A 229974-nucleotide genomic window follows, 5' to 3' on the forward strand; every position below is an offset into this window, starting at 1 on the left:
GTCCTGCGCCGGGGCGCGCTGTCGTGGGTCCCCTGGGCCGCGTCGTTCGCGCTGTACCCCGCCTACCTCTCCTACGGCGGCTGGGGCGGCAGCGCCGAGGGCGCCGCACCCGAGGTGCCGATCGTGGTGCTCGCCGCCCTGCTCGGCGTCGGGGTGCACTTCGTGCGGTCGGTCTGGGGCCTGGTGCCCGACGACGCCGACGGGTGGTCGCACCTGCCGCTGGTCCTGGGGCGGCGGCTCGGCGCCACCCGGCTGCTCGTGGTCTCGGGTGTGTGGACGGCGGCCGTCGTGGCCCTCCTCGCGATCGTCGGCAGCAGCACCGGCCTGCGTCAGTAGGCACCGGCGGTCCGTGCCCTGCCCGACGACCAGCGCCAGTGCGCGACACCTGGCCCCGCACCACTAGTCTGGTGGTGCTCCGCGTTCCGACCTCTCCGTGAAGGCCTGACCATGTCTCTCCGGCGCCATCCGTCCCGCCCGTTCGCCCTGCTCGCCGTCGGTGCGCTGCTCGCGGCGCCCGCCCTGTCGTCGTGCGGCTTCGACTACGCCACCGACCGGGTCAACATCGTCAGCGGCGGGGTCTACGACCGCGACGGCGAGGTCGACGTGCTCGGCGCCGTCGTCGTCGCCGGGGAGGACGACCGCGGGCTGTTCGTCGCCGGGCTCGTCAACAACTCCATCGAGGACGCCGACGCGTTCACCGGCATCGAGCCGGCCACCTCCGAGACCGGGGTCTCCCCGCTCGAGGAGACCGCCGCCCCGATCGACATCCCCGCGTCGGGACAGGTCAACCTCTACGACACCGGCGGCGTCCCCGTGGAGGGCACCTTCGCCGCGGGTGACTTCGTCGACGTCGCCCTCACCTTCGAGAACGGCCAGGTCTCGAACATCCAGGTCCCGGTCGTCACGCCGTGCCACCAGTACAGCCCCGAGAAGCTGCCGAACCTCGAGCTGCCCACCGCAGCCGTGGGCGGCACGGAGGCCTCCGAACGGTATTCCTGCGAGCCGATCCCGCAGGACCCCGAGGCCGAGGAGGAGGAGTAGTCATGAGCCACACCCTGGTCCTGCTGCGGCACGGCGAGAGCGACTGGAACGCCAAGAACCTCTTCACCGGCTGGGTCGACGTCGACCTGACCGAGAAGGGCCGCGCCGAGGCGGTCGCCGGCGGTCGGATGCTGGCCGAGGCCGGTCTCCTGCCCGACGTCGTCCACACCTCGCTGCTGCGCCGCGCGATCACCACCTCCGCGCTGGCCCTCGACGCGTGCGACCGGCACTGGATCCCCGTACGCCGCTCGTGGCGGCTCAACGAGCGGCACTACGGTGCGCTCCAGGGCAAGGACAAGAAGCAGACCCTCGAGGAGTACGGCGAGGAGCAGTTCATGCTCTGGCGTCGCTCCTTCGACGTCCCGCCGCCGCCGCTGGCCGACGACGACGAGTTCTCCCAGGCCGGTCTCGCCCAGTACGCCGACCTCGGCGAGGAGCTCCCGCGCACGGAGTGCCTCAAGGACGTCATCGAGCGGATGCTCCCCTACTGGCAGTCCGCCGTGGTCGACGACCTCCGCAGCGGCCAGACGGTGCTCGTCGCCGCCCACGGCAACAGCCTGCGCGGCATCGTCAAGCACCTCGACGGCATCAGCGACGACGACATCGCCGGGCTCAACATCCCGACCGGCATGCCGCTGCTCTACGAGCTCGACGACGACCTGAGGCCGACCACCCCCGGTGGCCGCTACCTCGACCCCGACGCCGCCGCCGCGGCCGCCGCCGCCGTGGCCAACCAGGGTCGCTGACGCCGGCTCCCCTGCACGCCCCCGAAACGCGACGAACCCCGCCGAGGCGGGGTTCGCTGCGTTCGGGGCCGGGCTGCGTCAGGACGCCGCGCGCGGGCTCTCGCCGGTGACGACGAAGACGACGCGGTTGGCGACCGAGACGGCGTGGTCGGCGATCCGCTCGTAGTAGCGGCCCAGCAGGGCGATGTCGACGGCGGCCTCGACGCCGTCGGCCCAGTCGTCGGAGAGCAGCTCGGCGAAGCTGGTGCGCCGCAGCTGGTCCATCTCCTCGTCGTCGCGGCCCAGCGCGATGGCGGCCTCGACGTCGCGGGTGGTGATGATCTGCGAGACCCTCACGACCATGTCCTCGGCGACGACGGCCATCCGCTGCATGGTCTCCCGGGCGGCCTCGGGCACCGCGATCTCCGGCACCCGGAGGCGCGCGATCTTCGCGACGTGGACCGACAGGTCGCCCATCCGCTCGAGCTCGCTCACCATCCGCAGCGCCGCGACGACGGTGCGCAGGTCGCCGGCGACCGGCTGCTGCAGGGAGAGCAGGTTGAAGGAGGACTCCTCGACGCGCTCGCGGGCGCGGTCGATCTCGGCGTCGGCGCTGATGACCTGCTCGGCGAGGATCACGTCACCGGTCATCAGGGCCTTGGTCGCCTGGGACACCGCGGTCTCCACCTGGCGGCAGATCGCGGCGAGGTCGCCGAAGACGGAGTCGAGCTGGTCGTGGAACTGATCGCGCATGTGGCCGACCGTAGGCGGCGCGGGAGTCCCAGCCGGGAGGATCCGGTGAACGCGGGGTGAACAGCAGGAAGTCACACGCTCCGCGGTCCTCCCCCGGCACGCGCCCGCCGTACGATCCGAGGGTGGACCCGACGACGCAGGCCTTCCTGGCCGCGCTCATCGGTGCCGTCGTCGCCGGCGGTGCCGTGCTCGCCTGGCACGTCAGCGACCGCCAGCAGCACCAGCAGCCGCTCCCCGACGAGCCCGCCGTCCCGGCCGCCGTCGCGACGGTCCTCTCGGTCCTGCGCAGCAGCGCGGTCGTCGTCGACGACTCCGACGTCGTGCTCAAGGCCTCCGCGCCCGCCTACGCGATGGGCCTGGTGCGCGGGAGCACGCTGGTCACCCCCGAGCTCGCCGCCCTGGTCAGCGAGGTGCGCCGCGACGGACAGATCCGCGAGACCGAGCTGGTGATGCCGCGCGACCAGGCGCCCGACCGTCACGTCACCGTGCGGGTCGCGCCGCTCGGGTCGCGGCTGGTCCTGGCCCTGGTCGAGGACCGCACCCGCGAGCGGCGGGTCGAGGCGGTCCGCCGCGACTTCGTCGCCAACGTCAGCCACGAGCTGAAGACCCCCGTCGGTGCCATCCGCCTCCTCGCGGACGCCGTGTGGGAGGCCGCCGAGGACCCCGAGGCGGTGCGCCGGTTCTCCGAGCGGATGGTGCTGGAGGGCGAGCGGCTCACGGTGCTGGTCCAGCAGGTCATCGAGCTGTCGCGGCTCCAGGGCGACGAGCGGCTGGACTCCCCGCTGCCGATGTCGGTCGACGACGTCGTCGGGCTGTCGGTCGACACCAGTGCCATCGACGCCGCCGCCAAGGGCATCTCGGTCGTCACCGGCGGTGAGCGTGGGCTGAAGGTGCTCGGCAACGAGGAGCAGGTCACCATGGCCGTCGCCAACCTCGTGGCCAACGCCGTGCGCTACTCCGACCCCGACTCCACGGTGCTGGTCACCACCCGCGCCGAGGACTCCTACGTCGCGGTCAGCGTCGTCGACCAGGGCATCGGCATCCCCTCGGTCGAGATCGACCGGATCTTCGAGCGCTTCTACCGCGTCGACCCGGCGCGGCACCGCTCCACCGGTGGCACCGGGCTCGGCCTCTCGATCGTCAAGCACGTCGCCGCCACCCACGGCGGCGACGTCTCGGTGTGGTCGGTCGAGGGCCAGGGCTCCACGTTCACCCTCACGCTTCCGCGGGCCGAGGCCCGCGGACCCCACGGTGAGGCGCGTCCCGCGCCCGCCGACCAGACCCTGGACGACCCAGGGCCGACCCAGGAGGAAAGCCCGTGACACGGGTACTCGTCGTCGAGGACGAAGAGAGCTACAGCGAGGCACTCGCCTACATGCTGCGCAAGGAGGGCTTCGAGGTCGCCATCGCCGCCGACGGCAACGCCGCCCTGGCCGAGTTCGACCGCAACGGGGCCGACATCGTCCTGCTCGACCTGATGCTGCCGGGCCTGCCCGGCACCGAGGTGTGCCGCGCGATCCGCCAGACGTCGAACGTGCCGGTGATCATGGTCAGCGCCAAGGACGACGAGGTCGACAAGGTCGTCGGGCTCGAGCTGGGCGCCGACGACTACGTCACCAAGCCGTACTCGCCGAGGGAGCTCGTGGCTCGCATCCGCGCTGTGCTGCGCCGCGGCACCGACCCCGACCTCGCGCCCGACACCCTCGAGGCCGGCCCGGTGCGGATGGACGTCGAGCGCCACGTCGTCACCGTCGACGGCCACGAGCAGCGGCTGCCGCTCAAGGAGTTCGAGCTGCTCGAGATGTTCCTGCGCAACCCCGGGCGGGTGCTCACCCGCGGCCAGCTGATCGACCGCGTCTGGGGCTCCGACTACGTCGGCGACACCAAGACCCTCGACGTCCACGTCAAGCGGCTGCGCGCCAAGCTCGAGCCCGACCCGGGCGAGCCGAAGTACCTCGTCACGGTGCGCGGGCTCGGCTACAAGCTCGACCTCTGAGGACGGCGGCCGCACCGGGAGGGGCCGTGTCCGGATGTCGGGCCTCGCTGTCCGAAACCCGCGCGACCCGGACGCCGCCGGTTCCTAGGCTGGGCCTGTGACCAGCACGCCCCTCAGCACGCCGTCGGACTCGCACGCCACGGAGTCCACCCCGCCGGCCTGGCTGCCGGTGGCGGCGGTCTGCGTGACGCTGGTGCTGTGGGCCTCCGCGTTCGTGGCGATCCGGCACCTCGGCACCGACTTCGGCCCCGGTCCGCTCTCGCTGGGCCGGCTGCTCGTCGGCGCCCTGGCGCTCGGCGTGGTCGCGCTCGGGCGCGGCGTGCCGCGGCCGACCGGGCGGCAGTGGGTCTCGCTCGTGACGATCGGCGTGCTGTGGTTCGGCGTCTACAACATCGCCCTCAACGAGGGCGAGCGGCGCGTCGACGCGGGCACCGCGGCGATGCTCATCCAGGTCTCGCCGGTGCTGATCGCCGTGCTGGCCGCGATCTTCCTGTCCGAGCGGTTCACCCCGCAGCTCGCGCTGGGCCTGACCCTGGCGTTCAGCGGGGTGGCGGTGATCGGGCTGGCCGGCTCCCCCGACGGTGATCGGGACGTCGTCGGCGTCGCGCTGTGCCTGCTGGCCGCGGTGGTCTACGCGGTGAGCCTGGTGCTGCAGAAACCCCTGGTCGCGAGCCTGCCCGCCGTCCACGTGACGTGGCTGGCCTGCTCGGTCGGGGCGGTCGCCTGCCTGCCGTTCGCCGGCGGGCTGGTCACCGAGGTCGGCGACGCGCCGGCGTCCTCGGTGGCGTGGCTGGTCTACCTCGGGGTCTTCCCGACGGCGATCGCGTTCACGACCTACGCCTTCGCGCTGCGGCACATGAGCGCGTCCAGCCTCGGGGTCACGACCTACATCGTGCCCGTGCTGACCATCGTGATGAGCCTGGTGTTCCTCGACGAGGTGCCGCCCGGAGCGGCCTACGTCGGCGGGGCCCTGGCCCTCGTCGGGGTCGCCGTCGCCCGTCGGACGGCGCGCCCCCGGCCGATCCCGCCCGGCTGAGCGCCAGGCCTGTCATGCTGCGCGCATGAACGTCGTCGCAGGGGTCCTGGTCGGTCTGGTCGCCGCCATCCACGTCCTCATCGTCGTGGTCGAGATGGCCCTGTGGACCTCGCCGACCGGGCGCCGCATCTTCGGGACCGATCCCGAGTTCGCCCGCGCCACCAAGGCGCTCGCCGGCAACCAGGGGCTCTACAACGGCTTCCTCGTCGCGGGACTCGGCTGGGGCCTGGTCTCCGGCGAGCAGGACGTGCGGCTGTTCTTCCTCGGCTGCGTCGCGGTCGCCGGGCTGTACGGCGCCGCCACGGTCTCGCCGCGGATCCTCCTCGCGCAGACCGTGCCCGCGGTGCTCGCGGGCGCCGCCGTGCTGGCGGCCTGACCCCGCGTCGGCGGCGGTGGCGCGCTACCCGCTGAGCACCTGCGCCAGGCCGGTGCGCAGGGACGCGGTCGCGCGGCTGCGGAGCTGGCTGACCCGGGACTCGGTGACCGAGAGGACCTGACCGATCTCGCTGAGGGTGAGGCCCTCGAAGAAGTACAGGGCGATGACGATCTGGTCGCGCTCGGGCAGGGTCGCGAGGGCGGCGAGGAGGGCCCGGCGGGTGTCCTCGTCCTCGAGGGCGGCGTCGACGGCGGGGGCGAGGTCGTCGAGGACGGCCATCTCCTCGTCGTCGGCGTGCGAGAACGACGTGGGGCGCTCCTTGAGCTTACGGAGCTCGCGCAGCGTGATGCCGGCCTCGTCGCACACTTCGTCGTCGGTCGGCGCGCGGTTGAGCCGGTGCTGCAGCTCCTCGCGCGCCCGGACGACGTCGCGCAGCCGGGTGCGGACCGAGCGCGGCACCCAGTCGGCGGCGCGGATGCTGTCGATGATCGCGCCCCGGATCCGCGGGACGGCGTAGGTCTGGAACTGCAGGCCTCGGTCGTGGTCGAACCGGTCGATGGCGTCCATCAGGCCGATGACGCCCTCGGAGACCAGGTCCGCGGACTCCACGGTCTGCGGCAGGGCGCTGCGCACGCGGCCGGCGACGTACTTGACCAGCGGCGAGTACTGCAGCACCAGCTGGTTGCGCAGCTCGGGCGACCCCGTCGACTTGTAGCGACGCCACAGGTCGTCGACCGACTCGATCTCGACACCCACCGGTTTGACCTCCCCCGAAGCACGAACGTCCCAGACCCTAGCGGGTCCGGGACGCTCGGTTCCGGCAGATCGGCGAGGTCGGGGTCAGAGGTCGAGGAAGGCCAGGTCGTCGAGGCGGACCGCGCGCGGCCGCTGCGGCTCGGGCTCCGGCTCGGGCTCCGGCTCGGGCTCCAGTGCGGACTCCGCGACCGCCAGCGAGACGATGGCCGGCCAGGCGTCGTCCGACAGCGTGGTCGGCACCGGCACGACGGGCACGAGCGGCTCGACCTCGACGATCGGCTGCCGCAGGAAGGCGAGGTCGGGGACCACGAGCGGCTCCACCTCGACGACGGGCTGCGCGACGAAGACCGGCCCCGCGACGACCAGCGGCTCGACCTCGACGACCGGCTCCGCGACGAAGACCGGCTCCGCGACGACCAGCGGCTCGACGTCGACGACGCGGTCCTCCGGCGCGGTGGGCGCCGACAGGCGGTCGGCACCGAGGCCGAGCAGCACCCGGGTGAGGGCGGTCAGCTCGTCGGCGAGGCCGTCGAGGACCGGGGTGTCCGGGCCGGCCGGCTCGGCGACGGCCCGCGGGCCGGGCACCGGCTGCAGCGGCCGCACCCGCGCGGCGTGGACGTGCCAGTCGTTGGCCGACATGGGTTCCTCCAGGGGATCGATCGGGTGGTGGGGGGTGGTGGTGCGGTGACGCTGGTGGTGAACGCCGGACGGCGGCGCGTCGTGGGGGCGACGCGCCGCCGTCAGGCTTCGGGGGGACTGTCGATCAGGGAGCGGGGTCGGGGGCGGCGGCGCAAGCACCCTCGGCGAGGCCGCCGGTCAGGGAGTTGTAGTGCCAGCTCTTGTCGGCACCGTCGTTCGCGCCGGCGATGCAGAAGCCGTCACCGCCGCCGGCCAGCGCCACGGTGATCTTGTTCTTCTCGGTGGCCTTAAAACCGGCGCCCTCAAGAGCGGTGATGTTGGCTGCGTACTCGCCCTTGTCGACGAAGTAGGTCTCCTGCACGGTGGCGGCGGCCTTGAGGTCGGACTTGATGCCGGCCTCGACGCCCTTCTGGCGCTGGTTGAGGAACAGCGGGATGGCGATGCCGGCGAGGATGCCGATGATCACGATGACGACGAGGAGCTCGACCAGGGTGAAGCCCTTGTCCTTCTCGTCCATGGACTTCTGCAGGCGGTTGATCATGATGGTCCTTTGGTGGGATGGGGGGTTCGGGGCCCTGGCCCCGAGCCGGTTCGTGGTGACACCAGGGATGTCGGACCGTGCCGGGATCGGCTTGAGAGAGGTCTGGACCATCCGGAGAGATCGGCCGGAATTCTCAAGTCGGGGCTCGCCGGTGCCGAGGCACACCCTTCGACGCCCGGCCCCGCGTCCGCGGCCCGAGGGACGCCGAGGGCCCCGGTGCCGCCGTCGGGTGGACGGCGGCACCGGGGCCCTGGGACGCAGCTGGCGGCGCTCAGTAGCGCGGCGCGACCTCGCCGTAGACCTTCTGGCCCCACCCGGAGCGGACCGGGTCCAGGAAGTACGGCGGCGGGGAGTACCGGAGCCGGCTGTCGTAGTTGTAGTCCTTGAGGTATCCGGTGCCTCCGGAGCCCGTGGTGCCGACCGGTCCACGGAAGCGCTGGGCCAGGGAGCCGTAGATCCGCAGGCTGCCCAGCATGGTCCCGTAGTTGTAGGCCTGCACCCCGAAGCTGTGCTGGAGGGTCAGCACCGCCGCGTGGAGGCTCACGTTCGTCAGGACGGCACGGTCGTTGTTGCGCCTGATGTTGACGTAGCCGTAGGTGGTGCAGCCGTACCGGTTGGAGGCGGTGCACTGCCGCTCGACCGGGTGGTAGATCTTCACCGAGTTCTCCGCGATCAGCCCGAGCGCGTCGACCCCGTTCTCGCCGCCCTGGTAGGTGGTGTCCCCGGTGACGACGATGTTGTTGTCGGCCACCATGGTCACCCGCCCCTTGACCACGCCCTCGAGGTAGAGGTTGCCGTTTCGGCAGTCGTTCTCGGTCAGGGCGGTGTTGTAGTCGCCGGCCACGGGGAGACCGTCACCGATCGCGCCCGTCGCGCAGGCGCCGGAGGCCGGTGTCGACTGTCCGGACGGCACGTTCTGGACCAGGATCACCTTGTTGTGCGGCACGCTGATGGAGGCACCGCCGGCGCTCTGCAGCGCGGTCGCCGTCCCACAGCCCGCGGTGTTCTGGAGTGCGGGTCCTCCGGTCCTCCCGGACCACTTGCTCCACACCCGCATCGTGCCGTCGGCGTTCGCGACGATCCGCGTGGGTCCGGTGTACAGACAGCCGAGGCGGTCGTCGGGCACCTTGGTCCTGGTCACGTACTGGCGCATGTCGCCGATGCTGGTCGGGAGCTCGATCTCGGCGCGGTAGCCGATGCCCTTGGTGAAGGTCGGGTTGGCGCCGCTGCCGGCCCGGTAGCACGCGGTGGGCGAGGTCGCGCCCCGACAGGTCGGGTACGACGTCGTCGTGGTGCCGTTGAAGCGTGGCGTCCCCTGGACGAGGATCGCGTCGTTGCTGTGCATCGGCCCGTTGATCCGGTCGCCGGTGATGAAGTTGATGTCGTTGCAGTACGACGTGCTGCGCCTGGGGTTGCCCCAGAAGTAGCGCGTGCACTGGGTCGCCGCGGTGGCGAGGTCGGAGTAGATCGCCTCGTTGCCCGGGTCGGTGGTCTCGTAGACGGTGTAGTAGAGGAACTCCCCGAACCCGCCGCGGCGCAGCACCACCTGGGTGGTGCGGGTGATCTCGCCGACCCGTCCGGTCGCGCGGACCAGGATGGTCCCGTCGATGGGGGTCTCGCTGACGTCGACGTCGTAGTGGAACGTGCCGGCCGGGGCCCTGCCGCTGGCCGACCGCTTGCTGACCACCGCGCGCCAGCCCAGCGGCGTGGAGGCGTTCCAGCCGCACGACGACTTCGTCTTCGTCACCGCGGGGTCCCCCTGCAGTGCGATGTTGCTGCAGTCGGCGGTCTGCCAGTAGTTGTCGTCCTTGTTCAGCCGGGCCAGGTAGTCGTCGACGCCGGCCTCCGCAGCGGCCAGGGCGAGGTTCCAGTCGGCCTGCCGGTCGGTGAACTTCACCCCGTGGACGGCGTGGTTGAGGCCGACGGTGACCAGGGCGATCACGATGGTCATCGTGACCATGACGACGAGGAGCGCGGAGCCGCGGTCCCGCGGCGCGGGGTCCGGCGTGGTGAGGGTCTCCATGACTACTCCGTGGTGTCGCTGACGTTGATCTCGACGTTGGGCAGCCGGACCCGCTGGACGGCGGTCAACGGGCCCCAGCGGTCCTGGCCCGGTCGGGCCTGGGCGCTGAGGACGACGTCGACGCTGGAGATCCTGGCCTTCTGCGTGGCGGAGAGGGTGGTGGCGGTCATCCGCAACCCGTCGGTGTCGTAGTAGCTGAAGACCGGGGCCGTGGGCCAGACGAGCGTCCGCGCGAGCACCCGCTTCTGGACGCGGCACCCGCTGACGGCGGGGTTGCAGAACGTGTAGGTGTTGTTGGGGCCCGCGGTCGGGTCGATCGTGCGCTGCTCGAGGACCGCGGTCCCGGCCCGCCTCGGGTCCTGGAGGACCACGAGGGTCACCAGGCTCGGGCCGATCGACGAGCGCCCCAGGTTGGCGTGGAAGGTGATCTCGGTCGTGGTCGCCTTGATCACCGCGCTCTCCTCGCACGTGGGGCAGGTCGACTCGTCGAGCTGCTTGGGGAGCACCGCGGTGCGCAGCACCTTGCTCGTCGAGCTCATGCCGAGCTCGGTCTGGGTGGCGTTGTCGACCCGGTTCTGCATCTGCCCGACGGTCCGGATGGCCAGCACGGCGGTGGAGCCCAGGGCCACCATGACCAGGGTGAAGATCCCGATCGCCACCATCATCTCGGCCAGCCCCATCCCTGCGTCCCGGGGCCGCGGGGACTCGGCCTCCTCGGACGGGCGGACCGACGGCGTCACAGGACCACCGCCTGGACCGGGGCTTCCTTGGTGACCAGGATGACGGTGGTGGTGCCGGCACCGCCGGCGCGCTGGACCCGCCAGAGCCCGATCGGGAGGCTCGTCCTCATGGTGGCCCCCAGGGTCACGCTGCCCACCGGGATCAGGGTGATCGTCGCGCCACCCGGGCACGCGACCCCGGCGCCGGCGGTGGTCACCGAGGACAGCGGCACGGCCTCGACGGCTCGCAGCGAGGTGAGCGGGGGGAGCCGGACCGTGATCGGCTGCAGGGTGGTGATCGTCCTCGACACGCTCCCCGGCTCGACGCCGACCGGCTGGTCACGGCCGGGGGTCTCGTAGCCGGTCCAGGCGGGGTCGTTCGGCGCGCAGCTGCCCACCCACGACTGGTAGCCGGAGGGGTAGGGCCACAGGTTGTTGAGGCGCCGGACCTCCGCGTCCCGCTGCTCCCCCTTGCCCTCCCCGTCGTCGTCGCGGAACTCGCAGTGCTCCCTCGACCGCGTGGCGGTCGAGGCGAAGGCCTTGGCCCCGGCCGGCAGCAGGCTCGGGTGACCCAGGCTGATCGGGGTCGAGGCGAAGCTGGTCGGCAGGGGGTAGCCGTCGGGCGGCGGACACACCCCGATCTCCATCGACGCCGCCTTGTCGTAGAAGAAGCTCCCCTTCCAGAGCATCCCGGTCTGGACGTTGGCCGTCAGCGTGGGCGCTGCCTCGCCCTGCTGGCTCACGAAGCCCGCCGCCGTCGCCCTGACCTCGTACGAGCCGGGCAGCTGGTTGAGCAGGAGGGCGCAGCCGTCCTCGCTGGTGACCACCGAGCCGGTCGTGGCGCCGCTGGTCGTGGACCTCGCGGTCACGGTGACGCCGGCCCGCGGCAGCCCCAGGGCGTCGATCACCTTGACCCCGATGTGCCCCGCGCCGGCGATGTAGCTGCCCTTCGGCGGGGTCATGATGGTGTCCATCACCACGGGCTCGCGGCCACCCATGCCGTCCCAGGTGACCTCGACGTGCACCGACTTGAAGGCGAAGTTGCCGTTGTCCTGGTCGCAGGTCGAGGCGTACGCCTTGTCGAGCTGCTGGTCGTCGACCGTGGTGACGACCGTGTACGGGATCCCGTCCACGACCAGGGGCTGGCCCACCGTGCCGCCGGGCAGCGGGTTCTTGTTCCGGCCCTCGGCGACCCGCTCCGGACCGCGGGTCTGGCTGGCGAACACCTCGCGCGTGATCTCGAGCTCGCGGGCGGCGAGGTTGCCGGCCACGGTGCGGCGTCCGTCGTCGTTCGACACGTCGATCATCGAGGTGACCACGACCAGCACGGCGCTGCTGAGAACGCCGAACAGGGCGACCGCGACGATGACCTCGATGAGGGTCATGCCGCGGTCACGGTGCGGCGAGGCCCCCGGGCAGGAGGGCGCGCGCCGGTGGGGCGTCTGGAGCATGCCAGGAGCATCGGCCCCCCGGCGGCCGCGCTTGAGCCGACGTCCGCGTGGTCCGGACCACCTGCACCCCCGCACATCGCGGAGACCTCGGAGATCTCGGAGATCGCGGAGGGCGCGGCCGTAACCCCCGGAATCTTCCGTCGTTAGATGCATCACACCGGCGTTGCCGTTCCAGCGTCGGTGACCCCCACTGGAAAGAGGAACAGTCGATGTCTCGTCCCCACAAGATCTTGTCGGTCTTCGTCGCCAGCTTCGCCGTCGCCCTCGGCACCGCCGCCGTGCCGGCCTCCCCCGCCGCCGCCGCGCCCGTCGCGGCCCCCGCCGTCGCCGCGGCCGACCCGGGCACGCTGGCCCGGGCCGCCGCCGGACCCTGCTCGGTCCAGGACCGTCGCTACGGCAAGGCCCAGGTCCGCGTGACCAAGGCCCGCAAGCACAAGAAGGTCACGACCCGGAAGCTGCGCCAGGCCAAGCGGGTCGACCAGCGGCGCGACACCCGCACCTCGCAGAAGCGCCTGAACCAGGCCCGCAAGGCCAACCGCAAGGCCATCCGCAACCTGCGGGCCCAGCGCGCCAACCGGGCCGACGCCCGCCAGGCGGCCGAGCGGTGCCACCGCAACAACAACACCACGCCCCCGATGACGCCCGGGCAGGCGGCGGCGTTCCAGCAGATCCTCGACGCCCTGGCCGCCGCCGGCCTGGACGCCGCCCAGCTGCAGGCCATCACCGACCAGATCGCCGAGGCCCTCGCCGGCGGTGGCGGGCTCACCCCCGAGCAGCTCGCCGCAGCCCTCCAGCCCGTCGTCGACGCGCTCACCGCGGCCGGCCTGCCGGCCGACCAGCTCTCCGAGGTCCTGCAGCAGGTCCTCGACGCGCTGTCCGCCGGCAACCTGCCGAGCGACCCCGACGGGCTGATCGACCTCATCGTCGACGCCGTCCAGGACGCCCTGGCCGGGACGCCGCTCGAGGAGCTCAACCCGATCCTCGAGCAGGTCCAGGACGGGCTCGACGACCTCCTCGGTGGACTCCTGGGCGGGCTCCCGCTTCCCCGTTCCTGACCTCCACGGTCAGGCCGACGACGGCCCTGTCGCCCTCTTCCGGGCGGCAGGGCCGTCGTCATGTCCGGATGCGGCCCCGGCTCACTCGATCAGGTCGAAGATCGTGAAGATCGGCATGTAGAGGGCGATGATCATGCCGCCCACGATGACCCCGAGGAACGCGATCATCAGCGGCTCGATCAGCGAGGTGAGGGCCTCGGTGGTGCTCTCGACCTCCTCGTCGTAGAACTGGGCGATCTTGCGGAGCATCGAGTCCACGGCCCCGGTCTCCTCGCCCGAGGCGATCATCTGCACGACCATCGGCGGGAAGACGTCGTGCTTGGCCAGCGGTCCGGAGATCGAGTCGCCGGACGACACCGACACCCGCACGTCCTCGAGCGCGCGGGTGATCACGACCGACCCGGTCGTCTCGCCGACGATGTCGAGCGCGGAGAGGATCGGGACGCCGGCGGCCAGGAGGGTCGAGAGGTTGCGCGCGAACCGGGTCAGCGCGATCTTCCGGAACAGGCTGCCGAACACCGGCAGCTTGAGCTTCAGGGGGTCGACGACGTTGCGCACCTTCGGGCTGGTGCCGTGCTTGCGCCACCACAGCGTGAAGCCGACGCCGGAGACGACCAGCGCGGGGACGATGTAGCCCATCAGCCCGGACAGGAAGACCAGGAACCGGGTCGGCAGCGGGAGGGTGCCGCCGAGGTCCTCGAACATGCCCTCGAAGATCGGCACGATGAACAGCAGCATGCCGAGGCACATCAGGATCGCCATCACGAACACGACGACCGGGTAGGTCATCGCGGCCTTGATCTTCGAGCGCAGCTTCACCTCGGCCTCGAACGAGTCGGCCAGCTCGCGCATCGCGACGTCGAGGAAGCCGCCGGCCTCGCCGGCCTTCGTCATGCTGATCATGAACGGCGGGAAGGTGTGGTGCTCGTCGTTGGCGAACGCGCTGGACAGGCTGTGCCCGCCCTCGACGTCGGTCTTGACCTTCGAGAGGACCTCGCGCAACGAGGGGTTCTCCACCTGCTCGGCCAGGATCGAGAGGGCCCGGAGCAGCGTGAGACCGGCGTCGATCATGGTGGCCAGCTGGCGGGCGAAGACCGCGAGGTCCTTCATCTTCACGCGCTTGCGGCCGAGGCTGAGCTCCTTCTGGAGCCCGGTCCCGGCCTCCTTGACCTCGAGCGGGATGTAGCCCATCGCCATCAGCTTCTCGGCGACGGCGCTCTGCGTCTCCGCCTTGACCCGGCCCTCGCGGAAGCGACCGTCGGCGTCGCGGACCTTGTAGTCGTACTGGCCGACGCTCACGTGCCGACCCCGGGCGTCGAGGCGACCCGCCACGGGTCGGACGGGTCGGGGCGGCTGGTCCCGAAGCTGGACGGCGACTGCGTCGCCGCGAGGGAGGCGGCCTCGGTCGCGGCCCGGCTGCCACCGCCGAGCAGGGTGATGAAGTCGCCGATGTTGGAGCAGTACTCCAGGCCGGTGTCCTGGCTGATCCGGCCGGACTTCACGTGCTCGGCGAGGTGGGCGTTGAGGGTCTGCATGCCCTGGCGTCCGCCGGCCTGGAGGGCGCCGGGGATCTGCTGCAGCTTGTCGTCGCGGATCATCGCCCGGATGCCCTCGGTGCACATCATCACCTCGACCGCCGGCACCCGCCCGCGGCCGTCGACCGACGGCACCAGGCTCTGGCACACGACGGCCTGCAGGGTCGCGGCGAGCTGGGTGCGGACCTGCTGCTGCTGGTTGGCCGGGAAGACGTCGACGACGCGGGAGACGGTGTCCTGGGCGCTCTGGGTGTGCAGGGTGGCGAAGACCAGGTGGCCGGTCTCGGCGGCGCTGATCGCGACCGAGATGGTGTCGAGGTCGCGCAGCTCGCCGACCAGGATGACGTCCGGGTCCTGGCGCAGCACGTGCTTGAGCGCACTGCGGAAGTCGTGGGTGTCCACCCCGACCTCGCGCTGGTTGACCAGGCAGCCGTGGTGCTGGTGGAGGAACTCGATCGGGTCCTCGATGGTCATGATGTGACCGCGCCGGGTGCGGTTGACCTGGTCGATGATCGCGGCCAGCGTGGTCGACTTGCCGGACCCGGTCGGACCGGTGACCAGCACCAGGCCGCGCTTGAGGTTGGCCATCGTGCCGAGCACCGGCGGCATCCCGAGGTCCTCGAGCCGCTTGATCTCCCACGGGATCATCCGCAGGACCGCCCCGACGGAGTCGCGCTGCCAGAAGACGTTCACGCGGAACCGGCCCACGCCGTGCGCGGAGTGCGCGAAGTCGAGCTCGCGCTCCTCCTCGAGCACCTTGCGCTGGGCCTCGGTGAGGATGGCGTAGATGCTCTCCCGGAGCTGGCGCGACTCCAGCGGCTGCTGGTCGGGCACCGGCACCATCGAGCCGCGGATCCGCATCGTCGGCGGCGCGCCGACCGTCAGGTGCAGGTCGGAGGCGCCGGCGCGGGCGGCGTGGGCGAGCAGCTGGTCGAGGTCGACCGGCGCGACGGCGCCCGGGGCGCCGCCGTGCGGCTCACCCCACGACACGGAGCACCTCCTCGATGGTGGTCCGGCCCTGCAGGACCTTGAGGCATCCGTCCTCGCGCAACGTGGTCATCCCCTCCGTGCGGGCCTGACGCCCGATCTCCTCCGTCGAGGCCCGACGGACGGTCATGCGTTCGATCTCCTCGGTCACCGGCATCACCTCGTGCAGCGCCATCCGGCCGCGGTAGCCGGTGCCTCCGCACGACGAGCAGCCGGCGGGGCGGTGCAGCGTGGTGACGCCGGGCGGGAGCACCAGCCCCACCGAGGCCAGCTCGGCCGGGTCGGGCTCGTACTCGACGGCGCAGCGCTTGCACAGCGCCCGGCACAGCCGCTGGGCCACGATGCAGTCCAGCGAGGAGCTCACCAGGAACGGCTCGATCCCCATCTCCACCAGCCGGGTCAACGCGCTCGGGGCGTCGTTGGTGTGCAGCGTCGAGAGCACGAGGTGACCGGTGAGCGCGGCCTCGACGGCGATGTTGGCGGTCTCGTGGTCGCGGATCTCGCCGATCAGCACGATGTCGGGGTCCGAGCGCAGGATGCTGCGCAGCGCCGAGGCGAAGGTCAGCCCGGCCTTCGGGTTGGTCTGCACCTGGTTGATCCCCGCCAGCCGGTACTCCACGGGGTCCTCGACCGTGATCACGTTGACGTGCGGCTGGTTGAGGATGTTCAGCGTCGCGTAGAGCGTCGTCGACTTGCCCGACCCGGTCGGCCCGGTCACCAGGATCATCCCGTAGGGCTTGCTGTAGGAGGCCTTGAACCGCTGGTAGTTGTGCTCGCTGAAGCCGAGGTCGTCGAGGCTGAGCCGGGTGTTGGAGTTGTCGAGCACCCGCATCACGATCTTCTCGCCCCACACCGTCGGCAGGGTCGCGACGCGGAGGTCCATCGTCCGGGTGCCGTGGGTGACGGTGAGCCGGCCGTCCTGCGGGATCCGCCGCTCGGCGATGTTCATGTCGGCCATGATCTTGATCCGGCTGATGACGCCGTTGACGATCGAGCGGGGCGCCCGGTGGGCGTCGGTGAGGACGCCGTCGACGCGGTAGCGCACCCGGAGCTCACGCTCGGTCGGCTCGAGGTGGACGTCGGAGGCCCGGTCGCTGATCGCCTGGCTGATGAGCAGGTTCACGAACCGGACGACGGGCGCGTCCTCGGTGACCTCGGTGAAGTTGTCGAGCTCCTCCGGCTCCTCGCCGACGTCGAGGTCGGAGCCGAGCGTCGCGAGCTCGCCCTCGGCCCGGTAGCTGCGGTTGATCTGGGCGTCGATCTCGGCGCGCCCGGCCAGCGCGAACACGACGCGGTGCCGCGTCAGGCGCGCGATGTCGTCCTTGAGGTCGAGGTCGTTCAGCGCCCGGAGCGGGACGGCGACGTGCAGCGCGCCGTCGCGCCGCGCGAAGGGGATGACCGACGAGCGGCGTGCGAAGTCCCCGGGCAGCAGCGACGCCGCCGTGGCGTCGATCGGGAGGTCGGTCAGGTCGACGTACTCGAGCCCGGCGGTCTCGGCCGCCATGCGCATCAGGGAGGCCCGGTCGACGACGCCGCGGTCGACCAGCACCTCCACCACCGACTGGCCCGGCGCCACGGACGCCGACGCCAGCGCGACGTCGTCCGCCGTGACGAGCCCGGCCGCCAGCAGCGCCTCGATGGTGTCCCCGATGGTCGTCAGCACGTCGGTCTCCGTTCCTGGTCCGCAGAAGAGGTCCGCGTGGCCGGGTGGGGGGGAACCCGGCCACGCAGAGTGAGTCTCGGCAGCCGGCGACGGCGACTTGAGCGCCAGGGCGCGGGTTACGGGGAGAGGATCTCCAGCGCCCGTGTCGGGTCCTGTCGGTAGCGCACGATCAGCTCGGCGGTGGCCTCGTCGATGCGCTCGTGCAGGCCGCGCCGGTAGCTCGTCAGCGTCTGCTCGGCGCTGCCGAGCCGCTCGAGCGCCTCGGCGGTGCCGGCCTCGTCGGACGGCGTCGTCCACACGCCCTCGAGGTCGGGCAGGTCCGGGAGCGGGTCGGCCGCGCGCACCCGGTGCAGCACCGCGCGCACCTGCCCCCGCCCGGTGTCGCCGAGCACCCGGCCGAGCGCGTCGACGTCCAGCACCGGGGAGTCGGCGAGCGCACCGGCGTGGAGCAGGTCGACGCGGGCGTGGATCAGGCGGCGCCAGTAGGAGATCCGCTCCTCCTCCGCGCGCAGCTTCTCGCGGTAGGCGCGCAGCTCGGGCAGGCTCACCCGGGCCAGGTGCGGCGAGGCCGCGGCGGCGGTGATGGTGCGGCGCTGTCCGCTCGGGGGAAGGTCGTCGCTCACGGCGGTCACGATAGGCGACCGGCGGCGGGCGGCGCCGGGGAACGCCGCCGGTCGGGGTCGACCTCGCTCGCCCGGCACGCGGCCCCTCGGGCCGAGCCTCCCCCATGGTGGCTCGGTCGAGGGGCCGGTGGGTCAGACCGCGACCGGGTTCCAGCCGGCGCGGCGCAGCATCACGGCGAGGTCGTGCGGCTTGGACGCCGTCGTCCGGGCGGTCTCCTCGTCGAGGACGCCGGTGGTCACGAGGGTGAAGAGGTGCTGGTCGAAGGTCTGCATGCCGGAGTACTCACCGGAGGCGAGGATGCTCGGGATCGCCTGCGTCTTCTCGGGGTCGGCGATCGCCTCGGAGAAACGACCGTCGCGCACCGCGACCTCCATCACGCAGACGCGGCCGCCGTCGATCCGCGGGACCAGGCGCTGGCACACGACGCCCTCGAGCGACCCGGCGAGGACGGCGCGCACGCGCTGCTGCTCCTCGGCCGGGAAGAACTCGATCAGCCGGTGCACCGTCTCGCGGGCGTCGTTGGTGTGCATCGAGCCGAGCACCAGGTGGCCGGTCTCGGCGGCGGTCATCGCGGCGTGCACGGTGTCCTTGTCGCGCAGCTCGCCGATCAGGATGACGTCGGGGTCCTGCCGCATCGCGGCCCGCAGCGCGTTCGGCCAGCTGCGGGTGTCGCTGCCGAGCTCGCGCTGGGTGACGGTGGCGACCCGGTCGGCGTGCATGAACTCGATCGGGTCCTCGAGGGCGAGGATGTGGCAGGCCCGTTCGCGGTTGATCAGGTCGACCATGCCGGCCAGCGTCGTCGACTTGCCCGACCCGGTCGGCCCCGTCACCAGCACCAGGCCCCGCTGCTTGCGGGCCAGCTCGTGCACCGACGCCGGCATGTTCAGCTCGGCCAGCGGGATCGGCGAGTCGCGGACCCGGCGCAGGATGATGCCGTCGTCGCCGCGGGTGCGGAAGGCGTTGGCGCGGAAGCGGCCGACGCCGTCGACCACGACGGCGAAGTCCGCCTCGTAGTCCTGCAGGAACTCCCGTCGGGTGGCGGCCGACATGGAGGCCGCCACCATCGCCGAGACGAGGCTCGCGTCGAGCGGCGCGGTGGTGGCGTCCTCGAGCGCCCCGTCGACCCGGATCTTGGCGACGGCGCCCGGACGCAGGTGCAGGTCGCTCGCCTCGCGGCTCACGACCAGCTCGAACAGGCTGTGCAGGAACTCGCGGGCACGCGGGTCGACGACGTGGTGGTCGGGCTCGTGGGGGACGGCGGCGATCGGTTCGGGCATGGGGGACTCCCTTCGTTCAGGTGTCTCATCGGCCCGCGAGCGGCCGGACTTGACCCCCCGCGCGCCCTCAAGTGGAGGAGGTCCGGGGCCGATGCACCAGGTGCTCGCCCCCATCCCTCCTCACCGCCCGGGAGAACCACCCATGGCATCCACCGTCGTCGGACTCGACATCGGCACGTCCGCGGTCCGCGCCGTCGAGATCTCCGGGCGCGGCCGGTCCGCCCGGGTGCGCCGGGCCGGCCGGGTCGACCTGCCGCCGGGTGCCGTCGAGGGCGGCCAGCTGCGCGACCACGTCGAGGTGGCCAGGGCCGTGCGACGGCTCTGGCACGAGCAGCGGTTCTCCTCCAAGCAGGTGCGGCTCGGCGTCGGGAGCGGCTCGGTGCTGGTGCGCCCCGTCGAGCTCGACTGGATGCCGGCCCAGGACCTGCGCAAGGCGATGCGCTACCTCGTGGCCGACCTGCTGCCGGTGCCGGTCGACGAGGCCAACATCGACCACGTCCTCCTCGGCGAGACCGAGCGCGACGGCAAGCGCCTCGTGCGGGTGCTGCTGGTGGCGACCGCCCGCGACGGGGTGGACGACGTCGTGCGCAGCGTCCAGGCCGCCGGGCTGCGCCCGGTCGCGGCCGACCTCGCCCCCCTCGCGCTGGTCCGGGCCGCGGCCCGCCACACCTCCCCCGACGCGGGCACCGAGGCGGTCGTCGACGTCGGCGCGGAGAAGATCTCGGTCGCCGTGCACACCCGCGGCCTGCCCCGGTTCGTGCGGGTGATCCCCGGCGTCGGGGGCGCCACCCTGACCCGCGCGCTGGTCGACGCCACCGGCGAGGACGCCTCGGTCGCCGAGCAGCGCAAGCGCGCGGCGAGCCTCGACGCGCCCGACCCGGTCTCCTCCGTGGTCCGCGCGGCCGCCGAGCGGCTCGCCCACGAGATCCGCGACACGCTGCGGTTCTACGCCGCGGCCGACGTGGAGCACCCGCCGGACCGCATCGTGCTCACCGGCCTCGGCGCCGCCAACCCCGGCTTCACCGAGCTCGTCGCGGCGACCACCGGGCTGCCCGCCCACGCGCTGCCGGCGCCGGCGACCGGCCGTGGCCGCAACGCCACCGGTCTCGACCACGACGCCGACCTGGCCGTCTCCTACGGTCTCTGCCTGGGGGTCCCGGCATGAGCGCGCCGACCCTGACCCGGAGCCCGGAGCCGACGCCGGAGAAGCGGCGCGGCCTCGGCCGCCGGACCACCGCCGGCAAGGCGGGCAAGGCCGGCAAGGCGGACAAGGCCGGCGGTCCCGTCGGGGCCGGGCGGGGCGAGAAGGGGACCTCGAAGCCCCTGCGCGGACGCCGTCGCGCCCAGTCGGTCTCGGCCTCGGTCAACCTGCTCTCACCCTGGGTCTTCGAGGAGATGAAGGTCCGCAGCCTGCGGCACCGGTTCCTCGCGGCCGCCGCGGTCGTGCTCGTCGTGATCGCCGCGACCTGGGGCCTGCTCCGCATGACGCTGGCCAACGCCGAGACCGACCTGCGCGCCGACGAGCAGGCCGCGTCCGGGCTGCAGCAGCAGATCACCGAGCTGGCCGACGTCCGCACCTACGTCGGCAACGTGGCCGTGCGCACCGGCGACGTCGAGGACACGATGGCCCACGAGATCGCGATCTCGAAGGTGGTGCGGGCCCTCGACGAGGCCCTGCCCGAGGGGGCCGCCTACACCTCGATCGTCGTCACGCTCCCGCCCGAGCCGCTGCTCGACGGCGCCCAGGCGCAGGGGCCGGCCGAGGGTGCGCTGTGTCCCGGGCCGGACCCGTTCGGCTCGCTGGTGGTCGTCGGGTGCGTCGAGCTCTCCGGGACCGCGGCCTCGCGGGCCGACGTCAGCGAGCTCGTGCAGGCCCTCGCCGCGCAGGACATCCTCGTCGAGCCGTTCATCACCACCACGACGAGCACCAACGACGAGTCCGGCGAGTCCGGGGCGGACGGCGTCGAGTTCGGCGGCTCGAGTGCCGCGTCGGAGGCGACCTACACGAACCGCTACGCCGACCTCGACGACTCCGAGGACGACACCGGCGACACCAGCGACACCGGGAACGACACCACCACCACCGACACCGAGGACCAGGGCCGATGAACGTCACGACCGTGCCGGCCACCCGACTGCTGGGGGTCGTCGGCATCGCGCTGCTCGTCGGCCTCGGCTGGCTCGCCCTGATCGGTCCCGCCACCGGCGCGATCACCGAGACCGGCGACGCCCGGCTCGAGGCGCAGGACCGGGCCCACGGGATGGGGGTCCAGCTCGCGCAGCTGCGCCGCCAGGCCGCGGAGCTGCCCGAGACCGACGCCCAGGCCCGGCTGCTCGACGAGATGTGGCCGGCCACCGCCGACCAGCCGGGCTTCTTCGCCCAGGTGGCCGGTGCTGCGACCGACGCCGGGATCGACCTCGACGACATCACGGTGCTGAGCCCGTCGGTCCCACAGCGGCTCGACGTCGACCCGAACGCCGCCGCGGGCGCCACCGCGGGCGCCACCGGGGGCACGGAGGGCGCCGGCGACGACGTCGGGATCAGCGACATCGCGGTCCAGGCCGTGACCATCGGCGCCGAGGGCACCTACACCGAGCTCACCACCCTGCTCGCCAAGCTCGAGAAGATGCCGCGGGCCTTCCTCGTCGGCTCGGTGACCCTCGACGCCGAGACCGACGACGCCGGGACCGGCGGCACCGGGGCGGACACCCTGAGCCTCACCGTGGTGGGCCGGACGTTCGTGGCCCCGCCCCTCGACCCGCCACCGGCGTCGTGAGCGCGGGCGTCCACGGGGGATTCGCACGCACCACGACCGACGACGACCGGCTCGACCGGTCCGTCGACCGGCTCACCGGCCTGGCCGTGCGCGAGGAGCTGCTCCGGCGCGGTCCGCAGCTGCTCGGGCAGGCCGGCGGTCACGGGCCGGCCGCGGTGCTGGTGCTGGACCTGGACGACTTCAAGGTCCTCAACGACTCCGCCGGGCACCACGTCGGCGACGCCGTCCTTGCCGCCGTCGGCGCGCGGCTGCGTCGCACCGTCGGCCCGGAGGACCTCGTGGTCCGGCTCGGTGGCGACGAGTTCGCCGTCGTCACCGCGCCGCTGCGGCACCGCGACGACGCCGCCGGGCTCGCGGCGGCGCTGATCGCGGCGGTCGGCCAGCCGCTGGAGGTCGACGAGCTGCGGCTGGGTGTCGGCGTCTCGGTGGGCATCGCCGTCCACGACGAGGACGGCGGCACCGTCGAGGAGCTGCTGCGCGCCGCTGACCAGGCCATGTACGCCGCGAAGGCCGCCGGCACCGGCCAGTGGCGCGCGAGCACCCCCGAGGCGCTGCGCTCGACCGGCGTGACCCGGCGGCTGCTCGACGACCTCCGCGCCGGCCGCGCCGCCGCGCAGCTCGTGCTGCACTACCAGCCGCAGGTCGACCTCGAGACCGGTGACGTCGTCGGGTTCGAGGCACTGGCCCGCTGGGACCACCCGGAGCTCGGGCTGCTGCCGCCGCGGCACTTCATCCCGCTCGCGGAGCGCTCCGGGCTGATGGCCCCGCTGGGCGCCGCCGTGCTCGACCGGGCCCTGGGCGACCTGCCGCGGCTGCAGGAGCACGCCCCCGGCGCCCGGCTGTCGATCAACGTCACCCCGCGCCACATCCTCGGCACCGGGCTGGTCGACGACCTGACCTCCCGCGTCCACGCGCACGGGGCCTCGCCCGAGGACGTCGTCCTGGAGATCACCGAGCCGCTCACCCGGACGTCCCCCGAGACGACCGCGACCTTCGAGGAGCTGAGCCGCCGCGGCTTCGGCATCAGCATCCGCGGCTTCGGGACCGCGCGCTCCTCGCTGACCGTGCTGTGGAGCAACCCCGCCGTCCGCGAGGTCAAGGTCGACCCCTCGATCGTGGCCGCGATCGCCGAGGACGGCGGCGCGGAGGCGACGGCCGGACGCCGGCGCACCGCCCGCCTGGTGCGGGCCCTCGCGAGCGCGGCCCGCGGGCTGGGCATCCGGGTCGTCGCCGAGGGCGCGGAGGACCCGTCGTCGTTCGCGCTGCTGCACGAGCTCGGCTGCGAGGTCGTCCAGGGCTTCGCGGTCAGCCAGCCGGTCGCGGTCGACGAGGTGGTGCGGTGGTGCCGCGCCCGGCAGGCCGAACCGGTGCCCGGCTGACCTCAAGTCGGCGGGCGGGGCGGCCGATGAGACGGGTGACCCCACCTGTTCCGCCCGACCCCACCCGAAACCGGAGGGCGCCATGCCTCCCCTGCTCCTCCTCCTCCCGCTCCTGCTCGTCGCGCTCCTCGCGCTGCTCGTGCTCCGGCGCCGCCGGTCGGACGACGCGACGGGGACCCCGGGCAGCGCGCGCGACACCGAGGAGGTGCGGTTGCTGCGGCTCCAGGTGGAGACGCTGACCGCCGCCCTGCACGAGGTCAACACCCGCAGCGCCGCGGGGCAGGCGGCCACGACGCCGACCGCTGAGCCGGTTGCACCGGCCGAGCCGGAGAAGTCGGCGGAGTCGTCGGAGTCGTCGGAGTCGTCCGAGTCGGCCGCACCCGAGCCCGCCCTCGCGGACGCGACACCGGACGTGACCGCGGACCAGACGGTGGACGTGGCGCCGGACGCGCTGTCCGGGCCGCTGCTCGGGCCGCTCCCCGACCTGCCGACCCCGCCGCCGGCCGACCGCACCGCCCGGGCCTACGCCGAGCTGTCGCGCTCGCTGGCGCGCACCGGCCGGCTCCGCGAGGCGGTGCTGGCCCAGTGGGCCGCCGACGTCCGGGTGCTGGCCCCCCTGCTCGCCGGCCGCGGCGACGAGCTGTGTGCCGCCCTCGGCCGGATCGACCCCGACGACCCGGCCTCCACCCTCGTGCGGGCCCGGGCCGCGGCCTCCGCGCTGGTGGGGCCGTCGTTCGCGCTGTCGGCGCTGCTCGCCGACGTCGCGCACCTCTCCGGACCCGTCGCGGCCGGCCAGCCCGCCGAGCCGCGCGGCGACGTGTCGGCCGATGTCCTGCCCGACCACGTCGTGCGCGCGCTCGAGAGCGTGCTGGTCGGGTCCGCGGCGCTGGCCGGGGACCACCGTGGCGTCTCCGTGGGCCTGCGCTGCGACCTGCTGGCCCACACCGTGACGGTCGAGCCGCCCACCGACGTCGAGGTGCGGGTGCGCGACATCCTCGAGACGCACGAGCGGGACCGGTTCGACACCGCGCTCGCCGGGCGGGCGTCGTGACCGACGCCGCCCTCGTGCCGCCGGGCCTGGTGATCGCCCTGGCCGGCGTGCTCGGGCTCCTGGTCGGCTCGTTCCTCAACGTCGTCGTGCACCGCGTCCCGGCCGGCCTCTCGGTGGTGAGCCCGCCGTCGGCGTGCCCCGGCTGCTCCCACGAGGTGCGTCACCGCGACAACGTGCCGGTGGTCTCCTGGCTGCTGCTGCGCGGGCGCTGCCGCGACTGCTCCGTGCGCATCCCGGCGCGCTACCCCCTGGTCGAGGCCGGCACGGGCGCCGCCTTCGCCGTCACGGCCTGGCGCTTCGACGACCCGGTCGTCCTGGTCGCCGCGCTCGTCGTCGTCGGCGCCGGCATCGGGCTGGCCCTCATCGACCTGGAGCACCAGCGGCTGCCGTTCGCGATCACCCGCGTCGCGACGATCCTGGTCGTGCTGGTGGTGGTCGCCGGTGCGGCGACCGGCAGCGCGATCGACTGGACCGCCGTCGCCGTCTCGGTCGCGTGCTGGACCGGCCTGTACGCGCTGCTGCACTACGGGTCGGGCGGCCGGGCGATGGGCCTCGGCGACGTCGCCCTCGCGCCCGTCCTCGGCCTGGTCCTCGGCCTCGTCGGCTGGCCGGCCGCCGTCGTCGGGCTCTTCGCGGGCTTCGTGCTCGGTGCCGTGGTGCTGGTGCCGCTGCGCGCGACCGGCCGGATCGGACGCCGCGCCGCCGTCCCGCACGGTCCGTTCATGCTCGCCGGGGCCGCCCTGGGCCTCTTCGTTGGCGTGCCCCTGAGCCAGGCCTACCTGACGACGATCGGCCTCAGCTGAGCCGGGCGGCGCCTGGTGCGCGTCCCACCGACACCTCCCGCCCCAGGCGTCGCGCGTCGTCGTGCGGTCCAGACCTGTGCCACAAGTTGTTGGAAAAACTGGGCAAGGACGCGTGCGGTCCGCCAGACTCACCCTGGCCGCACTCCCCCTGCTCCCCGCACTCCCCCCGTGCGATCGGTGCGCGCCCCCCACAGGAGGTTCGATGCACCCCCCGGTCCTCGTCGTCGGTCATGACGACGTCCGACTGCGTGCGACGCGCGACGCGTTCGCCCGTGGGCGGCTCACCAACCCCGTGGTCGCCCTGGCCGACGCCGTCGAGGCGCGCGCCTACGTCCTGGGTCACGCGCCCTACGAGGACCGCGACCGGCACCTGATGCCGGCCGTGGTGGTCAGCGACCTCCACCTCGCCGGGGGCAGCGGGCTCGACGTCCTGCGCACCGTGCGCAGCCACCTGAGCCTGCGCCGCACGCCGGTGATCCTGGTCGGCGACGAGGGTGGCGACATCGACGAGGACGAGGTCACCGAGGCCCGGCAGCTCGGCGCCGCCGCCGTGCTCGGCCGCCGGGTGGCGGTCGACGCGCTCGTCGGGGTCATCCGCGACACCGGCGCGTCCTGGTCCGTCGGCCACGCCGAGATCGGGGCCTGAGATGCCGCCTCCCGCGACCGCCCTCGGGCTCGACCAGCACGGAGCCACCCTCCCGACGACGACCTCGCTGGTCACCGCGATCGCCGAGCTCCGCGCCGGTCACAGCGACCACCGCCACACCCTCGTCCTGCTCGCCGCCTCGGTGACCAACGCCGCCGAGATCGCCGACGTGCACGGCGCCCAGGCCCTCGAGGTGGTGACCTCGGAGGTCACCCGTCGGGCGATGCAGCACGCCGAGGTCCGGGTCCGGCTCCTGCGCTCCTCACCGCTGGGCGGGTTCCTCGCCGCCGCGGTGGTCCGCCGCGGGACGGGGCGGGCCGAGGTCGAGAACCTCCTCGCCGAGGTCCGCGGCCTCGTCGACCTCGGCGGCGACCAGGTCTGGCCGGTGCTGACCGTGGGCGCGGCCGAGTGCGACGTCGACGACCGGATCTGGTCGGTCATCCGCGACGTGCGCTCCGCCGTCGTCGCCGCCGGCCGCGAGGCGCCCGGCGCGACCCGCTGGCACGGGGGCGTCTCGACCTACAACGTCGCCGACGAGCTGAGCCGGGTCCGCGACCTCGCGGTCGCCCTCACCCAGGACCCCGACCAGCTGCAGCTGCACTACCAGCCCGTCCAGGACCTCCGTGACGGCAGCCTGGTCGGCGCCGAGGCGCTCCTGCGGTGGACCCACCCCCTGCGAGGGGCGATCTCACCGATGCTCGCCGTGGAGGCCGCCGAGCGCACCGGGCTGATCGTCCCGCTCGGTGGATTCGTGCTGGAGCGCGCCCTCGCGCAGACGGCCGTCTGGCTGGACCGGCTGGACCCCGGCTTCCGGATGCACGTCAACGTCTCCCCGATCGAGCTGGGCGAGCCGTCCTACGTCGACCGCGTCGAGGCCGCGCTGGCCCGTGCCGGCGTCCCCGCCGCCAACCTGCTCCTCGAGATCACCGAGACCGCGATGCTCAACGACGAGCCGGCGGTCCACGCCACGCTGCTCGGCCTGCGCGAGCTCGGCGTCGGCCTCGGCGTCGACGACTTCGGCACCGGGTACTCCTCGATCGCCCACCTGCACCGCCTCCCGATCGACACCGTCAAGGTCGACCGGTCGCTGATCTCCGGCACCGGCGACGACGTCCTTGCCTTCCAGCGCACCCGCGCGGTGATCGGGCTGGTCACGACGCTCGGGGTCACGGTCGTGGCGGAGGGCATCGAGTCCGCCCTCGAGTGCGCGCACCTGCAGGCGATGGGCTGCACCGTCGGGCAGGGCTACCACCTGGGACGCCCGGTGCCCGCGGCGGAGTTCCTGCCGGCGACCCACGCCCCGGGCCGCACCGCCTGACGCCTCCGGAGCGCCCGGACGGGCCTCAGGCCTCGTCGTTCTCCTCGTCCTCCAGCCAGCCGCGGAAGGCCTCGAGGTTCCTCGTCGACTCCCCGCGCAGCCGGCGCCACGCCCACTCCTTGCGGATCGACGTCGCGAAGCCGAGCTCGAGCAGGGTGTTGAACGACTCGTCGGCGGTGGCGAGCACCGACCCCAGCAGCCGGTCGAGCCCGTCGGCGGTGACGGTGGCGAGCGGCAGGCGCGCGTCGAGGTAGATGTCGCCGAGCCGGTCGACGGCGAAGGCGACGCCGTAGGTGCGCAGGTTCTTCTGCAGCAGCCACCGGTAGACGTTCTCGTGGTTCTCGTCGGGGGCCCGGCACACGAAGGCGTGCACCCCGAGGGCGTGCGGCCCGAGGTCGAGCCGCACGGGCGTCTGCAGCTTCTTCTCGCCCGGCAGCGCGAACGAGAACACGCCGGCGCCCCGGCCGCCCGGCTCCTCGTGGTCGAGGTCGTTCTCGGCCAGGTAGGCACGCACGACGGCGACCAGCTCCGGGTCGGCGGCCTCCGCGTCCAGCTCGGCGGGGTCGACGTCGGTGCCGGTGGTGGGGTCGCTCACCCCACCGACTCTCGCATGAGGGTGCGGGCCCTGCGGTACACCCCGAGCGTCTGGTCGGCGGTCGCCTCCCACGAGAACTCCTGCGCCTGGGCGAGGGCCCCGACCGCGAGCCGGTCGCGCAGCGCGGGGTCGTCGACGACCCGGCCGAGCGCGGTCGCCCACGCGTCGGCGTCGTGGGAGGGGACGAGCAGCCCGCTGCCGCCGTCGCGGACGACGGTGGTCAGGCCGCCGACGGCCGCGGCCACCACCGGGGTGCCGCAGGCCTGTGCCTCGACGGCCACCAGGCCGAAGGACTCGTTGTGCGAGGGCACCGCGACGAGCGTCGCGGCGGCGTACCACCGGGCGAGCTCGCGCTGGGTCACCGGCGGGACGAACCGGACGACGTCCTCGACGCCCAGCTCGACGGCGAGCGCGGCCAGCGCGGAGGGCCGGTCGAGCCCGCTGCCGGACGGGCCGCCGACGATCGGCACCACCAGGCGCGAGCGGAGACCCGGGTCGCGGGCGAGCAGCACCGCGACGGCGCGCAGCAGGACGTCGGGTGCCTTGAGGGGCTGGATGCGCCCGGCGAACAGCAGGACGACGGCGTCGGCGGCCAGGCCGAGCGCGGCCCGCGCCGGGGCGAGCGGCTCCGGACGGAACAGGTCGAGGTCGACGCCGGGGTGGACGACGTCGACCCGCGACGGGTCGGCGTCGTAGAGGTTGACCAGCTGCTGGGCCTCGAGGGCGGTGTTGGCCACCAGCACGTCGGCGGCCTCGACGACCTGCTCCTCCCCGATGAGCCGGGCGGCGGGCTCGGGGGTGTCACCGGCGGCGAGCGCACCGTTCTTGACCTTCGCCATCGTGTGCATGCTGTGCACCAGCGGCACGCCCCAGCGGTCGCGCGCGAGCGCCCCCACCTGGCCGGAGAGCCAGTAGTGCGAGTGGACGGCGTCGTAGTGGCCGACCGGGTGCGCGGCCTCGGTGCGCAGCACCTCGCGGGCGAAGACGCAGAGCTGCCCGGGCAGCTCGTGCTTGGTGAGGCCCTCGAAGGGGCCGGCGGCGATGTGGCGCACCAGGACGCCGTCCGCGAGCGGGACGACGGGCTCGAGCGTCGAGCTGGTGGCGCGGGTGAAGACGTCGACCTCGACGCCGCGGCGGGCCAGGCGGCGGGCCAGCTCGACGACGTAGACGTTCATGCCGCCGGCGTCGCCGGTGCCGGGCTGGTCGAGCGGGGAGGTGTGCAGGCTGATCATCGCCAGTCGCCTCACGTCCGCCACGAGGGGGTCAACACCCGGGTACGGCCCGGCATTCCCGCGACCGTCGGCCCGGCTCGCCTCCTCGACCACCTAGGCCCCGTCCGGCCCGGACGAGCGGAGCACGGCGATGGCGACCGAGGCGGTGGCCAGTCCGCCGACGACCGCGCCCAGCTGCCGCTCGGAGGCCAGCTCCTGGCCGACCTCGAGCACCGCCCAGCCGAGCGCGACGGCGCCCACGGCGCCCACCAGGGCCAGCAGCGGAGGGCGCGCGACGGCCGCACCGGCGAGGGCGACGGCGACGGCGACCAGGCCCCACCCGACCCAGCCGAAGCGCTGGTCGGCGACGAACAGGTGCGCGACCAGCACGATCCCGCCCAGCAGGGCGGCGCCCCACGTGGCCAGCTCCCGTCCTCGCACGCCTGCTCCCCTCCCCGGCCCTGGCGACTTCCCGACCGGCCAGGGCGTGGATGATCGTGCCATGACCCGTCACGCCGTCGTCACCGGAGCCAGCAGCGGGATCGGCGCCGCGACCGCCCGCTCGCTGGCCGCCACCGGCTTCCACGTCTTCTGCGCCGCCCGGCGCACCGAGCGGGTCACCGCGCTCGCCGCGGAGATCGGCGGCACCGCCGTGACGTGCGACGTCACCGACCCCGCCTCGGTCACCGCCCTCGCCGAGGTGGTCGGCGAGCGGCTCGACGTCCTGGTCAACAACGCCGGGGGCGCGTTCGGCGCCGCGACGGTGGCCGAGTCCGACCCGGACGACTGGCGCCGGATGTACGAGGTGAACGTCATCGGGCTGGTGCAGGTGACCCGCGCGCTCCTGCCCGCCCTGCTCGCCGCCGACGACGGCGCCGGGATCATCTGCAACGTCGGCTCGACCGCGGGCCGGATCGCCTACGAGGGCGGGGGCGGCTACACCGTCGCCAAGCACGGCACCCAGGTCGTGACCGAGACGCTGCGCCTCGAGCTGTGGGACCAGCCGGTGCGGGTCACCGAGGTCGCCCCGGGCATGGTGCGCACCGACGAGTTCGCCCTGACCCGGTTCGACGGCGACGCGGAGAAGGCGGCGGCGGTCTACGCGGGCGTCGCCGAGCCCCTCGTCGCCGAGGACGTCGCCGACGCGATCACCTGGATGGTCACCCGCCCGCGCCACGTGAACATCGACGAGCTCGTCCTGCGCCCGCGGGCCCAGGCCTCCCAGTTCAAGGTCCACAGGGCACACTGACCCCCGTGCAGACCATCGGACTGATCGGCGGCATGAGCTGGGAGTCCAGCGCCGTGTACTACCAGATGCTGAACACCGGCGTCCAGCAGCGCCGCGGCGGGCTCTCCTCGGCGCGCACGGTGCTGGCCTCGGTCGACTTCGCCGAGGTCACCGCCCTGCAGGAGCAGGAGCGCTGGGACGACGTCGCGTCGATCCTGGTGGCGGCGGCCCGCTCGGTCGAGGCGGCCGGCGCCGACTTCCTGGTCCTGTGCACCACGACGTTCCACATGGTCGCCGACCAGGTCGCGGCGGCCGTCTCCGTCCCGGTGCTGCACCTGGCCGACGTCGTCGCCGAGGCCTGCGTGGCCCGCGGCCTGGACGCCGTCGGCTTCGTCGGCACCACGTTCGCGATGTCGCGCGACTTCTTCGTCGAGCGGATGGCCTCGCACGGGCTGACGGTCCACGTGCCCGACCCCGCTCAGCACGCCGAGGTCAACCGGATCATCTACGAGGAGCTCGTGCACGGCCGGGTGCTCGACAGCTCACGACGCACAGTCGTCGCGCTCGTCGACCAGCTCTGGGACGCCGGCGCCGGCGGCCTCGTGCTCGGCTGCACCGAGCTCGAGCTGCTCGTGAAGCAGGCCGACGCCGAGCTGCCGCTGTTCCCGTGCACCACGCTGCACGTCAACGCCGCGCTCGACCGCGCCCTGGCCTGACCCGCCGGAGCACGACCGGACCACGAAAGGGCTACGCCGCAGTCCGACCCAGCAGCCGGGCCATCCGGACGGCGTCCCGGCGGCTGGTCCCGCCGGTGTCGCGCTGGATCCAGGACCGCTCGATGCGACGGCCCCGGAGGACGTAGACCTCGAGGTTGCGGGCGACGCTCGAGCGGAGGTACCGCGTCGCGGTCCGGAACGCCAGCCGGCGCTCGCCGAGGGCCGGCACGGCGACGGGGGTCAGCGTCCTGGTCGTGTCGAGCGCGGAGGCGGTGCCCTCGCAGCGGGTCGCGTAGTCGACCAGGGCCTGGAAGCCGGCGCGGGCGCGGCGCGGCGAGCCGAACTCGTAGACGACGAACGTCGGGTCCTGGCGGCCCTCGAAGTACGGCACGTCGCCGTCGGCGTCGAGGTAGGCGGCGCGCCGGACCGACCGGGCCGGGAAGCCGTCGGTCAGCCCGACACAGGTCTCGTCGTACAGGTCGAGGGACCCGCCGACGTCGAGGGCCCGGCTGCCGCCGGCGAGGAACGGGAAGATCCGCGCCACCTGGCCGGTGGTGGGGAGGTCGGCGCCGCTCACCCCCTGCCCCGTGGCCGGCGCGACGGCGGCGCGCGCGGCGCCGGGGGCGCCGAGCAGGGTGGCGAGCAGAGCGGCGACGACCGCCCCGACGAGGGCCAGCACGAAGGGTCGCAGGACACGGACGGGGCGGGCACGCCCGGGGGTGGTGGTGGTCATGTCCGGTGAGACGCACGGGCCGGCGAAAGGTTGTCTCCCGCCGCCGATGCGGGCCAGCGCGGCCCCCCTCACTAGACTCGGCACGGCGCACTCGCGCCCGGCGACGTCGGCCGACGTCCCCCTTACTCCTGAGAACAGACCGAGGCTTTCGCATGTCCGACCGGACCACCACTCGCTCCGACCTGCGCAACGTCGCCATCGTGGCGCACGTCGACCACGGCAAGACCACCCTCGTCGACGCCATGCTGCGCCAGGCCGGCGCGTTCACCGCCCACCAGGCCGAGTCGGTCGCCGAGCGGGTCATGGACTCCGGCGACCTCGAGCGCGAGAAGGGCATCACGATCCTCGCGAAGAACACCGCGGTGCACTACGAGGGCCCCGCCGGTGGCGGGATGCCGATGGTCATCAACATCATCGACACCCCCGGCCACGCCGACTTCGGCGGCGAGGTCGAGCGCGGCCTGTCCATGGTCGACGGCATCGTCCTGCTCGTCGACGCCTCCGAGGGCCCGCTCCCCCAGACCCGCTTCGTGCTGCGCAAGGCCCTCAACGCCGACATGCCGGTGATCCTGGTCGTCAACAAGACCGACCGCGGAGACGCGCGCATCGCCGAGGTCGTCGACGAGACCTACGAGCTCTTCATGGACCTCCTCGACGAGAGCCACAGCCAGGACGCGCTCGACTTCCCGGTGGTCTACGCCTCGGGCCGCGCCGGCATCGCCAGCCTCACCGCCCCCGAGGACGGCACGATGCCCGAGGGCAGCGACCTCGAGCCGCTCTTCAAGACCATCCTCGAGACGATCCCCGCCCCGACCTACACCGAGGGCGCGCCGCTCCAGGCCCACGTCACCAACCTCGACGCCTCGCCGTTCCTCGGCCGGCTCGCGCTCGTCCGCATCCACGAGGGCCACCTGCGCAAGGGTCAGCAGGTCGCCTGGATGCGCCGCGACGGCGAGGTCAAGAACGTCAAGATCACCGAGCTCCTCGTCACCGAGGGCCTCGAGCGCAAGCCCGGCGAGTCCGCCGGCCCCGGCGACATCGTCGCCATCGCCGGCATCCCGGAGATCACCATCGGCGAGACCCTCGCCGACCCGGAGAACCCGGTCGCGCTCCCGCTCATCCACGTCGACGAGCCGGCCATCTCGATGACGATCGGCACCAACACCTCCCCGCTGGTCGGCCGCACCAAGGGCGGCAAGGTCACCGCCCGCCTCGTCAAGGACCGCCTCGACGTCGAGCTCGTCGGCAACGTGTCGCTGCGGGTCCTGCCGACCGAGCGACCCGACGCCTGGGAGGTCCAGGGCCGCGGCGAGCTGGCGCTGGCCATCCTGGTCGAGCAGATGCGCCGCGAGGGCTTCGAGCTCACCGTCGGCAAGCCGCAGGTGGTCACCAAGGAGGTCGACGGCAAGGTCCACGAGCCGTACGAGCGCCTGACCATCGACGCGCCCGAGGAGTACCTCGGCACGATCACCGAGCTGCTCGCGAGCCGCAAGGGCCGCATGGAGCAGATGACCAACCACGGCACCGGCTGGGTCCGCATGGAGTTCATGGTCCCCGCCCGCGGCCTGATCGGGTTCCGCACCGAGTTCCTCACCGACACCCGCGGCACCGGCATCGCGCACGGCATCTCCGAGGGCTACGAGCCGTGGGCCGGGGAGATCCGCTCGCGCACCAACGGCTCGCTGGTCGCCGACCGCAAGGGCGCGGCGACGGCCTACGCCATGACGAACCTGCAGGAGCGGGGCACGATGTTCGTCGAGCCCACCACCGAGGTCTACGAGGGCATGATCGTCGGCGAGAACTCCCGCGCCGACGACATGGACGTCAACATCACCAAGGAGAAGCAGCAGACCAACATCCGGTCCGCCACCTCCGACAACTTCGAGAAGCTCATCCCGCCGCGCAAGCTCTCGCTCGAGCAGTGCCTCGAGTTCTGCCGCGACGACGAGTGCGTCGAGGTCACGCCCGACATGGTGCGCATCCGCAAGGTCGTCCTCGACCAGAACGAGCGCGCCAAGACCGCCTCGCGCGTGCGCAAGGGCGGGCGCTGACCCACCTCCCGGTCTCCGGGTCCACGCCGTAGGTTCGGTGCATGGACCCGGAGATCTCGCACGCCCGCCAGCACACGCTGGGCGACCTGCCCCGGCGCAGCGCCGCCCGCTTCCCCGACAAGACCGCCATCGTCGACGGGTCGACCCGCCTGAGCTTCGCCGAGCTCGACGCGACCGTCGACCGGGTCGCCGCCGCGATCGCCGACGCCGGTCTGGCCAAGGGTGACCGGCTGGCGCTGCTGAGCCACAACTGCTGGCAGTTCGCGGTGCTCGACTTCGCCGCGGCACGGGTCGGCGTCGTCCTGGTGCCGATCAACTTCATGCTCGGCGGCGACGAGATCGCCTACATCCTCGACCACAGCGGTGCCTCGGCGTTCGTCGTCGAGGACGGGCTCCTCGACGTCGCGGGCCGGGCGCTCACCGCGCTCGGTCGGCCCGTCCCGGTCCGCGCCGTCGTCCGGGTCGCCGGCGGCCCGGTGCCCGAGGGCTGGGTCGACGTCCAGGACTGGGTCGAGCGCGACGGCGTCCCGCCGCACGTGCCGGTGGCCGACGACGATCCGGTGCGGATGATGTTCACCTCCGGCACCGAGTCCCGCCCCAAGGGCGCCCTGCTGAGCAGCCGGGCCCTGATGTGGCAGTACGTCTCGTGCGTGGTCGACGGGTCGATGAGCGCCGACGACGTCGAGCTGCACACGCTGCCGCTCTACCACTGCGCCCAGCTCGACTGCTTCCTCGGCGTCGACGTCTACCTCGGCGCGACCTCGGTGATCCTCCCCGGGCCCGACCCGGCCGCCGTGCTGGCCGCCATCGCCGAGCACCGGGTCACCAAGTACTTCGCGCCGCCCACGGTGTGGATCGGCCTGCTGCGCTCCCCCGACTTCGACACCGCCGACCTGTCCTCGCTGCGCAAGGGCTACTACGGCGCCTCCCCGATGCCGGTGGAGGTGCTCAAGGAGATGCGCGAGCGCCTCCCCGACGTCGACCTGTGGAACTTCTACGGCCAGACCGAGATGTCGCCACTGGCCACCATCCTCGGCCCCGACGAGCAGCTCACCCACGCCGGCTCCGCCGGCCGGGCCGCCCTCAACGTCGAGACCCGGATCGTCGCGGCCGACGGCTCCTCGGTCGACCCGCTCGCCCCGCACGAGGTCGGCGAGATCGTGCACCGCTCCCCGCACGCGACGCTCGGCTACCACGAGGACCCCGCCCGGACGGCCGAGGCGTTCCAGCACGGCTGGTTCCACTCCGGCGACCTCGGCTACCTCGACGACGACGGCCGGCTCTACGTGGTCGACCGCAAGAAGGACATGATCAAGACCGGCGGCGAGAACGTCGCGAGCCGCGAGGTCGAGGAGGCGATCTACACGATGCCCGGCGTCGCCGAGGTCGCCGTCTTCGGCGTCAGCCACCCGCGCTGGGTGGAGGCGGTGACGGCGGTCGTCGTCGCCAAGGACGGCGCCGACCTCACCCCCGACTCCGTGCTGGCCCACGCCCGGTCGGTGCTGGCCGGCTACAAGGCCCCGAAGTACGTCGTCGTGGCCGACGCGCTGCCGAAGAATCCCAGCGGGAAGATCCTCAAGCGCCAGCTCCGCGACGAGCACGCCACCATCGCCACCGGCTGAACGGCGCCCCGGGAGACCGGGTGGTCCCGACCGGGTCGGCGGTGCCGCGGTCAGACGTCGGCGCGCTCGCGCTCGGCCAGCAGGAACGCCGCGAGGGCGCCGCCCAGCGCCCCGAAGAGGTGGCCCTGCCAGGAGACGCCCGGCTCACCGGGCAGCACGCCGACCAGCACGCTGCCGTAGACGACGAGCAGCACCACCCCGAGCAGGATCTCGCGCGCCCGACGGCTGAACACGCCGCGCAGCAGCACCAGGTGGACCAGCCAGCCGAAGATCAGCACGGACGCCCCGAGGTGCACCGTGCCGGACGGCGCCACCAGCCACACCCCGAGCCCGCCGACCACCCAGATGACCGCGGTCGCCTGGAGCCCGCGAGCCACGCCGGTCGCCAGCACCAGGAAGAGCAGGACCAGCACGGGCAGCGTGTTGGCCTCGAGGTGCAGCCAGCCGCCGTGCAGCAGCGGGGCGAGAGGAGGATCCCGACCAGGCCCTCGTCGGAGCGCGGCCGGACGCCGTACCGGTCGAGGCGGTGGTCGGCGAGGGCGTCGACGACCTCGACCAGCCACAGCAGCGCGACGAAGCCGACCGACCCCAGGACCGCGACCGCGAGCGGCGACCGGCGACCGGTCTCGTGCTGCGTCCTCATGGCGCCACTGTGCCACCCGGCACCGCGTCGCCCGGACCCTCGCCCGGCCCCTCGCCCGGCTCAGTCGAGGACGGCGGGGCGGCGCAGCTCGGCGGTGATGGTGGCCAGGCCGAGCAGCGGCAGCGCGGCGAGCACGGCGAGGCTCCAGCCGACGCCGATCGGCTCGCCCAGCCCGCCCACGACGGCCGAGCCGACGCTCCCGCCGACCAGGAAGACCAGGGTGGCCACGCCGAGCGCGACCCCGCGCACGTCGGCGTCGACGGCGTCGGCGACCGCGGCGGTCATCGCGGGCTGCCCGAGGCCGAAAGCCACGGTGACGAGCAGGACCCCGACGCCGAGCAACGGCGCCGAGACGGTGGTGGCGCCGACCGAGGCGATCACCAGGGCGACGGTGGCCACGCCGCCGGCGACCGCGATCGCCCGGGTCGGACCGGCCGAGGTGATGAGCGGTCCGGCGACCCGCGGCACCACCAGGGCCAGGGCCGCGCTGGGCACGAGCAGCAGTCCCACCTGCCACGGCTCCCAGCCGTGCGCCACGAGGACGCCGGGCACCGCGACGAGCAGCGCGAACCAGGACGCCGGCACCGCGGCGGCGGCCACCGCGCTGCGGACGACGGTGCCGTTGCGGACCACCGACATCGGCAGGAACCCGTGCGGTCGCCGCCGCACCCGGGCGATGGTGGCCGGCGTGCCGAGGACGAGCAGCAGCACCCCGGCGGCCAGGACGACGAAGCCGGTCGACGGGGACTGCACGACCAGGACGACGCCGGCGGCGGTGAACGCGACCAGCAGCGCACCGAGCAGGTCGAGCCGCGCCCCGCTGCCCTCGCGCGTGAGCGCCGGCCACAGCACCGGCAGCACCAGGAGCCCGAGCACCGGCAGCGCCATCACCGCACGCCACCCGAGCGCCTCCTCGAGCACGCCGCCGAGCAGCGGGCCCAGGCAGCTGATCGCGGCTGCCATCCCGGCGAGCCGGCCGAGGGCCAGCCCGCGCACGGCTCCGGAGTACCGCCCGTTGAGGACGGCGACCCCGAGCGTCGGCACCGCGGCGGCCCCGGCGCCCTGCAGCATCCGGGCCAGGACGAGCGTCTCGAACGTCGGGGCGGCGGCGGCCAGGACGGCGCCGGTCGTCATCAGGCTGACGCCGACCAGCAACGGGATCCGGATTCCCACCAGGTCGGAGAACCGGCCGTAGACGGCGGTGGTCACCGCGAGCATCAGGGTGTAGAGGCTGATGGTCCAGGTGGCGGTCCCGGCGCTGACGTCGAGGTCGCTGCCGATCAGCGGGAGCGCGATGGCCGCCGAGGACGACCCCATCCCGGCCAGGCCGAAGAGGAGGCCGAGGAGCAGCGAGACGCGGCGGGAGTCGTCTCGGGAGTGGTCGGTGGGCATCGTGGGGGCGAACCACCAGCGGCGCCGGGATGTTCCCGGCGCCGCTGGTGTCGTGCGTGCTCCGGCCTCGGCCGGTGCGTGGGTCAGCGGATCTTGAAGTCCGCCTTGCTGACGGCGTAGAAGCCGCCCTTGAGCGAGGTCACGACGATCCGTGCCTTCGTGGACTTCACACCCCGCGGCAGCTGGACGACCTGCTTGCCGTCGTTGGCCGTGGCCCGCGCCAGGGTGCGCGACCAGGTCTTCCCGCCGTTGGTCGACAGGTAGATCGTCACCTTCTTGGTGAGCTTGCGGGTGCCGTTGACCTTCCACCGCACGGGGATGGTCGAGCCCTTCTTGGCGACGTAGGACGTCTTGGCCTGCGAGGTCACGAGGAACGGGCCGGCCTTCTTGGCGACCTTCACCACCACGTTGCGGTAGGCAACGCCGCCGCGGCCGTCACGCACGGTGACCCGGAAGTGCATCGCGCCCTTCTGCTTGCCCGGGGTGCCCTGGTAGGCGGCCGTGGGCAGGAACTCCGAGTAGCACTCCACCAGCGCCGGGTCGAGCGGCACGTTCGGGCCGTCGTCCGGCGGCGGCGGCGGCGCCACCGGGCAGCGACCGGTGCGGGCGTTGGTGTTGCCCGACAGCACCTGCGCCAGGTCCGGGAAGGAGCGCGACGGGGCGCCCGTGGCCAGGTTGATCCCGGGCGAGGGCGACTCGAGCGAGTCGGCGTCGCTGACGTCGGCAGCGGTGCCGAAGACCCGGAAGAGGGGTCCGAAGACCTTCTGGTTCGACGGCAGCGCGGTGCCGTCGCGTCCCCGGGCGTCGTCGGTCTGCTCCCACAGGTAGGTGAGCGGGTCGCCGTCGGCGTCCTTGGCCCTGCCGGTGAGGATGAACGGCGTGCGGGTCGGCACCTTGCGGACGACCGTGACCGAGGTGACCTCCGGTGCGCGGTCGCTCGTGGTCAGCGACGCCGAGCCGCCGTTGTCGGCGGCGCCGCCCTTGGCGGTCTCGCCCACGAACCCGGAGACGCCGGCGCTACCGCCGACGACCGTGATCGACTCGACGTCGGCGTGCGGACCGGGCGCGTCGGGCGCGGCGGTCGGCGCGAAGATCACCTGGAACCCCGTGGGGGTCACCTCGGTGAGCGGGGCCGGGTAGTCGGTGAAGCTGCCGTAGGGGTCGTAACCCCAGGCGGCGACGGTGACGTCCTGGCCGGTGAGGGTGGCCATCTTGGCCTCGATCGCGGCGCGGTCGTCGGTCGCGTCGACCTCGACGGTGTCGCCGTCGAAGCCGAGGGTGACCGTGGAGCCGGGGGCTCCGAAGCCGCGCAGCGAGACCGTCTGCACCTCGACGGTGTCGGGCAGGCCGGCGCCGGTGTAGGCGTTGACCTCGTCGAGGGTGCGGGCCGAGAAGTACGGGTCGGTGTGGTCCTGGAGGTTGTCCTGGCGGCAGATGCCGGCGTAGGCCATGACCGAGGAGCCCGAGCCGGGCTCGACCGAGGTGGTGTCGTTGCGGTTGCCGCCCGAGCAGCTGCGGTAGACGCCGTTGAAGGTGTGGTTGCCGGCGAACTGGTGCCCGATCTCGTGCGCGACGTAGTCGATCGCGAAGAAGTCGCCCTTGGGCTCCGGCAGGCCGGTACAGCCGCCGCCCTTGTAGTCGGCGCCGACGACGCCGAGGTAGGCCACGCCGCCGCCGTTCACGCCGAGCGCGATGTGGCCGACGTCGTAGTTGCTGGCGCCGACGACCTGGCCGAGCACGAGTCGGTTGCGGGCCAGGGTCTCGCCGCTGCAGAAGTCGAGGTCGCCGTACTGGTCGGCGGGGGCGTCGTCGGGGTAGATGACGGTGCGGAAGCAGGGCTCCGCGCCGCACGGCCCGTTGGCGCCGGTGGCCTTCTCGGTGGTGTCGAAGTTGAGGTCGTCGGTCTCGTTGATCAGCTGCAGCGTGATCGCGAGGTCCTGCCGGTAGATCTGGTTGACCCGGTTGATCAGCGTGGCCTTCTCGGCGAGCACGTTGTCGGTGCCGAAGTAGGCGGCGTAGGAGGGGTCGGAGGTCAGCGCGAGCCGGTAGCGCTTCTCCACGACCACGGCGCCGGCACGGCCGGAGGCGTTGCCACCCTTGCGGATCGCGGCGCGCCGAATCTCGGGGGCCTCCCGCTCGGCGAACTGCTCCTCGGGGCTGGTGGTGTCCTCGCCGAAGAAGGCGAGGTGCTGGGTGGTGCCGCGCCGGTCGTAGGCGGGGTCGACGTACCAGGTGCCCGTGCCCTGGGGACCGCGGACGGCGGCGTGCAGGCCCATCGGGGTCACGTCGAGCGCGACCGTGTGGTCGGGCCGGCTGACCGAGCGCCCGGAGTAGGTGGCGATCTCGGGGTGGGCCGCGGCGAGACGGGGCGCGAGCACCTGGGTGCGCTGGACCGAGAACTTCTCGGTGCCGCCGGTCGGCGTGGGCAGGGCGAAGACGAGGCTGCCGCCGTCGCCCTCGGCCGGGGCGTCGGCGAGCTCGGCGCGGACCCGGGCCAGGTCGACCCGGACGGCGGAGTACTGCTTCGGCTCGACCCGGACCTTGTCGCCGGTCGGCCGGAAGCCGTCGAGCGGGCGGAAGGCGGGGTCGGGTGGTGGGGCGGCGGACGACGATCCTGACACTGCGGGGACCATCGCCGCAGCGAGGACGAGGGCAGTGGCAGCCGCGAGACGTGACGGACGCATGTGGTGGTGGGCTCCTCCCAGCCGGGCAGGTGTGCCCGGACTCCCTGCACCCTAGGCGCGGGCGCCGGCAGCGGCCAGTGCCTCGCGCAGGAGATCTCCGGAGGGTGGGTCGGGCCGCGAGGAGGTGCCACTAGATTCCACGGGGTGCAGATGATCCTCGGCCCGACCTCGGGTGACCTCGACGACGACGCGGTGGCCGCGGCCTACCCGTGGCCCGAGGAGGGCCCCTGGGTGCGGGCGATGATGGTGACCACCCTCGATGGCGCCGCAGCCGGGCCCGACGGCACCAGCGACTCGATCTCCTCCAGCGTCGACAAGGCCGTCTTCGACGCCGTCCGGCGCTTCGCGGACGCCGTCGTGGTCGGCGCCGGCACCATCCGCGCCGAGGGCTACGGCGCGATGCGGGCCAAGCCGGCCGACGTCGGGCGACGCACCGCCGCCGGCCAGGCCGCCGCCCCGGTCATCGCGATCGTCAGCGGCTCCCTCGACCTCCCGTGGGAGTCCGAGCTGTTCACGGGCTCGACCCAGCGGCCGGTCGTGCTCACCGGCTCCGGCGCCCCTACGTCCGCGCGCGACACGGCATCCCAGCACTGCGACCTGGTGGTCGCCCCCGAGGAGCGGGTGACGCCGTCGTTCGTCGTCGACACCCTCGTCGCACGCGGCCTGCGGCGCATCGTCTGCGAGGGCGGTCCGAGCCTGCTCGAGCGGTTCGTCGCCGAGGGCCGGCTCGACGAGGCCGACATCACCGTCTCCCCCGTCTTCGCCGGCCTCACCGAGCGCGCGGGTGGCGCCCAGGACGCGGTGCGCCACTTCGACCTGGCCCACGTGATCCACGCCGAGGGCTTCCTGATGAACCGCTACCTGGCTCCCGGCGGCGGCCGGTGATCCGGCTCGCCGACCTCGCCCGGCTGGCCGCCGAGCACGCCGACGACCTCGCCGCCCTCGACCGGCCGATCGCGCCGCTGGAGGTCGCCGGGCGCAGCTTCGACACCGACGTCCGCCCGGCCGTGATGGGGGTCGTCAACCTCTCGCGCGACTCCACCTACCGCGAGAGCGTCGTGACGTCGTCCGAGTCCGCGCTGCGCCGCGCCCGCGTGCTGGTGGCCCAGGGCGCCGACTTCGTCGACCTCGGCGCCGAGTCCAGCGACGCGACGTCGGTGCGGGTGGACGCCGCCGAGCAGGCCGCGCGACTCACGCCGCTCATCCGCGAGCTCGCCGCCGAGGGCGTACTGGTCTCGATCGAGAGCTACGAGCCGGCGGCGGTCCGGGCCGGCCTCGAGGCCGGCGCCCGCATCGTCAACCTGACCGGGTCGGCCCACGACGCGGCCATGTTCGACCTCGCCGCCGCGCACGGCGCCGCCGTGGTGCTGTGCCACGTGCTCGGTCCGCACGCCCGCGACCTCGACCCCGCCGCGGCGGGCCCGTCGTCCGACCCGCTGGCCGGCATGCTCGACGGGTTCGCCCGCCGGATCGACGACGCCCGCGCCCGCGGCGTCACCGCGCTCGTCGTCGACCCCGGGGCCGGCTTCGGCTTCTCGCTCGGCGACCAGCGCGCCCGCGTGCGCCACCAGGCCCGGATGCTCGTGCAGTCGTTCCGGCTGCGCAGCCTCGGCGTCCCGGTCTGCCACTCGGTGCCGCACTCCTTCGAGCTGTTCGAGGAGCAGTTCCGCACCGCCGAGGGCTTCTTCACCGTCCTGGCCCACCTCGGCGGCACCGGCGTCTACCGCACGCACGAGGTGCCGCACGTCGTGGCCGTCCTCGGAGCCCTCGACGCGCTCGACGTCGACTGACGCGTCAGCGGCGCAGCAGCCGCCCGACCCGCTCGACGACGTCGTCGAGGGCGGCGGCGGCCGCGGGGCTCATCGGCCCCATGTCGATGAACCCGTGCACCAGCCCGTCGTAGCGGACGGTCTCGACCGGCACCCCGGCCCGCTCGAGGAGCGCGGCGTAGGCCTCGCCCTCGTCGCGCAGCGGGTCGTACTCGACGGTGACGACGAGCGCCGGCGCGAGGTCGCCGTCGACGGCGGCCAGGTCGGCCAGCAGCGGCGAGTGCCGGGGGTCGGCCCGGTCGGCCCGGTCGGCCCGGTCGGCATCGTGACCGAGGTAGTGCCCCCCGAACCAGCCCATCGTGGCCAGGTCGAGGAAGTAGCCCTCGGCGTTCTCGGTGCGCGAGGGGTAGTCGCCGGTCATGTGGGTGGCCGGGTACAGGAGCACCTGGGCGTCGACCCGGCTGCCGAGCTCGAGCGCGGCGACGGCGGCCAGGTTGCCGCCGGCGGAGTCGCCGCCGACCGCGAGGACCTCGCCCCCGCCGAGCTCGCCGCGGTGCTCGTCGGCCCACCGGACGGCGGCCAGCGCGTCGTCGACGGCCGCCGGGAAGCGCGCCTCCGGTGCGAGGCGGTAGTCGATCGCGAGCACCACGACCGCCGCGCCGGCGCACAGCCGCCGGCAGGTCTGGTCGTGGGTGTCGAGGTCACCGATCACGAAGCCGCCGCCGTGCAGGTAGACCAGCGTCGGGAGCGGCCCGTCGTCGACCGGCCGGTACAGCCGCGCCGGCCGTCCGGCGACCTCGGTCTCCTCGACGCTGCCGACCGGCACGCGGGTCTCCGGCGTGACGAGGTCGACCGTCATCGACCGCAGCGCCCGCCGCGCGTCGTCCGGCGTCCCCTCCGACATCGGCGGGTACGGCGAGCCGTCGATCAGCTGCAGCAGGGAGGCGATCCCGGGGTCCAGAGGCATGCCGCGACTGTAGCCACGCCCCCTCCCACGTCGCACCACGCGGAGCTCTCGCGACGGTTCCCAGCGGTTCCCCTCGGCCGACGTCCGCGGACGACGCCCGGACCGACGTCCAGACCGACGGGCGGGCGGTCGCCGGTCAGCGCAGGTTGCGGACGACGGCGGCGGCGAGCGCGTCGGCGTACCGGGCCCGGCCGGCGCGGCCGGTCATGTCGGGTGCGTCGACGGGCGAGCGCATGTTGCCGAGCTCGACCAGCACGGTCGGCACGTCGGAGAGGTTGAGGGTGCCGAGGTCGCGACGGACGTCGAGACCGTCTCCACCGGCCACGTACGTGGCGGGCGCGAAGCCCGCGGCGCGCAGCGAGCGCCGGACGTCGAGGGCCAGCCGCCGCGAGGGCCGGACGATGTCGTCGGTCCACGGCGCCCGGTCGGGCGGGCGGATCACGTGGAACCCGTGCGCGCCGGCGGCGTACGAGCCGTCGGCGTGGATGCTCAGCTTGAGGTCGGCGTCGACGCGGTTCCCCGCCCGGCCGCGGACGTCGACGCAGGGTCCCCAGCGGCGCCCGGAGTTCGTCGTGCGCGTCGCGACGACGCGGGCCCCGAGCCGCTCGAGCCGGCGGGCGAGGAGCCGGGAGACCTGCCAGGTGAACGTCGCCTCGGGGTAGCCGGCGTCGGTCGCGGTGCCGGTGGTGTTGCACGGCTTGGTGAAGCCTCCGGCGGGGACCGGGCGCGAGACCTGCTCCGCGAAGTTCCGGTTGCCGAGCTGGTGGCCGGGGTCGAGCACGACCACCCGCCCCTGCAGCGGCCGGGCCTCGGAGCCCGCGCCCGGCGACGGCGTCGGCGGGGCGGAGGGAGAGGACGACGCCGACGACGACCGCGACGCCGGCGCGGGACCGGCGTCGCCGGCGGTGCCACCGGACCTGCCGGGGCCGCCGCCGCAGCCCGCGACCGCCAGCGACAGCGCCAGGGCCAGCGCGGCCGGGTGCGTCAGTCGCACGACGGGCTCACTCGTAGCCCAGGATCTCCTGGCGCTTCTCGCCCCAGGCGAGCGCCGAGGCGATGGCCTCGTCGAGGCTGAGCTCGGTGCGCCAGTCGAGCAGGGCGGCGGCGCGGTCGACGCCGGCGAAGGCCCCCGCGACGTCGCCGGGACGGGGACCGGCCTCGGTCAGGGGCACCTCGGAGCCGAAGACCCGCTGGAAGGCGGCGACCAGCTCGCGCACGGTCACGCCCGCGCCGGTGCCGACGTTGATGACGGTCGACGGCGCGTCGACCTGCGCCAGGACGTCGTCGAAGCGCTCCACGGCGCGCACGTGCGCGCGGGCGAGGTCCCAGACGTGGATGTAGTCGCGGATGCCCGTGCCGTCGCTGGTCGGCCACTCGGTGCCCGTGATCGTGAACGACGGCTTCTGGCCCCGCGCGGCGAGCACCAGCTGGCCGAGCACGTGCGAGGGCTCGCGGGCGTAGATGCCGGACTCGAGGTCGGGGTCGGAGCCGATCGGGTTGAAGTAGCGCAGGACCACCGCGCGCAGGTCGCTGGCCACCGCGAGGTCGGCGAGGACCTCCTCGATCATCCGCTTGGTGCGGGCGTACGGGGAGCCGGGCGCGAGGGCGTCGTCCTCGGTGACCTCGAAGCCCTCCTTGGTGGCGTAGAGGCTCGCCGAGGACGAGAAGAGCACCCGGTTCAGGCCGAGCGCGGCGAGCTCGTCGAAGAGCTCGAGCGACTTGGCGACGTTGTCGCGGTAGTACTCGTAGGGCTTCTCGACCGACTCCGGGACGACGATGCGGGCGGCCATGTGGATCGTGGCGTGCAGGTCGGGGTGCTCCTCGGCGATCCGGCGCAGGAGCGCCCGGTCGGCGATGTCGCCCTCGTAGAAGATCCGGTCGCGCACGAAGGCCTGCGGACCGCTGAGCAGCGAGTCGAGGACGATCGGCGTGTGGCCGGCCTCCTCGAGGGCCTTGGCGGTGATCGAACCGATGTAGCCGGCACCGCCGGTCACGAGAACCTTCATGCCGCGACCCTAACCGTCACCCGGCAGGGGTCGCGCTCGGGCCGCGGCGCCGACGACCTCCCTCACGTCGTCGGTGCCACGGCCCCGCACGTCCTTCGCTCCGGAGCACCCGCGGTCCGATGGGGGTCGGTCGCGGGAGTAGGTGGACGCCCCCATGGCGTCCGTCCGATTTCCGGGGGGGAGCACTGCCCCCAGGGTGTCGTCCGCGACCCCTGCGGGGCATCGGCTCCCAGGGCCCTCCGGACTAGTCACGAGTGACTAGGCCGACCAGCCGAACAGCCATCGGGTCCGCCCACCGGCGCTCGGGCTCCGGTCGAGGATCAGCCCGGCTCGGTCTGCTGCTCGTGGAGGAGGTCGAGCAGGTAGGCCCCGTAGCCGCTCTTGAGCAGGCCCTCGGCGAGGGCGGCGAGCTGGGTGTCGTCGATCAGCCCCATCCGCCAGGCGACCTCCTCCGGGGCGCCGACCTTGGTGCCCTGCCGGGCCTCGACGGCGCGCACGAAGTTGCTGGCGTCGTTGAGGTCGTCGAAGGTCCCGGTGTCGAGCCAGGCCGACCCGCGCGGCAGCACCTCGACCTGCAGCCGGCCCTCCGCGAGGTAGAGCCGGTTGAGGTCGGTGATCTCGAGCTCGCCGCGCGCCGAGGGCTGCAGGCCCTTGGCCTTCTCGACGACGTCGGCACCGTAGAAGTACAGGCCCGGGACGGCGTAGCGGCTGCGCGGGGCGGCCGGCTTCTCCTCCAGCGAGATCGCCGTGCCGCCGGCGTCGAACTCCACGACGCCGTACGCCGTGGGGTCGGCGACGCGGTAGCCGAAGACGGCCGCGCCGTCGAGGTCGGAGAACCGGCGCAGCCGGGTGCCGAGCCCGGCGCCGTGGAAGATGTTGTCGCCGAGGACCAGGCCGACCGGCTCGCCGCCGATGTGGCCCTCGCCGATGAGGAACGCCTGGGCCAGGCCGTCGGGCGAGGGCTGGACGGCGTAGGAGATCGAGATCCCGAACCGCGAGCCGTCGCCGAGGAGACGGACGAACTGCTCGGCCTCGTGCGGGGTGGTGATCACCAGCACGTCGGTGATCCCCGCGAGCATCAGCGTCGACAGCGGGTAGTGGATCATCGGCTTGTCGTAGACCGGCATCAGCTGCTTGCTCACCGCGTGGGTGATCGGGTGCAGCCGGCTTCCGGTGCCGCCGGCCAGGATGATGCCGCGCATGGTGCTCCTCGTCTCGTGGCCGCGACCGCGATGCGGGTCATCGGGTCGTGGGGACACAGCATGCCCGACGCGGCGGTGCGACCACCGGCGACCGGACCGAGCCGCGCATACCCACAAGACGTGAAAAAACCCGGCGGTCGTCGGTGGCGGACCTAGCGTCGTCCCTGTCCGCGGGGGGCGACACCGGCTCCAGGCACTCGGGGTCCGACAGGCACGGCGACGGCGACGTCGTCGCCTCCTCCAGCGCGCTCGCAGCACGAGCGCCGCACGCGAGGGGGAAACGCATGTCGCTGCTGGTGCACCGGGTGGGCGGCGGGTCACGCCTGCGCGTCCCGCTGCCGTCGCGGACCCTGCTGTACCTCCCGGGAACCGCCTTCACCCTCGACGCCGCGATCGTCGTCCTGGCCACGCTGGCCGCCGTGGTCGGCCGCGAGCGGTGGCACCTGCTGTCCGCCGGGGCCGGGCTCACCGAGCAGATGGGCCACGCCGGACCGCTGCTGGTCGCCGGCTGGCTGGGGGCCATCTGGCTCGCCGGGGGCTACGCGACCAGCCTCTTCGACGCCGGCACCGACGAGTTCCGTCGCGTCGCCCGGGCCACCTTCGCCACGGCGGCCGCGGTCGGCATCGGCGCGTTCCTGCTCGATCTCCCGCTGTCGCGCGACTTCTTCGTGCTCGCCTTCGGCCTCGGCGTCCCGGCCCTGCTGTGCGGACGGCTCGCGCTGCGCCGCGCGGTGCAGCGGGCCCGCAGGCACGGCGCCCTGTCGCACAGCGTGCTGATCGCCGGCCTCCCCGGCTCGATCGACGAGGTCGCCACCGTCCTGGGCCGTGAGTCCGGCCTCGGGTACCGCGTGGTCGGCGCGCTGACGCCGACGGTCTCGGTCACCGACACCGCGTGCGGCGTCCCGGTGCTGGGCCTGTGCACCGACGTCGTCGAGCAGGTGCGGCGCTCCGGTGCCGACGTCGTCTTCTTCGCCAGCGGGGGCGTGTCGTCGTCGGTCGAGATGCGCCGGCTGGCCTGGGACCTCGAGCGCGAGGGCGTCCAGGTGATCGTGGCCCCGAGCGTGTCCGACGTCTCCGGCGAGCGGGTGCACGTGCGTCCGGTCGGCGGTCTCCCGCTCATCCACATCGACCCGACCGGCACCATCGACGCCGTCCGGTGGGGCAAGCGGCTCTTCGACGTCCTCGGGGCGGCGGCGCTGATCCTCGCCCTGTCCCCCGTGCTCGTCGTCGCGGCGCTCCGCATCCGGGCGCACGACGGTGGTCCGGTGCTGTTCCGCCAGGTCCGGATCGGCCGCGACGGCCGGGCGTTCCCGTGCCTCAAGCTGCGCACGATGGTGGTCGACGCCGAGGCGCACCTGGCGCGCCTGCACGCCGAGACCGGCCACGCCGAGGGGCTGTTCAAGATGGCCGGCGACCCGCGGATCACCCGGCCGGGCGCCTTCCTGCGCCGGTTCTCCATCGACGAGCTGCCCCAGCTGTTCAACGTCCTGCGCGGCGAGATGAGCCTGGTCGGCCCGCGACCGCCGCTGCCCACCGAGGTCGCGACCTACGACGACATCACCTCGCGCCGGCTCAACGTGCGACCCGGCATGACCGGGCTGTGGCAGGTCTCCGGCCGCTCCGACCTCTCGTGGAGCGAGGCCGTCCGCCTCGACCTCTTCTACGTCGACAACTGGTCGATGTTCCGGGACCTCTCGATCCTGGCGAAGACCTTCGGCGCCGTCGTCGGCTCCCGCGGGGCGTACTAGGAGCACCGGGCGCCGCCGCCCTGACAGGATGAGCGCATGCCGAGCGCGCTCATCACCGGGATCACCGGCCAGGACGGCCTGTACCTCGCCGAGCTCCTGGTGGCCAAGGGCTACGACGTCCACGGGCTGATCCGCGGCCAGAACAACCCCAAGCTCGACCTGGTGCGGGAGCTGCTCCCGACCGTCACGCTGCACAACGGCGACCTCACCGACATGTCGAGCCTGATCCGCGCGCTGCGCGACTCCGACCCCGACGAGGTCTACAACCTCGGTGCCGTCTCGTTCGTCGCCTACTCGTGGGAGCAGGCCGCGCTCACGACCGACGTGACCGCCAAGGGGGTGCTGACGCTGCTGGAGTCGTTGCGGCTCCACACCGGCGACGACCCGAGCCGGGTGCGGTTCTACCAGGCGTCGAGCTCGGAGATGTTCGGGAAGGTGCAGGAGGTCCCGCAGCACGAGCGGACGCTGCTGTGGCCCCGCTCGCCGTACGGCGTCGCGAAGGTCTACGGGCACTACATGACGCTCAACTACCGCGAGTCCTACGGCATGCACGCCTCGTCGGGCATCCTCTTCAACCACGAGTCGCCGCGGCGCGGACCGGAGTTCGTGACCCGCAAGGTGTCGCAGGCCGTCGCCCGGATCCACCTGGGGCTCCAGGAGGAGATCGTGATGGGCAACCTCGACGCCCAGCGCGACTGGGGTTTTGCCGGCGACTACGTCGAGGCGATGTGGCTGATGCTGCAGCAGCCGGCCGGCGACGACTACGTGATCGCGACCGGTCAGACCCACTCGGTGCGCGAGTTCGTGCAGGCGGCGTTCGCGCACGTCGGGATCGAGGACTGGGAGCGGCACGTGCGCCACGACCCCCGCTTCATGCGGCCCGCGGAGGTCGACCAGCTCGTCGGCGACGCCGGCAAGGCCCGCGAGGTGCTCGGGTGGAAGCCGCGGGTCGGGTTCGACGAGCTGGTCCGGATGATGGTCGACGCCGACATCGAGGCCGCCCGGTCGGGCTGGTGAACCGGTGACGACGGCCTTCATCACCGGCGTCGGTGGCCAGGACGGCGGCTACCTGGCCGAGCTGCTCCTCGCCCGTGGCGTCGAGGTGCACGCCCTGGTCCTCGCGGGCGAGCCGACGCCCGACGTCCCGGCCGGGGTGCGGACCCACGTCGGCGACGTCGCCGACGTCGACGGCACCCGCGCACTGCTGCTCGACCTCGCCCCGGACCGGGTCTTCAACCTCGCCGCGATCAGCTCGGTCGCGCAGTCGTGGGCGGAGCCCGACCGCACCGCGCTGGTCAACGGCACCGCGGCGGTCGGGCTGCTCGAGTCGGCCCACCGGGTCGCGGAGCGCACCGGCCGCGACGTCCGGTTCGTACAGGCCTCGAGCGCGGAGGTCTTCGGGCAGCCGCCGTCCTCCCCGCAGGACGAGTCGACGCCGGTGCGGCCGATCAACCCCTATGGCGCCGCGAAGGCCTACGCCCACCTGATGGTCGCGGTGTACCGCGGCCGGGGGCTGCACGCCTCGAGCCTGGTGCTCTACAACCACGAGTCGCCGCGCCGTCCGACCGGCTTCGTGACCCGCAAGATCACCCGGGCCGTCGCCGCCATCGCCGCCGGCGCCCCGGGCCCGCTCGTGCTCGGCAACCTCGACGCCCGCCGCGACTGGGGCTGGGCGCCCGACTACGTCGCCGCCCTCGCCGCCGCCGGCGACGCGCCCCACGGTGACGACTACGTCGTGGCCACCGGCGTCGCGCACTCGGTCCGCGACTTCGTCGCCGCTGCCTTCGCCCGCGCCGGCGTCACCGACTGGGAACGCCTCGTCGAGGTCGACCCCGCCCTCGTCCGCCCCGCCGACGCCACCGAGCTCGTCGGCGACGCGACCAAGGCCCGCACCGCCCTCGGCTGGACCCCCACCGTCGACTTCGCCGACCTCGTCGGTCGGATGGTCGACGCCGACCTCGCCCTGCTGGGCTGACCGGGGCGGGATTTCCCCGGTCGACCGGGGAAGTCTGAACTTGGGGGCCGGGATCCCGGCCCCCAAGTTCAGGTTTCGGCCCCCCGGTGCGGGCTCCGGACCGACCGGCGGCGATCACCGTGCTGGTCGGCCGGGTCCGCCCTGCCAGGATGTCGGCGTGCGTCGTGCCGTGGCTCCCCTGCTCGCCGTGACCGTGGCCCTGGTGCTGGCGGACTCGGCCATCGTCACGCTCGCCCTGCCCGACATCCTCGCCGAGCTGGACGCGACGGTCGGTCAGGTCGCGTGGGTGCTGATCTCGTTCAACCTGGTGCTCGGGCTCGGCGTCGTGCCGACGGCGAGGGCCCTGGCGCGGGCCCAGCCCCGGCTCTACGGCGCGGTCGGGATCGCGGTCTTCGCCGGGGCGTCGGCGTGGTGCGCCGTGGCCGACTCGATCGAGGTGCTGATCATCGCCCGGTGCGTGCAGGCGATCGGCGGCGCGCTGGCGCTGGTCGGGTGCCTGGAGCTGATGGTGGCGGAGTCCGGCGAGCGGCGCGGGGTCGCGGCCTGGGTGACCGCCGGGGTGGTCGGCACGGCCGCCGGGCCGTTCGCGGGCGGGCTGCTCACGCAGGCGATCTCGTGGCAGGCGATCTTCGTGGTGCAGGTGCCGTTCGCGGTGCTCGCGGTGCCGGCAGCCCTGGCGGTGCGCGCCGAGCCGAGCCACACACCCGACCGGCACCGCCCGGCACTCCGACCCAACCTGACGCTCGCCCTGCTGTCGGCGGCCCTGACCGCCGCGCTGTTCCTGCTGGTCCTGCTCCTCGTCGAGGGCTGGCGGCACTCCCCCGCCACCGCGGCGCTGACGGTGTCGGTCGTCCCGGTCGCGGCGCTGCTCGCGCGTCCGCTGGCCCGGCTCACCCGTCCCTCGCCCGAGGTCGAGGTGGCGGTCGGGTCGTTCCTGGTCGCCGGCGGGCTGGTCGGACTGGCGATCCCGCCCTCGGCCCACCTCGCGTGGACCGTCGCCCCGCAGGCGCTCGTCGGCCTCGGGCTGGGCCTGACCGTCGACCGGCTCACCGCACAGGCGATGGAGATGCGCCTGCCGCGGGCCCGGCACGCCGCGTGGACGATCGGCGCGCGCCACCTCGGCGTCGTCGTCGGGCTGGCGATCCTGACGCCGGTCTTCACCGCCGACCTGCAGGACGCCCAGGTGCCCGCGCAGGAGGCGATCGTCGCGCTGGTGATCGACGCGCCGCTGCCGGCGCAGGACAAGATCGAGCTCGCGAAGGCCCTCGGTGAGGCGCTGGAGGGTGAGCGGGGGCAGGTCCCCGACCTGAGCGGCGCCTTCGCGTCGCTGGACGTCGCCCCCGAGGACCGACCCGCCAAGGCCGACCTCGAGCGGGCGCTCGACGTCCAGCTCGAGAGCGCCGCGACCTCCGCGTTCCGCGACTCCTTCCTCATCGGCGCCGGCCTCGCGCTCGCCGCCCTGCTCACCGCGGCCGTGCCGCGCCGGCGGAGGACGGCGTGACCGGCCTCGCGCGCCGGGCCAGCATGCCCGCGGTCGCGCTCGTGCTGGTGGCCGGCGTGATCGGCACCCAGCTGGCCAACGGCGGCGGGACCTTCGAGCCCCTGCGGACCGCAGACCCCTGCGTGGCCCGCGACGTCACGGCGCAGTCCGACGGGATCGAGGGACTCACGGAGCGACTGGTGCTGCTCGGGATCGACGGGGCCGCCTGCCGGCTCGGCGTCAGCCGCGAGGCGCTCACCCTCGACCTGGGCCAGGGCGGCGACCCCACCGACGCCCAGGTCGACGCGCTCCGTGCCGGTCTGGAGGCCGCCGTCGCCCGGATGGAGGACGACGGCACGCTGCCGCCGGCCTCCGAGCTGGTCGACGAGGCGCTGGACTCCGCCGACCTCAACGGGTTCCTCGAGGCCGCCATCCGGGCCCTGCCGGACTCGATCATCGACGGCGCCCTGAAGACCGACGACGTGCTGGTCCGCGCCATCGGCGACCTCGACCTGCGCGAGCTGCTGGGCAACCTCGACAGCCAGGACGCTCTCAACGACCAGCTCCAGCCGGCCATCGTCGACGCCGTCAAGGACTCCCTCGCCGACCGGCTGCGCGACCTGATCTGACCCGTCCCCCGTCCCCCGTCCCCGCACCCGCACCCGCACCCGGGCACGGATGCGGAGCCACGGCCGGGCGCACCGGGAAAAGCGGAACCGCCGGCGACCACCCGTGGTGCACGGGGGTGGTCGCCGGCGGTTCGGTGCTGCCGTCAGGTCACCTGGTCAGGCGCAGCCAGATCTTCTGGGTGCGACCGTCGGGGAACTGGACGACCATGCTGGCGCGGACCGACTTGGACTTGGCCAGGGTGGTGCGCGCCCGCTGGTTGAGCTTGACGCTGACCTTCTTCGTCGCACCGGCCTTGATGGTGAACGAACCCTTGCCCAGGACCTTGCCGTTGGCCAGCTTCAGCGTGGCCTTGGCCGCGCAGTTGGCGTCGACACAGCGGAGCGAGATCGTCGCCTGGCGCCGTGCCTTGTTGGCGTCGATGACCTTGCCCACCGCGACGACCTTCGGCTTCTTGACCGCCGGGGGCGGCGGCGTCGCTGCCTTCACCGTGAGCGAGGCCGTGGCCTCGCTCGGCTCGTGCGCGACGTCGCCGGCGTAGGTCGCCGTGAGGGCGACCGTGCCCGCCGTGGTGAACGGGCCGACCGTGACGGTCGCCTTGCCGTCGACCAGCGCAATCGGCGCCATCGCCTTGCCGGCGACCGAGACGACCACGTCACCGGTGGGCGTCTCCTGGGCGGCGGAGTCGACGGTGACCTCAACCTGGGCCTTCTGGCCGATCGCGACCTCGGACGGCGTGGGAGTCACCGTCGTCGTCGAGGCGACGTTCTCCGGGTCGGCCAGCTCCTTGATCTGGACGTTCCGGTAGAACACGTTCTCGCCGCCGCCGTGGTTCTGCAGACCGATGAAGGACGGCAGACCCATCCGAGCCGGGTCGGTGCTGGTGAAGTCGTTGACCAGCGCGTCGTTGAGATAGATCCGGATGCGCTTGCCCTCGACCCTGATCTCGTAGTGGTTCCACTCCGGGACCGGGTTGAGCGCGGCGTCGCGGGCGGCGAGATCGGCGGACTGGAAGTTGTAGACCGCTCCCGTCGTGCTGTCCGCGTCGTCCGAGGCGTCGATCTGGATCTCGTAGCCCTTGTCGACCGCGACCCACGGGTCACCGGCCGGGTTGGGGGCGTCACCGTCGTAGCGGGGGGTGGTCTCCGGGTTCGGGAACCCGACGAACACACCGCCGTTGACGTCGTTGGGGAGCTTCCAGTCCAGCTGCAGCGAGTAGTCGCCCTCGAGCGGCTCGGTGTGCCAGAGCAGACCGAGGCCACCGTTGGTCTTCAGCGTGCAGTCGGCCTCCCGGGTGAACAGGCCGGGGCCGGCCATGTGCCAGTCCGCCATGCTCTCCGCGGTGCCGTCGAACAGCATCCGGTAGCCGGGGTCGGCCTCGGTGCCCGTGCAGGTGTCGGGCGTGACGACCGGGTCGCCGGTGACGCGGAACCAGTCGAAGACGCCGACCTGGTTGCCGTTCCCGGTGCCGTTGTAGGCGGCGAGGCCGATCTTGGGCTCGACCAGCCCGGTGCTCGGGTAGCCCGAGCCCATCGACGTCCAGGTCGCGCCGTTGTCGACCGACCAGCGGCCCTGGATCGCGGTGCCGGTCGAGACCATCTGCAGCTGCAGGTCGTCCGGGGCGGCACCGTCGGGCAGGTCGGCGTTGGTGTAGACCATGTCGCCGTTGATCCGGCGGCCCAGCTCAAGCACCCAGTCGCCGTCCGGCTTCTCCATCGCGACGAACTTGGCGTAGTTCGTGGCGCTGGTCCAGGCCACGAGACCACCCTGGAGGTAGTCGTCGGCGCCGGTCATCGAGAACTGCGTGGTGGCGGCCCACGGACCCTCGGCGGGAGCCGGCTGCAGGATCATGTTCTTGGCGTCGACCGCTCCACCGGAGAGGTCACCGCCCTGGGCGTTGATCCGCAGCTGGCCGTCGGCGACGGCGACGCCGGTCGCCGTCTTGTTGAGGATCGTGCTCCAGCGGCAGGTGTCGAGCGTGGTGCCGTCGAACTCGTCGTCAGCACCGGGCACCTGACCCGGGGCGCACGCCTCGCGGGCGCCGAGGGCGAGGTAGTCGATGTTGACGTTGCCGTTGTCACCGGCGTCGCGCTGGATCTTGATGACGTTGGCGCCGGCGGCCAGCTCGAGCTGGTCGGTGATGGTGCCCCAGGTCTTCCAGGAGCCCGTCGGCGGCAGCGACAGCTTCTTGGCGAAGGTGTCGTTGACGTAGACCGACATCTGCTTGGTCTGGTCGGGCTGCGGGTTCGGACCGTTGGCGTAGCCGACGGTGACGTTGTGGAGCCCGGCAGCGGTGGCGGGGACGTTGAACGTCACCGCGGTGTTGTCGTTCTCGAAGCCGCCGACGTAACCGGTGCCGCTGAAGCCGGCGTGCTCGGTCTGGACGCGGTTGCCGGTGCCGGAGACGGTGCCGTCCTCGGCCTCGACCCGACCGCCGGTCGGGTCGATCACCTTGAGGTGGTCGAGGTTGACGTTGCCGTTGTCACCGGTCTCGTAGGCGATCTCGACGCGGGTGGTCCCGGCGGGCAGGTTCACCCGCACGGTGAACGTGCCCCAGGTCTTCCAGTCGCCGAACGGCGGCAGGGTGATCGTCTGCAGCACGCCGCCGACGTACAGGCTCATCTTCTTGGCCTGGTTCGGCTGCGGGTTCGGGCCGTTGGCGTAGCGCAGCTGCAGGTCGTAGGCGCCCGCCTTGGGCGCGACGACCTCGACCGTGGTGCCGGAGCCGATGGTCTGGATGCCGTCGACGAAGCCGGAGCCGGTGTAGCCGGCGTGCTCGGTCGAGATGCCGGCGGAGCCGGTGAGGGCGCCGTCCTCGAGCTCATAGATGCCGTCGGCCGGGGCCTCGGGCTCGGGAGCGACGTAGCCCGGGTAGCTGTTCAGCGTGTACCAGGCCTCGGTGCTCCACAGCTCCTCGCCCGACGCGGCGGCGAAGGGGCGCGGCGAGCGCAGGTGCACGACGCGGTCGGGCTTCATGCCGTCGACCATGACCGTGACGGTCTTGCCGTCGGCGCTGGCGGTCGCGCCGGAGACGGTGAGGGTCTCCTCGTCGAGCTTCGGGCCGCCGTACTGCGCGGTGGCCCGGTAGCGCCACTGGTCGACGACGTAGGCGGCGTCGAGGTTCGCGAGCGTCGCGGCGGAGAGGGGCTTGGTGTACTCGATCTCGAAGCCGCCCTCGATGACGTCCATCGACAGCATGTCGAAGGGGACGTCGTTGTTGAGGTCGAGCTTCTGGAGGCCGTAGCGCAGCTTGCCGTTCTGGCCCCAGTTGCCGCCGGCGCCCAGGCCGCCGACGATCAGCGAGCCGTCAGGACCGGCGAGGACGCGGCTGATGCCGGCCTCGAGACCCTGGGTCATGCGGAACAGGGCACCCTGCTTGGCCCCGCCGACCTCCTCGAGGTCGGCGCGCTGCAGGCCGCCGTAGGTCACGTCGCCGATGAACATCTGGCCCGCGTACGGGCCCTCCTCGACGACGATCGGGGTGCTCGGGGAGTTGGCGATCTCGTTCTGCGGCATCCACAGGACCGGCTTGGTGACCGGCTGGTCGTCGAAGCGACCGGGCGTGCCGTCCTTCTCGGTGGTGAAGTGGTTGTAGAACTGGCCGGGCTTGATCTCGATGAGCTTGTTGGCCGGGAGCCACCCACCCTGGTTGTCGGTCACGAAGATCTCGCCGTTGGCGCCCCAGCCCATGCCGTGGGGCGTGCGGAGGCCGCCGGCGACGTAGTCGATCTCACCGGTCTCCCGGTCGATCGTGATGTGCGTGCCGCGGTCCTGCGAGCCCTGGGGCACGGTGGTGGCGCCGCCGAGGTTGATCGACACCGAGAGGTTGACGTGGAACTCGTCCTTGGCCTCGTCGTAGAGCATGCCGAAGCCGAACTCGTGGAAGTTGCCGTCGAAGGGGTACGCGGTGATGTCCTCGCGTCCCTCGAAGACGCCGTCGGCGTTGCCGTCGACGAGCTTGATGAGCCCGGTCTTCTCGGAGATGTAGATGTCGCCGTCCACGACCTTGATGCCCTGCGGCTCCTTGAGCTCGCCGGCGATCTTGGTGCGCGTCACGTCGGCGGGGCTGGCGGCGTCCTTGACGCCCTCCAGCCGGTAGAGCTCGCCGAGCTCGACGTTGCCCTGGTCGTTGCCGTTGCCGCCCCAGGTGAGCACGAGGAGGTCGTCGCCGTCCCACTCCAGGCCGGTGACCTGGGGCTCGAAGCCGTCCGGGCGGAGGTTCACCAGGTCGTAGGCGGGGTTGACGCCGTCGAGCATGAGGCCGTCGCCGGCGGAGTCGCTCTGGCCCTCGCACTGCTTGAAGCCGGGCGCGGTGACCCGCGTGACGCCGGCCTCGGTGCTCAGCACGGAGTTGGGGACGACGGTGAAGCCGGCGTCGCCGGGCTTCTTCCACTGCAGCGTCAGCTGCTCGCCGCCGCCGGCCTCGAAGAAGTCGATCCGCAGCTTCTTCACGCCGGTGGTCAGCGTGACGGTGCCGTCCTTCGGCGTGTTGCCGTGGAGGCCGTCGTTGTCGATGACGCTCGTGCCGTCGATGAACAGCTGCGAGCCGTCGTCGCTCAGCAGCCGGAAGGTGTACTGGCCGGCGGTGGTGATGTCGAGGTCGGCGAGCGCCTCGACGACGAAGTTGTCCGAGAGGCCGCCGAAGTCCTCGGGGGCGTCCCAGTCGATCGTGGGCTTGAGCAGGTCCACGTTCGGGGTCTGCGCCGCCTTGAGGGTGCAGAGCTCCGAGATGGGCGCGCCGAGCTGGTAGCCGCGCAGGGTGACGCCCGGCTCGTTGCCGGCGGGGATCGCGGCCTGCGCGCTGGGCAGCGACGCGAGCAGACCCAGCGTCAGGGCGCCGGCGGCGAGGGTGGCGAGAGAACCGCGGCGAAGTGCGCGCGGGCGATTGTGTTGCAACAGACGGGTGCTTGACACCGATGACCTCCCAGAAGTCCCGGGCTCGAGCGAGCCGGGATACACGTGACGACGATCACTGTAGGGGACATTTGCCGACTCTCGGAAGACTTAGGACTGAGTTCTCTACAAAAGTCGGAAGCGGACTACAGTCTCGCTCGTGCTGGAGCGGTGGGGCCGATGGGTGTGCCGGCGTCGCGCCGTGGTGCTGGGCGTCTGGGCGCTGCTGGTCGTCGCCGGCTCCGTGCTGGGCGGTTCGGTCTTCGACAGGGCCACCGAGCCCGGCCTGCGCGACGGCGTCGAGTCGACGACGGTCGAGGAGCGTCTCGACCGGCTCGACCCCGAGGGCGAGCAGGTGGTGGCGGTGCTCGCCGGCACCGACGCCCTCGCCGTCAACCTCGTCGACGCCGCCAGCACGATCCTCTACGCCCTGCGCGAGCTGCCCGGCGTCGCGGAGATCCGCGACCCCTACACGACCGGCGCGAGCGACCTGGTCGCCGCCGACGGGCAGGGCGCCGTCGTCGAGGTCGAGCTCGACGCGACGCTCAGCCGCGAGGAGGCCCTCGAGGTGGCCGCCCAGGTGGCCGCGGAGCTGCGCGCCATCCCCTTCCCCTCCGTGCTCGTCGGCGGCGAGCTCCTCGCCGAGGAGGACTTCGCCGACCAGGCGATCCAGGACGCCGCCCGCGGCGAGGGCGTCGCGCTCGTGGTGCTGCTCGTCGTCCTGGTGGTCGCGCTCGGCGGGTGGGTCGTCGGCGCCATGCCCGTCGTGACCGCCCTCGGCGCCGTCGCGGTCTCGCTGCTCGGCCTGACCGGCCTGACCACCCTCACCTCGGTCAGCGAGTACGCCGTCAACGTGGTGACGGTCCTGGGGCTCGGCCTGGCCGTCGACTACAGCCTGCTCGTGCTGGCCCGCTTCCGCGAGGAGCGGGCCGCCGCCGGGAGCAAGGACTCCCTCGCCGCCGTGCTCGGCCGGACGACGGCCACGGCCGGGCGGACCGTGCTCGTCTCCGGCGTGACCGTCGGCTCCGCGCTCGCCGCGCTGCTCGTCCTCGGCGACCCGGTCCTCACCGGCATGGCCGTCGGCGGGGTGGTGGCGGTGGTCGTGGCCACCGCGGCCGGCCTCACCCTCGCGCCGGCCCTGATCGCGGTCGGGCACACCCGGGTGCCGGCCCCCGGTTCCGGACGCCCCACCCGCCGTCCGCGGCCCGAGGGCCGGTCGCTCCTGGCCCGGCTGGCCGGTCTCGCCCAGGCCCGGCCGTGGCCGGTGCTGCTCGGCGCCACCGGGTTCCTCCTGGTCCTCGCCAGTCCCCTGCTCGCCCTCGACGTCGGCAACTCCGACGCCCGGGCGCTGCCGGGCGACAGCGAGCCCCGGCAGGTCTACGAGGCCGTGCAGCGCGACTACCCCGACCTGCGGACCACGCCCATCACGGTGCTCGCCGAACCCCCGCCCGGCGACGCCCGGCTGCTGGCCGTCGTGAGCCAGCTGGTCGAGCGCGACGACGTCGACGAGGTCCTCGTGCGCGACCCGCTCCGCGACGGGTCCAGCCGGCTGGCGGTGGAGCCGACCGGCCCCACCTCGGGCGCGACCGCCCAGCGCCTGGTGACCGAGCTGCGCGAGCTCGACCTCGGCGTCCCGGTGCTGGTCGGCGGGCCGGCCGCCGAGCTGGTCGACGCCAAGTCGGCCACCGCGGGACGCCTGCCGCTCGCCGTGCTCGCCGTGGTCCTCGTCGCCGGCCTGCTCCTGCTGCGGCTCACCGGGTCGCTGGTCATCGCCGCCAAGACGCTCGTGCTGAACCTGCTCTCGCTCGCCGCCACGCTCGGCGTCGTCGTCGCGGTCTTCCAGTGGGGTTGGGGCTCCTCGGTGCTCGGCTTCACCTCGTGGGGCGCGCTCGACATCACCTCCCCGCTGCTGCTCTTCATGTTCGTCTTCGGGCTCTCGATGGACTACCACGTGTTCCTGGTGGCCCGGATCAAGGAAGCCTGGGACGCCCCGGCCCGTGGCCGTGGCGCTCCCGCCCGCGGCACCCGGGCGGCCAACGACCGCGCCGTCCTCGCCGGGATCACGGCGTCCGGCCCGGTCGTGACCCTGGCTGCGCTGGCCATCGCCATCGTCTTCCTCGGCTTCGCCGCCGGCCGCCTCGTGGCCATCAAGGAGATCGGGGTCGGCATGACCGTCGCGATCCTGCTCGACGTCACCGTGGTCCGCGGCCTGCTGCTGCCGGCCGCGATGACCCTCCTCGGGGAGTGGAACTGGTGGCGACCGGGCCGGACGCCGGGCCGGACGCCGGGCAGCACCCCCGGTCGGACGCGCGGACGGGCGTCGGCCTAGGAGCCGGGACGGCCCGCCCCCTCTAGGGTTGGCCCGTGCAACGCATCCTCGTGACCGGCGGGGCCGGGTTCATCGGCTCCAACTTCGTCCACCACGTCCTCGGCCGCACCGACGCCTCCGTCACGGTGCTCGACAAGCTGACCTACGCGGCGTCCCGGGAGTCCCTCGACGGGCTGCCCGAGGACCGCGTCGACCTGGTCGTCGGCGACGTCGCCGACCAGCCGCTGGTGGAGCGGCTCGCCGGCGAGCACGACGCGATCGTGCACTTCGCCGCCGAGTCCCACAACGACAACTCGCTCAGCGAGCCCGGCCCGTTCATCCAGACCAACCTGGTCGGCACCTTCTGCGTCCTCGAGGCCGCGCGCAGGCACGGCACCCGGCTGCACCACATCTCGACCGACGAGGTCTACGGCGACCTCGAGCTCGACGACCCGGCCCGGTTCACCGAGGCCACGCCGTACAACCCGAGCAGCCCCTACTCCGCCGCCAAGGCCGGCTCCGACCACCTGGTGCGCGCGTGGGTGCGCAGCTTCGGCGTGCAGGCCACGATCAGCAACTGCTCGAACAACTACGGCCCCTGGCAGCACGTGGAGAAGTTCATCCCGCGCCAGATCACCAACGTCCTCGACGGCGGGCGGCCGAAGGTCTACGGCGCGGGCACCAACGTGCGCGACTGGATCCACGCCGAGGACCACTCCTCGGCGGTGTGGACGATCCTGGAGCGCGGCCGGATCGGCGAGACCTACCTGATCGGCGCCGACGGCGAGCGGAACAACCTCGAGGTGGTCCGGATGATCCTCGAGCACCTCGGCCGCGACGCCGACGACTTCGACCTCGTGACCGACCGCGCCGGCCACGACCTGCGCTACGCGATCGACTCCTCCAAGCTGCGCGCCGAGCTCGGCTGGACGCCGTCCTTCCCCGACTTCGCGACCGGCCTGGCCCGCACCATCGAGTGGTACCGCGACCACGAGTCGTGGTGGCGCCCCGGCAAGGACGCCACCGAGGCGGCCTACGCGGCGAAGGGGCAGGCGTGAGGTCGACAGCGAGGTCGCGACCGCGCGTCGAGACCACCGCAGCCCGCGCACCCAGGCCGACGAATGGCTGAGCTCGCCGTCGAGAGGACCCCGATCCCGGGCCTGCTGGTCGTGCGGCTGCCGGTGCACGCCGATGCCCGCGGCTGGTTCAAGGAGGGTTGGCAGCGCGCGAAGATGACGGCGCTCGGCCTGCCCGACTTCGGGCCGGTGCAGCAGAACGTCTCGTTCAACACCCGCCGTGGCGCGACGCGTGGCATCCACACCGAGCCGTGGGACAAGTTCGTCTCGGTCAGCACCGGCCGGGCGTTCGGGGCGTGGGTCGACATGCGCGCCGGGGCGTCGTTCGGCACCACGTTCACCGTCGAGCTCGACCCGTCGGTGGCCGTCTACGTCCCGCGGGGCGTCGGCAACAGCTACCAGACCCTCGAGGACGGCGTCGCCTACAGCTACCTCGTCAACGACCACTGGCGCCCCGGCACCAGCTACCCGGCCCTCGACCTCGCCGACCCGGACGCCGCCGTCGCGTGGCCGATCCCGCTCGAGGAGGCCGAGGTCTCCGAGAAGGACCGTTACAACCCCCGGCTCGCCGACGTCACGCCGGTCGCCGCGCCGCGGCCGCTGGTGCTCGGGGCCGGCGGCCAGCTCGGACGGGCCCTGGTGGCCGCGATCCCGGGGGCCCTCGGCGTCACCCGGGCCGAGCTCGACGTCACCGACACGAGTCCCGGCGGAGCCCTCGAGACGTGGCCCTGGCACGACCACGACGTCGTCCTGAACGCCGCCGCCCACACCGCCGTCGACGCGGCCGAGACCCCCGAGGGTCGCGCCGCCGCCTGGGCCGCCAACGCCGCCGCCCCCGCGGCGCTGGCCAGGATCGCGGACGCGCACCGGCTCACGCTGGTGCACTACTCGACCGACTACGTCTTCGACGGCGCGGTCGCCGAGCACGCCGAGGACGAGCCGCTGGCGCCGCACGGCGTCTACGGGCAGTCGAAGGCAGCCGGGGAGCTGGCGGTGGGCACCGCGGCCCGGCACTACCTGCTGCGGACCTCGTGGGTCATCGGCGAGGGACACAACTTCGTGCGCACCATGCAGCGGCTCGCCGGCGACGGCGTCTCACCGGCCGTCGTGGGCGACCAGGTCGGGCGGCTCACGTTCACCGACGAGCTCGTGCGCGCGACGCGGCACCTGCTCGAGTCACGAGCCGCCTTCGGCACCTACCACGTGAGCAACGGCGGCGACCCGATGTCGTGGGCGGACGTCGCCCGACGGGTCTTCGCGCTCAGCGGCCGCGACCCCGGCGACGTCACCGCGACCACCACGGCCGAGTACGCCGTCGGTCGGGCGATGGCCCCGCGGCCGGCGCACAGCGCCTTCGACCTCACCAAGCTGCGGGCCACGGGGTTCGAGCCCGAGGACGCCGCGGTGGCGCTGGAGCGCTACTGCGTGACCGAGGCCTCGCGACCGTAGTCGTCCTGGAGGCGACAGATGTCGTCCTCCTCGCAGTAGGCGCCGAGCTGGACCTCGATGAGGACCAGGACCTCGTCCTCCTCGTTGGTGATCCGGTGCGCCTGGCCGATGTCGACGCGCACCGACTCGCCCGAGCGCAGCACCAGGACCGAGTCGTCGATCACGCAGGTGGCGCGGCCGGCGACGACGGTCCAGTGCTCGGCGCGGTGCTCGTGGGTCTGGTAGCTCAGCCGCTGGGCCGGCGCGACGGTGATCCGCTTGACCTTGAAGCCGTCGCCCTCGTCGAGGACGGTCCAGGAACCCCACGGCCTGGTGGTGTGGTCGCCGATCACTGGGTCCCCCGGGTGCGTGACGTGGATGGAGCGGCGAGGTCGAAGGTGACTGCCGAGTAACCGACAATAACCCGGCGGCACCGTCGGGGGTCCCCTTCAAGGGGTGAACGGGCGAGCGGGGTTCCTCAGCGGCGGCGGAGCCCGGCGAGGGCCGGACGGACGTCGGCGAGGTACACCAGCGCCGCCACCAGCAGGATGATGTTGACCAGCGGGATCGGGACCGGCACGAAGTAGATGACCACGCCGAGACCGAGGATCGTCGACCAGGCCGTCTTGGTCAGCTTGTTGGCGGCGTCGTAGGACTCGGCGGAGTACAGCAGCGAGTTGATGAAGGCGAAGATCGCGACGCTGAGCCCGACGAAGAACACCAGCAGGGAGACGGTGCTCTGGATCTGGAAGACGCTCATGGTGAGGCGAACCCTATCGCCACGCGGCACGGAGCCCCCGCGGCCGATGGCTGCGGGGGCTCCGGGCGTCGGGCCGGGACGGGCGGCTCAGAACAGCGCGAGCTGCGCGTCGTCGTCCCTTCAGGCCGAGGGCGCGTCCGACGTGGTCGTGGTGGACGGCGCCGGGGTGGCGGCCGGGGTGGCGGGCGCGGTGGTGCTGGCCGGAGCCTTGGCCGGGGTGGCCTTCTTCGTGGCCGGGGCCTTCTTGGCGACCGGGGCCTTCGTGGCGACCGGGGCCTTCTTGGTGGCCGGGGCCTTCTTGGCGGGGACCTTCGTGGCGGTGGGCTTGGCGGCCGTCGCCGTGGTGGCCGTCTTCCGCGCCGGGGTCGCCTTCGTGGCCGTGGCCGGCTTCGCGGTGGTGGTCGCGGCCTTCCGGGCGGCCGGCTTGGTCGCGGTCGTGCTGGCGGCCTTGCGCGGGGCGGGCTTGGTGGCGGTCGCGGTCTTGGCCGACGGCTTGGTCGAGTTGACCTTCACCTCGACGCTGGCCGACGAGGGGAGCCGGGTGCCGCGGACGACGGCCTCGCCCCTCTTGGCCAGGTCGCCGTAGGTGGTGGTGACGGTGGTGGTCACGGTGCTGGTGAGGGTCGCGACGTTGTCGTTGACGGCCGTCTGGACCTTCGTCGGCAGCGCGGGGGCCTCGGCCTGGAGCTCGGCGACCCGGGCCTCGACCTTGTCGCGCCGGGCCCGGGCCTGCTCGAGGGCGGACTCGCGGGCCTTCGCCGCGTCGAAGCCGGTGACGCTCTTCTGCACGTCGGCGACGCGGGTCTCGACGTCCTTCTGGTAGCCGGTCAGCTTCTTCTGCACGTCGGCGACGTACTCCTTGACGGCGGTGACGGCCAGGTCGCCGGCGCCGACGTAGGCGTAGATCGGGGTCAGCGCGGCTGCGGGGATCTCGAGGGACTTGAAGTCGATCTTGGTCTTGGCCATGGTTCAGCTCTCCTGGTGGTCGGTGGGGTGGTCGGTGGGGTGGTCGGTGGGGTCGTCGGTGGGGTTGGCGGTGCGATCGGTGCCGGCGGGGTGGTCCGCGGTCCGCGGGCTGCTCGTCGCCTCGTCGGTCGCGTTCATCGCGAGGAACGAGGAGTAGACGTCGAGCAGCGACTGCTTCTGCCGCTCCGTCAGGCCGGGGTCGCCGAGGACGGCGATCTCGACCGTGCCGGCGACGTCGCTGCCGGGGCTGACGATCCCGGCGCGGAGGTAGAGCTGCTCGGCCGAGATCCGCAGCGCCTTGGCCAGCTGCTGCAGGACGTCGGCCGACGGCCGGCGCAGCCCGCGCTCGATCTGGCTCAGGTAGGGGTTCGAGACGCCCGCCTGCTGGGCGAGCTGCCGCAGGGACAGGCGGGAGGCGACCCGCTGCTCCCGGAGGTAGTCGCCGAGCGACTCGACGGTCTGTCCGACCTTGTCGACGGTCTGTCCGACCTTGTCGACGGTCTGCCCGACCTTGCTCTTCGCCATGTCCCCAGAGTGCTTGCTGTTGCTAGCAAAATGCAAACACAGCAAGCGTGGGACTGGTCACACGCGATCCGGCGGCCCGCGGAGCCGCCCTTCCGGAGGCCCGCCCGGCGCCCGTCCGGTGCCGCGTGCGGGCGCTCAGAACACCGCGCGGATCTCCCCCACCGGCACCCCGCCGCCGAGCAGCGGGTGCCGCCCGGTGGCGTCGACGGCGTCTGACCGGATGCCGGAGCGGCGCAGCGCGGCGGCCATCAGGACCGGCCGGACGCGGGGCGCGCCGTCGTCGGTCTTGAGCGCGAAGGCCCGGCCGTCGGGCAGCGCGACGGCGTAGCAGGACTCCGCGCCGGCCTTGCCGATCGCGCCGGGCAGGGCGGTGAGCAGGGCGAGCTCGTCGCGGCGGGTGCCGGAGACGAAGGCCGGGAACGCCCGGATCGCCTCGGCGATGCGGCGCTCGGGGCCGGAGTCGGCGACGGCGAGCGCGCGGAAGGCGGTGGCCAGCCCGACGAGCGAGGTCGAGAGCAGCGGGGCACCGCACCCGTCGACGGCCACGACCTCCACCGGCTCACCGGTGACGTCGGCGAAGGTGGCGGCGAGCGCCACCTGGAGGGGGTGGGCGACGTCGAGGTAGGTGTCCGGGTCCCAGCCCTGCAGGACGCAGGTGGCCAGCATCGCGGCGTGCTTGCCGGAGCAGTTCATCGAGATCCGGTCGCGCTCGCGACCGGCGCGGATCGCGGCCTCGCAGGCGACGTCGTCGAGCGGGTGGTCGAGCGGGGTCTGCAGGGCGTCCTCGGTGAGGCCGGCCGAGGCCAGGATCCGGCGGACGCCGTCGAGGTGGAAGTCCTCCCCGGAGTGCGACGCGCAGGCGAGCGCGAGCAGGTCGTCGGGCAGGTCGAGCCCGAGCCGCACCATCCCGAGCGCCTGGAGCGGCTTGTTGCACGAGCGCGGCAGCACCGGCACGTCGGCCGCACCGACCGACCACGCGACGGCGCCGTCGGCGTCCAGGGCCACGAGGGAACCGTGGTGGTGGCCCTCCACGAATCCGGAGCGGACGATCTCGGCGACGATCTCGGGCCGCCGGCCCGCGGGGTCGTTCTGCACAGTGCTCATGAAGTCAGGTTATCGACGCGAGTTTGGCATGATCTCCCCCGTGTCGAGCCCCCAGCACTGTCCGACGCCGCGCGAGCTCGACGACCTCGAGCTGATCGTGTCCGGCGCCGCCCCCGTCGCGTCCTTCGGGACGCCCGGCAGCCCCCTGACCCTGACCCTCCCGGACGCCCTCGCCGGCGAGCCCGTCGTCGAGCTCGTCGACCCCGAGGGTCTCCCCCTCGCGCTCGTGCACCTCGAGGCCGACGGCGCCCGCCGCGTCGAGCCGCTCACCACCGCGCAGCACGGACCCTTCCGGCGACTCCACCTCACGCCGGCCGAGGTGCGCGCCCAGCACGCGGGCCGCACGGTCGTGCCGGTCACCGGACCCGTCACCGACGACCAGCTCGCCCAGCTGACCGGGCTCGGCCCGCTGGTCCTGCTGGCACTGGTCGGGCACGGCACCCCGGACCTCTCCCCCGTCGCGCTGCTGCGCGCGACCCTGCGCGTCGCGGCCGACCTGCCGGACGCCGTCGTGGTCGCCGTCCCCCTGGCCGCGCACGACGACGCGGAGGCCGACCACGACCTCGGCGTCCAGGTGACCGCGGCCTACGCCGGCGGCCCGGGCGGGGACCGTGTCGTCGGGCTCGTCGAGGCCGGCGAGCCCCTGGCCTCCCTGGACGACATCCTCGAGGCCGACCAGCCGGCGCCGGACCGCCAGGGCCTGGTGCTGTTCTTCACCGGCCTGTCCGGCAGCGGCAAGTCGACCCTGGCCCGCGCGCTGGTGGACCGGCTGCTCGAGCAGGGCCTCCGCACCGTCACCAGCCTCGACGGCGACGTCGTGCGCCGGAACCTGTCGGCCGGCCTGACGTTCTCCAGGGCCGACCGTGAGACCAACATCCGCCGGATCGGCTGGGTCGCGGCCGAGATCAGCCGCCACGGCGGGGTCGTCGTGGTGAGCCCCATCGCGCCGTTCGCCGAGACCCGCGCCCAGGTGCGCGACATGGTCGACGAGGCCGGTGGCGCGTTCTTCCTCGTGCACGTGGCGACCCCGCTGGAGGAGTGCGAGCGCCGCGACCGCAAGGGCCTGTACGCGAAGGCCCGCCGTGGCGAGATCCCCGAGTTCACCGGCATCTCCTCGCCCTACGAGGAGCCCGAGGACGCCGACGTCCGCGTCGACACCACGGGTCGCACGATCGACGACGCGCTGGGCGACGTCCTCGACGCACTCGCAGAAGCCGGCTACGCCGACCTGCGCGTCGCCGCACCGCAGCCCGTCGTCCCCGAGAGGATCATCTGATGGACCTGTTCACCGCGACCGCGCTCGGCATCCTCGCCGCCGGCTTCTTCGTCGGCATCGTCGTCGGCCTCACCGGCATGGGCGGCGGTGCGCTGATGACGCCGGCGCTGCTGTTCCTCGCGCCGCACCAGGCCGCGTCCGCGGTCGTCGCGGCCGACCTCACCGCGGCGGCGGTCTACAAGTCCGGAGGGGCGATCGTGCACTCGCGCGAGGGCTCGCCCAACCTGCAGCTCGCGAAGTGGCTGATCCTCGGGTCGGTGCCGATGGCACTGCTCGGTCCCTACGTGCTGAAGACGTTCACCGACCCCGAGGACCTCGACCAGACGCTGAAGTTCGCGATCGGGATCGCGCTGCTGCTGGCGGCGGGGACCTACGCGCTGCGCCTCTACATCAACCTGCGCCAGCTCCGCGCCGGTGGCCACGTCGGCGACGAGAACCCCCGCATCCGGCCGGTCCCGACGCTGCTCGTCGGCGCCCTCGGCGGCCTGCTCGTCGGCATCACCAGCGTCGGCTCCGGCTCGGTCATCATGGTCGCGCTGCTCATGCTCTACCCGGGCCTGTCCGCGGTGAAGCTGGTCGGTACCGACCTCGTGCAGGCGGTCCCGCTCGTGCTCGCCGCCGCCATCTCGAACATCGCCATCCACGGCCTCGACTGGGAGCTGCTCATCCCCCTGCTCGTCGGCTCGATCCCCGGCACCATCCTGGGCAGCAAGATCGCGCCGAAGGTGCCGCAGTCGTTCATCCGTCGCGCGATCGTCGTGGTCCTGACCATGTCGGGCGTCGCCCTGCTCGGCAAGGCCGGCTGGGAGCCGTTCGGCAAGGACGGCGCCCCGTACTTCATCGCCGCCACCGGCATCGCGATGGTGGTGCTCGTGCCGCTGGTCTGGGGTGTCCTGCGCAAGGGCCAGGGCCTGCCGATGTTCGGCGCCCCGTACGTCGCCGACCTCGAGGGCACCTCGAAGACCGACCGCACCGGCACGCCGTCCGCGTGAGCCCGGCGGCCCGGGCCGGGGGCTGAGCCGCCGTGCGCGCCGACCGCGTCCTGCTCGGCGTCGTCGTGCTGGTGCTCACGGCGCTGTCGCTGCTGCTCGTCAAGGGCGACGGCCCCGGCTCCGGGGAGATGCTGCTGGGCATCACGCGGCAGAACGGCGTCAACTCCGGCGACCTGCCGATCATCGGCCTCTGGCTGGTCGGGGTGGGCTGCTGCGGCGCCCTGTGGCGACGCGGTCGCTGAGCCGCGCCACGTCCCACCCTCCGGTCGGCGCCGCGCCTGCCGACGTCCCGAACTAGGGTGACCGGATCGACATACTCGTCGTGTTCGTGCTGATCCGAGCACGCGGCTACGATGACGGCTGCCGTGCCGAGCGCGCTTGTCCCCTTCGAGAGGCCCCATCCCGCTTATGACCACCACGCATGCCGACTACCGGCTGAGCCAGCTCGACCAGCTGGAGGCGGAGTCGATCCACATCTTCCGTGAGGTCGCCGCAGAGTTCGAGAAGCCCGTCCTGATGTTCTCGGGCGGCAAGGACTCCATCGTGATGCTGCGCCTGGCCGAGAAGGCGTTCTACCCCGCCAAGATCCCGTTCCCGGTCCTGCAGATCGACACCGGGCTCGACTTCCCCGAGGTGCTCGAGACCCGCGACAACTGGGTCGGGCGCCTGGGCGTCAAGCTCGTCGTCGCCAGCATCGACGACGCCATCGCCAACGGCGTGGTGATCGACGACGGCAAGACCTCGCGCAACCGGATGCAGACCGCCACCCTGCTCAACGCCATCGAGGAGAACGGCTTCACCGCCGCCTTCGGTGGCGGGCGCCGCGACGAGGAGAAGGCCCGCGCCAAGGAGCGCGTCTACTCCCACCGCGACGAGTTCGGCCAGTGGGACCCGAAGATGCAGCGTCCCGAGCTGTGGAGCCTCTACAACGGGCGGATCCACGCGGGCGAGCACATGCGGATCTTCCCGATCAGCAACTGGACCGAGCTCGACATCTGGGACTACATCGGCCGCGAGGGCATCGAGATCCCCGACATCTACTTCTCCCACCAGCGCCGCGTCTTCGAGCGCGACGGCATGCTGATGAGCGAGACCCCGCTCAACCCCCTGCGCGAGGGCGAGACCGTCGAGGAGCGCACCGTCCGGTTCCGCACCTGCGGCGACATCTCGCTCACCGGCTGCGTCGAGTCCACCGCGTCGACCATCCCCGAGATCATCGCCGAGATCTCGATCGCCAAGCTCACCGAGCGCGGCGCGACGCGCGGTGACGACCGGTTCTCCGAGGCTGCCATGGAGGACCGGAAGAAGGAAGGGTACTTCTGATGTCCGAGACCACCGAGGGCGCGACCACCGCGACCAACATGGACCTGCTCCGCTTCGCCACGGCCGGCTCGGTCGACGACGGCAAGTCGACCCTGATCGGTCGCCTGCTGCTCGACTCCAAGTCGATCTTCGCCGATCAGCTGGAGGCCGTCGAGGCCACCAGCGCGGCCAAGGGCTACGACTACACCGACCTCGCGCTGCTGACCGACGGGCTGCGCTCCGAGCGCGAGCAGGGCATCACCATCGACGTGGCCTACCGCTACTTCGCGACGCCCAACCGCAAGTTCATCATCGCCGACACCCCGGGCCACGTGCAGTACACGCGCAACATGGTCACCGGCGCCTCCACCGCCGACCTCGGCCTGGTGCTCGTCGACGCGCGCCAGGGCCTCACCGAGCAGTCCCGCCGCCACGCGGTGATCCTCTCGTTGCTGCGGGTCCCGCACCTGGTGCTGGCGGTCAACAAGATGGACCTCGTCGACTACTCGCAGGACGTCTACGAGAAGATCCACGCCGAGTTCACCACCTTCGCGACCAAGCTCAACATCCCCGACCTCGAGGTCATCCCGATCTCGGCGCTGGCCGGCGACAACGTCGTCAACCGCTCCGAGAACATGGGCTGGTACTCCGGTCCCACGCTCATGCACCACCTCGAGCACGTGCACGTGGCCTCCGACCGCGACCTCGTCGACGTCCGGTTCCCGGTCCAGTACGTCGTCCGGCCGAAGTCCGACGAGCACCACGACTACCGCGGCTACGGCGGCCAGGTCGCCGGCGGCGTCCTCAAGCCCGGCGACGAGGTCGTCGTGCTCCCCTCGGGCATGACCTCGACCATCGAGGGCATCGACCTGTTCGACCAGGAGGTCACCGAGGCGTTCCCGCCGATGTCGGTCACCGTCCGCCTGGCCGACGACGTCGACGTCTCGCGCGGCGACATGATCGCCCGCGTCAAGAACGCCCCGACGCCCTCGCAGGACATCGACGCGATGGTCTGCTGGATGACCACGACGCCGCTCAAGCCGCGGCAGAAGCTGGCCATCAAGCACACCACCCGCACCGCCCGGGCCCTGGTCAAGGACATCCAGTACCGCCTGGACGTCAACTCGCTGCACCGCGACCAGGAGACCAAGGAGCTCGGCGTCAACGAGATCGGCCGTGTCCAGCTGCGCACCACGGTGCCGCTGCTGTGCGACCCGTACTCGCAGAACCGCACCACGGGCTCGTTCATCCTCATCGACGAGGCGACCGGCATCACCGTCGGCGCCGGGATGATCAACAGCGGCGCCTGACCCGCACGTCACGCGGGGCCGGCCACACGACGTGTGGCCGGCCCTTCGTCGTCCGGTGGGGCGCGAGCGGCGCCGCCGTCTCAGAGTGGCGCGGGCTCCGGCGCGGCGAGGCAGTCGCGGCAGTCGCCGAAGACCGTGAGGTGGCCGACGTCGGCGACGAAGCCGAGGTCGGCGTCGAGCCGGTCGGTGAGCGCGCGCGCCACCTCGACGTCGACCGACCGCACCGTGCCGCAGGTGCGGCACTTGAGGTGGAAGTGCTCGTGCCCGCCGACCGAGTGGTACGTCGGCGCGCGGTCGGAGAGGTGGGCGTGCCGCACCAGGCCGAGGTCCTCCAGCACCTCCAGGGTGCGGTAGACCGTCGAGGCGTTGATCGAGGACACCGACCTCTTCACGTGGGCGAGGACCTCGTCGGGCGTGGCGTGCCCGAGCTCGTCGATCGCGCCGAGGATGAGCTCGCGCTGGGGGGTCAGCCGGTAGCCCCGGCTCCGGAGCTCGGCGCGCCAGTCGACGTCGGCGTGACCCTCGTCAGGCACGTTGCAGCCTGGCCCACAGGTGCGGCTGCAGCGGGTGACCCTCGGCCTCCATGTCGTAGGCGTAGAGCAGGTCGCCCTCGACGTTGCCGTAGAGCCGGTGCCCGGCGACGACCTCCTTGGCGGTCTCGGTGAAGCTCACGCCCGCGGTCCGCAGCTCCACCTTGCCGGCCTCCGCGACGCCGTACCAGACCTCGCTGATGCCGGTGTTGTGCGCCAGCACCAGCTCGAGCCTGCCCTCCGGGAGGCAGCGCAGGAACCCCGTCTCCTGGGCGCCCTGGCCGATCGTCTCGCCGTTCTCGTCGATCACCCAGGAACGGGCGAAGTAGTGGAAGAAGGGGCGGCCGTCCTGCTGGAAGACGACCTCCTGCTTGTACTGGTAGGCCTCGATGGTCGGGTAGTCGCCGCGACCGTTGCCGTGCCAGGTGCCGAGCAGCCAGACGACGGGCCCGCAGTCGGGGTGGAGGTTCTCGGGGATCTGGAAGGCCATGGGGTCGAGTTTAGAGCGGCCGGGTCCCGAGCAGCACGCGTGCCTCCGCCGGCGTCATCGGACGCCGCTGGGCCAGCTCGCCCATCGCGACGGCCCGCTCGACGAGCTGGCTGTTGCGCTCGACCGGGACGCCGCGGCTCAGGGTCAGCACGTCCTCCATCCCGACTCGCAGGTGGCCGCCCTTGCTGAGCGCGGCCAGGCCGACGGCCAGCGTGCTGCGGCCGATGCCGGTGGCGCCCCACGAGGTGACGGCGTCGGGCAGCGCGTGGACGGCGGCGACCAGCGCGTCGGTCGTCCCGGGCATGCCGCCGGGGACGCCCATGACGAGATCGACGTGCACCCGCCCGCCGTGGGGCAGGCCGTAGGTCCTCAGCAGCCGCTCCAGGGCTGCGACGTGGCCGAGGTCGAACAGCTCGAACTCCGGCACGACCTGACGCTCCTGGCTGAGCTGGTAGAGGTCGCAGACGAAGGGCCAGGGGTTGGAGAAGACGTCGTCGCCGAAGTTGGTGGTGCCCATCGTCAGGCTGCAGGAGTCGGGCGCGGCGTCGAGCACCTTCAGCCGGGCGTCGAGCGGGTCGTGCACCGAGCCACCGGTGGAGAGCTGGACGACGAGCCCCGTGTTCTCCCGCAGGGCCGCGACCGTCTCGTGCAGGCGGCCCTCGTCGAGCGTCGGGCGGTGCTCGTCGTCGCGGATGTGCACGTGCACCATCGCCGCACCGGCGGCCTCGCACTCCTGCGCGGTGACCACGAGCTCCTCGAGCGTGGTCGGCAGCTGCGGGCAGTCGGCCTTGCTGGTCTCGGCACCCGTGGGGGCGACGGTGACGAGCAGGGCCTCGGGCGGGACGGTGGCGGCGGTCGGGCTGACGGGTGCGGCGGACATGCCTGGCATGCTGCCAGAGACCCGTCGCCCTCAGCGCCGGCACCGGGCGCCGCGCGGCATCGCGGTCCCGCAGATCGCGAGCCTCCAGTCCACCGTGGTCGTGTAGGTCTCCTCACCCACGTGGTAGTCGATGTGGGTCCTCGTGGCCATCGCGCCGCCCTCGTCGGCGGTGATGACCGTCAGCAGCTCGACGAGCGGCCAGGTCCGGTCGTCGTCCAGGTAGCCGTCGCAGGGCCGGTCGATGGAGACCGAGGACGCGTCGTCCAGGCCGACGACGTCTCCGTCGAGGGTCTGCGGGGCTCCGACGGCTGACGCGACGGGGAGGATGTCGCGCCCGGCGCTCGCCGGCGACGGGATCGACCGGAGGTACGTCCCGATCGCCGGCCGCCCGTCGTCGCCGCTCCAGTCGGTGGGCAGGGTGGCTGGCACGGTGTCGTAGCGGACGGCGTCCAGGACGATCTCCTGCGTCTGGTCGTCGCTGCACAGCAGCAGCCCGAACGTGACGGTCTTGGTGCGCCCGTCCTGGGTCGGGGTCGCCAGCGTCGCCCCGGACCCGGCCTGGGGCCGCAGCGGACCGTCCGTGCGACGGTCACCGTCGCGATCCTCCCCCGCACCGCAGGCGGTCAGGACCGCCACGAGGAGCAGCACGCTCCACAGGACCAGGCGCCGCACCTACTTCCCCATCACCACGGAGGCGGCAGCGGGAGCAGCGTCCTTGCCGCACATCCGGCGCCCGCCCGGAGGGATCTCGTACACCAGTGCGTGCGAGGACTCGCCGTAGTTCTTGGTGACACCGAGGCTGACGCCGACGACCCCGGCCGCACTCACGCCGTAGGTCAGGGAGTACGGCTTGCCGCCCGCATCGGCACGGAGCCACCTCCCGGCCGCCACCCGGATACATCTGTCGTAGTCCGGTCGAGCGGCCGGCTCCTTCGTCAGCTCGCCGGACTCCTGGTCCGGCTCGAAGGTCAGGTAGTACTGGCAGGTCCCGTCGGTCGCGCGGTAGCGGTTGTCGATCGTCAGGTAGCGGACGCTGGTGCTCCAGTGCACCTGGGCGCCGCTCAGCCTCGTGACCGCTCCCCAGCCGCCGTCGGCGTGCATCATCTCCACCCTCTGCACGGGATGGTTCGGCACCTTCATCGCCACCTGGTAGGACCCGCCGCCCGAGTGCACGACCCGCAGCCGCGCCCTCAGGCCCGGTGCCGGGAAGATCGAGGCGATCCGGGCCTTGACCCAGTTCGAGTTGATGACGGTGGGCACGCACGCCGTCGAGGCGGCCCGCGCGACCGGCGCGACCGCGCGACCGGCGTCGGCGAGCGCGCCGAGCTGCACGAGACCCCCGATCGGCGCCGCCCCGGACCGGGGGCCGCCGGACCCCGTGACCCGTTCCCACCGGGCCGCACCGTCGACCGGTGACAACCGAGCCGACGCGTGGTCGACGAGGAGCTCGCCGGAGCCCGACTCGGCGACGACCCTGAAGTCGAGCACCCCGTCGGCCTGCACGTGCGCCGAGGACAGCTCCGACGGGTCGGCGTGGACGGTGAAGTCGTCCCTGTCGACGGTGACGCACAGCTCCACCTCGGCGAGCTCGTCACCGACCTGGGTGTGCGCGTCCGCGCGGGCGAACGCGCGCACCTGGGCGCCGTCCGGCACCAGCCCCTGCGCGAGCGGTGGTCCGGGTGGTCCGCCGGCGCAGGGTCCGGGTGGGGCACCGACCGAGGCCGACGCCGGCACGGGCGCCACCAGCGCCACGATCATCATTCCGCTTGCTGCTACCGAGAGCCTGACACGCATTTCCAGTACCTCTTTCCCCGAGAGTGGCGAGACTCCATCACGGGTGCGCGGGCCGGGTCAACGACTCCTCCACAGGCCACCGGACGCCGCACCCCCGTGCGCGACGATGGACCCGTGAGAGCAGTCATCCAGCGGGTCGAGCAGGCGTCGGTGAGCGTGGACGGCGTCGTCGTGGGCGCGATCGAGGAGCCGGGGCTGCTGGTCTACCTCGGCGTCACCCACGGCGACGGCGCGGCCGAGGTCGACTGGATCGCCCGCAAGGTGTGGGGCCTGCGGATCCTGCGCGAGGAGCGGTCGGCCTCCGACGTCGGCGCCCCGCTGCTGGTGGTCAGCCAGTTCACGCTCTACGGCGACGCGCGCAGGGGCCGGCGTCCCACCTGGGAGGCCGCCGCTCCCGGCGCGGTGAGCGAGCCGGCCTACCACGCCGTGTGCGACGCCCTCGTGGGCCTGGGCGCCCGGGTCGAACGCGGGGTCTTCGGCGCCGACATGCGCGTCACGTCGGTGAACGACGGCCCCTTCACCGTGCTCCTCGAGCGCGAACCCACCCCACCCCCGAACCCACCCGCCCGCTGACCCGTCGCTGATCAGCGACGGGTCAGCGCGAAAACGCCGTCGACCCGTCAGTGATCACTGACGGGTCGACGGTGGGCTGCTCGGGGGCGGCCGGTGAACTGAGTGGGTCAGATGGCGACGGTGACCTCGGCGACGCTGCCGACGGCGGCGTGCACCAGGTTGTCGACGGGGGTGGCCTTGGGGGCCAGCGTCCGCAGGGTCCACTGGCCCTCGCCGGCGAAGAAGCGGAAGTGGCCGCTGGCCGAGGTCGGGACCTCGGCGGTGAACTCACCGGTCCGGTCGAGCAGCCGCACGTAGGCGTTGCCGACGGGCTCCCCGGCCCGGACGACCTGGCCCTGGATCACGGCCTCCTTGGCGACGTTGACGCCGTCGAGCGACAGGCCGCCCTCCGTTGCTCCGCACATGTCAGGCCTCCCCGGGCTCGTCGCCGAGGGCGATCGGGACGCCGACCAGCGAGCCGTACTCGGTCCAGGAGCCGTCGTAGTTCTTGACGTTCTCGTGGCCGAGCAGCTCCTTGAGCACGAACCAGGTCAGCGAGGAGCGCTCACCGATGCGGCACAGGGCGATGGTGTCCTTCGACTGGTCGAGGCCGACCTCGTCGTAGAGCTTCCTCAGGTCGTCGTCGGACTTGAAGGTGCCGTCGTCGTTGCAGTTCTTGCTCCACGGCACGTTGAGCGACGTCGGCACGTGGCCGGCGCGCTGCGACTGCTCCTGCGGCAGGTGGGCCGGGGCGAGCAGGCGGCCGGCGTACTCGTCGGGGCTGCGGACGTCGATCAGGTTCTGGACGCCGATCGCGGCGACGGCATCGTCGCGGAAGGCCCGGATGGAGTGGTCCTGCTCCTGCGCGGTGTACGTCGTCGCGGCGCGCTCGGGCAGGTCGGCGGTGAGCTCGCGGGAGTCGAGCTCCCACTTCTTGCGGCCGCCGTCCATGAGCTTGACGTCCTGGTGGCCGTAGAGCTTGAAGTACCAGTAGGCGTAGGCGGCGAACCAGTTGTTGTTGCCGCCGTAGAGGACGACGGTGTCGTCGTTGCCGACACCCTTGCCCGACAGCAGCGCCTCGAACTGGGCCCTGTCGACGAAGTCGCGGCGCACCTGGTCCTGGAGCTCGGTGGACCAGTCGAGCTTGATCGCTCCCTGGATGTGGCCCTTGTCGTAGGCCGTGGTGTCCTCGTCGACCTCGACGATCACGATCCCGGGGGTGTCGAGGTTGTCCTCGACCCACTGGGTCGTGACGAGAGCGTTCTCGCGGGTCATGTCGGGTTGCCTTTCGGTTGGGTGCAGCGACGTTGGTACCGGCCGGCGGCGCGCGGGCACGGCGGTGATCGGGTGCGACGGGACGGCGTCAGGCCGCAGACACGGCGAGAGGGACAGCGCCCGTCAGGGCATCGGACACAGCGACGAGCGCGTGCGGCAGTGATCCACTGCCCTGCGCTTGGTCAGCCACGTCGTCGACATACCAGGAACAGTACGGACAAGGGCCGATCTATTCCCTCGATCGTCTCACTGGACGGACGACGCATCCACCATGCGAGACAAGCCCCGGTCGAGAGGCAGCGATCGCCCGTCAGGGAGCGGGCAGGACCGCCAGGACCTGCTCGCGCGTCGGGGCCCCCTCGGCCCGCACGACCTCGTGCCCGGCCGCGTCGAGGACCAGCGTGGTCGGCGTCCGCGTAATCCCGAGCCGGCGCGTCAGCTCCAGGTGCTGGTCGGCGTCGATCTCGACGTGCGCGACCCCGGTCGTGCCGGCGGCGACGCCGGCCAGGACGCGCCGGGTCGCGCGGCACGGCGCGCAGAACGCCGAGCTGAGCTGCACCAGCGTCGCCCGCTCGCCGAGGAGGTCGGCCCACGGCGTGCCGGCGAGCACCGGCCCGTCCACCCGCCCGTCGACCCGCCCGTCGACCCGCCCGTCCACCCGCCCGCTCATCCGCCCGCGAACGGCGGCAGGAACTCCACCGAGGCCCCGGGGGCGACGAGGACGTCGGTCGGGTCCTGGGTCGAGACGGGGCGGTCGCCGACCAGCACGGAGCAGACCTCCAGCACCTGCGGCAGCCGGCTCCCGGGGTGGGCGGCGACGACCCTGTCGAGGAGGTCGCGCAGGCTCACGGGGCCGTCGACCGCGAACGTGTCGGAGTCCACCCCGGCCGCCGACCGCGCCGAGGCCCAGTAGCGCACCAGGATGACCTGGGTCTCACTTCCGTCGACTTCGCTGACTGTGTCGCTCACGTTTCGCTATTCTCCACCCTGTAACAAGGCCGGAGCCCAGTGACGTGTTTCGGTCTCACCCGCGTTTCGTGTGGGAGGGACCCCCCGTGAGCACACTTCTGCTGCTGACCAGTGCACTCCAGCCGTCGGCCGCCGTCCTGCCGGCGCTCGCGCTGCTCGGACACCAGGTCAAGATCCTGCCGGCCGAGGGCAGCGCCCTCCTCGAGGCGCCGGAGTCCGACCTGCTGCTCGTCGACGGACGCCAGGACCTCGCCGGCGCCCGCGACCTGTGCCGGCTGATCCGCACCACCGGCACCGACGTGCCCGTGCTCCTCGTCGTCACCGAGGGCGGCCTGTCCGTCGTCAGCCACGACTGGGGCATGGACGACGTCGTGCTGCACACCTGCGGACCGGCCGAGCTCGAGGCCCGGGTCAAGCTCGCGATCGGCCGGCTCACCGCGGCCCGCAACGCCGCCGACCCCGACGCCCACGTCATCCGCTCCGGCGAGGTCGTGGTCGACGAGGCCACCTACACCGCCAAGATCGGCGGCCGCCCGCTCGACCTGACCTTCAAGGAGTTCGAGCTCCTGAAGTTCCTGGCCCAGCACCCCGGCCGCGTCTTCAGCCGCCAGCAGCTGCTCCAGGAGGTGTGGGGCTACGACTACTTCGGCGGCACCCGCACCGTCGACGTCCACGTCCGCCGCCTGCGCGCCAAGCTCGGCGTCGAGAACGAGACGCTCATCGGCACCGTCCGCAACGTCGGCTACCGCTTCGTCCTGCCCGCCAAGGAGAAGGACTCCGCCGCCGACGCCGCGCGGATCTCCGGTCGCCAGCACGCCTGAGTCCGACGCCGGGGTCAGCGCAGCCTGGGCCGCACGTGCAGCCCGACCTCGGGGTCGACCAGCACCTCCTGGGCGGCGGCGACGCCGTCGACCATCAGCTCGGCGTCGACCGCGGTGTTGCGCTTGAGCAGGCCCAGCGCGATCGGGCCGAGCTCGTGGTGGCGGGCCGAGGAGCCGACGGTGCCGATCTCCTTCTCGCCGAGCAGCACCGGGGAGCCCGCGGCGGGCAGCCGGTTCTCCGAGCCGTCGAGGTGCAGCAGCGTCAGCCGGCGCGGGGGGCGGCCGAGGGTGTGCACGCGGGCGACGGTCTCCTGGCCGCGGTAGCAGCCCTTGTCGAGGTGCACCGCGGGACCGATCCAGCCGACCTCGTTGGGGATCGTGCGGTGGTCGGTGTCGAGGCCGAACCGCGGCTCGCCCCGCGCGATGCGCAGGGCCTCGTAGGCCCACAGCCCGGCGGCCGGCTCCGTCGCCGCCGCGTACGTCGTCAGGTCGGCCCGCGGCACCAGCCGGTGCCCGGTGGCCGGGCGCCAGGTGAGGGCGAGGCCGGCGGTGACGTCGGTGATCTCGACGCGCATCATGAACTTCATCCGCTCGAGGAACTCCACGAGCGCCCCGGAGGCCCCCGGCTCGGTCCAGACGGTCAGCGCCTCGCCGTCGTCGTGACCCCGCAGCTCGTGCTCCACGTGACCCTGCGGGCTGAGCACCAGTGCCTGCGTCTCCACGCCCGGCGCGAGCTCGAGGAGGTGCTGGGTGGTGAGGCTGTGCAGCCAGGTCAGCCGGTCGGGACCCTCGATCCGCAGCACGTCGTGGTGCGACAGGTCGACGAAGCCCTCCCCCGACTCGAGGAACCGCTGCTCGCCGTTGAACGAGCCGTAGTGGGCGGCGACCGGTGCGTCGACGCCGTTGCCGGCGACCGCTCCGGGCAGGGCGAGCAGGGGGCTGGTCATGTCGTCCACTCTGGCAGAACGGCTCCCGAGGCCCCAGGATTCCCGGCCGGCGCCGAGCAGGGACGCCGCACCGACCGGCTCCGTCACTAGGCTGGACGGCGTGACCCGCCCCCTCGCCGTCAAGATCACCTGCGGGGCCGAGGCCCCCGAGCGCGCCAACCAGGGCCTGACCGTCGCCGGAGCAGCGGTCGCGGCGGGCGCCGAGGTGTCGCTCTGGCTCACCGGCGACGCCGTGTGGTTCGGCGTGCGCGAAGGCTGTCCCGACCTCGGCCTCGCCCACGCGACGCCGGCCGCCGACCTGGTCGAGGTCGTCCGCTCGGGTGGCCGGGTCACGGTCTGCTCGCAGTGCGCGACGCGGCGCTCGATCACCGAGGCCGACCTCGTCGAGGGCGCGCGGATCGCGGGCGCCGCCTCGTTCACCGAGCTGGTCCTGCAGCCCGACGTCCAGGCGCTGGTGTACTGATGACCGCCCCGCTGGACGCGCTGGACGTCGTCACCGCCGTCCGTGCCGCCTGCGTCGAGGGCGACGGCCACGACCCGCTCGACGAGGCCGCCGACCTCGCGCTGCGCCACCGCGGCCTCGAGGGCGCCGGGCTCTGGACCGAGCCGGACGGGTTCGCCCTCGTCCGCGACGGCGAGCTGACGCTGGCCGTGGCTCCCCCGGCCCGGGGCCGCGGCCTCGGGGGCCGGCTCGCGCGCGCCGCCGAGCCGGCGGGCGCCACCCGCGCCTGGTCCCACGGCGACGCCCCCGCCGCCGCGCGGATCGCGGCCGATCTCGGCTTCGCCCGCACCCGCGAGCTCTGGGTGATGCGCCGCCCGACGTCGCGGGCCCTGCCCCCGCTCGAGGAGCGGGCCGGGGTCGAGGTGCGTGGCTACCGCGACGACGACGCCGCCGCAGTGCTCGAGGTCAACGCGACGGCGTTCGCGCACCACCCCGAGCAGGGCGGCCTGGACGCCGCCGGCCTGGCCGAGCGGATGGCGGAGCCGTGGTTCGACCCGGCCGGCCTGCTCCTCGCCGTCGACACCGGGACCGGCGCGCTGCTCGGCTTCCACTGGACCAAGCAGCACGACGCCGCGCTCGGCGAGGTCTACGTCGTCGCGATCGGCCCGGGCGCCCAGGGCCGCGGTCTCGGGAGGCTGCTCACGCTCGCCGGGCTGCACCACCTCGCCGGGCTCGGCGTCGCGGAGGTGCTGCTCTACGTCGAGTCCGACAACGCCCCGGCGGTCCACGTCTACGCCGGGCTCGGCTTCGAGCACGCCGCCACCGACACCCACGTGCAGTACACCCGGCCGGACGCACCGGGGTCCTGACCGCCGCCACGGACGGCCAGCGGGGCGCTCAGGCGCCGGCGGCCCGGGCCGCGTCGCGCGACCGGAGCCCGGACCCCAGCGCCCGGGCGATCTCGTCGATCGCGGCGCGGGAGCCGCGCGCGCCGGCGACGACGTTGAAGAAGCTGTGGATCTGGTCGGGGAAGCGGCGCAGCTCGACGTCGACACCGGCGTCCGCGAGCCGGCGGGCGTAGGCCTCGCCCTCGTCGCGCAGCGGGTCGAACCCCGCGGTCGCGACGTAGGCCGGCGCCGTGCCGGCCGGCACGTCGGCGAAGGCCGGCGAGGCCCGCGGGTCGCGGTGGTCGCCGGCGTCGGGCAGGTAGCTCGCGGTGGCGAGCTCCATGAACCGCCGGCTCAGGAAGAAACCCTCGCCGAACAGCTCGTAGCTGTGGGTGTCGCGGGTCGCGTCGGTGGCCGGGTAGACCAGCAGCTGCAGGGCCAGCGGCAGGCCGGCGCGGGCGGCGTGCAGCGCCACGCCGGTCGCCAGGTTGCCGCCCGCGGAGTCGCCGCCGACGGCGATCCGGTCGGGGTCGACGCCGATCGAGGCGGCGTTCGCGACCGTCCACTCGTAGGCCGCCACCGCGTCGTCGAAGGCCGCGGGGAACGGGTGCTCGGGGGCGAGCCGGTAGTCGACGGCGAGCACCCGGACGCCGGCCTGCTCGGCCAGCACGCGGCACACGGCGTCGTGGGAGTCGAGGCCGCCGTACATGAAGCCGCCGCCGTGGAAGAACACCAGCACCGGCATCGCGCCCGAGGCGCCGGTCGGCGTGTAGAGCCGCCCGGGCAGGCCGGCGACCGGCAGCGAGCGCACCGCGCCGATCGGCTGGGTGCCGCCGGCGATGGCCGAGAGCCGGTCGACCACCACCCGGCCCTCGGGGATCGGGAGCGACTCGGCGGCCGGCACGGTGCGGGCCTGCAGCCGGAGGGTGAGCTGGGTGTCGGCGGCCAGCGTCTGCCCGTCGAGCACCACGCGGCGCCCGGCCAGGACCCGTTGCAGCGGCGCGGGCAATGCCATGAACGCCCGCAGGCTGATGGTCATGACCCGGTCCGGCACCCGCACGTCGACAGCCACGCAGCGACGGTAGCGCCGCCCTCCCCGCAGGGATACCTCCCGTTCACCCACCGGTGCCAGGATGGAGGCATGAGCCTCGAGATCGTGCCCGACCCCGCCGCCAAGGCAGCAGCGAACGCGGGCGTGCCCGACGAGTCCTACGACGTGGACGTGCCCTACACCCCCGACCCCGAGCAGGTCGCGGCCGTGGAGAAGTACGAGGACCGGTTCCTGGACCGCGAGCTGTCGTGGATGCGGTTCAACCAGCGCGTCCTGGAGCTGGCCGAGGACGAGCGGCTGCCGCTGCTGGAGCGCACCCGCTTCCTCGCCATCTTCACCAGCAACCTCGACGAGTTCTTCATGGTCCGCGTCGCCGGCCTCAAGCGCCGGATCGCCGCCGGGCTCGCCGTCCGGGCGGCGTCCGGGCTGATGCCACGCGAGGTGCTCGAGCAGATCTGGACGACGACCCGCGAGCTCACCCGCCGCCAGGCCGAGCTCTTCCGCGACCAGATCGTGCCGGCCCTGCGGGAGCACGACATCGAGCTGGTGCGGTGGGACGACCTCTCCCCCGAGGAGCAGAAGTACTGCAAGAAGCTCTTCAAGAGCCGGATCTTCCCGGTGCTGACGCCGCTGGCCGTCGACCCCGCGCACCCTTTCCCGTACATCTCGGGGCTCTCGCTCAACCTCGCGGTGCTCATCCGCAACCCGCAGACCGGCAAGGACCACTTCGCCCGGGTCAAGGTGCCGCCGATCTTCGACCGGTTCGTGCCGCTGGGGTCCTCCGGCACCGGCGCGCGGTTCGTGCCGCTCGAGGACGTCATCGGCGCCCACCTCAAGCGGCTCTTCCCCGGCATGGAGGTGCTCGAGGCGCACACCTTCCGGGTCACCCGCAACGAGGACCTCGAGGTCGAGGAGGACGACGCCGAGAACATCCTGGCCGCCCTCGAGAAGGAGCTGCTGCGCCGCCGGTTCGGGCCGCCGGTGCGGCTCGAGGTCGAGGAGTCGATCTCCGACAGTGTGCTGGACCTGCTGAAGGAGGAGCTCGACGTCACCGCCGACGAGGTGTTCCGGCTGCCCGGCCCGCTCGACCTGCGCGGGCTGCACGGCATCGCCGACCTCAGCCACGAGGTGCTCAAGTACCCCGCGTTCGTGCCGACGACCCACCCGCGGCTGGCCGAGGTCGAGTCGGCCGCGCCGGTCGACGTGTTCAAGGCCGCACGGCGCCACGACATCCTGCTGCACCACCCCTACGACTCGTTCGCGACGTCGGTGCAGCGCTTCATCGAGCAGGCCGCGGCCGACCCGCACGTGCTGGCGATCAAGCAGACGCTCTACCGCACCTCCGGCGACAGCCCGATCATCGACGCCCTCATCGACGCCGCCGAGGCCGGCAAGCAGGTGCTGGTCATCGTCGAGATCAAGGCCCGCTTCGACGAGCAGGCCAACATCCGCTGGGCCCGCAAGCTCGAGCAGGCCGGCTGCCACGTCGTCTACGGCCTGGTCGGCCTCAAGACCCACTGCAAGCTGGCGATGGTGGTGCGCGACGAGGGCGAGCAGTGGGGCATCCGCCGCTACACCCACATCGGCACCGGCAACTACAACTCCAAGACCGCCCGCCTCTACGAGGACCTGGGGCTGATCACGACCGACGAGCAGGTCGGCGAGGACGTCGCCCACCTGTTCAACAACCTCAGCGGCTGGTCGCGCAACGCCTCCTACCAGCAGCTGCTGGTGGCGCCCGACTCCGTCCGGCTCGGGCTGGTCGACCAGATCCACCGCGAGATCGCCCACCACCAGGCCGGCCGGCCCGCCGCCATCCGGCTCAAGGCGAACTCCGTGGTCGACGAGGCCGTCATCGACGCGCTGTACCTGGCCTCCCAGGAGGGCGTGCCGGTGCAGCTGCTCGTACGGGGCATCTGCGCGCTGCGTCCCGGCGTCCCCGGGCTCTCGGAGAACATCACCGTGCGCTCGGTCCTGGGCCGCTTCCTCGAGCACAGCCGCGTCTTCTCCTTCGAGAACGGCGGCGAGCCGGTCACCTGGATCGGCTCGGCCGACATGATGCACCGCAACCTCGACCGCCGCGTCGAGGTGCTCGTGCGGCTGCCCGACCCGGAGAGCGTCGAGGAGGTCCGCGGGCTGCTCGACCTCGCCTTCGCCCCCACGACCGACGCCTGGGAGCTCGAGAGCGACGGCTCCTGGACCCGCAACGTGGGCGACGTGCACCTGCAGGAGACGTTGATCGAGCGGCAGCGGCGGCGGCGCACCTCGTCCTGACCCCGCGCGGCATGGACGGCGTTTGCGCGCGACCCGCGCGGACCCCCTACATTGGTGCGGGTTTGTTTCCGCTTCATCAGGAGTTCACGTGGGTCTGCGATTCCGTCCGGTCGACTCGGCGTTCTACGCACTATTTACCGAGCAGGCGCAGCACCTCGTCACCGGCACCGCGCTGCTCGCGGAGATGCTCGCGGAGGCCTCCGACAAGGAGGACGTCGCTACGCGCATGCGCGCCGCCGAGCACGACGCCGACGAGACGACGCACGCGCTGATCCGGCGGGTCAACAGCACCTTCGTGACGCCGTTCGACCGCGAGGACATCTACGCGCTGGCCTCCGGGCTCGACGACGTCATGGACGAGATGGACGAGGTCGTCGACCTGATCCTCCTCTACGAGGTCAAGGTGCTCCCGGCCGAGCTGTCCCAGCAGGTCGAGGTGCTCCAGCGCTGTGCCGAGCTGACCGCCGAGTGGATGCCGAAGCTCCAGGCCCCGCAGTCGCTCGAGGAGTACTGGATCGAGATCAACCGCCTCGAGAACGCCGGCGACAAGAACCACCGCCGCACCCTCGCGCGCCTCTTCTCGGGTGAGTACAAGACCATCGAGGTCCTCAAGCTCAAGGACATCGTCGAGTCGCTCGAGGCGGCCATCGACGCCTTCGAGAAGGTCGCCAACATCATCGAGCAGATCGCCGTCAAGGAAAGCTGAGGCTGTGACCCTCACCCTGGCGATCGTGATCGCCGTGATCGTCATCGCGCTCGCGTTCGACTACACCAACGGCTTCCACGACGCCGCCAACGCGATCGCCACGTCGGTCTCCACCCGGGCGCTGACCCCGAGGGTCGCGCTGACCCTGGCGGCGATCATGAACTTCGTCGGCGCCCTGCTCGGCCAAGAAGTCGCGAAGACCGTCGCCGACGTGATCACGATCGAGAACAGTGCCGGCGAGCTCCAGGTCGGCGTCAACACCGGCCTGGTGATCGTGATGGCCGGCCTGCTCGGCGCCATCATCTGGAACCTCATCACCTGGTGGTTCGGGCTGCCGTCGTCCTCCTCGCACGCCCTGATCGGCGGGCTCGTCGGGTCCGCGATCGCCGGTGGGGTCAGCGTCAAGTGGGACACCATCGTGGAGAAGGTCCTCATCCCGATGGTCCTGTCGCCGCTGTTCGGCTTCTGCGCGGCCTTCGTCGTGATGCTGTCGATCATGTGGATCTTCCGCCGCCGCAACCCGCACAAGACGATGCGCGGCTTCCGGCTGCTGCAGACGTTCTCGGCGGCCGCGCTGTCGCTGGGCCACGGCCTCCAGGACGCCCAGAAGACGATGGGCGTCATCCTGCTGACCCTCGTCATCGCCTACCCCGCCAGCTACAACATCGAGACGCTGCCGCTGTGGGTCGTGCTCGCCGCCGCCGGCGCCATCTCGGCCGGCACCTACGCCGGCGGCTGGCGGATCATGCGCACCCTCGGCCGCAAGATCATCGACCTCGACCCGGCCCGCGGCTTCTCCGCCGAGGCCGTCGGCGCGACGGTGCTCTACACGACGGCGTTCGTCTTCCACGCCCCGATCTCGACCACCCACACCATCACCTCGGCCGTGATGGGCGCCGGCGCCACCAAGCGGCTCTCCGCGGTCCGCTGGGGCATGGCCCGCACCATCCTCACCGCGTGGGTCCTCACCTTCCCGATGGCCGGCCTGATGGCGTGGCTGTCCTTCGAGGTCCTGCACCTCGTCATCCTCTGACCGCCGGCGTCAGTCCTCGACGCTGAGGGCGTACCCGCGACCGCGGATGCGCCGCACCGTCGCGACGCCGCCGAGCCGGGCGCGCAGCCGGGTGGCGTGCATCGCGACGGTCCTGGTGCCGTGGCTGCTCGCCTCGCTGCCCCACAGCGCGGCGAGCAGGTCGGCGTCGCAGACGACGTCCGGCGAGCGCAGCATCAGGGCCCGGAGCAGCTCGAACTCCTTGAGCGGCAGGTCGGGCAGCCGGCGGCCGGCGAGGGCGACCCGGTAGGCGGCGGCGTCCAGCTCGAGGGGGCCGACGACGACCCGTCCGTGGCTCCCGGTCGCGTACGGCGAGGTGGACAGCGCCTCCCACAGGTCGTCGGCGGCGTAGGGCCGCGGCAGCCAGGCGCAGGCGCCCGCGACCAGCAGGACGCCGGCCGCGGGGTCGGTGAGGCTGTCGCCCGACGCGATCACGTACGGCGAGCCGTGCCGCCGGATCGCGGTGACGAAGTCGACGGGCGCGAGACCCGGCGTGCCGGCGGCCACCACGACGGTCCGCGGCTCCGTGCGGCCGTAGGCCACCAGGGCGTCGGTGGTCGAGCTGACCCAGGTCAGGTGGACGCCGTGCCCGGCCATCGCGTCGCGCAGCTCGGGCTGCTCGGTGTCCGGGTCGACGACCAGCACGTCGGCCCCGGCCACCTCGACCCAGCGGTGGGCGGCGTGCTGCATCGCCCGGTGGCGCGCGGGGAGCGGGCCGTCGGGGGCGATGGGCTGGGCACGCCGGAGCGAGCCCGTCACGTCAGCCGAAGCGACCGGAGATGTAGGCCTCGGTGGCCGGGTCGTCCGGGTTCGAGAACATCTTCTTGGTCGGGTTGAACTCGACCAGCTGACCGGGCTCACCGGTCGCCTTGAGGTTGAAGAAGCCGGTCTCGTCGGAGACGCGGGCCGCCTGCTGCATGTTGTGGGTCACGATGACGATCGTGTAGTCGGACTTCAGCTCGTGGATGAGGTCCTCGATCGCCGACGTCGAGATCGGGTCGAGCGCCGAGCACGGCTCGTCCATCAGCAGCACCTGCGGCTCGACGGCGATCGCCCGGGCGATGCAGAGCCGCTGCTGCTGACCACCGGAGAGGCCCATGCCCGGCTTGCCGAGGCGGTCCTTGACCTCGTTCCACAGGTTCGCGCCGCGCAGCGACTTCTCGACGATCGAGTCGGCCTCCGCCTTCTTCATGCGTTTGGCGTTGAGCCGGTTGCCCGCGAGGACGTTGTCGTAGATCGACATCGTCGGGAACGGGTTCGGACGCTGGAAGACCATCCCGATCTGGCGGCGCACGGCGACCGGGTCGACGGTCGAGCCGTAGAGCGACTGGCCGTCGACGACGACCTTGCCCTCGACCCGCGCCCCCGGGATGACCTCGTGCATGCGGTTCAGCGACCGCAGGAAGGTCGACTTGCCGCAGCCGGACGGTCCGATGAACGCCGTCACCGCGCGTGCCCGGATCGTCATGTTGACGCCCTGCACGGCGAGGAAGTCGCCGTAGTAGATGTTGAGGTCCGAGACGTCGATGCTCTTGGCCATGATCCTGTCTTTCCTTACCTAGTTGCCCGTCTTGGGGGCGTAGAACTTGCCGATGAGCCGAGCCACGAGGTTGAGGGCCAGCACGATGACGATGAGCACCAGTGCCGCACCCCACGCGAGGTCGATCGTCTCCTGGCGGGAGTTGAAGGAGTAGATCTGCACCGGCAGCGTGGTCATCGCGCCGTCGAAGGGGTTCGTGTTCGTCTTCGCCGCGAGCCCGGCGATCAGCAGCAGCGGCGCCGTCTCGCCGATGACGCGGGCGATGGAGAGCGTGATGCCGGTGATGATGCCGCCGATGGTGGTGGGCAGCACGACCTTGGTGATCGTGCGCCACTTCGGCGTGCCGAGGGCGTAGGCCGCCTCCCGCAGGTCGTCGGGGACCAGGCGCAGCATCTCCTCGGTCGCCCGCACGACGATCGGGATCATCAGCAGCGACAGGGCGACCGAGCCGCCGACGCCGCCCTGGAAGCCGGCGCCGAAGAGCAGCGTGAACAGCGCGAAGGCGAAGAGCCCGGCCACGATCGAGGGGATGCCGGTCATGACGTCGACCAGGAAGGTCACCATGCGGGCCAGCCGGTTCCGCTTCCCGTACTCGACCAGGTAGATCGCGGCCAGCACGCCGATCGGGATCGAGATGATCGCCGCACCCAGCGTGATGATCAGGGTGCCCATGATCGCGTGGTAGATGCCGGGCGGCTGGTCGAGCTGGGTCGCGAAGAGCGAGTAGGTCAGGAACTCGGTGTTGATGACGCCGACGCCCTTGCTGATGACGGTGTAGATCAGCGAGACCAGCGGCACCATCGCGATGACGGCGCTGGTCCAGATCAGGCCGGTCATCATCCGGTCGGTCGCGCGGCGGCGTCCCTCGACGGCCAGCGACCACGCCGGCAGGGCCAGCAGGAAGACCACGCCACCCAGGATCAGGGAGCCGACCGCGGGCCAGCCGAGGATCAGCCAGAAGAAGGCGGCCACGGCCGCGCCGACGACGGCGACGAGCAGCGGGGCGAACCGGGGAAGCTGGGCCGCGGTGATCGGGATCGCGCCGCGCGACGACGCGGTGCCCGTCTCGTCGGCGGTGCCGTCGGGCGTCTCGGTCGGCGTCTTGGTCAGATCGGCGCTCATGCCCCGGCCATCTTCCGCTCGGCGCGGCCCACGATCCAGCGGGCCGCGAAGTTGACGAGGAACGTGAGGAGGAACAGCACGAGGCCGCTGGCGATCAGCACCGAGAGCAGGTCCTCGGACCGCTCCTTGTACTTGCTCGCGATGTTGGCGGCGATCGAGGAGTTGCCCGGGCCGAGGAGGTTGCCGCTCCAGCCGCCGAGCGAGAGCACCATGGCCACGGCCATCGTCTCGCCGAGCGCGCGGCCGAGGCCGAGCATCGCGGCCGAGACCATCCCGGAGCGGCCGTAGGGGAAGACGGTCAGGCGCATCATCTCCCAGCGCGTGGCGCCCAGGGCGAGGGCCGCCTCCTGGTTCAGGCGCGGCGTGCGCGAGAAGACCTCGCGGGTGATCGCGGTGATGATCGGCAGGATCATGATGGCCAGCACCACGCCGGCGGTGATGATCGTGCGCCCGCTGTTGGAGACGTCGCCGTCGAAGATCGGGATCCAGGCGAAGTAGCTGTTGAGGAAGTCGAAGGCCGGCACCATCTTGGGGGCCAGGACGATCACGCCCCAGAGGCCGAACACGACGCTGGGCACCGCGGCGAGCAGGTCGACCAGGTAGGCGATCGGCACGGCGATGAACCTGGGCGCGTAGTGGCTGATCACCAGCGCGATGCCCCAGGCGAGCGGGACGGCGATGATCAGCGCGATGATCGCGGCGATGACGGTGCCGCCGAGCAGCGGGGCGACGTAGCCGAGGAAGGACTCCGCGCGCGGGCCGTAGACCTCGGCGGCCCGGTTGAAGCCCGGGAGGCCCTTGGCGAAGAGGAAGATGAAGACGCTGGCCAGCGCGGCCAGGATGAGCAGGCTCGCGCCGAGCGTCAGCCCGGCGAAGACCCGGTCGCCGAGGCTGGTGATCGCGCGGGGCGCGGGCTCCTGGGCCTGGGGCTTGTCCTTGGTTGTCGTGCTCACTCAGCAGTCCTTCGCGGGCGTGGTGTCGAGAGGGGTGGAACGGTGCGCGGGCGGGGGTCGGGGTGTCCGGCCCCCGCCCGCGATGGCGTCAGGAGCCGATGGTGGCGACGATCTCCTGGGCCTTGGCCGCGGTGGCCTCGCCGAGCGGGGCCGAGCCGGCCTCCTCGGCGGCGGTCGCCTGACCGGCGTCGGAGACGATGTACTCGAGGTAGCCCTTGACGTTGGCCTCGGTTGCGGCGTCGTCGTAGCTCTGGCACGCGACGAGGTAGGACAGCAGGACGACCGGGTAGGCACCCGACTCGGTGGTGGTGCGGTCCAGCGAGACGGCCATGTCGACGTCGGAGACGCCCTCGGCCGGGGGCGAGACCTCGAGGACCTTCGCGGCACCCTCGGGCGACGGCGCGACGAACTCCTCGCCGACGCCGACCGAGACCCGGCCGAGACCCTCGACCTGGCTGTTGTCGGCGTAGCCGATGGCACCCTCGATCGTGCTGACCTGCTGGATGACGCCCGAGGTGCCGTCGGCCGCCTCGCCGTCGACCGGGAACGCGTCCTCGGCCTCGTAGCTCCACGAGTCCGGGGCGGCCTTGCCCAGGTAGTCGGTGAAGTTCTTCGTGGTGCCCGAGTCGTCGGAGCGGTGCACCGGGGTGATGTCCAGGTCGGGCAGCTCGACACCGTCGGCCTGCTCGTCGGGGACGTCGCTCCAGTTGGTGATCTTGCCGTCGAAGATCTGGGCGATCGTGTCGGCCGACATCTGCACGACGTCGATCTCGGGGAGGTTGAACGCGACCGCGATCGGCGACACGTACGCCGGGATCTGGATCGGCTCGCTGCCGCACTGCTCGGTGGCCTCGGTGAGCTGGCCCTCCTCGTCGTTCAGCGCCGAGTCGGTGCCGGCGAACGCCGCGGCACCCGAGACGAACGCGCTGCGGCCGTCGGTCGAGCCGACGGGCTGGTACTGGACCTCGAGGCCGTCGTTGGCGCCCTGGATGGCGATGGTCCACGCCTCCTGGGCCTTCTCCTGCGAGGTGGCGCCGGCGCCCTTGAGGACGCCGGACAGCCCGGCGCTCTCGGCGCTGCCGCCGGCGTCCGAGCCACCGTCGCCGCCGTCCTCGTTGGAGGCGCCGCAGGCGCTCATCGAGAAGATGGTGGCGGCGGCGATGCCGGGGATGAGGGCCCGGCGAAGGGAAGTGCGAATCACTTCGAAGTCTCCTGTTTCACGTTGAGGGTTACGACAGGAACTGTGAACGCGGCAGGTAGACGGATTGACCGTCGTCGGTGAACGAGGGGTGAACTCGACCCGCCCACTCGGCGACGCCGGGTTGTGACCTGGGCGACAGCCGGCCCGGTCGACCCGGTCGCTCAGTCGGCGAGGTGGCGCTCGGAGCCGACGACCCGGCCCTTGCGCACGTGCAGCACGAGCAGCTCGGCGGTCTCCAGCGCCTCGGCCCGCACCCCGAACGCCTCGAGCACCTCGGGGAGCACCGGCCGGTGGGTGCACACCACGGCGGGCCGGTCGTCGTCCAGGACGTCGGCGACGACCTCAGCCACCCCGGCGGGGACGGCGTCCTCCTCGGAGAGCCACGCCCGTCGCTCGAGGTCCCAGCCGGTCGTGCGCACGTACGGCTCGACGGTCTGCACGCAGCGGGTGCTCGGCGAGGAGACGACCCGCGTGACGCCGTAGGCCGCCAGCAGCGGGACCAGCCGCTCGGCCTGGCGCTCGCCGAGGACCAGCAGCGGCCGCCCCCGGTCGTCGCCGCGCCAGGACCGGCGCGCCCGCGCCTTCGCGTGGCGCAGGACGACGACCGCCCGGGTCGCGCGCCGGTGGCGCACCGCCTCGGCGAGGGTGACCCGGTCGTGGTCGTAGGTGAGCAGCTCGGCGGCCTCGTCGGCGGGCACCCAGCGCACGTCGTCGATCTCGGCGTTGGGGCGGTAGCCGGTGACGTCGTCGTCGCCCACGACCCGCCCGGTCCAGTAGAAGACCGTCTTGCGGCCGGCGACGACCGGGTAGTGCTGGTTGCCGAGCGGCACCCCGAGCCGCACGTGCAGGCCGGTCTCCTCCGCGACCTCGCGGACCGCGGCCGCCGTCCGGTGCTCGCCGCTGTCGAGCTTGCCCTTGGGGAAGGACCAGTCGTCGTACTTGGGCCGGTGCACCAGCAGCACCCGGCGTCCCGGCCGGAAGACGACGACACCGGCAGCGAGCACGTCCTTGGCAGCGGGTGCGGGCACGACGGCTAGTCTCACACCTCCCGGCTGACAGGAGGGCGGCACCCACGTGAGACGCCGACGCTTGCTCGTCCTGGCCGCCGCCGCGCTGGCGGTCGTGGTGGCCGTGGCGGTCGTCCTGGTCGTCGTCCGGGACGACGGCGACGCCGAGCGCACCGACCTGCAGTCAGCGGTCGCGCTGGCGCCGTCCGACGCCCGTCGCGTCGTGTGGACCGACTGGGCCGGCGTCCGCGCCGAGCTCGGGCTCGACCTCGGCGCCGGCTCCGACGAGGCGGCGGTCGAGGAGCTCCTCGACGCGGGGTTCGACGCCGACCTGACCTCGGCCAGCGCCCTCGGGTCGTCGGCGGTCGCGATGCAGCGCTCGTTCGGCTTCTCCCCCGCGTCGCTGGAGTGGGAGATGTTCGCCCAGGCCGGCTCCGGGGCGTCGCTGGTGATGAAGCTCGGCGACGGCGTGCGCACCGACGACGTCGCCGACCGGTTGCGCGCGATCGGGTACGCCGAGCCCGCCGAGCCCGACGGGCTGTGGTCCAGCGACGCCGCCGTCGTCGCGGTGACCGCCGAGGTGACGCCCGAGCTGGCCTTCGTCGCGCTGGACGCCGGCGCCGGGCTGGTCGTCGCCAGCGACTCGACCGTCGGCGTCCAGAACGTGCTCGACGCGGACGCGGACGCACCACCGCCGATTCCCCAGGGCGTCGTCGACACCCTGGGCGAGCCGCTGTCGGCGGTGCTGCTCTCCGGCGAGGAGGCCTGCGGCGCCCTCGCGATGGCCAACGCCGACCCCCGCGACCAGCAGGCCGGCGAGGCGCTGGTGGCCCAGGCCGGCGCGGTCGACCCCCTCACCGGGTTCGCGATCGCGCTCGGCGCCGGCCGCGACGCCGAGGTGGTCATGTCGTTCGAGACCGCCGAGAAGGCCCGCACCAACGCCGACACCCGCGCCGTGCTCGCGGCCGGGCCGGCACCGGGTCAGGGCGGCACGTTCGCCGAGCGGTTCACGGTCGACGAGGTGCGCGCCGAGGGCACCGTCGTGACGATCGACCTCACGCCGGAGGAGGACGCGATGCTCGTCTCCGACCTCAGCAGCGGCCCGGTCCTCCTCGCCACCTGCTGACGTGGCCAACGGAGGTTGAGCAAGCGAGCGCCGGCCCCGCTACTCGCCCACGCCGCACGGAGGTTGAGCAAGCGAGCGCCAGCGAGCGCCGACGAAACCACCGGCCCCCGCTACTCGCCCACGCCGAACGGAGGTTGAGCAAGCGAGCGCCAGCGAGCGCCGACGAAACCGCCGGCCCCCCGAGGTTTCGACACGCGGGTCGCAGCCTCGCCGGCTCGGCTGCGTCAGCTCTCGCTGCGCGGTCGCGGCGGTTCCGGGACGACGCCCAGGATCCGGTCGATCTCGTCGACGGGGAGGCGGTCCTCGGACTCGCTCGCGGCGATGATCAGGTTGGTGGTGAGCTCCACCTCGCCGAGCAGGTCGACGTCCTCGAGGGACACGTCAAACTGGTCGTACACCGTTGGCCCCCGCTCCCGATCGCCGTGCCTGATGTGGTCGGCTCAAGACTACGTGGTCCCGCTCGTCGGGTTGATGGTTATTCAGGATGATTCGGAGAGTTCCGCACGGGCCATGCGTGACCAGTCGCACCCGGCGTGGGAGCCGGCCCGGGACGCAGACGAGGCCCCGCCGATCGGCGGGGCCTCGTCGCGAGTGGTCGGGTGACCAGCCGGGATCAGACCGGGCGAACGTTCTCGGCCTGCGGACCCTTGGGGCCCTGCGTGACGTCGAACTCGACCTTCTGGTTCTCGTCCAGGGACTTGTAGCCCTGGGTCTGGATCGCCGAGTAGTGCACGAAGACGTCGTCGCCGCCGTCCTCCTGCGCGATGAAGCCGAAGCCCTTCTCAGCGTTGAACCACTTCACGGTGCCCTGAGCCATTGCTCATTTCTCCTTCGTCGGGGCGAGAGCCGCCACTTCAGCGACCCACAACAGGTGCGGTGACACGTCGCTCCGACCCATGGGATGACACCACAAACCAGAAACGCCGTTGGATCACGTACTCCTTAGGCGTCAGACCAGCTGGAACTTCACCTGTTGCGCTGCTGAGACTACCAAGCACGGCCGCGCTGGAATCAACCCCTGGGCCCGAGTTTGTGGAACCGAACAGGTGAACGTCGCGTGACGGGCGTGTGACCTGGCCCACAGGTTCCTCGATCCCGCTCAACCACGCGGATCCCCCTCACCTCGGTGGACGACGGCAGGGACGTCGTGCTCCCCGGAGGGACGCCGTTCGGTAGCGTCAGCGCTGCCAGGGGCCCCTAGCTCAATTGGCAGAGCTGAGGACTTTTAATCCTTAGGTTGTGGGTTCGAGTCCCACGGGGCCTACCCATCGCGCCAGCCCGAGCCCGAGCCGCGCCCGAGCCGAGCCCGAGCCCGTCGACCCGGCGTCGGTAGGCTCGGTGGATGAGTGGCTCGAGCGACCCCGGCACCGACGTCCCCCGCGGAACCCGCGCGCTGGCGTGGGCGGTCCTCGTGGCCTCGGTCGTTCAGGTCGTCGCGCCGGTCGTGACCATCAACGGTCCGGGGAGCTCGCCGGGTGCCGGGTCCGGGCCCGACCTGCTCATCACCCCGCCCGGCTGGGCGTTCTCGATCTGGGGCGTCATCTACACCGCGGCGATCGTGCAGGCGGTCTGGGTGCTCGCGCGCGGGGCCCACCACGTCCCCCGGAGGCTCCAGGTCGACCAGGTGGTGCTCTACCTCGCCGCGGCCGTCTGGATCGTCGTCGCCGGCGCGGACAGCAGCCTCGGCACCGCCGCCGTCCTGCTGGTGATGCTCGTCGCCGCGGTCGACGGCGTCCTGACCGCTCGCGGACGGGTCGGCCCGACCTCGCTCGCGGTCGCGACCGGCGTGGCCAGCGGCCTGTTCGGCGGGTGGGTGACCGCCGCGTTCTTCCTCAACGTCTCCACCGCGCTCGTCGACAACACCGGGCTCGAGGCCGACCAGGTCGGGTGGCAGGCGGTCGTGCTGGTCGTCGCGTCCGTCTCGCTGGTCGCCGTCACCCTCCTGGCCCGCGGCGCCCCGGCCTACGCCGCCGCCGGGTGCTGGGCGCTCCTCGGCATCGCCGTCACCGGCGCCTCCGACGACACCCGCCCGGTCCTCGTGCTCGCGGTCGGCGCCGCCGTCGTCCTGGCTGCCGTGGCGCTCCTCTCGTGGTGGCGGGGCCGCACGGCCACGTCCGCCCCGGCGACCTGACGACCGCCTGACGCCGCCCGACAGGCGGCGGGTCAGGCGCGGCCGGGAGGCAGGGGCGACATCGCCCTCCACACCAGGTCGAGGCACCGTTCGGCGAAGGTGGGAGCCACCTCGCCCCGGCGCAGGAGCTCGCCGAGGTAGGCCCCGACCAGCAGGCTCACGGCGGCGTCGGCGTCGAGGTCGGCCCGGAGCTCGCCGGCGACGACGTCCTCGCGGACGAGCCGGACGAGCACCTCCGCGGACGGCGTCAGCACGCTGCGGAACAGGGCGGTGAAGTCGGGGTCGAGGTCCCCGACCACGGCCGCGAGCCCCCCGCGCCCCAGGACGTCGCCCATCTGGCGCCACGTCAGGTCCATCGCCCAGCGCAGCTTCTCACGCGGTGGGACGTCGGGCGGGTCCTCCGGCACGGCGACCGCCGCCCGCAGGGTCGCCTCGAGCAGCGCCTGCCGGTCGGCGAAGCGGCGGTAGATCGTCGTCTTCGCGACCCCGGAGGTGCTGGCGACCGACTCGACGGTCACGGCCAGCGGACCGCGCTCGCGCAGGAGGACCAGGACCGCGTCGTGGATGCGCCGGTCGCTGTCGGGGTCACGCGGCCGACCGGGTCGGGGACCGGAGGAGTTCATGAAGCCCTTCGCTCGGAACAACTACGCTACGCGTAGCGTTACGTAAGTACCTGTCGAGCCAAGGAGACCACATGACCAGCACCGACCACCTGATCGCACTCGTCGCCATGGCGATCGCGGTCACCACCATCCTGACCGTCGGCACCCTCGCCGCCGCCGACCTCATCCCCCGGCCGCGACGCCGGGGCCGGACGGGCGGGGAGCCGGGGGCCGCCGGACCGGGCGAGCCCGCCGCGCGCGAGTCCGCGACGTCCGAGGACGACGGCCACCTCCCCCACCCGCTGGCGCCGCTCGGCAGCGCCCTGCTCGCCGGGACCTGCCTCCGGGAGGGCCCCGGGGACGCGGGGAGCACGACCTCCCGCTGACGCCTCGAGCCCGCGGCCGCCGCCCGCGAGTCCGGCGCGGCGCCCGCCGCCGCTCAGCGCAGCGGGTCGAGCGGCCGCAGCAGGTCGGGCGTGCGGCCGGTCGTGATCTGCTCGGCCAGCAGCTGCCCGGTCAGGGGGCCGAGCGCGACCCCCCACATCCCGTGCCCGCCCGCGACGAAGACCCGGGACGAGACGGTGGCGCCGACCAGCGGCAGGCCGTCGGTCGTGCACGGACGCGAGCCGACCCACTCGTCCCACCGCGCGTCGAGGTCGACGCCCGGCAGGAACGGGCGCACGGCCTCGACGATGGCGCGGAGCCGGCGCTCGTCGAGCGGCTCGCCGGCGCGGCGGAACTCCATCATCCCGGCCACGCGCAGCAGGTCCGCGTCCCCGTCGGGCGCCTCGCCGCCGTCCACGGGCTCGTGGAGCGGCGTGCACGCCACCCGCTGGTGCGGGAAGTAGACGGGGTCGCGCGGCACGTCGGTCCCGGTGACGGTGAAGGAGTACCCGCGCCCCGGGTGCACCAGGCGCCTGACCCCGAACCCCCGGGCGAGTCCGCCGAGACCCGAGCCGGTGGCGAGGACCACGGCCTCGTGCCGGTGGCGTCGTCCGGTGTCGGTCACCACCCACGCGGCGTTCGGCTCGACGTCGACGTCGACGACGCGCTCGGGACGCTGCTCGCCGCCGGCCCCGCGCACCGCGTCTTCGAGCGAGGCGAGGAACTGCGGCGGGTGGAGGTAGCGCTGCCCGTGCAGCAGCACCGCGGCCCCGACCTCGTCGCTGACGGCCGGCTGCGCCTGACGCACCTGGGGTCCGGTCAGGTACTCGAAGTGCACCCGCTGGCCCGCCGCCTCGATCCGCGCCAGCTCCTCCAGCATCGAGGTCGCCTCCTGCGTGGTGCGGTAGCAGGCGAGGAACGGCCGCGCCGGGTGTGGCCGCGCCGTCGCGCCCGCGTCGGCCAGGTCGTCGAAGGCGCGCAGCGCCCGTCGGTTCAGCCCGGCGTAGGCCTGCATCGAGCTGCGCCACCGGCGGTCGGTGCAGTGGCGGGCGAACCCGGCCAGGAACCGCCACAGGGTCGGGTCGGGCCGGACGGGCACGTAGACCGGCGACGTCGGCCGGGTGATCGACCGGAGCCCGTAGCGCAGCACGGCGGGCTCGGGCAGCGGAGCGGTGAGGCCCGGCGTGAGCCACCCCGCGTTCCCCCACGAGGCCGGTCGGGCCTCCGGCTCGGCGTCGTAGACGGTGACCTCGACGCCCCTGGCCTGCAGGAACCACGCCGTGCTCAGGCCGACGACGCCCGACCCCACGACCGCGACGTCGCGCGGGCCCGTCCGGCCGGCTCCGGCCCGGTCGGCCGAGGGGCCGGTGGTGCGGGCCGTCGTCCCCGGGGTGCTCATCGGCCCGCACACCCGACGCACGTCGCCGACCACGGCCGGAACTCCAGCCGCTCGGGCGCGATCGGCCGACGGCACCGCAGGCAGGTGCCGAAGCCGTGGCCGTCGAGGCGGCGGCGCGCGGCGGCGATGTCGGCCAGGGTCTGCAGGAGGGCGGCCCGCTGGGCCGCGGCGACCTCGTCGCCGGGCGCGACGGACAGCGACGCCAGCTGGTCCTGCCGCGTGGCCGCCGCCTCGTCGAGCAGGAGGCGGAAGGCGGGACTGGGCAGCCTGGTCGGGGTGGGTTCGGTGGCGCTCATCGGGACCTCGGTTCGAGTCGGGGGTGGGTGGGGCGTGGGCGGTGGGTCAGAGGTCGAGGGCGCAGTAGACGCATCGCGGCGCCCACGGCTTCTCGCTCAACGTCGCCAGCGAGATCGGTCTCGCGCACTGCAGGCACCGGCCGTAGGTGCCGGCGACCAGGCGGGCACGGGCCTGCAGGGCCTGGCGGAAGACGCGGTCCACGTGGGCCCGCCGCTGGACGGTGCGGTGGCTGAGCCGCTCGGCCTCGGGCAGGGCCCGCAGCTGCGTCCCGGCGGACCGGATGACCTCGTCGAGGCGTCGCGGGAGGTCCACGGGCAGCGCCACCGTGTCGTCGAACCTGGGCCCCTCCCGCCGCGACAGCAGCGAGGCGGCGGGGTCGGTCGCACCGCCCCGGTCGACGTCGGCGCGGACGTCGGCGCAGGGGGACGGCGGCTGCACCGGGGTGGACCGGCGCGGCGGGCTCGCGGCGACGACGCGACGACGCGCGAGGGCGGTGGTCAGCTCGGAGATCCGGTCGAGGAAGGCACTCGCGTGGGCGAGCTCGAGGGGCATGGTGTCCTCCTGGGGCGCGAGCGGACGGCTCGACGACCCGGTGTCGGTGCGGGAAGGGGGTGGGGGCGCGCAGCCCTGGACCCGGCGACCCACGACGGAGCGAGGGGCGCGGGTCAGCGCGGGTCAGCGCGGGTCAGCGCGGGTCAGCGCGGGTCAGCGCGGGTCAGCGCGGGTCAGCGCGACGGGGTCGCGCCGGGGGTGGTCACCGACGACCGGACACACCACCCGGGCGTCGTGGTCGACGTCGCGGGGTGGCGGGCAGGTCAGGCTGCGGCCGGTGCGGCGAGGCGCTCCGGAGCGCGGTCGGGTGACCGGGTCAGGCGGGCGGGGCGCGGTCGACGCTGCGGCGCAGCACGTCGAGCCCGCGGATGCCGCGGGCGATCTCGCTCAGCTCGATGGCGAGGAGGGCGGCACCCGAGGGCACGTGCGACGGCTCTGCCGTCGACTGCCGTGCGGAGGAGGTGGGGGCCATGGCCGGACCATAGCACCGCGCGACGACGGGGTCCCGTTCGTCGCGCGGCCCCTCCCGACGAGCGCCCGCCTGGGTCCTCGACGGGTCGTGTGCGAGGGTTCGACCGTGAGGGAAGCGGTCTCGAGAACCCGTCGCGGGCGACCGGGACACGACCGGGCGGCGGTGCTGGCGGCGGCGATCGAGCTGTTCAACCGCCAGGGCTACGACGGCACCAGCATCGGCGACATCGCCGAGTCGCTGAACCTCACCAAGTCGGCGATCTACCACCACGTCGCCACCAAGGACCAGCTGCTCTCCGAGGCCCTCGACCTCGCCCTCGACGAGCTCGAGGCGACCGTGGCGGAGGCGACGGCGGCCGGCGGCTCCGCCTACGACCGGCTCCGCGGCGTCGTGCGGCGCAGCGTGGAGGTGCTCGTGGAGCACCAGTCGGCGGTGACCCTGCTGCTGCGGGTGCACGGCAACAGCGAGACCGAGCGCACGGCGCTGCGCCGACGCCGCGCGATCGACACCCAGCTCGCGGCGCTGGTCCGGCAGGCCACCGAGGAGGGCGCGCTGCGCCGCGACCTCGACCCCGACCTCGTCAGCCGGCTGATCTTCGGCATGGTGAACTCGCTCGTCGAGTGGTACCGCGCCAGCGGCCCGGTGCCGACCGACGAGGTCGCCGCGGCCGTCGCGGCGATCGCCTTCGAGGGCCTGGACGCCGCCCCCGACTGACCCGGCCGCCCCCGGCTGACCCCGGCCGCCCGGCTCAGCGCCGCGGCCGCCGGTCGACGATCCGCCGCATCTTGCCGAGCGAGCGCTCGACGGAGTCCGGCTCCACGACGTCGACGGCGACGCTCACCCCGATCGAGGCCTTGACCAGCCCCTTCAGCCGGACGCCGGCCTCCGCCGCCGCCCCGGGAGCCGCGTGCTCGCGCCGCTCGACGAGCACGGTGAGGCTGTCGAGGTTCCCCTCACGGTCCAGCACGCACTGGAAGTGCGGCGACAGCTCGGGCGTGCGCAGGATCAGCTCCTCGATCTGGGTGGGGAACAGGTTGACCCCGCGCAGGATGATCATGTCGTCGGTGCGGCCGGTGATCTTCTCCATCCGGCGCATCGTGCGCGCGGTGCCCGGCAGCAGCCGGGTGAGGTCGCGGGTGCGGTAGCGGATCACCGGCATCGCCTGCTTGGTGAGCGAGGTGAGGACCAGCTCGCCCTCCTCCCCGTCGGGCAGCACCTCGCCGGTGACCGGGTCGACGACCTCGGGGTAGAAGTGGTCCTCCCAGACGTGCAGCCCGTCCTTGGACTCGACGCACTCGCTGGCGACGCCGGGCCCGATCACCTCCGACAGGCCGTAGATGTCGACCGCGTGCATGTCGAGGCGCTCCTCCATCTCGCGTCGCATGTCGTTGGTCCACGGCTCGGCCCCGAAGATGCCGACCTTGAGCGACGTCGAGCGCGGGTCGATCCCCTGCCGCTCCATCTCGTCGACGACCGAGAGCATGTACGACGGGGTCACCATGATCAGGTCGGGCCGGAAGTCCTGGATCAGCTGGACCTGCCGCTCGGTCATCCCGCCGGAGACGGGGACGACGGTGCAGCCGAGCCGCTCGGCGCCGTAGTGCGCGCCCAGGCCGCCGGTGAACAGCCCGTACCCGTAGGCGTTGTGCAGCACGTGCCCGGCGCGGCCGCCGGCGGCGCGGATGCTGCGCGCGACCACGTCGGCCCACATGTCGACGTCGGCGCGGGTGTAGCCGACGACGGTCGGCTTGCCCGTCGTCCCGGACGACGCGTGCAGCCGCACGACCTGCTCGCGCGGCACGGCGAACATCCCGAACGGGTAGTTGTCGCGCAGGTCGGCCTTGGCCGTGAACGGCAGCCGCGCCAGGTGGCCCAGCTCCCGCACGTCGTCGGGGTGGACGCCGGCGGCGTCGAAGGACGCGCGGTAGTGGGGCACGTTGTCGTAGGCGTGCCGCACCGTCCGGAGCAGCCGCTCGGTCTGCAGCGCCCTCAGTTCGTCGACCGACGCGGTCTCGATCGCCTCGAGGTCGCCGGGGCGGGGGCTCAGGTCCTCCATGGTCACTCCTGTCCGCGAGCGGTTGCCAGGGCGCGGCTGCGTCCTCGCATCTCGGCGATCGGCACGCCGTCGGAGTCCCGGCGCACCGTGACGTCGTAGAGGCCGGACCGGCCCCGCAGCGCGGTCTCGCGCGCCCGGGCCACGAGCCGGTCGCCGAGCCGGCCGGCCTCGAGGAAGGTGATGTCGAAGCCCGACGCCACCGTCGTCCGGCCGCGGGAGTTGCAGGCCAGCGCGAAGGCGCTGTCGGCCAGGGTGGCCACGAGGCCGCCGTGCGCCAGCGCGTAGCCGTTGACCATGTCGGCGCGCACCGTCATCGCCACCTCGGCCCGTCCCTCGCCGAGGTCGAGCAGCTCCATCCCCAGGGCTCGGGACGCCGGGTCGCCGGCCCACATCGCCCGCGCCGTGTCGAGCGGGTCGGGCCCCGCGATCTCAGGCATCGAAGTCGACCGTGACGCGGTCGCCGACGGGGTAGGACTGGCAGGTCAGCACGAACCCGGCCTCGACCTCGGCGGCCTCCAGCGCGTAGTTGCGGCGCATGTCGACCTCGCCGTCGGTGACCCTGGCCCGGCACGTGCCGCACACGCCGCCCTTGCAGGCGAAGGGCAGGTCGGCGCGGGAGGCCTGGGCGGCGTCGAGCACCGTCTGGTCCTGGGGCATCGCGACGGTGGCCGAGAGCCCGTCGAGCACGACGGTCACCTCGGTGGTGGCGCCGTCGTGCACCGCCGTCTCGCGGCGGAGCTCCGGCGGCGGCTCGTCGACGTAGAAGAGCTCGGCGTGCACCCGGTCGGCGGGGACGCCGAGCTCGGCGAGCACGGCGCGGGCCTCGGTGATCATCGCGAACGGGCCGCAGAGCCAGACGTCGTCGAAGCGGTCGACCGGCAGCAGCACCTGCAGGATCCGGCGGAGCCGGTCGCCGTCGAGCCGTCCGGAGAAGAGCTCGGCGTCGCGGGGCTCCCGCGACAGCACGTGCACCACCTGCAGCCGCGGGCCGTGCTCGTTCTTGAGGTCGCCGAGCTCCTCGGCGAACATCACCGACGCGCTCGTGCGGTTGCCGTAGAGCAGCGCGACCTCGGCGTCGCCCTGGGCCAGCAGCGAGCTGGCGATCGACAGCATCGGGGTGATGCCTGAGCCCGCCGCGACGCACAGGTGCCGGCCGCCCGAGCGCGGGTCGGCGGTGAAGGTTCCGGTCGGCACCTGGACCTCGACCTCGTCGCCCGGGCGGACGTCGCGCACCAGCCACCGCGAGAAGAGGCCGTCCGGGATCTCCCGGACGCCGATGCGGGGCAGGGCCCCCGCCGGGGCGCAGATCGAGTAGGACCGGCGCTCCTCGCGGCCGCCGACCGTGCGTCGCAGGGTCAGGGACTGCCCGGGCGCGAAGGCGTAGGCGTCGGCGAGGTCGCCCGGGACGTCGAAGGTCACGGCCGCGGCGTCGTCGCACAGGGGCTCGACCGCCGCCACCCTCAGCGTGTGGAACGGCGCCGACCGGGAGGACCGGGCGGTCGGCGGCGCGGGGAGGACGGTCATCAGATCTCCTTGACGTGCTCGAACGGCTCCAGGCACCCGGCGCAGCGGTAGAGCGCCTTGCAGGCGGTGGCGCCGTACTCGGAGGTGAGCTCGGTGCGCACCGACCCGCAGCGAGGACAGGTCACGGCGCGGGCGGTCGGCAGCAGCGTGAGCGGGATCGGGCCGGCGCGCCTGGGCGCCGGTCCCGGTGCCGAGAGGCCGTGGTCGCGCAGCGCCTGGCGGCCGCGCTCGGTGATCCAGTCGCTGGACCAGGCCGGGGTCAGGGACACCTCCACGCGGGCGGCGTACCCGGCGTCGGCCAGCCGGTGGACGAGGTCGTCGCGCATCGTCGCCATCGCGGGGCACCCGGAGTAGGTCGGGGTGATGGTCACCACCACCGTGCGACCCCGCTCCTCGACGCCGCGCAGCACGCCGAGGTCGGCCAGCGTGAGCATCGGCATCTCCGGGTCGCGGACCTCGGCCGCGATCGCCGCCGCCCTCACCACTGGCCCACGGGGTGCTCGCGGGCGACCACCTGCATCTCGGCGAGCAGCAACGACAGGGCCTCGGTGTGCAGCCCGTGCCGCCCGGTGCGACCCCGGACGCCGGCGAGCGCGCCGCGCTCGGGACGCTCGACGTCGCTGGCGGTCAGCACCTGCGCGAGGACGGCGTCGACCTCCTCGCGCACCTCGGCCGGGTCGACGCCGACGCCGACCGCGGCGACGGCGGCCTCGACCGGGTGGGTCGCGAGCAGCTCGGGGTGGAGCGGCCAGACCTCGTCGAGCGCGGTGAGCAGCCGGCGCCGCGACTCCTCGGTGCCCTGCGCGAGGGTGAGGAACCAGCGTCCGGCGTAGTCGCGGTGGTAGGTGAGCTCCTTGACGCCCTTGACCGCGATCGCCGACAGCACCGGGTCGCGGCTCCCGGAGAGCCGGGTCAGGAGCGCGAGGCGGACCGTCGCGAACAGCAGCAGCCGCACGACCGTGTGCGCGAAGTCGCCGTTCGGCACCTCCACCAGCCGCACGTTGCGGTAGTCGCCGGGACCGCGGAAGAAGGCGAGGGCGTCCTCGGCCGGCACCGGTGACCCCGCGGGGAGCACCGGCACCACCGACGCGTCGGCGGCCGCGGCCCGCGCGAGGAGCAGCCGGGCCTGGCCGAGGAGGTCGAGCGCGGTGTTGGCCAGCGCGATGTCCTCCTCGAGGTCGGGCGCGCGGCTGCACCACTCGCCGAGCCGGTGCGACATCACCAGGGCGTCGTCGCCGAGCATCAGGCAGTACGTCGCGAGCGCGGCCGGGTCGACGTCGTCGGGCACGGTCGTGTCGACGCCCGCGAGCGGGTCCTCGAAGTCGGTGCCGAAGGCCCACTGCGAGGCGTCGCCGGCGACGTCGTGGTGCTCGAGCAGGCCGTCGTAGGCGCTCCCCTGCTGGTGGCCGGGGTCGGGTGAGGAGTGGTTCACGGGAGTCCGTTCGTCCGGGGGTGGCTCACATGTGCGGGACGTCGTCGGGGATGGCGTAGAAGGTCGGGTGGCGGTAGACCTTGTCGCCGCTCGGCGCGAACAGCGGGTCCTTCTCGTCGGGGCTCGACGCGGTGACCGCGTCGGCGCGCACCACCCAGATCGAGACCCCCTCGTTGCGCCGCGTGTAGACGTCGCGGGCGTGCCGGACGGCCATCTCGTCGTCGGCGGCGTGCAGCGAGCCGACGTGCACGTGGTTGAGGCCGCGCTTGCCGCGGACGAAGACCTCGTAGAGCGGCCACTCGCGCTCGGCGCTGTGCTCCTTCTTCGCCACCGGGACGCCGGCGAGCGGGACGGCGCCGTGGCCGCCCTCGGCCGTGAGGTCCTGCCCGCCGCTCACGCGGGGACCTCCGCGCCCGCGGGGCGCCGGCGGTCGGCGAAGGCCGTCGCGGCCTCGCGCACCCAGGCGCCGTCCTCGTGCGCGCGGCGCCGGTGGGCGAGCCGCTGGGTGTTGCACGGCCCGTTGCCCCGGACGACCTGCACGAACTCGTCCCAGTCGGGCTCGCCGAAGTCGTGGTGGCCGCGCTCGGCGTTCCAGCGCAGCGCGGGGTCGGGGAAGGTGACCCCGAGCGCCTCGGCCTGCGGCACGCTCATGTCGACGAAGCGCTGGCGCAGGTCGTCGTTGGTGTTGCGCTTCACGCCCCACGCCATCGACTGCGCGGTGTTCGGGGAGTCGGCGTCGGGCGGTCCGAACATCATCAGCGCCGGCCACCAGAACCGGTCGACCGACTCCTGCACCATCGCCCGCTGCTCGTCGGTGCCGCGCATCATCGTGCTGAGCAGCTCGTAGCCCTGGCGCTGGTGGAACGACTCCTCCTTGCAGATCCGGATCATCGCCCGGCCGTAGGGCCCGTAGGACGTGCGGCACAGCGGCACCTGGTTGCAGATGGCGGCGCCGTCGACGAGCCAGCCGATGGTGCCGACGTCGGCGTAGGACAGCGTCGGGTAGTTGAAGATCGAGGAGTACTTCTGCCGGCCCTCGACGAGCAGCTCGGTCAGCTCCTGGCGGGAGACGCCGAGCGTCTCAGCCGCGGAGTAGAGGTACAGCCCGTGCCCCGCCTCGTCCTGCACCTTGGCCAGCAGGATGGCCTTGCGGCGCAGCGACGGCGCGCGGGTGATCCACGCGCCCTCCGGCTGCATCCCGATGATCTCGGAGTGGGCGTGCTGGGCCACCTGGCGCACCAGGGTCTTGCGGTAGGCGTCCGGCATCCAGTCGCGCGGCTCGATGCGGTCGCTGCGGGCGATCGTGGCCTCGAACTGCGCCTCCAGGTCGACCAGGTCGGGCAGGTCGACCTCGGTGTCGGTCGTGGTCACGAGCGCTCCTTCTCCGGCGGGCTTTACTGACCGTACGGTCTGTAATACCTTGACACGCATCCACCGACCACGCAAGGGACGGAGTCACCTCGTGACCGCACTGCTCGAGAGCTACAGCGCCGGGCGCTGGTACGCCGCCACCGACGAGGGCCGGCCGGTCCTCGACGCGGTCACCGGCGAGGAGGTCGCCCGGATCAGCTCGACCGGCCTCGACCTCGGCGCGATGGTCGCGCACGCCCGCACGGTCGGCGCACCGGCACTGGCCGAGCTCACCTTCCACGAGCGGGCCGGGCTGCTCAAGGCGGTGGCCAAGCACCTCACCGGTCTCAAGGACGAGCTCCACGAGCTGTCGTTCCGCACCGGCGCGACCCGCCGCGACTCCGCCGTCGACATCGACGGCGGCATCGGCACGGTCTTCTCGATCGCCAGCAAGGCGACCCGCGAGCTGCCGAACGACACCATCCACCTCGACGGCGGCCTCGAGCGCCTCGGCCGCGAGGGCACCTTCCTCGGCCAGCACGTCTGGACCAGCCGGCCCGGCGTGGCGGTGCAAGTCAACGCGTTCAACTTCCCGGTCTGGGGCTTCCTGGAGAAGCTCGCCCCGGCGTTCCTCGCCGGCGCCCCGACGATCGTCAAGCCGGCCGCGCAGACGGCCTACCTCACCGAGCTCGTCGTCCGCCGCACGATCGAGTCCGGCCTGCTCCCCGACGGCACGCTCCAGCTGCTGGCCGGCAGCCCCGCCGGCCTGCTCGACGAGCTCGGCGTCCAGGACCGGGTCGCCTTCACCGGCTCGGCCCACACCGCCGGCCTGCTGCGCAACCACCCCAGCGTCCTGCACGGCGGCGTCGAGCTGACCGTGGAGGCCGACTCGCTGAACTGCTCGATCCTCGGCCCCGACGTCACCGAGGAGGACCCCGAGCTCGACCTGTTCGTCCGGTCCGTCGTCGCGGAGATGACCGTCAAGGCCGGCCAGAAGTGCACGGCGATCCGGCGGGTCCTGGTGCCCCGGGCGCTGGCCGCCACGGTGACCGAGGCGATCGCGGCCCGGCTGGCCACGGTGGTGGTGGGCGACCCCCGCTCCGACGCCGTCCGGATGGGGGCGCTGGTCAGCCTCGAGCAGCGCGAGGAGGTGCGCAAGGCCATCCAGTCGCTGCGGGCCTCCTCGGAGATCGTCTTCGGCGACCCCGACCACGTCGACGTCGTCGACGCGGACGCGGAGCGGGGCGCGTTCCTCTCCCCCGCGCTGCTGCGGGCCGCCGACGGCGCGGTCGAGCCGCACGACGTCGAGCCGTTCGGCCCGGTGAGCACGGTGGTGGCCTACGACGGCGTCGCGGACGCCGTCCGGCTGGCCGCGCGCGGCCGGGGCAGCCTGGTCGCCTCCGTCGTCACCCGCGACCCCGCGGTCGCCCGCTCCGTCGTCCTGGGCCTGGCCCCGTGGCACGGCCGCGTGCTGGTGCTCGACCGCGACGACGCCGCCGAGGCGGCCGCGGCGGGCGGGCACGGCTCGCCGCTGCCGGCCCTCGTGCACGGCGGCCCGGGCCGGGCCGGCGGCGGCGAGGAGCTCGGCGGCATCCGCGGCGTGCTGCACCACATGCAGCGCACCGCCGTCCAGGCCTCCCCCGAGATGCTCACCGCGATCACGGGCCGCTGGACCACCGGCTCCCGGCGCGCGGTCGGCGACGTCCACCCGTTCCGCAAGAGCCTCGCCGACCTCCGCGTGGGCGACGCGATCGCCTCCGCGCCGCGCCGGGTCACCCTCGCCGACATCGACCACTTCGCCGAGTTCACCGGCGACACGTTCTACGCCCACACCGACCCCGAGGCCGCGGCCGCGAACCCGCTGTTCGGTGGCATCGTGGCCCACGGCTACCTCGTGGTGTCGCTGGCCGCCGGGCTGTTCGTCGACCCCGACCCGGGACCGGTGCTGGCCAACTTCGGCGTCGACAGCCTCCGCTTCCTGACCCCGGTGAAGGCCGACGACACCATCGCGGTCACCCTCACCGTCAAGCAGATCACGCCGCGCACCAACGCCGACTACGGCGAGGTGCGCTGGGACGCCGTGGTGGCCAACGCGGGCGGCGAACCGGTCGCGACCTACGACGTCCTGACGCTGGTCGCCAAGGAGTGGCCCCCGACGCCGGCCTGACCGGTCGGGGTCACCGCCCCTGCGGCGTGCCGTCGACGTAGGCGACGACGCGGTTGAACAGCGACGTCATCTGGGTGACGTCGGCGGCGGCGGTGCTCCGCGGCCCGGCGAGCTCGGTGGTCAGCGCGCCGGCCCCGGGGACGCCGGCCTCGGCGGCCACCCGGGCGCAGACCCGGCTGGCCTCGCGCACGGCGGTCGGGTCGACGGTCCACACCGACTCGAAGACCCGGTCGCCGTCACGGACGTCGCCCTGGCCGGGCAGCTCCCACGCGGTCAGCGCGACGGGCAGGTCCTCCCCGTCGCAGACCACGGCCCACTCCCGGACCATCGGGTGGTGCGGCGCCAGCGGCACCGCCACGATCGGCGACCCACCGGGGTCGCCGTCGGGGAAGTCGGCGAAGACGTGCGTCGAGGTGTTGGTGCGGGCCAGGTCCGACCACCGTGTCTGCGCCGCGCGGTAGTGCTTCTCCTTCTGGAAGGCACCGAAGACGTGGGCCCGCTGCGAGTGCGAGCAGAACTCGTCCTCGATCGCCCAGGAGAGACCGAGCAGCGTCGACTTGCGCAGCCGTTGGGGCATCAGCCCCGGGTGCGTCTGGCGCAGCCGCGCGTAGACCGAGCCGTTGCCGGGCGGACCGGCCGCCGGCTCCGGGACGTCGTGCGTCGCGGCCCGGGCCAGGCGGATGGCGACGTCGAGCCGGATCCCCTCCTCGCGCCGCCGGACCACGTCGCGGACGGTGGCCACGTGCTGGGCGTCGTAGCGCCGGTGCCCGCTCGCGCGGCGGTGCGGCACCGGGAAACCGTGCCGGCTCTCCCACACCCGCAGCGTCGCGGCACTCACGCCGGTGCGCTCGGCCAGGTCGCCGATGCTCAGCGACGCGTCGTCAGACACGGGCGCCCGGGCGGAGTTCGACACCCCGTCCACCTCCTCGACCCGAGATCTCCACAGCTTGTGGAGGAGAGTGTGGAGGACGGGCGTGCGTCGTGTCCACGTCAGCCCACGAGCGCGGGCGTCGGGTCCGAGCCGAGACCACGGGAGAGGCCCCACAGGACGGCCTGCGTGCGCCGCTCGACGCCCATCTTGCGGTAGGCGCTGCGGATGTAGGTCTTGACCGAGTTGATGCTGAGCGAGAGGGCGTCGCCGATCTCGCGGTTGCTGAGCCCGGAGACGATGTGGCCCACGATCTCCCGCTCGCGGGCCGTCAGCCCGCCGTCGTCCTCGGTGGTCCGGCGCTCCGGGGTCGACGCCGCGGGGGCCACCACCTCGACCTGCGGGGCGGGGATGGTGATGGGCTCGAAGCGGCCAGCGGCGAGGCGCTCGACCGAGCGGACGATCTGGGCCGCCGACAGGGTCTTGGGCAGGTGCGGGTTAGGGGTGGCCGACGAGACCGCCTCCGGGCCCGCCCAGCTGAACACCGCCGCCTGGGCCCGGCTCATCGCCTGGAGGTCGCGCAGCAGGGCGCGCGACATGCTGGTCTGCCCGACGGGCTCGTAGAGCACGACGTCGATCGCCTCGGGCGCGGCGAGGGCCTCGCGGTTGTCGACCAGGGCCACCCGGTCGGCGTACGGCTCGAGGATGGTCCGCAGCCCGGCCGTGGCGAGGTCCGACTCGTCGACGAGCGTGATGCGCAGGGGCGATGCGTTCATGGGAGCCTCCAAAGACCTAAACGGGATGTCTAAGAATCTAGGGCAAACTGCAACGTCCTGTCTAGATCCTTCACCCACCCGGGTGAGACTTCAACACGGTGTCGAGGTTCACTGCTCGACGGTGCGCGACTGGTCGAAGATCGACGGCGGCAGGTCGAAGAGCGGCTCGCGCCCGAGCTCGGCGCGCGCGAGCGTCGTCAGGTGCGCCTCGTCGGGGCCGTCGAAGATCCGCATCGCCCGGTGCCAGCCGTACATCATCGCCAGCGGCGTCGAGTCGGTCACGCCGGCACCGCCGTGCAGCTGGATGGCCCGGTCGACGACCGACGTCACCGCGCGGGGCACCGCGACCTTGGCCGCCGCGATGAGGTGTCGGGCGGCCTTGTTGCCCTCGCTGTCGACGACGAAGGCCGCGTGGTGGCACAGGGCCCGGGCCTGCTCCAGCTCGATGCGCGACTCCGCGATCCGCTCGCGGACCGCCGACTGGTCGGAGAGCGGGCCACCGAAGGCGCGGCGCTCCTGGGCGCGGGAGACCATCATCGCGAGCGCGCGCTCGCCGGCACCCAGGGCGCGCATGACGTGGTGGATCCGGCCCGGGCCGAGCCGCGCCTGCGCGGCGGCGAACCCGCCACCCTCCTCGCCGAGGACGTTGGTCACCGGCACGCGGACGTCGCTCAGCTGGACCTCGCAGTGCCCGTGCTGGTCCTGCCGGCCGAAGACCGGCAGCGAGCGCTGGACGTCGACGCCGGGGGTGTCGACGGGCACGATCACCATCGACTGCTGGCGGTGGGTCTCGGCGTCCGGGTCGGTCTTGCCCATCACGATCAGCACGCGGCAGCGCGGGTCGGCGGCACCGGAGATCCACCACTTGCGCCCGTTGATGACGTACTCGTCGCCGTCGCGCACGATCCGCGTCTCGACGTTGGTGGCGTCGGAGGAGGCCACCCGCGGCTCGGTCATCGCGAACGCCGACCGGATCTCGCCGGCCAGCAGCGGCGCGAGCCACTCGGCCTGCTGGGCCTCGGTGCCGATGAGGTGCAGCAGCTCCATGTTGCCCGTGTCGGGCGCCTGGCAGTTGATCGCCTCCGGCGCGAGCTCGTTGCTCCACCCCGACAGCTCGGCGATCGGCGCGTACTCCAGCTGCGTCAGGCCGCTCTCCGAGGGCAGGAACAGGTTCCACAGGCCACGCTCGCGGGCCTTGGCCTTGAGGTCCTCGATGACCGGCGGAGCCGTGTGGTCGCCCTCCCCGGCCTGGTGCCGGTACGACTCGTAGGCCGCCTCGGCCGGGAAGACCTCCTCGCGCATGAACGCCAGCATCGCCTCGTGGTGGCGCACGGCGGCGTCGCTCGGGGCGGGGTAGGCGGGGTACATGCCGGACGGACCGAAGGTCATGGGTGCTCCTGGGGACGGGGGTGGACCGGACGTCGGCCAGTCTGGCACTGCCCCCCGAGAAATCCGAACGATCGTTCAGCGAACTGGGTGCGGCTCGCGCCCCGGGGCGGGCCCCAGGTCGACCCAGTAGCGGTGCTTGTCCTGGCGGGTGTCCTCCCGGACGCCGCCCGCCCGCTCGATCGTGCGCCGCGAGGCCTCGTTGTCGACGTCGCAGGTGAGCAGCGCGCGGTCGAGACCCAGTCCGCGCGCGTGCGCCAGCGCCAGCCCGAGGACCCGGCCGGCGTGCCCCCGGCCGCGGCGCGAGGGACGCACCGAGTAGCCGATGTGACCACCCAGCTCGAGCAGGAAGTCGTTGAGCCGGTGCCGCACGGCGACGAACCCCACCATCGGGTCCTCGGCCTCCCAGGGCTGCGGCTCGGCGTCGAGGACCCAGAAGTAGGTGCAGTGCACCCGGCCGTCGGGCAGGGCGGCAGCCGGGTCGGCGTGGCACCGGGCCTCGGCGACGAACGCCGCGCACCCGTCGCCGTCGAGCGCCGGCGGGCGGCCGGGGTGCACGCCCGAGCCGTGCGGGTACCCGGCCCCCGGCACGGCCGCGGCGAACTCGGCCAGCGTCGCCGCCCACGTGGTGCGCAGCCGGACGTCGGGCAGGGCGAGCGCGGTCATGCCCGATCCCACCAGGGCGCGAGGAGCGCCCTCAACCGGTTATCGGGCTCAGATCCGGCCGGCCGCCGTCTTCACGCCGCGCTTGCTCTCGTCGGTGAGGCGGACCTCCTCGAGGGCCCGCGCCTCGAGCTGCTCGCGGGTCTCGGTCGGGTGGACCTCCTCGGACTCCCCCGGCCGGGAGACCAGGTCGACCGCGCCGCGCTCGAGCCGCGCCAGGGCGGTGCGGGCGAAGATCTGCTGCTCGGTCGAGGTCCGCTCGGAGCGGCCGCGGCCCAGGAAGGAGACGAACCAGTGCATCACCGCGGAGAGCCGGTTCTTGAAGCCGGTGATGTAGACGAGGTGGACCGCCAGCCACATCAGCCAGGCGATGAAGCCCGTCAGTCGCACCTTGCCGATCGCCGCGACGGCGTTGAACCGGCTGATCGTGGCCATCGAGCCCTTGTCGAAGTACTTGAACGGGCCCTGCGACGGCTTGCCCTTGAGGCGGCCGTCGATCTCCTTGGCGGCGTACTTGGCGCCCTGGATCGCGACCTGCGCGACGCCCGGCAGGTTGTCGAGGGCGATCATGTCGCCGACGACGAAGACCTCGGGGTAGCCGGTGAGCGTGAGGTCGGGGTTCACCGCGATCCGGCCGGCCCGGTCGAGCGGCGTCCCGGTCTGCTCGGAGAGGACCTTGGCCAGCGGGGAGGCCTGGACGCCGGCGGCCCACACCTTGGTGACCGCGGCGATCGTCTCCTCGCGGCCGTCCTTGAACTTGACCGTGAGGCCGCGCTCGGAGACGTCGGTCACCATGGCGCCGAGCATCACCTCCACGCCCATCTTCTCGAGCTTCTCCTTGGTCCAGAGGCCGAGCTTGTGCCCGAACGGCGGCAGCACCTGGGGCGCGGCGTCGACGAGGAGCACGCGGGCGGTGCGGGTGTTGATCGAGCGGAAGTCGCGCTTGAGCGTGCGGTGCGCGAGCTCGGCGATCTGGCCGGCCATCTCGACGCCGGTGGGGCCCGCGCCCACGACGACGAAGGTGAGCAGGTGGTCGACGTCCTCGCCGCGGCTCGCGCCGAGCTCGGCCATCTCGAAGGCGCCGAAGATCCGCCCGCGCAGCTCGAGGGCGTCGTCGACGCTCTTCATGCCGGGGGCGAACTCGGCGAAGCGGTCGTTGCCGAAGTAGGACTGCCCGGCGCCGGCGGCGACGATCAGCGAGTCGTAGCCGAGCGTGATCGTGCGTCCGAGCACGTGGGAGGTGACGGTGCGGTCGTCGAGGTCGATGCCGGTGACCTCGCCGAGCAGCACCCGCGCGTTCTTCTGCCGCGCGAGGATCTCGCGGGTCGGCGGGGCGATCTCGCCCTCGGACAGGATGCCGGTGGCCACCTGGTACAGCAGCGGCTGGAAGAGGTGGTGGGTGGTCTTGGCCACCATCGTGATGTCGACGTCGGAGCGCTTGAGGGCCTTCGTGCCGAACAGGCCGCCGAACCCGGATCCGACGACCACCACACGGTGGACGCCACCGTGGTCGGTCGGCTGGGACTTGCTCGCACTGCTCGACATGGAGGGCTCCGTGATCGTGGTGGGGTGTCGTAGGAACAACCATTGTCCCGAACGACCCCTTCCCGCCACCATCTTGCGGGCGAGTCTGGTCGGTCACAGCGGCAGGATGGAAGTAATTTCAACCTCCTACGTTTGGCCCGTTCGCGGGCGGGTAGGCGAGCCGAGATCCGGTCCCTCCCCGTGTCGCGCACCCACCCGTCTGCCCATCGCCCCTGACCCGGAGTCACCGACGTGCCACTGAACCGGCCTGCACTCTCGCTGGGTGCCGGTCCTCGCAGCGTGCAGGACGCGCGGCGATGGGTCGTCGCCACGTTCGTCGACATCGGCCGCAGCGACCTCGTCGAGTGCGCCGAGATGGCGGTCTCCGAGCTGGTCACCAACGCGCTGCTGCACGGCGCCCCGCCGATCCGGGTCCGGGTCCGGGGCACCCGCGAGCACCCGCGGATCGAGGTGGGCGACGGCTCCACCGAGGCACCGGCGCTGCCGGCCCCGCCCACCGGCGACGACCTCGACGACCTGCTGACCTTCGGCCGCGGGCTCAGCATCGTCGCCCGGGCCAGCGACGCCTGGGGCGCCGACATCGAGGACGAGGGCAAGACCGTCTGGTGCGCGCCCGCCGCCGAGTTCGCCGAGGACGACGGCGCCGAGGGCATCATCACCGGCCTCGTCGGCGGCAACGGCCAGCAGGGCGGGGACCAGCCCGCCGACCCGATGCGCTTCCGCCTGCTCAACGTGCCGGTCAGGGACTACGCCTCCTTCTACAACCACTTCCGCGAGCTGCGCCGCGAGGTGCGCCTGCTCGCGATGGCCCACGAGGCCGACTACCCGCTGGCCAAGGACCTCGCCGACGTCTTCGCCCAGCTCGGTCGGCCGCTCACCCTCGGCGCGATGCGCGACGAGGTCGGGCGGGCGCAGGAGGAGGGCCTGACCCACACCGACCTCGAGGTCGTGATGGGGCGCACCGAGGCCCGCGGCGTCCGGCGCTTCGTCGAGCTGCTCGACCTCACCGACGCCTTCGCCCGCGAGGAGAAGATGCTCTCGCTGGCACGCACACCCGAGCAGCACACCTTCCAGACCTGGTTCCTCGGTGAGTTCGTCCGCCAGGCCGACGGTGGCGAGCCGACCGCGTTCCCGACGTCCACCGGGTCCGAGCAGCGACGCTCCAGCGTCTCGTGAGCCCGCCGGGCCGGCTGCTGCCGGTCGTCGCCCTCGGTGGGGCGCTCGGGGCCACGCTCCGGTACGCGCTCGGCGAGTGGTTCCCGCACCACGACGGCTTCCCCTGGACGACGTTCGCGATCAACGTCACCGGCGCGTTCCTGCTCGCCCTGCTGCCCGCCCTGGGCCCGGTGCGCCGCTCGGTCGCCTGGACCGCGGCCCTGGGACCCGGCCTGCTCGGCGGCTACACCACCCTGTCGGCCTACGCGGAGGAGACGCGGGCGCTGCTGGCCGACGGCCGGGCCGGGCTCGCGGTGGCGTACGTCGTGGCCACCCTGGTGGCCTGCTGCGCCGTCGTGGTGCTGGCCACGCGGTGGTCGGACCCCGGCGCGCGCGCCGAGGCCGCGACCGAGGGCGGTGACGCGTGAGCGCCCTGCTGGTCGCCCTGGGCGCGGCGGTGGGGGCACCGCTCCGCTTCTGGGTCGTGACCCGGCTCGACGACGACGTCCCCTGGGGCACCCTGGCGGTGAACGTCGCCGGCTCCCTCGTGCTGGGCCTCCTGGTCGCCGCGTCGGTCGACGGTGGGACCTACGCCCTGCTGGGGGTCGGCTTCTGCGGCGGGCTCACGACGTACTCGGCGTTCGCGGTGCAGACGGTGCGCCTCGGGCGGCGGGGCGCCGCCTACGCCGCGGGGACGATCGTCGCGTCGGTCGGCGCGGCGGCCCTGGGCTGGTGGGTCGGCCAGTGGGTCGGCCGGTGAGTCGGCCAGCAGGTCGGCTGACGCGGACGGGTCAGGCGTAGCCCAGGTCGTGCAACCGGGCGTCGTCGATGCCGAAGTGGTGCGCGATCTCGTGGACGACGGTGATCCGGACCTCCTCGGTCAGCTGGTCCTCGTCGTCGCAGTAGTCGAGCAGCGGGTTGCGGAACACGAAGATCCGGTCGGGCAGCTCCAGGCCGCCCATCATCACGTCGTTGCGCTCGGTCAGCGCGATCCCGTCGTAGAGGCCGAGCAGGTCGGCCGGCTCGTCGGCCGGCGGCTCGTCCTCGACCAGGACCACCACGTTGCGGACCAGCGAGGCCAGCTCGTCGGGGATCGCGTCGAGGGCCCGGTCGACGAGGGCCTCGAAGGCGTCGCGGTCCATCTCCATCGGCACGCGCCCATCCTGCCCGAGGGGAAAAAGCAGAACGCCCCAGGTCATGGACCTGGGGCGTTCTCCTGCGACCCCGACGGGACTCGAACCCGCGGCCTCCGCCGTGACAGGGCGGCGCGCTAACCAACTGCGCTACGGGGCCATCTCGAACTACTGGTGCTGCTGTCGCTCCCACGAGTGGAGCGGTGGAACTGTAACTCAGACTCGCCGCCGCCTCCCAATCGAGGGGTCGGATCGCGACCGTGGGCCCCCTCCGACGAGCTCGGCGGCGAGGACCCTCAGCTTGACCTCGCTGGTCGAGGCGGTGCGGACGAGGTACTCGAAGGCGCGGTCGCGGTCGAGGTCGTAGCGCTCCATGACGATGCCGACGGCGTTGCCGATGAGCTCGCGGGTCTCCAGCGCCAGGTGCAGGTCGTCGACCTGGCGGCGGTGGCCGCAGGCGTAGGCGGCGTGGGTGGCGAACAGCTCGGCGGTGTCGCGCGTCTCGGCGCTGATGGTGTCGCTGGTGACCGAGTACATGTTGAGGACCCCGACGGTGCCGTCGTGGGTGAAGAGCCGCACCGCGAGGACCGAGCGGACGCCGTGGGGGATCGCCCGCTGCACGAACTCGTGCCAGTCGCCGTGGTGGCGCAGGTGCTCGGCGACCACGACGGTCCCGGGCCCCCGGGCGGCGCTGACGCACGGCCCCTCGTCGAGGTCGTACTGGATCTGGTCGAGCGCGAGGACGGTCTCGTCGGTGGAGGCGTCGGTCGACATCGGTCCCTTGCGCGGGCGCAGGGTGATCCCGACGTGGTCGATCTCCTCGAGGGCGTCACGCGCGACGGCGACGATGGCCTGGAGCATCTCGACGGCGCTGGTGCTGTCGTTGAGGGACTCCGCGACGGCGGCGAGGTCGGCGGGGGTGTCGGGGCTGGGGACCATGGGGATCTCCGCTGTCAGGGATGGCAGACGGAGAACGGGTCCGTGTCGGCTGCGATCGTCGACCGGCCCGCTGTTCGAGCCAGGGCGAACCTATCGTGCGGGAGCCCACGGAGCCACCAGGCGGCCGGGGTCGTGGCGGGACCCGGGGCGCACGCCACGGGTCACCCGGAAGGGCGACGCCGGCTCGTTCGCGGGTGGCGGGCCGAGGCCGGCGGCTAGCGTCTCCGGTGTGGGGGACGTGGGGATGGCGACGTTGTCGGCGCGCGAGCGCGAGGTTCTGGAGTTCGAGCAGTCCTGGTGGCAGCTCCTCGGCGCCAAGGAGGCAGCACTGCGCGAGCTGTTCTCGCTGAGCCCGACCGCCTACCAGCAGGTGGTCGGCGAGCTGATCGAGAGACCCGAGGCGCTGGCCGCCTACCCGTTGCTGGTGCGGCGGCTGAGGCGTCAGCGCGACGAGCGGCGGCGTCAGCACGCTCCCGCGCGCTGAGCACGTGCGGCGGGGCGTGCGCCGCGCGACCGGGGTACCCCCAACGGGATTCGAACCCGTGCTACCGCCGTGAAAGGGCGGGGTCCTGGGCCGCTAGACGATGGGGGCCGGAACGGCGTCCATCCTAGACGGCCCCCCGGTGCCGGCGCGGACAGGTGTCTCGCCCCGTTCAGGCCGCGCAGGTAGGTTGCCCTCACGCGGCTCCCCCGAGCCGATCCCGCCCGCACGACGACAGGACCACGGACGCATGATCCAGCTGACCAAAGGCACCAACGCTCCGCTCGACGCGACGCAGCTGACGGTGACGGTCGACGTCGCCGCGACCGCCGACCTGTCCGCGCTGCTGCTGGCTCCCGGCGGGAAAGTCCGTGGCGAGAGCGACTTCGTCTTCTACAACGCCCCCGTCGGACCCGGCGTGGAGTGCAGGTCGCCGTCGGGTGGCGCGGGGTGGCAGGTCGTGATCGACCTCGCCGCGGTGCCGGCCGACGTCGAGATCGTCCGCCTCGTCACCTCCCTCGACGACGGCGGGAAGACCTTCGGGCAGGTCGGTCAGCCGGTCGCCCGGGTGGCCGACGGCACGGGGACGCCGCTGGTGGAGTTCGCGATGACCGACCTGTCGTCGGAGACCATCGTCATGCCGCTGGAGATCTACCGCCGCCAGGGCGCCTGGAAGGTCCGCGCCGTCGGCCAGGGCTACGCCGGCGGGCTGGCCGCGCTGCTCAGCGACCACGGCATCGACGCCAGCGACGAGCCGGCCCCGCCCGCCGCCCCGGCTGCTCCGGCCGCCCCGACCCCTCCGCCGCCGCGCCCCGGCCGCCCCGGCCGCCGCCGCACCCACTCCCCCGCCGCCGGCCCCGGTCTACGGCCAGCCGGCCACGCCGCCGTCGACCCCGACCCGCCGCCCCCGCCGCCGTCCTCCTCGACGCCCCCGCCGCCGCCCGCCCCGGCGGCCGCGTCCGCCGCGTCCGGTGGCGGCGTCAACCTGACCAAGGGCCGCCCGGTGAACCTCACCAAGGGCCAGACGGTCAACCTCGTCAAGGACGGCAACCAGAAGCTGACGATGGTCCGGATGGGCCTGGGCTGGGACGCGATCAAGAAGGGCGGCTTCTTCGGGAGCCGCGAGGTCGACGTCGACCTCGACGCCTCGGCGGTGCTGTTCGCCGGCGGCCAGGTGGCCGACCTGGCGTTCTACAACAACCTCACCACCAAGGACGGCTCCATCCAGCACATGGGTGACAACCGCACCGGCGAGGGCGAGGGCGACGACGAGGTCGTGGCCGTCGACCTGACCCGCGTGCCGGTGCACGTCGACACGGTCTTCTTCATCGTGACCAGCTACCAGGGCCAGACCTTCGAGCAGATCCAGAACGCCTTCTGCCGCCTCATCGACCACACCGACGGCGAGCTCGCGCGGTACACGCTGACCGGCGGCATGGCCTACACCGGCATGGTGATGGCCAAGCTGCACCGGGTCGGCTCGGACTGGAAGTTCACCGCCATCGGCGACGGCATCCAGGCCAAGACGCCGCTCGACGCCCTGCCGCTGCTGAACGCCTACCTCACCAAGTAGCCCGGTGGCCGACCCCACCGCCCTGCGCAGCGGGGAGAATCGGCCCTGGCCGGACGCCCGCGTCACGGCCTACGTCGCGGGCGCCCGGGTGTCCGCGCTGCTGCTGGGCACCGACGGCCGGGCGCTCGACGCGGCGGCCTGGGTCGACGCCACGGCGCCGTCGCGCAGCGGCGTCGAGCACCTCGGCGGCGCCGTCGAGGGCGTGACCGTGCACCTGCCGGACGTCGACGCGGCGGTCGCCCGGGTCGTGGTCGTGGCCACCGGGTTCGGCCCCGCCCCGACCGCCCAGCTGCTCACCACCGACGGCGCCGTGGCCTTCACCGTGACGCCCGAGCGGCTCAGCGTCGAGACCGCCCTGGTGATGGCCGAGGTCTACCGGCGCGAGGGGGCGTGGAAGGTCCGGGCCCTCGCCCAGGGGTACGCCGGCGGACCGGCCGCCCTCGCGGCGGCCCACGGCGCCCCGGCGCCGGCCTCCGCGCCCGCACCGCCGGCTCCCCCGCCCCCGCCCGTACCGCCCGGACAGTCGGCAGAGCCGGCCCAGCCGGCGCCGATGGTCGTCGACGACCCGGTGCGGCGGATCGGCATGATCCTCGACGACGCGTCGCGCACGACCGCCTCGTTCGAGTCCTCGGAGGCGTTCGCCGAGCAGCGGCTCGAGCGCGACCTCGAGCAGGTCGTCGGTGACCCGTCGATGCGGATCGGCCCCCGGGGCGACGCCGCCCGGGCCGAGGCGCAGCGGCGACGCGACCAGCTCGTCGCCGAGGCCCGGGCCCGTCACCACGCCGACCTGGCCCAGCTCACCGGTGAGCTCGCCGACCTGGCCCGGGTGCTGCCGGCCGCGCTGGCGCCGTGGTCGGCCCCGGCGTGGGGCGACGACGACCCGGCGAACCGTCCGGAGCCCGCCTGGGCCTTCCGCCTCGGCGAGCTGGCCCTGGAGTCCGCGCCCGACTTCCGCCTGCCGATGCTCCGTGTCCTGCCGCTCGCCCCGCCGGTCTGGATCGAGCTCGAGGACGGCGGCGAGGTCGTCGCCGGCCGGATGATGGCCGCCCTGACGACGCGGATCCTGGTGGCCCTGCCGCGGGCGCCGCGGGTCGCCGTCGTCGACGTCGGCGCCCGCGCGGGACTCGGCCACCTGCCGACCGACCAGCCGCCGGCCACCGACCCGACCAGCGCCGCGCGGCTGCTCCAGGAGCACGTCGAGCACGTCAACCTGGTGCTCCTGGCCCGCCGATCCCGCGGCCTCGACGACCTGGCTCCCGAGCACCGACCGGGGCGGCTGCTGCTGCTGCCCGACTTCCCGAGCGGTCTCGACGACGCCTCGGTGGCGGCGGTCCACCAGCTCGTGCTCAACGGCGCCCAGGCCGGCCTGAACGTCGTGCTGTCCGGCCGGCGTCCCCAGAGCCTCGGCATCCCCGTCCTCGACCTGCTGCACGACTCGTGCCTGCGCGTGCCGACCGCTCCTGGCGGCGACCTGGTCGACGCCTTCGGCGGGGTCACGTGGGTCTTCCACCCCGACCTCGGACCCGACGACCCCTTCGTCGACGACCGGGTCCAGGCGACCGTGCGGCGCCGGATCGCCGAGCGCGACGTCCGCTGACCGGGACGCGTCACCGCGTCCGGGCCGGGTTCACACCGGCCGCGCCGCTCCGGTATGGTTCACGTCGCAAGTCCGCTTGTGGGGGCAGGTAGCTCAGTTGGTACGAGCGATCGCCTGAAAAGTGATAGGTCGGCGGTTCGACCCCGCCCCTGCCCACAAGCACCGCAGGTCCCCGGACCCGCACCGAGACGCCCCCGCCGGACTCCGGCGGGGGCGTCCTCGTGTCACGGGCGCGGCACGACCCCGTCGGACTCGAGCCGGTCGAACAGGTCGAGGAAGCTCTGCAGGGTGGAGCGGTGGCCGACGAAGCCCGCCGCACGGCTGCGGGCCATGTCGGTGAGGCACTCGAGGTCGCGGCCGAGGTCGCCGTCGGTGTGCCACCAGGACGCGACGCGGTCCAGGTCGGGTTCGCGCAGGCCGTGGGCCCCGGCCAGGCGGGCCCACACCGGTCCGGACCCGGCCATCTGCTCCTCCAGCGGGCGCGGCCCACCGGAGAACCCCTCCGGCTCGACCCCCAGCCGCTCGGCCAGGCGCGGCCACAGCCAGCGCCAACGGAAGAGGTCGCCGTTGGCGATGTTGAAGGCGGTGTCGGCGGCCGCCGGCGTCGTGGCCGCCCACCACAGGTGCTCGGCCAGCAGGCCGGCGTCGGTCATGTCGGTCAGACCGTCCCACTGGGTCCTCGAGCCGGGGAAGACGAAGGGCCGCCCGGTCGCCCGGCAGATCGCCGCCTGGGCCGCGAGGGTCTGGCCCATGTTCATCGCGTTGCCCACCGCCGAGCCGATGATCGTGTGCGCCCGATGCACGCTCCAGGTGAAGCCGTCGCGGGCGGCGGCGGCGAACAGCTCGTCCTCCTGCGCGTAGTAGAAGTTCGGGTACGGCAGGCGGTCCTCGTCCTCGTGGAACGGCGAGTCGGGCACGTCGCCCTGGCCGTAGGCCTCGAACGGGCCGAGGTAGTGCTTGAGGCCGGTCACCAGCGCGACGTGCCGCACCGATCCCGCGGGCCGCACGGCGTCCAGGACGTCGCGGACCATCGCGGCGTTGACCCGGATGTTCTCCTCCTCGGTGTCCTGGCGCGCCCAGGCGGTGATGAACACCGACGTGGGGCGGTGCCCGTCCAGCGCCCGGCGCAGCCCCTCGGCGTCAGTCAGGTCGGCGGTCACCCCGACGACCCCGGGGACCTCGCTGGAGGAGCGGCGCGACAGCCCGAGCACGGTCCGGCCCTCGCCCACCAGCAGTCGGCAGAGCGCGGATCCGGCGATCCCGGTGGCGCCGACGACCAGGGCCGTGGGCGGGGAGGTGGTGTCCATCCCCCCAACCTACGGACCGGCCCGCACCCACCGGGGTGGCCCCCGACCCGCTCCTCGTCCGCGCCGGCGGCGCCCCCGTAGGCTCCTCCCGACACACGGACAGGGGTGGGCAGATGGTGGCGAGTCGGTCGGCGCGCGAGCGCAAGGCGAAGGTCGAGGCCGGTCCGCTGGCGACGGTCCGCATCGAGCTCGGGGCCGACGAGCAGTTCGTCTACAAGATCGGCTGCACGACGTGCGTGGCCAAGGGCGGGCGCGCCTGGTCGGCGTACCGGCCCGGCGACGACAACGGCTACATGGCCGCGATGGACCGCTGGATCTTCCACCTCACCGAGAGGCACCGCGACGCCGACGCCCCGTGCCTGGCCTACCGGGCCGCCGCCGAGCAGCGCCTGCACGAGCGGCGCGGGGACGCCGACCCCGCCGGCTGAGACCCGCTCACCCCTCCTCGGCGTCGGTCCCGGCCGCGCCCGGCGGGACCAGGCGCAGCTGGAGGAGGGCGCCGAAGCGGACGTCGGGGTCGGCGAGGTCCATCTCGCCGACCTCCGCCACCCGGCGCAGCCGGTAGCGGAAGGTGTTGGGGTGCACGAAGAGCGCCTCGGCCGCGGCGACCACGTCGCCGAACGCCTCCAGCCAGGCCTGGAGGGTCTCCACGAGGTTGGTGCGGTGCTGCGCGTCGTAGGCCGCCAGCCGGGCCAGCGCCCCCTCGGGCCGCTCGCCGCGGGCCGCCATCAGGTCGCGCATCTCGAGCACCAGCGCCTCGAAGTGGACGTCGGCCAGCCGGGCGACCCGCCGGGCGCCGTCGCGGTCGCGCTGGCCGTGCTCGTCGCGCAGCACCCGCAGCGCCCGGTCGACGCACTGGCGAGAGCGCGCCAGCGCGGCGACGTCGCCGGCGGCCGGGCCGACCCCGACCACCCCGCCGCGGCGGTCGCCGACCCGGTCGAGGAACTCGCGACCGATCCGGACCGCACGCTCCTCCGCGCCGCCCGCACCGGGGGCCGGCACCAGCCCGTAGGCCACCCCGCCGATCAGGGCCGCGGCCGCCTTGGGGTGCACGGCGCCGAGGTGGACGGCGAAGGCGTCGCTGAGCCGCTCGCGCTCGTGGGCCACCACGGCGTCGTCGGTGTCGCCGTCGCCCACGTCGGAGCCGGCGACGGCCACGCCGAGCACCATCAGCTGCTGCCCCCCGAGGCCGAGCCGGTCGAGCGCCTCCCGGGCCCGGACGCCGCCCTCTAGCGCGGTGCTCAGCAGGTCGGCCCGGAGCCGGCGCTGGACGTCGGCGCCGGCGCGGACGCGGAGCAGGTGCAGGGCGACGAGCTTGGCGGCGTCGCACAGCGCCTCGGTGCGCTCCTCGCTCAGCGGGCCGGGCACGGCGGCCCAGATGGAGCCGAGCACCTCGTCGCCGGCGCGGACCGCCACCGCCACCCGGGGCCGGGTGAAGGTGTCGCCGTCCATCGGGATCGGGGTGACGAAGACGGGCCGGTCGCTGCGGTGCAGGTCGCGGAAGACGCCCTGCTCGGCGAGTGCCCGGGCGTAGCGCTCGGGGACCTGGCGGCCGAGGATCGTCTCGACCCGGGAGGGGTCGGCCTCGTCCTGGCGGCCCGAGAAGGCCAGCACCCGCGAGCTGCGGTCCTCGATGGTGACCGGGGCGTCGAGCAGCGAGGCGATGGCGTTGGCGACCGCGAACAGGTCGCCGGACGGCAGCCCGCCCAGCGACTCGGCGCCGCCGACCGCGAGGTCTCCCTCGGCCAGCAGCGAGCGCAGCATCGAGGCCAGGTGCGCCCACGGCGCGCCCGGGCTGAGCGCGAGCAGCGCGACGCCGGTGGCCGCGACGGCGTCCGCGACCGCGTCGGTGGGCTGCACCGGGCCCCGCACGACCAGGCCCGCCGCCCGCTGCTCGCCCAGGACGCCGAGCAGGTCGACGACCCGGGCGGGGGTGTCCACGCCGACGCCGAGCACCAGCGCTCCCCCGGGCAGCACCGGGGCGTCCATCGGGTCGTGGATGACGACGCCGCCGATCTCGGGCGTGCCGTCCACGTCGCCGGCCACCAGGTCGAGCAGCGTGGCCCCGAGGTCGTCGAGGACGCGGCCGAGGCTGGCGCGCGGGCGGAGGCCGGTCACCGGGTTCACGACCCGACCCTAGGGGCCCGGCCGACCCGGGGGTTCGTCGTGGCGCACCGGATCCGAGCCCGATGCTGTACCCCCGGACGAACCAGGACGTCTCAGACGGCGATCCACTCCGTCGCGGTCGTGACCGCGGCGAGCTCCTCGGCCAGCGGCTCGACGCCGAGACCCGGACCGGTCGGGACCGGGAGGTGGCCGTCGTCGAGCACGAACGGTGCGGTGATGTCGCGGGCGTAGTAGCGGCCCGAGGCGGAGGTGTCCCCCGGCATCGTGAACCCGGGCAGGGCGGCGAGGGCCACGTTGGCGGCGCGCCCCAGACCGGTCTCGAGCATCCCCCCGCACCAGACCGGTACGCCGTGGGCGACGCACAGGTCGTGGATCCGGCGTGCCTCGAGGTACCCGCCGACCCGCCCGGGCTTGATGTTGACCACCTGGCAGGCGCCGAGACGGATCGCGGCCGCTGCCGTCCGGGCCGAGGTGATCGACTCGTCCAGGCAGACCGGGGTGGTGATCAGCCGGGCGAGGTCCGCGTGCCCGTGGAGGTCGTCCTCGGGCAGCGGCTGCTCCACCAGGAGCAGGTCGAAGGGGTCGAGCCGCGCGAGGTGCCGGGCATCGGCCAGGGTGTAGGCGGTGTTGGCGTCGACCTGCAGCAGGACGTCGTCGCCGAACCGCTCGCGGACCGCGCGCACCGGCTCGACGTCCCAGCCGGGCTCGATCTTGAGCTTGATCCGGACGTAGCCCTCCTCGAGGTAGCCGCCCACGGCGTCGAGCAGCGCGCCGACGTCGTCCATGATGCCGACCGAGACGCCGCACGGGACCCGGTCGTGCACGGCCCCGAGCTCGCGCGAGAGCGGTCGGCCCTCGGCCCGCAGCTCGGCGTCCAGGACGCCCATCTCCAGCGCCGCCTTGGCCATCCGGTGGCCGTGGAACGGCGCCAGGACCGAGGCCACCGACGTCGCGGGGACCGGCCCGGCCGCGGCGAGGGCCGGCACGAGAAAGCGGCGCAGCGCGTCGGCCGCCCCGTCGACGTACTCCTCGGAGTAGAGCGGCGCGGCCATGGCCACGCACTCCCCCCACCCCTCGGCGGCGTCGGTGACGACCCGCAGCAGGAGCAGGTCGCGGCTGGTCTGGGTGGCGAAGGAGGTGCGGAACGGCGACACCAGCGGCATCGACACCCAGCGGAGCTCGACGCCCTGCAGGCGCCCGGGCGCGCTCACGACAAGACCTCCCCGGCGTCGGTGTGCCGGACGACGTAGCCGCCGTCGTGGTCGAGGCCGACGATCCGGGCCCCGTCGGCGGCCAGGCTGGTGAGCACCTCGCGGACGGCGACCCGCCAGCGCTGGGCGGCGGCCGGGTCGGTGCGACGCAACCGCTCGACGTCGGGCGGCACCAGCACCAGCGACGTCTCGCCGTCGAGCCTCCCGCGGACCGGGAGCCCGCCCGCGTCGATGCCGAGGGCGACCACGGCACCGGCCCCCACGACCGGCCGCGAGACCTCCCCCGCGCAGGCCGCGAGGACGGCGGGGGCCTCCAGCGGCCAGCGGACCAGCAGCCGGTCGGTGTCGTCGCCGCCGTTGATCTGGTCGGGCATCGCGCCGTAGAAGTTCGGCAGGTACTCGACCGGCACGGTGGCGAGCTTGACGAGGTTGAAGTGCGCGTTGCGCCGCACCAGCGGGTCGAAGGTCCACGCGATCTGCGAGACGCCCCGCAGCAGCGCCCACGAGCGCTGGTGCAGCTTGAGCGCGAACCCCACGCTGCGGCCGGTCGCGGACGGCGCCACGCCGGCGATGTGGCTGTGCAGGGCGTCGTCGGCCGGGGCGTGGAAGAACCCGACGCAGGCGCCGACGAGCCGGTCGCCGTCGAAGGCGCCCCCGACGTAGTTGCCGGCCTTGCTGAAGGCCCGCAGGAGCTCGAGGGTGATCGGCGGGTTCCCGCTGCGCCCCCAGATCACGGCGAACAGGTCGACGACCGCCCCGAGCTCCCGCAGGTCGGTGACCGTGCGCACGGTGACCCCGGCCGCCAGGGCGGCGGCGTCGGCGGCCCCGACCGCGAGGTCGAGGTCGTGGGCGCGGGTCACGGTCACGTCGGTCACGACACCCATGCTGGCGGCGTTCTCGGCGCCGGTCATGGTCGTCCCGCACCAGTCGGGACGGCGGCGTTGGTCGTCGCGGACGGGTGGTCGAGCAGGTCGGCCACGAGCCGGGCGAGCAGGGCCGTGCGGCCCGCGACCGGCTCGACGAGCACGTGCTCGTCGTCGGCGTGCGCCCCGCCGCCGACCGCCCCGAGGCCGTCGAGGGTCGGCGTCCCGACACCGGCGGTGAGGTTGCCGTCGGACGCACCGCCGACCGCCACCGCCACGAGGTCCGGCAGCCCGAGGTCGCGGGCGTGCGCCCGGGCCCGCCCGAGCAGCGCCGTCGACGCGGACTCCTCCAGCGGCGGCCGGTTGGGTCCCCCGCGCACCTGCACCCGGGCGCCGTCGAGCACCGGGCGGAGGGCGCGCATCGCGGCGTCGACCCGGTCCTGCTCGGCCACGGTGCGCACCCGGACGTCGACCGCGAACGACGCCGCCGCCGGCACCGTGTTGCTGGTCGTGCCGGTGGTGCCGGCGGTCGGCGTCACCGTGGTGCCCAGGCGCGGGTCGCCGAGCGCGGCGACGGCGAGCACCTGGTGGGCGAGCTCGACGGTGGCGTTCACGCCCCGCTCGGGCTCCAGGCCGGCGTGCGCGGCACGACCGCCGATGCGGACCTCGTAGAGGGAGACGCCCTTGCGGGCCGTCTTGAGCGCCCCGCCGCCGGCGGACGCCTCGAGCACCAGCGCCGCCGACGCGAGCCGCGCCTCGTCCTCGACCAGCCCGCGCGAGCTGGGGGAACCGAGCTCCTCGTCGCCGGTCACCAGCAGCGTGACGCCGTCGGTTGCCGCGCCGAGCGAGGCGAGGGCGTGGAAGGCCATCACCAGCCCGGTCAGCATGTCGAAGCAGCCGGGCCCGCGCACGACGCCGTCGGCCACCGAGAAGGGCCGGGTCGCGAGGGTCCCGAGGGGCCACACCGTGTCGTGGTGCCCGACGAGGAGCACCCGCCGGGGACCGTCGCCCAGGCGCCACCGCAGGTGGGTCCGCCCGTCGAGGACGAGGCGCTCGGGGGCGACACCGAGGCGCTCGGTCCCGACCCGGGCGACGACGTCGGCCGACCGGGCGACCGCGGCCAGGTCGGAGGACGGCGACTCGCACTCCACCAGCACGCGCAGGTCGTCCAGCAGGGTGGCCGTCGCGACGCCGGCGATCGTGGTCACTCAGTCCACCCGCGGGGTGGCGCGGACACCGAGGTGCACGTAGCGCTCCCCGGTCGGCAGCGCGTAGAACGTCACCGGGGCCCACGTCTCGACCTCGGGCGGTCGCACCGCGAAGAGGCCGGGCCCGACCGGCACCAGCGGGTGCTCCTCGACCGGGTCGGGCAGCATCTCGGCGATCGGTCCGCTGAGGGTCGTCCGCAGGGTCGGGCCGTCGGCACCGTCGAGGACCTCCATCAGCACCGAGTGCCGGCGGTAGGTGCCGACGTACGGGGTGATGTCGGCGTCCTCGGCCGCGACGTCGGTCGGCGGCGCGAACGGCGCGGGCATCTCGACGCCGGCCAGCTCGGCGAAGAGCTCGCGGTACAGGTCCTCGTAGAGGTCGCGGGCGTGGCCGCCGTTGGTGAGCAGCGTGACGGCGAGGCCCTGCTCGGGCAGCAGCCGGAGGAACGCCGCCTGCCCGATGGTGTTGCCGTCGTGGCCGACGAGCCGCTGGTCGCCCCAGCCGAAGCGGATCCAGCCCAGGCCCCAGGAGTCGCCCAGCACGATCTTGTCGGGCAGGTCGGCCTGGTGCGCGGCCATCGCGGCGGCGCTCTCCTCGCTGAGCACCCGGGTCCCGTCGGCGGCCAGGCCGCCGGTCAGGTGCAGCCGGGCGAAGGCCAGGACGTCGGCCGCGGCGGCGGTGACCAGGCCGGCCGGGCCGAGCGAGCGGGGCAGCGCCCAGACCGGCGCGACGTGCTGCTCGCCCTCGTGCTCGACGTGGCCGGCGGCGGCGCCGTGGAGCAGCGCCTCCTCGGGCAGCGTGACGGTCCGCTCGAGGCCGAGCGGGGTGAGGAGCCGGTCGCGCAGCGCCTGGTCCCAGGTGCTGCCGGTGACCTGCTCGATCACCCGGCCCATCAGGGAGTAGCCGGAGTTGCAGTAGGACCAGGTCGCGCCGAGGGGGTGGTTCTGCCCGGCGTCGGCCAGCTCGCCGACGTAGCGCTCCAGGCAGTCGTCACCCCGGCCGGTGTCGGTGAAGACGTCGCCGTCGATGCCGCTGGTGTGGTTGAGCAGGTGGCGCAGCGTGACGGTCTTGGTGACCTCGGGGTCGGAGAGGCGCAGGTCGGGCAGCACCTCGACGAGCGGTGCGTCGAGCTCGAGCAGCCCCTCGTCGACCAGCTGCATCGCGACGGTCGCGGTCCACACCTTGGTGATGGAGCCGATCTGGAACAGCGAGTCGGTCGTCGCCGGCGCGCCGGTCCTGAGGTTCAGCACGCCATACGAGGTGGTGACGACCTCGTCGGCGACCTCGGGCGAGAGGCGCAGGACGCCGAGCTGTGCGCCCGGGACGCGGTGCCGACGGGCCAGGGCGGCCAGTCGCCGCTGCCAGTGCGCGACGTCGAGGCGGGGCCGGCCGGCGGCGCGGGTGTGCTGCTCGAGCCAGTCGACCGTGCGGTGCTGGTGGTCGAGGCGGTGCGACGGGCGGCCGGTGAGGACGAAGGCGTGCGACTGCCCGGGGTAGACGACCAGCTCGGTCGGCACGCCGATCTCCCGCAGGGAGGTGTGCCACTGCTGGGCCTGGCCGAGGTCGCAGGTGCGGTCGTCGCCACCGTGCAGCACCAGGGTCGGCGTCCGGACGTCGGCCACCCGCGTCAGCGGCGACATCGCGGCGTAGCGCTCGGGCTGGGCCCACGGCGTGCCGCCGAGCTCGTAGCGGCTCATGCAGGCGCCGTCGTCGCAGGTGCCGTACATGCTCACCAGGTCGCTCACGACCCCGCCGGCGACGGCTGCCTTGAAGCGGTCGTCGTGGGCGGTGAGGTAGCAGGACATGAAGCCGCCGTAGCTGTAGCCGGTCACGGCCAGCCGGTGCGGGTCGGCGAGGCCCTCGGCGACGAGCGCGTCGACCGGCTCGAGGAAGTCGGCGGCGTCGGCGACGCCCCACGCCCCGTTCACCCCGTCGTAGAACGCCTCGCCGTAGCCGTCGCTGCCGCGCGGGTTGACCAGCAGCACCGTCCAGCCACGGGCGGCGAGCTCCTGGTGGTACAGGTGCATCTCGTCGGCGGCGCCGTTCCACGCGTTGTGGGGTCCGCCGTGCACGTCGACGACGAGCGGGCCGGGGCCGGTCAGGGCGGGGTCGCGGACGACCCAGGCCTGCACCTCGGTGCCGTCGCCGATCGTGAAGGTGCGCGAGACGCGCTCGAACAGCTCGACGTCGGCGAGCGCGGCACCGTGGTCGGTGAGCACCCGCTCGGCGCCGGTGGCGAGGTCGACGACGACCATCTCGCCGTACGACGTGGCGGTGGCCAGCGCGACCGCGGCGGTGCCGCCGGCGACCGAGAGCCCCGAGACGACGCGGTCCTCGCCGTCGAGCAGCGGTGCCGCCGCGCCGTCGTGCGTGCGCCACAGGTGGGTGCAGCCGCGGTCGCGCACGCAGAACAGGACGCCGTCCGGCGTGTCGACCGGCCGGGCCCCGGGGTAGGCCGTCGCACCGGGCATCACGTTGCGGTCCAGCGCGCCGGTCAGGTCGACCGGGGCGCCGCCGTCGAGCGGGACCCGGAACAGGTGGGCGTGCCCGACCAGGTCGCCGGGCCAGCCGACGACGAGGAGGCTGCCGTCCTCGGCGAGGGACACCGCGACGGCGACGCCGTCCTCGAGCGCGACGACGCGGGGGCGGCCCGCGGCGTCGTCGACGTCGAGCAGGTGCACCGCGGTGCGGAAGGTGAGGTCGCTGTCCTCCCCCACCCGGCGGGTGAAGGCCAGGGTGCGGCCGTCGGCGGCCCAGGCCGGCTCGCCGGCGTGCTCGGGACCGTCGCTCACCTGGCGGCAGTCGCCGGAGGCGACGTCGAGCACGTGCAGCTGGGTGCGGGTCGCGCCGATGGTGCCGGCACCGTCGCTCTGGTAGCCGAGCCCGGTGGACACGACCGGGCCGGTGCCTCCGGGGGCGGGGTCGACGGGGGCGGTGAACGCGATCCGGCTGCCGTCGGGGCTCCACGCCGGGACGCCGGCCCCGAGCGGCAGCGCCGTGAGCTGCTCCGGCTCGCCGCCGTCGGCCGGCAGCGTCCAGACCTGGGTCGTGCCGTCGTGCTCGCGCAGGAAGGCGATCCTCGACCCGTCCGGGGCCCAGCGCGGGGCGGTGTCGCCGACCCCGCTGGTCAGGGGCCGCGGGACGCCGCCGTCGGTGCCGACGACCCAGAGCCGGTCGACGGCCCGGTCGGCCTCGGCGTCCAGCGTCCGGAGCACGTAGGCCAGCCGGGCGCCGTCCGGGGACAGGGCCGGCTGCGAGGGGACCGCGAGGGCGGTCAGGTCGTCGATGCGCATCCTGCGGGTCACGAGGTGCTCCTGGGTTTCGCGAGGGCGGCGGGGGTGCCCGGGGTGCCCGGTGCGCCCGCCCTGACGGGGGTGGTGCCACGAGCGCCCGGCACGGCGGCCAGGAGCTCGCGGGTGTAGTCGTGGCGGGGGTCGACGAGGACCTCCGAGACGGGGCCCTGCTCGACGATGCGTCCCTGGTACATCACCGCGACGTGGCTGGCGACGTAGCGCACCACGGCGAGGTTGTGGGAGATGAAGAGCATCGAGAGACCCAGCTCGCGCTGCAGCTCGCGCACCAGGTTGAGCACGGCGCCCTGGATCGACACGTCGAGGGCCGAGGTGATCTCGTCGGCGATCACCACCTCCGGCCGTCCGGCCAGGGCCCGGGCCAGCGCGACCCGCTGGCGCTGCCCGCCGGAGAGCCGGCCGGGCAGGGTGCGGGCGGCGTCCGGGTCGAGGTGCACGAGGGCCAGCAGCCGCGCAACCTCCGCGCGCCGCTCGGCGCGCGCGAGGCCGCGGGGCAGCGCCTCGGTGATGCTCTCGCCGATGGTCATCCGGGGGTCGAGGGAGGAGAACGGGTCCTGGAAGACCATCTGCAGCGGCCGCTCGCGCCCCGTGCGCGGCAGCGGCCGGCCGTCGAGCAGGATCGACCCGGAGTGCACCGGGGCGAGGCCGACCGCCGCCCGGGCCAGCGTCGACTTGCCGGAGCCCGACTCGCCGACCAGGCCGACCACCTGGCCCTCGGGCACGACCAGGCTGACGCCGTCGACGGCGGTGAACGGGCGCCGCGCCGTGCCGTAGCGCACGGTGACGTCGTCGAAGACCAGGTCGCTCACGGCCCCTCCACCTCCACCAGGACGCCGGTGGCCTCGTCCAGCCCGAGCGGCTCCCCGGCGTGCCAGCAGGCGACCTGGCTGCCGTCGGCGGCCGGCTCCAGGGGCGGGTCCTCGGCGCGGCAGCGGGCGTCGGCGAGCGGGCAGCGCGCGGCGAACGCGCACCCGGGCGGGACGTCGGCCGGGTCGACCGGGCGCCCCGGCACGACGGCCAGCGGCTGGTCGAGGTCGGTGTCCATGTCCGGGACGGCGGCGACGAGCGCCCGCGTGTAGGGGTGCCGGGCACCGCCGTCGAGCCGGTCGGCCGGGAGGTCCTCGACGATCCGGCCGGCGTACATCACCAGCACCCGGTCGCACACCTCGCCGACCACCGTCACGTCGTGGCTGATGAGCACCAGGGCGACGTCGTCCTCGTCGCGGATGGACTGGAGCAGGTCGAGGACCTGCTGCTGCACGGTGACGTCGAGCGCGGTCGTCGGCTCGTCGGCGATGATCAGCGACGGCGTGCCCATGACGCCCATGCCGATCATCGCGCGCTGGCGCATGCCGCCGGAGAACTCGTGCGGGTACTGCGTCGCGCGCCGTCCGGGTTCCGGCACCCGGACGGCGTCCAGCCGCTCGACGGCCCGGGCGAGCGCCTGCTTGCGCGTCATCCCCTGGTGGTGGACGGCGACCTCGGCCAGCTGCCCGCCGATCCGCCGGGTCGGGTTGAACGAGGTCATCGGGTCCTGGAACACCATGGCCATCGAGGTGCCGAGCAGGTGCCGGTGGGCGCTCGCGCCGTCGCGCAGGTCGGCGCCCCGGAACTCCATCCGGCTCGCCTCGACCCGGCCCGGCTCCTCGATGAGCCGGGCGACCGCGAGCGCGGTGAGGGACTTGCCGGACCCCGACTCCCCGACGACGCCGAGCGCCTCGCCGTGGCGCACCGAGAAGGTCACGCCCCGCACGGGCCGGATCGGGCCGGTGGGCCCGGGGAACGAGACCCGGAGGTCGCGCACGTCGAGCACGAGGTCCGAGGGCGCCATCGCGAGGTGCTCGCCCCTGGCCGCCTCCGAGCGCGACCCCGAGCCGGGCCGCGAGGGCGTCACGGCCGGCATCCGGATCCCGCCGACGGTGGTGACGCCGAGGCCCTTGGCGACGGCCTCGCCGAAGAGGTTGAAGGCCAGGCCGGCGAGCAGGACCGCCAGGCCGGGGGCGAGGGCCGCAGCGGGGTTGACGTAGATCATCCCGACGCCCTCGAACAGCAGCCGGCCCCAGTCGTAGGCGGGCGCCTGGACGCCGAGGCCGAGGAAGGACAGCCCGGCGAAGGCCAGCAGCGCACCGCCGGCCGAGATCGTGGCGTTGACGACCAGCGGCTCGGCGATGTTGGGGAGCACGTGGCGCAGCAGCACCCGGAACCGCCCGACGCCGGCGACCCGGGCGGCCGAGACGTAGTCCAACGAGGCGACGCCCGCGACGAGGGTGTGGACCAGGCGCGCGAACGACGGCGCCCCGGCCAGGCCGATCGCGAGCACGGCGCCGGTCGCGCCGACCCCGAAGACGACCGCGAAGAACAGCGCGAGGAGCAGCCCCGGGAAGGCGACGGCGATGTTGACCCCGGCGGTGACGAGCCGGCCGAGCCGGCGTCCGAGCATCAGGGGTGCCGCGCCGAGGAGCAGCCCGGCGACGACGCCGACCACCGTCGCGACCAGGGCCAGCTCGAGGGAGAGCCGGCTCGCGACGAGGGCGCGGAAGAAGATGTCGCGGCCGAGGGAGTCGGTGCCGGCCCAGTGCTCGCCGGAGGGTGCGGCGAGGATGTGGTCGGTGTCGACGGCCTCGGCGCGGTCGGACCAGAGGATCGGGGCCACGACCGCCAGGAGCAGCACGGCGGTGACGAGCAGCCCGGTGGTCAGCCCGAGCGGCGTCCGGAGCACGGCGAGCCAGCGGCGAGCCACGTCAGTCCTCCACGATCATCGAGCGCGGGTCGAGCAGGGCCAGCACGACGTCGACCGCGGTGTTCGCCAGGAGCACGCCGACGCCGTAGACGAGCACGATGGCCTGCACGACCGGGTAGTCCTTGCTCAGGATCGAGGAGACGATGGTCCGGCCCAGGCCCGGCCAGGCGAAGACGTTCTCGACCAGCACGGTGCCCGCGACGAGCGACCCCAGCAGCAGGCCGCAGATGGTCAGCGCGGCGGTGAGGGCGTTGGGCAGGGCGTGGCCGAGGTAGATGGTGCGCGCGGGGAGCCGCTTGGCGCGCGCCGTGCGCACGAAGTCGGCCTCGAGCACCGCGACCATCTCCACCCGGATGATCCGGGCCAGGATGACGGCCGGGCCGAGCGCCAGGGCGACGACCGGCAGCACGTAGGCGTCCGGACTCGCGTTGCCGGCCACGGGGAGCCACCCCAGGTTGACCCCGAAGACGTAGACGAGACCGACGCCGATCAGGAAGTCCGGCACGGTGCCGACGACGACGCTGGTCGTGGTGAAGGCCAGCTCGGTGCGCCGACCGCGGCCACGCCGGGTGACCACGCCCATCACCACGCCGAGCGGCACCGCGAGGGCGACCGCGACAAGGAACCCGAGCAGCGCCAGGGTGAGGGTCGCGGGCAGCCGCTGCGACACGACGTCGGCGACCGGGAGCTGGGAGGTCAGCGACGTCCCGAGGTCACCGGTGAACAGGCCCCGCAGGTAGTCCCAGTACTGCACCAGCAGGGGGTCGTTGAGACCGAGCGACTCGCGCCGGGCCTCGACCAGCGCGGCGGGCGCCGTCGGGCCGAGCGCGCCGCGCACCGGGTCGCCGGGGATGAGGTGGATCATCAGGAACGACGCCGTCACCAGCACCGCGAGGGAGGCGACCAGCCGCCCGAGCCGCCGCAGGCCGAAGCGCACCCAGCGGTGGGTCGTCAGGGCCGAGACCCTGCCCACGGTCGGGGGCTTCGCGCCGGACACCTCGCGGGCCGTCGTCGTGCCGGCGACCGAGCTCGCCGTGGTCGTCATCGTCGCGGCTACTTCGCCGTCATCCGGATGCTGGTGGGCACCAGGTTGCCCGGCGTCTCGAACTCCGCGCCGTTGCCGTAGGTCCGGACGACGTTGTTGGCGAACGGCACGATGTCGGCGTTCGCGATCAGCTGCGACTCCGCCTCGAGCCAGGTGGCGCACCCCTCGGTGCCCTGCACGGCCGAGGCCTCCTGGACCGCCGCCTCGTAGTCGGCGTTGTCGATCCCGGCGAAGTTGGTGCCGTCGGGGGCCGCGGCACCGGAGAGGAACGGCACGAGCTGGTCCGGCGCGTTGACGTTGAGCGCCACCCAGGCGACGTCCCAGTCACCGCCGGAGAAGATGGTGTCGGTCAGGGTGGTCTCGTTCTGGCTGGTGGCCGTGGCCTGGACGCCGACCTCGTCCCACCGCTGCACGGCGAGCTCGGCGGCCGCCGCGCCCCCGGTGCCGGAGTTGCCCTGGTAGATGAGGACCAGGTCGAGCGGGGTGCCGTCCTTGCTGCGGGTGCCGTCGTCGCCGAGCGTCCAGCCGGCCTCGTCGAGCAGGGCTGCGGCGGCGTCCGGGTCGTGCGCCGGGAGCGAGTCGGTGGCCGAGTCGCCGGGACACGTGGTGGGGGCGACCGCGGCCAGGGTGGTGGGCGGGGCGCCGGTGCCGGAGGTCAGCACCTTCTGCAGCTCGGGGAGGTCGAGGGCCTGGGTCAGCGCCATCCGGACCCGCGGGTCGTCGGTCGGGCGGCCCTCGGCCTGGTTGTACCACTGCTCCCCGGTGAGGGCGGGCGTCTCGGCGACGAACAGACCCGCGCCCTGGAGGCGCTGGGCGTCCGGACCCGCGACCTGGGCCGCGTTGATCTCGCCCGAGAGCAGCAGGTTGGCCGCCGTCGTCTCGTTCTCGACGACCTTGACGACGATCGTGTCGGGCATGCCCTCGACGTCGGTCGCGGCGCCGTCCGGGCCCCACGTGTAGCCCTCGCGGATCTGGTAGGTGTAGCTGTCGCCGGGCGCGGCCTCGGTCAGCTCGTAGGGACCGGTGCCGCTGGTGGCCTGCGCGAGCGACGCCCGGTCCTCCAGCCCGTCCGGGCAGACCATCGGCAGGCTGGCGAGGCCGTTGAGCACGAACGGCGCCGGCGCGGCGAGCGTCAGGCTCACGGTGCCGGCGGCGTCGTCGCCGGTGGCCTCGGTCCCGACCGGCAGGAAGGTGCCGAGCAGCGGGCTCTGGTTGGCCGGGTCGGCCACGTAGTTGACGTTGTCGGCGACGACGCTCGGCGTCAGCTCCGTGCCGTCGGCGCAGGTGATGCCCTCGGCCAGGGTGAGCTCGACCGCCGTCCCCTCGGCCGACCACTCGGTCGCCAGGCCCGACCGGATCTCGCCCGACTCCTCGTCGACGCTGAGGAGCGGGTCGTAGGCGAGCTGGGTGACCGCGAACAGCGCGCTGCCGGCCCCCATCTGCGGGTCGAGGTTGCCGGGGTCGGCCGAGGTGGACATCGTGAAGGTGCCACCGTCGACGACCTCGCCGCCGCCCGACGACGGGCCCGAGCTGCTCCCACCGCCGCAGCCGGCGAGGAGGGCGGACGTGACACACAGGCCGAGGGCGGCGGTGGTCAGCTTCATGGACGGTCCTCTGGTCGCGGGCGGGTGCGGAGCTGGCGGGGGTGCGGGGCTGGCGGGGGGGCGGGGCTGGATGGTGCGGGCGGGAGGTGCCGGGGCTCAGGCGCCGGCGCGGCGGACGGCCCGGCCGACGTGGAGGTACAGGGCGCGGCCGTCGCCGTCGTCGCCGACGAACACGTGCGGCATGAACATGCCGCGGTCGGCCTCGACCGGGATCAGGCTGTCGTCGCCGAAGGCGACGAGCTCCTTGCGCTCGGGCTTCTCGCCGAGCTCCTCGGCCACCCCGCTCGGCACGAGGTCCATCCAGATCCGGCGGTCGGCGTCCTGGGTGATGTCGATGTCGAAGACCTCCGCGGAGTAGCGGCCGACGTACCGGGCGGCGTCGATCGGCTCGGGTGCGGTCGGGGGCGCCGGCATCTCCGGCAGCCGCACGTCGGCGAGCTCGGCCAGCAGGTGGCAGTAGAGGTCGCGGTAGAGCGAGAAGGCGTCGCCGCCGTTGGTGAGCAGCGCGATCGCGACCCCGCGCTCGGGGACCATGCGCAGGAAGGCGGCCTGGCCGATGGTGTTGCCGTCGTGGCCGACGAGCATCGCGTCGGGTGTCGCGAAGAGCTCCCAGCCGAGGCCCCAGTGGGTGCCCATCAGCCCGAGGTGCGGCAGCGCGACCTGCGGCTGCTGCATCGCGGTGACCGTCGCGGCCTCCAGGAGCCGGGTGCCGTCGGGGGCCACGCCGCCGTCGAGGTGCAGGCGGGCGAAGCCGAGCAGGTCGCGCGGCGTCATCGCGAGCATCGAGCCGGCGGGGATGTTCGACCGGGTCAGCGCCCAGACCGGGGCCGGCTCGCACGGGACGCCGGGCTCGGGCTGGAGGTGGCCGACGGCCGCCCGGTGCAGGATCGCCTGGTAGGCGTCGGTCGCGGCGTGGGTCAGGCCCAGCGGGGTGATGAGGTGGTCGCGCAGGCACTGGTCGTAGGACTTGCCGCGCAGCACCTCCACCAGGCGGCCGAGCACGCAGTACCCCGCGTTGTTGTAGGAGAACAGCTCGTCGGGCCGGAACAGCTGGGGCACCTCGTGCAGCACCGCGAGGTACTTCTCCACGCAGTCGTCGCCGACGCCGGTGTCGACGAAGATGTCGCCCTCGAAACCCGCGGTGTGCTTGAGCAGCTGGCGGGTGGTGATCTTCTCCGCGGCCGCCTCGTCGGCGATCCGGAACTCCGGCAGGTAGGTGCGGATCGGCACCTCGAGGTCGAGCAGCCCCTCGTCGACCAGCTGGAGGACGAGCGAGGCCGTCCACACCTTGGTGACGGAGCCGATCTGGAAGACCGAGTCGACGGTCGTCTCGACGCCGGTCGCCCGGCTCAGGACGCCGGCGGCGTGCTCGGCGACCCGACCCTCGGCCAGCACCGCGACGGCGGCACCGGGCACGTCGTACTTCTCGATCAGCAGCGGCAGCTGCTCGGCGATCCAGGTCTCCACGTCCACGAGTGCGCTCATGCCGTCACGCTAGGGAGGCAGCACCCCCGGCGTGTTCGTCGAGCAGCACAAGGACGGCGGCGCCCGTCGGTCGCCGGGCACGAAACGACGCTCACGAAACCGCGTGCGCAGGCCTTTGGCAGGCTGGGGCGGTGACCACGATCAAGATCAACGCCATCACCGTCCCCGCCGGCTCCGGCGACGAGCTCGCCCACCGCTTCGCCGCCCGCGCCGGCGCCGTCGACGGGGCCGACGGCTTCGAGGGCTTCGAGCTGCTCCGGCCCACCGACGGGCGCGAGCAGTGGCTGGTGATCACCCGCTGGCGCGGCGAGGAGTCGTTCCAGGCCTGGGTAAGCTCCCCGGGCTTCACCGAGGGGCACCGCTCGGCCACCGAGCGGGCCGGCGGTGACGCCCCGCGCCCAGTCTCCACCCACAGCGAGGTGTGGGGCTACGAGGTCGCCGGCGGCTCCGACGGCTGACGCCCACCCCGCTGGTCGAGCCGCGGGGACGACGTCACCGCGAGTCGAGACCACCCGCGCCAGGTCTCGACTCGGCTCGCTGACGCTCACCGGCTCGACCACCGGGACCCACCGGGACCCACCGCTGGTCGAGCCGCGGGGACGAAGTCACCGCGAGTCGAGACCACCCGCCGTCAGGTCTCGACTCGGCTCGCTGACGCTCACCGGCTCGACCACCGGGACCCACTGGGGGCCCACCGGGACGCACCGGGACCCACCCCGCTGGTCGAGCCGCGGGGACGAAGTCACCGCGAGTCGAGACCACCCGCGCCAGGTCTCGACTCGGCTCGCTGACGCTCACCGGCTCGACCACCGGGACCCACCGGGACCCACCGGGACCCACCGGGACCCACCGGGACCCACCGGGACCCGCCGGGGCCCACCGCTGGTCGAGCCGCGGGGACGAAGTCACCGCGAGTCGAGACCACCCGCGCCAGGTCTCGACTCGGCTCGCTGACGCTCACCGGCTCGACCACCGGGACCCACCGGGACCCACCGGGACCCACCGGGACCCACCGGGACCCGCCCGCGCCCACCGCTGGTCGAGCCGCGGGGACGAAGTCACCGCGAGTCGAGACCACCCGCGCCAGGTCTCGACTCGGCTCGCTGACGCTCACCGGCTCGACCATCGGGACCCACCGGGACCCACCGGGACCCACCGGACCCACCGGGGCCCGCCGGGGCCCACCGCTGGTCGAGCCGCGGGGACGAAGTCACCGCGAGTCGAGACCACCCGCGCCAGGTCTCGACTCGGCTCGACCACCGGAGACCACCCGCGCCACCGGGGCCGGAAGGAGTCAGCCGCCGACCGGGCGCGCGAGCGCGTTCACGGCGAGCGAGAACACCGAGGGCAGCGCCGACGCCGCCGGCACGACCGCGCGCCGCACCGGGCGCAGCGCGGTCGCGGCGACCAGCCCGCCGGTCAGCCAGCGGTAGCGCCGGGTCAGCGACGTCCAGGCCTGCTCGTAGGACTGCGGGTCGTCGGCCCCGATCGCGGTGACCACCGCGGCGGCCTGGCCGAGGGCGAGCGAGACCCCCTCGCCGGTGAGCGCGTCGACGTAGCCCGCGGCGTCCCCGACGAGCAGCACCCGGCCGGCGACCCGGCGACGCGCCTCCTGGCGTAGCGGCCCGGCCCCGCGGACGTCGTTCGCGGGCGTCGTGGCGGCCAGCCGCTCGCGCAGCGCCGGGAAGGCGGCGAGGTGCTCGTCGTAGGTGCGGCGCGACGACGACAGCACGGCGACGCCGACGAGGTCGCCGGCCACCGGCGTCACGTAGACCTCGGCGTCCGCGGCCCAGTGCACCTCGACGTGCGAGGTCCAGGGGGCCAGGGCGTGGTGCTGGCGCAGGCCGTAGCGGGCCCGGCGGCGGGCGGTGACGTCGAGCCCGAGCGAGCGGCGCAGCGGGGAGTGCAGCCCGTCGGCCGCCACGAGGTAGCGCGCCCGCAGCGCCTCGCCGCCGGCGAGCCGGACCCGGACGCCGTCGGCGTCCTGCGCGACCGAGCGCACCCGGTCGGCGACGACCTCCACCCCGGCCCGGTCGACGGCGTCGCGCAGGCCGGCGTGCAGGACGGTGCGCCGCACGCCCCGCCCCGGCCCGGCCGCGAAGTCCGCGGCCGCCCACCGGCCGCCGGCGCGGTAGGCGATGCCGTGCAGCGGGTGCCCGGACGGGTCGACCCCGAGCCCGGCCAGCGCCGCGAGGGCACCGGGCATCAGGCCCTCCCCGCACGCCTTGTCGATCACGGCCGGGCGCGGCTCGACGACCCGCACCGACAGCCCGGCCCGGACGGCGTGCAGCGCGGTCGCGAGCCCGGCCGGCCCGCCGCCGGCCACGACCAGATCGACGTCCGGGGCGCCGGTCATGCCGCGAGCCCGGCGAGGGCCTGGTTCTCGACGCGGATCCGCACCCGGAGCAGGGCCGCGTTCAGCAGCGTGAAGACGATCGCGGTGAACCACGCGCCCCCGACCAGCGGCAGCGCGACGCCCTCGACGACGACGGCGACGTAGTTGGGGTGCGAGAGCCAGCGGTACGGCCCGGCCGCGACCGGGGCCAGGCCGGGGACGACGATGACGCGGGTGTTCCAGCGCGGGCCGAGCGTCGCGATGCACCACCAGCGCAGCGCCTGGCTCGCGACCACGAGGGCGAGCATCGACCACGCCAGCACCGACGGCGGCTCGGGCCGCAGCAGCCACACCTCGGCGAGGGCGCCGACCAGCAGGCCGGTGTGCAGCACGACCATCGCCGGGAAGTGACCCAGCCCCGTCTCGACGCCGCCGCGCTCGAAGGACCACGCGGCGTTCCGCTTCGAGACGACGAGCTCGGCGAGCCGCTCCACCCCGACCAGGAGCACCAGGACGGTGAACCAGACCTCGCTGCTCAACGCTCCGTCTCCCCGGGGGCGCGCAGCAGCACCAGCTCGGAGCAGAACCCCGGCCCCATGGCGAGCATCAGCCCGTACGACCCGGGGGCCGGCGGGCGGTCGCTGAGGGTGTCGGCCAGCACGTGCAGCACCGACGCCGAGGAGAGGTTCCCGATCCGGGCCAGCGAGTCCCAGGTGACGCCGAGGGCGTGCCGCTCGACGCCGAGGGCCTCCTGCATCGCCTCGAGCACCTTCGGGCCGCCGGGGTGCGCGACGTACCAGCCGACGTCGGCGCGGGTCAGCCCGTGGTCGGCGAGGAACGCCTCGACGTCCTCGCCGACGTACTGGCGCACGAGGTCGGGCACGGAGCTGTCGAGGACGATCTTGAGGCCGCCGGCGCCGACGTCCCAGCCCATCGTGCGCTCCGAGTCGGGGTAGAGCCGGCTGCGGCTGTCGAGCACCTCGGGCTGGACGCCGGCCGCGGCGTCGACGAGGTCGCGCGCCCGGCGCGAGCCGGCCGCGACGACGGCGGCGGCGCCGTCGCCGAAGAGGCCGCTGGCGACCAGGTTGGGCACCGACAGGTCGTCGCGCTGCAGGGTCAGCGAGCAGAGCTCGACCGACATCAGCACCGCGACGGCGTCCGGGTGCCCCAGGAGGTAGTCGTGCAGCCGGGCCACGCCCGCCGCCCCGGCGACGCAGCCGAGCCCGACCAGCGGCACCCGCACCACGTCGGGCCGCAGCCCGATCTCGGCGGCGACCCGGGCCTCGAGCGACGGGACGGCCAGGCCGGTGACGGTGGCCGAGACGATGTAGTCGACGTCCTGGGGCGTGAGGCCGACCGCCTTGAGCGCGTCGACGACGGCGCGTGACCCGAGCGCCACGGCGGCCTCGATGAAGGCGTCGTTGGAGGCGCCGAAGTCGTCGAGACCGGCGTAGGCCTCGAGCGGCAGCGCGGTGTGGCGGGTCTCGACGCAGGCGTTGCGGTGGAACCGCTCGACCACCTTGCGGTCGACCTTCCCGGTCGTCATCCGATCCACGAAGGAGTCGGTGATCTCCTCTTGGCGGTAGCGGTGGTCGGGCAGGACACCACGGACGCTCAGCACGCGCATGTCGGTTCTCCTCAGGGGACGGGGACGGGTCGGGGGGCGGGCAGGACGCCGCGGGCCAGGCCGTGGGCCAGGCCGCGCAGGAGGGCGGGGGTGAGTCGTCCGCTCGCGAGGGCGAGCTCGACGAGGTCGTCGAAGACCCGCTGGTCGCGGCCGGCGGCGCGGAGCCCGGCCTCGAGCACCGGCCCGCCGCGGGTGAGCCGCGAGGCGAGCGCGGTGTGGCGCAGGTGCCGCGACAGCAGCGGGCGGGTGGCGCTGCGGTAGCGGCGCCCGGCGGTGGTGGGACGGCCGAGCGCGATCGCCTCGGCGGCGGCCCGCCCGGCGGCCAGCCCGGTGGCGACGGCGTAGTAGATGCCCTCGCCGCTGAGCGGGTTCACCAGCCCCGCGGCATCGCCGACGAGCAGCACCCGCCCGTCGGGCACCTGCCAGCGCGCGGTCGACAGCGGCAGGTGGTGGCCGGTCCAGCCGGTGCCGCCCGCGGTGCTGCCGGGCAGCAGGGCCTCGAGCTGCTCGAGCAGGAGGTGGCGCGTCGGCGGCGGGCGGTCGGTGAGCAGCTCGCCGTACCCGACGTTGGCCAGGCCGTCGCCGCGGTCGAAGGACCAGGCGTAGGCCGGCTGCCGCTCGGTCCCGAACACGATCACCTGGGCGCCCCGTCGTCCCGGCGGCGTCGGGGCGTAGCCGCGCAGCGCGAGCGCGGTCGGGCCCTCCGGCCGCCCGAGGGCGCGACGCAGCACGGAGCGGGCGCCGTCGGCGCCGACCACCACGGCGGCGTGCCCGACGTCCTCGAGCGAGCGCACCCGCTGCCGCACGAGCCGGGCGCCGGCGGACTGGGCCGCCGCGACCAGCCGGGCGTCGAGGACCGCGCGCGGGACGACCCAGGCCGGCCGGGCCATGGTGCGCTCGACGAGCTGCCCGCGGCTGGACAGCCGCAGCCGGTCGACCGGCGTCCGGTCGTCGAGCAGGCCGGTGACGCCGACCTCGGCGAGCAGGTCGAGCACGTGCGGGGCGATCCCGTCGCCGCACGCCTTGTCGCGCGGGAAGTCGGCGCGGTCCAGGAGCGTCACCCGCAGCCGCGGCTCGACGCTGAGCGCGCCGAGGGCGGTCGCGGCGCCGGCGGGTCCGGCCCCGACGATCGTCAGGTCGCTCATCGGGCCACCAGCAGGACGACGTCGACGAGCGCGATCGCCATCGCCGCCTGGAACGGCAGCCGGCCGCGGCCGAGGACCGAGGCGACCGCCAGCCCGCCGACCAGCACCAGCACCAGCCAGGCCCAGAGCGGCGGCTCCCCGCCCGGGCCGACGACGGCGAGCACGGACCCCAGGGTGAGCAGGCCAGCGGCGAGCACCCGCGACCCGGTGGCCCCGAGCCGGTGCGGCAGCCCCCGGACGCCGGTGCGGACGTCGTCGGCGAGGTCCGGGAGGGCGTTGAGCAGGTGCGCGCCGACCCCGAGCAGCGCGCCGGTGGCCAGCAGCCACCAGTCGGGCCAGCGACCCTCCGCGAGCGAGACGACGGCGGGCAGGCTGCCGAAGGCGAGGGCGTACGGCAGCCACGACCAGGCGGTCGCCTTGAGCCCGAGGTTGTAGGCGTGGCCCATGGCGACCACGAGACCGAGGTGCACCAGCGCGCTGCGCCCGCCCACGGCGACCGACAGCCCGACGCAGGCCACCGCGGCGCCGGCCAGGCAGCCCAGGACGAGGCGTGGCGACAGCGCGCCGGTCGCGAGCGGCTTGTCGCTGCGTCCGACGTCCTGGTCGCGGCGGGTGTCGACGAGGTCGTTGCCCCAGCCGATGGTGAGCTGGCCCGCGAGCACGGCCGCGGTCACGAGCGCGACCGAGGAGGCGGGGAGGTCGGCGGCGACGCCGAGCAGCGCGGCCACGACCGTCACCGCCAGCGCGGGGCCGCCGTGGGCGGCGGCGGCGAGGCTCGGCAGCACGGGCGCGCGCGTCATCGTGCCTCCAGCCGATCCGGTGCTCGCCACGTGTGACCTCCCAGGCCACTTCCTACCGTCTCACCCCTCCGGCGGGGCACACCCGTACGTGAGGGTGCGAGGCTGGTCTGGTGACCACCTCCCCCACCACCACCGACGACCTCGTCGTGCTCCTCGACGAGTCCGGGAAGGCGATCGGAACCGCGCCGCGGGCCACCGTGCACACCACGAGCACCCCGCTCCACCTCGCGTTCTCCTGCCACCTCCGCGACGACGCCGGCCGGGTGCTCGTCACCCGCCGGGCGCTGGGCAAGCGCACCTGGCCCGGGGTCTGGACGAACTCGTTCTGCGGGCACCCGCGACCCGGCGAGTCCTTCGAGGACGCCGTGCGCCGCCACGCGCAGCACGAGCTCGGCATCGAGGTGAGCGACATCGAGCCGCTGCTGCCCGACTTCCGCTACCACGCGATCGACGCCGCCGGCGTCGTCGAGAACGAGATCTGCCCGGTCTTCAGCGCCCGCACCGCCTCCCCCGCACCGGTCTCGAACCCCGACGAGGTGATGGAGCACCGCTGGGTCGACGTCGCCGACGTGCTCTCCGTCGTCGAGCGGGCGCCGTGGGCGCTCAGCCCGTGGCTGGTCGAGCAGGAGCCGGCGCTGCGGCTGCTGGGCTGACTCAGCCGGCCAGGGCCGCCACGGAGGCCACCGCACCGAGCACGGCAGCCGCACAGCGCCAGCGATCGACGACGAGCAGCCGGGCCACCAGTGCCTCGTCGCGGTCCGTCAGCCGGCCGTGGGTCGGCGCCGCGAGCGTCGCGGTGACGGCGAGGGCGGAGGCGGCGCCGCCCAGCCCGAGCCAGGCGACGGCGTCCGGCCCGGACGCCAGCAGGAACGCACCGGTGGCCAGCAGCGCGACGTACACGACGGCCACGAGGGGCACGATCGCCCGGCTGTGCCGGTCGTGCGCCACCTGCCAGTCCTCGGCACCTCGCGACGCCAGCGCCGGGTAGACCAGCGTGGTCACAGTGACCTGGAAACCGGCGTGCAGCACCGAGGCGAGGGCGAACGCGGCGGCCGGGGTGTCCACGACGACGACCGTAGGGGCTCGGCCCCCACCCCTCCGGGTCAGCCGTCGAGGCGGCGCAGCGACTCCACGAACGACGCGTCCGGTCCCGAGCCCCGGCGCAGGCCAGCGACGACGTCGGTCGGCAGGTCCTCGAGGCCGCGGATCTCCTGGCGCAGCCGCTCCATGGTGGTGTCGAGCCCGGCGGCGTTGTCGGCCGCCTCGCGCAGCCCGGCGAGCAGGTCGGCGGGCACCTCGCTGTCGTACTTGTAGTAGATCTTGTGCTCCAGGCTGGCCCAGAAGTCCATCGCGATGGTGCGGAACTGCACCTCCACCGGCACCGGCACCGGGCCCTCGGACAGGAAGACCGGCACCCGCACGATCGCGTGCAGGCTGCGGTAGCCGTTGGCCTTGGGCCGCGAGATGTAGTCGCGGACCTCGACCACCTCGATGTCGACCTGCCGGGCGAGGAGCTCGAAGACGCGCACGACGTCCGAGACGAACGAGCAGACCACCCTCACACCGGCGACGTCGCACACCGTCGCCCGGATCTCCTCCCACGAGGCCGACCCGTCGACGGCGATGCCCTTGCGCACCATCTTCTCGCGCAGGCTCTCCGGGCTCTTGAGCCGCGACCGGACGTGCTCGATGGGGTTCTCGTCGTGCAGGTGCGCGAACTCGTCGCGCAGGATCGAGAGCTTGGTGACCACCTCGTCCATCCCGAACTTGTGCTCGAGCAGGAAGCGGCGCAGGTCCGGCACGAAGGCGAAGTCCGGCGCTGGTTCGGCTGTCACGGCCCCCACCCTAGGTGCCCGCGCTGAGGCCGGGATGAGAGCCGACCGCGACGACGCGGAGCTCGTCGCCCTCGGCCACGTGGGGGTTGAGCCAGCTACGCGGAGTCGAGGAGGCCGTCCACAACTGAATCGAACACACTGGCGAATGTCTGCCGATCAGACTAGAATGGAGCCATGCCCTCAGCCACCGCCACCCGGACCGCCGACCCGGCGCTGGCGGCGGTGCGCACCCACCAGGCCGCGACCCGCCGGGCCGAGGTCGCGACCCTGGTCGCGGTCCTCGACTGGGCCCTCGAGCACACCACCGACGACGACCCCCACACCGTCACCTTCGGCGAACGCCCGCTCCCGCTGGGTGGCGTCGGCTGCCCGGTCATCGAGGAGTTCGCCGCCTACGACCTCGCCGCCGCGATGGGCATGAGCACCGACGCCGGGCTGGGCTACCTCGGCCGGGCCCTCGAACTCCGCTACCGGCTTCCCCGGCTCTGGGCAGCGGTCCTCGACGGCCGGCTCCCCGTCTGGAAGGCCGGTCGGATCGTCGAGTCGACGATGCGCCTGCCCGTCGACGGCGCGGCGTACGTCGACGCCCGACTCGCCCAGGCCGTCTCCTCGATCACCTTCACCCAGCTCGACCGCCTCGTCACCGAGGCCCTCGCCCGCCACGCACCCCAGGACGTCGCTCCGCCCGCCGACGAACGGCACGCCTGGCTCGACCTCACCCACGCCACCCTCCAGGGTCACGTCCGTCTCGACGCCCTCCTGTCGGTTCCCGACGCGATGAATCTTGAGGACGCCCTCCAGACGGGAACTTCGAGGCTCACCGACGCCGGGTGCGAGGAGCCCCTCGACGTCCGCCGCTCGATCGCCCTCGGCGACCTCGCCCGCGGCGAGCAGCCCCTCGACCTCGTCACGCGACCCACCCGTGACCTCGTCGTGCACGTCCACCACGACAGTCCGGACCTTGGGCGCTGCGCGACCACCCGGAGTCCGGTCACCGTGGAGACCATCCGCACCTGGTGCGGTGCCGCCGCGAAGGTCACCATCAAGCCCGTCATCGACCTCGAGCAGCACGTCCACGTCGAGGCCTACGAAGCACCCGACCGGCTCCGCGAACAGGTCGAGCTGCGCGACCTCACCTGCGTCTTTCCACACTGCCGCCGACCCGCCAGCCGCTGCGACCTCGACCACATCACCCCGTACTCAACCGGCGGCACCACCAGCAGCGACAACCTCGCCCCCCTGTGCCGACGACACCACCGCGCCAAGACCCACAGCCCGTGGACGTACACGATGACCACACCGGGCACCTACCGCTGGACCGCGCCGTCGGGCCTCGCCTACCGACGCGACCACCACGGCACCACCCCACTCGACCCACCACCAGCCGAGCCGGCCGAACCCTGACCACCCCGCCCCGCACCCCGCCCACGGCGGGGCCACCGGCGCGCCCGGACAGGTCCGGGAGGCTCAGGCCGTGACGGCGATCAGTGCCAGGGTCACAGCGTGAACGCTTCGCGGAACCTCTCGAGGGCGAGGTCGCTGCCGGCGGTGCCCTCGGTCGAGGCAAAGGCCTCCATCGCGACGACGCCGTCGTAGCCGGCCTCGGCGAGGGCGCGGGCGACGACGGGCCACCGGACCTCGCCGGTGCCCGGCTCGCAGCGGCCGGGGACGTCGGCCACCTGCACCTCGCCGAGGTACGGCGCGGCCCGGCGCACCAGCTCGACGAGGTTCCCCTCGCCGATCTGGGCGTGGTAGAGGTCCAGGTTCATCCGGAGGTGGTCGCTGCCGACGGCGCGCACGAGGGCGAGGGTGTCGGCGGCTCGCGCGAACGGCGTCCCGGGGTGGTCGACCTCGGTGTTGAGGTTCTCGAGCACGAAGGTGACGCCGTGCTCCTCGCCGAGGGCGGCGACCCGCTCGAGGGTGCGGACGGCGGCCAGCCACATCTCGCCGGTCACCAGCTCGACCGGGCGGACCGGCAGCCCACCGGGGCCGAGACCGGTGCCGTGCAGGTTGAGCGACGGGCAGGCGATCGCCCGGGCGAAGGGCAGCGACGCCTCCGCGGTGCGGAGCAGCTCGTCGGCGCCGTCGGCGGTGGTGAGGTCGCCGCGGAGGTAGCCGGTCATCGAGGTGAACCGGGCGCCGCTGGCGGCGAGCGCGTCCGCGTCGTGGACGCTCCAGTCCCAGATCTCGACGGCGAAGCCCTGGTCGTGGATGCGCCGGACCCGCTCGGCGACGGGCAGGTCGGTGAAGACCATCTCGGAGCAGACGGCGAGGGTGAAGGTCATCTCAGGCTCCCGACCCGGGCTGGGAGACGGCGACCCGGCCACCGGAGGTCATCGAGTCGATGCACGCCTGGGCGATCGCGAACGCCGCCCAGGCGTCGTCGCCGCCGACCGACGGCGCCCGCCCCTCCGCGACGGCGTGCGCCAGCTCGGCGAACTCCGCCGCGTAGGCGTCGGCCAGCAGGTCGGTGTCGCTGTGCGACGTGGCGGCCCGCCGGCCGGCGCCGTCGTGCACCCGCAGCGACGAGCGGGCGCCGTCGCCCATCGTCACCATGCCCTCCGACCCGAGCACCTCGCCGCGGACGTCGTAGCCGTGGACGGCCGCGAAGCTCGCCTCGGCCGTGCCGATCGCGCCGTTGTCGTAGCGGACGACGACCGTCGCGTGGTCGAGCAGCGTCGGGTGGCCCGGCGCCGTCAGCGAGCCCGCGGTGGCCACGACGTCGACGGCGCGGGCTCCCGGGTTGAGCCAGTTCAGCGTGTCGAAGTCGTGGATCAGGGTCTGGGTGAAGATCGTCCACTCCGGGACGGCGTCCGGGTCGGCCGGCCCGCGCCCGGGGTCGCGGGTCAGGGAGCGCAGCTGCCGCACCTCCCCGAGGCGGCCGTCGGCGATGAGCGTCCGGGCCTCGACGAACTCGCGGGCGAAGCGGCGGTTGAAACCGACCTGGAACGCCACGCCGGCCGCCGCGGTGGCCCGGCGGGCCCCGTCGATCTCGGCGAGGGTCATGCCGGCGGGCTTCTCGCTGAACACGTGCTTGCCGGCGGCGGCCGCGACGCCGATCAGCTCAGCGTGCGCCGAGGAGGACGCCGCCACGACGACGGCGTCGACGTCGGGGGCCGCGAGGACGGCCTCGACGGAGGTCTCGCCGCGCGCTCCGAGCGGTGCGGCCACCGCGTCGGCGGCGCCCGGCCGGGGGTCGACGACGGCGACGAGATCGGCCTCGGGCACCCGCCGGGCGATGGTCTCGGCGTGCGCGGCACCGATCCGGCCGGCGCCGACGAGGGCGATGCGGAGGGCGGAGGAGGGCATGACGGGGTCCTTCCCAGGACGAGGCGGGGCAGGGGCAGGTGGGACGAGCAGGAGTCAGGCGTACAGCGCCGGGCGCTCACCCGGGGTGACGTCCTCGCGGACGCCGGAGCCGAGGGAGGCGACGCCGGCCGCGGCCGCGACGTTGGCGACGTAGCCGTCCCACGCCGACGGCGCGGACGACGCGACACCACCCGTGGCGGCCGCCCGGACCCACGCGCCGAGCTCGTGGCGGTAGGCCTCGGTGAAGTGGGCGACGAAGTCGTCGCGCACCGCGACGCCGTCGACCCCGGCCGAGCGCAGCCGGATCGGCGTGGTTGGCTCCAACGAGGCCGAGCCGGCCGTGCCGACGACCTCGCACCGGACGTCGTAGCCGTACGCGGCGTTGACGAAGACCTCGACGGTCGCCATCACCCCGCCGCGGGTCCACAGGGTCGCCAGCTGGGGGTCGCGGAAGCCGGTGGTGACCGGCGACTCGACCCGGATCGCCACCAGCGGGTCGTCGAGCAGCCACGGGATCGTGTCGAGCTCGTGGACCATCGAGCCGGTCACCAGGCCGGCGTCGTCGGTGCTGGTGGAGCTCGAGGCGTTGCGGTGCACGGCGTGCACGACCCGCACCCGGCCGACGCTGCCGTCGACGACGGCGTCGCGCAGCGCGACGAAGCCGGGGTCGAAGCGGCGCATGAAGCCGAGCTGCACGAGACGTCGCCCGCCGGCGACCTCGGCGTCGACGACCGTGCGGGCCTCGGCGGCGGTGAGGGCCAGCGGCTTCTCGCACAGGGTCGGCTTCCCGGCCTCGAGGCACCGGACGGCGAGCGCGGCGTGGGTGAGGTCCGGGGAGGCGATGACGACGGCGTCCACCTCGGCCGAGGCGATCAGGTCCTCCGCGGACGACGCCGCGCGACCGCCGGGGCCGACCACGGACCTCGCGCGCTCGGTGTCGGGGTCGAAGACCTCGGTGACCACGGCGCCCGGGACGGCGGTCGTCAGGGTGCGGACGTGGGAGGCGCCCATGGCGCCGGCGCCGATGACGCCGACCCGCAGCGGGGCGGCGGACGCGTTCACAGCGTCACCCACCGGCGCTCGTCGGCCGACGCGACCATCGCCTCGACGATCTCGGCGGCCACCAGGGCGTCGTGGATCGTGGCGCCCACCGGCGTGCCGGTGCGGATCGACTCCAGCAGGCGGTGGGCCTCGATGACCTTGAGGTCGTCGTAGCTCATCGCGATCCCGGTGCCGGGCTGGAACGCCCCGAGCTCGCCGTGCGCCGGCGTCATGAGCTCGGTGGCCCAGGCGCCGTCCTGGTAGTCCTGGTCGAGGCAGACGCGCAGCTCGCCCATCCGGCGGAAGTCCCAGGCGACGGCACCGGTCGTGCCGTGCACCTCGATGCCGTAGGTGCACTGCTCCCCCACCGCGACGCGGCTGGACTCGAGCACCCCGCGCGAGCCGTCGGCGAAGCGGAGCAGGGCGCTGACGTAGTCCTCGTTCTCGACGTCGCCCATCGCGCCGCTGCCGCGCTCGAAGTGCCGGGCGCCGGCGACGGCCTGGGGCCGCTGCGGGATGAACGTCGCTCGATCGACCACGAGCTCGGCCGGCTCGCCGACCACGTAGCGGCCGAGGTCGACGGCGTGGCTGACGAGGTCGCCCAGGACGCCGCTGCCGGCGTGCTCGTTCGCGAAGCGCCACGACAGCGCCCCGTCGGGGTGCGCGGCGTAGTCGGCGAGGAAGCGGATGCTGGTGTGCTCGACGGTGCCGATCCGGCCGGCCGCGACCAGCGCGCGGGCCCGCTCGACGGCGGGGGCGTTGCGGTAGTTGAAGCCGGCCGCCGACTGCACCCCGGCGGCGACGACGGCGTCGGCGATCTCGCGGGTCTCCGCGGCGTTGCGGCCGGCGGGCTTCTCGATCCACAGGTGCTTGCCGCTCGCGGCCACCGCGACGCCGACGTCGCGGTGGATGAAGTTGGGGCCGGTGACGCAGACCAGGTCGAGGTCCTCGCGCGCGACCAGCTCGCGCCAGTCGTCGGTGCGCTCCTCGAAGCCGTACGCCGCCACCGCGGCGGAGGTCCGCTCGTCGGTCGCGGTGTCGGCCACCGCGACCAGCCGGGGCCGCAGGCCCAGACCCGGGTAGTGGTGGGCGAGCCGGGTCAGGCTGCGGGCGTGGACCTGCCCCATCCAGCCCAGCCCGACGACGCCGACGCGCAGCTCGCGGTCGCTCACTGCTCCACCTGCATCTCCGCGGCGATGTCGGCACCGGCCTCGGAGCGCTCGAGCTCGTGCACGAGCGAGGCCAGCTCGGCACCGCCGGCCATCATGGAGACCAGGTCGTCGAGGGCCAGCTCGGCCTTGGGGAAGTCGCCCATGCTCTTGCCGCGGCGCAGGATCAGGAACCGGTCGCCCACCGGGTAGGCGTGGTGCGGGTTGTGGGTGATGAAGACGACGCCGAGCCCGCGGTCGCGCGCGGCGGCGATGTACTTCAGCACGACGCCCGACTGCTTGACGCCGAGCGCGGCCGTCGGCTCGTCGAGGATGAGCACCTTGGCGCCGAAGTAGACCGCGCGGGCGATGGCGACGCACTGCCGCTCGCCGCCCGAGAGCGTGCCGATCGGCTGGTCGACGTCGCGGAGGTCGATGCCCATGGCGGCGAGCTCGGCCTTGGCGATCTTCTTCATCGCCGGGATGTCGAGGCGCTTGATCGGGCCGAAGCCCCGGGTCAGCTCGCTGCCGAGGAAGAAGTTGCGCCACACCGGCATCAGCGAGACGACCGCCAGGTCCTGGTAGACGGTCGCGATGCCGAGGTCGAGCGCCTCGCGCGGGCTGGAGAGCTCCTTCTCCTCGCCGGCGACGACCATGGTGCCGTCGCTGTGGGAGTGCGCTCCGGCGAGGATCTTGATGAACGTCGACTTGCCGGCGCCGTTGTCGCCGAGGACGCAGGTGACCTCGCCGGCCCGGACGACGGTCGAGACGTCGCTGAGCGCGATGATGTTGCCGTAGCGCTTGCCGATGGCGCGCACCTCCACGAGGGCCTCGCCCTGGTGGCTGCGGGCGTGGCCGCCCGCGGGAGGCGTGCGGTCGGTCTTGTCGAGGTCGGTCATCGGCTCGTCTCCGCCCGCTTGCGGACCCACTCGTTGAGCAGCACCGCGCCGAGGAGCATGACGCCGAGGAAGGCCTTGAGCCAGTTGTTGTCCCACCCGGCGTAGACGATCCCCTGGTTGACCATGCCGTAGATCAGGGCCCCGAGCGCGGCCCCGATGGCCGAGCCGTAGCCGCCGGTCATCAGGCAGCCCCCGACGACGGCGCAGATGATGTAGATGAACTCCTGGCCGACACCGGTGTTGCTCTGCACCGTCGAGGTGCGGAACAGCAGCAGCATGCCGACCAGCCAGCCCGCGCCGGCGGTGGTCATGAAGAGACCGACCTTGGTGCGGAAGACCGGGACGCCGACCTGGCGGGCGGCGGTGACCGCGCCACCGACGGCGAAGATCCAGTTGCCGGCCCGGGTGCGCAGCAGCACCCAGGTCGCCACCGCGGTGACCCCGAGCCACCAGAACACCGAGACGTAGATCCCGCCGCCGTCGATCGTCAGCGGCGTCGAGCCGAAGATGGTCTTGGCCTGGTCGTAGTAGGGCACCTTCGACATGCCCTGGATGGCGACCTGCCCGATCAGCGCCTTGGTGCCGGCCAGGTCGATCCCCTGCAGCACGAAGAACGTGCCGAGGGTGACGATGAAGCTGGGCAGCCCGGTCTTCATCACCAGGACGCCGTTCACCGCCCCGATCAGCAGCGCCAGCGCCAGCGAGATGAGGATCGCGGCGAAGATGTTGACGCCGTACTCGCGGGTGAGGACGCCGACGACCAGCCCGGTGAAGCCGGTGATGGCGCCGGCCGACAGGTCGAACTCACCACCGATCATCAGCAGGGCGACCGCGACGGCCATGATGCCGACCGTCGAGGCCTGCTGCAGCCAGGTGCTGGCTCCCCTGCCGGTGGCGAACACGTCGGTGGTGAGCGCGAAGAAGACGAAGATGACGATCGCGGCGCTGAGGGCGCCGACCTCTGGTCGCTTCATCACGCGTGTCAGGGTCGAGGTGCGCGCGACGCGCTCGTCGACCGCGATGGCTGTGGCCATGACTACTCCCGGGTTCGGACGTGCTCGGTGTGGCGGGGATGCCGTGCTGCGACAGGCCTCGACGAGGCCGTGGTGGAACGGTCAGCGGGTGCCGTTGGCGGCGAACCCGGCGACCTCGGCGGCGTTCTCCTTCGTGACGAAGGCCGGGCCGGAGTTGATCGGCTGGCCGCCGCCCACGTCGTTGCCGTTGATCGACTTGAGGTAGAGCGTGGTGACGCCGAGGAAGCCCTGGACGTAGGGCTGCTGGTCGACGGCGAAGAGGATGGATCCGTCCTCGACGCCGGCGACGACGTCCTCGTTGAGGTCGAAGGTCGCGACCTGCGCCTCGGAGCCGGACTCCTCGACCGCACCGACCGCGTCGATGGCGTACTGGCCGCCGAGGGTGAGCACCCCGTCGATGTCGGGCTCGGCCTGGAGCTTGGAGGTGATGCTGGCCTGCACCGCGCTGTCGTCGGTGCCGTCGACCTGGAGGTTCTCCATGTCGCCGTCGAAGCTGTCCGCGGCTGCGGCGCACCGCTCCTCGAGCCCCACGTTGCCGGCCTCCTGGATCACGCAGATGGCCTTGGTCAGGCCGTCCTCGTTCAGCTGCTCGCCCACCGCCGCGCCGGCGATGGTCTCGCTCTGCCCGATGTGGGTGATCGCGCCGAACTCGGCGAACCGGTCGACGCCGGAGTTGATGGTGACCACGGGGATGCCCGCGGCGACCGCGTCCTTGATGCTGGTCTCGAGGCCGTCGGGGTTGGCCATCGAGACCACGATCCCGTCGACCTCGTCGGCGACGGCGCCGTCGATCAGCTGGGCCTGCTTGGCCGGGTCGGGGTCCGAGGAGTAGTTGACCGAGACGCCGTAGTCGGTCCCGGCCTTCTCGGCACCGGACTTCACCCGGTCCCAGAAGGCGTCGCCCGAGGAGCTGTGGGTGATCACCGCGTAGGTGAGGTCGCTGGACGCGACCTCCTCCTGCTTCTCCTCGTCGCCCGTGCCGCTGCACGCGGCCAGGGTCGTGGCGGCCAGCGCGAGCGCGGCCACCGTGGTGAGCTTCTTCATGTGGTGCTTCCTTCTCCTCGGTCCCGGCGTCACTGTGCCGTCGGGAAGTTGAGCTGGGCGAGCGACTCCTCGCTCACGTGGGGCCACCGCGTGGTGACCACCTTGGCCTGCGTGTAGAACCGGACCCCCTCGGGCCCGTGCATGTGGTGGTCGCCGAACATCGAGTCCTTCCACCCGCCGAACGAGTGGAAGGCCATCGGGACCGGGACCGGGACGTTCACCCCGATCATGCCGACCTTGACGCGTCTCTGGAAGGAGCGACCCACCTCACCCGACGACGTGAACACCGCGGTGCCGTTGCCGAAGGGGTTGGCGTTGATCAGCTCGATCGCCTCGTCGAGGGTCGCCACGCGCAGGACGGTGAGCAGCGGACCGAAGATCTCGTCGGTGTAGACCGACATCTCGGTGGTGGCGTGGTCGACCAGGGTGGGGCCGACGAAGAAGCCGCCCTCGTGGCCCTCGACCACCAGGTCGCGGCCGTCGACGACGACCTTCGCGCCGGCGTCCTCGGCCTGGCCGACGAAGTCGACGATCCGGTCGCGGGAGGCGCGGGTGATGACCGGGCCCATGTCGACGCCGGCCCGGCTGCCCGGGCCGACGGTCAGGTCGACGGTGCGCTCGCGGATCTTGTCGACGAGGGTGTCGGCGGCCGGGCCCACCGCGACGACGGCCGAGATCGCCATGCAGCGCTGCCCGGCGGAGCCGTAGCCGGCCGCGACGATGTGGTCGGCGGCGAAGTCGAGGTCGGCGTCGGGCATCACGACGGCGTGGTTCTTCGCGCCGCCGAGGGCCTGCACCCGCTTGCCGGTGCGGCTTGCGCCCTCGTGGACGTGGCGGGCGATCGGCGTGGAGCCGACGAACGAGACCGCGTCGACGTCGGGGTGCTCGAGCAGCGCGTCGACCGCGACCTTGTCGCCGTGCACGACGTTGAAGACGCCGTCGGGCAGGCCGGCCTGCTGGTAGAGGCGGGCGACGAGGTCGGAGGCGCCGGGCACGCGCTCGGACGGCTTGAGCACGAAGGTGTTGCCGCAGGCGATCGCGACCGGGTGCATCCACAGCGGCACCATGATCGGGAAGTTGAACGGCGTGATGCCGGCGACGACGCCGAGCGGCTGCCGGAACGAGTGGGAGTCGACGCCGGCCGAGACCTGGTCGTTGAAGTCGCCCTTGAGCAGCTGCGGGATGCCGCACGCGAACTCGACGACCTCGCGGCCGCGGACCACCTCGCCGCGGGCGTCGTCGAGGGTCTTGCCGTGCTCGGCGGAGATGACCGCGGCCAGCTCGTCCTCGTGCTGCACCAGCAGCTCGCGGAAGGTGAACATCACCCGCGAGCGGGCGGTCACCGACGTCTCGGACCAGGTGGTGGCGGCGGCGCGGGCGGCGGCCACGGCGGCGTCGACGTCGGCGACGCCGGCCAGGCGGACCCGGCTGCGCGCCTGCCCGGTGGCCGGGTCGAAGACGTCACCGAGGCGCTGCTGGTCCGTGCCCGCGGTGGGCCGGCCGTCGATCCAGTGGTCGTGGACGGGGAGGTCGCTCATGAGGGGTCCTTCGGCAGGGAGGCCCGGTCGCGCCCGGTGGTGGGTGCCGGGGCCGGGGTCAGGTGGTGGCGCTGGTCGGTCTTGTGCTTCTCGTAGGCCGCCCGCGCCTCCTGGGTGGAGGCGAGCTCGGAGACCTCGGCGACCGGCACGTCCCACCAGGCGGGGCTGTCGGGCGCGGGCACGAGCGGGTCGGTCTCGACGTGGATGACGGTGGTGCGGGTCGACGCCCGCGCGGCGAGGACGGCCTCGCGCAGCTCCTCGATCGTCGCCGCGCGCAGCACGTCGGCGCCGAGGCTGGCGGCGTTCGCGGCCAGGTCGACCGGCAGCAGGTCGCCGTCGAGCCCGGACGCCGTGCGCCGGCGGTAGCGGGTGCCGAAGCGCTGCGAGCCGAGCGACTCCGACAGCGCGCCGATGGAGGCGAAGCCGTGGTTCTGCACCAGGACGACGATGAGCTTGACGCCCTCGGCGACGGCGGTGACCAGCTCGCTGCTCATCATCAGCCAGGAGCCGTCGCCGACCATGACCACGACGTCGCGGTCGTCGGCCAGGCCGGCCTCGACCTCGTCGAGCGCGGCCATCTTGACGCCGAGGCCGCCGGCCACCTCGTAGCCCATGCAGGAGAACCCGTACTCGACGTGGTAGCCCTTGCGATCACGGGTGCGCCACAGCTTGTGGAGGTCGCCGGGCATGGAGCCGGCCGCGCAGACCACGACGTCGCGCGGGTCGGTGGTCTCGTTGACGACGCCGATCACCTGCGACTGCACGAGCCGGCCGTCGGTGGCGGGCGCCGGTCCGGTGTAGGCGGCCTCGACGACCCGGTCCCACTCCTGGGCGAGCGCGGTGGCCCGGGCGGTGTGCTCCGCGGGCGCCGTCCAGCCGTCGAGGCCCGCGGTGAGCGCGACGAGCGCCTCGCGGGCGTCGGCCACGACGGAGGTGGCCGAGAGCTTGTGGGCGTCGAAGGCCGAGACGTTGACGTTGACGAACCGCGCGCCCTCGGCGAAGACGGTGCGGGAGGCGGTGGTGAAGTCGCTGTAGCGGGTGCCGATCCCGATGACGACGTCGGCGTCGTTCGCGAGCGCGTCGGCGGCCGTGGTGCCCGTGGCCCCGATCGCGCCGAGGGCCTGCGGGTGGTCGTGGGGCAGCGAGCCCTTCCCGGCCTGGGTCTCGGCGACGGGGACGCCGCTCGCCTCGGCGAAGGCGCGCAGGGCGGCGTCCGCACCGCTGTAGAGCACGCCGCCGCCGGCGACCACGAGCGGACGACGCGCGCCGCGGACCACGTCGAGGGCGCGCTGGAGGGCGGCCGGCTCGGGCACCGGGCGCGCCAGGTGCCAGGTGCGCTCGGCGAAGAGCTCGTCGGGCCAGTCGTGCGCCTCGGCCTGCACGTCCTGCGGCAGCGCGATCGTGACGGCGCCGGTCAGGGCCGGGTCGACGAGCACGCGGGTGGCACCGAGCAGCGCCGAGGCGAGCTGCTCGGGGCGGTCGACGCGGTCGAAGTAGGCCGAGACCGGACGGAACGCGTCGTTGACCGACACGTCGCCGGCGGACGGGGACTCGAGCTCCTGGAGCACCGGCTGGGCGACGCGGGTGGCGAAGGTGTCGCCCGGGAGCAGCAGCACCGGGAGCCGGTTGATCGTGGCGAGCGCGGCACCGGTGAGCATGTTGGTGGCACCGGGGCCGACGGAGGCGGTGACGGCCATCGCCGCGGTGCGGTCGCGGTGCCGGGCGTAGCCGACCGCGGCGTGCACCATCGCCTGCTCGTTGCGGCCCTGGAGGTAGCGCAGCCGTCCACCGGCGACCTCGTGCTGGAGGAGGGCCTGGCCGACGCCGGCGACGTTGCCGTGGCCGAAGATGCCCCAGCAGCCGGTGAAGAACGGCGTCCGGACGCCGTCGCGCTCGACGTGCTGCGCCTCCAGGAAGCGCACGAGCGCCTGGGCGACGGTGAGTCGGGTGGTCATCGGGTCTCCTTCCCGAAGGGCAGCCGGGGGTCGATCTCCTCCTGCGCCCACGCGTCGCGGACCCAGGTGTGGGCGGGGTCGTCGCAGATCCGCCAGGCCCGCTCGGCACCGGGGCCGGCCATCACGTTGAGGTAGTACAGGTCGTAGCCGGGGGCGGCGACCGAGGGACCGTGCCAGCCGTGCGGCACCAGCACGGTGTCGCCGGTGCGCACCTCGGTGGTCACGTCGATCTCGGCGTCCGCGTGGCCGTAGACCCGCTGGAACCCGAGGCCGGGGCCGGCGCCGTCGGGCCCGGCCGCGACCTCGAAGTAGTAGATCTCCTCCAGCCGGGTCTCGCCGCCGCCGTCCTCGACGGGGCGCTCCTCGTCGTGCTTGTGCGGCGGCCACGACGACCAGTTGCCGCCGGGCGTGAGCACCTCGCAGGCGATGACCCGGTCGGCGTCGAGCACGCCGGGCACGCCGAAGTTGTGCACCTGGCGGCTGGCCCGCCCGGCGCCGCGCAGCTCGACCGGGACGTCGGCGGCGGGCAGGTGGACCGGGTCGAGGCGCCGCTCGCAGCGGGCGGCGCAGAGCGCGAAGCGGCCGCCCGCGGCGCTGGCGACGGTGACCTCGCCGTCCCGCGGCGCGTAGACGACGTCGCTCGGGCCGGCGAAGACCGAGGCCCGCCCGGCGAGCTCGAACGTGGTGCCGTCGACGGTGACGCTCGCCGAGCCGGCCAGGGCCAGGACGACGACCTCGCTGTCGCCGGTGGCGAAGGTGTGCTCGGCGCCGGCGTCGAGGGCGAGCACCCGCAGCCCGCTGTGGCCCCACCCGGCCCGCTCGGGGTCGATGTCGAGGGCCCACGGCCCGCGGGCGGACTCGCCGTCGCGGACCACCAGGCCGAGGCCGGAGGCAGGGGCGGGGAGGCTCACATCATCTCCACGGTCGCGTCGACGGCGGCCTCGACGTCGCCGCCGGGCGGGAAGAGCAGCGACCGGCCGACGACCATGCCGCGCACGACCGGGTTGGTCAGCGCCTTGCGCCAGCTCGCGAGCTGGGCGTCCTGGTCGGCGCCGACCTCGCCGCCGAGCAGCAGCACCGGCAGCGTGGTGGCGGCGAGCACCGGCTCCATGTCGTCGATCACCGGCAGCTTGAGCCAGGTGTGGGCCGACGTCGGCGCCAGCCCCGCGGCGACGGTCGCCGAGCGCACGACGGCCTCGGCGGTGAGCAGGTTGCGCACCCGGCCGCCGGGCCCGGCCGGCTCGCGGTAGGAGAGGAAGGGCTCGACCATCGCCATCAGGCCGCGCTCGGCCAGCTGGCCGACCGCCTGCGCGCAGGCCTCCATGGTCCGGACCGTCGCGGGGTCGTCGGGGTCGATGCGCATCAGCATCTTGCCGCCCTGGTAGCCGGCGGCGGCGATCCCCGCGGCGTCGTGACCGGTGAACCGGTCGTCCATCTCGAACACGCTGCCGGCCAGGCCGCCGCGGTTCATCGAGCCGATCACGACCTTGTCGTCGAGGGCACCGAGCAGCAGCAGGTCCTCCAGGACGTCGGAGGTGCCGAGGACGCCGTCGACACCGGGCCGGGCGAGGGCACGGACCATCCGGTCGAGCAGCTCGAGCCGGTTGCCCATGGCGAGCGGGTCGTCGCCGGCCCGCAGCGCGCCCCGGGCCGGGTGGTCGGCGGCGATCAGCATCAGCCGCCCGGTGGGGCCGACGAGGCCCGCCGGCCTGCGCCGGGCCGCGGCGAGCGCGGCGATCCGTCCGGGGTCGCCGACCCGCGTCTCGACGATGCGTCGGACGTCGTCGGGCGTGACGCTCGTGGGGGCAGTCATGAGAGGTACTCCGTGAGCTCGGTGAGGGTGGGCATCGCGTCGGCGCAGGAGAGCTGCCCGGCCACGTAGGAGCCGGCACCGTTCGCGAGGGTGAGGGTGTCACGGAGGCCGAGCCCCGTGAGCAGCCCGTGCACGAGGGCGCCGCCGAAGGCGTCGCCCGCGCCGAGGCCGTTGACGACGTCGACCGGGACGGGGGGGACGACGACCTGCTCGACACGGCCGTCGGGGTGGCGGCGGCTGCCGAGCACGCCGTCGGGTCCCTGCTTGACGACGGCGAGGTCGACGCCGGCGGCGTGCAGGGCGGCCGCGGCGGCCCGCGGCTCGCTCTCGCCGACCGCGACCCGGCACTCCTCGCGGTTGCCGACCGCGACCGTGGCGTGCGGCAGCGCCCGGGCGATGGCGGCGGTGGCCTCGGCCTCGGTGTCCCAGAACATCGGGCGGTAGTCGAGGTCGAGCACGGTGGCGGCGACCCGACCGCCCGCCGGCCGGGTCGACCGGGCGGCGAGGGCGGTGAGGTGCGCGTCGCGGCTGGGCTGGCGCGACAGGCCGGTGACCGTCGTCCAGAAGACCTCGGCCGCGGCGATCGCGTCGAGGTCGAGCTCGTCGGCGTGGATCTCGAGGTCGGGGGCGGTCGGGAAGCGGTAGAAGTAGAGCGGGAAGTCGTCGGGCGGGAAGATCTCGCAGAACACGACCGGGGTGGGCAGGTGGTCGACCGCGGTGACCCAGCGGTCGTCGACGCCGAAGCCGCGGAGCGCGCGGTGCACGAACCGGCCGAACGGGTCCTCGCCGGTGCGGGTGATGGTCGCGGCGCGGTGACCGAGGCGGGAGGCCGCGACGGCGACGTTGGTCGAGCTGCCGCCGAGGTACTTGCCGAACGACGTCACGTCCTCGAGCGGGACGCCGACCTGCAGCGGGTAGAGGTCGACGCCGACGCGGCCCATCGTCACCAGCTCGAACGGCGTGGGGTCGGTCGTGGGGCCGGTCGTGGGATCGGGGTCGCTCACGCGCGCGCCGTCCTCTCGAGCGCGGCCTCGACGTAGGCCAGGCAGCGGCGCACGTCGGCGACCGGGCCCTCGCCCTCGGGCTCGCCGCTGAGCATCAGGTCCTGCTCGAGCACGTACCAGCCCCGGTAGCCGGCGCCCTCGAGCGCCTCGATCATCGCGAGCACGTCGACCGAGCCCTCGCCGAGCACGGTCCACAGCCCCTCGCGGACCGCGTCGGAGAAGGTGATCTCGCCGGCCAGCACGCGGGCGGCCTGCGCGGCGTCGACGTCCTTGAGGTGCACGTGGCCGACGCGTGCGGTGTGGGCCAGGGTGATCGCGACCGGGTCGGCGCCGGCGGCGACGAGGTGGCCGGTGTCGACGCAGAGCCCGATGTGCGAGCCGTCGAGCACCCGCTGCACGTCGTCGGCGTCCTCGACCATCGTGCCCATGTGGGGGTGCACGACGGCGACGACGCCACGCGCCTCGGCGTGGTCGGCGAGGCGGTCGAGGTTGGCGAGCAGGGTCTTCCACTGCACGTCGTCGAGGACTGGGCGGGCGTCGTAGCCGTCCCGGCCGGTGGTCGCGGCCAGCACCACGGTCGAGGCGCCGGCGGCCAGGCAGGCGTCGATGAAGGCGTCGACCTCGGGCAGCGGGTCGTGGCCGACGTCGTGGAGCAGCACCGGCACGAACCCACCGACCGCCTGCAGCCCGAAGCCCCCGAGGACGGCGGCCCTGGCCTGCGGCTCGTCGGGGAGGAACCCGTCGGGCCCGAACTCCGTGGCGCCCAGTCCCAGCTCGCGCATCTCCGACAGGACGCGGTCGGCGGGCAGCTGCAGGCCCCAGCCGGGCACCTCGCAGACGCCCCAGGAGATCGGGGCTCCGGCGATGCGGGAGGCGGGGCTGAGGGACATGCGGGACCTTCTCTCGGAGATGCCAAGCGGCGCGGTTTGTCGTGACATATGCTCGACCCAGCCGAGTGTGTCGACAGTCACACCACGCTGTCAAGCGTTTGTCCTGACATTAAATTGTCCTGACCTGGAGGGGTTACGATCCGCCCATGCCCGGCCGCCCCGCGATCACCCTCGACCGCTCCAGCCCGATCCCGTTGTACTTCCAGGTGGCCGAGCAGTTCGAGGAGGCGATCCTCTCCGGCACGATCGCGCCGGGCGACCGGATCGACAACGAGGTCGACCTCGCCCGCGACCTCGGCCTGTCCCGGCCGACGATGCGCCAGGCGATCCAGACCCTCGTCGACAAGGGGATGCTCGTGCGCAAGCGCGGCGTGGGCACCCAGGTCGTGCACGGCAAGGTCCGCCGCTCGGTCGAGCTGACCAGCCTCTACGACGACCTCACCCGCGCCGGCCAGGAGCCGCGCACCGAGATCCTGCACCTGCGCCGCTCCCCCGCCGACGAGGAGACCGCCCAGGAGCTCCAGGTCGCCGAGGGCGCCGAGGTCTGGTCGCTGGAGCGGCTGCGCTTCGTCGGCGACGAGCCCCTCGCGCTGATGTGCAACTACCTCCCGATCGGCCTGGTCGACCTCGACGGCGCCGACCTGGAGCACGACGGCCTCTACGCGACGCTGCGCCGCTCGGGGATCCTCATCCGGGTCGCGCGGCAGCGCATCGGGTGCCGGCGCGCCACCACCGCGGAGGCCACCCGGCTCGGCGAGCGCCGCGGCTCCCCGCTGCTGACCATGCAGCGCACGGCCTACGACGACGCCGGCCAGGCCGTCGAGTTCGGCCGGCACGCCTACCGGCCCGAGCTCTACTCGTTCGACCTGACGCTCGTCGAGCGCTGAGCGCGGCGACGCCCCTGGCGTCGTCCGCGCCGGGCGTACCGGCTTTCCACACTGTTTGCTGTAAGTTTATCTCCTCACTCGTATATGGGACTTCCCCCGTGCCCCGCGACCCAGGAGTCACCGATGACCAGCACCCTCGAGCACCGCGACCTCGCCCCGACCCGCCCGGCCACCCGCGCGACCTCCGCCCCCGGCGTCGAGGTGCACCAGCTCGGCGCGCGGATCGGCGCCCGCATCGACGGCGTCCGCCTCGGGGGCGACCTCGACGCCGGCACCGTGGCCGAGGTCCGGGCGGCGCTGCTGCGGCACAAGGTCGTCTTCTTCCGCGGCCAGGACCACCTCGACGACGACAGCCACCAGGCCTTCGCCGAGCGGATGGGCCCGCTCACCACCGCGCACCCGACGGTCAACACCGGGAGCAAGCGGATCTTCAAGGTCACCGCCGACAAGGGCATGGCCGCGAACGCCTGGCACACCGACGTCACCTTCGTCGACCGGGTGCCGGCGATCAGCGTGCTGCGCGCGATCCACCTCCCGCCGTACGGCGGCAACACGGTCTGGGCCAACACGGTCGCGGCCTACGAGGCGCTCACGCCGTCGCTCCGGGCCCTGGTCGAGGACCTGTGGGCGGTGCACACCAACAGCTACGACTACGCCCAGCGCGACGAGGAGTCCGAGGAGCCGGACGCCAACTACAGCCGCGCCGACTTCGCCGCCCAGCTCTTCGAGACCGAGCACCCCGTCGTGCGCGTGCACCCCGAGACCGGCGAGCGCTCGCTGACGCTCGGCCACTTCGTCAAGCACTTCACCGGCCTGAACTCCGCCGAGTCGACCGCCATCTTCACGCTGCTGCAGAACCGGATCACCAAGCTCGAGAACACCCTGCGCTGGGTCTGGCAGCCCGGGGACGTCGCCATGTGGGACAACCGCGCCACCCAGCACTACGCCGTCGCCGACTTCGGCACGCAGTACCGCGAGATGCGCCGGATCACCGTCGCCGGCGACGTCCCGGTCAGCATCGGCGGCGAGCGCAGCCGGGTGCTGCGCGGCGACGCCGAGGCCTACTCGCGCCTCGACGAGCTCATCTCCTGACCGGTCCGCGGCCCGGGCGGCCCGCGCCGCTCAGGAGCCGCCGGCCACCTTCGCCAGCCGCAGCCAGGTCGGGACGACGGTGTCGGGGTTGAGCGACATCGACTCGATGCCCCGCTCGAGCAGCCACTCGGCGAGCTCGGGGTGGTCCGAGGGCCCCTGGCCGCAGATGCCGACGTACTTGCCCTGGGCGCGGCAGGCGGTGATGGCGAGGTCGAGCATGTGCAGCACGGCCGGGTCGCGCTCGTCGAAGCCCTCGGAGACCAGCGCCGAGTCGCGGTCGAGGCCGAGGGTCAGCTGCGTCATGTCGTTGGAGCCGATCGAGAAGCCGTCGAAGTGCTCGAGGAACTGCTCGGCGATCACGGCGTTCGACGGGACCTCGCACATCATCACGACCTTGAGGTCGTTCTCGCCCCGGACCAGGCCGTGCTGGGCCAGCAGGTCGATGACGCCGCGCGCCTCCCTGACGGTGCGGACGAACGGGATCATCACCCAGATGTTCGTCAGGCCCATCTCCTCGCGCACGTGCTTGATGGCCTCGCACTCCATCGTGAAGCACTCCGCGAAGTCCGGCGACAGGTACCGCGCGGCGCCGCGGTAGCCGATCATCGGGTTCTCCTCGTGCGGCTCGTAGAGCTCCCCGCCGACGAGGTTGGCGTACTCGTTGGACTTGAAGTCCGACATCCGCACGATCACCGGGTACGGCGCGAACGCGGCGCCGAGCATGCTGATCCCCTCCGCGACGCGCTGCACGAAGAACTCGCGCGGGCCGGGGTAGGCCGCGATCGTCTCGGAGATCTCCTGGCGCAGGTCCGCGTCGAGGGAGTCGGGGTCGCGGGCCAGGTCGAGCAGCGCCTTCGGGTGGATGCCGATCTGGCGGTTGATGATGAACTCGAGCCGGGCCAGGCCGACCCCCCGGTGCGGCAGCTGCGCGAACGAGAAGGCCTGCTCGGGCGTCCCGACGTTCATCATGATCTTCACCGGCAGGTCGGGCATCTCCGAGAGCTCGGTGCGTTCGACGGTGAAGTCGAGGATGCCGTCGTAGACCAGGCCGGTGTCGCCCTCGGCGCAGGACACGGTGACCTCGCGACCGTCGGCGAGCTCCTTGGTGCCGTTGCCCGACCCGACGACGGCGGGGATGCCGAGCTCGCGGGCGATGATCGCGGCGTGGCAGGTGCGCCCGCCGCGGTTGGTGACGATGGCCGAGGCGCGCTTCATGATCGGCTCCCAGTCGGGGTCGGTCATGTCGGCGACGAGCACCTCGCCCTCACAGAACTCGTGCATCTGCTCGACGGTGCGCAGCACGCGCACGGGTCCGGCGCCGATCTTCTGCCCGATCGCGCGCCCCTCGACGAGCACCGGTCCGGACTCGTCCATGGCGAACCGCTCGAGCGCGCCACCGCGGCGCGACTCGACGGTCTCGGGCCGGGCCTGGAGCACGTAGAGCCGGCCGTCGACGCCGTCCTTGCCCCACTCGATGTCCATCGGGCGGCCGTAGTGGTCCTCGATGACCAGGGCGTGCCGGGCCAGCTCCTCGACCTCGGCGTCGGTGAGGCTGAGCAGCCGGCTGTCGGCGGGCTCGACGTCGACGAACTCGGTGGTGCGCCCGACCGTCTCGTCGGCGGTGTAGACCATCTTGGTCGCCTTGCCGCCGACGCCGCGCTTGAGCACGGCGGGCCGCCCGGCGCGCAGCGCGGGCTTGTAGACGTAGAACTCGTCGGGGTTCACCGCACCCTGGACGACGCCCTCCCCCAGCCCGTAGGCGGAGGTGATGAAGACGGCGTCGCGGAAGCCGGACTCGGTGTCCATGGTGAACATGACGCCCGAGGAGCCGATGTCGGAGCGCACCATCCGCTGCACGCCGGCCGACAGCCCGACGTCGTCGTGGGCGAAGCCGTGGTGCACCCGGTAGGCGATCGCGCGGTCGTTGTAGAGGGAGGCGAAGACCTCGCGGATCGCGTGCAGCACCGCGTCGATGCCGCGCACGTTGAGGAACGTCTCCTGCTGGCCGGCGAACGAGGCGTCGGGCAGGTCCTCGGCGGTCGCCGAGGAGCGCACCGCGAACGACGCGGTGCCGTCGGGGCCACCGGAGTCGGCGACGAGCTGGTCGTAGGCCGCGCGGACCTCGGCCTCGAGGTCCTCCGGGAACGGCTGTCCGACGACGGCACCGCGGATCTCGGCGCCCACCTCCGCGAGCCGGCGGACGTCGTCGGTGTCGAGCCCGTCGAGCAGCCCGGAGATCCGCTCGGCCAGCCCCCCGCTGCCGTCGACGTCGGTGGCGATGAAGCGGTGGAAGGCGTCGGCCGTCGTCGCGAACCCGTCGGGCACCCGGACGCCGAGGTCGGTCAGGTGCGACACCATCTCGCCGAGCGAGGCGTTCTTCCCGCCGACCTGCTCCAGGTCGCCCAGGCCGAGGGTGGAGAACCACCGGACGTTGACCGGTCCGCCGGTCGGTCCACCGGTCGATCCACCGGCGTCGGTGCTGGTGCTGTCGTTCACGAGGTGCCTCCTGGTGTCCGCGTCGCCCGGGCCGCCTGTCGGCTCGGGACACCGCCGTTCTTCTTGAGGGTCTGCAGGATCAGCGCCGCCATCTCCTCGACCGACTTCGTCGAGGAGTCGATCGCCGGGACGCGGTGGGCCGCGAAGAGGTCCTTGGCGCGGCGCAGCTCCCACCGGCACTGCGAGGGCTCGGCGTACCTCGAGCCGGGACGTCGCTCGTTGCGGACCCGGCTGAGCCGGTCGACGGTGGTGAGGATGCCGAAGCACCGGTCGGCGTGGTCGCGGACCGGCTGCGGCAGGCGGGTGTCCTCGAGGTCCTCCTCGACGAGCGGGTAGTTGGCGACGAAGAGCCCGTGCTGCAGCGCGAGGTACATGCTGGTCGGCGTCTTGCCGCAGCGCGACGGCGCCAGCAGGATCACGTCGGCCCGGTCGAGGGCGCGCACGCTCTGCCCGTCGTCGTGCTCGATGGTGAACTCCACGGCGGCCATCCGGGTGTTGTAGCGCTTGATGTCGCCGACGCCGTGCAGCCGGGCGACCTCACGGACGCCGCGCTGGCCCAGGATGCCCTCGACCCGCTCCATGTGCATGTCGAAGAAGTCGACGATCGGCGCGCGGGTGCGGGCCAGCTCGGCCCGGATCGCGTCCTCGGCCGCGGTGGTGAACGCCAGCGGTGCCACCGGTCCGTCCATCGCGGCGTCGAGCATGGCCACGACCTCGCGGGCCCGCTCCAGCGTCGTGATGAACGGGATGGTGGTCCGCTCGAAGACGAGGTCGGGGAACTGCAGCAGCAGCGCGTTGCCCATCGTCTCGGCGCTGATCCCGGTCGAGTCGGACAGGAAGAACACCGGGACGACGCCCGCTCCGGCACCGGACTCGCTCACCATGGGCCCACTCTGCTGCACGCGGGGTCGAAGCGCGATCCCCTCCGCCCCACCGATCCGTCAGCGGTCCGCCGACCGGTCCGTCAGCCCGCCCGGGCCGCCCGGGTCGCGGTGCGCACCAGCCGTCGCAGGCCGGCCTCCATCGACTCCCGGTCGGCGGTCCCGCCGTAGTCGGAGTACTCCACCCACACGGCCAGGTTGTCCACGACGGTGGCGACCGACCAGACCAGGTAGTCGGTGCCGTCGCGGTCGACGTAGCGCCGGACGGCGACGACGTCCCCGGGGAGGCCGGCGACGTCGCGCCCGGCCCCCGAGCGACCGGACCCGAGCATGGCGGCGACGGTCGCCGCGCGGTCGGTCGCGGCGGTGCCGTCGAGCCCGCCGCGCACGGCGTCCACCACGACGACGACCTCACCGAGGTCCCCCGTCGACCACGAGCAGGTCCGCTGCTCGTCGCCGAGACCGCCGGACTCCAGCGGCAGCTCCGGGTGCAGGTCGGCGACGACCGGGGCGAGCTCGCCGCAGATCTCGCCCACCCGGGCGACCGGCCCGTCGGCCCCGCGGGTGGGCAGGTCCACCTCGGCCCCGAGGGAGCGGAGCACGTCGAGGGTGGCCACGTAGGTCGCGTCCTGGAGCCGCCCGTAGGGCGTCAGCGCGCCGGCCAGGCTCTCGATCTGCAGGCTCTGGTCGGCCTCGACGACCACGACGACGTTGTGCCAGCGGGTGATCAGCTCGGCGCCGTAGCCGTCGAAGGAGTTGCCACCCCCGGCGGAGAAGGTGCCCCAGGACTCCTCCCCGACCGTCGCCTCCGGGGGCAGCAGCGGGGGCGGCGTCTCGTCGGGGTCCAGCGGCTCCCCGTTCACGAGCCCGCGGGCGCCGTCGGCGAGCTCCTGCGCGGCCTCGGTCGCGGTCACGTCCACACCCGGCTCCCCGACGTCGACCCGCACCGAGAGGCCGAGGGTGCGGTAGGCCGGCTGGCGGTCACGGCGCCACCGGCAGTCCACCGGTGCCGGCCGGTCGCCCCAGCCCAGCCGGAGCAGGCGCGGCGCGCTGGCGCCGGCGGCCTCGCAGGCGCCGACCGCCTGCTCGGGCCGGACGTCGTCGTCGGCCCACGCCTCCACGCCCTCCCGGCTCGTCGGGGCCCGGTAGTCGCCGGACTCGCCCTCGGCCGGCAGCCGGTACGCGGCCCGCCCGACGACGAGGAGCCCGCCCGCGACCTGCATCCCGTTGAGGGTGCTGCCGTCGAGGCGGCCCAGCAGCTGCGGCTCGCCCGGCTCGTCGAGGTCGTAGGCCAGCACGTCGGTCGCGGCACCCACCGGCGCCGAGACCAGCAGCCGGTCCCCGTCGACCGCGGCGCCGGTCACGAACCCGCCGGGCGGCACCGGCGGTGCCAGGGTCCAGCGCTCCGCGCCGGTCGCGAGGTCGTAGGCGTGCAGGACCGAGGAGTCGGCGCTCTCGGGGTAGCGCCCCACGAGCAGGTCCCCGCTCCGTCCGAGGACCTCGAGCGACGGCTCGCGGAACAGCGACGACGGCGGCGTCTTGCCGACGTGGGCCCCCGGTTCCCCGTCCTCGCTCCACAGCCGCGTGGCGGGGCGGCCCTGGATGGTCGTCGTCAGGACGACCGGGTCGACCGCGACGACGTCGTGCACCTCGGCGTAGCGGTGGTCGCGCACCAGGTGGCTCCACAGCCGGCGGCCGCTGTCGGCGTCGTACAGGGCGATCGCGCCGGCCCCGGACTCCGCGGGGATCCAGCCGGTGCCCGTCTCGTCGACGGTGTCGTCGGGACCGAGCTCGTAGTCGAGCACCGCGACCCGGTCGCCGAGGATCGCGCTCTCGTTGCGGCACGCCGTGTCGCGCGGCACGAGGGAGTCGAGCACCCGACCGTCGTCGAGGGCGAACCGGCGCACCTCGCTGCAGAAGGTGGTGACCAGGACCGTGCGGTCGGTGACCGCGATGCCGTCCACCGAGTGGTACCGGTCCCGCTCACCGGGGGCCAGGTCGGGGTCGGTCGAGCCGAGCACCCGCTGCCACCGGACCGTGCCGGTCCGGACGTCGAGGGCCACGGCTCCCGCGCACGTGCGCCACCCGCGCTGCTGCACGAGCACGCCGACGACGCCGTCGGCGCCGACCGTGTCGGAGACCTGGCAGACCGTGCGGCCCCGCGGCGGCGTCCACCGCGACACCTCCTCGCCGGTGTCGCTCCGGACCGTCACCACGGCGGCGTCGCTGGCGAGGACGACCAGGTCGTCGGCCACGACGACCTGCCGCGGATCCCTGCCCCCGACGCTCCACGCCTCCTCGAGGGCGGGCGGCTCGGGGGTCACGGTCGGCGTGGACGTCTGCTGCGCCGCCGGCTCGTCGTCGGCACTGCACGCGACGAGGGTCGGAGCCAGCAGGAGGAGGGACACCGCGGCCAGGAGCCGGCGGGTCGGTCGGGGAGCCATGTCCCCGTCGTGCCCCCTCGGCGGGCGCCCCAACCCCCGGGCGGGGCGGGGTCAGGCGTCGGTCGCCGGGCCCTCGTCGACCGCGCCGCCCTCGCCGGCCCACTCCGACGTGGTGCTGTCGTCGAGGGCGGGGTCGGACTGGGTGTCGGCGTCGGCGTCGACGTCGGTGTCGATCTTCGCGGTGGTCGGGTCGGGGTCGGCGGGTCCGGTGCTCATGACCCCGACGCTACGGGGGGCCAGGGCGACGCACGACGTCCGCGGGGGTGAGACCGGCGCCTCAGCCCTCGGAGCCCAGCTGGTCGAGCACGGCCTCGGTACCCGTCGTCAGGGCGTCCCGGACGACGGCCGGGTCGTAGGGACCGACGCTCGTCGAGCCTCCGGCGACGCGGACGACGACGTTGCGCCACCGGGTCACCATGGCAGCGGGGACGTAGCCGAACGGGTCACCACGCACGATGTCGAAGGACCCCCAGGCGGCGTCGCCGGGGTGCGACCCGTCGGCCAGCGACGGGAGGTCGCCGTCGACCGTGCCGCGGTAGTAGTCGACCAGCTCCTCCGTCACGTCGACGGCCGGCATCGACGTGCCGTCGCCCTTCCGTCTCGGTGCGAAGACCTCGACCTCGACGCGGAGCATGACGACACCACCGCCGCGCGGGGCGTAGCGGTACCAGGTGCAGTCCGAGGGCGGCGGCACGTCGTCGGGCCGGAAGCCGAGGAGCGCGGGGGTCTGCTCGCCGGCCGCCTCGCACGCGTCGACGGCGTCCTCGGGCCGGACGTCGCCGGGGGACCAGTCGCCCAGCCTCGCCGGGGTGTCGGGTCGGTATTCGCCCTCCTCGCCGTCCTCGGGGACCAGGTAGGCGGCCGACCCGGCCAGCACCAGGTCGCCGTCGAGCCGGACGCCTGACCCCGGGACCCGGCCGAGGACCTGGGGCGTGCCCGGATCGAGGAGGTCGTAGCCGAGGAGGTCGGTGTGCTCGTCGACGCCGACGGCGACGACCAGCCGGTCGTCGTCGACGGTGGCCTCGATCGTGTGACCTTCGGTCCCGGCGCCGGGCGGCACCAGCTCCCAGACCTCCGCGCCCGTGCGGAGGTCGTGGCCGCGCAGGACGTCCGGGTCGGCGCTGTCCGGGTAGCGAGTCACCACCAGGTCACCGAGCCGGCCGACGACCTCGACGTAGCCCAGGTCGCGGGTCGACGAGCGAGCGAGGGCGCTCTTGCCGATCGCCGGCCCGGGCCTCCCCTCGGCGTCCCAGGCGCGGGTGGTGACCACGTTCCTCGACGAGGCGGAGAGCAGGACCCGTCGCGGGTCGACCAGGTCCAGCTGCTCGACCGAGGTCCGGAACTGGTTCGGGACGGTGCGCGTCCACAACGACCGGCCGGAGTCGACGTCGTACAGCCCGAGCTCGACCCGGTCTCCCGAGGCCCGCTCGACCCGGTGCGAGATCGCGACGCGGTCGCCCGCGATCGTGCTCTCCTGGTCGTAGCACCCCGCGCCCCCGGGAGCGAGGCGGTCGAGCTCGCGGCCGTCGGCCAGCGCCCTGCGCCAGACGCCGCCACACTCACCCTGCACGACCAGCGTGCGGTCGGTAATCGCCACCACGAGCCCACCGGTGAACTGCTGCTCGCCGGGTCCGTGGAGCGCGGCCTGCCACCGCAGCGTGCCGGTGCGCACGTCGAGCGCCACGGCGGTGCGGCACCCGCGGCGGCGGTCGCTCAGCACGACCCCGAGGGTGTCGTCGTCCCCCAGGGTCGCCGAGGCGCGGCAGATCGTGCCGCGCGGCGGTGACCACCGCGACACCAGGCCACCGGTCGCCCGGTCGTGGACGACGACCTCCGCCGAGGCGACCCGGACGATGAGCCCGGCGTCGAGGACGACGTCCTCGACGCCGCCGTCCGGCAGGTCGGCAGGGTCGCTCTGCCAGACCGGCTCGAGCGTGGGCGGCGTCGGCCCCGACGACGTGGCCGGGTCGGGCTCGTCGTCACCGGTGCACGCCGTCAGCGTGAGGGACAGCGCGAGCACGGCGGCTGCGGTGGCACGGGAGCGGCGGGGCATGACCCTGGTCGTGCCCAGGCCGGGCGCCCCTCAACCCGCTGCGGCGTCGTGGGACGTCAGTAGTCGTAGAACCCGCGGCCGGTCTTGCGCCCGAGGAGGCCGGCGTCGACCATCCGGGCCAGCAGCGGGGGCGGGGCGTAGAGCTGCTCCTTGAACTCCTCGTAGAGCGACTCCGCGACGGCCTTGGTGGTGTCGAGGCCGATCAGGTCGGCGAGGGCGAGCGGGCCCTGCGGGTGGGCGGCGCCCAGGACCAGGCCGCGGTCGATGTCCTCGGCGGTCGCGAACCCGGACTCCAGCATGCGGATCGCGGAGAGGATGAAGGGGATCAGCAGCGAGTTGACCACGAAGCCGGCCCGGTCCTGGCACAGGATCGCCTGCTTGCCGAGCGAGCCCTCGACGAAGGCGCGCGAGCGCTCCGTGGTCTCGGCGGAGGTGAGCAGGCTCGGTACCAGCTCGACGAGCGCCAGCACGGGGACCGGGTTGAAGAAGTGGATGCCGAGCACCTGCTCGGGACGGCTCGTGACGACGCCGAGCTTCATGATCGGGATCGAGGAGGTGTTGGAGGCCAGGATCGCGTCCGGGGAGGTGACGATCGCGTCGAGCCGCTTGAACAGCTCGACCTTGGCCGCCTCCTGCTCGACGATGGCCTCGACCACCAGGTCCCGGTCGGCGAGCGCGTCGAGCTCGGTCTCGACCCGGACCCGCTCGAGGACGGCCTCGGCGGAGTCGAGCTTGCCGCGGTCGACGGCGCGGCGCAGCGACTTCTCGAGCCGGGCCAGCCCGGCCTGCGCGGCGGCGTCGTCCGCCTCCACGACGACGACGTCCAGCCCGGCGCGGGCCGAGACCTCCACGATGCCGCTGCCCATGAGCCCGAAGCCCACCACCCCTGCCCTGCTGACGGCCCTGCTCACGCTCATCTGCTCCTCCACGCTGGTCGACTCCGCCCATCATGTCCTCCGGCCGGGTCCCGGCCCCGACCGGGGGCCGGGCGACCTGGACAAAACCGAACGATCGTTAGGTATGGTGCCAGCATGACCGACGTTGCGAGCACCGGCCCGCCGCGGCTGCCCGACCTGGCCAACCTCCGCGACGTCGGCGGGCTGCCCACCGGTGACGGCCGCCGCACCCGGTCGGGACGCCTGCTGCGCAGCGCGACGCCGTTCTACCTCGACGCCGCCCAGGCCGCGGTGCTCGCCGACGAGGTCGGGGTCCGCCTGCGGATCGACCTGCGCTCGCGCGGCGAGGTCGACGGCGCGACCAGCGAGCACCTCGCGGCGGTCGAGCACGACGTCCTGCACGCGCCCGTGCGGTCGGGGTCGTCCTTCGCGGTCGACCCGACCGGCGAGGAGGGCACCGGCCCGGTCGAGGTCATGACCGCGCACTACCTGCGCTTCCTCGAGCACTCCCCCGACGCGTTCGAGGCGATCACCCGGGCGGTGGCGACGCCCGGGCGCACCCCGGCACTCGTGCACTGCACGCTCGGCAAGGACCGCACCGGCGTCACCGTCGCCCTGCTGCTCTCCGCCGTCGGCGTCACCGACGAGGCGATCGTCGCCGACTACGCCCGCACCGAGGGCCAGAACGTCGACCTGCTCGACCGGCTGCTGGGGCTGCCCGGCTACGCCGAGCGGATCGCCGCCCTGCCCGCCGAGGCGCTCGGCGCGCAGCCGGCGACCATGACCGCGTTCCTCGCCGGCCTCCAGGCGACCCACGGCGGCGCCGCGGGCTACCTGCGCTCGGTCGGCGTCGAGGACGCCGTCCTCGACGCGCTCGACCGGCAGCTCGTGGAGGAGGAACGATGACGACGACACCGACGACACCGTCCGGCCCGGCGGACCCGCCGACCGGCACCGTGCGGGTGGAGACCCCGCGCGACGGCGTCCGGGTGGTCACCCTGGACCGGTCCGAGCGGCTCAACACCCTCGACGTGACCCTCGTGCAGCGGCTGCACCGCACGCTCGACGAGATCGCCGCCGACCCCACCTGCCGGGTCGTCGTCCTCACCGGCGCCGGGCGGGCCTTCAGCGCCGGCCTCGACCTCGGCGGGTACGGCGACCCCGAGCGCGACGAGCGGCTCGGCCGGACGCTGGCCACCCTCGAGCGGCAGCGCGAGATCGCGGCGCTGACCGAGCGGCTGCACTCGCTGCCGCAGCCGGTGATCGCGGCGGTCAACGGCCCGGCGGCCGGCGGTGGGCTGGCGCTGGTGTGCGCGAGCGACGTCCGGATCGCCGCGGAGGGCGCGGTCTTCGCGGTCTCCTTCATCCGGGCCGGGTTCTCGGCGTGCGACATCGGCGTCTCGTGGCTGCTGCCGCGGATCGTCGGGGCGGGCGCGGCCCACGAGCTGATGCTCACCGGACGCCGCTTCGACGCCGTCGAGGCGCACCGGATCGGTCTGGTCGTCGAGGTCGTCGCCCCCGAGGCGCTGCTCGACGTGGCGCTGGCCAAGGCCGAGGAGATCATGCTCAACGGGCCGATCCAGGTCGAGCTCACCAAGGAGGGCATGTGGCTGGCCCTGGAGGTGCCGTCGTTGCGGACGATGATCGAGCTGGAGAACCGGCAGCAGGTGATCACCGCGCTGACCAAGGACTCCGTCGAGGCCCGACGCGCGTTCCTCGAGAAGCGGCCGCCGTCGTTCCGGGGGCGGTGATGGACGCCGAGCCGGTGCTGGCCGGCCAGGTCGCCCTCGTCACCGGCGCCGCGACCGGCCTCGGCCGCCGCTTCGCCGAGACCCTGGCCCGCCACGGGGCGGCGGTGGCGATCGCCGGTCGCCGCGTCGACCGGCTGCAGGAGGCCGCCGACGCGATCGGTCGGGCGGGCGGCACCGCGCTGCCCGTCGTCCTCGACGTGCGCGACGCGGCCGCGATCGAGGCGACCCTCGACGGCGTGACCGAGGCCCTCGGGCTGCCCTCGATCCTCGTCAACAACGCCGGCGTGCCGGACGCCCGGCGGGCGCACCGGATGCCGCTCGAGCTCGTCGACGCCGTCCTCGAGACGAACCTGCGCGGACCCTGGCTGCTGGCGACGTCGCTGGCCGCCCGGCTGATCGCGGCCGAGCGCCCGGGCCGGATCGTGAACATCTCCTCGATGTCGGCCTTCCAGTACGGCGGCGAGGGCGCCGCCCTCTACTCCGTCACGAAGGCGGCGGTGAACCGGATGACCGAGGTGCTCGCCGTCGAGTGGGCCGCGCGGGGGATCAACGTCAACGCCATCGCGCCCGGCGCGTTCGCCTCCGAGATGATGGACGGCATGCTCGAGCGGATGGGCGACATCACCGCGGGCTACCCGCGGCGCCGGCTCGGCGACCCGGCCATGCTCGACTCGACCCTGCTCCACCTGGTCTCTCCGGCCTCGGAGTACGTGACCGGCACGGTCGTCAAGGTCGACGACGGGCAGCTGCCCCGCTGAGGCGGGTCCCGCTCAGCCGCGCAGGCCGGCGGCGATCTCGGTGAAGGCGCGATCCCGGTCGACCGTGGGCCGCCAGCCCCAGCCGTGCGCGCGGTCGCTGACGATCCGGCCGGTCCAGGCCGGTCCGTCGTCCCAGACCGGGTCGACGCCGAGGGCGGCGCAGACGGTGCCGTAGTAGTCGCGCTGGGTCGCCGGCGCGGCGGCGAGGTTCACCGGGGTGCAGCCGCCGGCCACCGGACCGACCTCGGGGTCGTCGTGCGCGGCGACGAGCCCGACGGCGACGTCGGCGAGGAACGAGGCGAGGTCGACGACGTGGACCCAGGCGAAGGTCCGGTCGGGGACGTCGCGGCGCTGGGTCTCGTCGTCGCGCAGGTCGGCGGGGCGCAGGGTGTTCCAGATCGAGGTCTCCCCGGGACCGAGGATGGCCGGCGGACGGACCAGCACGCGCGTGGTCCCGTCGACGGAGGCGAGCGCGGCGTCGGTGTCGCGCTTGGTCACCGAGTAGTCGTCGCCGTCGTCGGGGGCGAGCGCGGAGGCCTCGTCGACGTCACCGGCGCCGGCCGAGCGGTCGTAGACCGACGCGGTCGAGACGTGCACGAACCGGTCGACGCCGGCCTCGGCGGCGGCCCGGGCGATGGTCGTGGTGCCCTCGACCCCGATCCGCTGCTGGGTCTCCCGGTCGCTGCCCATCGGGTGCACCGTGGTGACCACCGCGGCCGCGCCCTCGACGACGCGGCGCGCGACGTCGGGGTCGGGGTCGGAGAACTCCCCCACGACCTCCTCGACGCCGGGCAGGTCGGGCGTCGTCGCGGCCCGGCGGACGACGGCGCGCACCTGCGCGCCCCGCTCGACCAGCGCCGCACACACGTGGGAGCCGACGAACCCGTTCGCCCCGGTGACCACGACGACGGGGGCAGCAGCACGCTCGCTCATGCCCACCACCATGGCACGCACCACCCCGGCCTCGATCCCGCACTGGTGGAATCGATCGATTCTCGATAGATTGTCGCCGTCCAACGATTGAAAGGTGTCGACATGGGATCGGTCACGACCACCCTCCTCCGTCTCGTGCTGGCCGGCGGCCTGGCCGGGTCGCTCGTCGTCCAGGCGGTGCTGGTCCCGCTGCTGGCCGCCGACCTCGACGACGTGGACGCCGCCGTCCGCTGGCCGGTGGTCGCCATCGTGTTCCTCGGCATCGTGACGATCCAGGTCGCGATGGTCTGCGTCTGGCGCCTGGTGACGATGGTGCGCCGCGACACCGTGTTCTCCGACGCGGCGTTCCGCCTGGTCGACGTGCTGATCGGCGCGATCGCCGCCGCCGCCGTGCTCGCCCTCGCCCTCGGCGTCGTCCTGGCCCCGGGCGAGGACGTCGCCCCGGGGGTGGTGCTGCTCCTGGGCGGGCTGGGCGTCCTGGTCGCCGGCGTCGCGCTCACCGTGCTGGTGATGCGGGCGCTGCTGGCCCAGGCCACCGCGATGCGCACCGAGCTCGAGGCCGTCATCTGATGGCGATCGTGGTCGACATCGACGTCATGCTGGCGCGCCGCAAGATGAGCGTCGGCACGCTCGCCGAGCGGGTCGGCATCACCCCGGCGAACCTGGCCGTGCTCAAGAACGGCCGCGCCAAGGCGGTCCGGTTCAACACCCTCGAGGCGCTGTGCGAGGCGCTCGAGTGCCAGCCGGGCGACCTGATCCGCTGGGAGCAGGACTGACGGCGGGCGACACCGCCGTCCTCAGCCCTGGAGGAGGACGACGACCACCGCGACCAGCAGGAACAAGGTGATGGTGCCGAGCACCCACCACCACAGCGGGATGCCCCGCTCCGGCTCCGCCACGGGCGGCGGCGGGGCCACGACGACCGGCGCGGGAGCGGGCGGCGGCGCGACCGGGTGGAGGTCGCCGCCGCAGCGCAGGCACAGCGAGCCGGTGATCGGGTTGGCCTCCTCGCAGTGCGGGCAGGCCACCGAGCCGACGGTGACCCGGCCGCCGGTGCCGGGGAGGCGGCGCAGCGCCTGGGTCGCGGAGTCGGCGTCGCTGAGCACCAGCTGTGCCGGCGTCCAGAAGAGCGGGAAGTCGCAGCGCGGGCAGAAGTCGTGGGACTCGCGCCGGTTGACGGTGATCTCGGCGACCGCGCCGCACTCGGGACAGGTCACCGAGCGGCCCACCGCCTGCGCGGACTGCGCGTGGTCCTCGGCCACGACCGGGACGACGGGCAGACCCGAGGTCTGCGCCGCCGGCGGCTCCGGGGCGGCCGGCTTGACCGGGCTCCCCAGACCCTCGTCGGGGTCGGCCTGCCCGTCGGCGCGCATGGTCACCATTCCTCGTCCTGTTCGGAGTTCCACACCTGGCGGTCCGCCACCCAGAGCTCGGCCGTCACGTGGGCCGGGATCTCGTCGCGCACCATGTCGACGAACGCGGCCTCGTCGAGAGAACCGGTCCGCTGGACCCGCATCCGCACCCACGCCGTGTCGTCGGGCACCTCACCCGCCCGCCAGATCCCGCCCCCCTCGACGACCTCGGCGGTGGAGCCGCTGAGGAGCTCGAGGTACGACGTGAGCCCGGCGACCGTGCCCCTCGTGGCGAGGGTGCGAGCCGCGGTGGCCACGATACGGCGCCGCAGCGCCTCCGGCATGGAGTTGTCGAGCTTGTCCACGCCAATCCACGACCCGAGCCAGGCGATCGAGCTCTCCGGCGCGATCGTGAGGTCGACGGCGTGCTCGACGCCGTCGGCGTCCTCGAGCAGCGTGCTGCCGAGCTCCTGGAAGATCGAGACGAACCGGACGAAGAAGTCGTGGCTGAGCATCTGCACCGGCAGCTGGCGCAGCATCCAGTCGTCGGGACGCCGCGGCTTGCGCGGGCGCGTCAGCCCGGCCGAGGAGACCTTGACCAGGGCGCTCATCGCACCACCACCTGGTGGGACGCCGAGAGGAACAGCGACTGGCGGTCGAGCCGGATGACGTCCTTGGCCGCGCCGAGGCGGCGTCCGGTGCGCAGGTCGTACTCGAACAGCAGCGCCTCCTCGACCCGCTCGACGCCCTCGACCGACTCGAGCAGCTGGGTGACGGTGGCGACGTTCAGGTCGGCGTCGAAGGGCCAGCCCGCGCCGTCGGGCCCGCCGATGAGCGGGTTGACGAACCGGGCCAGCGCCTCGGAGGCGCGCTGCTTGACGATGCCCTGGGGCCGCCCGGGGGCGCCGTGGACGAGCGCGACCACCGAGACCCCCTGGTAGAACGGCGTGGTCACCTCCACGGCGGTGCCCACGACGCGGTGGGCGTCGAGGTGGTCGGTGACGGTGGCCATCAGCTGCGCGGAGATGGCGTAGTCGTCGATGGTGTGGCCGCCGGCCTCGCCGCGCACCTCCGGGACGACGAGCAGCTGCACCGTGCCGTTGCCACGCCGGGCCGAGCGGCACCGGGCACGGGCCACCGCGGGCGAGGCCTCGAGGGTGAGCCGCTCGTAGTCCTGGGCGGTGACGGCGCGCTGGCCCGTCCGCAGGGTGAGCGGGCCGCGGACCTTGGCCTCCTCGACGCTCTCCGCGTCGACGCCGCCGGTCGCCGGCAGCAGGTTGACCACGCCGCTGACGAAGGGGACGGTCGAGCGCAGCAGGGTGAGGGTGCGGGCTCCGACGTTGCCGCGCGAGCCGCCGCCGTGGCGGTAGCCGCTGACCTCGATCATCGCGCCGTCGCGGGGGATGTCGCCGTGCTGGCGCACCGACCCGTCGGGGTAGCGCACCCGCGGACCGAACTGGATCTCGCCGTTGCTGTCGTTCCACACGTAGTGCCGGTCACGCGGGGTGGAGCCGGAGAAGTCGGCGACCTCGGTCCACTCCTGCACCTCGCTCCCGTCGACGACGCGGACCACCTCGTCGCCGCGGCGCGGGAGCACCGGACGGTGGGTGACCGAGAAGCGCTGGGCGGCGCCGCCGTCGCTGCGGCCGACCTGCTCGCCGGGAGCCTCCTCGGCGTGCTCGGCGCGCACCGTGCCGCCCAGGGCGGAGACCTCGATGCGCTGCACCCGCGGCGAGGCCTGGTAGGTCGGCCGGCCGTTCGCCGTGGGCAGCAGGCGGGCCCGCAGCCAGTAGGCCGACTGGTTGCCGACGCTCATCGGCTGGTGCTCGACGGGGACCATCAGCACGATCTCGCCGGCCCGGTTCAGCCCGCCCGTGGTGTCCTCGTAGACCTCGGTGGCCAGCCAGCCCTCACCGTTCCAGACCTCCCAGGCGATCGGCGGGTTGCGCGGGTCGACGCCGATGCCCTCGGCCTGGGCCTCGACGGCCAGGCGCAGCACCATGCCGGCGAGCGAGTCGCGGAAACCGAGGCAGAAGGTGTCGCCCACGGCCATCGTGGAGGAGGCGAAGACGCGGGCGCCGACGGTGCCGAAGCGGAGGTCGTCCCACACGTCGGTGACCGTCCCCTCGACGGCGGTCGACACCTTGGCGTGCTCGAGCCGCGGCGGCGCGATGACCAGCTCGGCGACGGTCGAGAAGACCACCGAGTCGACCGCGGCCGACGTGGTCGACACCGTCATCACCTCGGTGCTGGCGGGCACCACGACCGCGGACTCCAGCACGGCGGAGAGCCAGAACGTGAGGTTCGTGCCGGCCACCGACGGCGGGAACGGCTCGATCCCCACCATGTTGAGGAAGTGCGTGTAGAGCCGGTCGGGCACCTGGTTGACGCGGTAGAGCACCATCTCGCTCATCCACGCGAACAGCTCGATGAGCGCGACACCGGGGTCGGAGACGTTGTGGTTGGTCCACTCCGGGCAGAAGCGGGGGATCATCCGCTTGGCCTCGTCGACGATGTCCTGGAAGGTGCGGTCGTCGAGGGACGGGCTCGGCAGGGGCATGGCTTCGGGTGTCCTGACTGGGCTTCGCGACGGCTATTCGGCGTCGTGCGGGATGACGTAGAACGGGTAGACGAGGTTGCGGCGGTCGTTGGTGGAGCGGACGCGGTAGCCGATGTGGATGTTGACCAGCGAGGAGGAGGAGTCGTCGCCGGTGCTGGTGACCTCCTCGACGGTGATCCGCGGCTCCCACTGGGCCAGGGCGTCGCGCACGGCCTGGTTGATGAGACCGAGCAGGTTGGCGGTGACCGGCTCGAAGAGCAGGTCCCAGATCCGGCAGCCGAACTGCGGCCGCATCAGCCGCTCCCCCGGCGCGGTCATCAGCACCATCTCGATCGAGCGGTCCAGCTCGGGGACGCCGCTCGACAGCCGGATCGAGCCGGTGTGGTCGACGCCCATCGGCCAGCCGAAGCCGCGTCCGATGAACGACGTCTCGTCCCCGTGTCCGCCCGGCACCGTCAGCTCGCTCATCAGTTGATCGCCACCATCGCGCCCTTGAGGGTGAGCGGGCCGCTCGCCTCGACCGAGGCCATGCCGTCCGCCTTGACCTTCACCGTCGAGCCCCCGACCTCGGTGCCGGCCGTGCCCTTGACGGCGACCTGGCCGTTGGCGGTGACCTTGATGCCGGCCTTCGCCTTGATCTCGATGTTGTTGCCGTCGAGGGTGATGTCGCCGTTCTTGGCCAGGACCACCTTGGCCTGGCCGTTCGACAACGTGATCGGCAGCCCGTCGGAGATCACCTCGACCTCCTCACCGGAGATCTTGATCTGGTGCTTCTTCTCCTGGTGCTGCAGCAGGATGTGCTGCTCGCCGGGCTGCTCGCCGTCGGCGAGCTCGACCATGTGACCGAGCCGCGAGGTGATCCGGCGGTACTTGATCTTGTTGTTGGCCACGGCCGTGCCGCTGCCGACCGGCAGGGTGTTCTTGGCCGAGAAGAGCCCGCCGAGGACGACGGGCCGGCGGGTGTCGCCGTTCTCGAAGGCGATCAGCACCTCGTCGCCGACCTCTGGGTAGAAGAGCATCCCGCGGTCCTTGCCGGCGCCGAGGACGACCATCCGCGCCCAGGCCGACTCGACCTCCTCGGAGACGGCGGAGTACTTGACGGCGATCCGGCCCTTGTTGTCGGGGTCCTTGAGGTTCGTGACGAGCGCGGCCAGGACGCCGGACACGGCCATCCCCGAGTCGGGCGGCGGGGTCCCGAGCAGGTCGACGAGGCCGGCGGGGCGGACCGGCCCGGCGGTGAAGTGGGTCCGGAACCCCGCGCTGTGGCTGTAGACGTGCTCGAGGCCGGTGACGAGGTAGGAGCCGGACGCCGGGCCGGCATTCGCGATCTTGACCTTGTCGTAGAGCTTGATCCGGGAGTTGATCGCGCCGCCGCCCTTGGCGACGACCGCCGCGGAGCTCGCCTCGGCGAACCGGGCCCTGGCCATCGTGCCGGCCTCGCCGGCGTCGAGCGCCGGTGCCGCCAGGATGACGTCGGTGGCGCCCCGCGAGGGGCGGGTGGCGCGGCCGGCCGCCTTGGCGACGAAGGCGGACTCCCCGGTGACGCTCGTGGTGTGCTCGCCGCTGACGACCGCCTGCTGGTCGGGGTTCCAGCCGCGCACGACGACCTGCGCCGGGCCGGTGTTGGTGGCGCGCACCGAGAACGACGTGAGGTCGTCGGTGCCGAGCGCCAGCGGCACCGTCGCGCCCGCGGTCCCGACCGGGACGACGTTCAGGGCGACCCCCTCGACCCACCAGGCGAGCCCGGCGCGGGAGCAGATGGCGTTCAGGAAGGCCAGGTTGCTGCCGGCCTGGAGCTGGTAGGCGTGCGCCGGGCTGGTCGCGCCCACGCTGCCGACCGAGAGGCCCGACTCGCCGATGATCTTGCGGACCACGTCGGAGTAGGTCTGGTTCAGGAAGGTGCGGTTCTTCGTCGAGCCGTTGAGCCGGCACGCCTTGTCGTCGACGGTGACCACGAGCACGGGCGTCTGACCGGCCCCCTGCTCCAGGACGACGCCGGTCACCTCCCCGATCATCAGCTGGTTGCCCCCGGCGGTGACCTCCACCTCCACGCCCATCGCGAACTCCTGGGACGTCGACAGCGCGAACCCGCGGTCCCGGAAGCGCAGCACGGTGCGGCCGGACAGGCCGATCGCGAGGTCGATCCGGACGCTCGCGAGCAGGTCGAGCCACTGGGAGCGCAGGGCGGCGCCGCCCACCGTGACGGTCGGCGCGATCCCGAGCTCGGCCATCAGTTCTCCAGCCGCGGGATGTCCAGGATGGTGCCCGGGCGGACCGCGAGCGGGTCCTGCAGCCCGTTGGCGTCGGCGAGCATCCGCCACCGGGTGGCGTTGCCGTAGTAGCGCGCGCTGATCCGGTCGAGCGTCTCGCCGGGCAGCACCCGGTGGGTGCGGTGCGGCTTCGGGGTGCCGGACGTCGGGTTCTGCGGCCCGAACGCGTGCGACTCCTCGTACTGGCGCAGCTCGAGCAGCATCCTGGCCCGCAGCGGCACGCCCGAGGAGGAGAAGTAGGTGAAGGTCAGCTTGAGGTCCTGCACGACGGCGACGAAGGAGTGCAGGTCGCCCCAGTGGAAGGTCAGCGTCGGCGGGCGCACGTTGTTGGACGTCTCGTCGCTGCCGGGCAGGTTCGGGTCGACGTCCATCAGGCCGAGGATCTTGCCGGTGTGGACGCTGACCGGGGTGCCGTCGGACGTCGTGTCGAAGACCAGGTCCAGACGCATCCACCCGGACGTCGCGCCGGCGTACTGCAGCGTCGGGACGCCCTTGCCCGGCATCGGGTTGGAGGTCCAGTTGTTGCGCCGGCCGACGCTGAGGGTCTCGGGGTTGTACAGGCACGGCACCTTCGCGCCGCCCTCGATCTCGAGGAACGCCTTCTCCAGCTCTGCCATCAGAACACTCCCCAGTCCTGGCGCCGTCCGCGCCGTTCGAGCTCGTCGACCACGCGGGCCTCGATCCGCTCGACGACGGCGTCGACGAGCGCGTCCATCGCGTCACCGGGCAGGTTCCCGGCGTCGGCGTCGGCGGTGTTGACCGCGAAGCCGCGGTAGCCGTCGTTCGACGTCCACCCCGTCATGTCCTCGGCGGGCTGGATGCTGCCTCCGCGGTGCTCGAGCTCCCAGCTCTCGCGACCCTGGCCGAAGAAGTCTGGTGCGCTGCCACTGGGCATGGCGGGTCCTCCCTGGTCGAGCAGGCGCCGGACGACGCCGGCCTGGGCGTCACCGAACAGGTGGGCGGTCGAGGAGAGCAGCGAGCCGCCGGCCGGCGGTGCCGCGGGCGAGGCGGGGGTGGCCGGCGTCGTGGTGCTCGAGCGGCGGACCACGTCGGCCCGGGCGGAGGCCGGCACCGGGGGCGCGCCGGCAGCCGCCGGCCGCGACGGCTGATGCTGACCCGGGGCGGGGCGACGGTCATCCGGCGCAGCAGGCTCGGGTCGGGCCCGGCGACAGCCGGTCCGCCCGGCGTCGCTGGGGTGCCGGCGCGGCCGAGGCGGGCCACGGCGGGGGCCGCCGGTCCGGTCGGACCTCCCGGGCCGAGCGGCGGCCCACCCGAGCGGGCCACGAGCGCGACCGCCTCGGCGGTGCCGGCCGCCGGGTGGCGACCGAGCGCGGGGACCTGGGCGCCGGGGCCGGAGCGGCGTACGACGGACGCCGAGTCGCTCGACGCGGGGTCAGGGACCGGCGGCGCAGCCCACCGCAGCACGGTGGACGCCGCGGACGTGGTGCCGGGCGCGGAGCCGCCCGTGGTGCCGGGCGTGGTGCGGACCGCGGAGCCGCGGCTGCGGACCGACGCCGCGGACGGCGCGGAGGCCCGGGCGACGTGGCGACGGATCGACTCCGGGGCCGACGCGGCGCGACCGGCCCGGCCCGCACGACCACCGGCGGCGCCGACCAGGCGGGGGTCCGGGAGCGAGGCGCTCGCGGTGGCGGGCCGGATGTCCTCGGCGGTGCCCAGCGCGGTCGCCAGCGGGTGGCCGGCGTCGACGCCGTGCCGGGTGGAGCGGCGCACCGAGTAGAGGTCGCCCATCGCGACCGACGTCGCGCCGACGCGGCCGATCGACGCGGCGATGGTCGGCGCGGTCACGGGGACGGCGGCCGGCGCCGCCGGGGCGGGGGCGGCAGCCGCGGGGACGACCTCGGCGGGCGTGCCGGCGGGCGTGCCGCCCTGGGTGGCCGGGGTGGGGACGGCGGCGTCGACGCTGCGGCGGACCACGGTCGCCGACCCGGCGGAGAAGCCCGCGTCCGCTGCCGTGACGCCCGCGACCACCGGGGCCTGCCGGCCCACCACGGCCGAGCGGCGCACGTCGGCGGCGGGGGCGATGACCTGGTCGGTGCTCCACAGACGGCGGACCGGGCGGCGGGTGCTGCGCGCGAGTCCGGGGGCGGCGGCCGAGGCGGCGAGCCCCGGCGCGGTCTGGATCGGGGCGATCGGCGGCGGGGCCGACCCGCTCGGGTCGCCGGCGGCCGGGGCGGGACCCGAGGCGGCCGCGGCCTGGGCAGCAGGGGTCGCAGGAGTCGCAGGGGTCGCCCCGAGCATCCGGCGCAGGACGCCGCCGGGGCTCCGGCCGACAGCCACGGTGGATGTGGTCGGAACGGCGGCGGGTGCCGCCGGAACGGCGGCGGCAGGCCGGCCGTGCTGCTGGGCTCCGGGGGACGCGGGCGCGGGGGGTGCCGTCGTCGAGGACCCGGCGGCCGGCGCCACTGCCGGGGCCACCGCGGGTGAGGCGGTGGCGCGGACCTGCGACGGGGCGGGTGACGAGGAGGGCGAGGCGACGGGTGCGACGTCGGCCGAGGCGATAGACGCCGGGGACGACGCCGCGGTCGCCGTCGAACGACGGACCGTGCCGCCGGCCTGGCGCATCACCGGGCTGGACGCCGTCCAGCGCTCCCGGCGCGCGGCAGCGGCTCCGGCAGCGGCACCGGCACCGGTGGCCGGGGCGGCGTGGGAGCGGGCGATGAGGCCGGGGCCTGCGGCGCGCACGGCGTCGCCGTCGCGGACCGCGCTGTCGAGTCCTCGCTGCTGGGCCGAGGGCAACGCGGTCGCCGCGGCGACGGGCACACCGCCGCTCCCGGTCGTGCTGCCCGGGACCGTTGCCGCGGACGCGGCCGGAGCCGGAGCCAGGGGCGTGGTCCCGGCCGAGGTCGGGCGGCTGGGCGTCGACGCCGCGGCCAGCCCGGGCGCGGTCGAGCGCGAGCGCGCTCCCGCGCTGCTCAGCGCCATGCCGGCCGAGCGGCCGGACTGCCGCATCACCAGGCTGCCGGCCGACCACACGTCGCGGCGGGAGACGCCGGGCGGGGTGGCCGAGCGACGGATCAGGGACGGCGCCGACGCGGCGAGCGTCCGGGCGTCGCGGACGCCGCTGTCGAGCGCGGCGCGGCCGGCGGCCAGCGGCGCCGAGGCGGCCGTGTGCGTGGCGGCGGTGGCCGGGGTGCGGCGGACCATCGTCCCGAACCGGCCGGGTCCGGAGCCGAGCTGCCACGACGCGCGGCGGACGGGGCCGGCCGCCGAGGAGGGCGCCGCGGAGGCAGAGGACGAGGAGACAGGGGACGAGGCGGACGACGCGGGGGTCGACACCGCCGCCCCGGACGGACCGCTGACCGGGGCGGACGGCGGGCTCGGCGTGCCGGGCCCGGAGCCACCGGAGGAGCCACCGGACGGGCCCGCGGGCGGACCGCCGGACGGGCCGGCGGACGGGCCGGGGGGTGCCGCGGGACCGTCACCGGGGTCGGGACCGTCGGCGCGGGGCGGGCTGGTGGGGGTGGCGCTCGCGGCGGCGGTGGACGGCGTCCGCCGCACCGGGGGCGCCGGGTCCGGCGGGGGCGCGACGACGCGGCGGGTGGCCTGGAGCCGGGAGAGGTCACCGGGGGTGAGCATCGGACCGGCCGCCTGGACCTCGACGTGCCGGCGCACCTGGGCGACCTGGGCGGTCAGGCCGCCGACGATGCCGCCGGGCGTGTAGGTGTCCTCCTGGGGCACCGAGCGCGCCGCGCGGGGCAGCCGGCGCTCGGGCAGCGCCTCCACCTCGAGCGGCCGTGACGGGCTGAGCCAGGCGGGCCCGGGGGCCGGAGGTCTCGACTCGGCTCGCTGGCGCTCGCCGGCTCGACCAGCGGAGGCGGGGGCCGGCGCACTCGACTCGGCTCGCTGGCGCTCGCCGGCTCGACCAGCGGAGGCAGCTCCCGCTGTTCTCGACTCGGCCCGACCGACAGGGGCAGCTCCCGCTGGTCGAGCCGCGGGGACGGAGTCACCGCGTGTCGAGACCACCGGAGGCCCGGTCTGACGAAAGACGGGGCGGGGGTCGACGGCGTCCGCGGCGTCCGCGACGTCGTCGGCCGGGCGCGGTACCCACCAGCGCGGCGGACGGACGCCGGGGCCGCCGGGGTCGGGGCCGGCCAGCGCGCGCCGGATGTCGATCGGGCGCGAGGTGGCGGCGGCGAAGCGGGAGACCCCGGAGGCCAGCGACCCGATCCGGGACGGCAACGGGCGCCCGACCGGCGGACCGGGCAGGCGCAGACGACGGCGCACGGCACCGCCCAGCCACGGCGTGGTCGGGGGCGGGGAGTCGGCGGGGGCCGCCGGTGCGTCGGTCATGTCGGTCATCTCGGGGGGTCCGGGGTCAGGCCTGGGTCTTGGCGCGGAACCCGTGGTGGGCGATCTCGAGCTCTTCCTCGAGGGCGTCCTGGCTGGCGACGGAGAAGTCGGGTCCCTTCCACCGTACGGGGAAGACGTCGATCAGCTCCCAGGCGCGCAGCCGGGTGCCGACGTGGTCGATGGCGGTGACGGCGCCGGTCGAGCGGGTCAGCTTGTTGCCCGAGCTGGCGAACCCCTCGCCCGAGCTCTTCTGGAGCCACTCGAAGAGCGCGTTGCTGGAGGTGACGCCGCGCTTGAAAACGATGTTCGGCCAGGTCATCCGGCCGGGCACGCGGTGGCTGAAGCCGTTCTGCCCGCCCTCGCGGAACTCCTCGACGCCGACGGTGACCTGAAGCCCGTAGAGCTCGCGGAAGACGCCGATCTCGACGCCGTCCAGCTCGAACAGGAACCGGTTCGCGGTGGGGATGTCCCCGCCGAGGGGATCCTCGGCGGGGCTGCCGGTTCCGCCGCTACTGGCCATACTCACGCACCACCTGCCAGGCTCGTTCGTTCAGGGAGACGACCGCGCGCACCATCCGCACGCGGTCCATGTGCTCAAGGTCGAGCAGCTCGTCGAGCGGCCAGTGCAGGTGGTAGGCCAGGTAGGCGATCTCCTGCCACAGGGCATCACTCGGGTAGCGCATCATGCGGCGGTGCTCCTGTCCCGACGCACGCTACGACGAGCGACGCGGCAGCTCCTCGACGCTGTGCCGCAGGCTGGGTCGCTCCGACACCTGCTCCGAGACACCCGTCGGTCCGGCCGGGGCCGGAGGAGCGGTCGCGTCGTCCGCGGACCCCGGCCCGGCACCCTCGGCGGCCGGAGCCGCCGCGGGGGCCGAGGACGGGGCGGGTGCGGACGACCCGACCAGCGCACTGGACTCCTGCGCCGCGATCAGGGCGTCGAACTCCTCCTGGTTCCCGAAGTTGATCACTCCGTAGAAGTCCTGGAGGAACGCGAGGTCGACCGCGAACAGGCCCTCGATGACGTACGAGTTGATCTGCTCGAGCGAGCCGAGGCGGGTGACCACCCTGGTGAGCACCAGGATGGTCAGCCTCGGGTCGTCGGGACCCTGGACCGTGGGGTCCCGCAGCGGCGCGAGCTCGTCGCGCGCCGTCGCGAGCCGCATGACGCCCTTGCGGTGCAGGGTGCCCTCGTCGTCCACGTAGCCTCGCGGCAGCGTGAACTCGTACGTCGTGCGCAGTGAGCTCACTTGACGCGGTCGAGCCGCTCGATCACGAGGGTGATGGTCTCCTTGACCGCCTCGTTGGAGTCGGTGCTCACGGCGTCCGTGGCGATCTTGCTGGGCCAGCCCTTGGAGAAGTTGAAGCGGCCGACCTCGGCGTAGGCGCCGTCGTAGAGCACGATCGAGCCGTCCTTGCGGGTCGCGGTGCGGGCGGTGCCGCCCATGCCCTTGTCCCGGATGTCCTTGAACCACTTCCAGATCGGGTCCGACATGGCATCCATGGGGGCCATCCGGGTGATCGTGATGTCGGCGGCCTTGTTGATGTTGCCGCGGGTCTTGACCATCTCCGAGCGGCCGGTCTTGCCGACCTGCTGGATGGAGACGACGTCGGCCTCGACGTCGAGGCCGGAGACGCCGGTGAGGATGATGTTCTCGCCGGCGATCTCCAGGTAGAAGTTCTGCGCGACGATCGGGTCGGTCGCGATGAGAGACTCGTTGGGCATCTGCTAAACCACTTTCTCGGTGTGGGTGAGGGGGACGGTCTCCGGCGTCAGCCGGCGACCTGCTTCTTCTGGCTGATGCGGAACACGACGAACTCGGCGGGCTTGACCGGCGCGATGCCGACCTCGACCACGAGCATGCCGGCGTCCACGGACTCCGGCGGGTTCGTCTCCGCGTCGCACTTGACGTAGAACGCCTCGTCGGCCGAGAGACCCGACAGGGCGCCGGCGGTCCACAGACCACGCAGGAAGCCGCTGACGGTGCGGTTCACACCCTCCCAGAGCGCCATGTCGTTCGGCTCGAAGACGGCGTACTGGGTGCCCTCGAGGATGGTCGACTCGACCATGTTGAACAGGCGGCGGACGTTGATGTAGTTCCAGTCGGTGTCCGAGGCCAGGGTGCGCGCGCCCCAGATGCGGATGCCGCGGGTGCCGAACGGGCGGATGCAGTTGACGCCGATCGGGTTGAGCAGCGACTGCTCGTTCTGGGTCACCGAGCGCTCGATGTCGAGGACGCCGCGCATGGTGTCGTTGGCCGGGGCCTTCCACACGCCGCGGGTGTCGTCGGTGCGGGCCCAGACGCCGGCCACGTGGCCCGACGGGGGGATGAGGATCTCGGTCTCGCCGTTGGTCGGGTTCGGGTTCTCGACCTTGACCCAGGGGTAGTACAGCGCGGCGTAGGCCGAGTCGTACATGGCCGTCTCCGAGCGCCACTCCTTGACCTGCTGCGGGTTCATGCCGGGAGGCGCGTCGAGGACCGCCATCCGGTTGCCGTTCTGCTCGCAGTGCGAGATCAGGGCGGTCTGGACGGCCTTCCACAGACCGAGGTCGAGGCTGCCGTCCTCCTTGGTGGCCGCGGTGACGAGGTCGGGGACGATCACCATGGTGACGTCCTCGGCGACCGCGAGACCGTTGATGCCGGCGCGGGCCGACTCCGAGCCGGCGAACTTCTTGCCGGTGACGGGCACCGGGATCGGCGCGGCCTTCGAGAGGCTGTAGGTGCCGGGCTTGACCAGCTCGAGCTGGCTGGCGACGTCGGCGTCCTCGGCAAGGTCGAGGTCGACCTTGACCTTGGTCGAGGTCGCGTTGACCTTGGTGGCGACGTTCGAGTCGCCCTTGTCGAAGCTGAGGCCGGAGAACTCCTCGACCGCGACGCCGTTCTCGATGATCGTCATCGTGAAGGTCGGCTGCGCGTCGTCGTCGTCACCGGCGTCGTCCGAGGTGACCTGGACGGCGATGTTGGCGTCGGGCTCGACGCTGGTGACCGCGACGGGCAGGCCGAGGGAGCGGTCGGCGGCCGGGAGGGCGGCCGTGGCCGGCTCGCCGGCGGGCTCGGTGTTCGGCACGCGGCAGATGTAGGCGATCGAGCCGCCGTTGGCGAAGTAGCCGTAGACGGAGAGGGGGAGCATGCAGCCGGGCGCGAAGCCGCCGTACAGGCTCTCGAACTGGGTCCAGCTCGTGACCAGGCGCGGGGCCAGGCCCTGCGGGTCGTTGGGGTCGTCGGTCGGCGCCAGCTCCGTGAAGCCGACGAACGCGGCGACGGCGGTGGGGGCAGCCGAGAGGATCTTCTGAGAGGACGGGACCTCTTCGACGTACACACCGGGTGCGGTGTAGGTAGGCATGGGTTCTCCGCTTCGTGGCTTCGGGGCTTGGTGATTTCGTGGGATCCGGGAGGGCGACGGCATCACGCCCTGGCAGACACGTTCTGACAAGTCGAATCGTGGTCCGGTCGGGCGAGCCCCGGCGGGTAATGGCGGAAAGTGGTTCGATCTGACCAGGGTGCGTCCCAACCGGTCTTGACGTTTTCGCCCGCCGGAGCGCGTTCCCGCCCAGACTGGGGTCGTGACCGCCACCGCCGGGTCCTGGGGCCCGGCCGACCTCCCCGCGATCTCCCCCGCCCGCGCCGAGCGCTACGCGCTGCGTCCCGGGGAGGTGCCGCAGCTGTCGGCGTACGCCGCGGCGTCGAGCGCGCTCGGCCTGCGGGCGCGGATCGTGCTGCTCTCGGGCCGCGGGATCGGACCGACCCAGGTGGCGCGGGTGCTGGGCGTGAGCCGGCAGACAGTGCACACGTGGCGCACGCGCTACGCCGACGCCGGTCTCGCCGGACTCCACGACCAGCCGCCCAAGCCGGTCCGCGCGGCCGACGACCGCGCGATCGTGGCGGCCACCCTGGCGCCGCCGCCGGCGTCGGTCGGCGCCACGACCTGGTCGGCGCGCAGCCTCGCGGCGCACCTCGGCGTCGGGCACAGCACCGTCGCGCGGGCGTGGGAGGCCCAGGGCGTCCGGCCCAACGGCGCCGACACCTTCCGCGTCGCGACCACGCCCGAGCTCGTCGTCCAGCTGGTCGAGGTGGTCGGGCTGGTCCTGGCCCGCGACGTCCGCCTGGTCGCGCTCCTCGTGCGCGACGCCACCGCCACCGGGGCGACCCGCCACGCCCGGACCCGCTCGCCGCGCACCGGCCTGGCCCCCCTCTACCTGTACGCCGCCACCCGCGCCGCGCTGGCCGACCCCGCCGCGCACGCGCGCCGCGGCCGGCTCGACCTCGGTCGCTGGCTCGACGGCCTGGAGGGCAGCGGCACCGACGGCGCGCGGCTGTGCCTGGTCGCCGACACCGGCGACGTCCTCGCCCGCCCCGCGCTCGCGGCCTGGCTCTCGGCCCGGCCACACGTCCGCACCCACCACGCCGGCAGCACCCGCCGGTGGCTCCGCCTCACCACGGCCTTCCTGACCCTCGCCGAGTCCCGGACCACCGGTCCGGGCTGCGCACCCGAGATGGCCGGGCTCCTGCGCGGCCTGACCTCGGGCGACCTCGTCCTGCCCGCCCCCCTGGTGTGGTCCGGACCCGGGGCCCGGGTGCCGGTCCCGGCCCCACCCCGCCGCTAGCCGACCCGGTCGAGCCGGAGGCTCCCCGAGGGCTGCCGGACCGGCCCGCCCGCCGTCCACAGATGTTCGAACACCGTAGCGATTGTCTGCTGGCCGGACTAGAATGGGGCCATGCCCGCAGCCACCGCCCGGACCGCCGACCCGGCGCTGGCGGCGGTGCGCACCCACCAGGCTGCGGCCCGCCGGGCCGAGATCGCGACCCTGGTCGCGGTCCTCGACTGGGCCACCGAGCACACCACCGACGCCGACCCCGCGGCGATGACCTTCGGCGAACGTGCCCTCACCCTCGGCGGCCCCGGCTGCCCGGCGATCGAGGAGTTCGCCGCCTACGACCTCGCCGCCGCCCTCGGCTCCTCCACCGAGTCCGGGCTGAAGTACCTCGCCCGCGCCCTCGAGCTGCACCACCGACTCCCCCGACTCTGGGCCGCAGTCCTCGCCGGACGGCTGCCGGTGTGGAAGGCCGCCAAGATCGCCGACGCCACCATGCGACTCCCCCTCGACGGCGCCACCCACGTCGACGCCCGGCTCGCCCAGGCCGTCTCCACCATCACCTACGCCCAGCTCGACCGCCTCGTCGACGAAGCCATCGCCCGCCACGCCCCCGACCAGGCCACCGCAGGCAGGGACCAGCGGCACGTGCGGGTCGACCTCGACCACGCCACCATCGACGGTCACGTCCGCCTCGACGCCCTCCTGACGGTCCCCGACGCCCTCGACCTCGAACACGCCCTCCAGACCAGCGCCCAAGCCCTCGCCGACGCCGGCTGCGACCAGTTCCTCGACGTCCGCCGCTCGATCGCCCTCGGCGACCTCGCCCGCGGCGACCAACCCCTCGACCTGGCGGGACGCACGCTCGTCGTGCACCTGCACCAGGACTCACCCGACGTCGGGCGCTGCGAGACCACCCGCACCCCGGTCACCGTGGAGACCATCGAGACCTGGTGCGCCACCGCCGCGAAGGTCGTCATCAAGCCCGTCATCGACCTCGAGCAGCACGTCCACGTCGAGGCCTACGAAGCCCCCGACCGCTTGCGCGAACACGTCGAGCTGCGCGACCTCACCTGCGTCTTCCCCCACTGCCGACGCCCCGCCACCCGCTGCGACCTCGACCACGTCGTCCCGTACTCAGCCGGCGGCACCACCAGCAGCGACAACCTCGCACCCCTCTGCCGACGACACCACCGCGCCAAGACCCACAGCCACTGGACCTACCGGATGACCGACCCCGGCACCTACCACTGGACCGCACCCTCCGGCCTCACCTACCGACGAGACCACCACGGCACCACCCCACTCGACCCACCACCAGCCGAGCCGGCCGAGCCCTGACCACCCCGCCCCGCACCCCGCCCACGGCGGGGCCCACCGGCGCGCGGTCAGGTCGTGAGGAGTCGGGACAGAGGACCGTCAGCCCATCGACGTGCGGACGGCGCCGGGCATCGTGATGCTGATGACGCCGCCCCACGCGCAGGTGCACATCGAGCCGGCCGTGACGGCGGGCAGCCCGCCGACGAGCGTCCTCGGGGCGCCGGGCGCCCAGGGCGCCGGGACGACCGGGACGCAGGGCATGGGGGTGAGCACGCCGAGCGCGGCGGCGGTGGCGGCGGCCACCATCGGGTTGGTGAGGCTGGTGCACATCCCGAACGGCGCGATGTTCACCCCGGGCGCGATGTCGGGGATGGTCGCGACCGGGCGGCCCTCGACGGTCACCCGCTTGGCGGGGATCACGTTCAGGGTCGACGGCGCGACGCCGAAGGTGCAGGTCAGCATCGCGCCGGTCACCGCTGCGGGGTTGCCCATGGCTGTCTCCTGGTCACGTCGGTCAGAGCCCGGTGCCCTTGACCGACTCGTCGAGCTGGCGCCCGGCCTCCATGACCAGGCAGACGACGGCACGGTCGCCGGACTGCCAGGAGCGCGGGGACGGGTAGAGGTAGGTGAAGTAGAAGCGGGAGTCGAGGTAGTCGACGCCGACGTAGCCCTTGAACTCCTCGGCGCAGCGGCCGTCGGCGAACGCCGTGAGGGCGTCGTCGCCCGGGAAGACGTCGCCGTCGACGTCCTGGTCGGCCGGCTCGTAGTCGGCGACCGCGTAGGCCTCCTGGTCGTGCGGCTCGTCGCACGCCACGGTGGAGATGTCGCTGATCTGGGCCTTGATCTCCTCGGGAGCGTTCACGCAGTCGCCCACCTCGAGGTCGAGGACCGGGTTCTCGTCGCCGTCGTCGTCATCGCCGCAGCCGGCGAGCGCCAGCACCGCGAGGCACACCGGCACGACGAGCCGCGCGAACCGGCGGGTGTGGGGAGCGTTCACGTTCCCGGTCACGACCTCTCGCTCTCGACGGCCCGGCCCCGGCAATCTAGTCGCGGCCCGGTGCCCGTCGCGGGCGAATGCGGAGATTGCCCGCACGCACCCCGTCGGCGCGCCTACATTGGCCCCGACCCCCCACCCGAGGAGAGCGCACGTGTTCATCAGGTACGTCGACGAGGGCCTCGAGCAGCTGGTCCGCCGTCGCCTCCCGCTCCCCGAGGACGTCGGCGACGTCAGCTTCGACACCCCCACCTCGACCTGGGCCGCCCAGCTGTCCCGACTCACGGTGAACCTCTTCCTCTACGGCCTCGACCGCAGCAGCCAGCCCACCCGCACTGCGCAGGCGCGCGTCGACGCGTCGGGCCGCGCCGAGCGCCGCGCCCCCCTGCCGATGGTCGAGCTCGACTACCTCGTCAGCGCCTGGGCCGGCAGCCCCCGCGACGAGCACCAGCTGCTCAGCGACGTCGTCAGCCTCTTCGCCGGCGTGCCGGTGCTCCCGCTGGACCTCACGCACGCCAACCTGAACTCGACCGTCACCCTCGGCTTCGGCAGCGACCCCACGATGCGACCCCGCGAGATCTGGCAGGGCGTGAGCGGACAGCTCAAGGCCTGCGCCGTCATCCGGGCCACCGTCGCCGCCGACACGTGGGACTGGGAGGACCAGGCCGCCGCCGTCGAGCGCGTGTCGGTGCTGGCCGCGCCGAAGCAGATCTGACACGGTCCGACCCGTCGGGTCGTCGTCGCCCCGGCGGGTGCACCGCGTGCGGATGGGGAGAGAAGTTTCCTCATTCTGCCTCGCGGCGCTGCTCCCTGCTCCTACTGTGCCTGGTGTTGCCCCCCTCGTCCTAGGCCCCCGGCAGGTACCCGTGCTCGGCTCCGTCCCCGCCCTCCACTCGCGGCACTCGTGCGTGCCCGCGAGGCGCGCCCGATGAGACTGGTGACCGAGCACCTCGTCCTGCAGGCCGACCCCGGCACGACCATCGAGATCCCGGTCGACGTCGTCAACACCAGCGACCTCATCGACGGCGTCACCGCCCGCCTCATCGGCCTCCCGGACGCCGCGACCCGGATCGAGCCGCAGCTGCTGCCGCTCTTCCCCGGCGCCGAGGGCCGCCTGGTCATGCACGTCGACGTCCCGCCGTCGCTGACCGCGGGCAGCCACCCGGTCACCGTCGAGGTCGTCTCCCACGGCAGCGGCGCGCCGACGCAGCACCTCGACCTCGACCTGTCCGTGGCCGCCCACCCGGCGCTGCGCCTGCACCGCACGCCGCAGCTGATCCGGGCCCGGCGCTCCGGCCGGTTCCTGCTCGACGTGGAGAACACCGGCAACACCGCGCTCGACGTCACCCTGGCGGCGTCCCTGGAGGACGGCCGCAGCACCGCGCGGTTCAGCTCGGAGCGGCTCACCGTCGACCCGGGCACCCGCACCCCGGTCATCCTGGTCGTCAAGGGCCCGCGGATGATCACCGGCGCCGAGATCGACCGCACCGCCGCGATCAACCTCACCGCCAGCCGCGCGCACTCGATCGCGGCCATGGAGGAGACCGAGCAGGACCCCGACCTGGTCGCCGAGACCCGCGTCGTCCTCAAGCAGCGCCCGACGCTGAGCCGCGGGCTGCTCACCGCGCTGATCCTGATGGGGATCATCGCGGTGTGGGCCGCGATCTTCGTGCTCGGCCTCGCGCAGGTCCTCGGCGGCGACCCGGTCACCAAGAAGGTCGCGACGTCGTTCTACCCGGCCGACCGCGTGGAGAACGTCGCCGCGACGACGCCCGAGGGCGCCCTCGACAAGGAGGACGGCCTGGTCGACCCCGAGATCGGCGGCACGATCCAGGGCGTCGTCACCGCCGCGAGCAACCTGCAGCCGGTCGGCCGGATCCTCGTCCAGGCCTGGCGCGACGGCCGCGACGGCCCGGTGCTGGTCAGCTCGGCGGCCACCCAGGCCGACGGCAGCTACCGCCTCGTCGGGCTCTTCCCCACCAGCTACCGGCTGCGCTTCGTCGCGGCCGGCTACGAGCCGGCCTGGTGGAGCGACCGCGGCGCGGTCGGCCGGGGCCGCGCCACCGCCGTCCCCGTGCCCGCGCAGGGTGAGGCCGAGGGCCTGCAGAACATCGTCATCACCGGCCTGGACGCCTCGATCACCGGCGTCGTCGACCAGGGCGCCTCGCTGACGTCGCTGCCGACGACCGTCGTGGCCCGCTCCCTCGACATCCCCGACGCCCCGACGGTGCGCACCACCACCGACGGCGGGGGCACCTACCTGCTCCGGGGCCTCCTGGCCCCCTCGCGCTACGAGCTCAGCTTCACCACCGAGGGCTACGAGGTGAAGACGACGACCACCTCCGTCGCCGGCGGCGAGAAGCGGCTGCAGCCGAGCGTCGTCCCGGCCTCCGCCGACGGCCGGATCACCGGGCGGGTCGAGCTGCCCGACGGCACCCCGGCCGGCGGCGTCACCGTGACCACCACCGTCGAGGGCGAGACGGTCGCGGTCGTCACCCCGACCGTCGGGGCGGTCGGCTCGTTCACCCTCGAGAACCTCCCCACCCCGGCGACCTACGTGCTGACCTTCACCTCCGAGACCTACGGCGCCGACACCACCATCGTCGACCTGGACGCCGGCGCCAGCGAGGACGGCGTGGTGGTGCAGGTCGAGGCCGGCACCACCAGCGTCACCGGCTACCTGCGCGGTCCCGACGGCAACGGCCTCGGCGGCGCGACCGTCACGGTCGGCGGCGTCGCCGCGACCGAGGACGGCACCACGACCCCCACCACGACCACGCTGACCTCCGGCGACGTCGGCCGGTTCAGCCTCAGCGGCCTCGCGGCCCCCGGCGACTACACGCTCACCTTCACCCTCGAGGGCTACGCCCCGCGCAGCGTCCCGGTCTCCCTCGACGGCGTCAGCCCGCCGCCGGTGGTCGAGGTGCAGCTGAACAACAAGCTCGGCGGCATCGCCGGCCAGGTCTACGGCGCCACCGACAACCCCTACGTCGGCGCACAGGTCACCATCACCAACGGCCTCACCACGTGGACCGCGACCAGCGGCGGCGCCGGCAGCATCGACGGCAACGGCGGGTACCGGGTCGAGGGTCTGCCCTCGGGCACCTACAGCGTGACCGTGACCGCCGAGGGGCTGCGCCAGCAGACCGCGATGGTCGTGGTCATGGAGGGGCTGACGTCCTTCCAGGACCTCGCCCTCGGCTCGGGCGGCGGCTGAGGTGCACGTCGACGTCTCCCCCCGTCAGTTCGACGTGATCGCGGGCATCCCCCAGCCGATCGTCGTCACGCTGAGCAACACCGGCGACGTCATCGGCGGCTACACGCTCCGGGTGCTCGGCGCCGACCCCTCCTGGGTCGGCATGGACGACGCCGAGATCACCCTGTTCCCCGACGAGACCCGCACGGTCGTGGTGACCCTGGAGGTCCCGCCCGGCATGACCGCCGGCGACCGCCGGGTCGCCCTGCAGGTCCGCGAGGTCACGCCGCCGTTCGCCAGCATCGTCGAGGACGTCGTGCTCTCGGTTCCCGAGGCGCCCTCGGTCACCGTCACCGCCGACCCGGTGGTCGTCTCGGCCGGGCGCACCGCCAAGCTCAGCATCCTGGTCGCCAACGAGGGCAACACCCGCGTCAGCGGCCGGATGCACGGCCAGGACCCCGAGGGCCGCGTCCGGTTCGAGTTCAGCCCGGGGACCGTCGACCTCGCGCCCGGCGAGAACACCATGATCGACCTGCGCGCGCGCAGCCGTCGTCCGCTGACCGGCAGCCCCGTGATCCGCCCGCTCGAGCTGCGGATGCTCGACGAGGCCCAGAGCAGCGCCCTCGACCGCGCCCAGGAGGAGCCGGTCGCCGCCGGCGTCGCCGCGGACGCCGGCGAGCCCGCCCCGCGACCCAGCGCGGCCCAGAAGCTGAGCCCCAAGCTGCGGCGCAAGCGCCCGCCCCTGGTCGGCGACGACGTGCCGGCGCAGGCCCAGGCGACGTTCGTGCAGCGCGCGACCATCTCCCGCGGCGGGCTGTCCCTGGTCGGGCTGCTCGTCGCGGTCACCGTGTTCGCCATCGTCATCACCCTCTCCCTCGGCCAGCTCGTCGGGCGCTCCGCCGAGGACCGCGACCTCGCCCTCGCGATCGCCGCCGCGGGCGACGCGAGCGCGACCGGCGGCTCCGCCCAGGTCGGCGGCACCGTCCGGCTGCTGACGTCGAGCGAGCCGGTCGAGGGCGTCGAGGTCAGCGTCTTCGCCGCCGACGACACCGAGAGCGCGCGCGGCACCATCGCCACCGACCGCAACGGCGCCTGGAAGGTCGCCGACCTCCCCGCCGGCGACTACAAGTTCTCCTTCCGCGGCGCCGGCTTCGTGCAGCTCTGGTACCCGACGGCGCTCGACGCCGCCGACGGCCAGACGGTGACCGTGGAGTCCGGCGGCCAGCAGCTCTCGCTCGACGTCGACCTCGGCGGCGTCCCGGCCTCGATCAGCGGCACCGTCGTCGGCGCCGACGTCTCCAACGCCACGCTCACCCTCAAGGCGCCCCTCGACGCGACCAACGCCGGGGCGGGGGCCAACGCACCCATCCCGGCCGACGGCGTCGACAACCCCTCGGTCGACGTCGCCTCCGAGGGCGCGACGGTCACCTCGGTGCCGATCGGCGACGACGGCACGTTCTCGCTCACCGACGTCCCCTCCCCCCAGACCTACGACCTGGTCGTGGAGAAGGAGGGCTACGCCACCTCCACCCAGCGCATCGACGTCAGCGCCGGCGAGGAGCGCGAGGACGTCGAGATCACCCTGCGCCAGGGCGACGGCGTCATCAGCGGCACCGTAAGCTCCGCGACCCAGAAGGTCGAGGGCGCCACGATCACCGCCACCGTCGGCCAGACCTCGGTGACCACGACGTCGCAGACCGGCGCCCAGGGCGGCGACTTCACCCTGCGCGGCCTGCCGACCCCGGCCGCGTTCACCCTGGTCGTGAGCCAGGAGGGCTACGCCTCCCAGACCCTCACCGTCGCCCTCGGCGAGGGGCAGCGCCTGACCGGCGTCGCGGTCAACCTCGACAAGTCCTCCGGCGAGCTCTGCGGCAAGGTGATCTCGGTCCTCGACGACCTGCCCGCCCCCGACGTCACGGTCACCGTCACCGACGGCAGCCAGACGGTGCAGACCGCCACCCAGTCCGACGACTCCGCGGGACCGGCCTGCCCGACCGTGCCCGGCACCAACTGGAAGGCCTCCGGCCTCCCGCTGCCCGGCGACTACACGATCACCTTCGCCCGCGCCGACCTCGAGTCGCAGACGGTCGCCGTCGCGCTCGACGGCGAGGGCAACGTGTCGGCCGACGCCGAGAACAGCGCCGTCGTCAACGGCGTCATCACCGTGCGGCTCCAGGCCTCCACCGCCGTCGTCTTCGGCAAGGTGACGCAGTCGCCGACGCGCGGCGTCGCCGCCGAGCCGGCCGGCGAGACCGTCGTCCAGCTGATCTCCAACACCGCCACCTACAGCGTGGTGGCGGCCTCGGTGCCGGCCGCGTCGGCCGGCGACTACCGCTTCGATGCCGTGCCCCCGGGCACGTACACGCTGCAGACCAGCAGGAGCGGCGTCACGCCCACGACGGAGACGCTCACCGTCGAGGCCGGCCAGGAGTACGAGCGCAACCTCAAGCTCGACCCGCCGGCGTCCCTCAGCGGCGTGATCACCAACGCCCGCCCCGGGTGGGTCGTCGAGCTCTACCGCTCCTCTGCGTACCCGAGCCAGACCTACCTCACCACCACCGTGGTGATGAGGGAGATCCGCGGCCGGGGGTGTCCCGAGAACATGTGCGCCTACTACGAGTTCCTCGACATCGACGCTCCGCAGACCTACGTGATCCAGGTCCGACGCACCAGCGGAGGCGCGCCCCTGGCCACCGCCCGGGCCGAGGTCAACCGCAGCGAGCCCCAGACCAAGGACTTCCAGGTGCGTTCCGATGGCTGACCACTCCCCGCACGCCCCGCTCCCGCCGGGAGTCACCACCGCGCCGGTCCTCCGGACGGCGGCCGGCGTCGAGCTCGCGGTGCCGGTGACGGTGACCAACACCGCCGCCGCCCCCCGCGTCCTGACCGTGACCCCGCTCGGCGTCGACCCCGTGTGGGTCGTCGGCCCGCCGCTGCGCACCGCGACCCTCGGGCCCGGTGCCTCGCAGGAGCTCACCGTCGCCCTGCACCCGCCGCAGGGCACGCTGCCGGCGTCCTACCCGCTCGTCGTGACCGTCCAGGCCCTCGACCCCGCGACCGGGCTCACCGACGGCAGCCGGCCCGGTCTCGCCGAGACGACCCTCCTCGTCAACCCGCGCACGACCCTCTCGGTCTCCCTCGAGCCGGCGGAGCCGTCCGCGATCGCCAAGGCCCGCTTCACCGTCGTCGTCCGCAACGGCGGCGGCGTCGCCACCGACGTCGCGCTCAGCGTCACCAACCCCTCGATCGGCTACGTGAAGCTGCGCCGGCAGCTGGTGACCGTGCCCGCCCAGGGCGAGGTCCGCGTCGGCGCGCGGGCCCGGATGAACCGCCCCCGGATGGCCGGCTACGGCTCGCGCGCGGCGTTCGCGGTCACGGCGAGCGCCACCGAGTCCGTGCGGCACACCGTCGGCACCCTGCACCAGCGCGCGCTGATGGGCCCGTGGGCCCTCAAGGCCGTCGCGCTGGTCGCGGTGCTCGCCGTCTGGGCGGCCGCGGCGCTGACGCTCATCCCGATGCTCTCGGAGAAGATCTCATCCTCCTCCTCCGACGAGGCCACCACGGCCGGCGCCACCACCGACGGCGAGGACGGCGAGGACGGCGGCGAGGACGGCTCGGGCGGCGAGGACGGCGGTGCCGGCGGCTCCGGCGCGGCACCCACCGCGGCGGGCGGACCCGGCCTGATCAGCGGCACGATGCTGGGCGAGGCCCCCGCCGGCGTGACGGTCCGCCTGGAGTCGAAGGCGCTCGTCGACGAGTCGATGCAGCAGGGCGTCCGCACCGTCGGCACCTCGGAGGACGACGTCGCCGGCGAGGGCAAGCGGCTCGCCGCGGCCGCCGTCGCGGCGCTGCCCAGCGAGAGCGACGCCCGCACCAAGACCACCCCCGAGAACGGCGCGTGGGCCTTCCAGGACGTCCGCAGCCCCGGCTACTACCTGCTCACCATGTCGAAGCCGGGCTACCAGACCCAGCGCTTCGTGGTGAACAGCGCCAGCGAGGCGGCCAAGGAGCCGCTCGAGGTCGAGATGGTCCCCGGCAGCGGCGCCCTCCGGGGCCGCATCACCGGCCCGGGCGGACCGGTCGGCGGCGCCCAGGTCACCATCACCGACGGCATCAACACCGTCACCACGAGCACCAACTCGCAGGGCGACGTCGGGGCCTGGTCGATCACCGGCCTCTCCACGCCGAGCACCTACGTCGTCGTCGCGACGCGCCACGACATGAGCAGCGAGGCGGCCTCGGTGCGGGTCGAGCCCGAGGAGACCCGCACGGTCGACCTCACCCTCACCCCCGGCGTCGCCCTCCTCACGGGCAAGATCAAGCGCTACCTGCCGGACGGGTCGAAGGGCCCGCTGCTCGGCGCCACGGTGTCGGTCAGCGACGGCGAGGGCAACATCCGCACCGCCACCACGCTGACCGAGGAGCCCCAGGGCAAGTTCTTCCTCTCGGGCGTGCCGGTCCCCGGCAGCTACACCGTCACCATCAGCGCCCCCGGGTTCCAGTCCGAGAGCCGGCAGGTCGACCTGGTGCCCGGACGGCGTCCCGACCCCGTCTCGACGCTGCTGCTCAGCTCCTCGGGCCGGCTCGTGGGGGACGTGACGATCGCCGAGGAGCCGGCCGCCGCCCCCGCGGCCACCCCCGTCGCCGCGCGCGGCCGGGCCCGCGAGCCGGTGTCCTCCGGGGTGCCGCTGCGCGCCACCGGCCTGGTCCTGACCAACAACGAGGCCACGTACAAGACGACGAGCTCGTCCGGCAAGGACACCTCGTCCTACGCCTTCACCGGCGTCGAGCCGGGCGTGTACTCGCTCTCGGCCGAGTACTTCGGCTACGTCTCGCGCCAGCTCACCGTCCGGGTCACCGCCGGCGGCGAGAAGCGGGCCGACCTGGTCATGGAGCCCGTGGCCGACGGCATCTCGCCCCAGACCTCGACCGTCCGCGGCACCGTGGTCGACGTGGCGACCGCCGAGCCGATCCGGACCTGCGACGACGGCCGGCCGGTCAACCCGGAGGGCTGCCTGGCCGCGACGCTCGACGAGAACGGCAACGGCGTCGCCGACCCGGAGGAGTTCACGACCCGCTTCGGTCCCGAGGACGCCTACACCCTGCCCGACCCCGCCGACGACCTCTGCGAGGAAGCCGTCTCCGCCGGCCGCACCTGCGGCATCGCCCCCGGGCTCTACACCGTGCTGGTCGAGGCCCCCGGCTACCTCCCGAAGTCGCTCGACGTCCAGGTGGCCGAGCGCAGCAACGTCACCGCCCCCGTCGCCGAGCTGACGGCGGTCCCCTCGGTCACCGGGCGGGTCAGCCTCGCGCCGTTGGTCGGCGAGGACTTCGAGGCCCTGGACCCCCAACCCGCCCAGCCGATGCCCGTCACCTGCGTGTGGATGCAGGTCGACGGCACGACCGGCGCCCTGCCCGACTGCACCACCGCCGTCGCTGCGGGCGCCGCGAACGACGCCGCCGCCCAGGCCGACGTGGACGCCTGCCTGCCCGGCGCGTTCTACCAGGTCGGTTCGCAGCCGGGCCGGACCCGCTGGTGCGCCGCCATCGGCGAGGACGACCGGTTCACCATCGAGGCCCCGCGCACCGGCGCCTACACCCTGACCACCGTCCCCGCCGACAAGGAGTACATCGTCTCCCGCTCCGGCACGCTCCTGCTCGACGGCGGCGCCGAGCAGTACAACCCGGTCCTCGACCGGCTCGGCCAGATCATCGTTCGCTCGCTGCAGCCGGAGCCGATCCCCGGCGACGGCGTGGACGACCCGACGGATCGTCTCGTGCCCAGCGACCCGCGGCCGACCCTGACCCTGACCCCGGAGCCGCCGGGCCTGCAGCAGGCGCCCGAGCCCGAGACCGGCGTCACGCGGATCTACCGGGTCCAGCCGGGCTCCTACACCGTCACCGGCACGAGCGGTGCCTACAGCGGCAAGGTGGACGCCGACGTCGTCTACAACCAGGTGCTCACGCTCCGGCTGGCCCTGATCGACCCGATCCCGAACTTCGTCGGCAAGGTCGTCGGTCGCATCGACGGTGCCCCGGTCCCGCTGAACGGCATCCCGGTCCTGCTGCGCGGGGCGACCTCGTTCTCGGACACGGGTGTGCCCGGCTACAGCACGACCGAGCCGACCACCGGAACCGACGGGTGTTTCGCCGTCGAGGCTCGGGAGACCCCCCCGCTCCTCGGATGCACGACCGGGTGGAACGACTCGAACCGGACCGTCATGGGCTTCCTCACCGACACGATGAACAGGATCATCGTGCGGGGCGAGGCCGCGGGCTGGGAGCCCTACCAGCGCACCAAGCAGCGGCTCGTCGTGGGCGGACTCAACACCTTCGAGCTCGCGCCCGCCCCGGTCGACGTCGACGTCGCGGTGACCGTGACCCCGTCGGCCACCACCTCGCCGTTCACCCTGCCCGTCCCGGTCACGGTCGTGGACCCGCCCAACGGGCGCAGCGTCACCGCCCGGCTGGTCGCCGACCCGCTCCAGGCCTCGCGCGGCGTCCTCGAGTGGGACGACGAGGGCGACGACGCCCAGGGCGACGCCCTGCCGCCCGGCCGCGCCATCCCCGGCACCTACCCCCTCAGGATCGAGCTCGAGGGCTACGTGCCCTTCACCGGCACCCTCACCTGCGCCGTCGGCGGCTCGTGCTCCTTCGGCGGCGCCGTCGTCCTGGAGAGGCTCGGGAAGATCGAGCTCACCGTGCGCGGGCGCGACGGCGAGCCCGTCACCGGCGCCGTCATCACGCGGAGCGTCGACGGTGTCGAGGACTCCTTCGAGCAGACCCTCGGCAGCAGCAGCACCACGACCTACGACCGGGTCGTGCCGGGGACCGACACCCGCACGCAGTTCTCCGTGCGGGCCCCGGGCTACGAGCACGCCACGACCCGACTGGTGCAGAACTCGAGCGACGCCGTGCGCCTCGACTGCGAGACCGGGCCCGACCCGACCCGGGTCACCGTCGAGCCCGGCGGCACCACCCGCTGCGACCTGATCCTCACCCGGCTCGGCACGATCCAGGGCGACGTCCTCGCCAACCTCGGCGTCCAGGGCGGCCCCGCCAGCGAGGTCCGACACCCCGAGGACGTCGTGGTCACCGCCGCGCTGTGCACGAACCCGGTCGCCGGGGGGTGCACGGCGGTCTCCGAGCAGGCCGACGAGGTGTTCACCACGACCACCGACGAGGACGGCGCGTTCGTCGTCACCGGCAGCAACCAGGTCGGCCGATCCGGGCTCGCCGAGGGCACGTGGGTGCTCACCGCCGCGGTCCCCGGCTTCGACCAGCGGACCAACCCCGGCAGCGTGCGCGGGCGGGTCGTGCAGGTCGAGCGCGGCGTCCAGACCGCCGACGTCGACGTCTACGCCACCGCGGTCGCGCTCTCGGTCACCGTCCAGGACGCCGTGGCGACCGTCGACGACGCGAGCGTCGTCGTCCGCCTGACCCAGAACGACGACGAGGTCCCCACGGCCGGCGACCCCACCGCCTCGCTCGTCGGCACGGGCGCCGGGGCGCGCTACGTCTTCGACGCCGTCGTCCCCGGCACCTGGACGATCGTGGTGACCGGCCCGACGATCGTGCGCACCACCCAGGACACCACCCTCGTGCCCGGTGACCCCACGCAGGCAGACACCGTCACCGTCGAGCGCACCGAGGCCTCGATCGAGGGCGTCGTCACCGTCGGCGGCTCCGACTCCGACGCCGGCGACGTCGCCGGCGGGGCCACCGTGACCCTCACCTGCACCGACCGTGCGGTGGTGTTCTGCCCGCTCGACCAGCCCGCCCGCGGCACCGAGGGCCAGGAGCTGACCACCACCACCAGCCCCGACGACGGCAGCTACCGGATCGAGAACGTCCCGGCCGGCAGGTACGTCGTCACCTTCACCAAGACCGGGTTCGAGCCCTCGTCGTCGCCCGAGACCACCTTCGCGAGCAGCGCCGTGATGGTGCTCGACCACGCGCTGGTGCCGACCCGCCGCTTCCTCGACGTCACGCTCACCTCGAGCGCCGGCGCCGCGGAGAACCTGTCCGGCACCGTCCTCGCGCTCGAGCCCCTCGGCGGCACCGTCAGCCCCGACCTCGCCCTCACCCTCACCGGCGGCGGCACCGGCTCCTTCCAGCAGGTCCGCTCCGGCTGCTACCAGGTGAGCCTCACCCAGGGCGCCGGCCACCTCGGCACCCTGAGCGGCCCCACCGGCCGCGGCGACACGTCCGGCTGCCCGGCCGGCGCCGCCGGCACCACCGTGGTCCGGGTGCCCGACGGCACCTCCGACGAGCGCAGCGTCCTGGCCTGGACGGTCCAGGCCGCCCGGTTCGGCTACACGCTCAGCGCCGACGCCTGGGAGGGCCACGCCGAGCCCACGACGTCCCTGCGGATCGTCCGGGCCGCCGGCGGCGGGTTCGACCGCACCGTCGCGGCCCCGGCCACGACCACCGGCGAGCTCTGGGTGCCGCCCGGCCGCTACGACGTCACCCCGGTTCTCGCCGGCGTCCCCGCCCAGTGGTGGCCGGTCACCACCTCCACGGTGGACGTGCCCACGGCGTCGCCGGCGACCTTCGCCCTGGCCGAGTCGCTGTTCGAGGTCACCGTGCGGATCGAGGGGTTCGCCGGCGGCACCGCGAACATCCAGGTCTCGCCCGGCACCGGGCAGGACGGCGCCGCGCCGAGCCCCGCCTCCCTCTCCACGAGCACCGGCGAGGTCGTCCTCACCCTCCCCCACGGCGCCTGGCTCTTCGAGGGCGACTGGGCCGACGGTCCCGACTCGGTCCAGGTGACCGTCACCGGCCCGACCAGCGTCACGCTGCGACCCGCACCGGCCGACCCGGACCCCGCGCCCGCCCCGGCGCCCGACGCGGCACCGGACCCGGCGCCCGCACCTGACGGGACCGACGGGACCGGTGGAACAACCGATGGGACCGGTGGAACCGACGGGACCGACGGGACCGACGGGACCGACGGGACCGACGGGGAGCTCGCGCCGTGACCCGGCGGACCGGACGCCGGCTGCCGGGCCTCGTCTCGACCGCCCTGACCGGGGCCCTCGTCGGAGCGCTGGTCGCCACCGCCGGCGCCGCGGTGCCCGCGGCGCCCGCGGCCGCCGCAGCCGCCGCGGCCCCCCCCCGCAGACCCCGGTGCTCACCGACCCCACCACGACGCCCCTGCTGGTCAGCGCGACCCCCTGGACGCCGGCGGTCACGACCCCGTCGTCGGGCACCCCGGTCACCTTCGCGGTCGTCGCCACCCCGGCCGGCGCCTGCACGACGTCGGCCGACCAGCGCACGATCACCCTCGCCGCGCCGGGCAGCTGCGCCGTCACCGCCACCGTCCCGGGCGACGCCACGTACGCCGCCGGCACCAGCGCGGCCAAGACCTTCCAGGTGCGCCGGCCGCGCACCTTCTCCATCACCCCGCCCGCCGACCCGCTGCGCGCCCTCGGGGAGCCCTGGACGCCGGCCTACTCCGGTGCCGGGACCTCGGCGGTCGACCTGACGTCGACCACGCCGCGCGTGTGCACCGTCGCCGCCAACGGCGACGACGTCTCGCTCCTGGCCCCCGGCTCGTGCACCGTGCACGCCGAGGTCGAGGCCGGCGACCAGGACGCCGCGGCCGAGGACGACGAGACCGTGGCCGTCGCCGCGGCCGACCCGCGGCTCACGCTCACCCCGACCACGGGGTCCCGGGTCGTGCGCGGCGAGCAGCCGCTCGTGGTCAGCCAGGACGGCAGCGAGCGCGTCACCCTGACGGTCTCCGACACCGCCGTCTGCGAGGTCCTCGCGGGCCGCACGGCCGTGCGGATGAAGCGGGTCGGGTCGTGCGAGGTCACCGCGAGCGTGCCCGCCGGGGACCTGTACGCCGCCGACTCCGCCGTCGCGACGATCGAGGCGACGGCGCGACCGGTCAGCATCGCCTGGAGCGTGGTGCCGGTCGGCCCCCGCTACCGCGACCTGGTCCGGGTGACGGCCACCGCGACCGACACCGCGACCGGCGAGGCCGTCGCCGGCGCCGGCCACCTCCAGGTCGTCGACCTCGACGCCACGACCCCCGCCGACACCGCCTGGCCCGGCGGCGTCGGGGTCCGCGAGTTCGAGGCCGCCGGCGTCCGCACCTACGTCGTCCGGGCCGGGTTCGTGCCCACCGACACCGGGGTGTGGGCCGAGGTCGACCAGGCCTCCCACGACGTCGTGGTCGGCAAGGCCGACCTCGTGGCGTCGTTCACCACCCCGACGGCCGCCGAGCTCGTCGCCGGCGACACCTGGACCGACGCGGCCGCCCTCACGCCGTCCGACTCCGGCCTGACGCCGGCCCTGAGGTCGACGACGCTGTCGGTCTGCACCGTCTCGGGCAACGACGTCACCTTCCTCACCGCCGGCAGCTGCGCGCTCGAGGCCAGCCACCCCGGCACCGCGCTGTACGCCGCCGCGGCCGTCGTCAAGCGGAGCTTCACCGTGGCCGCCGCCCCGGTCGACGTCGTCGTCACCTCCAGCCCCGCCAACCCGGTCTTCGGCGGCACCGTGACCGTGACCGCCACCGTGCGCGACCGCGCCAGCGGGGCCCTGGTCACCGGGGGCGCCGGCTCCATGACGATCACCGGCGTGCCGAACCCCAGCCCGGCCACCGTCGCCTGGACCGGCGGCACCTACACCCGCACCTTCACCGCCGGCACGGTCGGCACCCTCTCCGCGGTCGCGTCCTTCGCCGGGGTGACCGGGAGGTACACCACCGGCACGGGCAACGCCACGATCACCGTCGGCAAGGCCTCCTCACCCATCACCTGGGACACCACGACCGTCCCGAGCCCGGCCCGCGTCGGCACCACGTGGGTCACCGGCGCCGTCAAGGGGGCCTCGCCCCAGCCGCTGGTCCTCAGCACCGACGACCCCACGACCTGCACCGTCAGCGGCACCACCGTGGCGCTCGTGGGGGCCGGCACCTGCACGGTCAGCGCCGACCAGGCCGAGGGCCCCACCCACGAGGCCGCCCACCTCGAGCACACCTTCGAGGTCGTGCGGCGCCCGGTCACCCTGACCACGACGGTCGACAGGTCGGCCCCGGTCTACGGCGACACCGTCACCGTCACCGTCGTGGCGACCGACACCCTCACCGGTGCCCGGCTGCCCGGCTCCGGCACGATCACCGTCGACGCCCCGGTGACCGGCGACCCCGCGGCCGTCACCTACGCCTCCACCGGACCCGCCATCGGCGCCGCGACCCGCCGGCTGACGGCGGTCCCGGTGGGCTCGTTCACCATCGCGGCGTCGTTCACGGCCTCCCGCACCCACGCCGCCCAGACCGCGACCCGGCCCCTCGTCGTGGGCAAGGCGTCGCAGGCCGTGACGCTCGGGACCGCCCCCAGCCCGGCGTACGTCGGCCAGACCTGGGAGCCGCTGGTCACGCGCGGCCCCTCGACCGGCGCCGTCACCATCGTCCCCACCGGCTCCTGCACGGTCGAGGGCCTCGTCGTCACCTTCACCGTCCCCCCGGGCACCTGCACGGTGAGCGTGACCCAGGCGGGTGACGGCAACTACCTGGCCGCCCCGGCGGTGGAGCGCACGGTCACCGTCACCAGCCGCCCGGTCCGGATCGCGGTGACGACGCCGTCCGGCCCGCCGGAGTTCGGCACGCCCGCCACCGTCGTCGTCCAGGTCTACGACGCCCTCCAGCCGGCCGCGACGGCCGACGTCGTGCTCGGCACCGGCACCGCCGTCGTCGCCGGGTTCCCGGCCTCCGCGCAGTCCTTCGACCCGGTCACCGGCCGGGCCACGCTGACCTACACCCCGACCGCGGCCGGCCCGCAGGACATCGTGGTGACGTTCACGGCCGGGACCGCGCGGCACGAGTCCTTCACCGAGCGGAGGGCGTCGATCACGGTCGCCCTCGCCCAGCAGGTCCTCACCCTCGGTGCCACCCCGGCGAAACCTGCACCCGGCCGGGTCACCAAGACCTGGACGCCGCCCCTGACCAGCACCAACGCGACCCAGCCGATCGTGCTCGCCACGGTGCCGGCCGACTCGGTGTACTGCTCGGTCTCCGCCGGCGTGGTGACCTTCGACCGCGAGGGCACCTGCGAGCTCCAGGCCACGCAGGCCGCCGTGCCCACGAAGTACTCCGCCGCCACCCCGGTGACGATCCTCGTCACCGTCGACCGGATCCAGGTCACGGTGACGCTGCGCGTCACCCCCGTCAGCCCGGTGGACGGCGAGGTCGTCACCGACCTCGCCGTCGACGGCGGCCTCGAGGTCCGCGCCGAGGCCTTCGCCCGCGGCGAGGGTGCCGGCGGGAGCAACCTCAAGATCGCCGGCACCGGTGCGATCGGGATCGACCGCGGCACCGGCGCGGGCGCCACCACGATCGCGCAGAGCACGAACCCCACCAGCGCCTGGTTCGGCAGCGGCCGGTTCCTCGCCGCCACACCGCGGCGGGCTGGTGACCACTACCTCTGGCACGAGTTCGTCCCCAGCGACAGCCGGGTCTACGAGGTCGCGCCGTACGCCGCCCCGGCGGCCGGCCAGCCGCAGCCGCTGCGCCAGGTCGCCCCGACCGCCCACCCGGTCGGGAAGGCACGCCAGACCATCGGCTTCACGCCCCGCACCGGCCCCGACCACGTCGACGGCAGCTGGTTCCCGGCGCCCACCGGCGGCGGTTCCGGCAACCCGGTCCAGGTGTCGGCGGCCGGAGGCTGCACCAGGCGCGGCACGACTGCCGCGCCCGAGGTCTACCTCACCTCGCCGGACACCTGCACCGTGACGTTCCACCAGGACGGCAACGACGACTACCTCGCCGGCGACGCCGAGGTGTCCTTCCAGGTCTACCGGGCCCCGACCACCGTGACCCTCTCGGTCAGCGCGGCACCGACGGTCGGGACGCCGGTCACCGTGACCGCCCGGGCGACCGCCTCCTCCCTCGACGGCGCGGCCGTCCCCGGTGGGTACACGATCACCGTCGAGGGCCAGACCCTGGTCACGACGCCGCGCGCCGACGGCACGGCCACCGTCACCTGGACGCCGACCGCGCGCGGCCCGGTCGAGGCGACCGCGACGTTCCGGCCCGACGACGACAACGCCTTCGCCGACAGCCCGCCGGCCTCGCTCACCGTGGCCGTGGACGCCGGCACCCAGACCTTCACCTCGGCGGCTCCGCCCGCCGACCAGCAGTACGTCGGCGACGCGTGGACCCCCGCGCCGGTCGTCACCCACGGCCCGCCCGACGCCGTGGTCGACGTCGAGGTCACCACGCCCGACGTCTGCCGCTGGGACGGCACGGTCGTGCGCCTCGAGGCCGAGGGCACCTGCTCGGTGACGCTCGGCGTGGCCGAGTCGCCGCGCGGCTCGACCGCCCCCGACTGGCTCCCGGCGGTGGGGCTGACCCGCACGATCGACGTGCGTCGCAACCCGACCACGGTGGCGCTGCCGGCCGACACCTCGACCCTCGTCACCCGGCCCGGCCCGTTCCAGGACCCCGCCCTCACGATCCCCGTCACGCTGACCGGCCGCCTCAGCGGCGACGTCCTCGACCCGGCCCTGCTCTCCGGCACCGTCGTGCTCACCCGCACCCGGGTCTCGACCGACCCCGCCGACCCGCCCGGCCCGGTCCAGCTGGCCCGGGTCGAGGTGGCGGGCGGCGCGGCCTCGGCCGACGTCTCGTTCACCCGCTTCGGCAGCTACACCGTGACCGCGACGTTCGTGCCGGCCGACCCGACGACCTTCGCCGGCAGCACGACGTCCTACCAGGTGCTCGTGCGCAAGCACGCCCAGACGATCACCCAGGTCGTGCCGCCGACGCCGGCCAAGGTGCTGACCTCCTGGACCTACCCGTTCGCCGAGAGCTCGGCCGGGCTGCCCGTCGTCGTCACCCCGACGTCGGCGTCGTGCACCACGGCCGGCGCCGTGGTCACCTACAGCGCCGTCGGCCCCTGCACGATCACCTTCTCCCAGCCCGGCGACGACTACTACGCCGCGGCGGCCGCGCTCGGAGCCACGGTCGCCGTCGAGAAGAACGCCACCAGCGTCGCCGTGCGGGTCCCCGCCGGCGCCACCGTCGGCGCCCCCAGCGACCTGACCGCGACCGTCACCTCGGTGCTCCCGGTGCCGGGCACGGCGCCCGCGGGCGGCACCGTGCAGTTCACCGCTTCCGGTCAGCCCGTCGGCGACCCGGTGCCCGTGGTCGGCGGCACCGCGACCCTCCCGTGGATCCCCTCCGCGGCGGGCACCACCGCCGTGCGGGCCGTCTTCGCACCGACCGGGACCTCGGACGCCGTCTACGCCGGCAGCAGCGCGTCCGGCTCCTCCACGGTCGCCCCCGCCCCGGTCACGGTCGTCGTCACGATCACCACCGACGCCATCCGGGCCGCGGTGTCGCCCGAGCGGCCCGCGGCGGGCACGGCGACCGGGGACGTGGTGTTCCGCACCGCGGGCGGGCCGGCCCTCGGCACCGGCACGCTGGTGGCCGGCGTCGCCCGGATCGACAACACGCTCGACCCGACCGCCGACGTCGTCGTCCAGGCCTCCTACGCCGGCGACGGCACCCGGGCCGGCCAGGGCGGCTCGCTGCGGCGGGCGCTCCCCACGGTCAGGGCCACCCCCACCGGCGCCTCCGGCTGGCAGCGCACCAACGTGACCATCCGCTACGAGTGCACGCGGCCGGCCGGCGCCGAGCTCGCGGCCCCGTGCCCGGCACCGCACGTCTTCTCCGCCGACGCGGCCGGGCAGTCGCACACCGAGACCGTCCGGGCCACCAACGGCGGCCGGGCCACCGTCACGGTCGGGGGGATCGACATCGACAAGACCGGGCCGGTGCCGGTCATCCAGGGCGTCACCCGCAACGCCGACTACCGCGACGTCCCGCCGCGCGGGCGCTGCGTCGCCTCCGACGCCCTCTCCGGCCTCGTCGGGTGCGTGACCAGGACCGTCGTCACCGGCCGCGACACCCGTGAGCTCGTGGCGACCGCCACCGATCGCGCCGGCAACCGGACGGTCGTGACGGTGCCCTACCGCCAGCTCCACGAGTGGGTGGTCGGGGCCCCGCTGCGCGGCAGCCGGTTCGCGGTCAAGCCCCGCTCGACGGTGCGCATCGCCGCGACCAGCACCCGCCGCAAGCCGCAGCTGATGCTGCCCCGCAAGGGCGGTGGCTGGACCCCCGGCCCGGTGATGGTCGCGGAGAGCGTGCGCGAGGGACTCTTCCTCTTCACCACCGCCGCCCGGCTCCCCGCCGACGTCGGCGGGCACCGCCTCGGCGTCCGGCTCCAGGGCACCAAGCAGGTGCAGGTCATCCGGTTCGTCGCCCGCTGAGCGCCCTCGGGCCCGCCCCGTGCGGCGTGAGGTCCGTCACCGGGCCACGCTCCGCGGCGCCCGGAGTTTGACGGGCGGGCGAAAGGGAAATGAACGCAGGACGTCGTGTCTCCTACGATGGGCGTCCAGCCGGCCGCACCCTCGCGGCTCACCACGTCGCCGCGGAAGCAGGTCACCTTGTCGGAGCAGCTCGTCGACGAGCCGGTCGGGACGACCGACGGCTCCGACGCGCCTCCGGCCTACAACCCGTGGCAGTCGGTGCTCTGGGCCCTGCGGGTCTCCTGGCTCGGCGCGATGGCGTGCGCCCTGGTGCTGGAGCTCTCGGGGCTGGTCGGCGAGGAGTCCTACTGGTGGCACTCGACGTTCGTCGACGGCCTCAGCTACGTGCTCGACAGCGTCGTCATCTGGGTCATCCTGGTGGCCGTCATCGGCCTCACCAACCGGGTCATCCTCTCCCTCGGGATCGTCGCGGCGGGCACCATCACGCTCGCCGCCGCCAACAGGGTCAAGCTCGGGCTCCGCTCGGAGCCGGTCTACCCGAGCGACGTCGACTTCCTGCGGGAGCCCAGCTTCCTGCTGACCCAGGTCTCGGTCGGCACCCTCGTGGTCGCGGGCATCGGGCTGGTCGTCCTGGTCGCCGTCGCCTGGCTCGTGGGGCGGCGCTTCGAGCCCCGGATGCCGCGGATCTGGCCGCCGCACCTCTCGGTGCGCCGGCAGCTTGTCGCGGTCGGGGTGCGCGCGGTCCTGGTGACCCTCGCGATCGGCACGATCCAGAACACCGCCAACTTCAACGACCCCGGCAACCCGCTGCGCGGGCTCTACGAGGTCGGCGACCACGAGTGGAAGTACTGGAACCAGCGCAACAACTACCTCGCCAACGGCTTCGTCGGCGGCTTCCTCTCCAACATGCCGACCGTGGCGATGAAGACCCCGGAGACCTACTCCGAGGAGACCATGGACGCCCTCGCGACGCGCTACGAGCGCGCCGCGGCCCGGATCAACCGCAAGCGCACCGGGACCCTCGACGACGCCAACGTCGTGGTGGTGCTCAGCGAGTCGTTCACCGACCCGACCCAGCTCGAGGGCTTCGAGCTCGCCCGCGACCCGATCCCGAAGATCCGCAAGGTCATGCGCGAGGGCAGCTCCGGCACGATGATGGCCCAGCTCCTCGGGGGCGGCACGGCCAACATGGAGTTCGAGACCCTGACCGGCGAGTCGATCGGCCTCTTCGAGCCGCAGCTCAGCACGCCGTACCAGATGCTCGTCTCCGACTACGACCAGTACCCCTCGGCGGTGGGCTGGCTCGGGGCCAACGGCCACAAGCCGATCGCGGTGCACCCCTACCTCACGTCGTTCTACAAGCGCGACAAGGTCTACGAGACCCTCGGCTTCGACGAGTTCATCCACGACACGACGATGACCGAGACCGAGAGGATCGACGACAACGAGTTCATCTCCGACAAGTCGGCCTTCGACGAGGTCGCCCGGCAGATCGACGACGCCGACGAGCCGCTGATGGTCAACCTCGTCACGATGCAGAACCACATCCCGGTCGACGGCAACTACGACGACCCGATCCCGGTCACCGGCGTCGAGGGCGACCAGGCCGACCGGATCTCCAACTACGCCCGCGGCCTGAGCCACACCGACGACGCGGTGGCCGACTTCCTCACCCGGATGAAGCGGTCCAAGGAGCGCACCGTCGTGGTGTTCTACGGCGACCACCAGCCCGGCATCTACGACTCCTCGATCGCCGACCAGAACCCCGGCCTGGCGCTCTACACGACGCCGTTCTTCCTCTGGGACAGCGCCGGGACGCCGAAGCAGCAGCTCCCGCAGAGCAGCCCCACGCAGTTCCTGCCGATGCTCTACGACATGGTCGGCGCGCCGGTGCCGCCCTACTACGTGCTGCTGAACCGGCTCCGCACCTACGTCAGCGCGCTGGAGCAGGGCCGGATGCTCTCCCCCGAGGGCCAGGAGATCACCGAGGACGACCTGCCGCCCCGGGGGAGGCGTCTGCTCGAGGACGTGCGGCTCGTGCAGTACGACTTCTCGATCGGCGACCGCTACTCCGTCGAGCGGATGTGGCCCGGCTCGATGCGCTGACCGGCGCGCCGACCCGTCCTCCCTAGGCTCGTGGGGTGCCCGCCTCCCTCCCGGCCTTCCGCACCGCCGCCCGCCTGCGTCCCGTGGACGTCGTCCAGCCCGGCAGCCGCGTCGGGCCCGCGCCCTTCGTCGCCGCCGAGCGCGACCTGGCCGCCGGTCGCCCGGCGCCCGCCGACGTCGTCCTGCGCTCGGGGCGCACGACCTTCCGCGCGACGTGGGACGGCGCCGTCGTCGCCCTGGAGGTCGGCGACGCGACCGGCGGGGTCAGCCGCCACGTCAGCCGCCGGCACGGGCACGGCGTCTCACCGACCACCCTGGCCCTGGCCCTGACCGGTCCGTACCTGGCGGCGTTCGTGCGCGAGGCCGGCACGTGGGTGGCCCGCGCGGTGGTCGACCTGACGCTGCTGCCGGGCGCGCCCGACGTCCACGACGAGGACTGGCTGGCCGGGCTGAGCGCCGAGGGCGAGCGCACCGGCACCTTCGGCCAGCTCGGGTTCCGCGACGTCCGCACGGTCACCCACGCCGACGGGACCGCCCACCTCGACGGCGACCGGGTGCTGCTCACCGCGACCAGCGCCGGGCCGGGCGGCTTCCGGACCGGCCACACCTCGGTCTGGGCGCTGGACCCGCTGCGGCTCGAGGTGGAGCACCGCGCCGACCTGTTCTTCCGACGGCCGGAGCGGCCCGGCACGTTCGGCGACCACGCCACCCACCTGGTGCGCGACGGCGACCGGTGGCTGGTCGCGACCAGCACGTGGGGCGACTTCGACAAGCGCACGAACCCGCGGGTGACCACCACCCTGGCGACCGAGACGGCCGACGTCGACCTGCTGCACGGCCACCACGTGCTCGACACCGTCCCGCTCGACCTCCCGGTCGAGGGCCTCGACTCGGTGGGCCGCTGGGACCCGCACCTGGTGCGCGCCGACGGCGGCTGGCTGGCGACCTACGTGAGCGCGCGGCGCTTCTTCTCCTTCCACCCGGTGCTGGCCCAGGGTCGCGACCTCGACCGGCTGCGGCTGCGCGCCGCGGCCACCGACCGCACCGCCACCGAGGGACCGACGCTGACCCGCCTCGGCGAGGAGTGGGCGGTGCTGGCCTCCGACGGCCGCGACAACCCCCGGGGACGGCGCGCGGCCTACCCGGTCTACGACCTCGACCTGCGCCAGCGGGGCACGCTCGACGCCGACTACCCCACGAACATCCCGTGGCCGACCCTGGTGCCGAGGCCGGGCGGCCCCGCCGTGGTGGGCTTCGACGGCACCCCGGCCGGTGGACCGCTGCTCGACTACGGCACCCACGGGGACCTGGTGGTGCAGCTGCCCGTCGTCCCGTAGTATCCCTAGTAGATCACTAGCCATTGACGGTCACGGGAGCCCAGCGATGAGCGCACTGCACCACGACACGAGCCACCACGAGCACCACGCGGGCGCGCCCCGCCGGCGGGCCGACCTCGACCACGACCGGGTCGCGATCCTCGCCATGATGGCGATCCTGGCCCTCACCGTCGCGTGCTTCCTGGCCCAGGGCCTGCTCGCCCGCTGAGGGTGCCGCCGGCGGCGCCGCGGCCCGCGGTTGCGGCCCTGGTGGCCCGGTGACCACCCGGACTGCGCTACGGTCGGCTGCTGCGTGACCTCACTTCCCTGGGGTCCGCACCCCTGACCACCACCGAGAGGACGAGTAACTCCCATGAACCGCACCGAGCTTCGTGAGGCCATCGCGACCGAGACCGGCCTCAGCGGCGCCCAGGCCGACCAGGCCCTCACCGCCGTGCTGGACGCCATCACCGGCGCCCTGGCAAAGGGCGACAAGGTCACCCTGCCCGGCTTCGGCACCTTCGAGACCCGCGAGCGCTCCGCCCGCCAGGGCCGCAACCCGCAGACCGGCGAGGCCATCGACATCGCCGCGAGCACCGCTCCCGCCTTCAAGGCCGGGTCCGCGCTGAAGAAGGCTGTCTCCGGCAGCTGAACCACGCACCACGCACCACGTCGAAGCCGGTCCCGCCACGCGGGGCCGGCTTCCGTCGTCCTCGACTCCTCCCCCAGGATCGAGACACGGCGGCCCGGAGCAGCGATGATGTCCTGGATGGACGGGATGCGGCTCGGGCCGGACGACGCGCTGCTCCGCAGCATGGTCGACGCGACTCCCGACAGCCTGTGGCTGCTCGGCACCGACGGGGTGACCCGCTACGCCAACCAGCGCCTCGCCGACCTCGTCGGGTACCCCCTCGACGAGCTGCTCGCGCTCTCCCCCCTCGACCTCGTCGATGCCCAGGGCCGTGAGGACCTCGAGCGCCACCTGGAGCAGATGCGCGCGGGCCACCCCGGCGGCGAGAACGAGGAGGTCCGGCTGACCCGGCGCGACGGCAGCTCGGTCTGGACCCTCGTCAGCTGGGCCCCGGTGCCCGGCGCCCCCGGCACCTACCTGCACCGGCTCACCGAGTACACCGAGCGGCGCCGGCTCCTCGAGGAGCTGCGGCTGCGCGAGGAGCAGCTCTCCACCGCCGGCCGGATGGCCCGCCTCGGCGGCTGGACGTGGGACCTGCGGCGCAACCACGTCACCTGGTCCGACGAGCTCTTCGAGATCCTCGCCGTCGACCCGGACTCCTTCGGCGGGAGCTGGGAGGCCGGGTTGTCGGCGTTCCACCCGGAGGACGCCGAGCACGGCCGCACCGTCATCCTCGAGGCGCTCGAGCACGGCGACGACTTCTCCTGGGAGGGCCGGGTCACCACCCCCGACGGCGCGGTGCACTGGATCCGCAACTTCGGCGTGCTCGAGCGCGACGAGGCCGGCGCCGTGGTCCGCGCCACCGGGACCAGCCAGGACATCACCGACCTCCAGGCCGCCGACCACGCCGCCGGCGAGGCCACCCGCCGGGTCGAGATGCTGCAGCGGCTCGCGGCCGCCGCCAACCGGTCCGCGACGGTGGCCGAGGCGCTCACCGAGTCCGACCGCGTGCTCCGCGGCGTGAGCCGGTGGCGCGCGATCGGGTACTTCGCGACCGGTCCCGACGCGACGCTCGTCGAGGGCCGGCTGGCACACCCGGGCGGGCCCGACCTCCCGCCCGCCGACGTGGAGCTGGCCGAGGTCGCGCGCCGCAGCCGTCGCCTCGAGATGGCACCGCTGCCCGACCGCCCCGGCACGGGCATCCTGTCGGTGCCGGTCGTCACCGACGACGAGGTCGTCTACGTCTACCAGCTCCTCGCCGACACCGAGACGCCGAGCGCGGCCACCCTGTCCCTGGTCGCCCAGAGCAGCGACCAGCTCGCCTGGGTCGCCGAGCGCGAGCGAGCCGCGGCCCGGCTCGCCCAGGCCCACGACGACGCGATGACCGCCTCCCGCATGAAGTCGGAGTTCCTGGCCATGATGAGCCACGAGATCCGCACGCCGATGAACGGCGTCATCGGGCTCAACGACCTCCTCCTCGGCACCGCCCTCGACGACCAGCAGCTGCGCTACGCCCAGGGCGTCCGCAGCGCGGGCCTCACGCTGCTGGCGCTGATCGACGACGTCCTGGACCTGTCGAAGGTCGAGTCCGGCAAGCTCGAGCTCGAGGTCACCGAGTTCGACCTGCGCGCCCTGGTCGACGAGACCGTCGGCCTGCTCGCCGCGCCGGCGCGGGTCAAGGGGCTCGACCTGGTCGCGGGCTACGGGCCCGGGGTGCCCCGCACCGTGCTGGGCGACCCGGTGCGCCTCGGCCAGGTGATCGCGAACCTCGGCTCGAACGCGGTGAAGTTCACCGACGCCGGCACCGTCGTCATCGAGGTGACCTGTCCCGACCCCGACGAGCACGACGGCCACGTCGTCCTGCAGGTGGAGGTGCGCGACACCGGGGTCGGCATCGCGCCGGCCGACGTCGACGGGCTCTTCGACGCCTTCACCCAGGCCGACCTGTCGACCACCCGCAAGCACGGCGGCACGGGGCTCGGGCTGACGATCTCGCGCCGGCTGGTCACGACCATGCAGGGCGAGATCGGCGTCCGGAGCACGCCGGGCGAGGGCAGCGTGTTCTGGTTCACCGCCCGCCTCCGGGCGGCTCCGCCGGGGGCCGACACCGCGCTGCCGCCGCTCCAGCCGCTGCACGGGCTGCGGGTCCTCGTCGTCGACGACAACCCGACCGCGGCGGCGTTCCTCGCCCGCCAGCTCAGCGAGTGGGGCCTGTCCCCCGTCGTCGTCGGCTCGAGCACCGACGCGATCGCGACGCTCGCCGCGGCGGCGGCCGACCGCACGCCGTTCGACCTCGCCGTGGTCGAGCTCGACCTGCCGGGCACCGACGGGCTGGCGCTCGGGCACCGGATCAGCCTCGACCCCGGCCTCCCCGACGTCGCCCTCGTCCTGGTCGCCGCCGACGGCGGCGTCGACCCCGCGACGGCACGCGAGGCCGGCTTCCGCACGGTGACGGCCAAGCCCGTGCGCGTGGCCGCGCTGCACGAGGACCTGCTCGACACCGTCACCGACACCGTCGCGGCCACCGTCACCGCCAGCGTCGCCGTCACAGGAGACGACGCCGGGGGCGCGCCGGCCCGCACCCGCCGGCAGCGGCCGGCGCGCGCCGTCCGGCCCGGGGGGACCGGCCTCGACCTGCACGTGCTGGTGGTCGAGGACAACGCCGTCAACCAGCTCGTCGCGATCGGCGTCCTGGAGAACCTCGGGTGCACGGTCGTCGCGGTCGAGAACGGCGAGGAGGCGGTCATCGCGCTGCGTCCGGGGCACGCCTTCGACGTCGTCCTGATGGACTGCCGGATGCCGCGCCTCGACGGCTTCGGCGCCACCCGGGCCGTCCGCGCCGTGGAGACCGGCCACCGCGTGCCGATCATCGCGATGACCGCCTCGGCCCTGCCCGGTGAGCGCGACCGCTGCCTGGACGCCGGGATGGACGACTTCCTGACCAAGCCGGTCGACCCGGTCCGGCTCGCCGTCGCCCTGGCCCGGGCGGTGGGGACGCGCACCGACGCCGGCCACCCGGAGACACCCGTCCCCGCCGCCGGGCCGCCCGCCTCGGCGGACCACGACGTCCTGGACGTGGAGCGGGTCGAGCTCCTCGACGAGCTGGTCAAGGACGGCGTCAGCTTCTTCGAGCGCGGCCGGATGTCGTTCCTGGCGCGCATCGACCAGTCCATGGAGCAGATCGGGCGCGCGGTCGCCGAGCGCGACGTCGAGGGCACCGTGCAGGGCGCCCACCAGCTGCGGGGCAGCGCGCTCAACCTGGGCCTGCGGCGGGTCGGCGCCACCGCCGAGGACCTCGAGCAGGCCGCTCGCGACGGCTCCCTCGACCGCGCCGACGCACTGTTGCTGGCGCTGCGCCACGCGGTGGTCATCGGCGTCGAGGCCCTGGTCGGCGTCGACCTGCCCGGCCGGCGTCCACCCACCCCCTGAGCCAATCACCACCACCCCCACCCCCGCTGACCCGTCAGTGATCAGCGACGGGTCAGCGCCAGGAGGAGGGTGACCCGTCGGTGATCAGCGACGGGTCAGCGCCAACAGGTGGGTGACCCGTCAGTGATCAGCGACGGGTCAGCGCCAACAGGTGGGTGACCCGTCAGTGATCAGCGACGGGTCAGCGCCAAGAGATGGGTGACCCGTCAGTGATCAGCGACGGGTCAGCGGGGGTAGGCGGGGCGTGTCCTAGGGTGGTGTGATCCGCGCCACCCCTGCGGACCGCCCAGGTCGCCTCATCCGGTGACCGTCGCACCGAACCGAACGGACACCACCCATGTCAGTCACGTCGTCAGTCACGTCAGTCACGTCGTCACCCCCGTCCCTGCCCGCCGACGTCTTCGAGCTGGGCGCCGAGCACGAGCAGGTCGTCTTCTGCCAGGACGCCGCCACCGGGCTGCGCGCCATCGTCGCGATCCACTCGACCGCCCTCGGCCCGGCCCTCGGCGGCACCCGCTTCCACCCGTACGCGACGACGGCCGACGCCCTGGCCGACGTCCTCGACCTCTCCCGCGGGATGTCCTACAAGGCCGCGCTGGGCGGGCTCGACCTGGGCGGCGGCAAGGCCGTCATCATCGGCGACCCCGCCACGCTCAAGTCCGAGGCGCTGCTGCGGGCCTACGGCCGGTTCGTGGAGTCGCTCTCGGGGCGCTACCTGACGGCGTGCGACGTCGGCACCTACTCCGAGGACATGGACCACGTCGCGCGCGAGTCGCGGCACGTCACCGGCCGCACGGTCGCCCACGGCGGCGCCGGCGACAGCTCGGTCCTGACCGCCTACGGCGTCTTCCGCGGCCTGCTCGCCGCGGCCGAGGCCGCCTGGGGCACCGACAGCCTGGAGGGGCGCGTGGTCGGCGTCTCCGGGGTCGGCAAGGTCGGCCGGCACCTCGTCGGCCACCTCGTCGAGGCCGGCGCCTCGGTGGTCGTCACCGACGTGTCGGACCAGGCGCTCGACCGGGTCCGCGACGAGCACGCCGGCGTCCGGGTCGCGGAGTCCACCGAGGCGCTGGTCGCCTCGCCGCTGGACGTCTACGCCCCCTGCGCCCTCGGACACGCCCTGACCGACGAGGTCGTCGAGGTGCTCTCGGCCCGCGTCGTGTGCGGCGCGGCCAACAACCAGCTCGCCCACCCGGGCGTCGAGAAGGCCCTCGCCGACCGCGGCGTCGTCTACGCCCCCGACTACTGCGTCAACGCCGGCGGCCTGATCCAGGTCGCCGACGAGCTCGAGGGCTTCTCCTTCGCCCGGGCCCAGCAGCGCGCCGCGCGGATCTACGACACCACCCGCGCCGTCCTCGAGCTGGCCGCCTCGGACGGCGTCCCGCCCGCGACCGCCGCCGACCGGCTCGCCGAGCGCCGGATGCGCGAGGTCGGCCGCCTGCGCGGCATCTGGCTCGGCTGAGACCCGCACCGCCCACCGCGGCGCGCTCCCGTCGTGGGAGCGGGCCGTGGTGGCGGTGCGGTCACGGACGTCGCCGCCGGACCGCGGGCGCACCGAACCACGGCGGCACCACACGGGTCAGGCGCGTGCGAGCCTCAGGGACGGCGGCGCAGCACCGTCACGAGGGTCAATCGCGGGAGCGGTCGGGCGCGTAGCCCGACCACTCGTCTGGCTCCTCGACCGGGTCGACCGGGTCGACGTCGTCGGATTCACCACCGTGCAGCTCCTTGGCCAACGCCCCGAAGTCCGTCTCATGCGTCCGGTACTTCAGGTCGCGCGCGACCTTCGTCTGCTTGGCTTTCGCTCGGCCGCGGCCCATAGGGTCCAGCCCCCTCGCACACTTGGCCGGGCGCCGATGGCGTCCCGGACTCTCTCAACAGGATCTCGTGGGGGCAACGCTACCTGTTCGCTGTCTGTTCCGGCACGTCGGGATCACGTTCGGACGACGTTTTCCTACCAGTCCGGGTGCTGGCCCACCATCCGCACGGTCGCGGACTGCTCGGGGTCGACGTCGACCTGCCCCGCGACCCACGCGCGGACACCCAGCCCGTCGAGCAGGTGCAGGGCCGCCTCGACCGAGTCGGGGGGGCACAGGGCGATCATCCCGACCCCGCAGTTGAGGGTCATCTCGAGGTCGGCCTGGCTCAGCGAGCCCACCTGGCGGACGACGTCGAAGATCGGCTGGGGGTTCCAGGTGGCCCGCTCGACGCTCGCGCGCAGCTCGGCCGGGAGCACCCGCGCGAGGTTGGCCGCGAGGCCGCCGCCGGTGACGTGGGACATGGCGTGCAGCTCGACCTGGTCGGCGAGTGCCAGGCAGTGCTTGGCGTAGATCGTGGTCGGCTCCAGGAGCTCCTCGCCGAGGCTCCGGCCCAGCTCGGGGACGTGGCGGTCGAGCGACCAGCCGGCGTCGGCCAGCAGCACCTGGCGCACGAGGGAGTAGCCGTTCGAGTGCAGGCCGGACGACGCCATCGCGATGACGGCGTCGCCGGGGCGGACCCGGCCCGGGCCCAGCAGGCGGTCGGCCTCGACGACCCCGGTGGCGGCACCGGCGACGTCGTACTCGTCGGGCGCGAGCAGCCCGGGGTGCTCGGCGGTCTCGCCGCCCACGAGCGCGCAGCCGGCCTCGACGCACGCCTCGGCGATGCCCTTGACGATCGCGGCGATCCGCTCGGGGACGACCCGACCGGTGGCGATGTAGTCGGTCATGAACAGCGGCTCGGCCCCGCAGACCACCAGGTCGTCGACGACCATGCCCACGAGGTCGAAGCCGATGGTGTCGTGCTTGTCCATCGCCTGGGCGATCGCGACCTTGGTGCCGACACCGTCGGTCGACGTCGCGAGGAGCGGGCGGGTGTACTGCGTCAGCGCGGTGGCGTCGAAGAGCCCCGCGAAGCCGCCGAGCCCGCCGATCACCTCGGGACGGGAGGCCTTGGCCACCGAGGCCCTCATCAGCTCGATCGCGGTGTCGGCGGCCTCGATGTCGACGCCGGCGCGGGCGTAGGCGTTCTGCTCGGTCAACGTCGGTCCGTTCGGGGTGGTGGGGTCGGTCACGGGTTGTTGAGCACGGGGAGCGCCTTGCCGTGCGTCGGCGAGGCGATCGACGTCTCGAGCAGGTGCTTGCCGAGCAGGCTCTCGTCGGGCAGCTCGACCGGGTACTCGCCGGTGAAGCACGCCTGGCACAGCTGCGAGGCCGCCTGCTTGGTCGAGTCGACCATCCCCTCGAGGGAGATGTAGCCGAGGCTGTCGGCGCCGATGCTGGCCGCGATCTCCTCGGGGCTGAGCCCGTTGGCGATCAGCTCGGCACGGGTGGCGAAGTCGATGCCGTAGAAGCACGGCCACTTCACCGGGGGGCTCGAGATCCGCACGTGCACCTCGGCGGCGCCGGCCTCGCGCAGCATCCGCACCTGGGCGCGCTGGGTGTTGCCCCGGACGATCGAGTCGTCGACGACGACGATCCGCTTGCCGCGGATCATGTGGTCGAGGGCGTTGAGCTTGAGCCGGATGCCCAGCTGGCGCAGGGTCTGGCTCGGCTGGATGAAGGTGCGTCCGACGTAGGCGTTCTTCACGAACCCCTGGCCGAACGGGATGCCGGACTCCTCGGCGTACCCGGCCGCGGCCGGCGTCCCGGACTCGGGCACCGGGATGACGAGGTCGGCCTCGACGGGGAACTCGCGGGCCAGCTGGCGGCCCATCTCGACCCGGGACTCGTGCACGCTGCGCCCGCTGATCGTGGCGTCGGGGCGGGCCAGGTAGACGTACTCGAACACGCAGCCCTTGCGGTCGGGCTCGGCGAAGCGGTGCGAGCGGAGACCGTTCTCGTCGATCACGATCATCTCGCCGGGCTCGACCTCGCGGACGACGCTGGCGCCGATCGTCGCCAGCGCGGCGTCCTCGCTCGCCACGACCCAGCCCCGGTCGAGCCGGCCGAGCACGAGCGGGCGGATGCCCTGCGGGTCGCGGGCGGCGTAGAGGGTGTTCTCGTTCATCCAGACGAAGCAGAACGCGCCGCGCAGCAGCGGCAGCACCTCGAGCGCCCGCTGCTCGAGCGAGGTGTCGGGGTGGTGGGCCAGCAGCGCGGTCACCAGGCCGGTGTCGTTGGTCGAGACCTCGACGGGCCGGGTGTGGAGGTCGAGCTCGTCGTCGGGGCCCGGGAGGGCGTCGACCATCTCGCGCAGCTCGTGGGTGTTGATCAGGTTGCCGTTGTGGCCCAGGGCGATGGAGCCGTCGGCGGTCGGGCGGAACGTCGGCTGCGCGTTCTGCCAGGTGCTCGCGCCGGTGGTCGAGTAGCGGGCGTGGCCGACGGCCAGGTGCCCCTTCAGCGAGGCCAGCGTCGTCTCGTCGAAGACCTGGGAGACCAGCCCCATGTCCTTGTAGACGAGGATCTGGCGGCCGTTGCTCACCGCGATGCCGGCCGACTCCTGGCCGCGGTGCTGGAGGGCGTAGAGGCCGAAGTAGGTCAGCTTCGAGACGTCCTCGCCCGGCGCCCAGACCCCGAAGACGCCGCAGGCGTCCTGTGGGCCCTGGTCGTGCGGGTCGAGTGCTGCGGTGAGGCGGCCGTCGCCACCGGGCCTGGAGCCTTGACTGCTCATGAAGGGCACGACCGCATCCTAGTCGAGGCTCGGCCCCGGTCCCCCAACGGCGACGGTGGACGAACCGGGGACGGATGCGGCCCACGGTCGTACCCTGGAGGCACCCGCCCCTCCCCTCCCCTCCCCTCCAGGATCCCCCTGTGCCGGACGGCCGCCCCCGTTCCCCCGCGCGCATCGACGTCACCACGTGGTCCGACGTCGGCTCCCGCGACGCCATGGCACTGGTGGCTGCCTCGGTGGCGGAGATGGTCGGGTTCGAGATCGCGATCATCAGCGTGGTCGTGGGCGAGCACATGTACTCCATCTCGGTCGAGGGCAGCAACGACGCCACCGACGCCATGGCCGGGGTCGCGACGCCGATCTCGCTCGTGCTGCCCGAGCTCGAGCGCGCCGACGACTGGGGCCGCTTCCGCTTCGTGCCGCACGACCGGATCGCGGACGGCGACACCGCGGTCGGCTGGATCCCGCAGATGGAGACCGTCGACGCCGTCGACGCCTGGCACCCGCTCGACCTGCTCCTGGCCCCGCTGTACGACGAGGGCGGCCGGATGATCGGCGTGCTGTCGATCGACGTCCCGATCTCGGGCCGGCGGCCCGACGTCACCCAGCGCCACCTGCTCGAGCGGTACGCCGCGCAGGCCGAGCGCACGCTGCGGATGGCCATCGAGCGCGAGGAGCTGGCCGAGCGGATCCGGCTGGCCGAGGCCGCGCGCCGGGTGGTGCGGTTCGCGACGTCGCAGGACGACCTGGAGAGCGTGCTCGACGACTGCCGCGACCCGCTGCTCGAGGGGCTGCGCGCCGACTACCTCGAGATCCGCACCTACTCCACGCCGGAGCTTCCGGGTGCCGGGTCGCCGTCGTCCGGGCTGGCCCACGAGCTGAAGGAGACCATCCGCGCCGTGGCGCGCCGCTGCTGGACCGAGCAGCGGGTGCTGCTGAGCGGGCCCGACATCGAGCGCGACCCGCTGCTCGACGACCAGACCCACGCCCGGCTGGCCGAGGCCGTCGCCCTGCTCGGCCTCGGCTCGGCGATGGTGGTGCCGCTCGGGTCCGGCCGCGCCAGCCTCGGCCACCTGGTGCTCGGTCGCAAGGACCCCGCCATGCGGTGGAGCCCCGACGAGCGGGCCGGCGCGCTCGACATCGCCCGCGACATCGGCCAGGCCGTGGTGAACTCCCGCAACCTGGCCCGCGAGCAGCGCCTGGTCGGCGAGCTGCGGCAGCTGGCGGCGTACAAGTCGCAGGTGCTCTCGACGGTGTCGCACGAGCTGAAGAACCCCCTGACCGCGGTCTCCGGCTACGTCGAGATCCTGGAGGGCGACCCCGGGATCACCGGCTCCGGACGACGCTCCCTCGGCGCCCTCGACCGGGCCGCGCGCCGGATGGGCCGGCTGGTCGACGACCTGCTCGAGCTCTCCGAGGTCGAGGACCCCGAGGCGGCCGTGCCGTCGGAGGTGATGGACGTGCGCCCGATGGTCGACGGCGCCCTCGAGCTGCTCCGGACCGCCGCGAGCCGGCGCGACCTCGACGTCCGCGTCGACGCGCCCGGGCACCCGGTGCTCGCGTGCTGCTCGCCGGCGGACCTCGAGCGGGTGCTGACCAACCTGGTGAGCAACGCGGTGAAGTACACCCCTCGCGGACGCGCGGTCACCGTCCGCGTCGTCGAGCACCCCGACGTCGTCGAGCTCGCGGTGGCCGACGACGGCATCGGGATCTCGGAGGCCGACCAGCAGCGGCTGTTCACCGAGTTCTTCCGCTCCACCAACCCCGACGCCGTGGCCCAGCCCGGCACCGGACTCGGGCTGACCATCAGCGCCCGGATCGTCGAGCGGCACGGCGGCCGGATCGAGGTCGAGTCCGAGCTCGGCGAGGGCAGCACGTTCCGGGTCTTCCTCCCCCGGCCCGACGCCGCCTGAGCGGTCCCGCCCGGGCGGGCGCTCAGGCGGGCGCGGCCGCGGTGTCGACCCGGCGGGCCCCCGTGAGGCCGAGGATGCCGCGGGCGACGTCGGCGGCCTGACCCCGGATCTCCGGGATCGCGGTCGACTCCCACAGGGTGCCCTTGCGCGGCGGGCCGACGGCGAACAGCCCGGGCGCCACGGTGCCGTCGTCGCCGACCAGGCGGCCCTCGTCGGTGGTGTCGATGCCGAGCAGCAGCGGGTCGGGACGGACCAGGCCGCGCTCGCGGAGGGCGAGCAGCAGCGGGTCGTCGCTGCGGGTGATGTCGGTCGACGGGCCGGTGCAGTTCACGACCGCGCCGGCGACGAGCGGGGTGGCGACGCCGGCGATCCGGACCTGGCAGGTGGCACCGCGGTCGGCGATCGAGAGCAGGCCGCCGCCGAGCACGCTGAGGCGGCCGTCGTCGGCGTAGACGCGGATCCGCTCGGCGACCTCGGGCGCCATCCGGTGCCGGCGGGTCTCCCACTCGCGGGCGTGCACGGCGAGGAAGCGGCGCCGCTCCTCGATCGGCAGCCGCTTCCACAGCGACGGCGTCGCGGCGCGCAGCCCGTCGACGACGGCGCGCCAGCCGACGCCCTGGGCGGCGGCCGCCGCGACCTGCTCGGTCACGTGCTCGGCGAGCAGGTCGGCGGTCAGCGGGCCCTCCGGCACCGGCTGGACCCACGCGGTCGAGAGCTGGGCGACGTGCTGGTGCGGGAGGAGGCCGTGGCGGCTGACCATCACCACCCGGCGGCCCGGGCCCTCCTCGAGCAGGGTGATGACGGTGTCGACCGCCGTCAGGCCGGTGCCGACGACGACGATCGTCGCGTCGTCGGGCAGCATCCGCAGCCCGGCGAGGTTCCACGGGTCGGCCAGGTGCCAGGGCGCCGCCGGGAGCGCGTCGCCGTCGATCACGAGGGGCTGCGGACGGCGGTTGCCGTAGGCGAGCACCACGCTGTCGGCGTGGGTGACGACGTCCTGGGCGTGGATGTCGAACCCCGCCCCGTGGCGGTCGGTGTGCGGCACGACGTCGTCGACCCGGCCGGCGCGGATGCTGAGCCGGTAGTCGGCCACGGAGGCGAGCCGGTCCTGGAGGTAGGTCGCGAAGTCCAGCCGCGGGAGGAAGGCCTGCGGGTCCTGGCTGCGCCCGGTCGCGCGCGCCCAGTCGATGAGGTCCGACGGGACGTCGGCGAACGCGCTCATGTGCCGCGAGCGGACGTTGAGCAGGTGGTGCGGGTCGTTGGTGCCGTAGGCGATGCCCCGCCCGACGATCCCGCTGGCCTCGTGGATCTCGACCCGCAGGTGCGGGTTGTCGCTGCTGGAGAGCAGCTGGATCGCGGTCAGGACGCCGCTGGCCCCGCCGCCGATGATCGCCGTCCGGTGGACGGACCGGGGGTCCTGCGTGCGGGACGGGACCTGGAGTGGCGCGACAGACATGGCGTAATCCTAGCGACCAAGTACAGAAAGTCCGGTAATCGACCACCCCCGGACGGCGGGTCGTCACCGGGCCCGGCCGGAGCCGTCCTAGAGGGCGCCGAGGTTGCGCAGCAGGAACGCCTCGGCGAGCACGACCTTCTCGAACTCCGCGAGGTGCAGTCCCTCGTTGGCGCCGTGGGCGCGGGTGTCGGGGTCCTCGACGCCGGTGACGAGCACGCTGGCCTCGGGGAACGCCTCGAGGAACTCGGCGATGAAGGGGATCGAGCCACCGACGCCCATGTCGACCGGCTCGGTGCCGTCCCAGGCCTCGGTGAAGGCCGCGCGCGCGGCGTCGTAGGCGGGTCCGGTGGCCTCGATCGAGGTCGCCTCGCCGGTGTCGACGGTCGTGACGGTCAGGCCGGCGCCCCACGGGACGTGCTGCTCCAGGTGGGCCGTCAGCCGGGCGAGGGCGTTCTCGGTGGTGTCGCCGGGGGCGACGCGCAGGCTGAGCCGGGCGCGGGCGGCCGGCGTCAGGGTGTTGCTGGCGCCGTCGACCCGGGGGGCGTCGAGACCGGTGATGGTGAGGGCCGGCTGGGTCCACAGCCGCTCCACGACCGGGCCGCGGCCGATCCAGTCGACGCCGGGCGCCGCGCCACTCTCGGCCCGCAGGCGCACCTCGGGGTACTCGACGTCGGCCGCCGGACCGCTGTGCAGGCCCTCGATCGCCAGGGCCCCCTCGTCGTCGTACAGGGAGGACAGCAGGCGGGTCAGGGCCATGATCCCGTCGGGCACCAGGCCGCCCCACATGCCGGAGTGCACGGCGTGGGTGAGGGTGCGCACCTCCACGTCGACCCGCACGAGACCGCGCAGGCTGGTGGTCAGCGCCGGCTCGCCGATGTCCCAGTTCCCGGAGTCGGCGATCACGATGACGTCGGCGCGCAGCGCCTCCTGGTGCTGGGCCAGCAGCGCCGGGAGGGTGTCGGAGCCGACCTCCTCCTCGCCCTCGATGAACATCGTGACGCTGACCGGGAGGTCGTCGCCGAACACGCGGAGCGCGCCGAGGTGGGCGGCGATGCCGGCCTTGTCGTCGGCCGCGCCGCGGGCGTACAGGCGCTCGCCCCGCTCGGTCGGCTCGAACGGCGGGCTGTCCCAGTCGGCGTGGTCGTTCTCCGGCTGGACGTCGTGGTGGGCGTAGAGCAGCACCGTCGGCGCGCCGTCGGGGCCGGGCTTGTGGGCGATCACGGCCGGGGCACCACCGTCGGCCGAGACGATGTCGACGCTGGCGAAGCGTTCGGCGCGCAGCAGCTCGGCGACGGCCTCCGCGCTGCGCTGCACCTCGGCCGCGCGGGCCGGGTCGGCGCTGACCGACTCGATCCGCACGAGGTCCTCGAGGTCGCGCCGGATGCCCGGCATGAGGTCGGTCACCTGGGCACGGATGGCGTCGCTCGCAGCAGTCATGCCGGCCAATCTAGACCGGCGGGCGTGAAGCACCCCGCGCCCGGGCATGATGCGCTGCGACCACGTCGTCGACACCTGCTGGAGCCCCGATGTCGCAGCGCCCCCCTGAGGACCCGCACTCCGCCGAGACGCAGGTCGGGCGACCCGGCGGACCGGGCAAGCCGCCCCCTACGCCGTCCGGACCGCCGTCCGGACCCCCGTCCGGACCGCCGTACGGGCCGCCCTCGGGACCGCCGTCCGGGCCGCCGTCCGGGCCGCCGTCCGGGCCGGGGTACGGGCCGGGGTACGGCGCCGCGCCGTCGGGACCGCCGGCGGGCTGGCCGCCGCAGCAGCCCGGTCCCGGGTGGCAGGGCGGACCGCCCGGTGGCTACCCGCCGGGTGGCCCGGGCGGCCACCAGCCGGGCCGCGGGGGATCCTCCAGGCTGCCGTGGATCATCGCCGCGGCGGTGCTGGCGATCGTGCTGGTCGGCGGCTCGGTCACCGCGTTCGTCCTCGCCGGCGGTGACGACGAGGACGAGAAGGCCGGCGACCCCGGCACGTCGTCGAGCGCGACCGAGAGCAGCGACGTGCCCTCGCCGAGCAGCCCGGCCGCGCCGACGTCGCCCGCCCCCTCCTCGGCGGCCCCGTCGTCGGCGGCCCCGTCGGCCCCGACGGCACCCGACCCCTCCACCTCGGCCGGGCCCAGCCTCGAGGCGATGCAGATCGGGGGCTCCTGGACGGGCACCTACCGGTGCCCCCAGGGCCCCACGAAGCTCAGCCTGACCATGGCCTCCCTCGGCGACGGCGACGGCGTCCAGGCGGTCTTCGAGTTCGGGCCGACCCGGAACGGTCCCGACGTCCCCAACGGCGCGTTCCTGATGGAGGGCACGATCACCGGCGGCGAGCTGGTCATGGCCGGCACCGAGTGGCTCGACCGGCCCACCGGCTACTCCTTCGTGGGCCTGCGCGCCGACGTCCCCGACGCGACGGTCGACTCGCTGACCGGCGAGGTGACCGACGGCGGGTGCAGCACCTTCAAGATCTCCCGCTGACGCTCAGGTCAGCGGGAGGTACGGCGTCAGGTCGGTGCGCTCGCCGGAGGCGGAGGCCCGGGCGTGGGTGAGGGCGTCGATCCAGGCCAGCGCGCCCGTCGCGAGCGCGATCCACGTCAGCGCGTCGGTCTCGACCACCGCGGGCGGGGTGCCGCGCGTGTGACGGACCCCCTCGATCACCTGGACGGCGGCGTAGGGCGGCACCCGGACCTCGACCGAGCGACCGGGCGCCCGGTCCTCGAGCACCGCGAGGTAGTGCTTGACCAGGAGCTTGAGGTCGGCCCGCTCGTGGCTGCCGGAGGCGAGGCGCTCGGTCGCCTCGCGCACCAGGGCGGGATCGGCAGGACGGAGTCGGGCGGCCACGTCGACCGAGGCTACGGCGTGGACGGCAGTGGTGCCGTTCCGCCCCGGCCGCGGCCGCCCGGGTCTAGCATCGCGAGGGTGGCCGGCTCCCGGATCGCACGACGACGACGACGCACCGCCCGCACGACGGAGACGAGCCCGTCGACGCGGTCGCCGGCCGCCACGCCCAGCCCTCCCGAGGACCCCGACGCCGTCGCGCGCCTCGCCGAGGCCCACCCCGTGCCGGGTCCGGGGACCGAGCCCACCCGGATCCGTCGCCTCCAGGGTGACCACGGCGACCGGGGCGACCGGGGCGACCGGGGCACCGACGGCGGACCCGGGACACCGGGCGGTCCGGACCTGGCCGCCGCCCTGCGCCAGCAGCGCGCCCGCGCGACCGGGAGGTCGCGCGCCGACGTCGACCAGGAGGCGGCCCAGGAGGGCGCGCAACGCGCGCACGGCGAGGCGCTGCTCACCTCCTCGGGCCAGCGGGCGACCGCGGAGGCGCAGCAGTTCGGGCTGGGCGGCGGCGTCGACCACCAGCGCATCGGCGCCACCGTCACCCGGAACCGCGCGCTGGGCGCGACCGGCTTCGAGGAGCTGCTCGCCGGGCGCCGGGCCCGCACGGAGGCGATGACGCCCGTGTCGGGCGCGACACCGGCGCTCGACGACCACCAGGGCGGGCTCGCGGACCGGGAGGCCCGCCTCGCGGAGCTCGGCGAGCTGCGCACCGAGGCTTCCCGCCGCAGGGACGGGCTGGCCGCCGTGCTCGCCGGGGCGCGGCAGACCGCGGCCGAGGCGGTCGCGGTCGCCAGCTGGGACCAGGACGCCCTCGACCAGCTCGCGTCGGCCGCCTCCGCGGCCCTGGCCGGGCTGAGGGTGAGCAGCCTCGAGACCCCCGAGCAGGTCGAGGCCGGGCTCGGCGCGGTGCAGGCCGCGATCATGCCGCTCCTCGAGCGGGCCCGCGAGGACATCGCCTGGATGGAGCGGCTGCAGCCACGCACCGAGACCGAGATCCGGGAGGGGGTCGAGGAGTTCCGGACCACGGGCTCGACCGACGTCATGAACAGCGCGATGTGCCAGCTGTGGCAGAACATCCTCTCCCTCGGACCGGCGATCCCGCGGGACGGCGTCCTCGTGGAGGCCAAGTTCGACGGCCTCTCCAGCGAGATCGACCGCAAGACCTCCTTCGACCCCGGCAGGGCGACCGCCGCCCTGACCTCGGGCACGCCGAGGCAGAAGGCCGACCTGGTCGAGCAGCTGCAGAAGCGGGCCTCGACCAAGCGCTCCATCACCGAGGTGCTCAAGGTCGGCTACGACACCAAGAAGCTCCTCACGATCGTGAACCGGCTCGCCAGCGTCGACGGCCTCGCGACCGCGATGGCCCACACGACCCCGGACGACCTCGACCAGATCACCCAGCGCTGCCGGGACACCAAGGTCCTCCTGCGGATCTACCGGGCGGCGAGGCTCGACGGGGCACGGGTGGTGAAGTGGCTCGTCACCAGCGCCCGGCACGACGCCGCGGACCTCGACGCCTACCTCGCGCGCGGTGGCCGGGCGTGGCTCGACGAGACCTGCGGCCCTCCGGCGCTCCCGGCCGGGGTCACCAAGGAGGACATCGTCCGCGACGCGCAGCCGAAGGAGGGCTCGGCGCGGCCACCGACGAACGGCTTCGCCGGCAACCGGAGGTTCACCAACCAGGGGAAGCTGCCCGACATGCTGCTGCCGGCGAGGACCGCCGAGAACAAGGCCATCACCTACCGGGAGTACGACGTGCAGCGCTACCGACCCGGCGTCGACCGGGGCAGTCGACGGTTCGTCAAGGGCAGCGACGGCCGCTTCTACTACACCGACGACCACTACCAGACGTTCCGCAAGTTCGCGCCGTGAGGCTGACCGCGCCCGAGGCGCTCCACGTCCAGGTCGAGGACCCCAGCGCCTTCGCCGAGACCTACACCCGGCTCCAGGGCGAGTACCCGGACGCCCGCACCTGGCGGGTGCGGGGCGACCGCATGGCGACCGCCCGCGCCGCGTTCGACGAGCTCGGCGCCGCGCTGCAGCTCCCGTACTACTTCGGCGGCAACTGGGCCGCCCTCGAGGACTGCCTCCTCGACCTCGACTGGGCGCCCGCGACCGACTACCTGCTGCTGGTCTGCGACGCGCACCTGGCCCTCGCGGACGAGCCCGACCAGCTGCCGAGCCTCCTGGGCTCGCTGGTCCGGGCCCACGAGGCCTGGCAGCCGCGCTCGTTCCGCACCGTCCTGCAGGTGCCCGCCGGGGCCGACGACGCGCTCTGGTCGCGGCTGGCGCAGGCCGGACAGGCCACCGCCGTGTAGACAGGGGCCGTGGACGCCACCGCCGCCGGCCGCACGGCCCGCACCCTCGAGACGCTGCACGCCCTCAGCTACTTCGCCCCGGAGGTCGACGCCGAGCTCGTCGCGCTCGGCGTCCGGACCGGGAGGGCGACCTACTTCGCGTCGCGCTCGGCTCCCATGGGCGCCGTGGGCGCGGGCACCGTCACAGCGACGTTCTTCGTCTTCAACCCCACCCTGGTGGCCCGGCTCGTCCCGGCGGTCTGGGCGGCCGCGGCACCGGCCGACGTGGTCGCGGCCCGGTTCCGCGCGGTCGACGCGGCCTACCGCCGACTGCTGGGCGACGAGGCGGTCGCCGCGCCCGAGATCGCCGAGGCCGCCGACCTGACCCGCGCCGCCGTCGCCGGGTGCGACCCGGCCGGCCGGCCGCTCTACGCCGCGCACGCCGACCTCGCCTGGCCCGACGAGCCGCACCTCGCGCTGTGGCACGGGCTCAGCCTGCTGCGCGAGTACCGCGGCGACGGTCACGTCGCGGCGCTGCTCTCGCACGGTCTCACCGGCCTGGAGTCGCTGGTGACCCACACCGCGACCGGCACCGGCTTCACCGAGCCCGCGGCGAAGCTGACCCGCGGCTGGTCCGACGAGCAGTGGGCCGGGGCCGTCTCCTCGCTCGCCGAGCGCGGGCTCGTGGACGCCGGCGGCGGCCTCACCGAGGCCGGCGTCGCCCTGCGCGCCTCGATCGAGGCCGCGACCGACGAGCTGGCGCTGGCGCCGTGGGCGACCCTCGGCGAGGCCGGCCGCGAGCGGCTCGGCGCGATCGGCAAGCCGCTGGTGATCCGGGCGCTCAAGGCCGGGGCGTTCCCCGCCGGCGTCTTCGCCTGAGGACCGTCGCGTGCCCGAGGGCGACAGCGTCCACAAGCTCGCGCGGCGGCTCGACCGCTCGCTGCTCGGGCGCACCGTCGTCCGCTCCGACCTGCGGGTCCCGAGGCTGGCGACCCGCGACCTGGCCGGGCGCCGGGTCCTCGAGCACGCCACCCACGGCAAGCACCTGCTGACGCGGTTCTCCGGCGACGTGACCCTGCACAGCCACCTGCGGATGGACGGCGAGTGGTCGGTCACCGGGCCCGGCAAGCAGCTGCCGCGGCGGCTGCAGCACGAGGTC

At 73.8% G+C, this 229974-nt stretch carries 210 protein-coding genes and 4 tRNA genes (2 of these 214 only partly in view); 87 read left to right on the top strand and 127 right to left on the bottom strand.

Going from position 1 to position 229974, the window contains the following annotated elements:
- The 3 genes from FE634_RS17395 to FE634_RS17405 all read left to right on the top strand — a co-directional run.
- Positions 1–336: the 3' portion of a UbiA family prenyltransferase gene (locus FE634_RS17395; protein ID WP_262347467.1), read on the top strand. 849 nt of this gene lie to the left of the window's left edge; the window shows 336 of its 1185 coding nt (coding positions 850–1185); its start codon lies beyond the left edge, outside the window; it ends in the stop codon at positions 334–336.
- Between the two features lie 111 nt (positions 337–447).
- Positions 448–1041 carry a hypothetical protein gene (locus FE634_RS17400; RefSeq protein ID WP_138876609.1) on the top strand — a complete coding sequence of 198 codons (594 nt, stop codon included), beginning with the start codon at positions 448–450 and terminating at the stop codon, positions 1039–1041.
- Positions 1042–1043: 2 nt separating this feature from the next.
- Positions 1044–1787 (top strand): phosphoglyceromutase, encoded by a 744-nt coding sequence (locus tag FE634_RS17405; RefSeq protein ID WP_138876610.1) that lies wholly within the window; start codon positions 1044–1046, stop codon positions 1785–1787.
- 78 nt (positions 1788–1865) lie between these two features.
- Here the strand turns inward: FE634_RS17405 and phoU are convergent, their stop codons facing one another.
- Positions 1866–2519 carry a phosphate signaling complex protein PhoU gene (phoU, locus tag FE634_RS17410; RefSeq protein ID WP_137293653.1) on the bottom strand — a complete coding sequence of 218 codons (654 nt, stop codon included), beginning with the start codon at positions 2517–2519 and terminating at the stop codon, positions 1866–1868.
- A 122-nt stretch (positions 2520–2641) separates the two neighbouring features.
- Here phoU and FE634_RS17415 point away from each other — a divergent pair, with 122 nt between their 5' ends.
- From FE634_RS17415 to FE634_RS17430, 4 genes are all read left to right on the top strand, one after another.
- Entirely contained in the window at positions 2642–3841 is a 1200-nt protein-coding gene (locus tag FE634_RS17415) for a sensor histidine kinase (RefSeq protein WP_137293654.1), read from the top strand.
- Positions 3838–4515, top strand: a complete 678-nt coding sequence (locus FE634_RS17420; RefSeq protein ID WP_137293655.1) for a response regulator transcription factor — start codon at positions 3838–3840, stop codon at positions 4513–4515. The genes FE634_RS17415 and FE634_RS17420 overlap by 4 nt, the downstream gene beginning before the upstream one ends.
- 97 nt (positions 4516–4612) lie before the next feature.
- Positions 4613–5551 (top strand): DMT family transporter, encoded by a 939-nt coding sequence (locus FE634_RS17425; protein ID WP_246060651.1) that lies wholly within the window; start codon positions 4613–4615, stop codon positions 5549–5551.
- A 25-nt stretch (positions 5552–5576) separates the two neighbouring features.
- Entirely contained in the window at positions 5577–5927 is a 351-nt protein-coding gene (locus FE634_RS17430; RefSeq protein WP_137293656.1) for a DUF1304 domain-containing protein, read from the top strand.
- 24 nt (positions 5928–5951) lie between these two features.
- On the opposite strand, the gene FE634_RS17435 is transcribed toward FE634_RS17430, so the two are convergent.
- The 6 genes from FE634_RS17435 to FE634_RS17460 all read right to left on the bottom strand — a co-directional run bounded on the left by FE634_RS17435 (position 5952) and on the right by FE634_RS17460 (position 11990).
- On the bottom strand, positions 5952–6683 hold the full coding sequence (locus tag FE634_RS17435) for a FliA/WhiG family RNA polymerase sigma factor (protein WP_138876611.1): 732 nt from the start codon (positions 6681–6683) through the stop codon (positions 5952–5954).
- Between the two features lie 84 nt (positions 6684–6767).
- Positions 6768–7322: a hypothetical protein gene (locus FE634_RS17440; RefSeq protein WP_138876612.1), complete on the bottom strand. Its 555-nt coding sequence runs from the start codon at positions 7320–7322 to the stop codon at positions 6768–6770.
- 124 nt (positions 7323–7446) lie between these two features.
- A complete protein-coding gene (locus FE634_RS21815) occupies positions 7447–7863 on the bottom strand; it encodes a type IV pilin protein (RefSeq protein WP_138876613.1) in 417 nt (138 codons plus the stop codon).
- Positions 7864–8134: 271 nt separating this feature from the next.
- Positions 8135–9886, bottom strand: coding sequence for a pilus assembly PilX family protein (locus FE634_RS17450; RefSeq protein WP_148240814.1), 1752 nt, complete (start codon positions 9884–9886; stop codon positions 8135–8137).
- Between the two features lie 2 nt (positions 9887–9888).
- Positions 9889–10566, bottom strand: coding sequence for a PulJ/GspJ family protein (locus FE634_RS17455; protein ID WP_138876615.1), 678 nt, complete (start codon positions 10564–10566; stop codon positions 9889–9891).
- A 56-nt stretch (positions 10567–10622) separates the two neighbouring features.
- A complete protein-coding gene (locus FE634_RS17460) occupies positions 10623–11990 on the bottom strand; it encodes a carboxypeptidase-like regulatory domain-containing protein (RefSeq protein ID WP_187366899.1) in 1368 nt (455 codons plus the stop codon).
- Positions 11991–12265: 275 nt separating this feature from the next.
- Between FE634_RS17460 and FE634_RS17465 the strand changes: the two genes are divergently transcribed.
- Positions 12266–13111, top strand: a complete 846-nt coding sequence (locus FE634_RS17465; RefSeq protein WP_137293663.1) for a hypothetical protein — start codon at positions 12266–12268, stop codon at positions 13109–13111.
- 81 nt (positions 13112–13192) lie between these two features.
- Here the strand turns inward: FE634_RS17465 and FE634_RS17470 are convergent, their stop codons facing one another.
- The 5 genes from FE634_RS17470 to FE634_RS17490 all read right to left on the bottom strand — a co-directional run bounded on the left by FE634_RS17470 (position 13193) and on the right by FE634_RS17490 (position 19197).
- Positions 13193–14410 (bottom strand): type II secretion system F family protein, encoded by a 1218-nt coding sequence (locus FE634_RS17470; protein WP_262347468.1) that lies wholly within the window; start codon positions 14408–14410, stop codon positions 13193–13195.
- Positions 14407–15636, bottom strand: coding sequence for a type IV pilus twitching motility protein PilT (locus tag FE634_RS17475; protein WP_187366740.1), 1230 nt, complete (start codon positions 15634–15636; stop codon positions 14407–14409). The genes FE634_RS17470 and FE634_RS17475 overlap by 4 nt, the downstream gene beginning before the upstream one ends.
- On the bottom strand, positions 15623–17296 hold the full coding sequence (locus FE634_RS17480) for a GspE/PulE family protein (RefSeq protein ID WP_222847610.1): 1674 nt from the start codon (positions 17294–17296) through the stop codon (positions 15623–15625). Before FE634_RS17480 ends, FE634_RS17475 begins: the two co-directional genes overlap by 14 nt.
- Positions 17297–17412: 116 nt before the next feature.
- Positions 17413–17919 (bottom strand): RsiG family protein, encoded by a 507-nt coding sequence (locus FE634_RS17485; protein WP_138876617.1) that lies wholly within the window; start codon positions 17917–17919, stop codon positions 17413–17415.
- Positions 17920–18051: 132 nt separating this feature from the next.
- Positions 18052–19197, bottom strand: a complete 1146-nt coding sequence (locus FE634_RS17490) for a type IV pilus twitching motility protein PilT (RefSeq protein ID WP_138876618.1) — start codon at positions 19195–19197, stop codon at positions 18052–18054.
- Between the two features lie 142 nt (positions 19198–19339).
- On the opposite strand from FE634_RS17490, the gene pilM reads away from it, so the two are divergent.
- The 8 genes from pilM (at position 19340) to FE634_RS17525 (ending at position 27171) form a co-directional block, all read left to right on the top strand.
- The gene (pilM, locus tag FE634_RS17495; protein WP_187366741.1) at positions 19340–20362 is read left to right on the top strand and encodes a type IV pilus assembly protein PilM; all 1023 of its coding nucleotides are present in this window, start codon (positions 19340–19342) and stop codon (positions 20360–20362) included.
- Positions 20359–21306, top strand: a complete 948-nt coding sequence (locus tag FE634_RS17500) for a PilN domain-containing protein (RefSeq protein WP_138876620.1) — start codon at positions 20359–20361, stop codon at positions 21304–21306. Before pilM ends, FE634_RS17500 begins: the two co-directional genes overlap by 4 nt.
- Entirely contained in the window at positions 21303–21974 is a 672-nt protein-coding gene (locus tag FE634_RS21185; protein ID WP_187366742.1) for a hypothetical protein, read from the top strand. The genes FE634_RS17500 and FE634_RS21185 overlap by 4 nt, the downstream gene beginning before the upstream one ends.
- Positions 21971–23353, top strand: a complete 1383-nt coding sequence (locus tag FE634_RS17505) for a putative bifunctional diguanylate cyclase/phosphodiesterase (protein WP_187366743.1) — start codon at positions 21971–21973, stop codon at positions 23351–23353. Before FE634_RS21185 ends, FE634_RS17505 begins: the two co-directional genes overlap by 4 nt.
- 82 nt (positions 23354–23435) lie before the next feature.
- Positions 23436–24404, top strand: coding sequence for a hypothetical protein (locus FE634_RS17510; protein ID WP_148240815.1), 969 nt, complete (start codon positions 23436–23438; stop codon positions 24402–24404).
- A complete protein-coding gene (locus FE634_RS17515; protein WP_246060655.1) occupies positions 24401–25207 on the top strand; it encodes a prepilin peptidase in 807 nt (268 codons plus the stop codon). Before FE634_RS17510 ends, FE634_RS17515 begins: the two co-directional genes overlap by 4 nt.
- Positions 25208–25409: 202 nt before the next feature.
- Positions 25410–25853, top strand: coding sequence for a response regulator (locus tag FE634_RS17520; RefSeq protein ID WP_137293670.1), 444 nt, complete (start codon positions 25410–25412; stop codon positions 25851–25853).
- Between the two features lies 1 nt (position 25854).
- Positions 25855–27171, top strand: coding sequence for an EAL domain-containing protein (locus tag FE634_RS17525; RefSeq protein ID WP_137293671.1), 1317 nt, complete (start codon positions 25855–25857; stop codon positions 27169–27171).
- Between the two features lie 25 nt (positions 27172–27196).
- On the opposite strand, the gene FE634_RS17530 is transcribed toward FE634_RS17525, so the two are convergent.
- From FE634_RS17530 to FE634_RS17540, 3 genes are all read right to left on the bottom strand, one after another.
- A complete protein-coding gene (locus FE634_RS17530; RefSeq protein WP_458351846.1) occupies positions 27197–27766 on the bottom strand; it encodes a YbjN domain-containing protein in 570 nt (189 codons plus the stop codon).
- Positions 27763–28998 (bottom strand): D-inositol-3-phosphate glycosyltransferase, encoded by a 1236-nt coding sequence (gene mshA / locus FE634_RS17535; RefSeq protein WP_137293672.1) that lies wholly within the window; start codon positions 28996–28998, stop codon positions 27763–27765. The genes FE634_RS17530 and mshA overlap by 4 nt, the downstream gene beginning before the upstream one ends.
- A gap of 93 nt (positions 28999–29091) precedes the next feature.
- Positions 29092–29418 carry a hypothetical protein gene (locus FE634_RS17540; protein WP_137293673.1) on the bottom strand — a complete coding sequence of 109 codons (327 nt, stop codon included), beginning with the start codon at positions 29416–29418 and terminating at the stop codon, positions 29092–29094.
- Between the two features lie 61 nt (positions 29419–29479).
- Here FE634_RS17540 and FE634_RS17545 point away from each other — a divergent pair, with 61 nt between their 5' ends.
- Positions 29480–30226 (top strand): SDR family oxidoreductase, encoded by a 747-nt coding sequence (locus tag FE634_RS17545; RefSeq protein ID WP_148240816.1) that lies wholly within the window; start codon positions 29480–29482, stop codon positions 30224–30226.
- Between the two features lie 5 nt (positions 30227–30231).
- Positions 30232–30921, top strand: coding sequence for an aspartate/glutamate racemase family protein (locus FE634_RS17550; protein ID WP_137293675.1), 690 nt, complete (start codon positions 30232–30234; stop codon positions 30919–30921).
- 31 nt (positions 30922–30952) lie between these two features.
- Here FE634_RS17550 and FE634_RS17555 read toward each other — a convergent pair whose 3' ends face one another.
- Positions 30953–31654, bottom strand: coding sequence for a hypothetical protein (locus tag FE634_RS17555; RefSeq protein WP_138876625.1), 702 nt, complete (start codon positions 31652–31654; stop codon positions 30953–30955).
- 152 nt (positions 31655–31806) lie between these two features.
- Here FE634_RS17555 and typA point away from each other — a divergent pair, with 152 nt between their 5' ends.
- A complete protein-coding gene (gene typA / locus FE634_RS17560) occupies positions 31807–33705 on the top strand; it encodes a translational GTPase TypA (protein ID WP_137293677.1) in 1899 nt (632 codons plus the stop codon).
- Between the two features lie 41 nt (positions 33706–33746).
- Positions 33747–35327: a fatty acyl-CoA synthetase gene (locus FE634_RS17565; protein WP_138876626.1), complete on the top strand. Its 1581-nt coding sequence runs from the start codon at positions 33747–33749 to the stop codon at positions 35325–35327.
- A 50-nt stretch (positions 35328–35377) separates the two neighbouring features.
- Here the strand turns inward: FE634_RS17565 and FE634_RS21720 are convergent, their stop codons facing one another.
- The 3 genes from FE634_RS21720 to FE634_RS17580 form a co-directional block, all read right to left on the bottom strand.
- Positions 35378–35740, bottom strand: coding sequence for a rhomboid family intramembrane serine protease (locus FE634_RS21720; RefSeq protein WP_262347469.1), 363 nt, complete (start codon positions 35738–35740; stop codon positions 35378–35380).
- 290 nt (positions 35741–36030) lie between these two features.
- Positions 36031–37362, bottom strand: coding sequence for an MFS transporter (locus FE634_RS17575; RefSeq protein ID WP_148240817.1), 1332 nt, complete (start codon positions 37360–37362; stop codon positions 36031–36033).
- Positions 37363–37445: 83 nt separating this feature from the next.
- The gene (locus FE634_RS17580) at positions 37446–39983 is read right to left on the bottom strand and encodes a reprolysin-like metallopeptidase (RefSeq protein ID WP_262347470.1); all 2538 of its coding nucleotides are present in this window, start codon (positions 39981–39983) and stop codon (positions 37446–37448) included.
- A 213-nt stretch (positions 39984–40196) separates the two neighbouring features.
- Here FE634_RS17580 and FE634_RS17585 point away from each other — a divergent pair, with 213 nt between their 5' ends.
- Both FE634_RS17585 and FE634_RS17590 read left to right on the top strand, forming a co-directional pair.
- On the top strand, positions 40197–40931 hold the full coding sequence (locus FE634_RS17585; RefSeq protein WP_262347679.1) for a dihydrofolate reductase family protein: 735 nt from the start codon (positions 40197–40199) through the stop codon (positions 40929–40931).
- Positions 40928–41836, top strand: coding sequence for a dihydropteroate synthase (locus FE634_RS17590; RefSeq protein WP_148240820.1), 909 nt, complete (start codon positions 40928–40930; stop codon positions 41834–41836). Before FE634_RS17585 ends, FE634_RS17590 begins: the two co-directional genes overlap by 4 nt.
- Positions 41837–41840: 4 nt before the next feature.
- Here FE634_RS17590 and FE634_RS17595 read toward each other — a convergent pair whose 3' ends face one another.
- From FE634_RS17595 to rfbA, 4 genes are all read right to left on the bottom strand, one after another.
- Complete coding sequence (locus tag FE634_RS17595) at positions 41841–42782, bottom strand: alpha/beta hydrolase (RefSeq protein WP_148240821.1); 942 nt, start codon at positions 42780–42782, stop codon at positions 41841–41843.
- A gap of 136 nt (positions 42783–42918) precedes the next feature.
- Positions 42919–43776, bottom strand: a complete 858-nt coding sequence (locus tag FE634_RS17600; RefSeq protein ID WP_262347471.1) for an N-acetylmuramoyl-L-alanine amidase — start codon at positions 43774–43776, stop codon at positions 42919–42921.
- 7 nt (positions 43777–43783) lie between these two features.
- Positions 43784–44788, bottom strand: a complete 1005-nt coding sequence (gene galE / locus FE634_RS17605) for a UDP-glucose 4-epimerase GalE (protein ID WP_148240822.1) — start codon at positions 44786–44788, stop codon at positions 43784–43786.
- Between the two features lie 320 nt (positions 44789–45108).
- Positions 45109–45990, bottom strand: a complete 882-nt coding sequence (gene rfbA / locus FE634_RS17610) for a glucose-1-phosphate thymidylyltransferase RfbA (protein ID WP_138876633.1) — start codon at positions 45988–45990, stop codon at positions 45109–45111.
- A 284-nt stretch (positions 45991–46274) separates the two neighbouring features.
- On the opposite strand from rfbA, the gene FE634_RS17615 reads away from it, so the two are divergent.
- From FE634_RS17615 to FE634_RS17635, 5 genes are all read left to right on the top strand, one after another.
- Positions 46275–47738: a sugar transferase gene (locus tag FE634_RS17615; RefSeq protein WP_138876634.1), complete on the top strand. Its 1464-nt coding sequence runs from the start codon at positions 46275–46277 to the stop codon at positions 47736–47738.
- A gap of 36 nt (positions 47739–47774) precedes the next feature.
- Positions 47775–48755 (top strand): GDP-mannose 4,6-dehydratase, encoded by a 981-nt coding sequence (gene gmd, locus FE634_RS17620; protein WP_148240823.1) that lies wholly within the window; start codon positions 47775–47777, stop codon positions 48753–48755.
- 4 nt (positions 48756–48759) lie between these two features.
- Positions 48760–49713: a GDP-mannose 4,6-dehydratase gene (locus FE634_RS17625; protein ID WP_138876635.1), complete on the top strand. Its 954-nt coding sequence runs from the start codon at positions 48760–48762 to the stop codon at positions 49711–49713.
- 157 nt (positions 49714–49870) lie between these two features.
- Positions 49871–51214 carry an MFS transporter gene (locus FE634_RS17630; protein ID WP_137293690.1) on the top strand — a complete coding sequence of 448 codons (1344 nt, stop codon included), beginning with the start codon at positions 49871–49873 and terminating at the stop codon, positions 51212–51214.
- Positions 51211–51822 carry a hypothetical protein gene (locus FE634_RS17635; RefSeq protein ID WP_246060661.1) on the top strand — a complete coding sequence of 204 codons (612 nt, stop codon included), beginning with the start codon at positions 51211–51213 and terminating at the stop codon, positions 51820–51822. The genes FE634_RS17630 and FE634_RS17635 overlap by 4 nt, the downstream gene beginning before the upstream one ends.
- Before the next feature lie 148 nt (positions 51823–51970).
- Here the strand turns inward: FE634_RS17635 and FE634_RS17640 are convergent, their stop codons facing one another.
- Positions 51971–56716, bottom strand: coding sequence for a family 16 glycoside hydrolase (locus tag FE634_RS17640; protein ID WP_187366744.1), 4746 nt, complete (start codon positions 56714–56716; stop codon positions 51971–51973).
- A 157-nt stretch (positions 56717–56873) separates the two neighbouring features.
- Between FE634_RS17640 and FE634_RS17645 the strand changes: the two genes are divergently transcribed.
- The 3 genes from FE634_RS17645 to FE634_RS17655 all read left to right on the top strand — a co-directional run bounded on the left by FE634_RS17645 (position 56874) and on the right by FE634_RS17655 (position 61546).
- On the top strand, positions 56874–59042 hold the full coding sequence (locus FE634_RS17645) for an MMPL family transporter (protein WP_148240825.1): 2169 nt from the start codon (positions 56874–56876) through the stop codon (positions 59040–59042).
- A gap of 35 nt (positions 59043–59077) precedes the next feature.
- On the top strand, positions 59078–60079 hold the full coding sequence (gene rfbB, locus FE634_RS17650) for a dTDP-glucose 4,6-dehydratase (RefSeq protein ID WP_137293693.1): 1002 nt from the start codon (positions 59078–59080) through the stop codon (positions 60077–60079).
- 63 nt (positions 60080–60142) lie between these two features.
- A complete protein-coding gene (locus tag FE634_RS17655) occupies positions 60143–61546 on the top strand; it encodes a sugar nucleotide-binding protein (protein ID WP_148240826.1) in 1404 nt (467 codons plus the stop codon).
- Here FE634_RS17655 and FE634_RS17660 read toward each other — a convergent pair.
- From FE634_RS17660 to FE634_RS17680, 5 genes are all read right to left on the bottom strand, one after another.
- Complete coding sequence (locus FE634_RS17660; protein WP_137293695.1) at positions 61516–61878, bottom strand: phosphomannose isomerase type II C-terminal cupin domain; 363 nt, start codon at positions 61876–61878, stop codon at positions 61516–61518. The genes FE634_RS17655 and FE634_RS17660 overlap by 31 nt on opposite strands.
- A gap of 125 nt (positions 61879–62003) precedes the next feature.
- Complete coding sequence (locus FE634_RS17665) at positions 62004–62285, bottom strand: DUF2516 family protein (RefSeq protein ID WP_137293696.1); 282 nt, start codon at positions 62283–62285, stop codon at positions 62004–62006.
- 120 nt (positions 62286–62405) lie between these two features.
- On the bottom strand, positions 62406–63251 hold the full coding sequence (locus tag FE634_RS21190) for a hypothetical protein (RefSeq protein ID WP_187366745.1): 846 nt from the start codon (positions 63249–63251) through the stop codon (positions 62406–62408).
- Between the two features lie 3 nt (positions 63252–63254).
- Entirely contained in the window at positions 63255–63776 is a 522-nt protein-coding gene (locus tag FE634_RS17675; RefSeq protein WP_138876640.1) for a helix-turn-helix domain-containing protein, read from the bottom strand.
- 135 nt (positions 63777–63911) lie between these two features.
- A complete protein-coding gene (locus FE634_RS17680; protein WP_148240827.1) occupies positions 63912–64880 on the bottom strand; it encodes an asparaginase in 969 nt (322 codons plus the stop codon).
- 40 nt (positions 64881–64920) lie between these two features.
- Between FE634_RS17680 and cysC the strand changes: the two genes are divergently transcribed.
- From cysC to FE634_RS17705, 5 genes are all read left to right on the top strand, one after another.
- On the top strand, positions 64921–66156 hold the full coding sequence (gene cysC, locus FE634_RS17685; protein ID WP_262347472.1) for an adenylyl-sulfate kinase: 1236 nt from the start codon (positions 64921–64923) through the stop codon (positions 66154–66156).
- The gene (locus FE634_RS17690) at positions 66156–67148 is read left to right on the top strand and encodes a sulfite exporter TauE/SafE family protein (RefSeq protein WP_137293701.1); all 993 of its coding nucleotides are present in this window, start codon (positions 66156–66158) and stop codon (positions 67146–67148) included. The genes cysC and FE634_RS17690 overlap by 1 nt, the downstream gene beginning before the upstream one ends.
- Positions 67149–67180: 32 nt before the next feature.
- Positions 67181–67390, top strand: coding sequence for a hypothetical protein (locus tag FE634_RS17695; RefSeq protein WP_138876642.1), 210 nt, complete (start codon positions 67181–67183; stop codon positions 67388–67390).
- 166 nt (positions 67391–67556) lie between these two features.
- Positions 67557–68471 carry a sulfate adenylyltransferase subunit CysD gene (gene cysD / locus FE634_RS17700; protein WP_137293703.1) on the top strand — a complete coding sequence of 305 codons (915 nt, stop codon included), beginning with the start codon at positions 67557–67559 and terminating at the stop codon, positions 68469–68471.
- A complete protein-coding gene (locus tag FE634_RS17705) occupies positions 68471–69760 on the top strand; it encodes a sulfate adenylyltransferase subunit 1 (RefSeq protein ID WP_138876643.1) in 1290 nt (429 codons plus the stop codon). Before cysD ends, FE634_RS17705 begins: the two co-directional genes overlap by 1 nt.
- Positions 69761–69840: 80 nt before the next feature.
- Here FE634_RS17705 and FE634_RS17710 read toward each other — a convergent pair whose 3' ends face one another.
- Genes FE634_RS17710 through FE634_RS17730 form a run of 5 tightly spaced genes read right to left on the bottom strand, consistent with a single transcriptional unit; the run spans position 69841 to position 73421 of the window.
- Positions 69841–70293, bottom strand: a complete 453-nt coding sequence (locus FE634_RS17710; RefSeq protein ID WP_138876644.1) for a Fur family transcriptional regulator — start codon at positions 70291–70293, stop codon at positions 69841–69843.
- A complete protein-coding gene (locus FE634_RS17715) occupies positions 70286–70780 on the bottom strand; it encodes a heme-binding beta-barrel domain-containing protein (protein WP_138876645.1) in 495 nt (164 codons plus the stop codon). The genes FE634_RS17710 and FE634_RS17715 overlap by 8 nt, the downstream gene beginning before the upstream one ends.
- Before the next feature lie 10 nt (positions 70781–70790).
- Complete coding sequence (locus tag FE634_RS17720) at positions 70791–71660, bottom strand: beta-keto acid cleavage family enzyme (RefSeq protein ID WP_138876646.1); 870 nt, start codon at positions 71658–71660, stop codon at positions 70791–70793.
- A gap of 30 nt (positions 71661–71690) precedes the next feature.
- Positions 71691–72332 (bottom strand): hypothetical protein, encoded by a 642-nt coding sequence (locus FE634_RS17725; protein ID WP_138876647.1) that lies wholly within the window; start codon positions 72330–72332, stop codon positions 71691–71693.
- Positions 72333–73421: a hypothetical protein gene (locus tag FE634_RS17730; RefSeq protein WP_148240828.1), complete on the bottom strand. Its 1089-nt coding sequence runs from the start codon at positions 73419–73421 to the stop codon at positions 72333–72335.
- 147 nt (positions 73422–73568) lie between these two features.
- Between FE634_RS17730 and dtd the strand changes: the two genes are divergently transcribed.
- Positions 73569–74027: a D-aminoacyl-tRNA deacylase gene (gene dtd, locus FE634_RS17735; RefSeq protein WP_138876649.1), complete on the top strand. Its 459-nt coding sequence runs from the start codon at positions 73569–73571 to the stop codon at positions 74025–74027.
- Positions 74028–74134: 107 nt separating this feature from the next.
- Here the strand turns inward: dtd and FE634_RS17740 are convergent, their stop codons facing one another.
- The 4 genes from FE634_RS17740 to FE634_RS17755 all read right to left on the bottom strand — a co-directional run bounded on the left by FE634_RS17740 (position 74135) and on the right by FE634_RS17755 (position 76250).
- Positions 74135–74431 (bottom strand): DUF1416 domain-containing protein, encoded by a 297-nt coding sequence (locus tag FE634_RS17740; protein WP_134766783.1) that lies wholly within the window; start codon positions 74429–74431, stop codon positions 74135–74137.
- 1 nt (position 74432) lies between these two features.
- Complete coding sequence (locus FE634_RS17745) at positions 74433–75281, bottom strand: sulfurtransferase (protein WP_137293711.1); 849 nt, start codon at positions 75279–75281, stop codon at positions 74433–74435.
- Positions 75282–75591: 310 nt separating this feature from the next.
- Positions 75592–75939, bottom strand: coding sequence for a thioredoxin family protein (locus tag FE634_RS17750; protein WP_262347473.1), 348 nt, complete (start codon positions 75937–75939; stop codon positions 75592–75594).
- A gap of 8 nt (positions 75940–75947) precedes the next feature.
- On the bottom strand, positions 75948–76250 hold the full coding sequence (locus FE634_RS17755; RefSeq protein WP_212721653.1) for a MoaD/ThiS family protein: 303 nt from the start codon (positions 76248–76250) through the stop codon (positions 75948–75950).
- Positions 76251–76336: 86 nt separating this feature from the next.
- On the opposite strand from FE634_RS17755, the gene FE634_RS17760 reads away from it, so the two are divergent.
- The gene (locus tag FE634_RS17760; protein ID WP_137293713.1) at positions 76337–77071 is read left to right on the top strand and encodes a winged helix-turn-helix transcriptional regulator; all 735 of its coding nucleotides are present in this window, start codon (positions 76337–76339) and stop codon (positions 77069–77071) included.
- Positions 77072–77085: 14 nt separating this feature from the next.
- Here FE634_RS17760 and ygfZ read toward each other — a convergent pair whose 3' ends face one another.
- Entirely contained in the window at positions 77086–78018 is a 933-nt protein-coding gene (gene ygfZ / locus FE634_RS17765; protein ID WP_138876651.1) for a CAF17-like 4Fe-4S cluster assembly/insertion protein YgfZ, read from the bottom strand.
- Between the two features lie 100 nt (positions 78019–78118).
- Here ygfZ and FE634_RS17770 point away from each other — a divergent pair, with 100 nt between their 5' ends.
- Both FE634_RS17770 and mshD read left to right on the top strand, forming a co-directional pair.
- On the top strand, positions 78119–78481 hold the full coding sequence (locus FE634_RS17770) for a DsrE family protein (protein WP_138876652.1): 363 nt from the start codon (positions 78119–78121) through the stop codon (positions 78479–78481).
- Complete coding sequence (mshD, locus tag FE634_RS17775; protein ID WP_138876653.1) at positions 78481–79329, top strand: mycothiol synthase; 849 nt, start codon at positions 78481–78483, stop codon at positions 79327–79329. Before FE634_RS17770 ends, mshD begins: the two co-directional genes overlap by 1 nt.
- Positions 79330–79357: 28 nt before the next feature.
- Here the strand turns inward: mshD and FE634_RS17780 are convergent, their stop codons facing one another.
- Positions 79358–80419 carry an alpha/beta hydrolase gene (locus FE634_RS17780; protein WP_262347474.1) on the bottom strand — a complete coding sequence of 354 codons (1062 nt, stop codon included), beginning with the start codon at positions 80417–80419 and terminating at the stop codon, positions 79358–79360.
- Between the two features lie 69 nt (positions 80420–80488).
- Here FE634_RS17780 and FE634_RS17785 point away from each other — a divergent pair, with 69 nt between their 5' ends.
- From FE634_RS17785 to FE634_RS17795, 3 genes are all read left to right on the top strand, one after another.
- Entirely contained in the window at positions 80489–82672 is a 2184-nt protein-coding gene (locus tag FE634_RS17785) for an RNA degradosome polyphosphate kinase (RefSeq protein WP_138876654.1), read from the top strand.
- An 88-nt stretch (positions 82673–82760) separates the two neighbouring features.
- Complete coding sequence (locus FE634_RS17790; RefSeq protein ID WP_212721656.1) at positions 82761–83378, top strand: DUF47 domain-containing protein; 618 nt, start codon at positions 82761–82763, stop codon at positions 83376–83378.
- Between the two features lie 4 nt (positions 83379–83382).
- On the top strand, positions 83383–84411 hold the full coding sequence (locus FE634_RS17795) for an inorganic phosphate transporter (RefSeq protein ID WP_137293718.1): 1029 nt from the start codon (positions 83383–83385) through the stop codon (positions 84409–84411).
- Positions 84412–84420: 9 nt separating this feature from the next.
- Here FE634_RS17795 and FE634_RS17800 read toward each other — a convergent pair whose 3' ends face one another.
- The 6 genes from FE634_RS17800 to FE634_RS21380 all read right to left on the bottom strand — a co-directional run bounded on the left by FE634_RS17800 (position 84421) and on the right by FE634_RS21380 (position 90273).
- Positions 84421–85188 carry a response regulator transcription factor gene (locus FE634_RS17800; protein WP_148240829.1) on the bottom strand — a complete coding sequence of 256 codons (768 nt, stop codon included), beginning with the start codon at positions 85186–85188 and terminating at the stop codon, positions 84421–84423.
- A 1-nt stretch (position 85189) separates the two neighbouring features.
- A complete protein-coding gene (gene pstB / locus FE634_RS17805; RefSeq protein ID WP_137293720.1) occupies positions 85190–85969 on the bottom strand; it encodes a phosphate ABC transporter ATP-binding protein PstB in 780 nt (259 codons plus the stop codon).
- Between the two features lie 18 nt (positions 85970–85987).
- Positions 85988–87091 (bottom strand): phosphate ABC transporter permease PstA, encoded by a 1104-nt coding sequence (gene pstA / locus FE634_RS17810; protein ID WP_137293721.1) that lies wholly within the window; start codon positions 87089–87091, stop codon positions 85988–85990.
- The gene (gene pstC / locus FE634_RS17815; protein ID WP_137293722.1) at positions 87088–88044 is read right to left on the bottom strand and encodes a phosphate ABC transporter permease subunit PstC; all 957 of its coding nucleotides are present in this window, start codon (positions 88042–88044) and stop codon (positions 87088–87090) included. The genes pstA and pstC overlap by 4 nt, the downstream gene beginning before the upstream one ends.
- 88 nt (positions 88045–88132) lie before the next feature.
- On the bottom strand, positions 88133–89245 hold the full coding sequence (locus tag FE634_RS17820) for a PstS family phosphate ABC transporter substrate-binding protein (protein ID WP_222847611.1): 1113 nt from the start codon (positions 89243–89245) through the stop codon (positions 88133–88135).
- A 161-nt stretch (positions 89246–89406) separates the two neighbouring features.
- Positions 89407–90273, bottom strand: a complete 867-nt coding sequence (locus FE634_RS21380) for an NUDIX hydrolase (protein ID WP_138876657.1) — start codon at positions 90271–90273, stop codon at positions 89407–89409.
- A 46-nt stretch (positions 90274–90319) separates the two neighbouring features.
- On the opposite strand from FE634_RS21380, the gene FE634_RS21385 reads away from it, so the two are divergent.
- A complete protein-coding gene (locus tag FE634_RS21385) occupies positions 90320–91378 on the top strand; it encodes a hypothetical protein (RefSeq protein ID WP_138876658.1) in 1059 nt (352 codons plus the stop codon).
- Positions 91379–91602: 224 nt separating this feature from the next.
- Here FE634_RS21385 and FE634_RS21205 read toward each other — a convergent pair whose 3' ends face one another.
- Together FE634_RS21205 and FE634_RS17835 are read right to left on the bottom strand one after the other, a co-directional pair.
- Positions 91603–91776 (bottom strand): hypothetical protein, encoded by a 174-nt coding sequence (locus FE634_RS21205; protein ID WP_187366748.1) that lies wholly within the window; start codon positions 91774–91776, stop codon positions 91603–91605.
- Positions 91777–91991: 215 nt separating this feature from the next.
- Positions 91992–92195: a cold-shock protein gene (locus FE634_RS17835; RefSeq protein WP_056863399.1), complete on the bottom strand. Its 204-nt coding sequence runs from the start codon at positions 92193–92195 to the stop codon at positions 91992–91994.
- Positions 92196–92569: 374 nt separating this feature from the next.
- Here FE634_RS17835 and FE634_RS17840 point away from each other — a divergent pair.
- Together FE634_RS17840 and FE634_RS17845 are read left to right on the top strand one after the other, a co-directional pair.
- Positions 92570–92642 (top strand) — tRNA-Lys (locus tag FE634_RS17840).
- A gap of 78 nt (positions 92643–92720) precedes the next feature.
- Positions 92721–93509, top strand: coding sequence for an MFS transporter (locus FE634_RS17845; RefSeq protein ID WP_138876659.1), 789 nt, complete (start codon positions 92721–92723; stop codon positions 93507–93509).
- A gap of 32 nt (positions 93510–93541) precedes the next feature.
- Here FE634_RS17845 and FE634_RS17850 read toward each other — a convergent pair whose 3' ends face one another.
- Positions 93542–94153, bottom strand: coding sequence for a TetR/AcrR family transcriptional regulator (locus FE634_RS17850; RefSeq protein ID WP_148240830.1), 612 nt, complete (start codon positions 94151–94153; stop codon positions 93542–93544).
- Positions 94154–94203: 50 nt separating this feature from the next.
- Between FE634_RS17850 and FE634_RS17855 the strand changes: the two genes are divergently transcribed.
- Positions 94204–94497: a hypothetical protein gene (locus tag FE634_RS17855; protein WP_138876661.1), complete on the top strand. Its 294-nt coding sequence runs from the start codon at positions 94204–94206 to the stop codon at positions 94495–94497.
- A 53-nt stretch (positions 94498–94550) separates the two neighbouring features.
- Here FE634_RS17855 and FE634_RS17860 read toward each other — a convergent pair whose 3' ends face one another.
- From FE634_RS17860 to FE634_RS21390, 4 genes are all read right to left on the bottom strand, one after another.
- On the bottom strand, positions 94551–95894 hold the full coding sequence (locus FE634_RS17860) for an NAD(P)/FAD-dependent oxidoreductase (RefSeq protein ID WP_148240831.1): 1344 nt from the start codon (positions 95892–95894) through the stop codon (positions 94551–94553).
- A complete protein-coding gene (locus tag FE634_RS17865) occupies positions 95891–96190 on the bottom strand; it encodes a TraR/DksA family transcriptional regulator (protein ID WP_138876662.1) in 300 nt (99 codons plus the stop codon). The genes FE634_RS17860 and FE634_RS17865 overlap by 4 nt, the downstream gene beginning before the upstream one ends.
- A 46-nt stretch (positions 96191–96236) precedes the next feature.
- Positions 96237–96743 (bottom strand): hypothetical protein, encoded by a 507-nt coding sequence (locus FE634_RS17870; RefSeq protein WP_138876663.1) that lies wholly within the window; start codon positions 96741–96743, stop codon positions 96237–96239.
- A 316-nt stretch (positions 96744–97059) separates the two neighbouring features.
- Positions 97060–97215 (bottom strand): hypothetical protein, encoded by a 156-nt coding sequence (locus FE634_RS21390; RefSeq protein ID WP_170981560.1) that lies wholly within the window; start codon positions 97213–97215, stop codon positions 97060–97062.
- Between the two features lie 105 nt (positions 97216–97320).
- Between FE634_RS21390 and FE634_RS21395 the strand changes: the two genes are divergently transcribed.
- Positions 97321–97929 (top strand): TetR/AcrR family transcriptional regulator, encoded by a 609-nt coding sequence (locus FE634_RS21395; protein WP_138876664.1) that lies wholly within the window; start codon positions 97321–97323, stop codon positions 97927–97929.
- A gap of 34 nt (positions 97930–97963) precedes the next feature.
- Here the strand turns inward: FE634_RS21395 and paaK are convergent, their stop codons facing one another.
- Genes paaK through paaA form a run of 7 tightly spaced genes read right to left on the bottom strand, consistent with a single transcriptional unit; the run spans position 97964 to position 103598 of the window.
- Positions 97964–99271 (bottom strand): phenylacetate--CoA ligase PaaK, encoded by a 1308-nt coding sequence (gene paaK / locus FE634_RS17880; RefSeq protein ID WP_138876665.1) that lies wholly within the window; start codon positions 99269–99271, stop codon positions 97964–97966.
- Positions 99272–99273: 2 nt separating this feature from the next.
- On the bottom strand, positions 99274–99708 hold the full coding sequence (gene paaI / locus FE634_RS17885) for a hydroxyphenylacetyl-CoA thioesterase PaaI (protein WP_138876666.1): 435 nt from the start codon (positions 99706–99708) through the stop codon (positions 99274–99276).
- Positions 99701–100795: a 1,2-phenylacetyl-CoA epoxidase subunit PaaE gene (gene paaE / locus FE634_RS17890; RefSeq protein WP_138876667.1), complete on the bottom strand. Its 1095-nt coding sequence runs from the start codon at positions 100793–100795 to the stop codon at positions 99701–99703. The genes paaI and paaE overlap by 8 nt, the downstream gene beginning before the upstream one ends.
- The gene (gene paaD / locus FE634_RS17895) at positions 100795–101277 is read right to left on the bottom strand and encodes a 1,2-phenylacetyl-CoA epoxidase subunit PaaD (RefSeq protein ID WP_222847612.1); all 483 of its coding nucleotides are present in this window, start codon (positions 101275–101277) and stop codon (positions 100795–100797) included. Before paaD ends, paaE begins: the two co-directional genes overlap by 1 nt.
- Positions 101274–102227, bottom strand: a complete 954-nt coding sequence (paaC, locus tag FE634_RS17900) for a 1,2-phenylacetyl-CoA epoxidase subunit PaaC (protein ID WP_148240833.1) — start codon at positions 102225–102227, stop codon at positions 101274–101276. Before paaC ends, paaD begins: the two co-directional genes overlap by 4 nt.
- 25 nt (positions 102228–102252) lie before the next feature.
- Entirely contained in the window at positions 102253–102624 is a 372-nt protein-coding gene (paaB, locus tag FE634_RS17905; RefSeq protein WP_425464714.1) for a 1,2-phenylacetyl-CoA epoxidase subunit PaaB, read from the bottom strand.
- Positions 102621–103598: a 1,2-phenylacetyl-CoA epoxidase subunit PaaA gene (paaA, locus tag FE634_RS17910; protein ID WP_262347475.1), complete on the bottom strand. Its 978-nt coding sequence runs from the start codon at positions 103596–103598 to the stop codon at positions 102621–102623. Before paaA ends, paaB begins: the two co-directional genes overlap by 4 nt.
- A gap of 91 nt (positions 103599–103689) precedes the next feature.
- On the opposite strand from paaA, the gene paaZ reads away from it, so the two are divergent.
- Entirely contained in the window at positions 103690–105744 is a 2055-nt protein-coding gene (gene paaZ, locus FE634_RS17915; protein WP_148240835.1) for a phenylacetic acid degradation bifunctional protein PaaZ, read from the top strand.
- Positions 105745–105754: 10 nt separating this feature from the next.
- On the opposite strand, the gene FE634_RS17920 is transcribed toward paaZ, so the two are convergent.
- The 5 genes from FE634_RS17920 to FE634_RS17940 form a co-directional block, all read right to left on the bottom strand.
- Positions 105755–106633 (bottom strand): DICT sensory domain-containing protein, encoded by an 879-nt coding sequence (locus FE634_RS17920; protein WP_170981561.1) that lies wholly within the window; start codon positions 106631–106633, stop codon positions 105755–105757.
- A 101-nt stretch (positions 106634–106734) separates the two neighbouring features.
- Positions 106735–107388, bottom strand: a complete 654-nt coding sequence (locus tag FE634_RS17925) for a helix-turn-helix transcriptional regulator (protein WP_138876671.1) — start codon at positions 107386–107388, stop codon at positions 106735–106737.
- Between the two features lie 108 nt (positions 107389–107496).
- On the bottom strand, positions 107497–108777 hold the full coding sequence (locus FE634_RS17930; protein ID WP_262347476.1) for an acyl-CoA dehydrogenase family protein: 1281 nt from the start codon (positions 108775–108777) through the stop codon (positions 107497–107499).
- A gap of 75 nt (positions 108778–108852) precedes the next feature.
- Positions 108853–109440: a GNAT family N-acetyltransferase gene (locus tag FE634_RS17935; protein ID WP_138876672.1), complete on the bottom strand. Its 588-nt coding sequence runs from the start codon at positions 109438–109440 to the stop codon at positions 108853–108855.
- A gap of 48 nt (positions 109441–109488) precedes the next feature.
- Positions 109489–110982 (bottom strand): NAD(P)/FAD-dependent oxidoreductase, encoded by a 1494-nt coding sequence (locus FE634_RS17940; RefSeq protein WP_137293740.1) that lies wholly within the window; start codon positions 110980–110982, stop codon positions 109489–109491.
- Positions 110983–111213: 231 nt separating this feature from the next.
- Here FE634_RS17940 and FE634_RS17945 point away from each other — a divergent pair, with 231 nt between their 5' ends.
- From FE634_RS17945 to FE634_RS17955, 3 genes are read left to right on the top strand one after another with little or no spacing between them, the layout of a single operon-like run.
- Positions 111214–112158 carry an ATP-binding protein gene (locus tag FE634_RS17945; RefSeq protein WP_137293741.1) on the top strand — a complete coding sequence of 315 codons (945 nt, stop codon included), beginning with the start codon at positions 111214–111216 and terminating at the stop codon, positions 112156–112158.
- Positions 112155–112565, top strand: coding sequence for a fluoride efflux transporter FluC (locus tag FE634_RS17950; RefSeq protein WP_148240836.1), 411 nt, complete (start codon positions 112155–112157; stop codon positions 112563–112565). The genes FE634_RS17945 and FE634_RS17950 overlap by 4 nt, the downstream gene beginning before the upstream one ends.
- Positions 112562–112897, top strand: a complete 336-nt coding sequence (locus FE634_RS17955; RefSeq protein ID WP_138876673.1) for a fluoride efflux transporter FluC — start codon at positions 112562–112564, stop codon at positions 112895–112897. Before FE634_RS17950 ends, FE634_RS17955 begins: the two co-directional genes overlap by 4 nt.
- A gap of 31 nt (positions 112898–112928) precedes the next feature.
- Here FE634_RS17955 and FE634_RS17960 read toward each other — a convergent pair whose 3' ends face one another.
- From FE634_RS17960 to FE634_RS17970, 3 genes are all read right to left on the bottom strand, one after another.
- A complete protein-coding gene (locus FE634_RS17960) occupies positions 112929–113285 on the bottom strand; it encodes a metallopeptidase family protein (protein ID WP_212721679.1) in 357 nt (118 codons plus the stop codon).
- A gap of 71 nt (positions 113286–113356) precedes the next feature.
- Positions 113357–113430 (bottom strand) — tRNA-Asp (locus FE634_RS17965).
- Positions 113431–113486: 56 nt separating this feature from the next.
- Positions 113487–114209 carry a GAF and ANTAR domain-containing protein gene (locus FE634_RS17970; protein WP_138876674.1) on the bottom strand — a complete coding sequence of 241 codons (723 nt, stop codon included), beginning with the start codon at positions 114207–114209 and terminating at the stop codon, positions 113487–113489.
- A gap of 229 nt (positions 114210–114438) precedes the next feature.
- Here FE634_RS17970 and FE634_RS17975 point away from each other — a divergent pair, with 229 nt between their 5' ends.
- Positions 114439–114693 (top strand): DUF3263 domain-containing protein, encoded by a 255-nt coding sequence (locus FE634_RS17975; protein WP_262347477.1) that lies wholly within the window; start codon positions 114439–114441, stop codon positions 114691–114693.
- 35 nt (positions 114694–114728) lie between these two features.
- Here FE634_RS17975 and FE634_RS17980 read toward each other — a convergent pair.
- Positions 114729–114801 (bottom strand) — tRNA-Glu (locus FE634_RS17980).
- A gap of 139 nt (positions 114802–114940) precedes the next feature.
- Between FE634_RS17980 and FE634_RS17985 the strand changes: the two genes are divergently transcribed.
- From FE634_RS17985 to FE634_RS17995, 3 genes are all read left to right on the top strand, one after another.
- On the top strand, positions 114941–116263 hold the full coding sequence (locus tag FE634_RS17985) for a TerD family protein (protein ID WP_138876675.1): 1323 nt from the start codon (positions 114941–114943) through the stop codon (positions 116261–116263).
- Between the two features lie 4 nt (positions 116264–116267).
- The gene (locus FE634_RS17990) at positions 116268–117860 is read left to right on the top strand and encodes a TerD family protein (protein ID WP_138876676.1); all 1593 of its coding nucleotides are present in this window, start codon (positions 116268–116270) and stop codon (positions 117858–117860) included.
- A gap of 82 nt (positions 117861–117942) precedes the next feature.
- Positions 117943–118016 (top strand) — tRNA-Phe (locus FE634_RS17995).
- Positions 118017–118084: 68 nt separating this feature from the next.
- Here the strand turns inward: FE634_RS17995 and FE634_RS18000 are convergent.
- Positions 118085–119167, bottom strand: a complete 1083-nt coding sequence (locus FE634_RS18000; RefSeq protein WP_138876677.1) for an SDR family oxidoreductase — start codon at positions 119165–119167, stop codon at positions 118085–118087.
- Positions 119168–119280: 113 nt separating this feature from the next.
- Between FE634_RS18000 and FE634_RS18005 the strand changes: the two genes are divergently transcribed.
- A complete protein-coding gene (locus FE634_RS18005; RefSeq protein WP_137295605.1) occupies positions 119281–119595 on the top strand; it encodes a hypothetical protein in 315 nt (104 codons plus the stop codon).
- Positions 119596–119602: 7 nt separating this feature from the next.
- On the opposite strand, the gene FE634_RS18010 is transcribed toward FE634_RS18005, so the two are convergent.
- The 10 genes from FE634_RS18010 to FE634_RS18055 all read right to left on the bottom strand — a co-directional run bounded on the left by FE634_RS18010 (position 119603) and on the right by FE634_RS18055 (position 134762).
- A complete protein-coding gene (locus tag FE634_RS18010) occupies positions 119603–121294 on the bottom strand; it encodes a PucR family transcriptional regulator (protein WP_262347478.1) in 1692 nt (563 codons plus the stop codon).
- Between the two features lie 92 nt (positions 121295–121386).
- Positions 121387–122505, bottom strand: coding sequence for an o-succinylbenzoate synthase (gene menC / locus FE634_RS18015; protein WP_262347479.1), 1119 nt, complete (start codon positions 122503–122505; stop codon positions 121387–121389).
- Positions 122502–123389, bottom strand: a complete 888-nt coding sequence (locus FE634_RS18020; RefSeq protein WP_138877226.1) for a GNAT family N-acetyltransferase — start codon at positions 123387–123389, stop codon at positions 122502–122504. The genes menC and FE634_RS18020 overlap by 4 nt, the downstream gene beginning before the upstream one ends.
- A 23-nt stretch (positions 123390–123412) precedes the next feature.
- Positions 123413–124576, bottom strand: a complete 1164-nt coding sequence (locus FE634_RS18025; protein WP_148240837.1) for a M20/M25/M40 family metallo-hydrolase — start codon at positions 124574–124576, stop codon at positions 123413–123415.
- Positions 124577–127882, bottom strand: a complete 3306-nt coding sequence (locus FE634_RS18030) for a serine hydrolase (protein ID WP_148240838.1) — start codon at positions 127880–127882, stop codon at positions 124577–124579.
- Positions 127879–128697 carry an ABC transporter ATP-binding protein gene (locus FE634_RS18035; protein ID WP_138876678.1) on the bottom strand — a complete coding sequence of 273 codons (819 nt, stop codon included), beginning with the start codon at positions 128695–128697 and terminating at the stop codon, positions 127879–127881. The genes FE634_RS18030 and FE634_RS18035 overlap by 4 nt, the downstream gene beginning before the upstream one ends.
- Positions 128694–130628 (bottom strand): dipeptide/oligopeptide/nickel ABC transporter permease/ATP-binding protein, encoded by a 1935-nt coding sequence (locus tag FE634_RS18040; RefSeq protein ID WP_148240839.1) that lies wholly within the window; start codon positions 130626–130628, stop codon positions 128694–128696. Before FE634_RS18040 ends, FE634_RS18035 begins: the two co-directional genes overlap by 4 nt.
- 1 nt (position 130629) lies before the next feature.
- Positions 130630–131673: an ABC transporter permease gene (locus FE634_RS18045; protein ID WP_138876679.1), complete on the bottom strand. Its 1044-nt coding sequence runs from the start codon at positions 131671–131673 to the stop codon at positions 130630–130632.
- A gap of 8 nt (positions 131674–131681) precedes the next feature.
- On the bottom strand, positions 131682–133277 hold the full coding sequence (locus tag FE634_RS18050) for an ABC transporter substrate-binding protein (RefSeq protein WP_138876680.1): 1596 nt from the start codon (positions 133275–133277) through the stop codon (positions 131682–131684).
- A gap of 96 nt (positions 133278–133373) precedes the next feature.
- Positions 133374–134762 (bottom strand): serine hydrolase domain-containing protein, encoded by a 1389-nt coding sequence (locus FE634_RS18055; RefSeq protein ID WP_148240840.1) that lies wholly within the window; start codon positions 134760–134762, stop codon positions 133374–133376.
- Between the two features lie 131 nt (positions 134763–134893).
- Here FE634_RS18055 and FE634_RS18060 point away from each other — a divergent pair, with 131 nt between their 5' ends.
- On the top strand, positions 134894–135220 hold the full coding sequence (locus FE634_RS18060; protein WP_138876681.1) for an antibiotic biosynthesis monooxygenase family protein: 327 nt from the start codon (positions 134894–134896) through the stop codon (positions 135218–135220).
- Positions 135221–136056: 836 nt separating this feature from the next.
- Here FE634_RS18060 and FE634_RS18065 read toward each other — a convergent pair.
- Genes FE634_RS18065 through FE634_RS18085 form a run of 5 tightly spaced genes read right to left on the bottom strand, consistent with a single transcriptional unit; the run spans position 136057 to position 140669 of the window.
- On the bottom strand, positions 136057–137118 hold the full coding sequence (locus FE634_RS18065; protein ID WP_148240841.1) for an NAD(P)/FAD-dependent oxidoreductase: 1062 nt from the start codon (positions 137116–137118) through the stop codon (positions 136057–136059).
- Entirely contained in the window at positions 137115–137636 is a 522-nt protein-coding gene (locus FE634_RS18070) for an isoprenylcysteine carboxyl methyltransferase family protein (protein ID WP_148240842.1), read from the bottom strand. The genes FE634_RS18065 and FE634_RS18070 overlap by 4 nt, the downstream gene beginning before the upstream one ends.
- Positions 137633–138724 (bottom strand): type III polyketide synthase, encoded by a 1092-nt coding sequence (locus FE634_RS18075; RefSeq protein WP_137295275.1) that lies wholly within the window; start codon positions 138722–138724, stop codon positions 137633–137635. Before FE634_RS18075 ends, FE634_RS18070 begins: the two co-directional genes overlap by 4 nt.
- Before the next feature lie 11 nt (positions 138725–138735).
- Positions 138736–139869 (bottom strand): NAD(P)/FAD-dependent oxidoreductase, encoded by a 1134-nt coding sequence (locus tag FE634_RS18080; protein WP_138876682.1) that lies wholly within the window; start codon positions 139867–139869, stop codon positions 138736–138738.
- The gene (locus tag FE634_RS18085; RefSeq protein WP_138876683.1) at positions 139866–140669 is read right to left on the bottom strand and encodes a UbiA family prenyltransferase; all 804 of its coding nucleotides are present in this window, start codon (positions 140667–140669) and stop codon (positions 139866–139868) included. Before FE634_RS18085 ends, FE634_RS18080 begins: the two co-directional genes overlap by 4 nt.
- A 107-nt stretch (positions 140670–140776) precedes the next feature.
- On the opposite strand from FE634_RS18085, the gene idi reads away from it, so the two are divergent.
- Entirely contained in the window at positions 140777–141322 is a 546-nt protein-coding gene (idi, locus tag FE634_RS18090; RefSeq protein WP_222847759.1) for an isopentenyl-diphosphate Delta-isomerase, read from the top strand.
- 1 nt (position 141323) lies between these two features.
- Here the strand turns inward: idi and FE634_RS18095 are convergent, their stop codons facing one another.
- Both FE634_RS18095 and FE634_RS18100 read right to left on the bottom strand, forming a co-directional pair.
- Entirely contained in the window at positions 141324–141734 is a 411-nt protein-coding gene (locus FE634_RS18095) for a hypothetical protein (RefSeq protein ID WP_138876685.1), read from the bottom strand.
- A 38-nt stretch (positions 141735–141772) separates the two neighbouring features.
- Positions 141773–142504: a GTP pyrophosphokinase gene (locus FE634_RS18100; protein WP_262347481.1), complete on the bottom strand. Its 732-nt coding sequence runs from the start codon at positions 142502–142504 to the stop codon at positions 141773–141775.
- 174 nt (positions 142505–142678) lie between these two features.
- Here FE634_RS18100 and FE634_RS21725 point away from each other — a divergent pair, with 174 nt between their 5' ends.
- A complete protein-coding gene (locus tag FE634_RS21725; protein WP_138876686.1) occupies positions 142679–143908 on the top strand; it encodes an HNH endonuclease signature motif containing protein in 1230 nt (409 codons plus the stop codon).
- A 92-nt stretch (positions 143909–144000) separates the two neighbouring features.
- Here the strand turns inward: FE634_RS21725 and FE634_RS18110 are convergent, their stop codons facing one another.
- The 13 genes from FE634_RS18110 to FE634_RS18170 all read right to left on the bottom strand — a co-directional run bounded on the left by FE634_RS18110 (position 144001) and on the right by FE634_RS18170 (position 158179).
- The gene (locus FE634_RS18110; protein WP_138876687.1) at positions 144001–144789 is read right to left on the bottom strand and encodes a TIM barrel protein; all 789 of its coding nucleotides are present in this window, start codon (positions 144787–144789) and stop codon (positions 144001–144003) included.
- Between the two features lies 1 nt (position 144790).
- Positions 144791–145813 carry a Gfo/Idh/MocA family oxidoreductase gene (locus FE634_RS18115; protein WP_148240843.1) on the bottom strand — a complete coding sequence of 341 codons (1023 nt, stop codon included), beginning with the start codon at positions 145811–145813 and terminating at the stop codon, positions 144791–144793.
- A 54-nt stretch (positions 145814–145867) separates the two neighbouring features.
- Positions 145868–146875: a Gfo/Idh/MocA family oxidoreductase gene (locus FE634_RS18120; protein WP_222847614.1), complete on the bottom strand. Its 1008-nt coding sequence runs from the start codon at positions 146873–146875 to the stop codon at positions 145868–145870.
- Positions 146872–148026, bottom strand: coding sequence for a Gfo/Idh/MocA family protein (locus FE634_RS18125; protein ID WP_262347482.1), 1155 nt, complete (start codon positions 148024–148026; stop codon positions 146872–146874). Before FE634_RS18125 ends, FE634_RS18120 begins: the two co-directional genes overlap by 4 nt.
- Positions 148023–148901: an ATP-binding cassette domain-containing protein gene (locus FE634_RS18130; RefSeq protein ID WP_137295283.1), complete on the bottom strand. Its 879-nt coding sequence runs from the start codon at positions 148899–148901 to the stop codon at positions 148023–148025. Before FE634_RS18130 ends, FE634_RS18125 begins: the two co-directional genes overlap by 4 nt.
- On the bottom strand, positions 148898–149935 hold the full coding sequence (locus FE634_RS18135) for an ABC transporter permease (protein ID WP_138876688.1): 1038 nt from the start codon (positions 149933–149935) through the stop codon (positions 148898–148900). The genes FE634_RS18130 and FE634_RS18135 overlap by 4 nt, the downstream gene beginning before the upstream one ends.
- 81 nt (positions 149936–150016) lie before the next feature.
- Entirely contained in the window at positions 150017–150979 is a 963-nt protein-coding gene (locus FE634_RS18140) for a sugar ABC transporter substrate-binding protein (RefSeq protein ID WP_137295285.1), read from the bottom strand.
- A gap of 29 nt (positions 150980–151008) precedes the next feature.
- On the bottom strand, positions 151009–152517 hold the full coding sequence (locus FE634_RS18145; protein ID WP_138876689.1) for a CoA-acylating methylmalonate-semialdehyde dehydrogenase: 1509 nt from the start codon (positions 152515–152517) through the stop codon (positions 151009–151011).
- Positions 152514–154472, bottom strand: a complete 1959-nt coding sequence (gene iolD, locus FE634_RS18150; protein ID WP_148240844.1) for a 3D-(3,5/4)-trihydroxycyclohexane-1,2-dione acylhydrolase (decyclizing) — start codon at positions 154470–154472, stop codon at positions 152514–152516. Before iolD ends, FE634_RS18145 begins: the two co-directional genes overlap by 4 nt.
- Positions 154469–155383, bottom strand: coding sequence for a 5-deoxy-glucuronate isomerase (gene iolB / locus FE634_RS18155; protein WP_262347483.1), 915 nt, complete (start codon positions 155381–155383; stop codon positions 154469–154471). Before iolB ends, iolD begins: the two co-directional genes overlap by 4 nt.
- A complete protein-coding gene (locus tag FE634_RS18160; RefSeq protein ID WP_148240845.1) occupies positions 155380–156285 on the bottom strand; it encodes a Cgl0159 family (beta/alpha)8-fold protein in 906 nt (301 codons plus the stop codon). The genes iolB and FE634_RS18160 overlap by 4 nt, the downstream gene beginning before the upstream one ends.
- Positions 156282–157226 carry a 5-dehydro-2-deoxygluconokinase gene (gene iolC / locus FE634_RS18165; protein ID WP_148241025.1) on the bottom strand — a complete coding sequence of 315 codons (945 nt, stop codon included), beginning with the start codon at positions 157224–157226 and terminating at the stop codon, positions 156282–156284. The genes FE634_RS18160 and iolC overlap by 4 nt, the downstream gene beginning before the upstream one ends.
- A 59-nt stretch (positions 157227–157285) precedes the next feature.
- Entirely contained in the window at positions 157286–158179 is an 894-nt protein-coding gene (locus FE634_RS18170) for a TIM barrel protein (protein WP_148240846.1), read from the bottom strand.
- Between the two features lie 146 nt (positions 158180–158325).
- Between FE634_RS18170 and FE634_RS18175 the strand changes: the two genes are divergently transcribed.
- Positions 158326–159066, top strand: coding sequence for a GntR family transcriptional regulator (locus FE634_RS18175; protein ID WP_137295290.1), 741 nt, complete (start codon positions 158326–158328; stop codon positions 159064–159066).
- A 123-nt stretch (positions 159067–159189) separates the two neighbouring features.
- Complete coding sequence (locus FE634_RS18180) at positions 159190–160158, top strand: TauD/TfdA dioxygenase family protein (RefSeq protein ID WP_138876691.1); 969 nt, start codon at positions 159190–159192, stop codon at positions 160156–160158.
- A gap of 30 nt (positions 160159–160188) precedes the next feature.
- Here FE634_RS18180 and ppsA read toward each other — a convergent pair whose 3' ends face one another.
- The 6 genes from ppsA to FE634_RS18205 form a co-directional block, all read right to left on the bottom strand.
- Entirely contained in the window at positions 160189–162654 is a 2466-nt protein-coding gene (gene ppsA, locus FE634_RS18185; RefSeq protein WP_138876692.1) for a phosphoenolpyruvate synthase, read from the bottom strand.
- Positions 162651–163538 carry a pyruvate, water dikinase regulatory protein gene (locus FE634_RS18190; RefSeq protein WP_138876693.1) on the bottom strand — a complete coding sequence of 296 codons (888 nt, stop codon included), beginning with the start codon at positions 163536–163538 and terminating at the stop codon, positions 162651–162653. The genes ppsA and FE634_RS18190 overlap by 4 nt, the downstream gene beginning before the upstream one ends.
- Positions 163539–163618: 80 nt before the next feature.
- Positions 163619–165979, bottom strand: a complete 2361-nt coding sequence (locus tag FE634_RS18195; RefSeq protein ID WP_148240847.1) for a PQQ-binding-like beta-propeller repeat protein — start codon at positions 165977–165979, stop codon at positions 163619–163621.
- Between the two features lie 51 nt (positions 165980–166030).
- The gene (locus FE634_RS21210) at positions 166031–166195 is read right to left on the bottom strand and encodes a hypothetical protein (RefSeq protein WP_170981683.1); all 165 of its coding nucleotides are present in this window, start codon (positions 166193–166195) and stop codon (positions 166031–166033) included.
- A gap of 61 nt (positions 166196–166256) precedes the next feature.
- Positions 166257–168032, bottom strand: a complete 1776-nt coding sequence (locus tag FE634_RS18200; protein ID WP_148240848.1) for an outer membrane protein assembly factor BamB family protein — start codon at positions 168030–168032, stop codon at positions 166257–166259.
- Positions 168033–168088: 56 nt separating this feature from the next.
- The gene (locus FE634_RS18205; RefSeq protein ID WP_137295296.1) at positions 168089–168949 is read right to left on the bottom strand and encodes a 3-hydroxybutyryl-CoA dehydrogenase; all 861 of its coding nucleotides are present in this window, start codon (positions 168947–168949) and stop codon (positions 168089–168091) included.
- 114 nt (positions 168950–169063) lie between these two features.
- Here FE634_RS18205 and FE634_RS18210 point away from each other — a divergent pair, with 114 nt between their 5' ends.
- Genes FE634_RS18210 through FE634_RS18220 form a run of 3 tightly spaced genes read left to right on the top strand, consistent with a single transcriptional unit; the run spans position 169064 to position 171437 of the window.
- Positions 169064–169834, top strand: coding sequence for a tyrosine-protein phosphatase (locus FE634_RS18210; RefSeq protein ID WP_138876697.1), 771 nt, complete (start codon positions 169064–169066; stop codon positions 169832–169834).
- Positions 169831–170679 carry an enoyl-CoA hydratase/isomerase family protein gene (locus FE634_RS18215; protein WP_138876698.1) on the top strand — a complete coding sequence of 283 codons (849 nt, stop codon included), beginning with the start codon at positions 169831–169833 and terminating at the stop codon, positions 170677–170679. Before FE634_RS18210 ends, FE634_RS18215 begins: the two co-directional genes overlap by 4 nt.
- Entirely contained in the window at positions 170679–171437 is a 759-nt protein-coding gene (locus tag FE634_RS18220; RefSeq protein WP_137295299.1) for an SDR family NAD(P)-dependent oxidoreductase, read from the top strand. The genes FE634_RS18215 and FE634_RS18220 overlap by 1 nt, the downstream gene beginning before the upstream one ends.
- A 12-nt stretch (positions 171438–171449) precedes the next feature.
- Here FE634_RS18220 and FE634_RS18225 read toward each other — a convergent pair whose 3' ends face one another.
- Entirely contained in the window at positions 171450–172370 is a 921-nt protein-coding gene (locus tag FE634_RS18225; RefSeq protein ID WP_148240849.1) for an NAD-dependent epimerase/dehydratase family protein, read from the bottom strand.
- A gap of 102 nt (positions 172371–172472) precedes the next feature.
- On the opposite strand from FE634_RS18225, the gene FE634_RS18230 reads away from it, so the two are divergent.
- Both FE634_RS18230 and FE634_RS18235 read left to right on the top strand, forming a co-directional pair.
- On the top strand, positions 172473–172940 hold the full coding sequence (locus FE634_RS18230) for a DUF2975 domain-containing protein (protein ID WP_138876699.1): 468 nt from the start codon (positions 172473–172475) through the stop codon (positions 172938–172940).
- Entirely contained in the window at positions 172940–173146 is a 207-nt protein-coding gene (locus FE634_RS18235; RefSeq protein WP_137295302.1) for a helix-turn-helix domain-containing protein, read from the top strand. The genes FE634_RS18230 and FE634_RS18235 overlap by 1 nt, the downstream gene beginning before the upstream one ends.
- A gap of 21 nt (positions 173147–173167) precedes the next feature.
- On the opposite strand, the gene FE634_RS18240 is transcribed toward FE634_RS18235, so the two are convergent.
- Genes FE634_RS18240 through FE634_RS18270 form a run of 7 tightly spaced genes read right to left on the bottom strand, consistent with a single transcriptional unit; the run spans position 173168 to position 179624 of the window.
- Positions 173168–173743, bottom strand: a complete 576-nt coding sequence (locus FE634_RS18240) for a hypothetical protein (RefSeq protein ID WP_138876700.1) — start codon at positions 173741–173743, stop codon at positions 173168–173170.
- A 2-nt stretch (positions 173744–173745) separates the two neighbouring features.
- Entirely contained in the window at positions 173746–174333 is a 588-nt protein-coding gene (locus tag FE634_RS18245; RefSeq protein WP_137295304.1) for a phage tail protein, read from the bottom strand.
- Complete coding sequence (locus tag FE634_RS18250; RefSeq protein ID WP_148240850.1) at positions 174330–176282, bottom strand: putative baseplate assembly protein; 1953 nt, start codon at positions 176280–176282, stop codon at positions 174330–174332. Before FE634_RS18250 ends, FE634_RS18245 begins: the two co-directional genes overlap by 4 nt.
- A 33-nt stretch (positions 176283–176315) precedes the next feature.
- The gene (locus tag FE634_RS18255) at positions 176316–176750 is read right to left on the bottom strand and encodes a GPW/gp25 family protein (RefSeq protein ID WP_137295306.1); all 435 of its coding nucleotides are present in this window, start codon (positions 176748–176750) and stop codon (positions 176316–176318) included.
- Entirely contained in the window at positions 176750–178513 is a 1764-nt protein-coding gene (locus tag FE634_RS18260; RefSeq protein WP_138876701.1) for a phage baseplate assembly protein V, read from the bottom strand. Before FE634_RS18260 ends, FE634_RS18255 begins: the two co-directional genes overlap by 1 nt.
- Positions 178513–179169: a CIS tube protein gene (locus FE634_RS18265; protein ID WP_138876702.1), complete on the bottom strand. Its 657-nt coding sequence runs from the start codon at positions 179167–179169 to the stop codon at positions 178513–178515. Before FE634_RS18265 ends, FE634_RS18260 begins: the two co-directional genes overlap by 1 nt.
- Positions 179169–179624: a hypothetical protein gene (locus FE634_RS18270; protein WP_148240851.1), complete on the bottom strand. Its 456-nt coding sequence runs from the start codon at positions 179622–179624 to the stop codon at positions 179169–179171. The genes FE634_RS18265 and FE634_RS18270 overlap by 1 nt, the downstream gene beginning before the upstream one ends.
- Positions 179625–179978: 354 nt before the next feature.
- Between FE634_RS18270 and FE634_RS18275 the strand changes: the two genes are divergently transcribed.
- A complete protein-coding gene (locus tag FE634_RS18275) occupies positions 179979–180290 on the top strand; it encodes a hypothetical protein (RefSeq protein WP_148240852.1) in 312 nt (103 codons plus the stop codon).
- 51 nt (positions 180291–180341) lie between these two features.
- Complete coding sequence (locus FE634_RS18280) at positions 180342–182234, top strand: hypothetical protein (RefSeq protein WP_148240853.1); 1893 nt, start codon at positions 180342–180344, stop codon at positions 182232–182234.
- A gap of 654 nt (positions 182235–182888) precedes the next feature.
- On the opposite strand, the gene FE634_RS18285 is transcribed toward FE634_RS18280, so the two are convergent.
- From FE634_RS18285 to FE634_RS18300, 5 genes are read right to left on the bottom strand one after another with little or no spacing between them, the layout of a single operon-like run.
- Complete coding sequence (locus FE634_RS18285) at positions 182889–183383, bottom strand: phage tail protein (RefSeq protein WP_137294545.1); 495 nt, start codon at positions 183381–183383, stop codon at positions 182889–182891.
- Positions 183373–183549, bottom strand: coding sequence for a DUF6760 family protein (locus FE634_RS21215; protein ID WP_167736569.1), 177 nt, complete (start codon positions 183547–183549; stop codon positions 183373–183375). Before FE634_RS21215 ends, FE634_RS18285 begins: the two co-directional genes overlap by 11 nt.
- A gap of 27 nt (positions 183550–183576) precedes the next feature.
- A complete protein-coding gene (locus FE634_RS18290; protein WP_222847615.1) occupies positions 183577–184113 on the bottom strand; it encodes a hypothetical protein in 537 nt (178 codons plus the stop codon).
- Positions 184110–184589 (bottom strand): phage tail protein, encoded by a 480-nt coding sequence (locus FE634_RS18295; RefSeq protein WP_134766694.1) that lies wholly within the window; start codon positions 184587–184589, stop codon positions 184110–184112. The genes FE634_RS18290 and FE634_RS18295 overlap by 4 nt, the downstream gene beginning before the upstream one ends.
- A 47-nt stretch (positions 184590–184636) precedes the next feature.
- Positions 184637–186208, bottom strand: a complete 1572-nt coding sequence (locus FE634_RS18300; RefSeq protein ID WP_137294538.1) for a phage tail sheath family protein — start codon at positions 186206–186208, stop codon at positions 184637–184639.
- 220 nt (positions 186209–186428) lie between these two features.
- Between FE634_RS18300 and FE634_RS18305 the strand changes: the two genes are divergently transcribed.
- Both FE634_RS18305 and FE634_RS21730 read left to right on the top strand, forming a co-directional pair.
- Positions 186429–187469 carry a helix-turn-helix domain-containing protein gene (locus FE634_RS18305; protein ID WP_148240854.1) on the top strand — a complete coding sequence of 347 codons (1041 nt, stop codon included), beginning with the start codon at positions 186429–186431 and terminating at the stop codon, positions 187467–187469.
- Positions 187470–187580: 111 nt separating this feature from the next.
- The gene (locus FE634_RS21730; protein ID WP_148240855.1) at positions 187581–188798 is read left to right on the top strand and encodes an HNH endonuclease signature motif containing protein; all 1218 of its coding nucleotides are present in this window, start codon (positions 187581–187583) and stop codon (positions 188796–188798) included.
- Between the two features lie 78 nt (positions 188799–188876).
- Here FE634_RS21730 and FE634_RS18315 read toward each other — a convergent pair whose 3' ends face one another.
- Both FE634_RS18315 and FE634_RS18320 read right to left on the bottom strand, forming a co-directional pair.
- Positions 188877–189269 carry a DUF4280 domain-containing protein gene (locus tag FE634_RS18315; RefSeq protein WP_137294530.1) on the bottom strand — a complete coding sequence of 131 codons (393 nt, stop codon included), beginning with the start codon at positions 189267–189269 and terminating at the stop codon, positions 188877–188879.
- A gap of 22 nt (positions 189270–189291) precedes the next feature.
- On the bottom strand, positions 189292–189786 hold the full coding sequence (locus FE634_RS18320) for a septum formation family protein (protein WP_246060815.1): 495 nt from the start codon (positions 189784–189786) through the stop codon (positions 189292–189294).
- A 139-nt stretch (positions 189787–189925) separates the two neighbouring features.
- Between FE634_RS18320 and FE634_RS18325 the strand changes: the two genes are divergently transcribed.
- The 11 genes from FE634_RS18325 (at position 189926) to FE634_RS18390 (ending at position 217190) form a co-directional block, all read left to right on the top strand.
- Positions 189926–190486 carry a DUF4255 domain-containing protein gene (locus tag FE634_RS18325; protein WP_170981633.1) on the top strand — a complete coding sequence of 187 codons (561 nt, stop codon included), beginning with the start codon at positions 189926–189928 and terminating at the stop codon, positions 190484–190486.
- Between the two features lie 213 nt (positions 190487–190699).
- A complete protein-coding gene (locus FE634_RS18330) occupies positions 190700–192988 on the top strand; it encodes a carboxypeptidase-like regulatory domain-containing protein (protein WP_148240858.1) in 2289 nt (762 codons plus the stop codon).
- A gap of 1 nt (position 192989) precedes the next feature.
- Positions 192990–195728, top strand: coding sequence for a carboxypeptidase regulatory-like domain-containing protein (locus tag FE634_RS18335; RefSeq protein WP_137294526.1), 2739 nt, complete (start codon positions 192990–192992; stop codon positions 195726–195728).
- Complete coding sequence (locus FE634_RS18340) at positions 195721–201948, top strand: carboxypeptidase-like regulatory domain-containing protein (protein ID WP_148240859.1); 6228 nt, start codon at positions 195721–195723, stop codon at positions 201946–201948. Before FE634_RS18335 ends, FE634_RS18340 begins: the two co-directional genes overlap by 8 nt.
- A 148-nt stretch (positions 201949–202096) precedes the next feature.
- Positions 202097–208249 (top strand): Ig-like domain-containing protein, encoded by a 6153-nt coding sequence (locus tag FE634_RS21220; RefSeq protein ID WP_187366749.1) that lies wholly within the window; start codon positions 202097–202099, stop codon positions 208247–208249.
- Positions 208250–208354: 105 nt separating this feature from the next.
- Complete coding sequence (locus FE634_RS18370) at positions 208355–210355, top strand: LTA synthase family protein (RefSeq protein ID WP_137294524.1); 2001 nt, start codon at positions 208355–208357, stop codon at positions 210353–210355.
- A 35-nt stretch (positions 210356–210390) separates the two neighbouring features.
- Entirely contained in the window at positions 210391–211692 is a 1302-nt protein-coding gene (locus FE634_RS18375; protein ID WP_138876715.1) for a hypothetical protein, read from the top strand.
- A 46-nt stretch (positions 211693–211738) separates the two neighbouring features.
- A complete protein-coding gene (locus FE634_RS21225; protein ID WP_170981631.1) occupies positions 211739–211900 on the top strand; it encodes a hypothetical protein in 162 nt (53 codons plus the stop codon).
- Between the two features lie 144 nt (positions 211901–212044).
- A complete protein-coding gene (locus FE634_RS18380; protein WP_134766683.1) occupies positions 212045–212323 on the top strand; it encodes an HU family DNA-binding protein in 279 nt (92 codons plus the stop codon).
- A 117-nt stretch (positions 212324–212440) separates the two neighbouring features.
- Positions 212441–215731 carry a response regulator gene (locus FE634_RS18385; RefSeq protein WP_187366750.1) on the top strand — a complete coding sequence of 1097 codons (3291 nt, stop codon included), beginning with the start codon at positions 212441–212443 and terminating at the stop codon, positions 215729–215731.
- A gap of 337 nt (positions 215732–216068) precedes the next feature.
- Positions 216069–217190, top strand: a complete 1122-nt coding sequence (locus tag FE634_RS18390; RefSeq protein ID WP_148240861.1) for a Leu/Phe/Val dehydrogenase — start codon at positions 216069–216071, stop codon at positions 217188–217190.
- Positions 217191–217356: 166 nt separating this feature from the next.
- On the opposite strand, the gene FE634_RS18395 is transcribed toward FE634_RS18390, so the two are convergent.
- The 3 genes from FE634_RS18395 to purF all read right to left on the bottom strand — a co-directional run bounded on the left by FE634_RS18395 (position 217357) and on the right by purF (position 220318).
- Positions 217357–217548, bottom strand: coding sequence for a DUF3073 domain-containing protein (locus tag FE634_RS18395; RefSeq protein WP_137294520.1), 192 nt, complete (start codon positions 217546–217548; stop codon positions 217357–217359).
- 134 nt (positions 217549–217682) lie between these two features.
- Positions 217683–218747, bottom strand: a complete 1065-nt coding sequence (purM, locus tag FE634_RS18400; RefSeq protein WP_138877233.1) for a phosphoribosylformylglycinamidine cyclo-ligase — start codon at positions 218745–218747, stop codon at positions 217683–217685.
- A gap of 29 nt (positions 218748–218776) precedes the next feature.
- On the bottom strand, positions 218777–220318 hold the full coding sequence (gene purF / locus FE634_RS18405) for an amidophosphoribosyltransferase (RefSeq protein ID WP_148240862.1): 1542 nt from the start codon (positions 220316–220318) through the stop codon (positions 218777–218779).
- A gap of 140 nt (positions 220319–220458) precedes the next feature.
- On the opposite strand from purF, the gene FE634_RS18410 reads away from it, so the two are divergent.
- The gene (locus FE634_RS18410; protein ID WP_187366751.1) at positions 220459–222231 is read left to right on the top strand and encodes a sensor histidine kinase; all 1773 of its coding nucleotides are present in this window, start codon (positions 220459–220461) and stop codon (positions 222229–222231) included.
- Between the two features lie 22 nt (positions 222232–222253).
- On the opposite strand, the gene FE634_RS18415 is transcribed toward FE634_RS18410, so the two are convergent.
- Together FE634_RS18415 and FE634_RS18420 are read right to left on the bottom strand one after the other, a co-directional pair.
- Positions 222254–223687, bottom strand: coding sequence for an FAD/NAD(P)-binding protein (locus FE634_RS18415; protein WP_138876718.1), 1434 nt, complete (start codon positions 223685–223687; stop codon positions 222254–222256).
- Between the two features lie 87 nt (positions 223688–223774).
- Positions 223775–225124: a dipeptidase gene (locus FE634_RS18420; protein WP_137294517.1), complete on the bottom strand. Its 1350-nt coding sequence runs from the start codon at positions 225122–225124 to the stop codon at positions 223775–223777.
- Positions 225125–225570: 446 nt separating this feature from the next.
- Between FE634_RS18420 and FE634_RS18430 the strand changes: the two genes are divergently transcribed.
- Complete coding sequence (locus FE634_RS18430) at positions 225571–226155, top strand: hypothetical protein (protein ID WP_148240864.1); 585 nt, start codon at positions 225571–225573, stop codon at positions 226153–226155.
- Positions 226156–226158: 3 nt separating this feature from the next.
- Here FE634_RS18430 and FE634_RS18435 read toward each other — a convergent pair whose 3' ends face one another.
- On the bottom strand, positions 226159–226518 hold the full coding sequence (locus FE634_RS18435) for a sterol carrier family protein (protein WP_138876719.1): 360 nt from the start codon (positions 226516–226518) through the stop codon (positions 226159–226161).
- Positions 226519–226596: 78 nt separating this feature from the next.
- Between FE634_RS18435 and FE634_RS21410 the strand changes: the two genes are divergently transcribed.
- The 4 genes in view from FE634_RS21410 to FE634_RS18455 are tightly spaced (at most 10 nt apart) and all read left to right on the top strand, a layout consistent with a single transcriptional unit that may run on beyond the window.
- On the top strand, positions 226597–228390 hold the full coding sequence (locus tag FE634_RS21410) for a ribonuclease domain-containing protein (protein ID WP_222847616.1): 1794 nt from the start codon (positions 226597–226599) through the stop codon (positions 228388–228390).
- Positions 228387–228836, top strand: coding sequence for a barstar family protein (locus tag FE634_RS18445; protein ID WP_138876720.1), 450 nt, complete (start codon positions 228387–228389; stop codon positions 228834–228836). The genes FE634_RS21410 and FE634_RS18445 overlap by 4 nt, the downstream gene beginning before the upstream one ends.
- A 9-nt stretch (positions 228837–228845) precedes the next feature.
- Complete coding sequence (locus tag FE634_RS18450; RefSeq protein ID WP_138876721.1) at positions 228846–229694, top strand: SCO6745 family protein; 849 nt, start codon at positions 228846–228848, stop codon at positions 229692–229694.
- 10 nt (positions 229695–229704) lie between these two features.
- A protein-coding gene (locus tag FE634_RS18455) for an Fpg/Nei family DNA glycosylase (protein ID WP_148240865.1) crosses the window boundary here: on the top strand, positions 229705–229974 show its beginning. Its footprint extends 552 nt past the window's final position; the window shows 270 of its 822 coding nt (coding positions 1–270); the start codon lies at positions 229705–229707; its stop codon lies off the right edge, out of view.

The sequence above is a fragment of the Nocardioides sp. S-1144 genome (genome assembly GCF_005954645.2).
GTDB lineage: Bacteria > Actinomycetota > Actinomycetes > Propionibacteriales > Nocardioidaceae > Nocardioides > Nocardioides dongxiaopingii.

Bases quoted from the DNA above. Each gene is read 5' to 3' on its own strand.
- FE634_RS17430 (WP_137293656.1), top strand. From the start codon at position 5,577: ATGAACGTCGTCGCAGGGGTCCTGGTCGGTCTGGTCGCCGCCATCCAC.
- FE634_RS17925 (WP_138876671.1), bottom strand. From the start codon at position 107,388: ATGAACGCATCGCCCCTGCGCATCACGCTCGTCGACGAGTCGGACCTC.
- pstB (WP_137293720.1), bottom strand. From the start codon at position 85,969: ATGGCCAAGAGCATCGACGTCTCGGACCTCAACATCTACTACGGCGAC.
- FE634_RS17500 (WP_138876620.1), top strand. From the start codon at position 20,359: ATGAGCGCGCCGACCCTGACCCGGAGCCCGGAGCCGACGCCGGAGAAG.
- FE634_RS17545 (WP_148240816.1), top strand. From the start codon at position 29,480: ATGACCCGTCACGCCGTCGTCACCGGAGCCAGCAGCGGGATCGGCGCC.
- FE634_RS18085 (WP_138876683.1), bottom strand. From the start codon at position 140,669: ATGACGCGCGCGCCCGTGCTGCCGAGCCTCGCCGCCGCCGCCCACGGC.
- mshD (WP_138876653.1), top strand. From the start codon at position 78,481: ATGACCGCCCCGCTGGACGCGCTGGACGTCGTCACCGCCGTCCGTGCC.
- FE634_RS18135 (WP_138876688.1), bottom strand. From the start codon at position 149,935: ATGGCCACAGCCATCGCGGTCGACGAGCGCGTCGCGCGCACCTCGACC.
- FE634_RS21215 (WP_167736569.1), bottom strand. From the start codon at position 183,549: ATGATGCGCTACCCGAGTGATGCCCTGTGGCAGGAGATCGCCTACCTG.
- FE634_RS17940 (WP_137293740.1), bottom strand. From the start codon at position 110,982: ATGTCGAGCAGTGCGAGCAAGTCCCAGCCGACCGACCACGGTGGCGTC.
- FE634_RS18295 (WP_134766694.1), bottom strand. From the start codon at position 184,589: ATGCCCAACGAGTCTCTCATCGCGACCGACCCGATCGTCGCGCAGAAC.
- FE634_RS18000 (WP_138876677.1), bottom strand. From the start codon at position 119,167: ATGGACACCACCTCCCCGCCCACGGCCCTGGTCGTCGGCGCCACCGGG.
- FE634_RS18385 (WP_187366750.1), top strand. From the start codon at position 212,441: ATGGACGGGATGCGGCTCGGGCCGGACGACGCGCTGCTCCGCAGCATG.
- FE634_RS18180 (WP_138876691.1), top strand. From the start codon at position 159,190: ATGACCAGCACCCTCGAGCACCGCGACCTCGCCCCGACCCGCCCGGCC.
- FE634_RS17405 (WP_138876610.1), top strand. From the start codon at position 1,044: ATGAGCCACACCCTGGTCCTGCTGCGGCACGGCGAGAGCGACTGGAAC.
- FE634_RS17565 (WP_138876626.1), top strand. From the start codon at position 33,747: ATGGACCCGGAGATCTCGCACGCCCGCCAGCACACGCTGGGCGACCTG.
- iolD (WP_148240844.1), bottom strand. From the start codon at position 154,472: ATGACCACCCGACTCACCGTCGCCCAGGCGCTCGTGCGCTTCCTGGAG.
- FE634_RS18195 (WP_148240847.1), bottom strand. From the start codon at position 165,979: ATGGCTCCCCGACCGACCCGCCGGCTCCTGGCCGCGGTGTCCCTCCTC.
- galE (WP_148240822.1), bottom strand. From the start codon at position 44,788: ATGAAGGTTCTCGTGACCGGCGGTGCCGGCTACATCGGTTCGATCACC.
- FE634_RS17680 (WP_148240827.1), bottom strand. From the start codon at position 64,880: ATGAGCACTGTGCAGAACGACCCCGCGGGCCGGCGGCCCGAGATCGTC.
- paaE (WP_138876667.1), bottom strand. From the start codon at position 100,795: ATGACCGTCCTCCCCGCGCCGCCGACCGCCCGGTCCTCCCGGTCGGCG.
- FE634_RS18285 (WP_137294545.1), bottom strand. From the start codon at position 183,383: ATGGCCAGTAGCGGCGGAACCGGCAGCCCCGCCGAGGATCCCCTCGGC.
- FE634_RS18110 (WP_138876687.1), bottom strand. From the start codon at position 144,789: ATGACCTTCACCCTCGCCGTCTGCTCCGAGATGGTCTTCACCGACCTG.
- ygfZ (WP_138876651.1), bottom strand. From the start codon at position 78,018: ATGACCAGCCCCCTGCTCGCCCTGCCCGGAGCGGTCGCCGGCAACGGC.
- FE634_RS17935 (WP_138876672.1), bottom strand. From the start codon at position 109,440: ATGACCGCGCTCGCCCTGCCCGACGTCCGGCTGCGCACCACGTGGGCG.
- FE634_RS18170 (WP_148240846.1), bottom strand. From the start codon at position 158,179: ATGTCCCTCAGCCCCGCCTCCCGCATCGCCGGAGCCCCGATCTCCTGG.
- FE634_RS17835 (WP_056863399.1), bottom strand. From the start codon at position 92,195: ATGGCTCAGGGCACCGTGAAGTGGTTCAACGCTGAGAAGGGCTTCGGC.
- FE634_RS17460 (WP_187366899.1), bottom strand. From the start codon at position 11,990: ATGACCCTCATCGAGGTCATCGTCGCGGTCGCCCTGTTCGGCGTTCTC.
- FE634_RS18255 (WP_137295306.1), bottom strand. From the start codon at position 176,750: ATGAGCGAGCTGACGGTGCCGGGCGGACACGGGGACGAGACGTCGTTC.
- FE634_RS18380 (WP_134766683.1), top strand. From the start codon at position 212,045: ATGAACCGCACCGAGCTTCGTGAGGCCATCGCGACCGAGACCGGCCTC.
- FE634_RS21190 (WP_187366745.1), bottom strand. From the start codon at position 63,251: ATGGCCAAGACCAAGATCGACTTCAAGTCCCTCGAGATCCCCGCAGCC.
- FE634_RS18005 (WP_137295605.1), top strand. From the start codon at position 119,281: ATGGTGGCGAGTCGGTCGGCGCGCGAGCGCAAGGCGAAGGTCGAGGCC.
- FE634_RS17690 (WP_137293701.1), top strand. From the start codon at position 66,156: ATGGACCTGTTCACCGCGACCGCGCTCGGCATCCTCGCCGCCGGCTTC.
- FE634_RS18215 (WP_138876698.1), top strand. From the start codon at position 169,831: ATGACGACGACACCGACGACACCGTCCGGCCCGGCGGACCCGCCGACC.
- FE634_RS18250 (WP_148240850.1), bottom strand. From the start codon at position 176,282: ATGCCCCTGCCGAGCCCGTCCCTCGACGACCGCACCTTCCAGGACATC.
- pilM (WP_187366741.1), top strand. From the start codon at position 19,340: ATGGCATCCACCGTCGTCGGACTCGACATCGGCACGTCCGCGGTCCGC.
- FE634_RS18130 (WP_137295283.1), bottom strand. From the start codon at position 148,901: ATGACCGACCTCGACAAGACCGACCGCACGCCTCCCGCGGGCGGCCAC.
- FE634_RS17675 (WP_138876640.1), bottom strand. From the start codon at position 63,776: ATGGCGAAGAGCAAGGTCGGGCAGACCGTCGACAAGGTCGGACAGACC.
- FE634_RS18300 (WP_137294538.1), bottom strand. From the start codon at position 186,208: ATGCCTACCTACACCGCACCCGGTGTGTACGTCGAAGAGGTCCCGTCC.
- FE634_RS17665 (WP_137293696.1), bottom strand. From the start codon at position 62,285: ATGAGCGTCTTCCAGATCCAGAGCACCGTCTCCCTGCTGGTGTTCTTC.
- paaI (WP_138876666.1), bottom strand. From the start codon at position 99,708: ATGCCTGAGATCGCGGGGCCCGACCCGCTCGACACGGCGCGGGCGATG.
- FE634_RS18200 (WP_148240848.1), bottom strand. From the start codon at position 168,032: ATGCCCCGCCGCTCCCGTGCCACCGCAGCCGCCGTGCTCGCGCTGTCC.
- FE634_RS21815 (WP_138876613.1), bottom strand. From the start codon at position 7,863: ATGATCAACCGCCTGCAGAAGTCCATGGACGAGAAGGACAAGGGCTTC.
- pstA (WP_137293721.1), bottom strand. From the start codon at position 87,091: ATGAGCGCCGATCTGACCAAGACGCCGACCGAGACGCCCGACGGCACC.
- FE634_RS17575 (WP_148240817.1), bottom strand. From the start codon at position 37,362: ATGCCCACCGACCACTCCCGAGACGACTCCCGCCGCGTCTCGCTGCTC.
- FE634_RS18395 (WP_137294520.1), bottom strand. From the start codon at position 217,548: ATGGGCCGCGGCCGAGCGAAAGCCAAGCAGACGAAGGTCGCGCGCGAC.
- FE634_RS17745 (WP_137293711.1), bottom strand. From the start codon at position 75,281: ATGACCCGCGAGAACGCTCTCGTCACGACCCAGTGGGTCGAGGACAAC.
- FE634_RS17720 (WP_138876646.1), bottom strand. From the start codon at position 71,660: ATGTCCGCCGCACCCGTCAGCCCGACCGCCGCCACCGTCCCGCCCGAG.
- FE634_RS18020 (WP_138877226.1), bottom strand. From the start codon at position 123,389: ATGGGTGTCGTGACCGACGTGACCGTGACCCGCGCCCACGACCTCGAC.
- FE634_RS18080 (WP_138876682.1), bottom strand. From the start codon at position 139,869: ATGAGCGACCTGACGATCGTCGGGGCCGGACCCGCCGGCGCCGCGACC.
- FE634_RS17585 (WP_262347679.1), top strand. From the start codon at position 40,197: ATGATCCTCGGCCCGACCTCGGGTGACCTCGACGACGACGCGGTGGCC.
- FE634_RS18115 (WP_148240843.1), bottom strand. From the start codon at position 145,813: ATGCCCTCCTCCGCCCTCCGCATCGCCCTCGTCGGCGCCGGCCGGATC.
- FE634_RS18045 (WP_138876679.1), bottom strand. From the start codon at position 131,673: ATGACGACCACGGCGAGCTCGGTCGCCGGCACGACGACGGCCCGCGAG.
- FE634_RS18225 (WP_148240849.1), bottom strand. From the start codon at position 172,370: ATGAGCGAGCGTGCTGCTGCCCCCGTCGTCGTGGTCACCGGGGCGAAC.
- FE634_RS18390 (WP_148240861.1), top strand. From the start codon at position 216,069: ATGTCAGTCACGTCGTCAGTCACGTCAGTCACGTCGTCACCCCCGTCC.
- FE634_RS21185 (WP_187366742.1), top strand. From the start codon at position 21,303: ATGAACGTCACGACCGTGCCGGCCACCCGACTGCTGGGGGTCGTCGGC.
- FE634_RS21725 (WP_138876686.1), top strand. From the start codon at position 142,679: ATGCCCTCAGCCACCGCCACCCGGACCGCCGACCCGGCGCTGGCGGCG.
- FE634_RS18075 (WP_137295275.1), bottom strand. From the start codon at position 138,724: ATGCGCGTGCTGAGCGTCCGTGGTGTCCTGCCCGACCACCGCTACCGC.
- FE634_RS17455 (WP_138876615.1), bottom strand. From the start codon at position 10,566: ATGGGGCTGGCCGAGATGATGGTGGCGATCGGGATCTTCACCCTGGTC.
- FE634_RS17930 (WP_262347476.1), bottom strand. From the start codon at position 108,777: ATGACCTTCGGTCCGTCCGGCATGTACCCCGCCTACCCCGCCCCGAGC.
- FE634_RS18140 (WP_137295285.1), bottom strand. From the start codon at position 150,979: ATGAAGAAGCTCACCACGGTGGCCGCGCTCGCGCTGGCCGCCACGACC.
- FE634_RS18065 (WP_148240841.1), bottom strand. From the start codon at position 137,118: ATGACCGGCGCCCCGGACGTCGATCTGGTCGTGGCCGGCGGCGGGCCG.
- FE634_RS18220 (WP_137295299.1), top strand. From the start codon at position 170,679: ATGGACGCCGAGCCGGTGCTGGCCGGCCAGGTCGCCCTCGTCACCGGC.
- rfbA (WP_138876633.1), bottom strand. From the start codon at position 45,990: ATGCGCGGCATCATCCTGGCCGGCGGCACCGGAAGCCGGCTGCACCCG.
- FE634_RS18340 (WP_148240859.1), top strand. From the start codon at position 195,721: ATGGCTGACCACTCCCCGCACGCCCCGCTCCCGCCGGGAGTCACCACC.
- FE634_RS21390 (WP_170981560.1), bottom strand. From the start codon at position 97,215: ATGGCCCCCACCTCCTCCGCACGGCAGTCGACGGCAGAGCCGTCGCAC.
- FE634_RS17440 (WP_138876612.1), bottom strand. From the start codon at position 7,322: ATGTCGGCCAACGACTGGCACGTCCACGCCGCGCGGGTGCGGCCGCTG.
- FE634_RS21225 (WP_170981631.1), top strand. From the start codon at position 211,739: ATGAGCGCACTGCACCACGACACGAGCCACCACGAGCACCACGCGGGC.
- FE634_RS18420 (WP_137294517.1), bottom strand. From the start codon at position 225,124: ATGACTGCTGCGAGCGACGCCATCCGTGCCCAGGTGACCGACCTCATG.
- FE634_RS17465 (WP_137293663.1), top strand. From the start codon at position 12,266: ATGTCTCGTCCCCACAAGATCTTGTCGGTCTTCGTCGCCAGCTTCGCC.
- FE634_RS17870 (WP_138876663.1), bottom strand. From the start codon at position 96,743: ATGCCCCTCGAGCTCGCCCACGCGAGTGCCTTCCTCGACCGGATCTCC.
- FE634_RS18175 (WP_137295290.1), top strand. From the start codon at position 158,326: ATGCCCGGCCGCCCCGCGATCACCCTCGACCGCTCCAGCCCGATCCCG.
- FE634_RS18190 (WP_138876693.1), bottom strand. From the start codon at position 163,538: ATGGTGAGCGAGTCCGGTGCCGGAGCGGGCGTCGTCCCGGTGTTCTTC.
- FE634_RS17960 (WP_212721679.1), bottom strand. From the start codon at position 113,285: ATGGAGATGGACCGCGACGCCTTCGAGGCCCTCGTCGACCGGGCCCTC.
- FE634_RS18315 (WP_137294530.1), bottom strand. From the start codon at position 189,269: ATGGGCAACCCCGCAGCGGTGACCGGCGCGATGCTGACCTGCACCTTC.
- mshA (WP_137293672.1), bottom strand. From the start codon at position 28,998: ATGATCAGCCTGCACACCTCCCCGCTCGACCAGCCCGGCACCGGCGAC.
- purF (WP_148240862.1), bottom strand. From the start codon at position 220,318: ATGAGCAGTCAAGGCTCCAGGCCCGGTGGCGACGGCCGCCTCACCGCA.
- FE634_RS17740 (WP_134766783.1), bottom strand. From the start codon at position 74,431: ATGTGCGGAGCAACGGAGGGCGGCCTGTCGCTCGACGGCGTCAACGTC.
- FE634_RS18210 (WP_138876697.1), top strand. From the start codon at position 169,064: ATGACCGACGTTGCGAGCACCGGCCCGCCGCGGCTGCCCGACCTGGCC.
- FE634_RS18260 (WP_138876701.1), bottom strand. From the start codon at position 178,513: ATGGCCGAGCTCGGGATCGCGCCGACCGTCACGGTGGGCGGCGCCGCC.
- FE634_RS17785 (WP_138876654.1), top strand. From the start codon at position 80,489: ATGAGCCTCGAGATCGTGCCCGACCCCGCCGCCAAGGCAGCAGCGAAC.
- FE634_RS18245 (WP_137295304.1), bottom strand. From the start codon at position 174,333: ATGAGCGCCCTGGTCAAGGTCTCCTCGGCCGGGCTGACGCGCCCGCGC.
- FE634_RS18160 (WP_148240845.1), bottom strand. From the start codon at position 156,285: ATGACTGCCCCCACGAGCGTCACGCCCGACGACGTCCGACGCATCGTC.
- FE634_RS18205 (WP_137295296.1), bottom strand. From the start codon at position 168,949: ATGAGCGTGAGCAGGGCCGTCAGCAGGGCAGGGGTGGTGGGCTTCGGG.
- FE634_RS18055 (WP_148240840.1), bottom strand. From the start codon at position 134,762: ATGAGCGCACTCGTGGACGTGGAGACCTGGATCGCCGAGCAGCTGCCG.
- FE634_RS17450 (WP_148240814.1), bottom strand. From the start codon at position 9,886: ATGGAGACCCTCACCACGCCGGACCCCGCGCCGCGGGACCGCGGCTCC.
- FE634_RS17865 (WP_138876662.1), bottom strand. From the start codon at position 96,190: ATGAGCGCCACCGAACCCACCCCGACCAGGCTGCCCAGTCCCGCCTTC.
- FE634_RS18230 (WP_138876699.1), top strand. From the start codon at position 172,473: ATGGGATCGGTCACGACCACCCTCCTCCGTCTCGTGCTGGCCGGCGGC.
- FE634_RS17595 (WP_148240821.1), bottom strand. From the start codon at position 42,782: ATGCCTCTGGACCCCGGGATCGCCTCCCTGCTGCAGCTGATCGACGGC.
- FE634_RS17490 (WP_138876618.1), bottom strand. From the start codon at position 19,197: ATGCCCGAACCGATCGCCGCCGTCCCCCACGAGCCCGACCACCACGTC.
- FE634_RS18330 (WP_148240858.1), top strand. From the start codon at position 190,700: ATGAGACTGGTGACCGAGCACCTCGTCCTGCAGGCCGACCCCGGCACG.
- typA (WP_137293677.1), top strand. From the start codon at position 31,807: ATGTCCGACCGGACCACCACTCGCTCCGACCTGCGCAACGTCGCCATC.
- FE634_RS18235 (WP_137295302.1), top strand. From the start codon at position 172,940: ATGGCGATCGTGGTCGACATCGACGTCATGCTGGCGCGCCGCAAGATG.
- FE634_RS21210 (WP_170981683.1), bottom strand. From the start codon at position 166,195: ATGAGCACCGGACCCGCCGACCCCGACCCGACCACCGCGAAGATCGAC.
- FE634_RS17855 (WP_138876661.1), top strand. From the start codon at position 94,204: ATGACCAGCACCGACCACCTGATCGCACTCGTCGCCATGGCGATCGCG.
- FE634_RS17655 (WP_148240826.1), top strand. From the start codon at position 60,143: ATGGCTGAGCTCGCCGTCGAGAGGACCCCGATCCCGGGCCTGCTGGTC.
- FE634_RS17520 (WP_137293670.1), top strand. From the start codon at position 25,410: ATGCACCCCCCGGTCCTCGTCGTCGGTCATGACGACGTCCGACTGCGT.
- FE634_RS17715 (WP_138876645.1), bottom strand. From the start codon at position 70,780: ATGGCCTTCCAGATCCCCGAGAACCTCCACCCCGACTGCGGGCCCGTC.
- FE634_RS17985 (WP_138876675.1), top strand. From the start codon at position 114,941: ATGATCCAGCTGACCAAAGGCACCAACGCTCCGCTCGACGCGACGCAG.
- phoU (WP_137293653.1), bottom strand. From the start codon at position 2,519: ATGCGCGATCAGTTCCACGACCAGCTCGACTCCGTCTTCGGCGACCTC.
- FE634_RS21730 (WP_148240855.1), top strand. From the start codon at position 187,581: ATGCCCGCAGCCACCGCCCGGACCGCCGACCCGGCGCTGGCGGCGGTG.
- FE634_RS18050 (WP_138876680.1), bottom strand. From the start codon at position 133,277: ATGAAGCTGACCACCGCCGCCCTCGGCCTGTGTGTCACGTCCGCCCTC.
- FE634_RS17400 (WP_138876609.1), top strand. From the start codon at position 448: ATGTCTCTCCGGCGCCATCCGTCCCGCCCGTTCGCCCTGCTCGCCGTC.
- FE634_RS17555 (WP_138876625.1), bottom strand. From the start codon at position 31,654: ATGACCACCACCACCCCCGGGCGTGCCCGCCCCGTCCGTGTCCTGCGA.
- gmd (WP_148240823.1), top strand. From the start codon at position 47,775: ATGCCGAGCGCGCTCATCACCGGGATCACCGGCCAGGACGGCCTGTAC.
- FE634_RS17860 (WP_148240831.1), bottom strand. From the start codon at position 95,894: ATGAGCACCCCGGGGACGACGGCCCGCACCACCGGCCCCTCGGCCGAC.
- FE634_RS18415 (WP_138876718.1), bottom strand. From the start codon at position 223,687: ATGTCTGTCGCGCCACTCCAGGTCCCGTCCCGCACGCAGGACCCCCGG.
- FE634_RS17615 (WP_138876634.1), top strand. From the start codon at position 46,275: ATGTCGCTGCTGGTGCACCGGGTGGGCGGCGGGTCACGCCTGCGCGTC.
- FE634_RS17705 (WP_138876643.1), top strand. From the start codon at position 68,471: ATGTCCGAGACCACCGAGGGCGCGACCACCGCGACCAACATGGACCTG.
- FE634_RS17730 (WP_148240828.1), bottom strand. From the start codon at position 73,421: ATGATGATCGTGGCGCTGGTGGCGCCCGTGCCGGCGTCGGCCTCGGTC.
- FE634_RS18265 (WP_138876702.1), bottom strand. From the start codon at position 179,169: ATGGCAGAGCTGGAGAAGGCGTTCCTCGAGATCGAGGGCGGCGCGAAG.
- FE634_RS17970 (WP_138876674.1), bottom strand. From the start codon at position 114,209: ATGGTCCCCAGCCCCGACACCCCCGCCGACCTCGCCGCCGTCGCGGAG.
- FE634_RS17510 (WP_148240815.1), top strand. From the start codon at position 23,436: ATGCCTCCCCTGCTCCTCCTCCTCCCGCTCCTGCTCGTCGCGCTCCTC.
- FE634_RS18240 (WP_138876700.1), bottom strand. From the start codon at position 173,743: ATGCGCGCCGACGGGCAGGCCGACCCCGACGAGGGTCTGGGGAGCCCG.
- cysD (WP_137293703.1), top strand. From the start codon at position 67,557: ATGACCACCACGCATGCCGACTACCGGCTGAGCCAGCTCGACCAGCTG.
- FE634_RS17525 (WP_137293671.1), top strand. From the start codon at position 25,855: ATGCCGCCTCCCGCGACCGCCCTCGGGCTCGACCAGCACGGAGCCACC.
- paaK (WP_138876665.1), bottom strand. From the start codon at position 99,271: ATGGAGGACCTGAGCCCCCGCCCCGGCGACCTCGAGGCGATCGAGACC.
- iolC (WP_148241025.1), bottom strand. From the start codon at position 157,226: ATGGGCCGCGTCGGCGTCGACCTCTACCCGCTGCAGGTCGGCGTCCCG.
- FE634_RS18145 (WP_138876689.1), bottom strand. From the start codon at position 152,517: ATGAGCGACCTCCCCGTCCACGACCACTGGATCGACGGCCGGCCCACC.
- FE634_RS18280 (WP_148240853.1), top strand. From the start codon at position 180,342: ATGGTCGGCGCGGTCACGGGGACGGCGGCCGGCGCCGCCGGGGCGGGG.
- FE634_RS17845 (WP_138876659.1), top strand. From the start codon at position 92,721: ATGAGTGGCTCGAGCGACCCCGGCACCGACGTCCCCCGCGGAACCCGC.